Consider the following 164,363-nt stretch of genomic DNA (forward strand, 5'->3'; position numbering starts at 1 on the left):
ACCCGGCGGACCCGATCACCGACGAGGACCTGCAGCTGACGCTGTTCCTCTGCTACGAGCTGCACTACCGGGGCTGGCTCGGGGTGGACGAGTCGTGGGAGTGGCAGCCGACACTGCTGGCGCTGCGCGCCCGCTGCGAACGGGTCTTCGAGACGGCGCTGCGTCGGCTGGTCGGCGCACCGTCGGTGCCCGCCGCCGGCGTGGCGGCCGGCCTGACCGAGCTGGTCGCGGCCGACGACGGTCCGGCGCTGGCCGCGACGCTGCAACGCCGCGCCGACCTCACCCAGTTCCGCGAGTTCGTCGCCCACCGCTCCGTCTACCACCTACGGGAGGCGGACCCGCACAGCTGGGCGCTGCCCCGCCTCGGTGGCCCGGCCAAGGCCGCGCTCGTGGAGATCCAGACCGACGAGTACGGCAACGGGCGGCTGGACCGGATGCACGCCGAACTCTTCCGGAGCACCCTCGACCGGCTGGGCCTGGACACCGGTTACGGTGCCCACATCGACGTGGCGCCGGCGGTGACGTTGGCGACCAACAACCTGATGTCGCTGTTCGGGCTGCACCGACGGCTGCGCGGCGCGCTGCTCGGGCACCTGGCCGCGTTCGAGATGACCTCCTCGCTGCCCAACCGCCGCTACGGCAACGGGCTGCGCCGGCTCGGCTTCGACGAGGTGGCCACCCGCTTCTACGACGAGCACGTCGAGGCCGACGCGGTGCACGAGCAGATCGCCGCGCACGACGTGTGCGGCGGCCTGGTCCGCGTCGAGCCGGCCCTCGCCTCCGATGTGCTCTTCGGCGCGGCCGCCGGGCTCGCGGTGGATCGGCTGTTCGCCGCGCACCTGCTGGACAGCTGGGCCGCCGGCCGCAGCTCACTGCGCGCACCGGCCCCGCCGGCCGTGCCGCCCAAGGTCTCGCTTGTCGCGGCGCCCGCGGTGGCTTCGCCGGCCCCGTCCGCGCTCGTCTGATCAAGACCGCCGGCTGTGCAGTGGGGGCGTGCCTCTGGTGCGGCCCGGCCCGGTCCGTGTGCTCTCGCGCGTGATGCGGCGACCGGGGGGTCAGCCCTCGCGGGTGGTGCCCGCGCGGAAGTCGACCGCCTTGTGAGTGCCGTCGCAGAACGGCTTGAGCGCCGACTTGCCGCACCGGCACAACGCCACAGTGCCCCGCCGCGCGTCGATGCGCTCGCCGTCCGGGGTGACCAACGCGAAGTCGCCGCGGACCAGCAGCGGTCCGTCCTCGTACGGGGTGATCGTGGCGGCGGCTGGCTCGCTGGTGTCGTCGGTGCGCATGGCCCCGGAAGTGCCCGTCCTGGCCCTGGCGAAACCCGAGCCGCCGAACGCCGGTGATGACCGGCGCACCCCGCTGAGCAGCGGAATGTGCCGCCGGGAGGGTGATGCCCCGTTTGAACCCCATCGGGACGGGAAGCCGGGCCGCGTGGTGAGCGAACGAGGCAAGGTGGGGCCGGTGCACAAGGTGCACAAGGGGCTCACGGCCGATGGCGCCGGTCTCGCCGGCGACCGGGTCGTGGCCGCGGGCAGCTCCGCCCGGGTGCTGGTCGCCGCCACCGCCCGGGCGCTACGCGGGGTGGACTGCGCGGACCTCGGGCACACCGGGCCGACGTCGCGGTTCCCCGGTGCCCCCGAGCCGGTACGCCGTGCTGCGGTCACCCGCGCCGCCGGCCGGGTCGCGCTCACCGTGGCCCAGATCGACGAGGTGGACGCCGCGAGGGTGGCCCGGTGGTTCGTCGACCAGTACCCCCGCCGGCGCTACCCCGGGGTGCTGATCGGCTCTCCGCACGGCGCTGCCGCACACCTCGCGGTGGCCCTCGGTGTGCCGTGGCTGCCGGCGGGCTTCGAGATGACCGTGCACTGGTCCGACGGCGGGGTGGACCGCCCGGCGGAGGCCGCGGAGCACGGCGCGGCACTCGCCACCCGGTTGCTCGCGGGCAACGCCGACCTGCACCTGCGCCAGGTGCACTGCCCGGCCAGCCGTGGCGCGCTGGCCGGGGCGACCGTGTCGCTGACCGCCGCGTGGAGGGCCCTACCGGCCGCGTACGCGCGGTTCCTGGCCGACCGGCTGGTGCCGGGTGCCCCCGTGCTGCTGGTCCGCGACGCGCGCACCTGGCCGGCGCTGGAGCACGGGCCGGGGCACAGCTTCCAGGTCGGCTGCCCGGGCAGTGGGCTGGACCCGGTGGACTTCCACCCGGACAGCCACGCGCTGCGGCAGGTGCTGCGCTCCGTCGGCGGCGACGCGACCCGGTGGCAGCCGCCGGAGGTGTCCGTGCCGTCGGCGTACGCCGAGCACGGCGTCGACTCCGGCTTCGAGTTGGCCGCGCGGGACTGGTCCACCCGCAACCAGCACCCGCTGCACCGGGTGTTGGTGCCCCGGCCGGCGGCGCTGAGCGCGGGCGTGGCCGACCTGTACCGGCGGTGGCTGCGGCGCGCCGGCAAGACCGGCGACCGGTTGGTGGTGGAGTGCGGTCGACTGCTCGACCCGTGGCAGGTGGTGCGGGCGGGGCTGGTGCCGTACTGGTGTGAGAACGCCACCCGCCGCAGCGTCGACGAGGCCGAGTGGTGGCTGGCCGGCAGCGAGGCGTTCAGCTCGGTGGACGTGTTGCCCGAGCCGCCCGGGGTGCGCTCACCCGCGCTGGCCGGGTTGCCGCAGTGGCTGGCCGTCGCCGGGTTCGGCCGGCGGCGTCGGGCGCTGGACCGCACCACCGCGCGGGGTTACCCGGTCACCTCGGTGCCCACCCGCCGGGCCACCGAGGTGCTGCGCGCCCAGCCGTACGACCTGCCCGCGCCGCCCCCGCTGGGGGTCGCGGAGGCGTTGGCCGTGCTCCGCGACAGCGGCGGCCACCAGGGGTTGTTGGTCTCCTGAGACGGAGGACGCCGAAACATCCTCGCGAACCCGGGGTCCCGTGATTGAGTACCTACGGAGCGGGAACATCGCTGGCTGCGACGGCCTGATTGCGCTGCGTAGAGGCGGTGTCGCCCGCTGGCATCCCAGTCACTGACCCACTTTCCGGCCCGGTGCGTGGCTCGACCACGCGCACGACCGGTTTCCCGATCCGGGCGGGGGACCTTCCTGAGGGAGGCGCGGATGTTCGGACAGACGAGCACGACCACGACCACGACCCCACCACCACCCAACGATCGAGGTCTGGAGGATCTCGACGCGGCGGCGATGGCGTACGCGGCCCGGATCGCCGGGCTGCCGCCGGAGCGGCGGGGGGAGGCCCGGGACGACCTGGTGCGCTTCGCGCTGCCGTTCGCCGGCCGGCTGGCCCGCCGGTACCGGGGGCGGGGGGAGCCGCTGGAGGACCTGGAGCAGGTCGCCCGGCTGGGCCTGGTCAACGCCGTCGACCGCTATGACCCGGAACGGGGCTCGTTCACCGCGTACGCCGCGATCACCATCGTGGGCGAGATCAAACGGCACTTCCGGGACCGTACCTGGGGTGTGCACGTGCCCCGCCGGCTGCGGGACCTGATCCTCGAGGTGGGGCAGGCCACCGCCGCACTCACCAGCGAGCTGTCCCGGGCGCCGTCGGTGGCCGAGCTGTCGGCCCGGCTGGAGACCCCGGAGGAGGAGATCCTCGCCGCCCTGGAGTCGGCGGCCGGCTACAGCCCGGCGTCGCTGAACGCGCCGGTGGGTGGGGAGAGCTCCGCCGAATTCGGGGACCTGGTCGGCGAATCGGACAACGCGTTGGAGTCGGTCGACGACCGGGTGACGGTGAGCGGCCTGCTGCACCGACTGCCCTGGCGTGAGCGACGGATCCTCGCGATGCGCTTCTACGGCAACCAGACCCAGGCGGAGATCGCCGCCCGGTTCGGCATCTCGCAGATGCACGTCTCCCGGCTGCTGTCGCGGGCGCTCACCTGGCTGCGCCAGGCGATGCTCGCCGACGCGCCGCCGCCGTGGCAGAACGGCGCCGCCGAACCCGACCCGGGCAAGACCCGGATCTCGGTCAAGCAGAACGGCGACTCGGTGGTGGTCGAGGTCGGCGGCGAGATCGACCGCGACGGCGCGGACCAGCTGCGCCGGGCCATGCTGGAGGCGGTCACCGGCCAGCCGAGCGAGGTGGTCGTCGACCTGGTCGGCGCGGGTGGCTTCGATGCCGGTGGGATCGCCGCGCTGATGGCCGGTCGGGACGCGGCGGAGCGGACCGGCGTGCCGCTGCGGCTGACCCGGGTCCAGCCCGCGGTACGCCGTTCGCTCACCGCCGCCGGCCTGGCGCCGGCCCGGGACTGACGCACACGGACGAGCGAAGGGCCGACACCCGCTGGGTGTCGGCCCTTCTGCGCGTACCCCTGGTCAGTGCTCTTCGGGGTTGCCGTCGCTGTGCGGGTGGCGCCAGCGCTCGTGCGGCTTCGGCGCGTCCTCGGCGTCCTTCGGCGGGTCGCTCTGCTCGAAGCTCGGCCGGCGGACGCCCTCGGGCTCCGGCACGTCCACCGGCCGGGCGCCGGAGCGCGGCGCCGGCTGGTAGTCGACAGCGTCGCGTGCGCCGTGCGCGCCCTCGGCGGACGGCGACTCCGGGGCGTGGTGCTCCATCCGGAACTCCTCGGCGAGGTGCTGTGGCGGCTTGGTGGTGCGCTGCGGCAGGTCGCGGCCCAGATCGGCGACGAGCGGGCCGTACTTCAGGTCGAACGCCGGACGTTCGGAGCGGATCCGGGGCATCCGGTCGAAGTTGCGCAGGGGCGGCGGGCAGCTGGTGGCCCATTCGAGGGAGTTGCCGAAGCCCCAGGGGTCGTCCACCGTCACCATCGCCCCGTACCGCCAGGACTTCCAGGCGTTGTAGATGAAGAACAGGGTGGACAGGCCGAGGATGAACGCGAAGATGCTGGAAACCGTGTTCAGGGTGGTGAAGCCGTCGGTGGGCAGGTAGTCGGCGTACCGGCGCGGCATGCCCTCGCTGCCCAGCCAGTGGTGCACGAGGAAGGTGCCGTGGAAGCCGATGAACATGGTCCAGAAGTGCGCCTTGCCGAGCCGCTCGTCGAGCAGGCGCCCGGTCATCTTGGGCCACCAGAAGTAGTAGCCGCCGAAGAGGGCGAAGACCACTGTGCCGAACACCACGTAGTGGAAGTGCGCCACCACGAAGTACGTGTCGTGGGTGTGGAAGTCCACCGGCGGGCTGGCCAGGAGGACGCCGGTGAGGCCGCCGAGCAGGAAGGTGACCAGGAAGCCGATGGCGAACAGCATCGGCGTCTCGAAGGTGAGCTGCCCCTTCCACATGGTGCCGATCCAGTTGAAGAACTTCACACCGGTGGGCACCGCGATCAGGTAGCTCAGGATGCTGAAGAACGGCAGCAGCACCTGGCCGGTGGCGAACATGTGGTGCGCCCAGACCGTCATGGACAGCACGGTGATGGCGATGGTGGCCAGCACGATCCCGGTGTAGCCGAAGAGCGGCTTGCGGGAGAAGACCGGGATGATCTCGGTGATGATGCCGAAGAACGGCAACGCGATGATGTAGACCTCGGGGTGGCCGAAGAACCAGAACAGGTGCTGCCACAGCATCGGCCCGCCGGTGGCCGGGTCGTACACGTGTGCGTTGAGCAACCGGTCGGCGGAGAGCGCCAGCAGCGCGGCGGCCAGCAGCGGGAAGACGAGGATCACCAGGACGCTGGTGAACAGCATGTTCCAGGTGAAGATCGGCATCCGGAACATGGTCATGCCGGGCGCGCGCAGGGTGAGGATCGTGGTGATCAGGTTGACCGCGCCGAGGATGGTGCCCAGCCCGGAGACGACCAGGCCGAGCACCCACATGTTCGCGCCCACGCCGGGGCTGTGCTCGACGCTGCTGAGCGGGCTGTACGCGGTCCAGCCGAAGTCCGCCGAACCTCCCGGGGTGATGAACCCGCCGACCACCATGAGGCCGCCGAAGAGGTACAGCCAGTAGGCGAGCGCGTTGAGGCGGGGGAACGACACGTCCGGTGCGCCGATCTGGATCGGCACGATGTAGTTGGCGAACCCGAACGCGGCGGGCGTGGCGAACAGCAGCAGCATCACCGCGCCGTGCGAGGTGAAGAGCTGGTTGTACTGCTCGGACGAGAGGAACTGCATCCCCGGGCGGGCCAGCTCGGCTCGCATCACCATCGCCTGAAGCCCCGCCACCAGGAAGAACCCGAAGGAGGTCAGCAGATACAGCAGTCCGATCTGCTTGTGGTCGGTCGTGGCGAGGAACTTGATCAGGGAGTTTCCGGGGACCGGTGTCCGTACCGCTCCCGGGAAGCCCCCGAAGCGGGCCGGTGCCAGGATCGCCGGGCCCCGATCTCGACCGGGTTCTGTGGTTACCCGCTTGGGCATGGCTGCTCACCCCGTCGTGACGGCAGAAAGGACGGGCGTGCTCTACCCACCCTCACACCATGTAACCAGCCAACGACGGTAATTTCGGGCAGATCGCCAGGACCGGCGCAAGCACCTCGAACGCTCAGGTTGCCGGCAGCATCGCCCAGACGGCCTTGCCCTGACCGGCCGGCACGCTGCCCCACCGCTGGGTCAGCTCCCGGACCAGCATCAGCCCTCGCCCACCCTCAGCGTGCAGGTCCGTCCCGCCCGCACGAGCCTGGGCGCTGCTGCCGTCCACCACGGCCAGGTGCAGGTACGGCCGGCGCAGCGTCACCGTCACCTGCATCGGCGTGCCGGCGTGGCGCACCACGTTGCCCACCAGTTCGCTGAGCACCAACGCGGCCGGGCCGGACGCGTCGGGCAGGTTCCACCGCGCGCACGCGTCGGTGACCAACTCCCGGGCCCGCCGGCAGGCCCCGGCCACCGGCTCCAGCCGGGCCCGCATCCGCAACGTGGACGTCGTGCCGGCCAACCGGGTCGCCTCCGCGCAGTCCGCGGAGACCGACAGCACCCGGCACGTGGTCGACTCGGCCAGCCATCGTGCGGCGACCGGCGACGGGGAGCAGAGCAGCACCGGCACCGCCGGCCACTCCTCGGCCCGGCGGGCGGTAGCGGCGAACACGGACAGCGCCAACCGGTCCTCCACGCTCACCCCGGCCATGTCGACCACCAGCGCCTCCGGCTGGTCGACCAGCGCGTCGCTGAGCGCCCGGTGCACCGAGCGCATCGTGCCGAGGTGCAGCGGACCGGTGAGCCGGACGACCGCCACCGGTGCCGTGGTACGCACCTCGCAGGTGATCCCGCTCGACATCGGCGCCTCAATTCGCTGCTGGGTCGGGATCTGCCAACTACCCGAGGCCGTTCCCGGTCAAACCGGACCGACGGCGGGGCGAGGCAGGTCACGTCCCGCAACCCCAGGTCAGGGACGGTCCGGCCGGTCAGGCCGGGGGTCGTCGGTCAGCGGCGGGGCCGGGCGGTAAGGACGCCCAGTGCGATCATGCCGACGCCGAGCCCCAGGTGCAGCCAGTCGTCGGCGTCGTTGACCGGCAGCACGTTCGCCCCGGTGTCGTGGTCCACCGCCAGCCCGTAGAGCCAGAGCACCAGGTAGACCGCACCACCGCCGATCAGGAACGCCCGAGCGCCGGTGACCGTCCGGGCCAACAGCAACCCCACCACCCCGTACGCCAGGTGCACCAGGTTGTGCAGCACCGACACCTGGAAGACGCCGAACAGGTATGCGCCCGAGTCGTGGCCGGCGAAGCGCAGCGCCTCCATGCCGGTGGTGATCCCCGGCACGAAGCCGAGCGCGCCGACCAGCAGGAACAGCACCCCCCCCGTCGCCGCCGCGCGACGGACCGGCGGTTTGCCGTCGGCCGGGTTGGGTCGGGCCCGGGAGTGCGCCATCGGTCCGACCATTCCCGGCTCCTCGTCGCGCGGCGGGCATGAGCGCTGCCGGCTACCCGCTGGCGCGACCGGCAAACCGGCCGGCCCCGCTGTCGGTCAGGCCGGCAGCAACCTCGGCGCGCTCGCCGACTGCCGGACCCGCTCGTACAGCTCGACGTAGCGCTGCGCCATCACCGCGGGCGTGAAGCGCTGCGCGGCCACCCGCCGGCACTCGTCGGGGTCGAGCAACTCGGCGGCGAGGACGAGGTCGCCCAACTCCTCCTCGTCGGTGGTGAGCAGCCCGGTACGGCCGTGCTCGATCAGCTCCGGCAGGCAACCCCGGGCGGTGGCCACCACCGGCGTACCCAGGGCGAGCGACTCGACGACCGCCGTGCCGCCCGGCTCCTCCCACCGCAGCGGGAACAGCGACGCGCGGGCGCTGGCGAGCAGGTCGTCGCGCTCCTGGCCGGCGACGGTGCCGACCCAGCGGACCAGGTCACCGTCGACGTGCGGCGCCACCTCGTCGAGGAAGAACCGCACGTCCGGGTTCTGCCGGGCCTCGTCGCCGGCCGCGGCCAGGTCGGCCGGCCGGTGGTACGGGCCGACGGGGCCGGCCAGCACCAGCGGAATACCGACCCGGTGCGCGAGCCGGGCACCCACGTCCTGTCCCTTGCCCGGGTTGATTCGGCCCAGGATGAGCAGGTGCTCGCCCTTGTCCGGTCGGGCCCGCCGGTCGGCGTCGACGGCGAGCGGCGTGGACAGGTGCACGTGCCCCACCGAGTGCTCCCGCAGCGCCAGCGGGGCGCGGGCCAGCTGCGACGCGGAGACGCCGTTGACCCGGACCCGGTCGCCACCGTCCAGGCTGCCGTAGAGCGCCGGGTGCTTGGCCAGGTCCCAGTGCAGGGTGTGCAGGGTCGGCGGTCCGGCCGGCCCCATCGCGGCGAGGGTGGCCAGCCCGACCGCCTCGACGTGATCGTGCACCAGGTCGACGTCGTCGCGGGAGTGCAGCTCCCGGACCACCCCGGCCAGGTGCGCCTGGGCGATCCCGCAGACCTGGTTGTACGGTCGCTGCAACGCGGCGAACTGCCCGTCGGGGAAGACCGAGATCTGCTCGTCCACCGGCAGGGTGCTGCTGCCCACCGAGGCGAGCACCACCCGTACGCCGAGCCGCCGCAGCTCCGGCACCAGCGTGGCGATGACGTTCTCGATGCCGCCGTAGCCGGGCGGTGGCACCGACAGCCACGGGCCGGCGTTCATCAGCACGGTGAGGCTCATCGGTCTCGTCCCTTCCGGCCGGTCGCTGTGCCGCAGGTCAGCGACTGCGGGGCTCGCAAGATCGGCTCACTCCTCGCGCTCACGCCGCGGCCACCCGGCGGCGTGGCACCCGGTGGCGCAGTTCGGCCAACGGTGGGCGCTCCTCGATGGCCACGTCGCTGACCACGATCTCGCGGTCCAGGTTCGGCAGGGTGTCCGAACCACCGCGACGGAACTGGGTCAGCAACGACTCCGGCGCGAACCCGGGGGTCGCCCAGCCGCGCCGTTGCAGCCGGGACCAGGCGGTCAACATGATCTGCGCGGACATCCGGCCCAGGGCCGCGGTGTCCTGGTGGCGGTGCTTGCGCTCACCGAGGTCGACCTGCGCCAGCGCGTCCAGGCCGACCAGCTCGAGCAGGTCGATCATCATGGCCGTTTCCACCCCGTACCCGGAGACGAACGGCACCTGGGCCAGCACGTCCCGGCGAGCCGCGTACTCGCCGGCGAGCGGCTGCACGAAGCCGGCCAGCTCGGGCCAGAAGAGGTTGAGCAGCGGTCGGGCCATCAACTCGGTCACCCGACCCCCGCCGTCCTGCTCCACGCTGGCGGTGCCGACCAGGGGCCGGTGGTAGAAGCCCTTCACGAAGTCGACCGACGGGTCGGTCAACAGCGGGCCGAGCAGCCCGCTCACGAAATGCGGCCGGAACTCCCGCAGGTCGGCGTCGATGAACGCCACCACGTCGCCCTCGGCGGCGGCCAGCCCGGCCCAGAGCGCGTCGCCCTTGCCGGTGAGCCGGGGTAACCCCCGGGTCATCGCGTCCTGACTGACCACCTCCGCGCCGGCGGCACGGGCCACCTGGGCGGTCCGGTCCGTCGAGCGGGAGTCCACCACGATCAGCTCGTCGACCAGGGCCACCCGATCCATCAGGTGCTCCCGGATGGTCGACACGATCGCGCCGACGGTCGCCTCCTCGTTGCGGGCCGGCAGCACCACGCTGACCCGGGTCTCACCCTTGGCACGCAACAGCCGACGGGTCGGCCAGTCCGCCGCCGACGTCGTCCGATACGTGGCCCACGCCTCCACCACCGGCGACACACTCGATGTCGTATCCCGCACGGGCACCCCTCCGTTCGTGCGTGGAAAAACCGAGATTGGTTGTTCCCATTCGTCGTCACGCGCTAACCGCATTCTCGGCATCAGCTTGATCACAGTGGTGACGACAATGCGTTCCCGGGGGATGAACGTTTGATTGCGCACAGCTCAGGGGACTGCTCCCAGCGCAGATGAAAAGTCTTCGAAGGGGTGTCGGAATGCGGAACTGCCGGGTGGGTCTGGTCGGAGCCGGCGGCGTGGCACAGCGCCACGCGCGGGTACTGGCCGGGTTCGACGACGTCGAGCTGGTCGGCGTCACGGACGTCGCGTCGGAGGCCGCGTCCGCGCTGGCCGCACAGCACGGTGGGCGGGCCTGCGCCGACGTCGCCGAGCTGCTGGCCACCGAGCTGGACGCCGTGTACGTCTGCGTGCCACCGTTCGCGCACGGTCCCGCTGAGGAGGCGGTGATCGAGGCCGGGGTGCCGATGTTCGTGGAGAAGCCCGTCGCGGTCGACCTGAGCACCGCCGAGCGGATCGCCGACCTGGTCGCGCGGCGTGGGCTGCGCACCGCCGTCGGCCACCACTGGCGCTACCTGAGCGTGCTGGACCAGGCCCGCGACCTGCTCGCCGACCGACCGGTGCGGATGGTCAGCGGGGCCTGGCTGGACAAGGTGCCCCCGGTGGCGTGGTGGTCGCGACGGGACCGCTCCGGCGGGCCGGTGGTCGAGCAGGCCGCCCACGTGCTCGACCTGATCCGCGTGCTGGCCGGCGAGGTAACCGAGGTCACCGCGTACGGCAACGGCACCCCACCCCCGGTCGACGGCGCCGACATCGACTCGGTGACCACCGCCGCGCTGCGCTTCGCCGACGGCGCGGTCGGCACGCTCAGCGCCGCCTGCGTCCTCGGCTGGAAGCACCGCGCCGGCCTGGAGATCCTCGCCGACGGGCTGGCCCTGGCGATCACCGAGGACGGGCTGTCGATCCGCGACGCCGACGGCGAACGACACGTCCCCGCCGACCCGGAAGCCGCCCGGGTGGCGGTGGACCGCGCCTTCGTCGACGCCGTCCGCGGCGTCGGCGACGACGTGCGCGTCCCGTACGCCGAGGCCCTCGCCACCCAGCGCCTGGCCCTCGCGGTGGCCGACTCGGCCCGTACCGGCACCACCGTGCGGCTCGCCACCGCGACGGCGCCGACGGTGCTCGCCGCCGGGGTGACCGTCGATGCGTGACAAGGTCGTGGTGGTCACCGGCCCCGGCCGGGTCGACCTCGTCGAGCAGGACGCCGCCCCGCTGCGCCCGGGCACGTTCCGGGTCGAGACGCTGTTCAGCGGTGTCTCCGCCGGCACCGAGCTGAGCTACGTCAAGGGCACGAACCCCTACCTGAACGTCACCTGGAACCCCGACCTGGGCCTGTTCCAGCCGGGCGCGGCCAGCACGCCCTACCCGGTGACCCGACTCGGCTACATGCAGGTCGGCCGGGTGGTGGAGAGCGAAACCCCGGCCATCGCGGTGGGCACGGTCGGCGCGATGACGTACGGGCACCGCACCGGCTGGCTGGCCGACCCGGTCGCCGAACGGTTCGTGGCGCTGCCCGACGACCTGGACCCGCTGCTCGGCGTCTACGTCGCGCACATGGGCCCGATCTGCGCCAACGGCCTGCTGCACGCCGCCGCCGACCTGCACGGCACCGACGTCCGCGCGCTCGGCGACGGGGTACGCGGTCGACGGGTAGCAGTCGTCGGCGCCGGTGTCGTGGCGCTGCTGACCGCGTTGTTCGCCCGGCACAACGGCGCCGCGTCGGTGGTGGTGCTCGACCCCACCCCGCAACGCCGCCAGGTCGCCGAGGCCCTCGGTCTGGAAACCCTCGACCCCGACGCGGACGACCCGGCGGTGGTGCTCAAGACCCGTTGGGCGCACACCGCCGGCGACCGGGGCGCCGACGTGGTGTTCCAGTGCCGGGGGCAGGCGTGGGCGCTGCATCTCGCCCTGCGGCTGCTGCGGCCCCAGGGCACCGTCATCGACCTCGCCTTCTACCAGGGCGGCGCGGACGCGGTCCGCCTCGGTGAGGAGTTCCACCACAACGGGCTGTCGCTGCGCTGCGCCCAGATCGGCCGGGTGCCGCGCGGGCTCGCACCCACCTGGGACCGCGAACGGCTCTCCGCCGAGACCGTCGACCTGCTCAGGGCGTACGGCGACGCGATCCGCAAGCACCTCGTCTCGGCGGTGGTGCCGTTCGACGAGGCGCCCGCCCTCCTCACCGACCTGGCCGACCGTCGCCGCCAGGAGCTTCAGGTGGTGCTCGCGACCTGACCCACCGTCGCCGCGTGCCAGGGGCGGCTACCGTTCGCGACATGAGCACCGTGCAGGACCGGCCGGTTCCCGGCGACACCTCGACCGACCGGCCCGTCGGCGGCAGCCCCGGGGGCCGGTCGGTCGGCCTGGCCGCGTTGCTGCCGTACCTGCGGGAGCACCGCGGCACCCTGGTCGTGGTCGGCGCGCTGTCGCTGATCGGCTCGGCGGCGTCGCTGGCGCAGCCGCTGCTCACCCGGTCGGTGCTTGAGCGGATCGGCGCCGAGCAGGGCGTCTCCCGGCTGGTGGCGGTGCTGGTGGCCCTCGTGGTGCTCGGCGCGGCGATCGGCGGGCTGCGCGACTACCTGCTGCAACGCACCGCCGAAGGAGTGGTGCTGGGCACCCGGCGTCGGCTGGCCGGCCACCTGCTGCGGCTGCCCATCGCCGAGTACGACCGCCGACGCACCGGTGACCTGCTCTCCCGGGTCGGCTCGGACACCACGCTGCTGCGCGCGGTCGTCACCTCCGGGCTGTTCGAGACGGTCACCGGGGCGGTGACGGTGGTCGGCGCCGGCACGGCCATGGTGCTGCTCGACCCGCTGCTGTTCGGCGTCACCCTGCTCGGGGTGGCGCTGGGGCTGGTTTTCGCCGCCACCTTCGCCCGTCGGGTCCGGGCGCTGGCCCGAGTAGCCCAGGAGCGGATCGGCGAGATGACCTCGGCGGTGGAGCGGTCCATCTCGGCGGCCCGGACCATCCGGGCCAGCCGCGCCGAGACCCGGGAGACGGAGACCGTGACCGGCAGCGCGCGGGAGGCGTACGCGGCAGGGCTGCGGGTGGCCCGGGTGCAGGCGCTGGTCGGCCCGATCGGCTCGGTCACCGTGCAGGGCGCGTTCCTGCTGGTGCTCGGCATCGGTGGGGCGCGGGTCGCCGCCGGGGCGATCTCCGTCGGCGACCTGGTCGCGTTCGTCATGTACCTGTTCCTGCTGGCGCTGCCGTTGGGTCAGGTGCTGCGGGCGTACACCCAGTTGCAGTCCGGCCTGGGCGCCCTCCAGCGGATCGAGGAGATCCTGGCGGTGCCCGCGGAGGGCGCCGACGACCGTCCGGCGCCCGCCGCCGCGACGGCGACCCCGCGTCGCCCGACGCCGATGATCGAGTTCGACCGGGTCGGCTTCGGCTACCCGGGCGGCGAGCCGGTGCTGCACGACGTCAGCTTCGCGGTCCCCGCCGGCACCCGGACCGCCCTGGTCGGTCCCTCCGGCGCCGGCAAGTCCACACTGCTGGCCCTGGTCGAACGCTTCTACGAGGTGAGCGCCGGCGCGGTCCGGCTCGACGGCACCGACGTACGGGACCTGCCCCGCGACGCGCTGCGGGCCCGGCTCGGCTACGTCGAGCAGGAGGCTCCCGTGCTGGCCGGCACGCTGCGGGAGAATCTGCTGATCACCACCCCGGACGCCACCGACGACCGGTTGCGCGACGTCCTCGAGGAGGTCAACCTGGGCCACCTGGCGCAGCGCACCCCGCTGGGCCTCGACGTGCAGGTGGGGGAGGGCGGCGTGCTGCTCTCCGGAGGTGAGCGGCAGCGGCTGGCCATCGCCCGCGCGCTGCTCGCCGGCCCGCCGGTGCTGCTGCTCGACGAGCCCACCAGCAACCTCGACTCCCGCAACGAGGTCGCGCTGCGCCGCGCCATCGACGCCGTGGCCGTCCGCCGAACCCTGTTGATCGTGGCGCACCGGCTGGCCACCGTGGTCGACGCCGACCAGATCGTCGTCCTCGACGGCGGCCGGGTGGTGGCCGTGGGCACCCACGCCGAACTGACCGCCACCGACCCGCTGTACCGGGAACTCGCCAGCCACCAGCTGCTGGTCGGCTGACCGCGCCCCAGGAAGGCCAACTTGCCGGGCGGCCGGGCCGCGCGCGCCGCCCGGAATCGCGTACCGTTGCCGCTCATGGGTGTGTCGCAACGGTTCAAGAGCAAGTTCCGGCGGTTCCTCCAGCGCCCCGGCTCGACCGTGGATCTTGCTCCGCTGGAGAAACTGCTCCCGGCGATCGAGGCGCGCGAGGCTGAGCTCACCGCGCTCGACGACGCCGAGCTGACCGCGGCCGCGGGTGCCGCCGCCGGTTACGAGGAGATCTGCGCCGTCGGCCGTGAGGCCGCCCGCCGTGGCCTCGACCAGCGGCCGTACGACGTGCAGCTGCTCGGCGCGATGTCGCTGCTCTCCGGCAAGGTCGCCGAGATGGCCACCGGTGAGGGCAAGACACTGACCGCCACGATCGCCGCGTACGGGCACGTCCGGCTCGGCAACGGCCCGGTGCACGTGCTCACCATCAACGACTACCTGGCCCGCCGCGACGCCCAGTGGATGGAGCCGGTCTACACCCTGCTCGGCCTCACCGTCGGCTGGGTCAACGAGGCGTCCACCCCGCAGGAGCGGCGCGACGCGTACGCCTGCGACGTCACCTACGTCTCGGTCAGCGAGGCGGGCTTCGACTACCTGCGCGACCAGCTGGTCACCGACGTGGAAGACCGGGTGCAGCCCGCGCTGACCACCGCCATCGTCGACGAGGCCGACTCGATCATGATCGACGAGGCCCGGGTGCCGATGGTCCTGGCCGGCGCGGTGCCGGGCGAGCAGGACCCGGTGCACGCCGCCGCCGCGCTCGTTCGTGGCCTGCGCAAGGGCAAGCACTACACGGTCGCCGAGGACGGGCGCAGCGTGGCGTTCACCTCCGCCGGCCTGGCCGCCATGGAGGCCAAGCTCGGCATCGACCTGTACGACGAGGAGCACGTCGCGCAGCTCTCCGCGGTCAACGTGGCGCTGCACGCGCACGCCCTGCTGCACCGTGACGTGGATTACATCGTCCGGGACGGCTCCGTCGAGCTGGTCGACGAGATGCGCGGCCGGGTGGCCCAGCGCCGCCGCTGGCCGGACGGTCTCCAGGCCGCGGTCGAGGCCAAGGAAGGGCTGGACGCCACCGCCGAGGGCGAGGTGCTCGGCACCATCGCCATGCAGGCGTACATCGCGCTCTACCCGAAGGTCTGCGGGATGACCGCCACCGCGGTGCTGGTCGGCGACCAACTGCGGGAGTTCTTCGACCTCGAGGTCGCCGTGATCCCGCCGAACACCCCGTGCATCCGCGAGGACGAGCCGGACCGCATCTACGCCACCCGGGCGGAGAAGGACGAGGCGCTGATCGACGAGATCCAGCGCTGGCACGCCAAGGGGCGGCCGGTGCTGGTCGGCACCCTGGACGTCAAGGAGTCCGAGGGGCTGGCCGCCGGGCTGAACGCCGCCGGGGTGCCCTGCGTCGTGCTGAACGCCAAGAACGACGACGAAGAGGCCGCGATCATCGCCGAGGCCGGCGCGTACGGCGCGGTGACCGTCTCCACCCAGATGGCCGGCCGTGGCGTCGACATCCGCCTCGGCGGCAGCGACCAGACCGACCAGGAGCGGGTCGCCGAGCTGGGCGGGCTCTACGTGATCGGCAGCGGCCGGCACGACAGCCGCCGGGTGGACGACCAGCTGCGCGGTCGGGCCGGCCGGCAGGGCGACCCGGGTGGCTCGGTCTTCTTCGTCAGCCTGGAGGACGACCTCGTCGTCCGGCACGCCGCCGACTCGGTGCCGGCCTCGCCGCGGATGAACGCCGACGGTCTGGTGACCGACGAGCAGGTCGACTACGCCGTGGAGCACGCCCAGCGGGTCGCCGAGGGCGTCAACCACGAGATCCACCGCAACACCTGGCGCTACAGCGTGGTGATCGAGCAGCAGCGCAAGGCCCTCGCCGCGCGCCGGGAGCGGCTGCTGACCAGCGACGTGGCCGCGGTGATGCTGCTGGAGAAGGAGCCCGAGAAGGCCGGCGAGATGGACGAGGACCTGCTCGCCCGTGCCGCCCGGTCGATCGCGCTCTACCACCTGGACCGGCTCTGGGCCGAGCACCTGGCCGAGCTGTCGGAGGTCCGCGAGGGCGTGCACCTGCGCGCGCTGGGCCGGCTCGACCCGCTGGACGAATTCCACCGGGCCGCGGTGCCGGCGTTCAACGACCTGATCCCGGAGATCGAGGCCCGCACCATCGCCACCTTCACCGAGACCGAATTCGATGAGGACTGGCAGCCCGACGACGGCACCCTGGTCCGGCCCACCGCCACCTGGACGTACCTGGTGCACGACAACCCGTTCGGGTCCGAGCTCGACCGTCTGATCGCGTCGATCGGGCGGCGGCTCAGCGGCGCCTCGCGCTGACGTACCGACCGTCGGGGCTCCGATCGCGCCTCCGCGCGCGACCGGAGCCCCGATTTACGCCGTTTCGACCCAGGTTTCCCAGGGTAGTAGGGCTGGTCGGTCGAGTCGGGAGAGAGCAGACGATGACACAGGTGACGATGCGTGCCGGGCAGGCACCAGACGGCACGGAGGCTGCGAACCGGTGAACCTCGACACGCGGGAACCGGTGGTGCACACCCTCGGCGTCCTGGAAGCAGCCGCACTGTTACGGGAGCTGACCGCCGGGCTGATCGCCCTGACCGACTTTGATGAGGCGCTGCTGGCCCTGGTCCGGGTCACCCGGGACGCCGTCGCCGGGGTGCGCTGGTGCGGGTTCACCGCCCTGCGGGCCGGCGAGCCGGCCGGGGTGGCCGCCTCCGACGAGGGGCTGGCCGGGCTGGACGACCTGCGACACGGGCCGGACACGCCGGCGATGAGCGCGATCCACCGCCGCGAGATGATCCTCGCCGCCGACCTGACCGGTGAGCTCCGCTGGCCGGCCTGGACGGCGCACGCCCGCGACCTCGGCGTACGCGGGGTGATCTCCGCACCGGTCGACATCGACGACCAGGTCATCGGGGCGATCAACCTGTACGCCGCCGCGCCGGACCTGTTGACCCCGCAACACCAGCTGACCGCCATGCTGCTCGCCGAACACGCCGGTCTGCTGCTCGCCGCCGTCCGCGACCGTAACCGACAGCTCACCCTCGCCGGTGAACGGGACGCCTCACTCCTGCACGACGGGGTGGTGGGCCAGGCCGTCGGTGTGATCATGACGCAGCGCGGATGCCCGCCGGCCGAGGCCCTCGACGTGCTGCGGACCGCCGCCTCGTCGCTGGACATCCCGCTGCGCGAGGTGGCCGAGCGCCTGGTCCGGACGGTCTCCCGCCAACGCGACAACTGACCCCGGCCGCCAGAGCCGCGCGGGTCGCGTCGGCCGCTCGGGCCGCGTCCGCTGGGGCGCCCGTCGGTCTGGCCGTCCGGCCTCGGCGGGCGCGGCCACGGTGCCCGTTCTCCCTGCCGGCGGCGAGTCGGGCGGCATCGTTTCGCCTCGACCGGCCCCGGGTAGCACTCTGGTCAGGTGAGCTGCGCCGACCTGGGGGAGGACCGATGCAGAGCAGGCTGCGGGTGCAGGGGCACCCGATCCAACCGATGCTGGTGACGTTCCCGCTCGGGCTCTTCGTCAGCGCCACCGTCTTCGACCTCACCGACGTGATCGGGGGGCCCGCGTTCCTCGGCGAGGTCGGCTACTGGACCGGCGTCGCCGCCCTCGTCGCCGCCGCGCTGACCGCCGTGGCCGGCATGGTCGACCTGTGGGACGTGCCGGGCGACCGTACCCGCCGCACCGCGGTCGCCTTCAACCTGGTGAACGCGGTGATGGCTGCCATGTTCCTGCTCACCTGCCTGGTCCGGTCACACTCCCCGCAGCGCGGCGCGTCGGTCGCGATCCTGGTCACCGAACTGGTCGCGCTGGCCGCCGGCGGGGTCGGCGTGCACCTGGGCGCCCGGCTGATGCGTCAGTTCGACAGCGGCCGCGCTGAGGCCGGCGGCCTGGACGCGCTCGCCGGCTCCACCGGCGAGATCGCCCGCCCCTGACCTCGACCTGCCGGCGGTCTCGTCTCTGACCCCACCCGCCGAGCGGTCCCGCTGACCCGACCCGCCGGACGCGCCCGACCTGCCGGATGCGGCGTCCGGCCGGCAAGTGGGCCTGATGTGCGGGGCCGGCATCAATGCGACTGGTCGGTCTACCATCCCCGGATGGCCTCCTCTCTGGACACGCTTCCGAAGATCGGCGCGCCCGCCACCAGGGCCCTGCACGGCGCCGGCTACACCGCGCTGCGCCAGCTCGCGGGCGTTCCCCGGGCGGACCTGGCCAAGCTGCACGGCATGGGCCAGAAGGCGCTCGGGATCCTTCAGGCCGCCCTCGAAGAGCACGGGCTCGGCCTCGGCTGAGATCCACCGCGGACACCCCGGCCGGGCGGCGGCAAATGGGTTGCCGGCCGGGTGACCGGCCGCGAAGCTGACCGCCATGACCGCTGAGCGTGACGCCGAGGACTTGATCGCGGAGGCCGCCGCCGCGCCCGTCGATGGTTGGGGCTTCGGCTGGCTGGCCGGCCGGGCCACCGAGGAGCGTCCACCCTGGGGGTACGCCCGGCTGGTCGCCGACCGGATGGCGCGGGCCGACGCGGCGCTGGACGTGGACACCGGCGGCGGGGAGGTGCTCGCCGAGGTGCCGCGTCCACCGAAGCTGCTGACGGCGACCGAGGCGTGGCCGCCGAACGTGGAGGTGGCCCGCCGGACCCTGCGTCGGGTCGGCGCGTCGGTGGTCGCGGTCGCGCCGGATGGGCCGCTGCCGTTTCGCGACGCCTCGTTCGACCTGGTGGTCAGTCGGCATCCGGTGCGTACCGACTGGGTTCAGACGGCGCGGGTGCTGCGGCCGGGCGGGACGTTCCTGTCGCAGCAGATCGGGGCCGGCACCATGCGGGAGCTGAGTGAGGCGATCCTCGGGCCGTTACCGCCGCCGACCCAGCGGCACCCCGAGCACGCGGTCGCCGCCGCCGAAGCGGCCGGCCTGCGGGTGGTCGACCTGCGTCGGGCCACGCTGCGGGCGACCTTCGCCGACATCGGCGCGGTGGTCTGGTTCCTGCGCAAGGTGATCTGGACGGTGCCCGGGTTCACGGTCGACCGCTACCGCGCACCGCTGCGCGACCTCCACCACCGCATCGCCAACGAGGGCCCTTTCGTCGCCCACGCCCAACGCTTCCTCATCGAGGCCACCCGCCCCTGACACCCACCCCGCCCCTGACAGCCACCCCGCCCCTGACAGCCACCCCCACCCGTCGATCTTGCACTTTCGGTACCCGCGAAAGCCGCCTACCCGGACAACTCGACCGCCGAAACTGCAAGATCGACGGGGTGGGGGTGGGGGTGGGGGTGGGGGCGGGGGCGCGGGCGCGAGATTAGTGGTGGTGGGTTTGGTGGTGGGTTGCTAGGACGTCGGCGCCGAAGTCGCTGGCGGGTCGGCGCAGCACGGTGTGTGCGTGGTTGCCGTCCGCGGTGGTGTTGTCGTACTCGATCAGCAGGTCGTCGCCCTGCACCCGGTAGTAGTGCCGCCGCCCGGGGTGGGTCGGGCCGGCCCAGGCGAAGTGCAGCGGGCCGGCGTCCAGTCGGGTCGACTCCCGGATGGCGAGCTCGGGCGGCAACCGGTCGAGGTAGAGGGCGACCACCTGGTGGAGCAACGTGCGGCCGGTCGGTCCCAGCCGCTCCGCCGGTACGCCGAGGGGCTCCAGCGGCGCGTCGACCCGCCCGCGGGTGGCGCTGATGATGTCCGTCGGCGCCTCGTCGGCGATGATCGCGGCCGCCCGCTCGGCGGGGCCCAGCGCGTCGAGCAGGGCGCGGGCCAGGTCCTCCTCGACACCGAGTGGGCGGGAGACCGGACGGCCGGCGTAGCGGACCGCGGCCGGGTTGGCGCCGAAGAAGATCGGCGCGGGGGAGACCTGACCGTCCACCACTGTCATGTTCACCGACAGGTGGTGCCCTTCGAGCCGCCACGCCCAACGGTCGTCGCGCGCCGGGTCGCCGAACACGGCCACCCAGTAGTCGGCGCTGTGCCGCCCGCGCTGCCAGCCCTCGGCCCGGTCCAGCACCTCCTCCAGCGAGATGATCGCCATCGCCTGTGCGTACGCCGAGGGGCTGAGCGCGGTGGCCAGCAACCGGTGGGCGGCCTTGCGGGCGGTGACGTCGAGCTCGGCGAGGCAGACGCCCGGTCGGGGTCGGGGCCGGTACTCCAGCCAGCGTCGGGCCGCCTCGTCGTCGAACGAGTGCACGGCGCTCTCGCGGGCGGCGGGGTCGAGCGCGGTCAGCAGCGCGGTGGCTGCGGCCCGCATCTGCTCCGGCAGAGGATCTTCCACCGACCCTGTATACCGGCCGGGCGTGCCGGTGTCAGCCGACGCGCAGCAGCTCCGTCATCTCCGGCAGGTCGAAGAAGCGCGCGGTCTCGACGGCCGACGGGTTGCCGTGAGCCGGATCCGCGCCGGCGGCGAGGAGCGCGCGGACCGCTTCGGTGCTGCTGCGGAAGACCGCCGCTGCCAACGCGGTCTGACCTCGGTCGTTGGCCCGGGTGTGGTCGGCGCCGCGGCTGAGCAGGGCGGCCACCGTGTCCGGGTGGGCGTGGTACGCGGCCAGGATGAGCAGCGTGTCGCCCTTGTCGTTGGTGAGGTTGACCGGAAGGCCGGCGTCGATCTGCGCCGCCAGCTCGTCGGTGGCGCCGGCTCGGGCCAGGTCGAACATCCGGTGCGCGAACGCCAGCGTCTCGGCGTCGAGGTTCTCGGTCACCGCTCCAGGATAGGGCGTGTCTCCCGGATCTTCGCCGGCCTACGACGGGCCCGGACGACGCCCGGCGGCGTTGGCTGGACGTCCGGATACCGGTGTTGTATCCGGACGTCCAGCCGCCCGGCCGGATCGCCGTCGGGGCCTCGTCTCGGCTCGACGAGATCCGGGAGACACGCCCTAGCGACACCGGTCCTGATAGGTTGCTCGGCCGGCGCTGGGGGAGGGGTCCGATGGGTGAGACGGTGTACGTGGGCAACGCGGGCGTCGACGGCGCTACCAACGCCGGTTGGCTGCTCGGGCACTTCGCGCCGCCAGGGGAGATCCGGCACAGCACCGACGTCGAGGTGAAGTGGGGCGTGCATCCGCCCGGGGAGGCCCGGTCCCGGTGGGCGACCGGCGAGGTGCGCACCACTCTGCTCGTACTCGTCGAGGGGTGTTTCCGGGTGGAGTTGCCGGACCGGACGGTACGGCTGGCCGCGCCGGGCGACTACGTGGTGTGGGCCCGTGGGGTGGACCATTCCTGGTTCGCCGAGCGCGCGTCGGTGGTGTTGACAGTGCGCTGGCCCTCGTTGCCGGGCTACCGCGCGGACCCGCCGGTGCTGCGCTGATTCACCCGGGCGGCTGACCTGCGTCCCACCAGACGGAATTACCTACTAAACCTATAGGCTTTGCCGTCTAGAGTACGAGGGCACCCCGCCGAACGACCCGCGAGGAACCGCCATGACGCACCACCGTCCGGAGCCCGACCTGCTCACCGTTGCCGCCGGATGGGCCGACCCGGCCGGTTGGCCGGTCGCGCTGCGTTTCGACCCCGCCGAGCGCTGGTACGCCCGCCTCGCCGTCAGCGACGAGCACGAGGTGTGGGCGTTGAGCTGGCTGCCCGGGCAGGGCACCGACCTGCACGACCACGGCGGCTCCTCCGGAGCGTTCCGGGTGGTCGGCGGCGTCCTCACCGAGGAGACGGTCAGCGCCGGTCGACTACGCCCCCGACTGCTGCCGGCCGGCGCGGGCCGCCGCTTCGGCCCCCGGCACGTGCACCAGGTCACCAACCGGGGCTCGGCGCCGGCGGTCAGCGTGCACGTCTACCGGCCGGCGCTGCTGCGGATGACCCGCTATCGCCTCCTGGACGGGCGGCTGCGGGTCGCCGAGGTCGCCGAGGCCGGCCGGTCCTGGTAGCCGCGCCCACCGAGAACCCTGTCACCGGAAGGAACCGAGAATGCAGATAACCGCCGAGCACTGTCCCGCCCCCGTGCCGCCCCCGGGCTCCCGGGGCATCGACGAGATCCTGGCCGCCGCGCGGGCCCGGCTGCGCCGACTGGACCCGGAGCGGGCGCACCTGGCGTACCGGGCCGGAGCGCTGCTGGTCGACATCCGCCCGGCCGCACAGCGGGCCGCGCACGGCGTGGTGCCGGGCTCGCTCATCGTCGAACGCAACGTGCTGGAGTGGCGCTTCGACCCACGCTGCGCGGCCCGGCTGCCGCAGGCCGTCGACTACGACGTGCCGGTGGTGATCCTCTGTCAGGAGGGCTACACCTCGTCGCTGGCCGCCGCCGCGTTGCAGGACGTCGGCCTGCACCGGGCCACCGACGTGGTCGGTGGGTTCGCGGCCTGGCGGATCGCCGGCCTGCCGGCCCTCGGCCCGACCCCACTGCACCACCCATCTCCCCTCGCGTCCCCGGTCAACGCCGGCTGGGCGCGCCGCTGACCGTCACGCCACACCCGGCGTGGCGCGCGTACCGCCACTCAGGAGGCACCATGTCCGTCGTCGCCATCCCCACGCGCCGCCACCCCGGCGTGCGCCCGCCGGCCCGTCCGCGCACCAGCCCGACCCTGACCATCACCATCGATCTCGTCCCCGGGCCGCTGAGCCCCCGGCTGGCCCGGCTGGTGCAGCTGCTCGGCGAGCTGGCCGAGTCGGGGGAGGGTCAACTGCGTGCCGTGGAGGAGCCCGTGTCGGGGCCGCGACCGGCCCCGCGCCCCGCCGCGCCGCCCGCCGCACCGGACCACGTCCGCATCCTGGCCGGCTCGCGGATGGTCCGCCAGGGCGACCGGGTCATCGCGCTGACCCGCATCGAGTACGAGCTGCTGCTGTTCCTGGCCGAGCGGCCCCGCCGGGTCTTCACCCGCCTGCAACTGCTATCCAGCGTCTGGGGCTACGAGCACGCGGTGGCCCGGACGGTGGACGTGCACGTCCGCCGGCTGCGCGCCAAGCTGGCCGGCTCGGAGGTGGTCACCACCGTCTACGGCGTTGGCTACCGGCTGGCCGACGAGGCCCCGATCAGCGTGGATCACAGCAGCTGAGCCCTGGTCCGGCGGCGATGTGACCGCCTGGTGAACCGGTCGGGGACCCCCGTAACGGGGCATCTCGACGACTCTGCTGTAATCATCAGGCCTCGTACGCAGAGCGAGCATCTGGCTCCGATGTGTTCGTCAATTGTCACATTCATGCAACGCAGCCGCCTCTTGACCCTCGCCCAGGCGCCGGGAAGCATCGATGAAGCGGCGTCCCGGGCCGTGGGGAGATACCCGGACCAGCCCAAGGAGGACCATGTCGGTCAGCCCCGCCTCGTCGCGCGCCGGATGGCATACGTCCCAGCCCGCGGTGCCCGGTCGACCTCCCGGCGGCCAGCGTCGCCCGGCGAACACCGCCGCGCCCGTGCTCACCGTGACGCTGTCCATCCCGCTGGCCTGTGAGGAGTCGCTGACCCCGGCGGCGCGCCGGCTGTTGGAGGCCGCTCGCGAGATGCTGGAGCGGGGCGAAGGCGTGATCATCGGCTCGGTTCCGGCCGAACGCCGCCCCGACCAGGCGCCCGCCAACCGGTCGCCGACCCGCCCGATCAGCCCGACCATTCCCGCCCTGCACATTCTCGCCTCGTCGCGCTCGGTGCTGCGCGACGAGGAGCCGCTGCCGCTGACCCGGCTGGAATTCGACCTGCTGCTGCACCTGGTCGCCCACCCGCGTCGGGTGTTCACCCGGCTGCAACTGCTCAACGCCGTCTGGGGCTACGAGCACGCCGGTGTGCGCACCGTCGACGTGCACGTGCGTCGGCTGCGCGGCAAGGTCGGCGTGGACGTGCCGCTGGTGACCACCGTCTACGGCGTGGGCTACCGGCTGGCCGACGACGCCCGGGTCACCATCGACCGCAGCGGCTGACCGGCGGCACCCACGTAGCCGGCGCGGGGCAGGATGGTCCGGTGCGCATCCGCCCCATCTCGCCCGACCTGCTCGTCACCGAGCTGACCGGCCGGCTGGCCGACGCGGCGACCCGCGCTGCGAGCGCCCTCGCCGGGCCCGCGCGGCTGCGGGTGGCCGTGGACGGCGCCCCCGCCGCCCGCGCCGACGAACTGGCCGCGGCGCTGGTCGACCCGCTGCGCGCCCAGGGCCACCCGGTGCTGCACGTCCGCGCCACCGACTTCCTGCGCCCCGCGTCGCTGCGCTTCGAGTTGGGGCGCACCAACCCCGACTCCTTCTACGAGGCCTGGGTCGACGAGGCCGGGCTGCGCCGGGAGGTGCTCGACCCGGCCGGTCCGGGCGGCAGCGGCCGGCTGCTTCCGTCGCTCTGGGACGCCCACGCCGACCGGGCCAGCCGCGCCCGCTACGTCGACCTGGCACCCGGCGGGGTCGTCCTGGTCAGCGGCTCGCTGCTGCTCGGCGGCGGCCTGCCCTTCGACGTGACCGTCCACCTGGAGCTGTCCCCGGCGGCGCTGCGCCGACGCACCGAACCGGCCCAGCAGTGGGCGCTGCCGGCCTTCGACCGGTACGCCGAGGAGGTCGTCCCGGCGAGCTTCGCCGACGTCGTGGTACGCGCCGACGACCCCCGCCGACCGGCGCTCGTGGAGCCCGGCGGCAACGACTGACAACAACCGAGAATTCGTCGGTTTGCGCGCCTGATCGGGCGGGTACTCGCCCGGCTCACAGAGCGCGGGTGATCGCCCGCGCACCGAACGCGACCGTGACCGGGGCCCCGCGCCGCCGGCACCCGGTTCACCTTGAGCCACAGGCCCAGGAAAGGCAGGCAGCGATGCTCGTCCACGACACGGTCGGTACGACCCGGTCCCAGACGGAGATCGATCAGATCCGACAGTCGCTCCAGGCGCGCTACGACGAGCTGACCGCGGAGTACGACCAGGCGGTGCTCCAGAGCCAGGTGCTGCGGCTGGTGGAGGTCGGCGACACCGCCGGCGACGACCAGGCCGACAGTGGCACCAAGACCGCCGAGCGGGACACCGCCCAGTCCCTGTTGCGCACCATCCTCGACCGCCGCGCCCAGTACGAGCACGCCCTCGGCCGGCTCGAGGAGGGCACCTACGGCTGGTGCGAGGGCTGCTCGGCGGCGATCCCGGTGGAGCGGCTGGAGATCTTCCCGTCCGCCACCACCTGTGTGACGTGCAAGCAGACTCGCGAGCGGCGGGCGGCCTGAGCCACCCCAGCGGTTGCCGGTCGGTCCGCGACACGATGGACTTCCACAATGGGTGACATTCTCGTGGGCACCGCGTCCTGGACCGACCGCACACTGCTGGACTCGGGGTGGTATCCGCAGACCGCCGACACCCCGGAGAAGCGGCTGGCCTACTACGCCCGGCAGTTCCCGCTGGTCGAAGTGGACGCCACCTACTACTCGCCGCCCGCCGAGGCGACCGCGCGGCTGTGGGCCGAGCGCACCCCGGCCGGCTTCACCTTCAACATCAAGGCGTTCAGCCTGCTGACCGGGCACCCCACCCGGGTCAGCGCGCTCTACAAGGACCTGCGCCCGGAGACCGACAAGAAGAACGTCTACCCCGACGACCTGCCCGCGCAGTCGTACGAGGAGGTGTGGACGCGCTTCTTGTCCGCGCTGGACCCGCTGGTCGAGGCCGGCAAGCTGGGCGCGCTGCTGTTCCAGTTCCCGCCCTGGTTCACCATCAAGCGGGCCAACAAGCAGTACCTGCTGGAGGTGGCGAAGCGCTGCGCGCCGCTGCGCCCGGTGTACGAGTTCCGGCACGCCTCCTGGTTCGACGGCGACAACGCCGACGAGACCCTGGCGTTCCTGCGCGAGCACAAACTGCCGTACGTCTGCGTGGACATGCCGCAGGGCCACCGCTCGTCGCTGCCTCCGGTGCTGGCCGCCACCGCGGACCTCGCGGTCATGCGCTTCCACGGGCACAGCGACAAGTGGACCAGCAAGGACATCCACGAGAAGTTCGGCTACCACTACTCCAAGCGGGAGTTGGCCGACTGGGCGCCGAAGCTGCGCGAGCTGGCCGATGAGGCCGGGCAGACCCACGTGCTCATGAACAACTGCTACCGCGACTATGCGCAGGCCAACGCCAAGACCCTCGCGGGTCTCCTCGACGTCGGCTGACCTCACCCGATCCGGGTGGGGACGACTCACCCCACCCGTGGGGAGGGTGGACGCGGTGGGTACGGCCGCCCGTTGACGGCCGACGCCGGAGACGACACGGAGGTGACGGGGATGACGGTTCGAGTGGTGACGGATCGACGGCGTGGTGCCGTCCTGCACGTGGTCGGCACGGCCGACAACGCCCGGCGCGCCCCGCAGGGCAGCCCGGTGCGGGCTCGCCGTGGCCCGGTGGGGCCGCCGCGCCGCGCCGACGACCGACGGTGGGACAGCACGGAACGGGGGTCGACCGATGGCTGACTCGATGATCTCAGCGTTCGAGTCCTCGCTGGACAAGACGAACCTCATTCTCAAGGACATCGAGAACGCCTACGGCTGGCCGAAGGAACGGCGCAACCAGTCGTACGCGGCCCTGCGCACGGTGCTGCACCTGCTACGCGACCGGCTGCCGGTGAACGAGAGCGTGGAGTTCGCCCAGCAGTTGCCGGTGCTGGTGCGGGGCATCTACTTCGACGGCTGGGTGCCGTCCGACGTGCCGATCAAGCTCAACCGTGACGACTTCCTCTACGAGGTGCGGCAGGGCTTCCCGTACGACGCGGAGGGCGGCGCGGAGCGGGTGACGCAGGTGGTGCTGGACACGCTGCGCCGCCACGTCACGCAGGGTGAGTGGCAGGACGTGAAGGACACCATGCCCAAGGACCTGGCCACGATGATGCCGTGACGGCCTGACACCGCGAGCCCGCCCGACCGTCGTCGGGCGGGCTCAGTCGTCGGCAGCCTCGGCGGCGGTGGGCACCCGCGACACCGGGTGCCCGGCCCGTCGGGCCAGCGCGGCGAACGCCACGGCGTCCACGATCGCGGCCCCGCCCGGATCGTTGTTGAAATAGACGTACGCCGGCTCGTCCGCGCCGAAGGCGTCGGTCAGCCGACCCACCCAGGACCGCAGCGCGGCCCGACCGTAACGCGGCCACGGCCGCGCCCGCCCCTCGTGCAGCCGCAGGTAGCCGAAGTCGGTGGTGCGCCAACGGGGGGCGACCGGGCGGCCCAGCCGGTCCGCCCAGACCAGCGCGGCCCGACGCCGCTCCAGCACCGCCCGGGTGTCGTCGGTCCACCAGGAGGGGTGCCGGGGCTCGACCGCTACCCGCACCTGCGCCGGGAACAGTCGCAACGTCGCGTCCAGCGCCTCGACGTCCGCCCGCAGGTTCGGTGGCAGTTGCAGCAGCACCGGGCCGAGCCGGTCACCGAGCGCGGTGGCGCGGCCGAGGAACCGGGCCACCGGTTCCTCCGGGTCACGCAGTCGCTTAATGTGGGTGAGGTAGCGGCTCATCTTCACCGCCACGCAGAAATCCGCCGGGGTGCGCGCCCGCCAGGCGGCGAAGGTGTCCCGCTCGGGCAGCCGGTAGAAGGCGTTGTTGACCTCGACCGTGGCGAACCCGGCCGCGAAGTGCTCCAGCCAGAGCCGCTGCGGCAGCCCCTGCGGATAGAAGCGGCCGCGCCAGTCCCGGTACTGCCAGCCGGACGTGCCCACCAGGATCACCACCCCATCCTGGCACTCTCCGCCGCCGCTCGCGAACTGCCCGTGTCGCCCCGGTTCGGCGTCTACGGTGAGGGTTAGAGAAGATCGCGCGTGGGGTACCACCCGCAGCACGACGGACCCCGGCGTACGGCGGGGCGGCACACCCGAGGGAGTACCGATGGCACTCAACGATGACGACATGCAGACCACTGGCGGCGGCGGCGCGGAGGGTCCGGCCGACGGCGGCGCGACCCCCGGTCAGCACGACGGTGGCGCCGATGGTGGTGCGGAGGGTCCCGCCGACGGTGGTGCCACCCCGGGTCAGCACGACGGTGGCGCCGACGGCAGCGCGGAGGGTCCCGCCGACGGCGGTGCCACCCCCGGTCAGCACGACGGTGGCGCTGACGGTGGTGCGGAGGGTCCCGCCGACGGTGGCGCCACTCCGGGCCAGCAGGACGGTGGCGCTGACGGCAGCGCCCGGTAGCGGCTCGCCATGACCTACCTCGACCCGCCGGGCGGCCACCACGGCCGCCCGGCGGTTCCGTCCGCCGAGGCCACCGCGGCGCTGGCCCGCTGCGTCTCGGTCGAACCGGCCAAGTTCGCCGCCGCCCACTGGGGGCACACGCCGCTGCTGTCCCGCGCCGCCGAACTGCCCGACCCGGCCGGCTTCACCGACCTGCTCAGCCCCGCCGACGCCGACGAGCTGCTGAGCCGGCGCGGCCTGCGTACCCCGTTCCTGCGCGTCGCCAAGGACGGCCAGTTGGTCGCGGCGTCGCGCTGGACCGGCGGCGGCGGCGCGGGCGCCGAGATTGGCGACCAGGTCCTCGACGAGCGGGTCCTGGAGCAGTACGCGTCCGGGGCCACCCTGGTGTTGCAGGGGCTGCACCGGATCTGGCCGCCGCTCGTCGACTTCGCCCGCGACCTGGGCCTCGCGCTCAACCAGCCGTTGCAGATCAACGCCTACCTCACCCCGGCCGGCAGCCAGGGCTTCGCCACCCACTACGACACCCACGACGTGTTCGTGCTCCAGGTCGACGGCCGCAAGCACTGGCGGATCCACCCACCGGTGCTGCCCGACCCGCTGGAGAAGCAGCAGTGGGGTGGGCGCGCCGACGAGGTCGCTGCCACCGCGCAGGGGCCGGCCGCGCTGGACGTGGTGCTCGCCCCCGGTGACGCCCTCTACCTGCCCCGGGGGTGGCTGCACAGCGCGCAGGCACAGGACGCCAGCTCGCTGCACCTGACCGTGGGCATCCGCGCGCTCACCCGCTACGCCCTGGTCGAGGAGTTGTTGGCGCTGTCCGCCGAGGACCAGCGGCTGCGGGCCAGCCTGCCGTTCGGCACCGACGTCGCCGACCCGGACGCCATCGAGCCGGAGCTGACCGAGACCGTGGAGGCGTTGCGGGACTGGCTGCTGCGCGCCGACCCGGGCGCGGTCGCCGCGCGACTGCGGCAGCGGGCCTGGCCGGCGGCCCGCCCCGCGCCGATCCGACCGCTCGCCCAGGCCGACGCGCTGGCCACCCTGGACGCCGACTCACGGGTCACAGTGCGTCCCGGCCTGCGCTGGCAGCTGGTGCCACACGATTCGGACACGGTGGCGCTGCGGCTCTTCGACCGCACCATCACCCTTCCGGCGAGCTGCGAACCGGCCGCCCGCGCGCTGCTCACCGGCACTGTCACCCGCGTCGGTGACCTGCCCGGCCTGCCCGACGACGCCGACCGGGTCACCCTGACCCGCAGACTGCTCCGCGAGGCCGTGCTCGTCCCGGCCTGAGCCGGCGGCGCGCCGACCGTCCCGGCCGGGTGGGCCAGCGCGATCTTGCATTTTCTGTGGCTGATTCGTCCGCTCTTGCGCCTTGTGTCGCCGCAGAAACTGCAAGATCGACGGGTCGAGCGGCGGGACCCACCGCGCGTGGGTCAGCGGCCGAGGATCAGCAGCAGCACTGTGGTCAGCAGACCGGCGCCGAGGACCACAGTGATCGGTCGGGGGCCGAGCACCGCGTGCCGGCGGTCCGCCAGCACCCGGGCCGGCACCAGGCCCACCAACGGCCCGAGCAGCGTCACCACCAACGCCAGCACCGGTAGTCCGACCGCCAGGTCCCCGCCGTACCCGACGCCGAGCGCGCGGGCCCCGGCGCCCAGCGCGTACGCCAGCACACCGCCGGCCACCCCGCAGAGCGCCAGCAGCGGGTTGACCGAGCCCGGCAGCTCGCCCGGCTGACCGGCCCGGTCGAGCAGGTCACGGGCCTTGGCGAGCAGCAGCAACGGGTCGGTGGCCCCGACGCCGTTCGCCGGGGCGGGCGGGCCACCGAGGCGGCGGGCACCGAGGCGCGAGCGGACCTGCTGCCACAGGTGGGCGACCTCGGCGTCGACCCGTTCCTGCTGCTCACGGGCGGCGACCAGCTCCTCCTCGGCGCTTCGGAGCTGCTCGGCCGCCTCGGCGACGGCCCGCTCGGCGGCAACGCACTGCCGCTCGTGCCAGGTGTGCGCCTCGGCGCGCTGCTCGCGCACCCGCGCGGTGAGGTCGGCCAGCCGCCGCAGCTGGGCCGCGTACGTCTCGCTGGTCACCGGTTCGTTCATCGTGCCGGTCCATAGGGGATGATCACCTGTCCGGTGCGGTGCACCGCCCGGTCGAAGAAGAGCCCCCGCCAGGGGCGGGGATACCAGTCCGGGCCGCCGGTGCCCGGGTAGAGCGACGAGCCCAGCTCGCCGCCGTGCGCGTCCAGGGCCACCCAGGCGCCGATCTGGTCGGTACGGGCGGCCGGCCCACCGAGATCGGCGCGCATCCGGGCCACACCCCGCCACCAGGCCAGCACGTGCGTGCGTCGTTCCGGCCCGTCGTGCATGATCCGGCGTAGCTGCTCCAGGCCGGTACGCCGACCCGCGCGGGCGGCCAGCGCACCGGCTGCCGCGTCGACAGCGAACAGCAGCAGGTAGTGCGGGCTTCCCGGGCCACTGAGCCCGTCGGCCGTCTCGGCCATCAGCTCGCCGACGGTCTCCTCGTCGTACCAGGCGGCGTCGTCGGCCAGGTCGTCGTAGAGGGCGCGGGCGATCGGGTCGGCGTCCGGGTCGAGGCAGGCGATGGAGAACCGGGCGGTGCCCGGCGGGTGCTGACGGGCCAGTGACCGGGCAGCCGCGTCGAGCACCGCGCACGCCTCGTCGACGCGGGTGCCGAGCACCGCGAGGTTGCGGCCCGGGGCGCGCGGCAGCCGCAGCGACGCCGAGCGGGACTGCACGTCGATGATCTCGCCGAGCAGGGCCACCGGGTTGCGGGGCACGGTCCCGTCCGGCGGCACGGCGAGCGCCCGGAAGTCCGGGGCGTCCGCCAGCCGGGGGATCGCGTCGCCGTCGAAGAGCCGGGCGGGCGCCGCGTCGGGGGCGCGCATCCGCCACAGCCGGTGCTGCAACCCGCTCCAGGTCTCCCAGTCGCTGGCCGACGGGATGCGGGCCACCTCGTTGCCCTCCACCATGCCCGACTCGGCGTTGACCACCGCGTGCCAGCGCGGCAGCGACTGCGCCGCGTCGTTGCGTTCGGCGAGGATGCGCAGCGCCTTGGGCAACGCGATGCGCAGGGTGAACTGGGCGACCAGCGCGGGGCGGCCCCACAGCGCCTCGATGCCCCGCACGTCCTGCGAGGCCAGGACCAGGTGGATGCCCTGCGATCGGCCGCGGCGGGCCAGGTCCTCCAGCAGGTCGGCCGCCTCCCGGGCGACCACGTCCCGGCCGGCCAGCAACATCTGGAACTCGTCCACCACGGCGACGATGCGTGGCCAGTGCCCGGTCGGGTCGACCGCCCGCAGCTCGGCCAGCTTGGTCACCTCGTGTTTCTTGGCCGCGTCGGCGCGTCGGCGCAGCTCCTCGGTGAGGAAGCGCAGCAGCGCGAGCCCGAACTCCCGGTCGGTGTTGACGTTGATGCCGACCAGCCGCATGTGCGGCAGCCAGCTCGGATCGCGCCGGCCCTGCGCGAACCGTGCGAAGGAAACCCCCTCCTTGAAGTCCAGCAGGTAGAACTCCAGCTCGGCGGGGGAGTAGCGGGCGGCGAGGGCGCCGATCCACGCGAAGATCAGATTGGTCTTGCCGGTGCCGGACGGCCCGCCGATCAGCGCGTGCGGTGGATAGTCGCCAAGCGTCAACCGCACCGGCCGGCCCTGTGGGCCCTCACCGATCGGCGCGGTCAGCCCGTCGGCGGAGTCCTCCCGCCACATCAGCTCGGGCGGGGGCAGCAGGTCGGTGAAGGGGGTCGGCGGCGGGCCCGCGTTCACCCGGGCGGCGACCTCTCGGCAGGTCTCGGTGACCAGCGCCGCCGGTGGCGGCGGGTCCAGCCGGACCGGCAGCCCGGCCGAACCGCCGATCCGCGCGCCGGACACCCCGGCCACCACCCGGGTCACCGTCGGATCCTCCGGCAACGGCACACCGTGCACCACCAGGTGTACGCCGCAGGCCGCGCCGGCCCGCACCACCCGGTCCAGTTGCCCGCGCTCGTGCCGGTTCAGCTCCTCCCCACCGAGCAGCACCGCCACCCGCCACGGCTCGGGTCGTCGGCCGGTCGCCGCCGCCAGTTCGCGCAGCGACGCGTACTCGCCGGCGAGGACCGTCTCGTTGATCCGGCGGATCTGCTCCACCAGGTCGTCCAGCAGTGGGCCCAGCCCGCCCGGGCCGACGAAGGTGAGCAGCCCGGCAGTGCCCAACGGGGCGAACCCGGCGAGTCCGCCGCCGAGCTGGTCCGGGTCGTACCCGATCAGTCGTACCGCCCCGGGGTCGGCGCGGCCGACGGCCCGCAGCAGCAACGCGGACACCACGGCGTCGCAGCCGGCGCGGTCGTCCCCGGAGAGGTGGACGTGCCCGGCGTCGAGCAGCGGCACCAGCGCGGGCACCGGGTCGACGCCGTCGATCCGGACCGTGCCGACCCGCAGCGCGCCGGGCGGCTCGGCCCGGCGGGCGGGCGTCGGCGCCCACCCGGCCCAGTCGGCCCCCGCGCAGCCGGGCGCCTCCTGCCGGGCCGCGTCGGCGGCCCGCCGGGCCAGCTCCGCGATCCGGGTCGAGTAGCGGGCGTCGATCTCGGCGATGCGGCGGTCCCGTTGGGCGCCCACCCGCGCCGGTACGGCGGCCGCCGCCCGCTGGACCCGGGCCAGTCGTTCCCGCCCGGCGGTCAGGTCGGCCTGGGCGGCGGACAGCCGGGTACGGGTGGCGCCCAACGCCTCGGCGAGGGTTTCCCGGACACGGCTGGCCAGCTGACCACGCCGGTCAGCCATCGGAGCCCCGACGCGTCGGGGCGTCCCGCCAGGGGCTGCCCGAGCGTGGGGGCAGCCCACCGGGGCGCGGCGGGGGCCCGTCCGAGCGTGGCGGCAGGCCACCGGAGCGCTGCGTGGTGGTGCCCGGCCGCTGCACCGCACCGCCGGAGCGGGGAGCCGCGCCCGGCCGCCCGGTCGCGCCCGGTTGCTGGGCAACCGCCGGCTGCCCGGCCCGCGCCGGCTTTCCCGCGTCGCCTCGCTGCCCCGCGCCCGCCGGTTCTCTCGCCTCCGCCGGTTCTCTCGCGCCGGCCGGCAGGTCCCGGCCGAGGCGGGCGAGCAACAGCCCGGTCGCCACCCCGGCGGTGACCGCGGAGTCGGCGGCGTGCGGTGGTTCCCCGGAGGCGCGCGGCGGCGGCATCCGGCACACCCGGGTCAGCAGCGTCTCCAGCACCGGCGGCGGCAACCCGGGCAGCAGGTCGCGGACGCGTCCGTCCAACTCGCCGCGCAGCCGCCCGAGGTCGGTGGCGCGCGGCGGGTGCCCGAGCAGCTCACCGGCCAGCTCGCGCAGCAGCGGCGGCGCCAGCGCCGCCATGCCCAGCCCCACGTCGGCCGGGGCTCGGCGCAGCTCCTTGCGAAGCCGGTCCCGGTCGCCGGAGCGGACACCACCCACCACTCGGCGCAGCAACTCCTGGGAGTCGTCCACCCGCTCGTCGGGTTCGTCGTCGGTGCCCTCGCGCCCGCCGGTCAGCTCGGCCACCCGCACCGACCACCAGCGGCGCATTCGCACCTGCTCGGCCGGCTCCGGCGCGACCGCGGCGGGCCCGGACGCCGGTGGCGTGTCGTGTCGGGGAGCGCGTTGCTCAGGCCGGGGTGCCGGGGTGCCGTCCGCGCCGAGCCCGATCGCCGTCAGGTAGGCCGACAGCTGTTCCTGGGCCACCCGCAGCGCGTAGCCGGCGCTCTCGGCGTGCTCGGTGGCGGCGGACAGCTCGGGCACCCCCATCGGGTTGGCCGACTCCTGTCGTACCCAGCGCAGTCGCTCCGCGGCCAGGCCGAACTTCTCCAGCGCCTGCCCGAGCAGCGCCACCGGGAACTCCTCGGTGGCGGCACGGACCTGCCCGCCGACATCCTCGATGATGGACATGGCGGCCTACAGAGTGGAGACGTAGAGCTGCGCCTGCTCCACCGCGACAAGTGTCGCGGCGAGACACTCCTCCAGCTCCTGGCTGGCCTGGGTCAGCGACGCCTGGGCCGCCTCCACCGTCTCGTGCCCGCTGCCCTCCAGCGCCCCGGCCAGGGTCTGCTGCGCCTCGGAGAGCTTCTCGCCGGCTGCCTGCACGGCTGTCTGCCCGTCTCCGATCTGTTGGAGGGCGACATCGATGGCAGCCTTCAGCTCGGCGACGCTCGCCACGGCGGAACCTCCTGGGGGCGGGGAGATCTCCATTAGAGCCTATCGGCGGTTCCGAAAGAACATCCGCCCTGTCGGTGTTCCTGCCCGCCTGTCCGGAAGGCCCTCGGAAGTGCCGGGAGTCCGATCTGTGGGAGTCCCAGTGCGAGAATTTCTCAGTTGCTGGTCGGGTTCTCGCGGAGCCAGCGCGGCCCGTACACCTCGGCGCCCAGCGCCGTCACCCGCCCGCGCAACTCCCGGTCGGCGGTGACCACCAGCCGCCGACGTCGCGGCGCGCCCTCCACCAGCTCGACCACCGTGTCGTCGCCGGAGCCGGCGGCGGAGACCACCCGGACACCCTCGGTGCCCGGCACGTCCCGCGCGGCCCCCTCGACCACCAGGACCACCTCCACCGGGGCGGTCAGCCGGGCCGGCAACCCGATGGTCGCCACCGGGGCGAGCGAGTCGCGCAACCGGGCAGCGGCCCCGGCACGGTCACGCCACCACCCGTTCGGGCGCGAGCCCACCACGTTGGCGCCATCCACGATCAGCAGCGGGGTCTCATCCATCCCGTCAGCCTGCCACCATCGGCCGGCCCGGACCCGACGCCACTCCCGGAATGCCGGTCCTCCGCCACCTGCGGCGTTTGTCGGGGCGCGCGCCGGGTAGCCCCTGCCGACCGTGCCGCGCCCGACTGCGGAGGACAGACATGATGGGACCCGGTGACATCGGCTCCGACCCGTGGGACGAATTCCTGGCCAGGTACTTCGGCCGGGGCGAGGGAGGGCGCCGGCCACCGCACCGGGTCGACATCACCCGACTGATGACGGCCGACGCCCGGGAGATGCTGGCCGACGCGGCCCGGCGGGCCGCCCAGCGCCAGAGCAGCGACCTGGACACCGACCACCTGCTCTGGGCGGCGCTGCAACGCGAATCGCTGCGCGACCTGGTACGCCGGGCCGGGGCTGACCCGGACACCCTGCTCAACGCGCTCGGCGGAAAGGGCGACGGCGCGCCGCGCGGGGAGGTGCCGCCCAACCTGTCGTTGACCCCCGCCGCCAAGCGGGCGTTGCTCGACGCCCACCAGTTGTCCCGGGCGATGGGTGCCAACTACATCGGTCCCGAGCACATCCTGATGGCGTTGCCGCTCAACCCGGAGTCGCCCGCCGGGCGGATGCTGGCCGCCGGCCGGATCCAACCCGAGTCGTTGCAGGCGGCCAACGCCGAGCGCGGGCCGATGACCGGGCCGAAGCCGGACCGCGGCACCCCCACCCTGGACCAGTACGGGCAGGACCTCACCGACCTCGCCCGCAACGACCAGATCGACCCGGTGGTCGGCCGGGCCGACGAGATCGAACAGGCCATCGAGATCCTGTCCCGGCGGACCAAGAACAACCCCGTGCTGATCGGCGAGGCCGGCGTCGGCAAGACCGCCATCGTCGAGGGGCTGGCCGAACGGATCTGCGACGGCGACGTACCGCAGACCCTGCTCGGCAAGCGGGTCGTCCAGCTCGACCTGGCAGGTCTGGTCGCCGGCACCCGCTACCGGGGCGACTTCGAGGAACGGCTGAAGAAGGTGATCGACGAGATCCGGGCGCACCGGGACGAGCTGATCATTTTCATGGACGAGATCCACACCCTGGTCGGGGCCGGTGGCGCCGGCAGCGAGGGCGGAATGGACGCGTCCAACATGCTCAAACCCGCCCTCGCCCGCGGCGAACTGCGGGTGATCGGCGCGACGACGCTGGACGAGTACCGCAAGAGCATCGAGAAGGACGCCGCGCTGGCCCGGCGCTTCCAGCCGGTGCTGGTGCCCGAGCCCAGCGTCGACGACACCATCGCCATCCTGCGCGGGCTGCGCGACCGGTATGAGGCCCACCACCAGGTGCGCTTCACCGACGAGGCGCTGGTCGCCGCCGCCGAGCTGTCCGACCGGTACGTCACCGACCGGTTCCTGCCGGACAAGGCGATCGACCTCATCGACCAGGCCGGCGCCCGGGTGCGGCTGCGCACCCGCACCCCCGCGTCCGACGTGCGGGAGCTGGAGCAGGAACTCGACGAGGTACGCCGGGACAAGGAACAGGCCGTCACCGACGAGCAGTACGAGCGGGCCTCCGCGCTGCGCGACCGGATCGCCGAGCTGGAGGAGGACATCCGGCGGGCGAACGGCGAGGACGGTTCGTCCGGCTCCCAGGTGCCCGAGGTGGGCCCGCAGGAGATCGCCGAGGTGGTCTCGCGGGCCACCGGCATCCCGGTCAGCCAGCTCACCGAGGAGGAACGCGACCGGCTGCTGCGCCTGGAGGGCCACCTGCACCAGAAGGTGGTCGGTCAGGACGACGCGGTGACCGCGGTCGCCGAGGCGGTGCGCCGCTCCCGGGCCGGGCTGGCCGACCCGGAGCGGCCGATGGGCAGCTTCCTGTTCCTCGGCCCGACGGGTGTCGGCAAGACCGAGTTGGCGCGGGCCCTGGCCGAGGCGTTGTTCGGCGAGGCGGACCGGATGGTCCGGGTGGACATGAGCGAGTTCCAGGAGCGGCACACGGTCAGCCGGCTGGTCGGCGCGCCGCCCGGATACGTCGGCTACGAGGAGGCCGGTCAGCTCACCGAGGCGGTGCGGCGCCGCCCGTACGCGGTGGTGCTGCTCGACGAGATCGAGAAGGCCCACCCGGACGTGTTCAACATCCTGCTCCAGGTGCTCGACGACGGGCGGCTCACCGACAGTCAGGGTCGCACCGTGAACTTCAAGAACACCGTTCTGATCATGACGAGCAACCTCGGCTCCGAGCTGATCACCGGTGCTCAGCGCTCGGTCGGCTTCGGCACCGGGGACGTGGGCAGCGAGCAGGAGAGCAACGAGCTGCGGGAGCGGCTCATGCGCCGCCTGCAGGAGAACTTCCGCCCGGAGTTCCTCAACCGCATCGACGAGGTCATCATCTTCCGCCGGCTGGAGGCGGAGCAGCTGCGCGACATCACCGCGCTGCTGCTGGAGGAGACCCGCCGCCGGATGCACGCCCAGGACCTCCAGGTGGAGTTCACCACCGCCGGCATCGACTGGCTCGCCGAGCACGGCTACCAGCCGGAGTTCGGTGCCCGCCCGCTGCGCCGGGTGATCCAGCGGGAGGTGGACAACCACCTGTCCCGGATGCTGCTGGAGTCGGCGATCTCGCCGGGGCAGAAGGTCACTGTGGACGTCCGCGACGGCGCACTCACCTTCGACGTGACCGCGGGCGAGCGGGGGTACACCGCCGCCACGACAACACACCCGCGATGAGCGGGCCGGCGCGAAGGGACGAACACGAGGACCCGCACCAGCCCGCGGAGTCCGCGAAACCCCGGGACGAGGAGGACCATCCCGACCCGATCCTGGCGCCGCCCACCGCGAACCCCCGCCGGACGCGGGTGCCCGCGGAGGGCCTGCATCCGAAGACCGACCAGGACGACCCGGAGACGTCCGGGCCGCCGCCCGGAGAGGAGACCTGATGGTACGCGAAGCGCGGCTCGACCCCGAGGTGGAAGTGCTCTGGGAGGACTTCCACGCCGAGGTCAACGTCCCGTCGGAGCAGCTGCGGACCTGGCTGCTGACCCGGGGTTCGGGGGAGGAGTCGTTCAGCCCGAACCCGAATCTCGACCTGCCCCAGCCCGGCCGGGAGATCCTCAAGGTGCTCAACAAGCGCAAGGTGGACCTCACCCCTGAGGACATCGAGGTGATGCGGGAGGCGGTCGAGCGGATCCGCGAGTTGATGGACGCCAAGCCGTCGCGCGGCAACGCCGACGACAGTTGGCGGCACTCCCTGCTGGACCTGGGTCACGACCCGCTCGTCGAACGCTGAGCGACCGCACGACGGTGCCGTCCCGGGTAGGGACGGCACCGTTCGGCGTCCTGCTACTGGCCCTTGTCGGATTCCAGGCTTGCGATGGTCAGGCCCGCCGCGTCGGCGGCGGCGTCCCGGTCACCGCGGGTCTGGTCCTCCCGGGTGAGCAGGTTGGCGTACTCGGTCACGTCGGCCGGGTCGGGCACCGCCGGTAGGCGGCGCAGGAAGGCCTCCACCTCGCGGGTGGCGGCGGTGTGCGCGGCGGCCGCCTGGCGCAGCAGTTCGCGGTCGTCGGCGGGCGGGTAGAGGTCGGTCATGTCCGCCAGATACCCGGCCCACGGCGGTTCGCACCGCCAGCGGCCGGGAATACCGGCCGCTCAGCCCGGCCGTACCCCGGTGGGGTGCCGGACGCCGAACCCCGGGTTGCGGGGTAGCCAGGCCAGGTAGGCCGGGTGCGGCGCCAACGAGTCGACGTAGGCCGCCTTGGCCGTCTCCAGCACCAGCGCCGCACCCTGGGCGGCGGGAGAGTCCGGATGCCAGCCGAGCAGCAGCCGCCAGCGCAGCGGCGTCCCGGCGAGTTGACGGGTGACCAGACCGCTCACCGGGCGGAACGTCGCCTGGCACAGGGCCACCGCCACGCCGGCTTCCACCAGGTCGACGCAGCCGCGGATGTCGGTCTCGTACACCTTGCGGGGGGTGAATCCGGCGCGGGCGCAGGCGGCGGCGAAGCAGTCGGCGAAGCAGCCGTCACCCGGCGCGGCGACCCACTGCTCGTGGCGCAGGTCGGCCAGGCGGACCTCGTCCTGCGCCGCGAGGGGATGGGTCTCCGGCAGCAGCACCAGTACCGGGTCGACGGCTACCTCCTGCCAGCTCAACCCGAACCCGGCCGACGGGCTGGCGTCGCCGCACACGCCGGCCAGCGCGAAGTCCAGCCGACCGCCGGCCACCAACTGCGCCAACTCGTCCACCGACCAGGACGCGTACGTGGTGATCTGGGCGGGCGGCTGCTCGGCCGCCAACCGGTGCACCAGCCGACCCAGGATCGGGCTGTTCACCCCACCGAACCGGTAGCACGGCGGTGTGTCACCCGCCCCGGCCAGCCGGGCGGCCTCGTCCTGCAGCCCTTTCATCGCCGGCAGCAGCACCCGGGCGCGGGCCAGCACCAGCTCACCGAGCGCGGTGGGCCGGGCCCCGCGCCGGTCCCGGTCGAACAGCGGGCCGCCCAGCGTCCGTTCGATGCGTTGGAGCTGGGCGGTGAGCGCCGGCTGGGCCAGGCCGAGCGCCGAGGCCGCCTTCGTCACACTTCCCGTCTCCGCGATCGCGCAGACCACCCGCAGGTGACGCAGCTCCAGGTTCATAGGGTGACGGTAGGACTACGTGTCTGCTGGCGGAATAGCCCGAGCGGATCGGTGATAATGAATGCAGTGCCGGCGGGTGCCGGTCACCGGTCGCGCGGTGGTTCCGGCAGGTCCGCCAGGTAGGTCGGTCGGCGGGTCACCGCGTCGAGGACCTTGTCCACCACCCCGACCGCCGGCTCCACGATCCGGTTCCACGGAGGGGTGGCCGGCGTGCCCGGGTGCGGTCGGGTCGGCGCGGCCTCCTCGGCGATCTCCAACCGGTTGCCCAGCCGGATCAGCTCCTCCTCGGTCGCGACCGCGCGCAGTTCGGTGACCAGCGCACCCACCCCGTCGACATGTCGGCGGACCCGCTCGGCGACCTCGGTCAGCGCCTCGTCCGTCAGCCCCTTCAGGGCGCTCAGCAGGGCCGCGTCGGCGTTGATCTCCGCGTCCACCCGCTCGGTGGCCGTCGGCAGCGCCGCGCGGACCGCCGGCAGCAGGTACTGCTCCTCGGCGGACACGTGCCGCGACAGCGCGGCGGTGAGCACGGCCAACCCCTCCTGCGGCGTGGTGTCCGGGCCGGAGAGCTGGTCCAGCAGCGCCAACAGTTGCCGGTGCTCCCGGTCGACGATGTCGGCGATGCTGCGACCGGCGGGTCGGTAGCCCTCCTCGGATGCGGGCGCGGGCGGCAGCGGCGGCAGGGGAACAGCGGACATGGTGCCCTCCTCGACTGGCGGGCGGAAGCTCCGGCAGGACGTACGGTCGTGGGCGGCGGTACCCGAACGCGGCCAACGCGAAACCGGCCCGTCGATGCGTCCACCCGCGCCGGCCTGTCGAGCGGCCCGGGCTGGTATGAAGAGGCGATGACGAGCGATGCCGCCTCCGCCCTGCCCGACCCCACCGCAGAGGTCGTGGACCTCTGCCGCGACCTGCTGCGCATCGACACCACCAACACCGGTGACAACGACACCAGCGTCGGCGAGCGCCGCGCGGCCGAGTACGTGGCGGAGAAGCTCGCCGAGGTAGGCGTGGAGTCCGTCCTGCACGAGTCCGCGCCGGGCCGGGCGAACGTGGTGGCCCGCATCCCGGGCACCGACCCGAGCCGGGGCGCGCTGCTGGTGCACGGCCACCTGGACGTGGTGCCCGCCGACGCCGACGAGTGGTCGGTGGGTCCGTTCTCCGGCGAGCTGCGCGACGGCTACCTCTGGGGCCGGGGCGCCATCGACATGAAGGACTTCGACGCGATGGTGCTCGCCGTGGTGCGGCACTGGCAGCGCACCGGCGTACGACCCCCGCGCGACATCGTGCTCGCGTACACCGCGGACGAGGAGGCGGGCAGCGACTACGGTGCGCGCTTCCTGGTGGACAACCACCGGGGCCTCTTCGACGGCTGCACCGAGGCGATCGGTGAGGTCGGCGGCTTCTCCTACTCGGTCAACGACAACCAGCGGCTCTACCTCATCGAGACCGCCGAGAAGGGCATCGACTGGCTGCGGCTGCACGCCAAGGGCCGCCCCGGGCACGGCTCGATGATGCACGACGACAACGCCGTCACCGCGCTCGCCGAGGCCGTCGCCCGGATCGGCCGGCACCGCTTCCCGGTGGTGGTCACCGACACCGTGCGGGCCTTCCTGACCGAGGTCTCCGACCTGCTCGGCATCGAGTTGGACCCGGACGACCCGGAGACGGCCATCGCGAAGCTCGGCCCCATCGCCAACATCATCGGCGCGACCATCCGTAACACCGCCAACCCGACCCGGTTGAGCGCCGGCTACAAGGACAACGTCATCCCCGGCCGGGCCACCGCCACCATCGACTGCCGCAGCCTGCCCGGGCAGTCCGAGCTGCTGGAGCGGCAGCTGCGCGAGCTGGTCGGCCCGGACATCGCGATCGAGTACGTCCAGCGGCAGCCGGCGCTGGAGACCACCTTCGACGGTGACCTGGTCGAGGCCATGTCGGCGGCCCTGCGCGCGGAGGACCCGGGGGCGCGGCCCGTTCCGTACATGCTCTCCGGGGGCACCGACGCCAAGGCGTTCTCGCAGCTCGGCATCCGCTGCTTCGGGTTCGCCCCGCTGCGGCTGCCCGCCGACCTGAACTTCTCGGCGTTGTTCCACGGCATCGACGAGCGCGTTCCGGTGGACGGACTACAGTTCGGCGTGCGGGTTCTCGACCGGTTCCTCCGCACCTGCTAGTCGTGTCCGGCGGTTTGCCGCCGGCGCGCAACCTCCCCATCGTGAAGGGACTGCCCCACATGACCGACCAGCATGGTGAGCTGGACGCCGCTCTCGAGCGGGTGATCGAAGCGGCCCGCCACCACCTGGCCGCCGTACGCGCCGCGCAGGGCCGCGTCGACGACGACGACGTCTGGCAGGCGTACGTGGCGTTGAACAACGCCTCCTTCGCGTACGACGAGCGACTGCTCGACGCCTTCGGCGAGGTGACGCCGTGGGATGTCGACTCGATCGACCCGGACGAGGCCGACGAGCGTTTCGGCGGCGGCGAGGGTGCCGAGGCCAGCGACCCGCACCCCCGGGTGATCTCGGTGCGTCAGCGTCGTGACTACCGGGTGCCGAGCGTCGCCGCGCTGCTGCGGGTGGCCGAGGCGGCCCGCCGCGAGGGCACCCCGGAGGACGACGAGCCGGCGCCGGTGGAGGGCGTCGGCGAGGCGGTGCTGGAGCTGCTGCAGAGCGGTGACGGCTCGCTCGGCGCGTTGGACGTCCCCGAGTTGGAGCCGCTCGACGGGGTGGTCATGGTCAGCGAGGTGGGCACGCCGGTCGATCTGGAGTCGTTCGACGACGACGATGCCGTCGGCCCGTTCCAGCCGGCTGCCGACGACCGGCTGGTCGGTCGGCTCGACGAGCACCCGTTCCTGGAGCTCGACGACGACCACGACCACGCCGGGCACCAGCACTAGGCCGGGTGCCGCCCGGGGCCGACTCCGGCCTCGGGCGGCACCGCCCGGTCGTCAGTACGACAGACCCGGCTGCGGCTGGTTGACCCGCCGACGACGCAGCACCACCTGCCGCGTGCCGTCCCGGTACAGCCGCACCCGGGCCAACTCCCATCCGGAGAACTCCGCCTGGATCGCCAACTGCGCCGCGGCGGTCAACCGGTCGACGTTCGGCGGCAGCCGCAGTGGCGCGTACTCGTAGTCCATGCCCTCCATGCTGCCCAGCCCAGCGGCCGTTCGCCACCCCCTCCGGAGTGACCAACGACGCCACCGTGGGCGGTTCGTGCCGCCCCGTCCCTCCGTACCGCCCCGCGTCCCCGTCGCGCCGATCTTGCAGTTTCTGTCGCCGAGATGAGTGGAAAGCTCCCTATGTCGCGACAGCAACTGCAAGATCGCGGGAGAGGGGGCGTCGTCGCGGCTGGGCAGGGGTGTCAGGCTGTCGGGACGTTCGCCGTCAGCAGGGCGGCGAGGGCCGGGGCGGCCAGGGCGAGCGCCCGGTGGCTGCCCGGGTCGACCGCCAGCCCCCAGGACGGGTCCGGCCAGTCCTCGAACAGTTCGGCGCAGGGCAGCGCGACGAACGGCACCCCGTCCCCGGTGAACGCGGCGAGCGCCCCCGGCGAGGTGAAGACCGGCAGCAGCGGCGCGCCGGTCGCGTCGCCGACCACCGTCCACGGGAAGTCGGCGTCCGGCGTCGGTTCCCCGGCGAGGGGAACGCACACCGTGGCGCCGGCCAGCGCTCCGAGGTAGCCGGGCAGGTCGCGCCGACCGACGGCCGCGGCGAGTTGCGCCACCACCGCCGGCTCCGCCTCGACGGGTGCCGCCCCGGCCGGAGCTGCCCCGGCCGGAGCCGCCTCGACCTGGGTCGCCTCGATGGGCGCCGGCCGGTCGATCGATAGCACCCCCGGGCCGGGGCGCGCGGCCGGCGACACCCCCGGGCCAGGGGGCGCGGCCAGCGACGCCGCTGGGCCGGGGCGCGCGGCCGGCGGCAGCGCCCGGCAGGAGAGCGTGCCGGGTTCGTCGGTCAACACCTCGGCGGCGGTACGGGTCACGAACACACTGAGCCGCTCCACCTGCTCCGGAGTGCGCGCCGCCTCGTACCACCAGCCCTCGTCGCCGGTCGGGCGGTGCCAGCCGAGCGCGGCCAGGCGTGCCTCGTCGTGGCCGGGGCAGATCACCCTCACCACCTGGCGGCGCACCAGCAGCCGGATCCCGCGCGGACCGGCGGAGAGCTCCAGGTCGGTGTCCCGGTCGCAGCGGGCGACGGTGTCCCGCAGCCGAGCGGCGATCTCCGGCCAGGTCGGCGACGGCGACGTCACGCCGGTGCGCCCGGCAGGCGGTCGTCCAGCCGCCCGAGCCGGGCCACGGTCTCCTCCAGCCGGCCCAGCGCCGAGAAGTCCCCCGGAGTGCCGAACAGGTCGCCGAGCCCCGCGCCGAGCGCGACGTCCAACCCCTCGGTGTGCTCGTCGACGTGCCCGGAGGCGACCTCACGAGCCCGCCGGTACGCGTCGAGCACCAGCTCGGCCACCCCCTCCGTGCCGGCGCGCAGGGCGGCGGGCGCGAGGGTGAGGCCGGTCAGCGCGCCGGTGGCGTCGACCGTCGCGGAGACCAGCCCGCTCTCGTCGACAGCGGTGCCGGACAGCTCGGCCAGGTCGTCGCGGAGGCCCGCGAACCGGCGTTCGATGTCGGCGATCCGCCCGGCGAGCGCGTCGAACGCGGACGTCGGGTCCGTCATGAGATTCCTCCCCGTGGATCGTGCGACCGGGTGGTGCCCGGCGGCCGGGAGATCGTATCGTCGGTGCGCTCGACTCATGGGGGAGGAACGGCATGCCGCCGGATATCGATGTCGACGTGCAGGCGGTCCGTCGACTGGAGACAGCCGCCAAGCAGGTCGCCAGCTCGCTGGCCGCGCTGGAACGGCAGATCGTCTCGGCCGGCGACGTGCCGTCGGACGCCTTCGGCCACCTGCCGTTCGCCAGCGACATGCTTCGCGACAAGTACGCCGAGCAGGTCACCGGCGGCAAGGAGTTGTTCGCCGCCGCGAACGCCGCCTTCGGCCGGGTTGCCACGGCGCTGGCCGGCACGGTCGAGGCGTACGAGCACAACGAACGGGACCTCGACGCCGGGTTCAAGGCCATCCAGTCGGGGCTGCCCGGATGAGCGGCCCGGCCGGCAGCGCCGTCCAACTGTGGAACGGCCTGGACAGCGCCCTCTCCGGGGTGCAGGACGCCGTCGACAGTGTCTGCCGGACCCTGGCCTGGCCACTGATCCAGCTCGTCGACCTGGTCGACGGCGAGCCCGCCGTGCTGCGCGCGAAGGCCGCCGAGTGGGACGCGTTGGCCGCGCAGGTGCGCGAGCTGGCCCAGGGGCATCGCGGCACCCGGGAGTCCGCGCAGGCGGGCTGGCGCTCACCGTCCGGTGTGGCGTACGGCCAGCGGTTGGCCGAGGTGGAGCAGCAGCTCCTCGACGTCGCCGACCAGTTCGCCGCGACAGCGGAATACCTGCGCAGTGTCGCTGACGGCCTGCAGACCGTGCACGACGTGCTCGTGGACCTCTGCGTGGAGTTCGTGAACTTCCTCCTGGTGACGCTGGTGACGGCGTTGCTGATGGCGCCGGTGACCATGGGGGCGTCCTGGGCGGTCGGCGTGGGCGTGACAGTGACCAGGGCCCTGGTCGTGGTCACCCGGATGCTGAAGGTCATCCGGCCGCTGGCGGTGCACCTGCAGAAGGTCATCCGCCTGCTCCAGCGGGTCATGCTGTACCTGCGCAAGCTGCAGGCGCACCTCGACAAGCTGGTCAAGATGCAGGACAAGCTGCGTACCGGCAAGAAGTACGCCGACAAGCGGCACGCCGCCGGTAAGGCCGACAAGTGGTTCCACAAGATCTTCGACCCCACGAAGGGCACCTACAAGCTGGGCAAGTCCGGTTCCCCGTTCGACATGGGCGTCCTCGACCGGGCCGCCGCGCTGCGGGCGCACGGGGTCGCCGACGGGGCCCGGGTGATCGCCCGGGACTGGGCGACGAACCTGCCGTGGAACGTGCCGAACTCGGTCGTGCACGGTGTCACCTGGGGGACTGTCGCGTTGACCAGCGGGCTCTCCGTTCCCGGAAGCGAACAGGTCGGCGACCAGATCGACCAGGCGGTGCAGGGCGGCGCGGACTGGATCGACCAGAATGTCTTCGGGCAGCCGCCGGCGGGTCAGCCGGCGGGCCGTTAGGAAGGAACGCGTGATGTCAGGGGAGCGAGGCCGGCTCGGTCGGTTCACCGACGCGGTGCTCGGCGGCGCGCGGGCCGCCCGGGACAAGGCCCGCGAGCTGCGCGACGAGTTCCGCACCAGCGACGAACCCGAACGTGCCCTCGTCGCGCCGCTGCTGCCCGGGCAGGAGCTGCGCTATGTGGGGCTCGGCCCGGTCCGCGTCCCGCAGACCCACAAGGCCGGTCGGCAGCTCGCCGATGTGATGGCCGACGAGTTTGTCGACTCGCTCGACCCGAAGGTGCTGTTCGGGCTGCTCAACATCGTCAACCCGGTGGTCTGGGTGGACGCGGTGCTGACGCCGGTCCGGCTGGCCGCGGGCGTACTGCTGCTGCCCGGCAAGGCCGGTGCCATCGCCGCCGGTGTGCCGGAGGCGGCCGAACCGGAGCCGGCCCCACCACACCAGCGGGTGCAGCGGGATCCCATCCCGCTCACCGAGGAACAGGAGGCGTTCCGCGCCCTGTTCCGGCTCAGCCTGTACCGCCCGCTGGCCGAACAGCTCGCCGAGATCGCCTATCGTCGCCGGTTCGTCTTCAGCGGCGACCTCGCTACCCTCGCTGGCAGCCTGCTGCTCTTCCTGGAGCGTTACAGCGGCACCCCGCTGGCGGTGACCGACACCCACCTGCACCTGCTGCGGATGGGTCCCCGCCCGGACGCCGACCGGCCCGACCGACGGCAACCGCGGGTGCTGTGGAGTGTGCGGCGCGACCGGGTGGCCCGGGTCGACTCGGAGCGCGGCGCGACCGGGCTCGTGCAGCTGACGTCCACGATCGTCTTCGACGACGGCTCGTGGATCCGGCTCACCCAGCCCGCGCTCCGCGACGACCAGTCGCGCTTCCTGACCGCGATCCACGACCTCCCTGGCGAGCGCCCAACACCGTGATCCGGCGCGCGGGGCCAGCCGTGATCCGGCCGGCCGGTCAGCCGTCGCGTTCGGGGTAGCCGACCGGTACTGCGGAGACGTCGTCCAGCGCGGTGGTGATCTCCTCGGGCAGGGTGATCCGTTCCACTGCGAGCGCGCCGAGGAGCTGCCCGACCGTGCGCGCGCCGAGGATCGGCGCGGTCACGCCGGGACGGTCCCGGATCCACGCCAACGCCACCTCCAACGGCGACACCCCCAGCCCACCGGCCGCGGTGGCCACCGCCTCCACGATGCTGGAGCAGCGCGGCTCCAGGTAGGTCGAGACGAACCGCTCGAAGTGCGGCGACGCGGCCCGGGAGTCGGCCGGGCGGCCGTGCCGGTACTTGCCGGTGAGCACGCCCCGGCCCAGCGGCGACCAGGGCAGCACGCCGAGGCCGAGCGCGTCGCACGCGGGCAGCACCTCCCGCTCCACGCCCCGCTCCAGCAGCGAATACTCCACCTGGGACGCGACCACCGGCGCCCGCCCCGGCCAGGCGGTCTGCCAGGCGGCGGCCCGTGCGGTCTGCCAGCCGGAGAAGTTCGACACCCCGACGTAGCGGACCTTGCCGCTGGCCACCGCGTGGTCCAGGGCGGCCAGCGTCTCCTCCAGCGGGGTGTCCGGGTCGTACCCGTGCACCTGGAACAGGTCGACGTGGTCGGTGCCGAGCCGGCGCAGCGACGCGTCCAACGTGCGCAGCAGGTGCCCCCGGGAGCCGTCCCGACGTCGGCCACTGCCGGGGCGCAACCCGGCCTTGGTGGCGATGAGCAGGTCCTCACGGGGGACGAGGGAGCCCAGCAGCGAGCCGATCACCGACTCGGCGTCGCCGTCGCCGTACACGTCGGCGGTGTCGATCAGGTTGCCGCCCGCGTCGAGGTAACTCTTCAGCTGAGCGGCCGCATCGTCGGCGTCGGTGTCCCGGCCCCAGGTCATGGTGCCGAGCGCGAGCCGCGAAACCGCCAGCCCGCTTCGGCCGAGCGGTCGCTGTTGCATGGGTGAACCTTATTTCGAACCTGCCGCCACCGATATCCTCGCTCCCGTATCTCTGCCGGTTCTGCCGGTTCCGCCGCCCCGGGCTGCCCCGATGGAGGGGGGATCAAAGGGGTCGAGCCGGTGATCGAGTCCGTTATCGGCATTGCGTAACCTGGGGCGACCTGTGCCACGGATGGGGGAGGACCAGTGCGACTCGGGCTCAGTCTCGGATATCAGACGGCGTGGAGCACACCGGCCGACCACCTGGCGCTGGCCCAGGAGGCGGACCGGCTGGGCTATTCGGTGGTGTGGGCGGCGGAGGCGTACGGCTCCGACTCGCCCAGCATGCTCGCCTGGATGGCCGGCCAGACCGAACGGATCGACGTCGGCGCCGCGGTGATGCAGATCCCCGCCCGTACGCCGGCGGCCACCGCCATGACCGCCGCCACCATCGACGCGCTCTCCGGCGGTCGGTTCCGGCTCGGCCTGGGTGTCTCCGGCCCGCAGGTGTCCGAGGGCTGGCACGGCGTGCGCTTCGCCAAGCCGCTGGCCCGGACCCGCGAGTTCGTCGACATCGTCAAGCTGGCCATCGCCCGCAAGGAGGTGGCGTACGACGGCGAGCACTACACGCTGCCGCTGCCGGACGGACCGGGCAAGGCCCTGCGGCTGGGCTTCCACCCGCCCCGCGAGCACATACCGATCTATCTGGCCGCTGTCGGCCCGAAGAACCTGGAACTGGCCGGCGAGATCGCCGACGGCTGGCTGGCCGTGTTCTACGCCCCGGAGTTCGCCGAGGAGCAGCTCGCCTCGGTGGCCGCCGGGCGGGCCAAGGTCGGCAAGGAGCTGGCCGGGTTCGACGTGGTGCCGTCGGTGCCCGTGGTGATCGGCGACGACGTGGCTTCCTGCGCCGAACTCGTCCGCTGGTACGCCGCTCTCTATGTGGGTGGCATGGGCAGCCGGCAGCAGAACTTCTACAACCAGCTCGCCACCCGGATGGGCTACGGTGACGCCGCCCGCGAGGTGCAGGACCTGTACCTGGCCAAGCGGCAGCGCGACGCCGCAGCCGCCGTACCCATGGAGTTCATCGACCGCACCTCGCTGCTCGGCCCGAAGGAGCGCATCGCCGAGCGGATGCGGGAGTACGCCGCGGCCGGCGTCACCACGCTGTCGGTGACCCTCTTCGTGGCCGACCGGGACAGCGGTGTGCAGACCCTGCGTACCGTCGCCGAGGCTCTCGACCTCTCGGGAGTCGGCGAGTGACCTGGGTCGAGGCCATCGTCCTGGGCATCGTCCAGGGACTGACCGAGTTCCTTCCGGTCAGCTCGTCGGGGCATCTGCGGATCACCTCGGCGATCTTCTTCGACCGGGACGCAGGCGCGTCGTTCACAGCGGTCACCCAGCTCGGCACCGAAGCGGCAGTGCTGATCTACTTCGCGAAGGACATCTGGCGGATCACCCGGACCTGGCTGGTGGGCATCCGGGACAAGTCGGTCCGCTCCAGCCTCGACTACCGGATGGGCTGGTACGTGATCGTCGGCTCGATCCCGATCGGGCTGTTCGGTTTCGTGTTCAAGGACCAGATCAAGACCGCCGGGCGCAACCTGTGGGTGGTGGCGACCACGCTGATCGTGTTCGCGTTCGTGTTGGCGTTCGCCGAGTACTGGGGGCGGCAGACCCGCACCCTGGAGAACTTCCGGATGAAGGACGGCATCGTGATGGGCTTCGCCCAGGCGATGGCGCTGGTCCCCGGGGTGTCCCGCTCCGGCGGCACGCTCACCGCAGGTCTGCTGCTCAACCTGACCCGGGAGGCGGCGGCACGGTACTCGTTCCTGCTGGCCATCCCGGCGGTGGTGATGTCCGGCGTGTTCAGCCTCGGGGACGTCTTCGAACCGTCCGCCCCGGGCACGTCCGTGCCCACGGTGGCCCAGACGATCGTGGCCACGGTCATCGCCTTCGCCATCGGATACGCGGCCATCGCGTGGCTTCTGCGCTACGTCGCCCACCACACCCTGTACGTCTTCGTGCTGTACCGGGTCGCGCTGGGCACCCTGGTCCTGGCCCTGCTGCTGACCGGCACGATCGACGCCACCTGACCGATCTGCCGACACGGCCCCCGGCTCCGCCCGCAGGCGGAGCCGGGGGCCGCAGTCGTCAGGTCGCCGCCCGCGACGGCCCGGTGCCGGGCCCAGGTCATAGGGTGGTCCCGTGGCGACCCTTCTGCTTCTGCGACACGGCCGAACCACGGCGAACGCCGACGGCGGCCTGGCCGGCCGGCAACCGGTCGAGTTGGACGACACCGGGCGCGCCCAGGCCACCGCGGTCGGCGAGCGGTTGCGGGCGGTGCCGCTGGCCGCCGTGGTGACCAGCCCGCTCATCCGGTGCCGGCAGACCCTGGAGTTGGCGCTCCCGCAGGCCGCCCCGGTGGTCGAGGACGGGCTGATCGAGTGCGACTACGGCAGCTGGGAGGGGCAGCCGCTGAAGAAGCTCGCCAAGGAGCCACTCTGGCCGGTGGTCCAGCAGCACCCCAGCGCGGCGGTCTTCCCGGGTGGGGAGGCGATGGCGGCGATGGCGGCGCGTGCCGTGGCGGCGGTGCGTACCTGGGACGCTCGGGTGACCGCCGAGCACGGGCCCGAGGCGGTCTGGTTGGCGTGCAGCCACGGCGATGTGATCAAGGCCATCGTGGCGGACGCGCTCGGCGTACACCTGGATGCCTTTCAACGGATCGTGGCCGACCCGGCGTCGGTGACGGCGATCCGGTTCACGCCGCTGCGTCCGTTTCTGGTGCGGCTCAACGACACCGGTGGCGACCTGGCGGCGCTGGTGCCGCCGCCGGCCAAGCGGCGTCGGCGCGCGAACCGCGTGGCGGACTCGGACGCGGCCGTCGGCGGTGGGGCGGGTGCGTCGCGGTGAGGCGCGTCACGACACCGCCCCCGGCCGGAGCGTCGGCGCACGCCAGAAAGGCCGCCACGCCCGGGTGTAGGCCCTGGTACGCCGGGCGCGCCGCCGCTGCGGCGATTCGCGTCGGTGGGGTGCACGATGCCAAGGCGGGCCGGATAGGGTCGTGGGTATGACCCACCAGGTGCACGCCTTCGAACCGCCGGAGCGGTTCGTCGCCGGGACTGTCGGGCCGCCGGGGGAGCGCACGTTCTTCCTGCAGGCCCGCGGCGGCGGCAGGCTGGTCAGCGTCGCGCTGGAGAAGGTCCAGGTGTCCCTGCTCGCCGAGAAGCTTGAGGAGCTGCTCACCGAGGCGCAGCGTCGCTTCGGGGTTGACCTGCCCGAGCTGGCGCCGGTGATCGGCGACAACGAGCCGCTGGACACTCCGGTCGACGAGGAGTTCCGGGTCGGGACGCTCGGGCTGGCCTTCGACGTGGACAGCGCGACCGTGGTGATCGAGGCGATCGCGGCGGGCGAGGTGGAGCCCGAGGTCGAGCTCGGCGACGAGGACGACGAGGACGAGGACGACGAGGACGAAGAGCCGGACGAGGACCTGGATCGGCTCCGGGTCCGGCTCACTCCGCAGGCGACCCGCCAGTTCATCGAGCGGGCCCGGCGAGTGGTCAACGCGGGCCGGCCACCGTGCCCGCTCTGCGGCCAACCGTTGGACCCCGCCGGGCACCTCTGCCCGCGGCACAACGGTTATCACCGGTGACCTCGTCCGGCCTCCAGCCTCGCCAGGACGGCGACGCCGCGCTGCGGCTGCTGCGTGACGGCGTCCTCGACCTGGAGGGTCGGCTGGTCGACGCGTCGAACACGACGCTGCGCGGCGTCCTGACCCTGGACGGGTTGACCGCCCGCTGCGTCTACAAGCCGGTCCGTGGCGAGCGCCCACTCTGGGACTTCCCCGACGGCACCCTGGCCGGTCGGGAGGTCTCGGCGTACCTGGTCTCCCGGGCCACCGGATGGGATCTGGTGCCGCCCACAGTGCTGCGGGACGGCCCGTTCGGCCCCGGCTCCTGCCAGCTGTGGATCGACGAGCCGGAGGACGCCGAACCGCTCGTCGGTTTCCTGCCCGCCGGGGAGTTGCCGCCGCGCTGGATCCCGATCGCCGCGGCCCGCGACGACGACGGCGCCGCGTACGCCCTCGCCCATGCCGACGACCCGCGGCTGGCCCGGCTCGCGGTGCTCGACGCGGTGCTCAACAACGCCGACCGTAAGGGCGGTCACGTGCTCGTCGGTGCCGACGACCGGATCTACGGTGTGGACCACGGGGTGAGCTTCCACGTGGAGGACAAGCTGCGCACGGTGCTCTGGGGCTGGGCCGGTAAGCGGCTGCCCGCGGACGCCGTGGAGATGCTCGACGCACTGGCCGGGCAGGTCGCCGGTGCGCTCGGCGCGGAGTTGGCCGACCACCTGACGATCAGCGAGGTGGCCGAGGTGGCCGCCCGGGTCGACCGGCTGCGCGAGACCGGCTGCTTCCCCCAGCCTCCGGAGGACTGGCCGGCGATTCCCTGGCCGCCCATGTGACCCGCTGTCATCTTGATCACCCGTGGGGCGCTCCGGCGTCGTCGTCGGGCTGGCTAGGCTGATCCCATGGAGTCTTGGGCGGGACACGAGGTGCCACGGCTGCCGGGCAGGGGCGAGCCACTGGCGTTGTACGACTCGGCGCGGCAGGGTGTCCACCCGAGTGAGCCGGCCGACGCGGGAAGCATGTACGTCTGCGGCATCACCCCGTACGACGCCACGCACCTCGGTCACGCCGCCACCATGATCACCTTTGACCTGGTGCAGCGGATGTGGCGCGACGCCGGCCGCCCGGTGCGCTACGTGCAGAACGTCACCGACATCGACGACCCCCTGCTGGAGCGGGCCGCCCGCGACGGCGAGGACTGGGTGGTCCTGGCGATGCGCGAGACGGCGCTGTTCCGGGAGGACATGGAGGCGCTGCGGATCATCCCGCCGGCGCACTACGTGGGCGCTGTCGAGTCGATCCCGGACATCGCCGACAAGGTCGAGGTGCTGCTCAAGGACGGCGCCGCGTACCGGCTCGACGACGGCACCGGCGACGTCTACTTCGACATCTCCGCCACATCCCGCTTCGGTTACGAGTCGAACCTGACCCGCGAGCAGATGCTGGAGATCTTCCCCGAGCGCGGCGGCGACCCCGACCGGGCCGGCAAGCGGGACCCACTGGACCCGCTGCTGTGGCGCGGCGCCCGCGAGGACGAGCCGTCCTGGCCGGGTGGCGAGCTGGGCCCCGGCCGCCCCGGCTGGCACATCGAGTGTGCGGTGATCGCGCTCAACCTGCTCGGCGACCGGATCGACGTGCAGGGCGGCGGCAACGACCTGCTGTTCCCGCACCATGAGGCATCCGCCGCGCACGCCGAGCGGCTCACCGGCCAGGCGCCGTTCGCCGAGCACTACGTCCACGCCGGCATGATCGGTCTGGACGGCGAGAAGATGTCCAAGTCCCGCGGCAACCTGGTCTTCGTGTCCCGGCTGCGCGCCGACAAGGTCGACCCGATGGCGATCCGGCTGGCGCTGATCTCCGGGCACTACCGCAGCGACCGCACCTGGACCGACGACCTGCTCACCGCCGCTTACGAGCGCCTGGACCGTTGGCGGCGAGCCGCCGCGGCGCCTGCCGGGCCGTCCGGGGCTGAGCTGCTGGCCGAGGTACGCGCGCGCCTGGCCGACGACCTGGACACCCCTGGCGCCCTGGCCGCTGCCGACCGTTGGGCCGAGGCGACCCTCGCCGGTGCCACCGACGACCCCGAAGCGCCCGCCCTCTTCGCGAAGACTGTCGACGCCCTCCTGGGCATCCGCCTCTAGAGCCCACGTGCGTGGTGCCGTGCGCCCGCTTTGATCGACTCGGCTTTCAGGAAGTCGCGGTGTCCCGAGGCGTGCGAGGCACCGATTTCAGAAAGCCGAGTCGATCAAAGGGCTCAGCCGGGGTCGGGGTCGTGGCGCGCCCTCGATCCGGTCACGGGATGAACCTCACCTCGGGAAAGGACCGGCTCGGGCCGTTCAGTAGGTGGCCGCCCCGGTGCCGCAGGTGCAGGTCGAAGAACGCCAGCGGGTACGCCTGCCCGATGCGGACCGCGCGGGCGGGGTCGAGCGTGCCGACTAAACCGACGAGTTCCTCGTCGCTCATGCCGATGAGCTTTGCCAGTTGCGGCACGAGCCACTGGTTGTCGCCGTAGGACGAGTGGATCGCCTCGGCGGCTTGGATGTTGAGTCGCCATCCGCGTAGGTGCGTGAAGAACTCGGCGACGGCGGGCTTCGCTGCCCGGGTGTACTCCGCCGTCATCAGCATGAACGGCCGGTACAGGTCGACGGAGGGCAGCGGCTGGGACTGCATCGGGGCGTCCAGGCTCAGCCCCGCTCGGATCCGCCGGTCGGTGCCCATGGTCAGGGCCGTCGCGGTGCCGCCCTTCGACCAGCCGAACATGCCGATCCGGCTCAGGTCGAGGGCAGCGCCCAGCCCGGTCGGCAGCGGCGCGTGGTCGACGTCGGGATTGCCCCCGGCGGCGAGGTCGGAGATCTGATCGAGGACGAATCGGACGTCCCGGGTGTAGGTCCACGGGGTGGAATCGAAGTCTTCCTCCTGGACGGTGACTCGGCCGTCGGGGAACTCGCTGAACCCGTCGTACGTGTGGTCCACAGTGACCACCGCGTAACCGTGGCTGGCGAGTTCCTGCACCACGATGGTGGTGTCCGAACGGTGGCTGCCGGCGCCGTGCGAGTACAGGACCACCGGCAACCGCCGGCCCGGGTGCCGCACCGGGGCGCCCTCGTGTCCGGCCGTCAACGGTGCCAGCGCGGCGTGAGGGTCGAAGCCGGCGGATTCCAGCAGCATGCGCATCGAAGCGGCGGTCATCCACGGGGAGCGCGGGTAGCGCCGCTCGTTCCGCGCGGGATACCAGACGCTGACCATCAGTTCCCGATACCGTCCCGACCCGGCCAGCGGGTCCGGCCGCGACCGGTCGACCAGATGCAGTGGCACCACACCCACGCGGTACGGCCCGGTCGGCCGGGGGAGAGTGAGCCGGACCGGGCCCGAATCGGCGGTTGCCGCCGTGGCGCGGCCGGTGATGCCCATTGGTACGCCGGCCCCGACCGCCAGCGCGGCTCCGACAAGGCCACGGCGCGTGATCCCGCGTGCACCAATAGGTTTCACGGTTGGCATTGGTCCTCCCCTGGGCTGCTCGACGCCGGAAACGGGTCGCCCGGCCATCGATGTACCCGCAGTATATATACTGAGTGTATAGATGCAACGGTGGCGAGGCGCTTCGGCAGCGGAGAGCTCGCAGGGGCCCGCCCTGGAGCGGCCATCGCCCCGGCGATCTTGCGGTTCCTGTCCCAGCGAAAGGCGCAAAACTGGCATAAGCGCGACCGAAAGCGCAAGATCGCCGGGGCGGGGCGGGGCGGGGCGGGGCGGGGCGGGGCGGGGCGGGGCGGGGCGGGGCGCTGGTTAGCCCAGGACCAGGCCGGGGTCGGGTTCCGGGTCGGGGGTCGGGCCCGGGATCTTGTACTCCTCGGTGAGGGTGGTCATGGGGCCGGGCCAGGTCGCCTGGGACACCTCGATCGGCTTGCGGTGCGCGTCGTACGCGACGTGCAGCAGGTGCAGCACCGGGGTGTCCGGCCGGATCTGGAGGGTCTCGGCCTCCTCCCGGCTCGGCTGGCGGGCGCTGATCGTGTCGGTGGCCGAGACGTAGCGCCGTCCGGTCGCCTCCTCGGCCTCCTGGTAGAGCGGCCGGCCGAACGCCTCGGTGCGCTCCAGCGAGGTGCCGGCGGTGTCGCGGGGCAGGAACCAGGAGGCGCCCACCTCGACGGGGGAGTCGTCGGTGCGGACGAGGTGCCGACGGCAGAGCAGGTTGGTGCCGTCGGACACGCCGAAGGCGTCGGCCACCTCGGCGGGGGCAGGGGCGTGCCCCACGGAGACGAGCTGTTGCCGGTATCGGGCGGCCAGGTCGGTGTGGTAGCCGCGGAAGCCGCCGTACCGGCCTCGGGAGAGGCGGTTGAGGCGGCGGCGGGTGCCTCGGACGTACGTACCGGAGCCGGGTTTGGTGATCAGGATGCCCTCGACCCGCAGCTGGTCGACGGCGCGTTGCACGGTCTGCTTGGCGACGCCGAACATCTCGGCGATGGCCGGGATGGACGGTAGCCGCTCGCCCGGCCCCCAGTCCCCGCGGCGGACCTGGGCCTTGAGCTGCGCGGCGATCTGTCGGTGCGGGAACTCAGCGGCCCCGGGATTGATCTGCACACCCGCCTCCTTGATCACATCTAGGTTCCTAGGATGCCCCAGCGGGTGTGACGGCGCCACCCTGGACACGCGAAAACGGGCCCCCGGACCACAAAAGGTCCGAAGGCCCGCAGCGAAACGGTGCTACCAGGAGCCGGCGGTGGGGCCGGCCGAACCGCCCCTGCGGCGCAGGTACTTCTCGAACTCCTGGGCGATCTCGTCACCGGTCAACGGGGTGATCCCCTCGTCGCCGACCCGTTCTTCCAGCTCGCGGACGTACTCGCCCAGCTCGGCGTCCTGCTCGGCGGCGCTGCGCACCCGCTGCTCCCACTCGGCGGACTCCTCGGCCAGGTCGGCCATCGGCACCGGCAGGTCGACGACCTCCTCGACCCGGTGCAGCAGGGCGAGGGTGGCCTTCGGGCAGGGCGGGTTGTTGGCGTAGTGCGGCACGTGCACCCAGAACGAGACGGCGTCCACCTCGGCGCGGGTGCAGGCGTCGTGCAGCACGCCGACGATGCCGGTCGGCCCGTCGTACCGGGTGGGGGTGAGCTGGTAGCGCTCGGCGGCCTGCGCGTCGGAGGCGCTGCCGCTGATCGGCAGCGGCCTGGTGTACGGCACGTCGGCCAGCAACGCGCCGAGCAGCACCACCCGTTCCACCTCCAGGCTGTGGCAGATCTCCAGCACCTGCTCGCAGAACGTCCGCCAGCGCATGCTCGGCTCGATGCCGCGGATCAGCACCACGTCACGGTCGGTGCCCTCCGGGCTGGCCACCATGAACCGGGTCGTCGGCCACTCCACCCGCCGGGTCTCCCCGTCGGCCATGGTGATGGTGGGCCGGCTGACCTGGAAGTCGTAGAAGTCCTCCGGATCCAGCTCGGCGATCTGCCGGGCGTTCCAAACCTGCTCCAGGTGCTCGACCGCGGCGGTGGACGCGTCGGCGGCGTCATTCCAGCCCTCGAACGCGGCGATCGCCACCGGGGACCGCAGCACCGGCAGTCCGTCGAACTCGGTCACGCCGTCACCTCACCCTGCTCGTCGCGGCTGGCGCCGGGACCGCGCCCGGTCGTCATACCGTGTGGCACGGCGGCGTCCCTGTTGTCCTTCACGTCCGTCAGCCTACGTGCAGGGCGAGGGTGCGGCCCGTCGGCCGCGCCGGTCGGCCGCTCCGGCAGCAGGTCATACCCGAACGAACCAGACAGGGTGATCCCCGTGACACAATAGGGGATCGCTCGAGGATGGTCGTGGAGTCCGGCCGAATCGCACTAACCTGAACGGGTGCGGACTTCATTGATGGATGTGCTGGCTGATCGCATTCTCATCGCCGACGGCGCGATGGGCACGATGCTTCAGGCCGCGGACCTCACGCTCGACGACTTCGACGGGCTGGAGGGGTGCAACGAGATCCTCAACGTCACCCGCCCTGACGTGGTGCGCGGGGTGCACGACGCCTACCTGGCCGTCGGTGCCGACTGCGTCGAGACCAACACCTTCGGGGCCAACCTCGCCAACCTCGCCGAGTACGACATCCCGCACCGCATCCGCGAGTTGTCCGAGGCGGGCGCCCGGATAGCCCGGGAGGCCGCCGATGCGGCCAGCACCCCGGAGCGGCCCCGGTTCGTGCTCGGCTCGATCGGGCCGGGCACCAAGTTGCCCACCCTCGGGCACGCCGCCTACTCGACCCTGCGCGACGCCTACCAGGAGAACGCTGCGGGTCTGATCGTCGGCGGCGCGGACGCGCTGATCATCGAGACCTGCCAGGACCTGCTCCAGGTCAAGGCGGCAGTGGTCGGGTCGAAGCGGGCGATGGCCGAGCTGGGCCAGTCGGTGCCGATCATCTGTCACGTGGCGGTGGAGACCACCGGCACCATGCTGGTCGGCAGCGAGATCGGGGCGGCCCTCGCCGCGATCGAGCCGCTCGGCGTGGACCTGATCGGGCTCAACTGCTCGACCGGCCCGGCCGAGATGAGCGAGCACCTGCGCTACCTGTCGCAGCACTCCCGCATCCCGCTGTCGGTGATGCCGAACGCCGGCCTGCCGGTGCTGACCGCCGACGGGGCGTACTTCCCGCTGACTCCGGTGGAGCTGGCCGAGGCCCTGGAGCGGTTCATCACCGAGTACGGCGTGGGGCTCGTCGGCGGCTGCTGCGGCACCACCCCGGAGCACATCCGGGTGCTGGCCGAGCGGCTGCACGGCGTCACCGCCCCGGCCCGCGAGCCCCGGCACGAGGCGGGCGTCTCCTCGGTCTACCACCCGGTGCCGTTCGCCCAGGACGCGTCGGTGCTGATGGTGGGGGAGCGGACCAACGCCAACGGCTCGAAGGCGTTCCGGGACGCGATGCTCGCCGGCGACTGGCGGGCCTGTGTGGAGATTGCCCGCAGTCAGGCGCGCGACGGCTCGCACCTGCTCGACCTGTGCGTGGACTACGTCGGTCGCGACGGCACGCAGGACATGCGGGAGCTGGCCGGCCGGTTCGCCACCGCGTCCACCCTGCCGATCATGTTGGACTCCACCGAGCCGAACGTGGTGGAGGCCGGCTTGGAGATGCTCGGCGGTCGCTGCGTGGTCAACTCGGTGAACTTCGAGGACGGCGACGGCCCCGAATCCCGGTACGCGCGGGTGATGCCGATCGTCCGTGAGCACGGCGCGGCGGTGGTGGCGCTGCTCATCGACGAGGAGGGCCAGGCCCGCACCCAGGAATGGAAGGTCCGGGTCGCGGCGCGGTTGATCGACGACCTGACCGACCGGTGGGGCATGGACCGTTCCGACATCCTGATCGACGCGCTGACCTTCCCGATCGCCACCGGCCAGGAGGAGACCCGCCGCGACGGCATCGAGACGATCGAGGCGATCCGGGAGATCTCCCGCCGCTACCCGGGGGTCAACTTCACCCTGGGCATCTCGAACATCTCGTTCGGGCTCAACCCGGCGGCCCGGCAGGTGCTCAACTCGGTGTTCCTGCACGAGTGTGTGCAGGCCGGCCTGACCTCGGCGATCGTGCACGCCAGCAAGATCCTGCCGATGTCGAAGATCCCCGACGAGCAGCGCGAGGTCGCCCTGGACCTGGTGTACGACCGGCGTCGCGAGGGGTACGACCCGGTGCAGCGTTTCCTGGAGCTCTTCGAGGGCGTCGACGTGACCAGCGCCCGGGCCAGCCGAGCCCAGGAGTTGGCGGCGCTGCCGCTGGACGAGCGGCTCAAGCGGCGGATCATCGACGGTGAGCGCAACGGCCTGGAGGCCGACCTGGACGAGGCGATGGCCGGCGGCCGGTCCCCACTGTCGATCATCAACGACATCCTGCTGGACGGCATGAAGGTGGTCGGTGAGCTGTTCGGCTCCGGCCAGATGCAGCTGCCGTTCGTGCTCCAGTCCGCCGAGGTGATGAAGACCGCGGTGGCCTACCTGGAACCACACATGGAGACCGCGGAGGACGGCGGCAAGGGCCGCATCGTGCTGGCCACCGTTCGCGGCGACGTGCACGACATCGGGAAGAACCTGGTCGACATCATCCTCTCCAACAACGGCTACGAGGTGGTGAACATCGGCATCAAGCAGCCGATCAGCGCCATCCTGGACGCCGCCGAGCAGCACCGTGCCGACGCGATCGGCATGTCCGGGCTGCTGGTGAAGAGCACCGTCATCATGAAGGAGAACCTGGCCGAGATGGCCACCCGCGGGGTCGCGGAGCGTTGGCCCGTCCTGCTGGGTGGGGCGGCGCTGACCCGCGCGTACGTCGAGGACGACCTGCGGTCGACGTTCCCCGGGCAGGTGCACTACGCACGGGACGCGTTCGAGGGTCTGTCCCTGATGGACCGGTTGATGACCGCCAAGCGCGGCGGCGCCCCGGTGATCGACCCGGAGCGGGAGGCGGCTCTCGCGGCCCGGCGGGCGCGCCGGGAACGGCAGCGCTCGATGGTCACCACGTCGCTGCCGGAGCTGCACGACTCGTCGGTCCGCTCCGACGTGTCCGCCGACGTGGCGGTGCCCACCCCGCCGTTCTTCGGCACCCGGGTCGTCAAGGGCGTGCCGATGGCCGACTACGCGGCGCTGCTCGACGAGCGGGCCACCTTCTCCGGGCAGTGGGGGCTGCGCGGCGTCCGGGGTGGCAGCGGACCCTCCTACGAGGAGCTGGTCGAGACCGAGGGCCGGCCGCGCCTGCGGTACTGGCTGGACCGGCTCATCGCCGACCAGGTCCTTGAGGCAGCCGTGGTGTACGGCTACTTCCCGGCGTACTCCGAAGGCAATGACCTGGTGGTGCTCGACGAGAACGGGCACGCGGAGCGCGCCCGGTTCTCCTTCCCCCGCCAGAGGCAGGAGCGGCGGCTCTGCCTGGCGGACTTCTTCAGGCCCCAGGGCGACCAGCTCGATGTGGTCGCGTTGCAACTGGTCACCGTCGGCCAGCCGGTCAGCGAGTACGCGGCGAAGCTGTTCGCCCGCAACGAATACCGCGACTACCTGGAGGTGCACGGGCTCTCCGTGCAGCTCACCGAGGCCCTCGCCGAATACTGGCACCAGCGCATCCGCGCCGAGATGACCCTGCCCGACGGTCGTCCGCTGGGGCACGACGACCCGGCGGACCTGGCCGGCATCCTGCACAACGACTACCGGGGCTGCCGGTACGCGTTCGGCTACCCGGCCTGTCCCGACCTGGAGGACCGGGCGAAGATCATGGATCTGCTGGGCGCGGACCGGATCGGGGTCGAGCTGTCCGAGGAGTTCCAGCTGATGCCGGAGCAGGCCACCGACGCGATCGTGGTCCACCACCCGGAGGCCAACTACTTCAACGCCAAGTGACAGGCGCAGGTGCCCTGACCTGCACCTGATGCCGTCCGGAAGGCCGCTGATCCATGATCATGCCGTCTCCAGGTCGTCAATGGCTTCTGGTCCGTCATTGGCGGCCTGGTCCTCACCGAACGCGGTGTCGATGGCGCGGCGCGTTCGGTCCTCCCTGGCCGGTAGGAGATGCGTGTAGGTCCGCAGGGTGAACCGGGGTCGGCGTGGCCGAGGTAGGTCGACAGGGCCTTGATGCTCTCCCCGGCGTCCAGGAGGACCGAAGCGTAGGTGTGCCGCAGGACGTGCATGCCGTTGTGGTGGTCGTCGGGGATGCCGGTAGCCCGGGATCGCGGGCTTCCAGACTCCGGGGTTGAACTTCGAGCGACTGAGCGGCAGGCCGTCAGCGGTGGTCTGGTCGCACGACGTGCGCGACAGATCGATCTCAGGAGCTACGTGACGTACGTGCAGCGCTGGTGCAGCCTTCGAGCATGGTGCGGGATCGCCTGATCTTCGCCGGGACGGCAGTATGCGAACGTGCTGATTACTGGGTACGAGAACGACCCGCTAGTCGACGGCGGCCGGTTCCTGACTGACTCGCTGTTCTGGCCGACCTACCTGATCGACACCATGGCGTCGCACGATCCCTCACTGGTCACCGCGGCCTTTGAGGTCGGCGAGGATGATTGTCTTGGTTACTTCCGTCGCCTAACGGATCCGGACGGGTGGCCAGTGTTTCGGCTCGGCCTGCCCGATCGGCACGAGATCGACGTGGTCTACCGGAACCTGACTGGGGACATGGGTACGGAGTTCGTCCTGTGCCGGTCCGGTGGGACGTCCACACTGGACCTGGCGAACGTGGGAGGGCACGAGTTCCGTCCGGGGCTGAGCTGGCCCGAGCTGGTCGCCGTTGCGAACTGGTCGGGCGCGCCGTACGGCGTGGTGAAGCCACACGCTCGGCTGCTGCTGTTGCTGCCCGCGTTGGGCGATGCGGATCTGCCCTCGGAAGCGATGGCGATGGTGACGGTTGCATTGACGGGTTGCGGTGCAGGGCCCCGGGCCGGCGAGTTGGTTGAATGGTTGCTGCAGGAGCCACAGAGGTGGCCGCACTGGCGTCAGCAAGCCGATGGTGCCCTGGTCTGTGATGGCCGGTACAGTCGCCGCAACCCTGAGGGGCCGGTCGGCCACCCACCCGCTGACCTGCTGGCAATTTCATCGGCGCTGCGGATCGTCTAGCCAAACACGTCCCCCACGTCCTGCGACCTGTCACGCAGGTCCCGAGACCCGACAGCCGGCTGCCGGCGAAGTGGACGCTCCTCTTTCCGTCACGCCGTCATGGGTGGCTGACTGAGCCCGTAGAGCTCGTTGAGGTCGAGCAGGTCGTGGCCGAGCACTGAGGCTGTCCGGAGATTGAGCACGAGGGTCAAGTGGGCTTGGCCTGCAAGATCGTCGTCGGATGCGCGTCGGCGAGTTTACGGACCACGGCGCTGTGAGGTCCCGGGCTGCTCCGCTCGCCGTCGGATGGCAAGCTCATGCCTCATGATCCATGACTTCGCTAAGGACTATCTGCACCGCCAGCTCAGGTCGAGACGTCAGGCGCTGATCTGGAAGCTCGGTGGGGACGCCGTGAGAAGTCCGGATCGCGTGGAGGTTCGCCCGTGAGGGCGGTCATCGTCGCGGCCGCGGTCGCGTTCATCATCTCCCTGCTCGGCACGCCGGTGGCGATTCGCGTCTTCACCGCGCTCAAGGCAGGCCAGCCGATCCGATCCATCGGGCTCGCCAGCAACCAGGGCAAGAAGGGCACGCCCACGATGGGCGGCGTCGTCTTCATCGTGGCGACCGTCTTCGCCTACGTCGCCGGGCACATCGCCCTGACCACCCTGCCTGAGCGGCAGATCGCGCAGGAGGGCCCGACAATGACGGCCCTGGTGCTGCTCGGCCTGTTCGTCTTCTGCGGCGCGGTTGGCTTCTTCGACGACTTCCTCAAGGTGCGCCAGCGCAACTCCGACGGACTGTCCGCCAAAGGCAAGCTGCTCGGCCAGGCGATTGTCAGCGCAGGCTTCGGCATCGCCGCGCTCTACGTGCCGAGCACCAACGGCCAGACCGTGGCCAGCGAGCACATCTCGCTCATCCGCGACATCAGCTGGCTCGACGTCGGCAAGGTCGGCGCGGTCATGGTCATCGTCTTCGTGATTACGGCGATGTCGAACGGCGTGAACCTCACCGACGGCCTCGACGGCCTGGCCACCGGCGCGTCGATCCTGGTGCTCGGCGCGTACGCGCTGATCGGCTTCTGGCAGTACCGGCACTGGTGCGCCGACGACGCGTACGGCCGCGTGAACGACTACTGCTACCAGGTCCGGGATCCCCTGGAGATCGCCATAATCGCGGCGGCGGCGGCCGCCGCCTGCGTGGGCTTCCTGTGGTGGAACACGTCCCCGGCGCGGATCTTCATGGGTGACGTGGGCGCGCTCGGACTCGGCGGCCTGATCGGCGGGCTCGCGGTGGTAACCCGCACCACGCTGCTTTCGATCATGATCGGCGGGCTCTTCGTCATCATCACGACGACCTGGGTGATCCAGATCGTCTCGTTCCGGACCACCGGTAGACGCGTCTTCCGGATGGTGCCGTTGCACCACCACTTCGAGCTGGCTGGATGGAGCGAGGTCAATATTGTGGTCCGGTTTTGGATCGTGGCCGGCGTGTGCGTGGCGGTCGGCCTGGGCCTGTTCTACTCGGATTTTCTGGCGGTCATTGGATAAGAGCCACGCGGCAGGCCTTGTTGCGCCACCGACGGTGATCCACCTGGCAGCCTGGTTCCCCACCCGGGTGCCAGCTGATCATTCGAGCATGACAGCGGCCGTGAGCTACGCGGAATTTCGGGGTGGCGGTGACCGCCGCTGACCATCGATGGCCCTGTCCCAGCCAGGTCACAGGGCGTCTCGTTCGGTTCATACGACTGCGTCCGTCAACGAGATCAATACAACGCCAAGTGACGCCTGTCCGTTCACACACCCGGGGAGCGTCGATCGACCGTCACTCTGGTTGGCAGACAACGGCGAGGTCGCAGGGCCGTGCGGGGCTACGCCTCGTACCTGCCAGCGACAGCCGGGCCGAGGTCTGCCGGAAAGTGCGAGACCGCCAACGCCACGGCCTCTGCGGCGGTGGCGGTCTCGCCGAGTACCCCACTACGTCCCCAGACCCGGAAGTTCGAGTGCGAACCAAGCGCACCGAGGCTGACCGGGCTGGGTGAGAACGGATAGCCCGTGGTGGTGGAGAAGTTCAGGACGGAGTGACTCATGTACGGGTACAGCTGCCGTAGCCTCGGCTCGTCGTAGGCTGCCTCGATCAGCGCCCGGTGGCTCGGCCGATCGGTCTCATCGGCCCTCTGTCTTAGCCACTGCCATTCCGCCGCTACCACTCGCGCCGGGCCTAGCTCGACGACTTCGCCTCGACGAGTCAGCATGACAAATGGCACCGAGCGCCTGATGCCGTGCAATGGCATGCCGGAACGCCAGTTGTGCGCCGCTCGGACGACCTCGACCAGGTCGTCGGTGGTGCCAGCGATCAACTGGATTCCCTGCCCCCATCCTTCGATTCTGAAGCGGCGCTCATCGGTGCTCGCACTAACCGTGAGATCGTCACGAACCGAAGATCCACTCGGGACACTCGCCCACGTCAGGGGCGAGGACCACTCCGACGTTCGAGCCGATCCGAGTGAGAGACCATGATCAGCGGCGACGGCGTCGAGGGAGGTGGCAAGGCGGCCTGCGGCTACCACCTCGGGGTACAGGTCATCCATGGTGGGTCCGCTGGGCATGCACGCATTCTGCCGCAACCCGGCGCTGCCGGCCGTCCGTGCGTCCGGATCTCGATCGACGCGAGCCATCATGCTGAATCGAGACTTGGCGACTCTGGCACGCTGTGCGGATGCGACAGGTCACAGTGCTTGGCAGTTCTGGTGCCTTTCCCGAGCCAGGCCGTGCCTGTAGCGGCTTCGCCGTGGACTGGGACGGCTACCGCTTGGTGCTTGACCTGGGCTACGCCACGCTGCCGCGGATGCTCAGGCACTGGCCTGATGGTGCCGTGGACGCCGTCGTCATCACCCATGAGCACCCGGATCACTGCATCGACCTGTACGGTCTGTTCAGGATGCGGTTCTACGGACAGCCCGGGGGACCACGGCTACCGTTGTTCTGCCCGCCCGGCGTGCTCGATCGGCTCAGTGGGTTGGAGCCCGATGTCGACCTGCACTCGGTATTCGATCTGCACCCACTGCCCGGCAGCTACCGGGTCGGGCCGTTCGACCTCACCGGGCTGTCGCTGCCGCACTTCGTGCCCAACGCCGGCATCCGGATTCAGGCCGACGGAATCGTCGTGGCCTACTCCGGGGACACGGGGCCGACTGCCGCATTGGCCGAGCTGGGCCGTGGCGCCGACCTGTTCATCGTCGAGGCGACGGACTACGAGGGCGAGGCGAGCCGTTCCAGCCGTAACCTGATGACGTCCACCGAGGCCGGTCTGTGGGCTCGCCGGGCGGGTGCCCGCCGCCTGATGCTCACCCACTTCTGGCCCGGCAACGACCGGGCAGCCGCAGTGGCCGCCGCGCAGGTGGAGTTCGGCGGCGCGGTGCTGGCGGCTGAGGAAGGGCTCACTTTGGTGCTTGGAACACCAGATAGCTGACCTTCCTCTGTCGCACCGTGCGCGACTGGCCGTCGAGCGGCCAGCTCAATGACGGTCGCAGCGCAGTCACTCGACGAACGTGCCGTCCGCATTCATGATCTCGTCTCGCACCAGCGGTACGAAGGCCGACCAGGTACCGCCATCCACGGCGACCGACATGCGGATGCGCCCATCGCCGTCATCAAGGGCGTAGCTGACCAGGCGATACCGCTTGCCGTCATCGCCGATGGCGTGGCGTACGTCCTTGTCATCGAGCATCGCGCGCCAGCCGCCGTAGTTGACGCCTCGCCACTCAGCCAGGCGCGCCTTGGCGAGCCCTGCCGCCGACTCGTTCTTCAACCCCACCTGCTCAGCCTTCCAGCCGCCGTGTGGCCGAAGCTACGGCGGTGGAGGAAGCGTCTGCAAGCTGTGCCGAAAGGCCGGTTCCGGCCACGTGGGCTCGGTCAACAGAAGGACGAAGTCCGGCAACGCGCATGGTGAGGGATCCCCAGTCAGTGCCCGCGAGTCCGCTTCGCTCTCCCAGTCGATGAGGTTGACGGTCACCGCGTAACGGCCGGCGGGCGCCGCCACGTGTAGGGCTTTATCGTCCGGGATTGCTGACACGTCCTCCAGTCCGCTCAGGTAGAGCGACCCGGCTGAGGTGATGAGGTAGGGCTCCGATGCGACGACGAGGCGCGCCCGCTCGCGCGTTGTCAGGTCCGCAGCCTGCTGGGAGTCGCCGACACGGACCACGAACTGGAACGCGGAGTCCCCGAGGTTGATCGGCACGAGCACGCCGGCCAGGACGTGCTGGAGGATGTCATCGTCCTTGAGCAACGAGCCTTCCCATGAGTCGTCGTCGACGACCGAGGCGAAGCCCTTCGGGTTCCAGAGCACCTGCATGCCAGCATCAGTCATGACGGGTCCCGTTACCTCGAACATCCGGCCCCCCTGCACGTCGCTGACCATCGCCGGGCCGTCGAAGGCTAGCTAACAGCGACCAGCGACGACCAACGCCCGCGCAGCGGTGACCGTACCCGCGGATGTGCAGACGCTCGTCGACGGTCAGCGGCCCGCCACGCGAAAAGGCAGCCCGCGTTGGACGTCGAGAACGGCCGAGTGGCTCCGTCCTCGGGGAGGATGCGGTCACTGTGACCGCACCAGAGCAGGGAGATCCAGCATGGCGATCCAGCGGATGGACAACGTCCTCATCGTTGTCGAGGACCTTGACACGGTCATCGCGTTCTTCGTCGAACTCGGCATGGAGCTGGAGGGGCGAGGGCCGGTCGAGGGGCGGTGGGTGGAGCGTGTGATCGGGATCGACGACGTCCGGCAGGAGGTCGCGATGCTGCGGACCCCGGACGGCCAGGGCAAGGTCGAGCTGGCGATGTTCCACCGACCGACGGCGATCAGCGCGGAACCGAAGAACGCGCCGGCTAACACGCTGGGCATTCGGCGCATCATGTTCGCCGTCGACGACATCGAGGACGTGATCACCCGGCTGCGCGGCCTTGGCGCCGAGCTCGTCGGGGAGGTGGAGCGGTACGAGGACGTCTACCGGCTCTGCTACGTCCGCGGCCCCGAGGGCATCATCGTCGGCCTGGCTGAACAGCTCCGCTGACGGCCGCCGCAGTACGGTCCACCCGCAACTTCAGGGATATGGGGCCTCGCGGGCGGCGGAGACCACCGCATCCCTGAAGTAGCGCGGATCTTGGAGTGCGCAAACCCGGCGCGCAGCGCGCAGGAGCAGACGGGTTCAGGAGATCAGGGTGCCGCCGTCCACGGTCACCACCGTGCCGGTGGCGTAGGTCGCCCGCAGGAGGTAGACGAACGCCTCGGCGACCTCCTCGGGCTCGCCCACCCGTCCGAGCGGAAGCGACTCGCTGAGCTGCGCGTACATCTGCTCTCGGGTTTCGGTCGGCAGTGCGTCCCAGAGCGGTGAGCGGATCACGCCGGCGGAGACGGCGTTGACCCGGATCGGGGCGAGTTCGACGGCGAGCGCGCGGACCAGCGCGTCGATCGCCCCGGTGATGCTGGCCGCGACGGACCAGCCGGCGCTGGGCCGGTGGTTGGCGGTGCCGGTGGTGAGGGTGATCGACCCACCGGGGCGCAGGTACGGCAATGCCGCGTTGACCGCCGACAGGGAGCTGAAGTAGCGCAGGTCGAAGGCGGTGCGGGCGGCGGCGAGGTCGAGGGCGTCGACGGACATCAGCGCGAGGGGTTCGCCGGCGGTGTAGACGAGGTGGTCAAACGACCCGAGATCGTGGAACAGACGGGACACGGCGTCGGGGTTGGTGAGGTTGGCGACGTACCCCTGGGTGGTGGTCGGCAGGGTCGTCAGGGCGCGGTCCACGCTGCGCTGATTGCTGGAGGCGACCACGACCTGGGCGCCCTCGCGGGCGGCGCGGGCGGCGGTGGCGAGGCCGATCCCCGAGGTTCCGCCGAGTACGACGACGCGCTGGTCGATGAGGGTCATGATCGTGTCCTTCCGGATCGAGTGGGGGGAACGGTTACCACCGTGCTCCGTCGAGAAGGCCCGCGTCCAAGACCTCTTTCACCTCCTGTGATGCCCATTGAGCATCACCCCGGTCATACCTGGCGGGTATCGTGAAACCGCCGGAGCGGAAACCGGATGGGGGCAGGGTGGACGTCGATCTGCGCAAGCTCCGCTACTTCGTGGCGGTCGCGGAGGAGTTGCACTTCGGCCGGGCGGCCGCGCGGCTGCACATCGCCCAGCCGGTCCTGTCGCGTCAGATCCGGGCTTTCGAGCACGAACTGCGCGCCGAGCTCTTCGTCCGGGACCGCCGCTCCACCGTGCTCACCGACGCCGGCCGGCAGTTGCTGACCGACGCCCGTCCGCTGCTCGCCTCGGCCGAGGCCCTGCGACGGCGGGTGCAACGGGCCGCCCACGGCAGGCCGACGTTCACCATCGCGTTCATGCCCGGCGTTCTCGTGACCGCCGAGGCCCGTGCCATCGGCCAGCGGCACCCCGACCTGGCCGTCAACGTGGTCCGTACTTCCTGGGACGACCAGGCCGAGATCGTCCGCGAGGGGCGCGCGGACGTCAGCTACGTGCGGCTCCCGATGGACCAGCGTGGCCTGCGCCTGCGCCCCCTGTTCACCGAACCCCGCGTCGTCGTCCTGCCCACCGATCACCGCCTGGCCGGCAAGGAGTCGATCGACCTCGCCGAGTTGGTCGAGGAACGGCTCTTGCAGGACCCGGACGCGGTGCCGGAGTGGCGGGACCTACCGAACCGCCCGGCGGAGCCCGACCCCCGCCCTCGGCCCGAACTGAACTCCGTGGAGGAGAAACTGGAGCATGTCGCCGCGCACGCCGGGATGGTGATCCTGCCGCTGTCGACGGCGATGTTCTACACGAGACCCGACGTCAGCCACGTACCCGTCACTGACGTCGGCCACAACCAGGTGTGCCTGGCCTGGGCCGAGGACAACCGGTCACCTCTGGTGCACGAGTTCGTCGAGATCGCTGATCGGCAGACCCCACAACCTGACGATCGACGCCAAGGGCGTTCAGGGGGCGCCGCTGGGGAAGGTTTCGCGTAGGGCCGGGTCCAGCGGGCGGCCGCTCGTCGGTTCGATGAACAGGTTCGTGAGCAGGAGGTCGGCGAGGTAGGTGGGGTTGACACCCGACTCCTTGCGCCCGAGGGACTGTAGCGCGCCGCCCAGGCGCAGCGCGGCCTTTGCGGCGCCGGCCGGCATCCGCGCGACCCGGCGGCGCCGACCGACCGCGTCGGCGATGCGCGCGATCATGTCGTGCCAGGTGAGGTTCTCGTCGACGACCGGGATGTCCGCGCCGCTGGCCTGCTCCAGGGCATCGACCGCGACCTCGGCCACGCTGCGGGCGGAGGCCGCGGCGCTGCCGCCGGTCGGGGCGACCAGCGGGGTACGCGAGCGGGCCCACCGGTCCAGCGGACCGGCCCAGTTGGGCAGTCGGTCGCCGGCCCGGCCGAAGACGAAGGGCAGTTCGAGTACGGCGACCGGCAGGCCCTCGCCGGCGGCCGCCCGCCCCTCCCGGGCCTGCTCCAGGCGGCACCGGATGTACGTGTGCCGTTCGGCGAGGCGCCACTGCGGGTGGAGCCGGTCGAAGTAGGTGTAGTAGGAGCCCATCACGACGCCCCGGGTGAGGCCTTCGAGGCGGGCGGCGGTGAACAGGCGTACCACCGGGTCGACGTTGTCGCGGCGGAACTCGGGATAGATCGGCTTGGGCAGCGGCCGTTGTTCCTCGGTGCGGGTGGCGTACACGACGCCGTCGTGACCGGCGAGCAACGGCCGCAGCTCCTCGATCGAGGCGGACCCGACGTCGAGCAGATGGTCGACGCCCGGTTGGGCGGTACGCGCCACAGTGGTCGCGGCATGGCCACGCTCCCGGAGCACGTCCACGACGTGAGCGCCGATCAGGCCACTGCCACCCACCACAAGAATTCGCACGGTGCATCGTCCACTCTGGAGTCGGGCCTTTGTCAAGCCGTTGCCGCTGCGGCAACGGTGCGGTTCGACCAGAATGGCACCCGGAGGTGATCAACCATGGTCGACCAGGAGAGCGTGCCCAAGCTGTGTTCGGTGGTGCTCGACTGCACCGATGCGAGGGCGCTGGCGGAGTTCTATCGACAGCTACTGGGCCTCGTCTACCGTCCCGGTGACGAACCGCCGGCGGCCGGCGAGGCCGACGAACGCGGGCGTGACTGGCTGGTGCTTCGGTCGCCCGGCGGCGGACCCCAGCTAGCGTTTCAGCAGGTGGAGCATCTGCCGGAGGCGACGTGGCCGGCGAACACCGTGCCCCAGCAGCTGCACCTGGACCTGACCGTGGAGTCCGTCGAGGAGTTGCTGGTCCAGCATGAGCGCGTGCTGCGCCTCGGCGGCCGGCTGTTGTACGACCGCATCGACGACCCGGACGAGCCTCTGCGCGTGTACGCCGACCTGGCCGGGCATCCCTTCTGCGTCTTCGTCGGCTGAGCGGGCTGAGCGGGTTGCCGCGACCTCGGCGCAGCACAGGTTGACAACGGGCGAGGATGGCGTCCGCGACCCCGACATTCGCATAGGTTCGAGGTACGCAACACCATCGCTGTGAAACGGGGTTGAGGATGCCGGAACCGCGCGCCTTCTGGCTGGACGAGCAGTTCGACCGTGAGCACGGCACCGACGGGCGCGGCCGGTACGAGGCCGAGGTGTTTCGACGGATCGACGAGTTCGCCGACACCTGGGGTGACTTCGCGCCCGTGGCGTTCGCGGTGACCGCCTGGCGGCTGGCCACCGAGCTGTCGCCGGGCTTCGTGCGCTGGCACCGGCGGATCATCTCGGCGACCTGCGCGCGCAGCCCGTGGGACGGCAGCCTGGTCTGCGCGGTGACGGTGGCCTCCCGCTGGCCGGCCGAGCTGACCTGGACCAAGCAGTGGCAGCGCGACCGTGGTTGGCAGGACTGGCCGCAGCTGTTCGGCCAGTTCACCACACCCACCGAGGAGGACCAGACGCGCCGCCCGCATCTGCGCGCGTTGCTTCAGGTGGAGGCGCCGGTCCCGCTCGACGACCTGCCGCCGACGCCCGACGGTCCGGACGACGAGGTCGCCGCGGCGGCGCGCCGCGCCGTGGCGGTGCTGGCCCGGGAGCTCAATGACCTTCTCGCGCCGATGATCGGGCAGCTCGACGCCGGGGTGCCGGCGGACTCCTGAGAAGCCCGCCGGCCGGTAGGGTCGTCGGCGTGGATCTGGACGACATCGCGGCCCGACTCGGGGTGCCCGTCGAGGAGGTCGACCGCGTGCACCGGCTCGCCGGTGACCGGCCGTCAGCTCCGTTGCCAGCCAAGGCCGACGCACCCGCGCTCCTCGACCGGCTCGCCGTGCGGCCGGACGACGCCGCCGAGATCATGGCGGGCTGGCCCGACCCCGACTCTCCGCTGTGGACCCCGGAGCTGCGCTGGCTGCTCGACCGCTCGATCGCCCTGGTCCGCGCCGACCTAGCAGGCTACGACTGGCTGTCGCCCGGCCCGGAGCTGCCGCGAGAGCGCGGGCCTGCCTGGCGCCATCTCTACGTGTACGCGTACCTGGCCCTGGTCGACGTGGTGCGCGGGTACCACCGCGACCACGGCGTCCCCGATGCCGTGACCTGGGTGACCCTGGCTGACCTGGGCCGCAACCTCGCCATCGACCGACGGATGCGCGGCGAGGGCTGGCCGGTCATGCAGAGCTGGCTGACGCTGCACTCGCGCGGCAGCGTCTACGAACTGGGCCGGCTCCAGCACCAGCGTGGCGATGGCGCCATCGGCCTGCACGTCCCCGATTCGGGGCCGTTGACCCCGGAGGCGGTCGCGGCGTCCCTCGACGAGGCCCGCGCGTTCTTCCCCCGGCATTTCCCCGACGAGCGCTACACCGCGTTCTCCTGCGCCTCGTGGCTGCTCGACCCTCAGCTGCGGGAGTACCTTCCCGAGGACTCCAACATCGTGCGGTTCCAGCGCCGGTTCGAGCTGGTGCCCTACGACGAGTCGGCGGGGCCGGACGCCGACATCGAGGTGCTGCGGTTCGGGTTCCGGACCTTGACCACGCCGCTCGACGAGCTGCCGCGCCGCACGGTGCTCCAGCGCGCGATCATCGACCACCTGCGGGCGGGCGGTCACTGGCACTGGCGCCACGGCCGCTTCCCGATCTAGGGACGCGCGTCCCACCACGCGTCGTTGGCGGCCGCCTGGCCTGCCGGTTCGATGACCTCCCACCCCTCCGCGATCAATCCGTCGGCGATCCGCAGGACGTCGACGACCACGATCTCCGGCCCTCCGTCGGGGAGTCGGCGTCGCGAGTGCACCACGACGTGGTCACCGTCGGCCAGCAGGTGCAGGATGTCGACCCGCATGCCGGCGGTCGGGCCCAGCGCGGCGCGGACCGCGGCGAGCCACTGCGCCCTGGTCGAGGTCGTCGAATCCGACCGGTGATGGGTGAAGTCCTCACTCAGGTACGAGGCGAGCGTGTCGACGTCGCCGGTGTCGACCAGCCCCGCCAACGCACGCCCGACGATGCTCTTGTTCTCGGTGGTCATGGCCGCAAGTGTTTCCCCGGCCTCGTGCGCTTGTCGATGACATCGCACTTCATGGCGTTCCGGGCGACGATGAGTAGGCTCATGATCATGTATGCGGTCGGGGAACTCCTGCGGCAGTGGCGCAAGCGCCGAGGGCTCAGCCAACTCGACCTGGCCATCGCCGCGGATGTCTCGGCTCGGCACGTCAGCCTGGTCGAGACCGGCAAGTCCACGCCGAGCGCCGAGATGATCCTCCGGCTCGCCGACCAACTCCACGTGCCACTGCGTGATCGCAACCAGCTGTTGCTCGCCGCTGGCTTCGCGCCCCGGTACGCGCAGCGCCCGCTCGACGACGCCGCCCTGTCGGGGGCCCTCGACGCGGTCCGCAGGGTGCTCCAGGCGCACGAGCCGTATCCGGCGCTGGTCTTCGACCGCCGGTGGAACATCGTGCTGACCAACCGCGCGGTCGACCCGTTCTTCGCGTACGCGGCGCCCGACCTGTTGCGGCCACCGGTGAACCTGGTTCGGCTGGGCCTGCACCCGCGCGGGCTCGCCCCCCTGGTCGTCAACCTGGCGGACGTGCGGGCGGTGTTCCGCAGCCGGATCTCGCGCCAGCTCGCCGCCGCGCCCGACGCGGAACTCGCGGCGCTCTACGACGAACTGCTGAACCCGCTGCCCGAGGACCCGCCGGACCAACGGGTAGACGCCGACGTGGTGCTCCCGATGATCCTGCGGATCGGCGGACGCGAGCTGCGGCTGTTCTCGACCATCACCACGTTCGGCACCCCGATGGACATCACCATCGAGGAGATCGCTGTGGAGTCCTACTACCCGGCGGACCCGCAGAGCGCCGCCTACTTCACGCAGTAGGGCCCGGCCTGGTCACCGCCCAGGCCGGGCCCTACCACGTGCGCGTCAGCCGGTGGTCAGGACGAACCTCTCCCAGGACCCGACCGACGTCCGGTTGGCGATCAGTGATCCGGCCCCGGCGTTCTCGGCGGCCACGATCTGGTTGTTCGCCAGAGCCCGCAGACCGACCGTCCCGTCGGAGTTGTTGATGATCTGGAACGTCTCCCACGGCCCGATCGTCGTGCGGTTCGCGATCAACGGGTTGGCGCCGGCGTTGTCGGCGCAGACGTACAGCCCGTTGGCGCGGGACCGCAGGGCGATGTTGCCGTTGCCGGCGTCCACCCGGTCGAACTGCTCGGTCGTCGAGACGCTGGCCTTGTTGGCGATCAGCGGGTTGGTGCCGACGGCCGACACGTACTGGTTGTTGACCTGCGCCCGCAGCGTGATCCCTCCGCTGGGGGTGGTGGTGCCGGTGGCGAAGGTGAACGCGTCCACGTCGAACAGGTTGCCCGAGCCGCCCTTGAAGACCAGGTACAGCGTGGTCGTCGAGGCGGGCGGGTTGCTGATGGCGGTGGAGACGTCGACGAAGGTCTCCCAGCTACCGGTCACCGGCACCGTGGCGGTGCCCAGCAGGGTGCCGGTGGCCGACCCGGCGCGGACCTCGATGGTGCCGCCGGCGCCGGCCGAGGAGACCCGTGCGGTGAACCGGTTCGCGTTGGACAGGTTGTACGGCTGGTAGGAGATCCAGTCGTTGTTCTCGATGAATCCGGCCGTGCGGCCACCCTCGGCGTTGGTGTGGTCGGTGGCCTGGACACCGGACTGGGCGCTGAAGTGCTCACCCTGGCGGTGTTTCGGTTGCAGGGTCTTGATGCTGTGCGTGGTGAGCCCACCGTTGTCGGTGTACGCGGCGTCGAAGACCCCGTAGATGTTGGCCGCCGCGTCGTGCTCACCGTCGGTCGGGACGGTGATCGTGCCGCTGCACCCGGTCTTCGAGGTGATCTGGTGGGCGTGGCTGTCGTGGCCCAGCGCGTAGGTCAGGCTCACCTTGGAGCAGTCGATCGTGCCGTCCTGCGGGTCGCTCACCGAGATCTGGTACGGCACCGTGTCACCGAAGTTGAACAGTTGCCCGTCGGTGGGGGCGGTGAGTGACACCGTCGGCGCGGTGTTGCCCACGGTGACGATCAGGCTCGCCGTGCCGGACAGGCCGGTCGGGTCGGTGACCTTCAGGGTGGGGCTGTACGAGCCGTTGGTGGTGTACGTCTTGGTGGGGTTGGCCGCCGTCGACGTGGTGCCGTCGCCGAAGGTCCACAGGTAGCTGAGCGCCCCGCCCTCGGGGTCGGAGCTGCCAGCCGACGAGAAGTTGACGGTCAGCGGGTTGGCCCCCGACGTGGGGTTCGCCGAGGCGACAGCGATCGGGCTGCGGTTGCCACCACCGATGTACTCGATCCGGAAGAGCGCCTGGTTGTTCGAGCCGGTGCCGTAGTCCAGCACGTAGAGCGCGCCATCCGGGCCGAAGGCCATGTCCATGACCTGGGTGCCGGTCCACGGGAAGTTGGAGATCTCCCCACGCGAGCCGTCGGAGTTGACCGCGATGGCCTTGATCCAGCGGCGGCCGTACTCGCCGGCGAAGAACTGGCCGTTCAGTGAGGCCGGGAACTTGATGCTGGAGTTGAGCGAGGCGTCGTACCGGTAGACCGGCCCACCCATCGGTGACTCCGAGCCGCTGCCGAACTCCGACGGCGAACCGGAGTCGCCCGCGTACTTGATCCAGGCCGGCTTCGCCGCGGGCAGCGTGCCGAGCCCGGTGTTGCGGAACGAGTTGTTGGTCGGCCCGCCCGTGCAGTTGTACTTGGACTGCGACGGCCCGGACGGGAAGGTGTATTCATTGTATGTTTCCGTGCTGGTGTTGCTGCCGGTGCAGTACGGCCAGCCGTAGTTGCCGGGCGCCGCGATGCGGTTGAACTCGACCTGACCCTGGGGGCCCCGGCTGGAGTTCGTGCTGCCTGCGTCGGGGCCGTAGTCACCGAGGTAGACCACGCCGGTCGCCTTGTCGACGCTCATCCGGAACGGGTTGCGCAGGCCCATGGCGTAGATCTCCGGGCGGGTGCCCGACGTGCCGGGGGCGAACAGGTTGCCCGACGGGATCGTGTACGTGCCGTCGGCCTGCGGCTTGATCCGCAGCACCTTGCCCCGCAGGTCGTTGGTGTTGCCCGCCGAGCGCTGGGCGTCGAACTGCGGGTTGCGGTTGGTCCGTTCGTCGAGTGGCGCGTAGCCGGACGACTCGAACGGGTTGGTGTCGTCGCCGGTGGTCAGGTACAGGTTGCCGGCGGCGTCGAAGTCCAGGTCACCGCCGACGTGGCAGCACTGCCCACGGTCGTTGGCGACCTGGAGGACGATCTTCTCACTGCCCAGGTTGAGCGTGTCGTCGCTGTTGAGGGTGAACCGGGACAGCCGCAGGTGCCCCTTCCACCGGTCCCAGTCAGACTGCGAGCCGGTGGTCGGGGCGTCCCCGGACGGGGTGCTCAGCGTGGGGGAGTAGTACAGGTAGATCCACCGGTTGCTGGCGAAGTTGGGGTCGACGGCGACGCCCTGCAACCCCTCCTCGTCGTGGGTGTAGACCGACAGGGTGCCGGAGACCTTGGTGTTGCCGGCCACGTCGGTCACCCGCAGGACGCCGTTGCGGGCGGTGTGCAGCACCGAGCGGTTGGGCAGGACGGCCAGGGACATCGCCTCACCCAGCTCGCCCGAACCGGTGGCGAGCTTGACCTGCTGATAGTCGGAAGCGGGGATCACCGCCGCCTGGGCGGTGGACGGTGCAGCCACAGCGAGGGCCGCGCTCGCGACGGTGAGGACCGCCGCGAAGAGCGCCCGGGGCCAGCGCCGGGGGTACGAGAGCATGATCGTCCTTTCTCGACGACCGGGGGACGGGCGCGCGGGGGCGCACCACGACCGGGTGGGGTGGTGGAGAACGAGCGGGGGACCAGGTCAGTTGGTGGTGACCAGGTCGAACTTCTCCCACTGACCGATGGAGGTCCGGTTGGCGATCAGCGGGGACGCGCCCGCGTTGTCGGCGGCGACGTAGCGGTTGTTCACCGTGGCCCGCAGGCTCACCGTGCCGTCGGAGTTACGGACCAACTGGAACGTCTCCCAGGCGCCGGCGGTGGCCCGGTTGGCGATCAGCGCGGCGGCCCCGGCGTTCTCAGCCGCGACGAACTGCCCGTTGCCCTTGGAGCGCAGCGCCACGTTGCCGTTGGCGAGGTTGACCAGGTCGAACCGCTCGGTGGTGCCGACGGAGCTGCGGTTGGCGATCAGCGCGGTGGTGGCGTTGGGCGCGCTCACGTACTGGTTGTTGGCGCGGGCCCGCAGGGTGGAGCCGCTGGCGGTGGGCGGCGGGGTCGTGGTGCGCGGCGAGCAGTCGGCCGTCACGGAGCCCGCGGCGACCTGGAGGCCACCGAGCAGCATCCGGGTGAAGTTCGGGTCGGTGTACGACGCCTCGGTGTGTCCGAGGCCCGTGTACCAGGCACGCCCGCCGCCGTACGCCTTGCACCAGGTGATCGGGTGGTCGCCGCTCATGTTGCCGCCGCTGTAGGACGACTCGTCGAGGCTGGCCAGCACCCGCGCGCTGGAGCGCGGGTTGGTGCGGTAGTTGTACCACTCGTCGGAGCGGACCCAGGTGGTGCCGAGGTGGGCGGTCGACGGGTTGGTCTGGTCCTCGATCTTCACGGTCGCCGTCTGGATCGCCGGGTGCGAGTCGAACCACGCTCCGACCAGCGAGCCGTACCACGGCCAGCTGTACTCGGTGTCGGCCGCGGCGTGCACGCCCACGTAGCCACCACCGGCGGCGATGTACGACTCGAACGCGCTCTGCTGGCTGGCGTTGAGGACGTCGCCGGTGGTCGACATGAAGACCACCGCCTGGTACTGGGCCAGGTTGGAGGTGGTGAACTGGGCGGCGTCCTCGGTCGAGGTCACCGTGAAGCCGTTTGCCGAGCCGAGCTGCTGGATCGCGGCGATGCCGTTGGGGATGGACGAGTGCCGGAAGCCGGCGGTCTTGCTGAACACCAGGACCTTGGTCAGCGGTGCCGCCGAGGCTGGCGTCGGCAGGGCGACCAGGCTGGCCAGCATGACGGCCAGGCCGGTGACGAGTGCTAACAGACGGGGACGGGAACGCATGCTCTTGCTCCTCTGCTGAGCGTCGACCCGGGCGCGCGTCACGGAGCTGTGGGGGCTCGCCGGGCCGAGATGGCGGTGGTACGGAGCCGGGCCGCCGATGCTCGGCTGAGATGGTGCGGGGTGGTGCCGTGCCGGTGGGGATCGTCCTGCGGGGAAGCGCGACGCTGCGCAGTGCGGTGTGCCGTGCCGGTGCTCCCCGCCCGCCGAGGGGGGAGCGTCGCGTCGCTGCCGACAGCGCCAGGAGACGGCTGGCGCAACGGCGACGACCTGTTGACGATGGCAGCGCCGACGACCTCAGCCGGCCACTGTGGACCATCCAAGCTCATCAACGTGTATCGCTGACGCAGTAAACCTCCGATGTCTGCGCTCCGTCAAGCCCGCGCCCGTCGGCTACCACCCACTGGACCGTGCCACCAGGACTCTTCAGCCCGTCTGCGGGATTGGAGAGCGGCGTCAGGTGCCGGTGCTGGCCCGGTGGCCTCCGGGGGCCACCGTGGGAGCGGCCGCGGCGAGTGCGGTCCGGACGGTTCGGGCCATCGGCTCGTCGGGGTGCTCGATCCAGTGCTGGACGGCGACCCGCAGGATGGCCAGGAAGGTCGCGGCCAGGAGACGGGAGCGCAGCGCCACGTCGTCGTCGGTGAGCCGGTGGGCGAGTTCCGCGGCCAGCTCGCGCTCGAGCGCGGCGTACGCCGCCACCTGGTGTGGGGCCAGACCGGGATGCCCGCGCAACTTCCGGCGTTGGGTCAGCCAGGAAGGCTCAGAACCGCCGAAGACCTCCTCGGTGAGGCGCTCGGCTGCCCTGCTCAGGACGGTCCACGGCGCCTCGTCGACCGGCTGTTCCCGGACCAGCTGCAACAGCCGGTGCAGGCGCATCGTGTCGCCGTGGAAGAGAGCCTGCTCCTTGTTCGAGAAGTAGTTGGAGAAGGTCCGCCGGGAGACGTTGGCGGCGTCGGCGATCGCCTCGACCGTCAGCGCGTCGATGCCACCGTCGGCGGCGAGGCGTAGGGCCGCCTCGTGCAGGGCGAGGCGGGTGGCTGCCTTCTTGCGCTCCCGCAGGCCGGTCGTCTCGTCCATCGCACCGAGGGTACGTGCGGGTGAGCGACTTCTCAATGAGCAAACTTGCCTAGTGGGCAAGATCGGTGAATGCTTGCTTGAGGCAACCAACTCTCGTGTGGGAGCAGACGTGGAAAGCGGCGCCCGTGAACTCGGCCTTCGCCTGTACGACCTGGTCAGAAGCGTTCGACTGCTGAGGCAACGCCGGGCTGACGAACGTCCGGCGATTCCGCCGGGAATGCTCGGCATGCTCGTGCAGATCGATCAGCTCTCCAGCGACTGCCACGCCCGTGACCTGGCTCACCAGACCCGGCTGGACGCGTCGACAGTCAGCCGCTCGGTCGCGGCGCTCGTCGCGCACGGCCTGGTGGAGCGGCAGCCGGACCCGACCGACAAGCGGGCGACCTTCCTGGCGGTCACCCCGGCCGGCCGCGCCGCCCTGGCCGACAGTCACCGCTGGTACGGCGAGGTGCTCGAACGAGCGCTCGTTGACTGGACTCCCGACGAGGTGGCGGCGCTCACTGCCGCCCTCGGCCGGTTCACCGGTGACATCGAGGTCGCCCTCGGAAACAACGACAACGACAACCTGGAGGCCGCGCGATGAGCGCACCCACCATCACGGCCGGCGCTGAGCCGATGACCCATCGGCGCACACTGGAAGCGCTCAGTGGCCTGCTGCTGGTGCTCTTCGTCGCGATGTTGAGCAGCACGGTCGTCTCGACCGCGCTGCCGAAGATCATCGGATCGCTGAACGGCTCGCAGACCCAGTACACCTGGGTGGTCACCGCGACCCTGCTCACCGCGACGGCGACCACCCCGATCTGGGGCAAGCTGGCCGACCTGTTCAACAAGAAGACCCTGATCCAGGTCGCCATCGTGGTCTTCCTGGTGGGCTCGGTCATCGCGGGCTTCTCGCAGAGCGCCGGCCAGCTCATCGCCGCCCGCGCGTTCCAGGGCATCGGGGTCGGCGGCCTGCAGGCCCTCGTCCAGGTGGCGATCGCGGCCATGATCCCGCCGCGCGAGCGGGGCCGCTACAACGGCTACCTCGGTGGTGTCATGGCGGTCGCGACGGTCGGCGGCCCGCTGCTCGGCGGCCTCATCGTCGACACGTCCTGGCTCGGCTGGCGCTGGTGCTTCTTCGTCGGCGTGCCGGTAGCCGCCATCGCGCTGATCCTGCTCCAGGCCACCCTGCGCCTGCCGACCGCACGGCGCGAGAATGTCAAGATCGACTATCTGGGTGCCAGCCTGATCGCCGCCGGCGTCAGCGTGCTGCTGATCTGGATCTCCTTCGTCGACAGCTCGTTCGCCTGGGCCTCCTGGCAGACGGCGGCCATGGTGGGCGGTTCGCTTGTCCTGCTCGCCCTGGCGGTCTGGGTCGAGTCGCGCGCCGCCGAGCCGGTCGTCCCGCTCAGCATCGTGCGTCAGCACACCACAGCGCTGGCCATCCTCGGCAGCCTCGCGGTCGGCATGGCCATGTTCGGCGGTGCCGTCTTCCTCGGCCAGTACTTCCAGATCGGCCGCGGCTACAGCCCGACCGAGGCTGGCCTGCTCACCATCCCGATGATGGCCGGCGTCCTCGGTTCCTCGATCGTCGCCGGCCGGCTGATCACCAAGAGCGGAAAGATCAAGCCCTACATCGTCGCCGGCTCGATCCTCCTCGTCGCCGGGTTCGCCCTGCTCGGCACCATCGACCACGAGACGTCGCTCGTCCTGGTCGGCGCCGCCATGTTCATCGTCGGCGTCGGCGTCGGCATGACCATGCAGAACCTCGTTCTCGCCGTCCAGAACACGGTGTCGCTCAAGGACATCGGCGCGGCCAGTTCCAGCGTCGCGTTCTTCCGGTCGCTCGGGGGCACCATCGGCGTCTCCGTGCTCGGCGCGGTCCTCGCCCGCCGGGTCAGCGACCAGATCACCCACGACCTCACCGCCGCCGGGATCCCCACCTCCGGCAGCGCGGGCGGCAGCAACCTCAACATCACCGCGCTGCCTGAGCAGGTCCAGGTCATCGTCCGGGCCGCGTACGGCGACGCCACCGGACACATCTTCCTCATCTCCGCCGCCATCGGGGTCGTCGGCATCATCGCCGCGCTCCTGCTCAAGCCGGTCACCCTGCGGACCAGCCTCGACCTGCCGGACGCCGCCACGTCGACGGCCGTCGCCGCCGACGCGATCGACGGCGCTCCCGCCTTCGACCAGGTGCGCGTCGACACCACGCAGGACGGACCGACCCCCCGACGCTGACGTCGGGCAGTCCGACCCGGGGCCGCCGCCGTCGGAAGACGGCGGCGGCCCCGGTCTGTCCGGCCAGGGCCGGTACGAGCGAACGTCACCGAATCGAGGGGTCTGTGGATACCGCGGAGCTGCCAGCGGCGCGGCCGGTGGCACCCGCCCGGCGAGCCGCCGCGCTGCGCCGGGCCGCACGTGAGCTGGGGCTCGTCGCCGCACTGTTTCTCACCTACAAGGCGGCTCGGGTGGCGGGGGCCGACCGGGGGTCGACCGCTGTGGGAAACGGGGAATGGATCTGGCGGGTGGAGCGCCTGTTCCACCTGCCCAACGAGGCCGCCTTCCAACGTCCCGTGCTCTCCCACGAGCTGTTGGTGCACCTGGCCAACGGCTACTACGCGTACGTGCACTTCCCCGCCACGGTCATCTGTCTGATCTGGCTGTACGTGCGACACCCCGTGCGGTATCTCTGGACGCGTCGCATGCTCGCCGGGCTCACCGCGGCCGCACTGGCGCTGCACTTCCTGGTTCCGCTGGCACCGCCGCGACTGACCGCCCTGACCGGCATGGTGGACACGGGCAGCCGCTACGGGCCCGCCGTCTACGGGCCACCCGACACGGACGCGTTGAGCAACCAGTACGCCGCCATGCCCTCGCTGCACGTCGGCTGGGCTCTCGCCGTCGCCGTCGCGCTCATCACGGTGACCGGCGGGCGCCTGCGGTGGTTGTGGCTGGCGCACCCGCTCGCCACCCTGCTGGTTGTCGTGACCACGGGCAACCACTACTGGCTCGACGGCATCGTCGCGGCCGTGCTGCTCGCCGTCGTCTGCCTCGTGCTGCGCAGGCCCCGCACCGGCGACCAGGGCACCCACCCGCCGACGCAGCGCCCGGGCGGATGGCCCCGCCAACGCGTACGGGCTCCGCGGGCACAGCCCGGTCACCCACCCCGGCGAGCCGACGCCGGTGACGTCGTGCGAACGCCATAACCGCTCGTGTGCTCGTCAGCCGATCGGCTCCGGGTCTCGGGCCTGCCAGCCCAGGCGGTTGCGGTGCAGCCGTTGCATGGCTGTCCAGCCAAATGCGAACGGTATGGCACCCATGGCGACGAGTCCCAGGACGTCCGATCCGGTCACGTCGAAGACGTCGCCCACGTCGCCGAACAGTTGGGCGACGGTCTGGAAGGCCACGTGGAAGCCGATGCCGGCCCAGATGTCGCCGGTGGCGACACGGAAGCCACCCAGGAGCAGAGCGAAGACGAAAAACAGCAGCAGCCTGTCGAGGGAGGCGGCGGCGCCGACGAGAAACCCGAACAGGGTGAACAACACGGACTGTCCGAGGACGGCCTGCCAGGCCGGCAACCGGGTGCCGAGGTTGTGCTGGAGGTAGCCGCGGAAGACGATCTCCTCCGGCAGCGCCTCGTACAGGAACACGAGGACGAGCAGCAGCGCCGCCACGCCCAGGGCGTCCGCCACGGAGGTGCGCAGGCGGATCTCCACCCAACCGAAGCCGAGGCAGAGCGCGAACCCCACGGCGGCGGGGATGAGCCAGCAGGCCATGCCGAGCAGCAGTCGTCGCCAGCCGAAGCGCACTGAGGGTAGCCCGAGGCCGGTCCAGGGGCGACGGTCGAGCAGGCGGCGGGCGGCCACCACCAGGGGGACGACGAGCACCGTCGTGAGGATGGCCCTGGCCACATGGGTCGGGCGGTCGTAGTCACGGCCGAGCAGCGCGCCGTGGTAAAGGAACAGCCACACAAGCACGGTGCCGGCGAACACGATGAGGATTCGCCAGTGCAGGGCGGGACGAGAGTCGAGGGACCTCCGGGTGTCCGACATGTCAGCCTCGCTCTCCGACACCGCACGACGGCCCGCTGCGTAAGGCCGCAGCGTAGCCACCGGCGTCAACGGCGACCGTGGTCACGACCAGCGGTCGGCGTACCGGGTGGCCCGTCGATCTGGGGCGCGCCGTTCGGTCCCGACGTGACCGGGGCCGTCAGCGACCGAGGACGAGGTAGGCGAGGCCGAGGACGCCCCGGTAGCCGCCGACGTACTGACGCAACCGGTCGTCGAGTTCCGCGCGGACGCCGGCCGCCCGGGGGTCCTCCGGATAGCTGAGCAGCCACTCCTGGCGGCCCGCCACCCAGGTGGACTCGAAGTCGTCCCACTCCCGTTGGTCGGCGGTGCTCAGGTGCAGCACCCGCCAGCCCCGTTCCCGGGCGGCCTCGACCAGCCCCGGGAGGGTCACCACGTCCGAGCCGAAGATCTGCTCGACCTCCGGTGTCGGAGGGCGCTCCCAGTACGCGTCACCGAACAGGAGCCGGCCACCGGGTCGGACCACGGCGGCGAGCGCGTCGAGCGCGGCCCGGGTGCCGCCGAAGGCGTGCGCCGATCCGATGGAGAGGACGAGGTCGGCCGGCTCCTGCCAGGCCGCCGCCTCTCCCATCACGAAGGTGACGTGTCGGTTCAGCGATCGGTCCGCGGCCAGTCGCCGTCCCCGCTCCAGGGCGTCGCCGTCGGTGTCGACGCCGACGCCCCGCGTCGCGACCGGGCCGGACACGCCCCCCGCGGCGACCGCGCGCAGCAGCAGCTCACCCCAACCGCAGCCGAGATCGAGTACGCGCGCGCCAGGGCGGACGTCGAGTCGTTGCAGCAGTAACGCCGCGTGCTCCGGTGCCAGCGGCGTGTTCCAGCGCATCCGGGCGTAGCGGCTTGCGGCGAGGTGGTCGGCTGACTGCATCCGTTGAGGGTGCCACGTGGTGATCGTCGGCGTGCGTCGTGCCCGGTGCCCGCGCGTACGGCAGGATCGGTGGGGTGGACGCGCAGCGGTCCGGGCCGTTTCGGCGGCCGACCCCGCAGGAGGTGGCGGCGGCGGCCGGCCGGGGCCTTGACGACGTGATCGGCCCCGGCCTGCGGGTGCTGTTCTGCGGCTTCAACCCGGGTCTCTACTCGGCCGCGGTGGGGCTGCCCTTCGCCCGCAAGGGCAGCCGGTTCTGGCCGGCCCTGCACGGCGGCGGCTTCACCGACCGGGAGCTGCGCCCGTGGGAACACGACGAGTTGCTGCGCCAGGGCCTGGGCATCACCAGCCTGAGCAACCGGGCCACCGCCCGCGCCGACGAACTGACGTCGGCGGAGCTGGTGGCCGGCGTGACGGGGTTGGCGGTGAAGGCGCAGCGGTACCGGCCGCGGTGGGTGGCCATCCTCGGGGTGACCGCGTACCGGATCGCCTTCGTCCGGCCCCGGGCCGGGCTGGGTCCGCAGCCGGACCGGCTGGGCCCGGCCCGGCTGTGGGTGCTGCCCAACCCCAGTGGCCTGAACGCGCACTTCCCGCTGCCGGCGTTGACCGCCGAGTTCGGCAAGCTGCGCCAGGAGATCGACGGTTAGGCGTGCGGGGCGGACGGCTCGGCGGCCAGCGCCTGGTAGTAGGGCTGCATCGTGGGGTGGTAGTCGTCGAACTGGGGGAGGGGTGAGCCGTCCCGGGAGGCGACCAGCATGTCCAGGTAGTACTCCCAGCCGGCGCCGACCTCGGCGATGCCCTCCACGCTGGTGAGGTGCTGGACGAACCGCAGTTCGGTGCTGCCGTCGGTCTCGGTCAGCACCATCTCCAGCAGCCAGGTTCCGTAGCTGTCGATCATCGACACGGCGAGGCGTCGCTCTGGCTCGCACGCGTCGATGCGCACGTCACACCAGGGCTGCTGCTCCTCGTACGCCATCTGGACCTGGATGGTCCGTCCGGGCGCGGCGTCGCCCTTCCAGGGGCCGAACCAGCGGGCCGTGCGCTCCGACTCGGTCAGGCTGGCCCAGACGTCCGCCGCCGAGGCGCGGAAGGTCCGGGTGAGGACGAGATCGTGGCCGGTGTCGGTGCGAAACAGGCGTCCGGCGGGTGTACGGGTCATGCCGTGTGCTCCCTTCGGTGCTCCGCCGGGCCACGACTGCGGCGCTCTCGGCGGGTGCGATAGACCTCGGTCTCCAACGCGTCGAGGTGCCGCTCCCACCGGTCGGTGGCCGCGAGCGCGGCGAGCCAGTCGACCAGCGGGGCGAGCGGGCGCGGATCGAATCGGTAGATCCGCTGTCGGCCGACCATCTCGTCGTGCACCAGTCCGCTCTCGCGCAGCAGCCGCAGGTGGCGGCTGATCGCGGGTCGGCTGATCACGAATCGCTGGGCGATGTCGCCCGCGGACAACGGCTCGTCGCGCAGCAGGGTCAGGATGTGCCGTCGTACCGGGTCCGCGATCGCGGTGGCCACCTCGTTCACCTGGAAAGCGTAACCTATCGGTTACGGATTAGCGTGGTGAACGCCACGAGCGACCGCATTTCGCGGCGTCGATGGTGGGCACATGATCACTTGACCTGGCACTCTGTAAGGCATGCCCGCCCTCCTTCGCTCCCGCCTGACCGACTGGACGTTTGTCGTACCCGTGCTCGCCGTCCTGATATTGATGGTCACCTGGGGGCGGAGCCTGCCTGGGCCGGTCATCGTGGTCGTCGCGGTGCTGCTGGGCGGCGCGGTGCTCGCGGCCGTGCACCACGCGGAGGTGGTCGCCCACCGGGTGGGGGAGCCGTACGGGTCCCTGGTGCTCGCCGTCGCGGTCACCGTGATCGAGGTGGCCCTGATCGTCACGCTCATGATCAGCGGGCCGGAGAAGACCCAGTCGCTGGCCCGCGACACCGTCTTCGCCGCAGTCATGATCACCTGTAACGGGATACTCGGCCTGTCCCTGCTGCTCGGGGCGCTGCGCCGCCGAGTGGCCGTGTTCAACCCGGAGGGCACCGGCGGTGCGCTGGCCACCGTGATCACCCTGGCCACCCTGAGCCTGGTCATCCCCAGCTTCACCACGGCCCGCCCCGGCCCGGAGTTCAGCCCGGCCCAACTCGTCTTCGCCGCCGTCGCGTCGCTGGCCCTGTACGGGCTGTTCGTGCTCGTGCAGACCGGCCGGCACCGCGACTACTTCCTGCCGGTCGACAGCCGGGGCAAGGTCATCGAGACGGAGGAGCACGCCAAGCCGCCCACGACCCGCGCGGCGATGGTCAGCCTGGGTCTGTTGCTGGTGGCGCTGGTCGCGGTGGTCGGCGACGCGAAGACGGTCTCCCCGACCATCGAGGCCGGGGTCGCGGCGGCGAACCTGCCGCACGCGTTCGTCGGCGTGATCATCGCCCTGCTGGTGCTGCTGCCGGAGACCCTGGCCGCCGCCCGCGCCGCCCGCCGAGACCGGGTCCAGACCAGCCTGAACCTCGCGCTCGGCTCCGCGATGGCCAGCATCGGCCTGACCATCCCGGCCATCGCGATCGCCTCGATCTGGCTGGACGGCCCGCTGCTGCTCGGCCTCGGCGGCACCCAGCTCACGCTGCTCGCGCTGACCGCCGTGACCGCGGTGCTGACCGTCGTGCCGGGCCGGGCCAACGTGCTGCAGGGTGGCGTACACCTGGTGTTGATGGCCGCCTTCGTCTTCCTTGCCGCGAGTCCCTGACCGTCACACGCTGCCGCCCGCGAGGCGGTCCGCGCGGGCGTTGAGGTAGCGCTGCTGCGCCAGGTTCGTCGAGCGCGCCGCCGCCATCCGGTACGCCTCCCGCGCCGCGAGCCGCTCACCCTCCATCTCCCACAGGTGGGCGCGGGCGGCCGGCAGTCGCGGGTCGTCGGCGAGACGGGGGTCGTCGGCCAGGTCGGCGAGCAACGCCAACCCGGCCGGCGCGCCTCGGCTCATGGCCACCGCCACCGCGTGGTTGAGCGCCACCACCGGGTTGTCCGACATCCTGAGGAGCACCTCGTACAGGGAGGTGATCTGCGCCCAGTCGGTGGCCGCCGCGCTGGGCGCCTCGTCGTGCACGGCCGCGATGGCCGCCTGGAGCTGGTACGCACCGACCACCCCGCGCGGTAGCGCCCCGGTGATCAGCTCGACCCCCTCGGCGATCTGGTCGGCCCGCCACCGGGAGCGGTCCTGCTCGGCCATCGGCACCAGCTCACCGTGCGGGCCGATCCGCGCCGAAGCGCGGGCGTCGGTGAGCAGCATCAATGCGAGCAGCCCGGTGACCTCGGGGTCCTCGGGCACCAGCCGGCGCACCAGCCGGGTCAGCCGGATCGCCTCGGCGGTCAGGTCGGCGCGCAGCAGCCCGGGCCCGGCGGTGCGGGCGTACCCCTCCGTGAAGATCAGGTAGAGCACGTGCAGCACGGCGGCGAGCCGGTCGGCGCGCTCCGGGCCGGTGGGCGGCGCGAACCGCAGCCCACTGTCACGGATCCGCTGCTTGCCCCGACTGATCCGCCGGGTCATCGTCGCCTCCGGCACCAGGAACGCGCGCGCCACCTCGGCGGTGCTCAGCCCGCCCACCGCCCGCAGGGTGAGCGCGATCTGCGACGCCGCCGACAGCGCCGGGTGGCAGCACAGGAACAACAGGATGAGCGTGTCGTCGGCGTCCGCCGGCGGACGGTCGGCGGCGGGGGCGTGCCACTGCTCCTGCAGCACCCACCGGGCCACCGTGTCCTCCCGTCGCATCCGGGCCTGCTCGCGACGCAGCAGGTCGGTCAGCCGACGGGACGCCACGGTGATCAGCCAGCCACGGGGATTCTCCGGTACGCCGTCGCGCGGCCAACCGTGCGCCGCCGCGATCAGCGCCTCCTGCACCGCGTCCTCGGCCGTGTCGAAGTGCCCGTAGCGGCGGACCAGCGCGCCGAGGACCTGCGGCGCCAGCTCGCGCAGCAGGTCCTCGGCGGGAGTCTCCGACACCGGGTCAGCCGGCCAGGTCCTCGACACCGTCGAGCACCGGCCGCACGTCCACGTACCCACCGGGGGCGTCCGGGTCGACCAGGCCGGCGGCGATCTGGGTGGCCCGGTCGAAGCTGGCGCACTCCACGATGGTGTAACCGGCGAGGACCTCCTGCGTCTCCGGGTACGGGCCGTCGGTGATCACGGGTGCCCCCTCGCGTACCTGCACCCGGCGGGCGTGCACCGGCTCGCTCAGGCCCCGGGCGTCAACCAACTCCCCGGACTCGGCCAGCGCCTGGTGGAAGGTTTCCATGTGCTGGTGCATCGCCGCGATCTGCTCGGCCGACATCGCCGGCCGGTCGGAAGCCCGCCCGGACAGCACGTCGTAGTCCTGCTGCGACCCGTAGAGCAAAATCATGTACTTCACGGTTCTTCCCCTCCTCCTGCGAGGACACCACCCCGGCGCCCGCACAGGAAACGTCGAACCCCAAACCTCCACCCGGACACCCCACCGCCCCCGGGTCTGCCCCCACCAGAACCGGTGATCATGAAGTTAGCGTCACGACACGCCGAGTGGGATGACGCCAACCCCATGATCACCACCGGGGCTCAGGGGTGGTGGGTGGGGTCTAGGTTGGCGGGATGACGATGGTGTGGGTCGTGGTGGGGGTTTTCGTCGTCGTGGCGGGGGTGGCGTTTGGCGTCGTGGTGCGGCGAGGGCGGGGCGGTGAGGTTGGGGGCGACGAACCTCGGGCCGGACGGGACGCTCGGGCCCGGCAGCAGCGGTACGAGGCCGAGCGGCACGGTGACCAGGGTGACACGTGGCAGCGCGGTCGGGAGTCGGGCAGTTGAGCGACCCTACTGGCCGTACGAGCGGCGCAGCCGGTGGTTGACCCGCAGCCCATCCGGGTCCAGGGCGCGTGAACCGTCCGGCCGTGCCCTGCGTGAAACCGGTGACGGGCGTTTCGGTCCTGTCGTCGGGGTACTACCAGCCTGAGCACCGATGTCTGGGGAGGCACAGTGGGGGCACGGTTCGGACGCGACGCGCGGGGCCCGGTGGCGGGTCTGCTGATCGCCGCCCTGGTCTCCCTCGCCTGCGCCGGCGGCGGGCTGGCCGAGCCGGAGGCCGAGCGCCCCGGGGCGAACCCGCCGGCAGCCTCACCGGGGCCGAGCACCACCCGGGCCGACAGCACCACCAGCGTCGCCGAGTTCGAGCAGGACGTCGCCGACGCGCAGGACGTCGCCGAGCGGTACTGGGCGGCCCAGTTCAAGGAATCCGGGCAGCGGTTCCGACCGATCCGGCGGATCATCCCGTACCAGCGCGACGGCGAGGTGTCCTGCGGCGGCCAGGCGCTGCCCCGCAACAACGCCGTCTACTGCTCGCAGGGCGACTTCATCGCCTACGACGTCACCTGGTCGGTGGCGGCGTTCCGCCAGGTCGGCGACGCGTTCGTGTTCTACCTGCTCGGGCACGAGTACGCGCACGCCATCCAGGTGCGGCTCGGCATCAACTACAGCTTCACCATCCAGCAGGAGTTGCAGGCCGACTGCATGGCCGGGGCGTACCTCGGCGACTCGGTGCGCTCGGAGGCCCTGACCCTCGCCGAGGGCGACCTGGACGAGTTCCGGGAGGGGGTGGCGGCGGTCGGCGACGACCCGGACCAGCCGTGGTTCGCGGAAGGGGCGCACGGCACCGCCGAGCAGCGCACCGACATGTTCTTCCGGGGTTACGAGGGTTCCCTGAAGGAGTGCGACCTGGGCTGAACGGGGTTGCCCGGATCACCCTGACGCCCGTTGCCGCCACCGGCCCCGGGGGGTGCTGGCAGGATCGCCGGTGTCGGTCACGACCCTGGAGGTTCCGCTGAGCAGCCATCACCCCGCCGCTGTGCTCTTCGACATGGACGGCACGTTGGTCGACAGCGAGAAGCTGTGGGACGTCGCGTTGCAGGAACTCGCGAAGGAGTACGGCGGGGAACTCTCCGTCGACGCCCGCCAGTCGATCATCGGCACCGCCATGGCCGAGTCGATGCGCATCCTGCACGACGACCTGGGGCAGCCCGAACGGGATCCGGAGATCAGCGCGGCGTGGATCAACGCCCGGATCCTGGAGCTGTTCCGCACCGGTCTGCGCTGGCGGCCGGGCGCGTTCGACCTGTTGCGCGCGGTCCGCGCGGCGGGCATCCCCACCGCGCTGGTCACCTCCAGCCCTCGGGCGCTGGTCGAGATCGCCCTGGACACCCTCGGTCGGGACAACTTCGACACTGTGGTCGCCGGCGACGAGGTGGTGGCGGCCAAGCCGCACCCCGAGCCGTACCTGACCGCCGCCCGGCTGCTGGGTGCGCCGATCGAGCGTTGTGTGGCGATCGAGGACTCACCGACCGGGGTGGCCAGCGCGCTCGCCTCGGGCGCGGCGGTCCTGGCCGTACCGGCGGAGGTGGCGTTGCCGAGCACTGTCGGCGTACACCAGGTGGAGAGCCTGACCGGCGTGGACCTGGCGCTGCTCGCGGCCCTGCTGACCGATCGGGCCGCGACGACCGGCTGACCCGCCCGGCGCTGCCGACGGCGCTCGGCTGTCGCGACCGGCCTCGTTCACTGGCGCTCGGCGAAGACCGCCGCGACCACCTGGTAGCTGTCGAACGCCCGCGCGGCCCCGGCGTACGCGGCCAGGTGGATGAACAACTCGACGATCTCCTCCCTGGTCACGCCCGAGGTCAGCGCGATGCGCAGCTGCCCGCGCAGCGGCTCGTGGGTGCCGAGGGCGGCGGCGATCGCCACCGAGACCAGGCACCGGCTGCGCAGGTCCAGGCCTTCCCGGGGCCAGGCCGCGCCGAAGGTCTGCACGGTGGCGAGACGACGGAAGTCGTTTCCCACCGACGGCTCACCCTCGCCGAGCGGCAGGACCAACGGCTGCCCGAGCAGCCGCTCGGCGTTGTCGAGTGCCCGCTGGTACGCGTCCTGATCGGTCATGTCACCGGCCCCGGTTCTCCGGCCGCCCGCTCGCGGGGCGGGCCGGCGCCCTGCCGGCAGCACCAGCCTGGCAGTCGCGTACGGGTGGTCGAGGGGGAATGGGGAAGGCCGAGGCCCCCGGTCGCGCGGATGGCGACCGGGGGCCTCGGTAGTGCCGATCAGTCGTGGGCGATGGCGCCCAGGACGTTGATCCGGGCCGCCCGGACGGCGGGGAGCACCGCGGCCACCACGCCGATGATGGCGGCGAGACCGAGGAAGACACCCATCTGCCCCCACGGCAGGATCAGGTCGGTGATGCCCTCGTCCTTGAGTGCCTCGACCACCGCGGCGCCGAGGCCGGTGCCCACCACCACGCCGAGCAGCGCGCCGAACACCGAGATCACCACCGCCTCCACGGTGATCATGCCCATGGTCTGGGACCGGCGCAGGCCGATCGCCCGCAGCAGACCCAACTCGCGGGTCCGCTCCAGCACCGACAGGGCCAGGGTGTTGATGATGCCCAGCACGGCGATCACGATGGCCAACGCGAGCAGGATCTGGATCATCGTGAGCAGACCGTCGAGCGAACTGGTCTGCTGCTTGATGAACGCGTCCCGGTCGGCCACCGACACCTCGGGGCTGTCCGCGAGCAACGCCTCCACCTGCGGCTGGACGTCGGACACCCGGGTGCCCGGGTCCAGCTGGATGAAGCCCTGGATGGGCTGCGGGATGGCGAAGTCCTTCGCCGCGGTCACCGGCAGCGTCACCGGGTTGGTCAGCTGCGACGACTCGTAGATGCCGCTGATCGTGTAGGTGCGTGCCTCGCCCCGGGTCAGCTGCACGTTGACAGTGGAGCCCACCGACCAGCCACGCGACGTGGCCGTGTCCGAGCTGGCGAGCATCTGGGTCGGCCCGAGCCGGTCGATGTCACCGGCGGTGGGCTTCGCGCCGAAGATCTGCCGCAGCGACGCGATGTCGCTGCTCGCCGCGACCCAGGTGCCCTCGCCGTCGATGCGTGCCATGTCGCCGTACTCGCCGTCGACCAACCGCACACCGGGCAGGGACTTGGCCTGGTCCAGCACACCAGGGTCGAAGGTCGGCGGACGCGGGCCGCCCTGCTGGCCGGCGATCACCAGCTCGGCCTTGATGGTGTCCTGGGCGAGCGCGCTGATGCTGCCCTTGGCCGAGTCGAGGATGACCGTGACGCCGGTGACCAGCGCGATGCCGACCATCAGCGCGGCGGCCGTGATCGCCGTACGACGAGGGTTGCGCCCCGAGTTGAGCCGGCCCAGCTTGCCCGGCACCGACCAGGAGAAGATCGCCCCGAGCAGGCTCACCACCGGCCGGCTGATCAGCGGAGTCAGCAGCGCCACCCCGATGAAGGCGAACAGCACCCCACCGAGGATGGTCGACAGCGTCTGACCACCGGCGTTGCCACTGAGCCCGAGGAACAGCAGCACCGCGCCGATACCGGTGACCAGCGACCCGGCCACGGTGATCTTGGTCAACGGCCGGTCCGGGGTGGCCACGTCCTGCATGGCCGCGATCGGCGGGATCCGGGACGCCCGCAGCGCCGGCAGCAGTGCCGCCACCACGGTGATCACCAGACCGACGCCGAACGAACCGATCACCGCAGCCGCCGGCACGCCGATGCCGGCCAGGGTGAGCCCACCGGCGAGCTTGCCGAACAGGAACGCCAGCAGCGCGCCCACCCCGATACCGGCGGCGAGGCCGAGCACCGACGCGATCAAGCCCACCGCGATGGCCTCCAGCACCACCGAACCGATGATCTGCCGGCCACTGGCCCCGATGGCGCGCATCAGCGCCAACTCCCGGGTCCGCTGCGCCACGATGATCGAGAAGGTGTTGAGGATCAGGAAGGTGCCCACCAGCAGCGCCACCGCGGCGAAGCCGAGCAGGATCTTGTTGAAGAAGGACAGGCCCTCCTTCAGACTGGCCGAGGCGTCCGCGGCCACCTGCTCGCCGGTCTTCACCTCGAAGTCCGCACCCAGGGTGCGGGCCACGTCGTCGCGCAGCTTCTCGTCCGAGACCCCGTCGGCGGCCTGCACGGTGATGCTGCTGAACACGTCCGGCTCGCCCAGCATCAGCCGCTGCGCCACCGGCGTGGTGAAGAAGACCTCGTTGACCCCGCCGATCGAGTCCCGGTCACCGCTGTAACCGAAGACGCCGACCAGGGTGAAATCCCGCTTCTTCGACTCGAACGCGGTCAGCACGCCGACCTTCTGGCCGACCTGCACCTTCGCGGCCGTGGCCAACGCCTTGTTGATGACGATCTCGTCCTCGGCCTGCGGCGCGCGCCCCTCACGCAGCTTCAGCAGCTCGCTCTCGCCGGTCCAGTTCTCACCCAACTGCGGCGGGCCGAACGAGGTGACGACCTTGCCGTTGCTGCCGATCACCCGGGCGCCGTCGGCGTTGACCACACCGGTCGCCGAGGCCGCCCCCGGCACCTGCTTCACCCGGTCCACCAGGGCGGCCGGCAGCGGGGCGACGGTCTGCTCGCCCTCCATCTCGTTGACCTGCACCTTCGGCTTCGCCGCGACGTTCACGTCGATCTCGGAGAAACCGTCGGCGAACACCGAGTCGAAGGAGCGACCCAGCGTGTCGGTGAGCACGAACGCGCCGGAGACGAACATCACCCCGAGCACCACCGCCAGGCCGGACAGGATCAGCCGGACCTTGCGGGCCAGCAGACTCTTCAGCGTCGCGCGGAACATCAGTTGCCCACCTCGGCCGCAGTGTCCAGCTTCTTCATGGTGTCCAGCACCGTCTCGGCGGTCGGCTCGATCAGCTCCGAGACGATCTCGCCGTCGGCGAGGAAGACCACCCGGTCGGCGTACGCGGCGGCCGTCGGGTCGTGGGTGACCATCACGATGGTCTGGCCGTGCTCCCGAACCGAGTTACGCAGGAAGTTGAGCACCTCCGCGCCGGAGCGCGAGTCCAGGTTGCCGGTCGGCTCGTCCGCGAAGATCACCTCGGGGCGGGAGACCAGCGCCCGGGCGCACGCCACCCGCTGCTGCTGCCCACCGGAGAGCTGCGCCGGCCGGTGGTCCAGCCGGTCCTTCAGACCCACCGTCTCGATCACCGTGTCGTACCAGGCCGGGTCCGGCTTGCGCCCGGCGATCGACAGCGGCAGCAGGATGTTCTCCTTGGCCGTCAGCGTCGGCAGCAGGTTGAACTGCTGGAAGATGAAGCCCACCTTGTCGCGGCGCAGCTTCGTCAGCCCCGCGTCGCCCAGGCCCGTGACCGTCGTCTCACCGATCGACACCGTTCCCCGGGTCACCGAGTCCAGGCCGGCCAGGCAGTGCATCAGCGTCGACTTACCGGAACCCGACGGGCCCATGATCGCGGTGAAGCGGCCACGTTCGAACTCCGCGCTGACCCCCCGCAGCGCGACGACCTGAGCCTCGCCGCTGCCGTACACCTTCCACACGTCGTTCGCCCGGGCCGCGGCCTGCGCCTGCTGGCCTACCGTCGCGGTCACGTCATCTACCTCTTCCGTCTGTCCGAAAATGCACGCCGCCCCCCGATGGTCCGGCGCGACTGTTCAATCATCGGTGCTGGGTACGCCCACCCCGTCCGACCCTGGGGGGACCCGGCGCGGATTTCCCGCTGCGGGTGCACCCCCATGCCGCATCAGGGTTGCCCCTGAGTCGACGGCCGGTCGACCGTTTTTCCCCACGACGGCGGGCGGGCCGCACCGACACTTGCACCTGACGCCACAGGAGGGTCAACCGAACCGAGCCATCTCCGGTCACGGTAGGTGACGACGGCAACGGCAGCCGTCCCCCCACGGAGGGATCTTCGAGTACGCCGGGTGAGGTACCCGGGCCGGCGGAACTACGCCCGGGGGCGGACCAGACCCGACTCGTACGCCAGCACCACCGCCTGCACCCGGTCGCGCAGCCGCAGCTTGGTCAGCACATGCCCGACGTGCGTCTTGATGGTGGTTTCGCTCACTGACAGGGCCGTCGCGATCTCGGCGTTGGACAGCCCCCGGGCGACCTGCACGAGCACCTCGCGCTCCCGGTCGGTGAGCGCGTTGAGCGCCGCCGACGGCGTCGCCGCCGGGTCGGGCAGCAGTTCGGCGAAGCGGTCCAGCAGTCGTCGCAGGATCCGAGGTGTCACCACCGCGTCCCCGCCGGCAACCGTGCGGATCGCCGCGATCAGATCCTCGGCCGGCACGTCCTTGGCCAGGAACCCGCTCGCGCCGGCCCGCAACGCGCCCACCACATACTCGTCCAGGTCGAAGGTGGTGAGCACCAGCACCCGTACCGGCAGTCGGGCGTCGACGATGGCCCGGGTCGCCGCCACCCCGTCCATCCGGGGCATCCGGATGTCCATCAGTACGACGTCGGGCAGCAGCCGGCGGGACAACTCCACCGCCTCCACGCCGTCACCGGCCTCCGCCACCACGTCCAGGTCGCTCTCGGCGCCCAGCACCATCCGGAACCCGGTCCGCAGCAGCGGCTGGTCGTCGGCGAGCAGGATCCGCACCGGCCGCGCCGAGGGCGCCTGATCGCTCATCTCGTCTCCCGTCCCGCCGACGTCGTGGCGCGCACCGGTCATCCTCGCGTACCGGAGCCGGTGCGTCGCGGATCACCGTAGAGGCCGGCCGGTCGCCCTGTCCCGACCGAGGCGGCACCGCTGCGGTCGGGTCTTCGGCGTCGGCGTGCGGCAGGCGATCCCGGTGGCCTGAATCGCCGCGCCGGGCGTACGCGTCGCTCAGGAGGCCGTCACTCGTCGGCGCCCGGCGCCACCGGGGTCGACCGGGAGTCGCGCAGCGGGTCGGCGCTCGCCGCGGCGACCGGGAACGGCGGCGGGGTGCCGCCGAAGCTGGGACAGAGCGCCTGGTGGCTGCACCAGTCGCAGAGCCGGCTCGGTCGGGGCCGGAAATCCTGTCGGGCGGTGGCCTGCTCGATCGCCCGCCACAGCGCCACCACGGTGCGCTCGAAGCGGACCAGCTCGTCGGCGTCCGGGGTGTAGTCCAACACCTCGGCGTCACGCAGGTAGAGCAGCCGCAGCACCCGGGGCACGACCCCCCGGGTGCGCCACAGCACCAGGGCGTAGAACTTCAGCTGGAACAGCGCCCGCGCCTCGAACGCCTCCCGCGGAGCGCCCCCGGTCTTGTAGTCGACCACCCGCAGCGCGCCGTCCGGAGCGACGTCGAGCCGGTCGAGATAGCCCCGGATCAGCAGCTCCTCGTCGACGACCGCGGAGATCAGGCTCTCGCGTTCGGCCGGCTCCAACCGGGTCGGATCCTCCACCGCGAAGTAACCCTGCAACAGCCCGGCGGCGGAGCGGAGGAACTCCACCGGGCCGGCCGGCTCCGCGCCGTCGAAGATCCCGGCCAGCTCGGGCTGCTCGGTGACCAGCCGGTCCCACTGCGGGGCCACCAGGTCGCCGGCCGCCTCCGGCGTGCGGCCGGTGGCCGGCAGGTCGAACAGGCGCTCCAGCACCGCGTGCACCAACGTGCCCCGGGCCTGCTCGATGGTGGTGCGCTCGGGCAGCCGGTCGATGCTGCGGAACCGGTAGAGCAGCGGGCAGGTCTTGAAATCTGCCGCCCGCGACGGGGACAGCGAGGCCCGCACCGTCGGCGGCGCCTGCGCCGCGGGGGAGGGCTGGGAGGTGGTGACCGATTCCGCCGTCATGTCGGCAAAGGTTAGGGCACCGGTGTGACACCGACCGCCGCCCGCCCCACACAGCGACGGTCCGTAGCATCGTGGCGATGGAGCAGACAACCAGACCGCCGCGCCGACCGGACCGACGCCTCGGCCTGAACGTCGGCAAGGTGTTCGGGGTGCCGCTGCACCTCAACGGCTCCATGGTCCTGCTCGCGGTGCTCATCGCGGTGCTGTACGGCGAGTTCGCCCGCCGACAACTGGACCTGCCGCAGCTCAGCGGCTACCTGATCGGGTTCGGGTTCGTCGTGTCGCTGCTCGGCTCGGTGCTGCTGCACGAGCTGGGCCACGCCCTCACCGCCCGGCGGTACGGCATCGGTGTGCGCGGGATCACCCTGGAGCTGCTCGGCGGGTACACCGAGATGGACCGGGACGCCCCGTCGCCCCGCGTCGACCTGATGGTCTCGCTGGCCGGCCCGGCGGTCTCCGCGGTGCTCGGTGCCCTGGCGGTCGCCGCCACGCTCGCCCTGCCCGAGGGGACCGTGGCGCACCAGCTCGCCTTCCAGCTCGCGGTCAGCAACGTCATCGTGGCGCTGTTCAACAGCCTGCCCGGGTTGCCGCTCGACGGCGGCCGGGCGCTGCGCGCCGCCGTGTGGGGGCTGACCCGCGACCGGCACCTCGGCACCGAGGTAGCCGGGTGGGCCGGCCGGGTCGTCGCCGTCGGCACCGCGGCCCTGGTCCTGGTGCTCACCGTCGAGCGAAGGCTGGCGCCGCTGGCGCTGCCGCTGATGCTGCTGGTCGCCGTCACCCTCTGGCGTGGCGCCGGCCAGTCGATCCGGGCCGCCCGGGTCAGCCGCCGGTTCCCGCTGATCGACCTCGCCCGGCTGGCCCGTCCGGTCTGGCCGGTGGCCACCGGCACGCCGCTGGCCGAGGCCCAGCGCCGACGCGCCGAGAGCGGGCAGCCCGACGCCGCGCTGCTGGTCACCGACTCCACCGGTCGACCGGTGGCGCTCGTCGACCCGGCCGCCGCCGACGCGGTGCCCGTCGAGCGCCGACCGTGGCTGGCGGTGGACGCCGTCGCCCGGTCGCTGGGCACCCTTCCCACGTTGTCGGTCGGGTGGGACGGCGAGCGGGTGATGGAGGCCGTACAGACCTACCCGGGCGCACAGTACGTGGTGACGTCAGGCGAAGATGTCGTCGGCATTCTGCACATCGCGGACCTGGCACAGCTCCTCGAACCCAACCGGAAGATGACACCGTGACCGCAACTCCCTCCACCGTCGCCGCCGACCCCGCCAACCCGGCGCTGACACCCGTGCACCGCGGGCCGTTCCGGCCCGGCGACCGGGTCCAGCTGACCGACCCCAAGGGGCGGATGCACACCGTGACGCTGGAGCCCGGCAAGGAGTTCCACACCCACCGCGGCATCCTGGCGCACGACGCGCTGATCGGGCTCCCCGACGGCAGCGTGGTGACCACCGCCGGCGGCGGCACCGCGTTCCTGGCCCTGCGGCCCCTCCTGTCGGACTACGTGCTGTCCATGCCGCGCGGCGCCCAGGTGATCTACCCCAAGGACTCCGCGCAGATCGTGGCGATGGGCGACATCTTCCCCGGCGCGAAGGTCCTCGAGGCCGGCGCCGGCTCCGGCGCGCTGAGCTGCTCCCTGCTGCGCGCCGTCGGCACCGAGGGCGAGCTGCACTCGTTCGAACTGCGCGACGACTTCGCCCAGATCGCCAAGCGCAACGTCGAGGCGTTCTTCAACGGGCCGCACCCCTCGTGGAACCTGCACGTCGGCGACGTCGCGCAGTGCCGGGAGACCGGCTTCGACCGGATCATCCTGGACATGCTGACCCCCTGGGAGACCCTCGACATGGTCGAGCGGGCGCTGGTGCCCGGTGGGGTGTTCATCGGCTACGTCGCCACCACACCGCAGCTCTCCGAGCTGGTGGAGGCGCTGCGCGAGCGCGGCGGCTGGACCGAGCCGCGGGCCTGGGAGTCCCTGGTGCGCGACTGGCACGCCGAGGGCCTCGCCGTCCGTCCGGACCACCGGATGATCGCGCACACCGCCTTCCTGGTGTCCGCGCGCAAGCTGGCCCCGGGGGTCACCGCGCCGCCGCGCCGGCGCAAGCCCAGCAAGGGCACCGAGGCGTACGCGCAGCGCCGCCAGGACCTGCGGGAGGCGGAGGCGGCCCGACAGGCCGCCGCCGCGCAGGCCGCAGGCGCGCAGTCCAACGGTGCGGGGGAGATGGACAGGCCGTGACCATCGAGCTGGGTGTCGGCAGCGCCGAGCAGGGGGAGACGCTGGCATGAGCCGACCGGGCTACGGCGGTGGAGACCTCCCCGCGGTCTTTCCCGACTGGTCGCCCTACCAGGACCTGGAGTCGGCGGCGCGGGCCTACCTGCGCGACCCGGACGTCGCCCTGGAGGCGCTCGGCGGCGTGCTGCGCGGCGCGTCGGTGCTCGGCTTCACCCTGGAACGCTTCGTCAACGAGGTCAACGGGGTGTGGCAGGAGGTCGTGGTCTGCGACGGCAGCCGGCTCATCCTCTGGCACGGCGAGGACGTACCGCCGGAGGAGGGCCCGCCGGGCTCGATGACCTCGTCGCTGCGGGTGGTGCCGGTCTCCACCGTCACCGAGGTGGGCTGCCGGCGGCGGCTCAACCGCGCCGAGAGCGGCGAGATCCGGGTCGACAGCATCGACGTCTACCTGCTGCTCACCTCGTTGGACGAGGCGCCGCCGAGCGAGGAGATGGCCGGCACACCCCGGCACGACGCGTTGCGCTTCGGCAAGACCCTCGACGACGGCGGGGCCGGGCAGATCGCCCGGTTGGAGGAGTTCGCGCGGTTGGTCGCCTCGGTGGTCGGCCGTCCGATGCTCTGAGGCGTACCCCGTTCTGGACCCGGCCGGGCCTTCGCGGCCCGGCCGGTGGGTCAGTCTTCCTCGGCGTCCGGGCCGGCGACCTCGACGCCGTCGCCGCGCACCACGTGGATGCAGTCGCCCGGGCACTCCTTCGCGGAGTCGATCACCTCGAGTCGCAGGTGCGCGGGGACGTCGACCCGGCTGCCCGGTGCCATCCGCAGCTCACCGTCGACGCCCTTGACGTAGGCCAGACCGTCGATGTCGAACTCGAACACCTCCGGCGCGTACTGCACGCAGAGCCCGTCGCCCGTGCAGAGGTCCTGGTCGACCCAGACCTGCAGTTCGTCGGTCGCGACCTCGGCCACCTGTGCACCCCCCATGTTCTCCCGTGCCACGCTCCGACGGTACCTGAACGCCGGTAACGGCCCGTCAGGCCACCCTTGGCGATCAAGGTTCGGTGACGAGGGTGTTGCGTGGGACCGAATCGGCCTCATAGCGGCTAGTGTTAGGGCAGAACGTTCAAGCCCCCCGGGGAGGTGGGACGTGGCAGCACGTAGCGACGACGCGGACTCGCGCGCCGCACGGTGGGAGAAGGAAGCCCACGATCTCTCCACGCAGGTCGCGTTCCTGCAAGAGGAACTCGCCCTGGTGCGGCGCAAGTTGACCGAAAGCCCCCGACACGTCCGGCAGCTCGAAGAGCGGCTGGCGGCCACCCAGGCACAGTTGGCGCGGCTGACAGAGAACAACGACCGGCTGGTGAGCACCCTCAAGGAAGCTCGCACGCAGATCGTGACGCTCAAGGAGGAGATCGACCGGCTCGCGCAACCGCCGAGCGGTTACGGAGTCTTCCTGGCCAAGCACGAGGACGGCTCGGTGGATGTCTTCACCGGTGGCCGCAAACTGCGGGTCGCGGTCTCGCCCTCGCTCGACGTGGGTGACCTGCGGCGCGGCCAGGAGGTCCTGCTCAACGACGCGCTCAACATCGTCGACGCGTTCGGTTACGAGCGGGTTGGCGAAGTGGTGATGCTCAAGGAGATCCTGGAGGGACCGAACGGCGGGCCGGGCGACCGGGCGCTGGTGGTCTCCCACTCCGACGAGGAGCGCATCGTGCACCTCGCCGAGACGCTCATCGGCTCGGCGATCCGGGCCGGCGACTCGCTCATGATCGAGCCCCGCTCGGCGTACGCGTACGAGCGGATCCCGAAGAGCGAGGTCGAGGAGCTGGTCCTGGAGGAGGTGCCCGACGTCGACTACGGCGACATCGGTGGCCTCCAGTCGCAGATCGAGCAGATCCGCGACGCGGTGGAGTTGCCGTTCCTGCACGCGGACCTGTTCCGTGAGCACCAGCTCCGCCCGCCCAAGGGCATCCTGCTCTACGGCCCACCCGGCTGTGGCAAGACGCTCATCGCCAAGGCGGTGGCCAACTCGCTGGCCAAGAAGATCGCCGAGCGGCAGGGCAAGGAGAAGCACACCAGCTTCTTCCTCAACATCAAGGGTCCGGAGCTGCTCAACAAGTACGTCGGTGAGACCGAGCGGCACATCCGGCTGATCTTCCAGCGCGCCCGGGAGAAGGCCGGCGAGGGCACGCCGGTGATCGTGTTCTTCGACGAGATGGACTCGATCTTCCGGACCCGCGGTTCCGGTGTCTCCTCCGACGTGGAGAACACCATCGTTCCGCAGCTGCTCAGCGAGATCGACGGCGTTGAGGGGCTGGAGAACGTCATCGTCATCGGCGCCTCCAACCGGGAAGACATGATCGACCCGGCGATCCTGCGCCCCGGTCGTCTCGATGTGAAGATCAAGATCGAGCGACCGGACGCCGAGGCGGCCAAGGACATCTTCTCCAAGTACATCCTCTCCGGGCTGCCCCTGCACCCGGACGACCTGGCCGAACACGGCGCCGACCCCCAGGCCACCGTCGCGGCGATGATCGACGCCGTGGTGCTGCGGATGTACTCGGAAACCGAGGAGAACCGTTTCCTCGAGGTCACCTACGCCAACGGTGACAAGGAAGTCCTCTACTTCAAGGACTTCAACTCCGGCGCGATGATCCAGAACATCGTCGACCGGAGCAAGAAGATGGCCATCAAGGAGTTCCTCACCTCGGGTCGCAAGGGGCTGCGCCTGCAGCACCTGCTCGACGCCTGCGTCGACGAGTTCCGCGAGAACGAGGACCTTCCCAACACCACCAACCCCGACGACTGGGCGCGCATCTCCGGCAAGAAGGGTGAGCGGATCGTCTACATCCGCACGCTCGTCTCCGGCGGCAAGGGCGCCGAGGCCGGCCGGTCCATCGAGACCGCCAGCAACACGGGTCAGTACCTGTAGAGCCGACGTTCAACCGGGGCGATGCGTTTCGACGCGTCGCCCCGGTTGACGTTCCGCCGGAGTCCAGCGGGCAGTCCTGCGGGTCAGCTCGGAGCGTCGGTGAAGATCCACTTGCGGGAGACGAAGAGATTCAGCACCGCCAGGCCCCCGGTGGTGAGCACCTTCGCGACCAGGTACGGAAGGCCGGCCCAGGTCAACCCCTGCACGAGGGCGACCGTGAGAGCCAGGTTGACGATCACCAGCAGCAGATACCGCCAGGCCTGACCGCCGACGTCGCCGGTCGAGCCGAACGACCATGCGCGGTTGAGCCCGAAGTTGACCACGAACGCCACGGCGAAGGCGAGCACCGTGGCGAACGGTAGCCACACCCCCAGCACACCGTGGAACAGGTAGAGCGCGCTGGTGTCGGTGATCGCGCTGAGACCTCCGACGATGAGAAACCGCACCTCGCTGCGCCGTGTCAGGCCTGCGAACGTCGCCGAGGCCGCCGCCTTCATCGCTGACCCTTGGATGCGGACCCGCCATGTGTCGTCACGGTGGAGCACGCTATCGTCTCCCCGTCCCGCGATCGCCCCGAGACCCCCCGAAGGTGTGCAGTGACCGACATGCCGAGCGTCTCCGTCCACCCGACAGCCGAGGTGGAAGCCGGGGCCGAGATCGGAGCCGGGACTCGGATCTGGCACCTGACGCATGTCCGGTCGACCGCCCGCATCGGCGCCGACTGCACGCTCGGCCGCAACGTGTTCGTCGATGCCGGGGTCACCATCGGCGACCGCGTCAAGGTGCAGAACAACGTCTCGGTCTACCACGGCGTCACGCTTGAGGACGAGGTGTTCGTCGGCCCGAGCGCGGTCTTCACCAACGACCTCAACCCGCGCGCCCAGAACCCGGACTGGAAGGTCACGCCGACCCTGGTCCGCACGGGCGCCTCCATCGGCGCCAACGCCACGATCGTCTGCGGCACCGAGATCGGGGAGTTCGCCCTCGTGGCCGCGGGCGCGGTCGTCACGCGGGATGTGCAGCCGTACCAACTCGTGGCCGGCAACCCGGCCCGGCATCTCGGTTGGGTCAACCGCAACGGCGAGGTGGTCGCCCGCGGCGACGAGCAGTTGCCCACCGGCGTACTCGAAGGCCGCTGAACCTCACAGGAGACAACCCCTCATGTCTATTCCCATCACTTCGGTGGTCATCGGCCCCGAGGAAGAGGCCGCGGTCCTGTCGGTTCTGCGGTCCGGCAGGCTGGCTCAGGGACCGATGGTCGCCGAACTGGAGCGGTCGTTCGCGGAGCTCTGCGGTGTCCCCCACGCCGTGGCAGTCAGCAACGGAACCGTCGCCCTGGTGGCCGCCCTCGAAGCGCTCGGTCTGCAGCCCGGCGACGAGGTCATCACCACTCCCTTCAGCTTCGCGGCGACCCTGAACGCGATTCTCGAGTCCGGAGCGACCGTCCGCTTCGCCGACATCCGTGACGACTTCACCATCGACCCGGACTCGGTCCAGGCGCTGGTCAACGCACGGACCAAGGCCATCCTCCCGGTGCACCTCTACGGCCTGCCCGCCGACATGACGGCCCTCACCGCGATCGCCGAAACCGCCGGGCTCGCGATCGTCGAGGACGCCGCCCAGGCGCACGGCGCACGCGTCGGTGACCGGGCGGTCGGCTCGTTCGGCGTCGGCTGCTTCTCCATGTACGCCACGAAGAACCTGCAGTGCGGCGAAGGCGGTCTGATCACCACCTCCGACGACGCCATCGCGGACCGGCTTCGGCTGCTGCGCAACCAGGGCATGCGGGTGCGATACCAGTACGAGGCGCCGGGCCACAACTGGCGACTGACCGACCTGCAGGCGGCCATCGCCGTGCCGCAGGTCGGCCGGCTGGCCGAGACCACGGCTCGCCGGGCCTCGAACGCCGCACGGCTGACCGCCGGCCTCGCCGACCTGCCCGGGCTGACCACCCCGTCGGTGCCGGCCGGACGCAGCCACGTCTGGCACCAGTACACGGTGCGTATCGGCGCCGACGCGCCACTGAGCCGCGACGACCTCGGCAAGCGGCTTGATGAGCGGGAGATCGGCTACGGTCTGTACTACCCCCGCCTCATGCACCACTACGACTGCTACGTGGGTCACCCCCAGATCGGCACGGACGAGACCCCTCGTGCCCTTCGCGCCGCCGAGGAGGCGCTCTCCCTTCCTGTTCACCAACACCTCGCCGACGACGACGTCGACCAGGTGATCGAGGCCGTACGAGGTGCGTTCAATGCCTAATTTGGCGATCATCGGCGCGGGCATCATGGGCGCGAACCACGGTCGCGTGGCCCGCGCCACGCCGGACGTCACCGTCACCTCCGTCTGCGACCCCGACCCCCAGCGGGCCGCCACCCTGGCCAAGGCCATCGGCGCGGATTACACGACCGACATCGACGAGGCGCTGGCCGGCGTGGACGCGGCCATCCTGGCGACCCCGAGCGAGACGCACGGCGAGTTGGGCGCGCGCATCCTGCGCAGCGGCCGGGACCTTCTCGTCGAGAAGCCGATCGCGACCTCCGTCGCCGACGCGCGGCACCTCATCGACCTCGCGGAGAAGCACGATCGCGTGTTGATGGTCGGCCACGTCGAGCGCTTCAACCCGGCGGTCACGGAGCTCCTCCAACTGGTGGACGACCCGCTGTCGTTGGAGATCACCCGGGTCGGCCCGTTCTCCAACCGTGCCCTCGCCGACGTCCTGCTGGACCTGATGATCCACGACGTCGACCTGGCACGGACGGTGGCCGGCTCGGAGATCGTCGCGCACCGCGCGGCGACCCGGATCGTCCGCTCCACCGAGCAGGACCTGGCCTTCGCCCTGCTCATGTTCGAGAACGGCATGATCGCCAACATCACGGCGAGCCGAGTCAGCCAGAACAAGATCCGCCGCGTCACCCTCACCCAGCGCAACGACTGCGTCATCGCCGACCTGCTGCGCCAGCAGGTCGAGGTGCACCGGATCGAGCACTCCGAGTTCCTCTCCGAGGGCGGCGTGCGCTACCGGCAGAGCGGGCGGGTCGAGATCCCCTTCCTCTCCCAGCACGGCGAACCGCTGATGCACGAGCTGCGGCACTTCGCCGACTGCGTCGTCAACCGTCGCCGGCCCGTGGTCAGCGGCGAGGACGGCCTTGCCGCGCTCGAGGTGTGCCTCCAGATCCGCGACACCGCCCTGGTCGGCTGAGCATGTACAAGGGTCAGAAGATCGCCGCTGTCGTCCCGGCCTACAACGAGAGCCGGCTGATCGGCAAGACGATCACCACGATGCCCGACTTCGTGGACTTCATCGTGGTGATCAACGACTGCTCCACCGACGACACCTCCGAGCGGGCTCGCGCGGTGGGTGACCCGCGGGTCGTCGTCATCGACCATGAGAAGAACACCGGCGTCGGTGGTTCGATCATGGACGGGCACGAGCGGGCCCTCGCCCTGGGCGCCGACATCAACGTCGTGATGGCCGGTGACGCCCAGATGGATCCGGCCTACCTGCCGGCGCTGCTCGACCCGATCTGCGACGACGGCTACGAGTTCACCAAGGCGAACCGCTTCTTCTCCCGTACGTCGTTCGCCGACATGCCGGCCGTACGGATGCTGGGGAGCGTCGCCCTGTCGTTCGCGACCAAGGTCGCCAGCGGCTACTGGAACCTCTTCGACCCGCAGAACGGTTACACCGCGGTGTCCCGCTCGGCCCTGCTGCGGCTCAACGTCGCCGCCGTGGCGCGCGGCTACGAGTTCGAGAACGACCTCCTGATCTGGCTCAACATCGCCAACGCCCGAGCCAAGGACGTACCGGTCCCCGCCAGCTACGGCGAGGAGGTGTCGACGATGCGCATCCACCGGGTGGCCCCCCGCATCGCCAGCCTCCTGTTCCGCGGCTTCTGGCGGCGGATGCTGCTCAAGCACGTGCTCGCCTCGTTCTCCGCCGTCGCGCTGCTGTTCTTCACCGGCCTGTTCCTCATCCTGTTCGGCTCCGGCTGGGGGATCTGGGTGCTGGCGGAGACCCTCGGCCCACCGGTCGCCACCACCGGTAGCGTCCTGCTCTGCGTCGGGCCGCTGCTGACCGGTATCCACATGCTGATCTCCGCGCTCACCCTGGACATCCAGTCGACGCCGGACTGACCGGTACCGCGCCCTGATCCGTTCCACGCCCCCTGAAAGGCAGCGCAGCAAACCGCGATGACCGAACAACCTGCGGCCGGCGACGGCGCCGTCGCCGGCACGCGCCGGATCTGGATCCTGGCGTTCGTCGGCTTCCTGCTGACCATCGGGGCCTGGTCGGTCGCCGCCCCCTACGACGGCACACCGGACGAGCGGGAGCACATGATCCGCGCCGCCGGTGTGGCGGCGGGGGAGATCGCCCCGCCGCCGGCAGCCGCGAAGAAGGGCTCGGGAGCCTTCCAGGACGTGCCCGCCGGCCTGGTCAGGGAGCAGTGCTGGCAGTTCAAGCCGACCGTCTCCGCCGCCTGCGCGGTCCCACCGGGCAGCGACGACACCCCGGTGCGCGCCGGCACCGGCGCCGGTCGCTACCACCCCGTCTACTACGCCCTGGTGGGCTGGCCGCTCGACATCTGGCCGGGCTGGTCCGGGGTACTGCTCGCCCGGTTCATCAGCGCTGGCATCGCCGCGGCGCTGCTGGCCAGCGCATTCGTCGTGGCGGTGAACTGGTCCCGGCGTCGTCTGATGATCGCCGGGCTGCTGGTCGCCGTCACCCCGATGGCCGCCCAGATGGCCAGCGCCGTCAACCCCAACGGCGTGGAGATCGCCGCCGGCGTGGCGTTCTTCGCGGCCACCATCCCCCTGTTCCTGGACCGCCGGCCGAAGCCGCACCACGGTCTCCTCATCCTGGCCGGCATCAGCGGCCTGCTGCTCGCGATGCTGCGGCAGACCGGGCCGCTCTGGCTGGCCGCGGCGTTCGTCGCCTTCGCCTTCCCGTGGCGGCAGAGCAACGTCGGCCGGCTGGTGCGCGAGAAGGCCGTGTGGTGGTGGGTCGGCGGCATCGCCGTCGCGGCCCTCACCGCCGTCGGCTGGGGCGTCGTGATGAAGTCCTCCGACCTCGGCAAGTACGGCGGCCACGTGTACACCTACGGCCAGGCCGCCCTCGCCGAGGCCGACCGGTGGCGCAGCTACCTCGACCAGATGGTCGGAGTGACGTCATGGCTGGACACCCGGATGCCCGCGCCGATCTACCTGACCTGGCAGTTCGTCGCCGCGACGCTGTTGATCGGGGCGTTCGTCTTCGGCCGGTTGGTCGACCGTGGGCGGCTGCTCGTCCTGATCGTCGCCGGCACCGTCGTGCCGTCCCTGATGCAGGTGGCCCTGGTCAAGCAGACCGGGTTCGTCACCCAGGGCCGCTACATGCTGCCGATGCTCGGCGGGGTGATGCTGTTCGCCGCGTACGTCTGGGAGGAGCGCGGGCTCGACGCGACCCGCAGCCGCACCCTGGTCCGCCTCAGCGTCATCCTGCTCCTGCCGATCCAACTCTTCACGCTCATCTTGACGATGGTGCGGTGGCAGGACGGACTGCCCAAGTACCTGACCTTCCGCACCATCAACCCCTTCGCCGGCGACTGGCACCCGCCACTCGGCTCGATCACGCCCCTGCTGGCGAGCGTGCTCGGTCTGACCCTGCTCGGCGTCCTCGCCTGGCGGGTCTCGATGCGCCCGCTGAGCGAGCCCGACGAACCGACGCCAGCGATCGCCGAGCAGACACCGGCGGCGGACCTGCGCTGATCGGCCGACCGGCCGACCACGCCCGGTGCGGGCGTTGCTGTCGGATTCGGACTAGTCTGGAGTGCAGGGCCGATCGAGCGGTAACGCGCCGGCCGGCGGTGGGCGTGGACCGGTACGTCAGCGAGCTGAAGCGGGGCGCGGCATGAGCGTACGGCGAATCATGGGCACCGAGGTCGAGTACGGCATCTCCGTGCCCGGGCAGGCCGGAGCCAACCCGATGGTCACCTCCTCGCAGGTGGTGAACGCCTACGGGGCACGTCCGGAACTCAACCGGGGCGGCCGGGCCCGGTGGGACTACGAGGAAGAGTCGCCGCTGCGCGACGCCCGTGGCTTCACCTACTCCGGTGCCGCGTACGACCCCGCCGAGGCCCTCGCGGACGAAGACCTCGGCCTGGCCAACGTGATACTCACCAACGGCGCACGCCTCTACGTCGACCACGCCCACCCCGAATACTCCACCCCGGAGGTCACCACCCCCCGGGACATCGTGCGCTGGGACAAGGCCGGCGAGCGGGTGATGGCCGAGGCGTCCCGCCGGGCCGCCACCATCCCGGGCACCCAGCCGATCCACCTCTACAAGAACAACACCGACAACAAGGGCGCCAGCTACGGCGCCCACGAGAACTACCTGATGCGCCGCCAGACGCCATTCGCCGACATCGTGGCGTACCTGACGCCGTTCTTCGTCACCCGGCAGATCGTCTGCGGCGCCGGCCGGGTCGGCATCGGCCAGGACGGCGGCCAGAGCGGCTTCCAGATCTCCCAACGCGCCGACTTCTTCGAGGTCGAGGTGGGCCTGGAGACCACCCTCAAGCGCCCGATCATCAACACCCGCGACGAGCCGCACGCCGACGCCGACAAGTACCGCCGGCTGCACGTCATCATCGGCGACGCCAACCTCTCCGAGATCTCCACCTACCTCAAGGTCGGCACCACCGCCCTGATCCTCACCATGATCGAGGAGAAGGCGCTCGGGGCCGACCTCGGCATCGCCGACCCGGTCAGCGAGCTACGCGCCGTCAGCCACGACCCCTCCCTGACGCACCGGATGCGACTGCGCGACGGCCGCAAACTCACCGCACTGGACCTGCAGTGGGCGTACCTGGAGCGAGTCCGGTCCTTTGTCGACGACCGGTACGGCACCGACGCCGACGAGCAGACCATCGACGTGCTCGACCGCTGGGAGAGCGTCCTGGACCGGCTGGGCCGGGATCCGATGCTCTGCGCCGACGAGTTGGACTGGGTGGCCAAGCTGCGGCTGCTGGAGGGCTACCGGGAGCGGGAGAAGCTCGGTTGGGGCTCGCACAAGCTCCAGCTTGTCGACCTCCAGTATTCCGACGTCCGGCCGGAGAAGGGCCTCTACCACCGCCTGGTCAGCCGGGGCGCGATGAAGACACTGCTCACCGACGACGAGACGCGCAGCGCGATGACCGAGCCGCCGGAGGACACCCGGGCCTACTTCCGGGGTCGCTGCCTCGCCCAGTACGCCTCCGAGGTGGTCGCCGCGAGCTGGGATTCGGTGATCTTCGACGTGGGCCGTGAGTCGCTGGTCCGGGTCCCGATGATGGAGCCGGAGCGGGGCACCCGCGCGCACGTCGGGGCGCTGTTCGACCGCTGTGCCAGCGCCAAGGACCTGCTGGAGACCTTGACCGGGGGCTGACGTCCGGGTGCCTCCACCGGGGATCGGCTTGTGGCATGCTAGGCCGTCCCCAATTCCTCGACCCCCACGGTGATGCGATGCTCCCCTCTGCCCGGCAGGTTGGCCGGCGTGCGGTGACGGCTGTTCCGCTGTCGAATGCCTACGCCGGGCGCGCCAACAGTTTCGGCTTCCTACGGCTCTGTTTTGCCGTAGCGGTCGTCCTTGCGCACACTGCGGTGATCGGTTACGCCCGACCGTTGACCGAGGTGGTCGACGTGGCCGGTCTGGGGGTGGCCGGTTTCTTCGGCATCTCCGGCTTCCTCATTACCCGCAGCGCTCGGCGCGCCAGCCTTCCCCGCTACCTGTGGCACCGGGCCCTGCGGATCTGGCCGGGTCTCTGGGTGTGTCTGCTGTTCATCAGTTTCGTGGTGGCGCCGATCGTCTGGTACGCCGAACGCGGCGATCTGGACGGGCTGTGGCGGCACCCGGCGGGTGTGGTGAACTTCCTGCAGGCCAACTGGTGGGGCGGCTACCGCCAACAGGGCATCATGGACGTCTTCCGGGACACGCCGTACGGCGACCTGGTGCGTCGCAGCGTCCTCGACGGCTCACTCTGGACGCTCAGCTACGAGATCTTCTGCTACCTGATCGTGGCTTCGCTGGCCGTGGTGGCCGTGCTGCGCCGCGCCCGCTGGCTGGTGCTCGCGGCCGCTGTTCTCGTCTTCGGTCTGCTGCTCTGGAACCAGTACGAGGCGCTGCGCTTCGGCGGGTCGACGTACTTCACCAGCGGCAGCATCGGCACGCTGCCGCTGCTGGGCGCACTCAGCAAGATCTGGTTCCTGCGGTTCGGGTTCATGTTCCTGGTGGGCGCCGTGGCGGACCTGTACAGCGACAAGCTGCCCATCAGCGACGTCCTCGGCGTGCTCGCCATCGTCGTGACCGGCTGGCAGACCCTGGAGGGTCACCTGTTCGGCCCGGCGCTGCTCGCCTACGAGTACGCCATCCTCTACCTCGCGGTCCGGTTGCCGCGGCTGCTGCATGTCGTGGGGCAGAAGAACGACTACTCGTACGGCATCTACATCTACTCCTTCGTCGTGCAGCAGATGCTGGCCTGGCTGGGGGCGGCGGCCTGGGGCTTCGTCGGCTACTTCGCGGTGGTCATGGTCTTCACCGTCGTGCTGGCGTTCCTGTCCTGGCACCTGGTGGAGAAGCAGGCTCTGCGCTTCAAGGACTGGACGCCCCGCTTCCGCCGCGGGGCACCACCCGCGGAGGCATCGGGGGAGCGGCAGCCCGAGCCGGAGCGGGTGCCGGTGCCAGCCACGGCCGACGCGTCGGCTCCTCGGGGCTGACCGCTCCGGCGCGATCCAACGCCCCCGAACCGAACACGGCGGACGTGAGGGCCTTCTGTCGCCTGGGCGGGGTAGATTTCATGCCAGACGATCGTGGAGGAGGCAGCAGTGGCCACTCATGACAGCGGCGGCCAGTCGCAGTCCGGCAAGTCCCGTCAGGGCGAGGAGATCGAGGACGTCACCACCGAGGCCAACCCCGAGGTGGCCGAGCGGCACGCCGAGATCACCGAGGACGTCGACGACCTCCTCGACGAGATCGACTCCGTCCTCGAAGAAAACGCAGAGGAATTCGTGAGGGGCTATGTGCAAAAAGGGGGCGAGTAGGGCATAGGTGGACGAAACGGACATGCCTCGTCCTCTGGATGACCGGGATGGCCACCGCCGCTGCCGAGACTGCGGCGAGTGGCTGCCCCTTGATCAATTTTGCGCTAACAGCAGACGCCCCGACGGTCGCGGCAGCTACTGCAAGCCCTGCTTCAACCTTCGATCGAAGGCGAGCTACGCGAAGCGCCTGAAGGAGCGGCAGGGCAGGGACGTGCGCCAGCTGCCGTTGGTGCCAGCGGGCCACCGGCGATGCCCCGACTGCGGCGCCACCAAGCCCCTCGATGACTTTCCACGGAATCGCTCCGGCCGTGGAGGTTACGGCCGATACTGCAAACCTTGCCACAATGCGAAGGGCAAGGAGAGCAAGCTTCGCCTGCACGGTGGGACGCGCGAGTACCACCTGCGGCGCCGATACGGCGTGGGCGAGAAAGAGTTTCAGGAGCTCCTGGCCGAGCAGGGCGGGGTCTGCGCGATCTGTGGCGGTGCCGACCCGCAACATCTGGACCACGATCATCGCACCGGATGGGTGCGCGGGATACTCTGCTTCAACTGCAACGGTGGTCTTGGCCAGTTCCGTGACAGTCCCATGAGGCTGGCCAGGGCGATCACGTACCTGAGAGGAACCACGTGGCAGCGGGCTTTGATCCATCCGGGCGTCTACCAGATGTGTTCACCAACGCGGGGACGTCCTCCTTCACGACGTTTCTGAGTCGGGTGGCCCCCGAGATGTTGCCCGGTCGGCGACCGCTGCCGCCGGGCATGGCCGCCGACCTGGCGCCGCACGCGACCACCATCGTGGCCATCGCGGCCGCCGAGGGTGTGGTGATGGCGGGCGACCGACGGGCCACCATGGGCAACCTGATCGCCCAGCGCGACATCGAGAAGGTGCACCCCGCCGACGCGTACTCGTTGGTCGGCATCGCGGGCACCGCCGGTATCGGCATCGAGCTGATGCGACTGTTCCAGGTGGAGCTGGAGCACTACGAGAAGATCGAGGGCGCGATGCTCTCGTTGGACGGTAAGGCCAACCGGTTGGCCTCGATGATCCGGGGCAATCTGGGGGCGGCCATGCAGGGGTTGGCCGTGGTGCCGCTCTTCGCCGGGTTCGACCTGGCCGCCGCCGACCCGGCGCGGGCCGGTCGGATCTTCAGCTTCGATGTGACCGGTGGCCCGTACGAGGAGACCGGCTACGACGCGATCGGGTCCGGGTCGTTGTTCGCCAAGTCCGCGTTGAAGAAGCGGTACCGGGTCGGGCTGACCGTCGAGGACGCGACGCGGCTGGCGGTCGAGGCGCTCTACGACGCGGCCGATGACGACACCGCGACCGGCGGGCCCGACCTGACCCGGCGGATCTACCCCGTGGTGATGACCGCGACTGCCGAGGGCACCTACCGGCTCACCGACGCCGAGACGGCGACGATCGCCGAGGGCGTGGTCGCCGGCCGGATGGAAAACCCGGGCGGCTAGTTCCGACCGACCACCCCACCAGCCAGCAGTCGTCAGCACAGCGCCGTTAGGAGAACCGCCGCCGTGGCCATGCAGTTCTACGCCTCGCCCGAACAGATCATGCGTGACCGCTCCGAGCTGGCCCGTAAGGGCATTGCTCGCGGGCGTAGCGCAGTGGTCCTGAGCTACTCCGGCGGGGTGCTCTTCGTCGCGGAGAACCTCTCCAGCGCCCTGCACAAGGTCAGTGAGATCTACGACCGGATCGGCTTCGCCGCGGTCGGCCGTTACAACGAGTTCGAGAACCTCCGGCGGGCCGGCGTGCGGATGGCCGACCTGAACGGGCTCAGCTACGACCGCCGGGACGTCACCGGTCGGGCCCTGGCCAACGCGTTCGCGCAGACCCTTGGCGCGATCTTCACCGAGCAGTCGAAGCCGTTCGAGGTGGAGATCTGCGTGGCGGAGGTCGGGGCCACTGCCGCTGACGACGAACTGTACCGGCTCACCTACGACGGTTCGGTCAACGACGAGCCTGGGCGGATGGCGATGGGTGGTCAGGCTGAGGCCATCACCGGCGTGCTGAAGTCCAACCACCGGCCGGACATGTCGCTCGGTGAGGCGGTCCAGGTCGCGGTGCAGGCACTGAGCACCGTCGGCGGTGAGGGTGGGGCCGCCCGCACGATCGCCGCGAACCAGCTCGAGGTGGCGGTACTGGACCGTCAGCGGGTCGGCCGGACGTTCCGGCGGATCACCGGGGCTGCGCTGACCGCGCTGTTGGATGGGGAGTCGGCGCCGCCGACCAGCGACCGGCCGGACACACCGAGCGTGCCGACCGGGGAGGCCGGTAAGCCGACCAGCTCCGCAGGGTCCGCTGACCTGGAGGACCGGCCGGGTCAACCCGACAGCTGATCAGGTGACGAGACAGCGCCGGGGCCCGCACACGCGGGCCCCGGCGCTGTTGTCTGTCGGGGTCAGCGGCGCTGGAGCAGGGGCCTGGCGAGGGCCCAGTAGCCGGCGGCGACCGCGTTGAACACGCCCATGCCGGGGGGCGAGTCGACGTTCGAGGGGGCGACCCGGGCGGTCATCAGCTCGGCGATCACCCCGTCGGGCACGGTGCGTTCGGCCTGGAGTTGACGGCGGCGGGCGCCGACCCAGGACCGGTTGCGCCACAGCCAACCCCAGCCGCGGGTCTTCTGCCGGGTCCAACCACCGGCGAGCGCGGCGGCCAGCATGGCGGCTTCGGTGAGCAGCAGCATCGGGGCGAGCACCACCAGCGTCCGGGTCTGGTACGCGGTGAGCAGGGTGACCAGCCGGTTGCGTTCCACCAGGTAGAGCTTGAGGTCGTTGCGGGAGAACTCGTAGTGGTGGCGCACGACGGCGTCGGGTACGTACTCCAGGCGCAGGCCGCGTTGCCAGAGCCGCAGGCTCAGCTCGGTGTCCTCGTGGTAGGCGAAGTATTCGGCGGCGAAGCCGTCGAGTTCCTGCCAACGCTGACGGCTGATCACGAAGCAGCAGCCGCTGAGCGACGGCACCCTGGTGCGTGCGGCGTGGGCGCTGGCCGGCTCGCCGTTGCCGCCGGCCCAGGACAGCCCGGTGAAGTGCAGTGGGTTGCCGGAGGTGTTGATCAGCTCGGGAGTGTCGGCGAGCCGGATGGAGGCCATCGCGGCGCCGACGCCCGGTTCGGCGGCGACCGCAACCGTCTTGGCGAGGGCGTCGGGGGCGACGATGGCGTCGGAGTTGACGAAGGCGAGCCAGTCTCCGGTGGCCTCGGCGGCGCCGATCCGGCAGCCGCCGGAGTAGCCGGTGTTCTGCTCGGGTCGGACCACCCGGACCTGGGGGAAGCCCTTGACGATGTCGATGCCGTCGCCGGTGCAACCGTTGTCGACGACGACCAGCTCGATGTCGACGTCGGTGCTGGCCAGGATGGCTCGGGCGGCGTTGACCAGGTACGGCTCGGCGCCGTAGGCGAGCATGACGGCGGTCACCTGTGGGCGGGTCATGGGAGGCCTCCGGATGCGGCAGGGGCGACGGCCTCGGCGAGCGGCCGGGTGGGGGTGGTGGGTCGGCGGACGCCGCCGCGCAGCAGCAGCGTCGCCATGGTGGCGGCGACGATGACCGAGCCGACGGTGTACGCCAGCTCGACTCGCAGGGTGACCGGAGCCGGGATCAGCGTCACGGCGATCAGGGCGGCGACGCCGACGGTCCAGGCGAGGGCCTGGGCGCGGTGCCGGTCGAGGGCGAGCAGGGCCTGGCCGAGCACCATCGCCCACAGGTAGGCGAGCGTGGCGGCCGCCAACCAGGCGAAGTCGCCGTGGCCGAGGACGCCGGGCGCGTCGAAGAGTGTGCCGACCAGCCACGGGCCGAGCAGCACGGCGCCGAGGGCCCCGGTGAGGCCGAGCGCGGTGACGATGCCGAGCGCCCGGCGCAGCAGGCTGTGGAAGCCGGCCTGGTCGCCGGTGGTGGCGGTGGTGGCCAGGCCGGGCAGCAGTGACGCCTGGAGGGAGCCGAAGACGAACAGGGGGATGCGGACCAGCACGAGGGCGGAGAGCAGCGCGCCGGCGGCTGCCGCGTCGGCGGGGGCGAGCAGCTGCACGTTGATCACGCCGATGTTCACCACGACCTGGGAGAGCAGGCTGGAGGCGGTGAGCAGGCCGAGGCCGCGCAGCAGGGTGGCCCAGGCGACCGGCGGGCCTGCACCGATGGCGCGTAGCACCGGCGGCAGGGTGAGCAGGACGCTGACCAGCGGGGCGGCGACGAGCACGAGTCCGTACCAGACGGGGGAGCTCACTCCGGCCAAGCCGAGCACGGCGACCATGATGATGCGCAGGCCGCCGTCGATCCCGAGTTGGGTGCCGTACCAGGGGAACAGTTGCAGGCCGGAGAGGACGCCGCGGGTGGCGTAGGCGACGGCCATCGCGGCGAGCGCGCCGATCAGCACGGTGACCAGGTTGCCGTCACCGGCGAAGAGCTTGTCGGCGAGTGGCTGACGGGCGACGGTGACGGCCAACACCAGCACGGCGAGCAGCACTGCGGCGACGGTGACACCGCGGGCCAGCACCGGCCCCGGGGGCAGCCCCTGGCTGTGCCGGGCGGCGACGACCCGGGCGACCTCCTGCTCGATCGGCATGAACACGCCGATGCCGAGGGTGAACACGATCGACCAGAGCACCGACAGGGACGAGTAGTCGGCCTTGCTGAGGCTGTGGCCGGCGACCGCGAGGTGGACGTACGAGGCGAGGCCTAGAAGGCCCAGCCCGGCACCAACAGCGATGGTGCCGGGCGGGATCAGGCGTAGCAGGCGTTGGATCACCGGCGAATGAGCGCCAGCGTGAGGACGGCGAACGCGCGGCCGAGGTAGATCATCGCCCGGGCGGGGGAGTGGCTGGGCGTGCCGGCCATCCGCTTGCGCATGGCGACCGGCACCTGGCGGATGCGGTAGCCGCGCCGGGCGGTGTGCACCAGGGTCTCCACCGTGTCACCGAGGTACTCGGCCGGGTACCAGGTGGCGAACATCTCGATGACCCGCCGGTTGGCGGCCCGGAAGCCGGAGGTGGTGTCGGTGAGCTTGGTGTGGGCGACCCGGGAGAGTACGGCGGAGAGCATCACCATGGCCCAGCGGCGGGGGCCGCGGACCGTGTAGTCGCCCTCACCGGCGAAGCGGGCGCCGATGACGAGGTCGTTGTCGTCGAGGAGGTCGACGAGCTTCGGCACGTACCGGGGGTCGTGCTGACCGTCGGCGTCGATCTGGATGGCGACGTCGTAGTCGTGGTCGCGGGCGTAGCGGTAGCCGAGGCGCATGGCCCCACCGACGCCGAGGTTGTACGGCAGTTTGGCGACCCGGGCGCCGGCGGCGGCGGCGACGGCGGCCGTGCGGTCGGTGGAGCCGTCGTCGACGACGAGCACGTCGACGCCGGGTAGCTCGCCACGGACCTCGCCGACGACGTCGGCGATGGAACCCGACTCGTTGAGGGCCGGAATGATGATCAGTGTGCGCTTGCCGTTAACCATCGTTCGACACCAGTTCGTCACGGGCCGCCCGGTCCGCGTCGATCTGTGCGCGGAGCAGAGCGAAGTCTTCGGCCAGGGTTCGGGTTTCTTCTTCGAGTGCGCTGACCTCCCAGCTCAGGTGCACGCACACGAGCAACAGGAAGACGATGCCGAGGAAGAGCACCAGGCTGACACCGGAGGCGACGCCGAGGAGTTCGGCGACGTTGTCGAGCAGCCGGGGGAACAGGGACAGCGGGATCACGACGACCAGTACGGCGAGCCAGAGCATGCCGTACTTCTCGCGCAGCTGACGACGGCGCAGCAGCTCGACGATGGTGCCGAGCAGCAGCAGGCCGGTCAGGCCGGTGACGAGGGTGAGCTTCATGCGACCTTCCACGGGGCGGGTGGAGCGGGGGAGTGGAACGCGTCAACCAGGGCGCTGTGCCAGTCGGGAAGCGGGGGCAGACCCACGACTGCCCAGCGGCTGTGCCCTAGCACACTGTACGCAGGCCGGGGGGCGGGACGCGGATACCGGTCGCTGGTGGTGGGTCGGATCCGGTCCGGGTCCAGTCCGGCCAGCGTGAACGCGGCGCGGGCCAGCCCGTACCAGGTCGTCTGACCGGCGCAGGTGCCGTGGTAGACGCCGGGCGTCGCGTGACCGGCCAGCGCCGCGTCGGCGAGTGCGACGAGCCGCTCGGCGAGCGCGTACGACCAGGTGGGTTGGCCGTGTTGGTCGTCGACCACGTCGAGGTGTTCGCGCTGGGTGGCGAGTCGGAGCATGGTGGCCACGAAGTTCGGGCCGTGCGCGCCGTAGAGCCAGGCGGTGCGTACGACGTACCCGGTGTCGGGTAGCAGCCGCGCGACGGCCTGTTCGCCGACCAGCTTGCCGCGGCCGTAGGCGTTGACCGGCGCGGTGGGCGCGTCCTCCGGGTACGGGCTGTCCGCGTTGCCGGCGAGGACGTAGTCGGTGGACACCTGGATCAGCCGGGTTCCGTCGGTGGCGCACGCCGCGGCCAGGTTGGCCACGGCGTGGCCGTTGACGGCGGTCGCCGCGGCCTCGTCGGCCTCGGCGGCGTCGACGTTGGTCCACGCGGCCGCGTTGATCACCAGGTCGTGCCCGGCGACGGCGGCGTGGACCGCCGCGCGGTCGGTGACGTCCAGGTCGGCGCGGGTGGCGGCGGTCACCTTGAGGTCGGGCCGTGCACCCAGCACGGTGACCAGGTCCCGGCCGAGCATCCCGCCCGCGCCGGTGACGAGGAGTCGGGTCATGCGATTGGCGCGGACTTGAGGGGTTCCCACCAGTTGCGGTTGTCCCGGTACCAGCGGACGGTGTCGGCCAGGCCCTGGTCCAGGGTGATGCTGGGGTGGTAGCCGAGCTCTTCGCTGATCTTGGTGATGTCGAGGGAGTACCGGCGGTCGTGACCCTTGCGGTCGGTGACCGGGACGACCCGGTCCCATCCGGCGCCGCAGGCGTCCAGGAGCAGACCGGTGAGTTCCTTGTTGGTCAACTCGGTGCCGCCGCCGATGTTGTAGACCTCGCCGGCGCGACCCTTCTGCTGGACGAGGGCGATGCCGCGGCAGTGGTCGTGCACGTGCAGCCAGTCACGGATGTTGCCGCCGTCGCCGTAGAGGGGGACGGTGCCGCCGTCGAGCAGGTTGCTGACGAACAGCGGGATGACCTTCTCAGGGAACTGGTACGGGCCGTAGTTGTTGGAGCAGCGGGTGACGACCACGTCCATGCCGTGGGTGCGGTGGTACGACAGCGCGAGCAGGTCGGAGCCAGCCTTGGACGCCGAGTACGGCGAGTTGGGGGCGAGGGGCCAGGTCTCGGTCCAGGAGCCCTCGTCGATCGAGCCGTAGACCTCGTCGGTGGAGACGTGCACGAACCGGCCGGTGCCGTGGCGCAGCGCCGCGTCGAGCAGCGTCTGGGTGCCCAGCACGTTGGTGGTGACGAACGGCGCGGCGCCCGCGATCGAGCGGTCGACGTGTGACTCGGCGGCGAAGTGCACGATCACGTCGTGCTCGGCCACCACCTCGTCGACCACGACCGGGTCGCAGATGTCGCCCTGCACGAACCGCAGTCGCGGGTCGTCGCGGACGGGCTCGAGGTTGGCCAGGTTGCCCGAGTAGGTCAGCTTGTCCAGCACGGTCACGACGGCCGGCTCGATCGGCGGCACGCCGTCTGCACTGCCGAGGGGCTTGCCCAGCAGCAGGCGAACGTACTCCGACCCGATGAATCCGGCTCCGCCGGTGACGAGGATCCTCACGGGTCCGGAAGTATACGCGACGGGCGGCGCGGCCCCTGGTATGCGACCCCCGCACAACTTGTCCGGGTGCGGCTAGGCTTCCCCGGTGCGCGGAATCCTACTTGCCGGCGGCACCGGGTCCCGGCTCTGGCCGATCACCCGGGCGGTCTCGAAGCAGCTGATGCCGGTCTTCGACAAGCCGATGATCTATTACCCGCTCTCCACCCTGGTGATGTCCGGGGTCCGGGAGATCCTGGTGATCACGACCCCGGACGACCAGGACCAGTTCCGTCGGCTGCTCGGCGACGGCAGCCAGTTCGGGCTGCGGTTGGAGTACGTCAGCCAGGAGCGCCCGGAGGGCATCGCGCAGGCGTTCATCCTCGGTGCGGACTTCATCGGCACCGAGTCGGTGGCGCTGGTCCTCGGCGACAACATCTTCCACGGCGTGGGTCTGGGCCGGCAGCTCGCCGACCACGGTGACCCGGTCGGCGGGCGGGTCTTCGCCTATCAGGTGGCCAACCCGCAGGAGTACGGCGTGGTCGACTTCGACGCGGATGGTCGGGTGCTCTCGATCGAGGAGAAGCCGGCCCGCCCGAAGTCCCGCTACGCGGTGCCGGGCCTCTACTTCTACGACAACCGGGTGGTGGACATCGCCCGCAAGCTCACCCCGAGCGCCCGGGGCGAGCTGGAGATCACGGCGGTCAACGAGGTGTACCGGGAGACCGGTGAGCTGGCGGTGACGGTGCTGGATCGCGGCACCGCCTGGCTGGACACCGGCACGTTCACCTCGATGATGCAGGCCGCCGAGTTCGTCCGGGTGGTCGAGGAGCGGCAGGGTCTCAAGATCGGTTGCGTCGAGGAGGTCGCCTGGCGGGCTGGCCTGATCGACGACGCGCAGCTGCGTGCGCTCGCCGAGCCGCTGACCAAGAGCGGTTACGGCGACTACCTGCTCGGTCTGCTCAGCGACAAGGCCGGCGACGACGGGGGTTCCTGGTGAAGATCCGGGAGCTGAGCATCGAGGGCGCCTGGGAGATCATCCCCCAGCAGCACGGTGACCCGCGCGGCATGTTCATGGAGTGGTACCGCTTCGACAAGCTCGCCGAGGTGGTGGGGCATCCGCTGCGGCTGGCCCAGGCCAACCTGTCGGTCTCCGCGCGTGGCGTGGTGCGCGGCGTCCACTTCGCCGACGTCCCGCCCGGGCAGGCCAAGTACGTCACCTGTGTGCGGGGCGCGGTCCTCGACGTGATCGTGGACCTGCGGGTGGGCTCGCCGACCTTCGGTCGTTGGGAGGGCGTCCGGCTGGACGACACCGACCGTCGGGCGGTCTACCTCAGCGAGGGGCTGGGGCACGGGTTCTGCGCGTTGACCGACGACGCGACCTTGAGCTATCTCTGCTCGGCCACCTACAACCCGACCGGCGAGCACGCGGTGCACCCGCTGGACGAGGAGTTGGGCATCGAGTGGCCCGCCGACGTTCCACTGCTGTCCGCGCGCGACGACGCGGCGCCGACTCTGGCGCAGGCCCGCGAGCGCGGACTGCTTCCGGAGTACGACAGCTGCCGGCGGTTCGTGGCGAGCCTCGGTCCGGACGGAATGTCGCACTCAACCGGTATGTGACCGCGCTCGGGGCACGACCTGTGGTCTGACAGTGACGAACCGGGCCTCCGGGCGGCTAATGTCACACCATGGAGCGGCGAATCTTCGGCCTCGAGACCGAGTACGGCGTCACCTGCACCTATCGCGGGCAGCGGCGGCTGTCCCCGGACGAGGTCGCGCGGTATCTGTTCCGTCGCGTGGTGTCCTGGGGTCGGTCGAGCAATGTCTTCCTGCGCAATGGGGCCCGGCTCTACCTGGACGTCGGGTCGCATCCGGAGTACGCGACACCGGAGTGCGACTCGGTGACCGATCTCGTCGCCCACGACCGGGCCGGCGAGCGGATCCTGGAGGGCTTGCTCGTCGACGCGGAGAAGCGGCTGCACGACGAGGGCATCGCGGGTGAGATCTACCTGTTCAAGAACAACACCGATTCGGCCGGCAACTCGTACGGCTGCCACGAGAACTACCTGGTCTCCCGGCACGGCGAGTTCGGCCGGCTCGCCGACGTGCTCATTCCGTTCCTGGTCACCCGGCAGTTGATCTGCGGGGCCGGCAAGGTTCTGCAAACCCCACGCGGCGCGGTCTACTGCCTCTCGCAGCGGGCCGAGCACATCTGGGAGGGCGTCTCCTCGGCGACCACCCGCAGCCGTCCGATCATCAACACCCGCGACGAGCCGCACGCTGACGCCGAGCGCTACCGGCGGCTGCACGTGATCGTCGGCGACTCCAACATGAACGAGGTCACCACGCTGCTCAAGGTCGGCACCGCCGACATCGTGCTGCGGATGATCGAGGCCGGGGTGGTGATGCGCGACCTGTCCCTGGAGAACCCGATCCGGGCCATCCGGGAGGTGTCGCACGACATCACCGGCCGGCGCAAGGTGCGGTTGGCCAACGGCAAGGAGGTCAGCGCCCTGGACATCCAGCAGGAATACCTCGCCAAGGCCACCGAGTTCGTCGAGCGACGCGGCGGCGACCAGGCCGCCAAGCGGGTCGTCGAGCTGTGGGGCCGGGTGCTCAACGCGGTGGAGACCGGCGACCTGGAGCCGGTCTCCCGGGAGATCGACTGGGTCAGCAAGCTGCGGCTGATCGAGCGCTACCAGCGCAAGCACGACCTGCCGCTGTCGCACCCCCGGGTGGCGCAGATGGATCTGGCCTACCACGACGTGCGCCGTGGCCGGGGCCTCTACGGGCTCCTGGAACGCCGCGGCGAGGTCGACCGGGTGGCCACCGACCCGGAGATCTTCGAGGCCAAGGAGACCCCGCCGCAGACCACCCGGGCCCGGCTGCGGGGCGAGTTCATCCGGCACGCCCAGGAGAAGCGCCGGGACTTCACCGTCGACTGGGTGCACCTGAAGCTCAACGACCAGGCGCAGCGCACCGTGCTCTGCAAGGACCCGTTCCGGGCGTACGACGAGCGGGTGGAGCGGCTGATCGCCAGCATGTGACCGGTTGTCGGCCCCGTCGGTGCGCTGCGCCGACGGGGCCGCTCAGCCCGGCGCGCTGAGCGGTTAAGCTGAGCGCGCCATGACGACTTCTGGACCTTCCGACCGCCCCGAGCGCGGCACCGAGCGGCAGAACTGGATCGAACGTCGGCGGGAGAAGATCCGCGCCGAGATCGACCGTAACCGGCGCGGTGAATACACGGTTCCGACCTGGGTGCTGGCCCTGGCCTTGGTGCTCATCGTGGGCGGCTGGCTGGCCCTGATCTTCCTGGCCTGACCCGCACGCGCAGCCTGCGGGGTTGGCCCGCCCGCAGCCTTCCGACCCGGGCCGCCCCGACCGTCGGCGGTGACGCCGTCGAGCTCTCGACCGCGCCGATGGACGGTCCACCCTGTCGTCTCAACGGTGGGTGCGGCGCGGACGACTGATGGTTACCGTGTGAGCATGCCACCGTCTCCGGCCGTCAACGCCAGGGTGCCGCTGCTGCCTCCACCACCCGACCGGGTGCGCGACCGTCTGCGTCGCTGGGTTCGCGCGTGGGGCGCCTACACCGGCCTCCGTCACTGGCTGCTGGTGCGTGGAACGATATTGTCCGCGATTTTCGCCGCGCTGTACCTGACCAGCGGTGTGGTGATCGGGTGGCGAACGACCTATGACGTGGCCATCGGCATCACCTCGCCCGGCGATCCCTCCGTCTCGGTGCCGGCGTTGGCATGGCCCGTCTCGCTGGCGGGTTGGCTGGCCGCTCCGGCAGTCTTCGGCGCCGTCGCGGGCGTGGTAATCAGCTTCGCGATCGCTGGCCGGCGGCAGCGGCCGATCGGCGAAGTGCTCGCCAAGGCCGGCGATTCATGACCGAGCAGGAGACGGCCCGAGTTCCAGGATCCCGCGAAGGAAGGCGCACCGTAATCCCGCATCTCAAGGATCTGGTGTACCTGCACAGCGGATTCGAGGTTCCGGCCCGATTCACCCCGGACTTCGTGAGGCTGCACGACGGACACTGGAACGTCGCCGAGCGGGACTGGGAAGCCATCGTCGTGTTGGTGCTGGATACGGACGCCGTGAGTCCTCGCGCCGATGGCTGGAGGGCGGTCAAGCAGGCGGTCGAGGCGGCCGTTGATTTCCTGGTCGACGACCAGATTTGGCCGTGGTGCCCGATCTGCAAGCGAGGTACCTCCGCCGGGCGGATGGAGCAGGATCATGACCGCTGAGCCGACCGGCGTCCGCGGCAGCTTCCGCACGCTCGCGAGGAGGCTGGTGCGTGACTCGTTCCCCGACCGGACCCTTGACGAGGTCGACCACTACGTTGCCCGGGCCGAGGCGCGGATCCACCGGAGGATGTTCCGTCCGAAGCCCGATCCAAACTTCGGTTTCATTGTCGTGGTGGCCCTCGCTCGGAACGGCGCACCCGAACTCGCGCGGTGGGAAACGCAGTGGAGATTCCTGTCGTCAGCGATGAGCTCCGCGCTCGACTACGCCGACATGAACGACGTGGACTGGCACGACAGTGGTGACGGTGTCGTCCTCTTCGTATCACCTCCCGACCGCGCTGGGCGGGTCAGCCACTTCGTCGCCCACCTGGCCCACCAATTGGCAGGGGCAGGACGATCCAGGCGCGACGACGACCGGTTGCGCGTACGTGTCGCACTGCACATGGGTCATCTCATCCGGCACGAGACCGGTTGGGGCGGGTCGGCCGTCGTTACCGCGATGCGGCTGGTCGACAGCGAGTCGTTGAGGTCTGCCATGACGGCGGTGCGGGGGGCGGCGCTGGCGATCATCGCCTCGGACATGTTCTACCGAGACGTCGTTGGACAGGATTATCGCGGCGGGCTCGACCCGTCTGCGTTTAGAGCGGTCGACGTGACCGGCAAGGAATTGCACCAGCAGGCGTGGATCTGGGTGCCCGGTGAAGCGCATCCATCGCCACTGCCCGGGACCGTCCAGGTCCGGTCCGATCGATCGACGATCGTCGGCCCGATCGTCGGCGGCCCGATCGTCGGCGACCGGGTCGGCGGCGGCAAGGTGGTGTACGGCACAGAGGGGACACGCGACGGGAATGGCCCCGACGATCGTCGCTGAGGCATCGGCGCTGCTCGCCGGCCGGGGCCATGGCAGGGTGAGAGCGCAAGAACGGCTGGACCCTCGCGGAGCGGACGGTCGAGCTGTCGCCGGACGCGACACAGCAGTAGCTGCGGTTGCCGGACTAGGCGGCCAGGGTTACCGCGTGCCGGCCGGCGGCGGCTGCCGCCAGGAAGTACGCGTGGTCGGCGTCGAGACCACGGCCCATGGTGGACAGCGGCACGGCGCTGGCCCGCAGCGCGGCGTCCAGACCGTCGGTGAGCACCCGGACGATCCGGTGCCGGGCCGCCAGGGGCGCCAGGGCCGCGTGCACCTCGGTCGCGAGGGACGGCGCCAGGTCCTCGGGCACCACCAGCTCCGCCGGGGCGAGCGCCACCCGACCGTACGCGGTGAGGCTGTGGTGTGACACGCCCCGGTGTCGGGGGCGGGGGTCGGCGTCGGAGATGCGCAACGAGCCGACCGGCTTTCCGCCCAGCGTGGCGATCGCGTTGACCGCCTCGCCGACGGCGACGCCGGAGAAGCCCCACCGGGTTCCGGTGCCCAGGTTGCCCGGTCCCTGGGCCACGATCGCCACGTCCGCGTTCAGCACGTACCGGGCGGCGAGCAGACCGCCGTGCAGGGTGGTGGCCTCCAGGTCGCCACCGAACGCCTGCCCGACGGTGATCGTGCCGGCCAGCTCGGCCCGCAGCCCGGCGAGGGTGCGGGAGAACCAGGCGGGCAGCGCCCCGCCGTCGGTGAGCAGGTACGCCACCCGCGCCTGCGGGGCGTCGGCCCGGATGCCGGCCAGGATCGCCGGGAGCGCCGAGTGCAGGTCGGCGGTGACCACCGGCAGGCCGCCGAGGTCGTCCGCGTCGGCCAGCACGTCGCGGTGCGGAGAGGCCTCCTCGTCGACGCCGAGGAGGATCGGCTGCAACGGCGTGTAGCGGGCCTTGACCAGGTGCCCGGCGTCGCGGGTGTCGGCGACGTCCGGCGGGTCCGGCGGTAGCCGGTCCGGCAGGGCGACCACCAGGGCGTACCCGCCGGTGCCCAACCCCATCAGCAGCGCGCCGGCGTTGAGCAGGACCCGGTCGCCGGGCTCGGGCGTGCCGACCAGGTCCGGGTAGGCCAGCGCCCGCATCCGGGTGCCGTCGGGCAGGTCGACGTCCAGCTCCACCGCCCCGGTCCACTGCCGTCGCAGCGTCGCCACCGTCCCCGTACGCCATCGCACCATGACGGGCACGCTAGCCGCGCGGGCCCGGCGGCCCGCGCCCGGGTGTGGGTCAGGTGGGTTCGGGGCCGCCGGCGTCCGGGGTCGGCCCGGCCTGGGTGTGCCGGGCGGTGCCGGTGGCGCCCGGCATCGAACGGGTCGGGTCGAGGAAGACGAACCTGATCTCCGGGTACCGGTTCGTGAGCCGCCGCTCGGCCTCGTCGGCGGTGGCCTCGATCTGCGCGCCGGTGGCCTCGTCGCGGAAGTCGACCTTCGCGGCGACCAGGATGTCCTGCGGGCCGAGCTGCATGGTCAACAGGGTGTCGATGCGCTCCACCTCGGGCAGTCCGGCCAGATCCTGCTCGATCTCGTGGCGCAGCCGCTCCGGGACGGCCCGGCCGACCAGCAGCGACAGGTTGTTGGCGGCGAGAACCCCGGCGACCGTCAGCAGCAGGAGCCCGATCAGGATCGACGCGACGCCGTCCCACACCTCGTCGCCGGTGGCGTGCGACAGGCCGACGCCGAGCCCGGCCAGCACCAGACCGATCAGGGCCGCGCTGTCCTCCAGGAAGACGGCCTTGACTGTGGTGTCGGCGGTCAGCCGCAGGAACCGCCGAGGCGTGGTCTCCCAGCGTCGCGACTCGCGGCGGACCTGCCGCACCGCCCGGGCCAGTGAGATCGACTCGATGACGAACGACACCCCGAGCACGATGTACGAGATGAGGTAGTCGCCGCTGTGCTCGTGCACCAGGATCGTGGTGACGCCGTGGGTGACGGCGAAACCGGCGCCGGCGACGAACGTGAACATGGCCGCGAAGAACGCCCAGACGTAGCTTTCCTTGCCGTATCCGAAGGGGCGTCGCTGGTCGGCCGGGCGGGCACCGCGGCGCAGCGCCTGGAAGAGCAGCACCTCGGTGGTGGTGTCGGCGACCGAGTGCGCCGCCTCGGAGAGCATCGCGGCTGATCCGGAGATCAGCCCGGCGATCAGCTTGGCGACCGCGATGGCGAGGTTGGCGGCGCCGGCGACGACGACGGTGCCGACGCTCTCGCTCTCGGGCCTGGCGTCCGCTTGCGACATGAGGATCACCCTATGACCGCCGACGGCGACGCGCCGGGGGAGGCCCGATCCGAACAAGTGTGCGGCACGCCCGCGTGGGTGCACGGTGTGGGCGGGTCGGCTGCTAGCGTCTACCGCGTGTCGCGGACCCGCACCGAACGCCTGGTCAACCTGGTGATCTGCCTGCTGTCCACGCGACGGTTCCTGACCGCCGCGCAGATCGCCGCGACCGTGCCCGGTTACGAGCACGATCCGGACGACGCGCGCGACCACGAGGCGTTCCAACGCAAGTTCGAACGGGACAAGGCCGAGCTGCGTGAGCTGGGTGTGCCACTGGAGACCGGCACGGCGAGCGCCTTCGACGCCGAGCCCGGCTACCGGATCGCCCACCGCGAATACGCGCTGCCCGACATCCTCCTCGAACCGGACGAGGCCGCCGCGGTCGGCATCGCCGCCCGGCTGTGGCAGCACGCCGGCTTGGCCGCCGCCGCGTCGTCGGGGCTGGCCAAGCTGCGTGCCGCCGGGGTGGACGTGGACCCGCAGGCGACCCTCGGCCTGGAGCCCATGGTCACTGTCGACCCGGCGTTCGCGCCGCTGACCGCCGCCGCCCGGGACCGCCGCGAGGTGGGGTTCGACTACCGGGTGCCCGACCGCGACGCGCCCAGCCGGCGGCGGCTGCAACCGTGGGGCGTGGTCTGCTGGCGCGGCCGGTGGTACGTGGTCGGCCACGACCAGGACCGGGAGGCGACCCGCTGCTTCCGGCTGTCCCGGGTCGTCGGCGCGGTCCGGGTGACCGGCGCCCCCGGCGCGTACGAGCCGCCGGCCAACGTCGACCTGATCAGCCACGTGGCCCGCTGGTCGGGTCCGGTGGAGCGCACCGGTCGGGCCACCGTGCTGGCCGCGCCGGGGCGGGCCGCCGGGCTGCGCCGCTGGGCGGTGGAGGTGACCGCCGGGCCGGACGGCGACCGGCTGGTCCTGCCGTACGCCGACCCGGACGGGCTGGCCGGTCATCTCGTCGGCTACGGCCCGGACGTGCGGGTTCTCGACCCACCGGAGGTCCGCGAGGCGGTCATCCAACGACTCAAGGAGATCGCCGTGCGCCACGACGAGCTGGCCGTCAGCGGGGGTGCCCGGTGACCCGTCCGGCCGCCCGCAGCGGTTCCCGCGCGTCCGCCGACCGGCTGGCCCGACTGCTCAACCTGGTGCCCTACCTGCTGGCCCGGCCCGGCATCGAGATCGCCGAGGCGGCCGGTGACCTGGGTGTCACCGAGCGCCAGATCCGGGAGGACCTGGAGCTGCTCTGGGTGTGCGGGCTCCCCGGGTACGGCCCCGGTGACCTGATCGACATGGCGTTCGACGGTGACCGGGTGACCATCACCTACGACGCCGGCATCGACCGGCCGTTGCGACTGACCCCCGACGAGGCCCTGGCACTGGTGGTGGCGCTGCGGATGTTGGCCGAGACCCCCGGGGTGGCCAACCGGGAGGCCGTCGAACGGGCCCTCGCCAAGATCGAGGACGCGGGCGACCTGGTGGGCGCGCCGGTGGCGGTCCGGTTGCCCGGGGACACCCCGCGGGTCGAGGCGCTGCGCGCCGCCGTGGAGGGCGGCAAGGCCCTGCGGATCACCTACTACACGGCCGCTCGGGACGAGACCACCGAGCGCGTCATCGACCCGCTGCGGATGCTGATGGTCGGCGGCCGGGCGTACGTGGAGGCGTGGTGTCGGCGCGCGGAGGCCGTCCGGCTGTTCCGCGCCGACCGGATCGACGCGGTCACCGAGTTGGACGAGCCGGCCACGGTGCCGCCGCAGGCCGTCCCGCACGACCTCACCGAGGGCATCTTCCGCCCCTCGGCCGACCTGCCGCTGATCACCCTGCGCATCGGCCGGGGCGAGCGGTGGATCACCGAGTACTACCCGTGCGAGCGGGTGGAGGCCGGCGACGGCGACCAGTGGCTCGTCTCCCTGCGGGTCACCGACCTGGGGTGGGCCCGCCGGTTCGTGCTGGGCCTCGGCCCGGAGGTGACGGTGGTCGCCCCGGTCGAGTTGGCCGAGCAGGTGCGGGCGACGGCGGCCGCCGCGCTGGAGGCGTACGCCGTGCCCACGCCCGCGGCCGTGCCCCGGCCGCCTGAGGTCGACCCGGAGCGTGCGCCGTCGGGTGACCCGGCGGTGGCCGGCCGCACCCAGTAGGCTGACCGCCGTGCTGATCTGGATCGTGCTCGCGGTGGTGCTGCTACCCCTCGTGGCGCTCGCGTTGGCCGTGCGCCCGGTGCTGGCCCGACTGCCCCGACTGCGCCGCGCCGCCGTGGCGTTGCAGCGGCGGGCCGCCGAGGCCGAGGCGCTGCGGGAAACCGCCGAGGCGCTGCAACGGCGTGCCGAGGAAGTCCAACGTCGGCTCGACACCACCTCCCAGCGACTCGCGGTGATCAAGGCCAAGCGCGGCTGATCGGGTACGCACCCGGCGGTGGTTGACGGATCATCGCGGGTTGGTCAAGACTTCACCCTCCCGCCCAGACCACCACCACCCAGTGGGTGGCGGGCAGCCGATCCGCACGTACGATGGGCTGCGTACCACCCCCCGGACACAGAGCGACTGGAGCTTCTCATGGGTGCCCTCAAGCCGTGGCACATCGCTGTTCTCGTGGTTGTGCTGATCCTGCTCTTCGGGGCGAAGCGGCTCCCCGACGCGGCCCGTTCGCTGGGTCGGTCGCTGCGGATCATCAAGGCCGAGACCAAGAGCCTGCAGGAAGACGACCGCGACCTCGCCGAGAAGGCCGACGCGCAGGCCGGCTACCAGCCGCTGCCGCCGCACGCCGGGCAGCAGGCGCCGTACGCTGGCCAGCCGCAGCAGGCCCCGTACCAGCAGGCGCCGCCGCAGCAGCCGGTCGTCGACCCGGTGCACCGCGTCCGCGACAACTGACCGAAGGGCCCCACTACCGTGGCCTTCGCACTGCGTAAACGCGGCCCGAGCACGTTCGAGCGGGCCGCCGACGGCTCGATGACGCTCATCGAGCACGTCCGCGAGCTGCGCAATCGTCTCTTCCGCGCGTCCGTGGCGATCCTGATCGGCTTCGGCTTCGGTTTCTGGTTGGCCAAGCCGGTGCTGCACCTGCTCCAGCAGCCCTACTGTGACCTGCCGCAGGCCAGATACGTCGACGGCAAGTGTGAGTTCGTGCAGCTCGGCCCGGCCGACCTGTTCCTGCTCAACCTGAAGGTCGCGCTCTGGGTCGGGTTGATCGTGGCCGCGCCGATCTGGCTCTACCAGCTCTGGGCGTTCATCGCGCCCGGCCTGCACCGGCACGAGCGGCGCTACGCGTACTTCTTCACCGCCCTCGCCGCGCCGCTGTTCGCGGCCGGTGCGGTGCTGGCGTACTTCGTCACGGCCAAGGGCCTGGAGTTCCTGCTCAGCATCTCGGACAGCGAGATCAGCACGACTCTGGAGATCACCAAGTACATCTCCTTCGTCACCAACCTGATCCTGTTGTTCGGTGTGGCCTTCGAGTTCCCGCTCGTCGTACTGATGCTCAACTTCGTGGGCATCGCCAGCGCCAAGCGGTTGCTCAGCTGGTGGCGCGTGGCGATCTTCGTGTTCTTCGCGTTCTCCGCGGTGGTCACCCCGACACCGGACCCGTTCGGGATGACGGCCCTGGCGATCTGCCTCTCCGCGCTCTACTTCGGCGCGGTGGGCATCGCCTTCCTCAACGACAAGCGGCGTGGGCGGGGCAAGGAGATCTACGCCGGCATCGACGACGACGAGGTGTCGCCGCTGGAGTTCGACGCGGACCCGGTCGTGGCCGGGCAGCGGGTCGACTCGACCGCGCCGATCGGCGTACCCGAACCGGTCGCCCCACCGGCGCCGATCGAGCGTCGCTACGACGACATGACCTGACGGCCCCGCGCCGACCGGTCCACCGACGCCGTCCCCGTTCACCGGGGGCGGCGTCGTCGCGTCACCTCGCGCGTCGGCGGCGGGACTGACGGTGACGGCACCTGCCCCTGGTGAACGGCGGGTGTCCGACCGGTACGGTGCTGCCCGTGACCGCAGACGATCACCTGCCCGGCCCGGTCGCCGTGCTCGCCAACCCGACCGCCGGTCGTGGACGGCACAGGACGTTGCTGCCCCGGCTGCTGGACGGCTTGGCCGCCGCGGGGCGGCCGATCCGGTTGCTGCCGGCGTCCAGCCCCGCCGAGGCGGAGGCGGCGTGCCGAACCGCCGTCGCCGAGGGCGCTGGCGCGTTGGTGGCGGTCGGTGGGGACGGCACCGTGCACCGGGCGTTGCAGGCGGTCGCCGGGACCGCCGTGCCGTTCGGCCCGATCCCGGCCGGCACCGGCAACGACTTCGCCCTGGACACCGGCTTCCCGGCCGACCCCCTTGCGGCGGCGGCGGTGATCGCCGAGGCGGTGCGCGACGGCCGCAGCCAACCGGTCGACCTGGCCCGGATGGTCGGGGTCGACGGCACCGAGCGCTGGTACGGGGCGGTCCTCGCGGCCGGGTTCGACGCGATCGTCAACGAGCGGGCCAACCGGATGCGCTGGCCCCGCGGCCCGCGCCGATACGACCTGGCGATCCTGGTCGAGCTGGCACGGCTGCGCCCACGCCGCTACACGCTGCGCCTCGACGGGGTGCCGCACGACCTGGACGCGGTGCTCGTGGCGGTGGGCAACTGCCCCACGTACGGCGGTGGGATGCGGATCTGCCCCGACGCGGACCCGACCGACGGACTGCTCGACGTGGTGGTGGCGGGTCGGGTCAACCGGCGGACCCTGGTCCGGGTGAAGCCGCGCATCTACCAGGGCACCCACGTCAGCCACCCGCTGGTGCGCAGTTTCCGGGCCCGCACTGTGGAGTTGGCCGCCGAGGGCATCACCTCGTACGCCGACGGGGAACGCTCCCTGCGGCTGCCGGTGACGATCAGCGCGGTTCCGGGCGCCCTGCGGCTGCTGCGTTGACCCGTACCGCACCGATGCTGGCGGCGATGACCAGCACGATGGCGGCGCATTCCAGCAGGGTCAGGGCCTGCCGCAGCACCAGCCACCCGGCGAGCGTGGCGACGGCCGGGCCGAGGCTCATCAGCACCGCGAAGGTGGCGGTGGGCATCCGCCGCAGCGCCAGCAGCTCCAGGGTGTAGGGCAGCCCGGAGGCGAGCACCGCGAGGGCGGCGCCGAGCGCCAGCACCGGCGGGTCGAGCAGCACCGCGCCGCCGTCGATGATGCCCAGCGGCAGGGTGACCAGCGCGGCGAGGGTCAGCGCCAGGGCCAGCCCGTCCGCGCCGGGAAAGCGACCGCCGACCCGGGCGCTCAGCACGATGTACGCGGCCCACATGGCGCCCGCGCCGAACGCGAAGGCCACCCCGACCGGGTTCAGCCGGTCGAAGCCGCCCTGCCCGAGCAGTGCCACCCCGGCCAGTGCGAGACCCGCCCAGCCCCAGCTGGCCAGTCGACGGGCGGAGAACACCGACAGCGCCAACGGGCCGAGCACCTCGAGCGTCACCGCCGGGCCCAGCGGGATGCGTTCGATGGCCTGGTAGAACAGCGAGTTCATGCCGGCCAGCGCCAGCCCGAACGCGCCGGCGGCGAGCCAGGCCGACCGGTCGTGTCCGCGCAGTCGGGGCCGGCACACGACGAGCAGCAGCACCGCCGAGATGGTGAGCCGCAGGGTCACCGCGCCGGCCACCCCGGTACGCGGGAAGAGCAACGCGGCCACGGCGGAGCCGAACTGCACCGACAGGGCCCCGCCGAGCACCAGCCCCACGGCGGCGACGCCAGCGCGCCGGGCTGGTGGCGTCTCGGCCGGTGCCGTCGTGGGCAGCAGGATCTCGGTCACGGGCACGACGGTAGGCCGTCCGCCCTGGCCAACCTGCGGCGGTGTCCACCGGCGTGACCACCGGTGGCCACGGGTCGGGCCAGTGCCGGTCAGCCGGGTAGGGCGAGGTCGAGCACCGCGCCCAACCCGTTCTCCCGGCCCGGCTCGGCTGCCGGGAGCACCAGCACCGAGCAGCCGGCGGCCACCGCACCCGCGTCGGCCGGGGTGTCACCGACCATCAGGGTCTGCTCCGGGTCGACGCCCAGCATGCCGCAGGCACGCCAGAAGATCGCCGGGTCGGGTTTGCAGCGCCCCACCTCGTAGGAGAGCGCGAACGCGCCGACCAGGTCGGTCAGCCCCCAGGCGTCGAAGTGTGGCCGCAGGTCGAAGCCGATGTTGCTGACCACCGCCACCGGCACCCCGGCGTCGCGCAGCGCGGTCAGCGTGGGGGCGGTGTCGGCGTACGGCAGCCAGCCCTCCGTGGTCAGCAGCCGCTCGTAGAGCGCGTCGGCGAAGCCGTCGATACCGGCGTCGACGGTCTCGGCCAGCCCGGTGTACGCGCCCCGGTGGGCGTGTTGGTAGAGGTCCCGGTCGGCCCACAGTTCGGCGAGTCGGGGCGGCACCCGTGCCGGCAGTGGCCCGCCGGCGCGCCCGGCGGTCAGCAGCCGGTCGGCCAGCGAGGTGGCGCGGACCCGGTCCAGGGTGACGCCGCACGCCGCCGCGGCCTCCAACACCCACCGCTGGGGATCCTCCACCTGGGCCAGGGTGCCGTGGAAGTCGAAGAGCACCGCCTTGACAGGGCGTCGCGACGCCCGGCGGGCGGCGGGCGCCTCGGCGGTGCCCGGCGGACTGGTCTGGGGCGGTTCGGCATGGTCCGGCACGCCGTGCACCCTACCGACCGCCCCCGACCGTGCCTCCGGACGGCCTTGTGGGGTGACATGACTCGGCACGCACTAATCTTGGTGGCATGTCGAGCCCCGCCGAGCGGTACGCAGCGGCGCGCCGCAAGGCCGCACAAGCCGCACAGTTTCCGGCGCTGGACGAGTTCGCCCTCGAGTTGGGGTTCGACCTCGACGACTTCCAGCGGGAGGCGTGTCAGTCGCTGGAGCGGGGCAGCGGTGTGCTGGTCTGCGCTCCCACCGGCGCCGGTAAGACGGTGGTCGGGGAGTTCGCCGTCCACCTGGCGTTGCGTGGGCGGCCCGACGACCCGGTGCCCGCCGCCGACGCGACGACCCCACCGGCCCGGCGCAAGTGCTTCTACACCACGCCGATCAAGGCGTTGTCCAACCAGAAGTACCACGACCTGGTTGCCCGGTACGGCGCCGAGCAGGTCGGTCTGCTGACCGGCGACAACGCGATCAACGGCGACGCGCCGGTGGTGGTGATGACCACCGAGGTGCTGCGCAACATGCTGTACGCGGGCTCCAGCACCCTCCAGGGCCTCGCGTACGTGGTGATGGACGAGGTGCACTACCTGGCCGACCGGTTCCGCGGTGGGGTCTGGGAAGAGGTGATCATTCACCTGCCCGCCTCCGTCACCCTGGTCTCGTTGTCGGCGACCGTCTCCAACGCCGAGGAGTTCGCCGACTGGCTGGTCACCGTGCGCGGCGAAACCGCCGTGGTGGTCAGCGAGCACCGGCCGGTGCCGTTGTGGCAGCACATGCTGGTCGGCAAGCGGATGTTCGACCTGTTCCACGACGCCGACGCCGCCCGCAAGCACGACGTGCACCCGGAGCTGCTGCGCTACACCCGGGAGACAGTGCGGCGGCTGGAGTTGGGCGAGGGGCGCAGCGCCGGGCCCGGTGCCGGTCGGCGTGGCCCGCGCTGGCGCGGCCCGTTGCGCCCGGACATCGTCGACCGACTGGACCGGGAGGGTCTGCTACCGGCGATCCTGTTCATCTTCAGCCGGGCCGGTTGCGCCGCCGCGGTGCAGCAGTGTCTCGCCGCCGGGCTGCGGCTCACCTCGGCGGAGGAGCGGGCCGAGATCCGCCGGGTCGTCGAGTCGCGGGTCACGGCCATTCCCGGCGAGGACCTGTCGGTCCTGGGCTACTGGGAGTGGCTGGACGGCCTGGAGCGCGGCCTGGCCGCCCACCACGCCGGCATGCTGCCGGTGTTCAAGGAGATCGTCGAGGAGCTGTTCGTCCGCGGCCTGGTCAAGGCGGTCTTCGCCACCGAGACGCTGGCGTTGGGCATCAACATGCCGGCCCGCTGCGTGGTGCTGGAACGGCTGGTCAAGTACAACGGCGAGGCGCACGTCGACCTGACCCCGGGGGAGTACACCCAGCTCACCGGGCGCGCCGGCCGCCGGGGCATCGACGTGGAGGGGCACGCCGTCGTGGTGTGGTCCCCGGAGACCGACCCACGGCACGTGGCCGGGCTCGCGTCCACCCGCACCTATCCGCTGCGCTCCAGCTTCCGGCCGTCGTACAACATGGCGGTGAACCTGGTCGGCACTGTCGGCGCGGAGCCGGCCCGGGCCCTGCTGGAGTCCTCGTTCGCCCAGTTCCAGGCGGACCGGTCGGTGGTCGGCCTGGCCCGGCAGGTGCAGCGCAACACCGAGACCATCGAGGCGTACGGCGCGGAGGCCGCCTGCCACCACGGCGACTTCGACGAGTACTTCGCGCTGCGGGTGGCGATCGCCGACCGGGAGAAGGCGATCGCCCGGCAGGGGCAGACCCAGCGCAAGGCCGCCGCGGTGGCCTCGTTGGAGCGGCTGCGGGTCGGCGACGTGATCCGGGTGCCGTCGGGCCGTCGGGCCGGGCTGGCAGTGGTGCTGGACCCGGCGACCGGTGGGTTCGGTGAGCCCCGGCCGCTGGTGCTCACCCAGGACCGTTGGGCCGGGCGGGTCAGCCCCGGCGACTTCACCACTCCGGCCGAGGTGTTGGCCCGGATCCGGGTGCCCAAGCACTTCAACCACCGGTCCCCGGGCGCCCGGCGGGATCTCGCCGCCGAGGTCAGCGGCACCGGCCTGGATCGGCACGGCGGCCGACGCGGCGGCCGTTCCCGGCAGGTGACCGGCGAGGACCACCAGATCACCCAGCTCCGCACCGAGCTGCGTCACCACCCCTGCCACGCCTGCCCCGAGCGGGAGGAGCACGCCCGCTGGGCGGAGCGGCGCCGACGGCTGGAGCGCGACACCGAGGAGCTGCGCGAGCGCGTCAGTGGTCGTACGGGGTCCCTCGCTCGAACGTTCGACCGGATCGTGGCGCTGCTGACCGAGCGTGGCTACCTCGCCCGCGACGGTGCGGTCACCGACGCCGGTCGGATGCTGGGCCGGATCTGGACCGAGGCGGACCTGCTGGTCGCCGAGTGCCTGCGCCGGGGGGTGTGGAACGGGTTGTCCCCGGCCGAGCTGGCCGCCGCCGTGTCCGTGGTGGTGTTCGAGGCGCGCCGCGATGTCGACGAGCGGGCGTCGCTGCCGCGCGGGCCGGTGGCCGACGCGGTGGACGAGACGCTGAAGCTGTGGGGGGAGATCGAGGCCGACGAGGCGGCGCGGGGGCTGACGGCCACCCGGGAGCCGGATCTCGGTTTCGCCTGGCCCGTATACCGGTGGGCGCGGGGCGAGGCGCTGGCCAAGGTGCTCGGCAGCGGTCACGAGATCGATGGTGAGATGCCCGCCGGTGACTTCGTCCGGTGGGCCCGACAGGTCGTCGACCTGCTCGGTCAGATTGCCGACTCTGGCGGTGCCACAACGGAGCTGCGGTCGACGGCTCGACAGGCTATAGCGGCCGTCAATCGAGGCGTTCTCGCGTACCACACGTCAGCCTGATGATCACGCTCAGTCATTATCGTCGGTGAATCGACGCAGCGGACGGTCACCGCAACGGCACCCCTCGGATAGCCCCGGGGGCACTGTTGCGCCTGATCACAGGACCCCTGATCATTGCCGAGGCGTCTTGTTGACGCGTCGGTAACGAATGGGGAGAAAGCCGCCGTGGCGGAGATCAATCACTTTGAGTACGGATGGATCACGCCCGGGCTGAGCTACGCGCTGTCAGTGCTCGGCTCGATCCTCGGTCTGGTCTGCGCCGGGCGCATCCGCACCGCCCGCACGAGCGGCCAGCGGGCGTGGTGGGGTCTGCTGTCGGCCTGGGCGTTGGGCGGCACCGCCATCTGGGCGATGCACTTCATGGCCATGCTCGGCTTCGCCGTCGAGGACACCCGGATCCGCTACGACGTGCCGCTGACCGCGGCCAGCACGGCCATCGCCGTGGTGGCGGTCGGTATCGGCCTGGCCATCGTGGGCACCGGCCGCCTGAATCCGGTACGCCTGATCGCCGGCGGCATCTTCACCGGCGCCGGCGTGGCCTCCATGCACTACACCGGCATGGCCGCCATGCGCCTCAACGGCAGCCTCAGCTACGACACCCTCCGGGTTGTGCTCTCGGTGGTCATCGCCGTGGTGGCGTCCACCGTCGCGCTGTGGCTCGCGATGACTGTCCGGCGGGGGTTGGCGATCTTCGCCTCCGCGCTGGTCATGGGGATCGCCGTCAACGGGATGCACTTCACCGGCATGAGCGCCCTGTCGGTGCACCGCCACGAGCGGGCCGGTGAGGTGACCGGTGCCGGGGTGAGCACCCTGCTGGTGCCGATCGTGCTGGCGGTGCTCTTCGGGGTGGTCGGTCTGCTCTACGCGCTGCTCGCGGCCCCGACCGACGACGACAGGGCCGCCGCCGCGTACCTCGACGGGCGGCGACTCGCGGAACCGGCACCCTCGACGCCCACCGCCGCTCCCGACCCGGTCGGGTTGCGCGCCCGCTCCACCCTCGGCCAGCCCGGTACTCCCTTCCCGTCCCGCCGGGACACGCCGCCGCGCTGATGTCGTGCGCCGGCACGCGCCCGCCGGGGAGGCGGATCAGGCCGGTCTCCGGCCGGGTCGGCTGCGGTCGATCGCGAGGGTGACCAGCAGCCCGGGGTGATCGGTCGTCCCGTGCATGGGCACCAGGCCGCGACAGCAGAGCGTGATGTCGGTGGTCGCCGTGACGTGTTGCAGCCGGCCGTCGTCGACCCGCTGATGGCCCGGCGGGGTGCAGGACCGCACGTCGGGGTCGTGGCCGGCGCGCAGGTTGAGGTCGCCACCCAGCACGGTGGGCTCGTACCCGGCGTTGCGGCCGATCGTCGGCAGGATGGTGTCGAGCAGGTGGTCGCACTGGGTGAGCGCGATGCGGTAGCCGGTGGCCGACAGGTGCGTGGTGCAGGCGAGCAGGGCGCCATCGACGTCGACGCAGAGCCAGGCTCGTTCCTCGGGGTCCGCGAGGTCCTGTGTGGGGTGGGTTCCGGCGTACACGGTGCTCGGGGTGGCCGGTGTCCGCACGTGGGTCAGCAGCCCGATGCCGAACCGTTGGCCGTTACGACAGCGGGTGTCGTCGCCGCTCGGACGGTCGCCGGCGGCCTGGAACGCGGCCACGACCCTCCGCCCAGGGTGGACGGTCTGGAAGACGCCGTGCAGGGCGGACAGGTCATCCGCGCAGATCTCGTTGAGGGTGACCAGGTAGGGTGCCTCGGTGCTGATCACCTCGGCGGCCCTGGCCATCGCCCGGCCGGTGTAGCAGCCGGCGCGGCCACTGTTGCAGAGGTTCAGCTGGAGCATCCGGAGGACGGTGGGCTGCGCGGCGTCGGTGGGCGCGGCCGGCGATGCGGCCGGCCGGGTGGCCGGCAGTGCGGCGGCGGCGAGTAGGCAGCCCACGGCCAGGGTCCGGCGCAGGAACCGGTACGGACGGGCGGCCACACGGACTCCGGGGTGCGCGAGGCGACAATCATCGCCGGGTTTGCCAGTGATCCTACTGGCGGTCGATCGGCGATCGGGGTCCAGAGCGGTGGGCCGAGGGGGCACGCGCGCGGCGCGTACCCCCTCGGGTCGCTCAGTGGGCGCGGACCGCGACGACCGTGTAGGGCGTGGTGGGGGTCGGCGGTGTGGTGAACCGGGCGTTGGGCAGGTAGAGCCGGCCCAGCGCCTTGGCCACGGTGGTGGGTACGTCGAAGTTCGGATCGGTGATGGTGCCGGTGAGCGTTCCGGCGGTGCCGGCGTGGTTCAGCCGGACCACAGCGATCTGGTTGAGGCGGTTCTGCACGACGTAGAGGGTGCGGCCGAGCAGTAGAAGTCCATCGCCGTTGGTGAAGGTGTGACCCGGCACGTCCACGACGGTGCTCGCCCCGGTCGCCGGGTCGACCCGGTACAGGGTGCCGGTGGTGGACTGGACGACGATCAGCGCCCGGCCGTCCGGTGTGGTGGCGATGCCGTTGAGGTTCACCCCGGTGCCGACCTGCTCGTACGCGCCGGTCAGCGTGATCGTGGTGAAGGCGTCGGCGGGCGGCAGCGCCCCACGGCGACCGAGCGGCAGCCGGTAGAGCACCGGCCGGTTCGAGTCGGTGAAGTATGCCGCGTCGCGGGTCAGCACGACGTCGTTGACGAACGTCGGGGCGGTGGCGAACTGGTAGCGGGCCAGTACCTCGCCGGTGCGGGTGTCGAGCACGCGAGCGTCGCCAGCCGTGCCACCGGAGACGAAGAGCCGGCCACGTGGGTCGACCTTGAGGCCGAGCGACGGTGTGCCGGTGGCCGCGCCGATCGTCGTACCCCGGCCGGTGACCAGGTCGACGCGCTGGATGGCGCCGGTAGAGCGCGAGCCGAAGTAGGCGTACCGGCCGGCGGTGGCGATGCCCTCGGGCTGGAACCCGTCGGGGAGGGCGAGGACGGCCGGCGGCCGCCCTGCGGGGTGCGCCTGCGCCGGCGCGACGGCGACGGTGGCCAGCATCGCGGCGGTCAACGCGCCGCCGAGCGTGGTGCGGAGGGGGCGGTTCACTGTGCTCCTTCCGGGCGGAAGCGGCACGAGCCGACACGTCCGCCACGTTCACTGGGGCCAGGACCCTCCCCACTGTACGACCGCTGGCGGGTGCCCGCTCGGCGTCACCGGCGCGGCCTTCGGGTGACCGCGCCGGTGAGCCCGTCGAGCGGGCGGAGGTCAGGCGTTGCGGACCAGCCTCCACCGGTTGTCCGCGCTGCCGTTGTCCGGATCCTGCACGGCCTGCGCTCCCCAGGCGGTCGACGCGTTCAGGATCCCGAGCAGCTTGTTGCTGTTGACGTTGCGGATCTTGTAGGTGCCGTCACCGTTGTCCACGAGGATCCACCGGTGATCGGCGGTGCCGTTGTCGGCCCACTGCAGGACCCGGGCGTTGTCGGCGGTGGACATGTTCTCCACGCCCAGGACCTTGCCGCTGTTGACGTTGCGGAACCGGACCGCGTTGCCGTCGGTGATGACCACCCAGTTGTGGTCCGCGGTGCCGCTGTCGCCCCACTGCACGGCCAGACCACCGTCGGCGGTGGACATGTTCTGGACACCGAGGACCAGCCCGGTGCCGACGTTGACCAGGCGGTAGCTGCCGGTGGGGCCGCCGCTGCCGCTGGTGTTCCAGTAGACCGTGTAGTTGTAGCCGTGGGCGTCGTAGAAGGGGGCGAGGTTAACCGCGGACCCGTTGGCGCTGGCGGTGAACGCGAGCGAGCTGGTGCTGGTCCGGGTGATCGAGGAGACGGTGAGGGTGGGCAGGGTGCTCAGGGCCGTGTTGCCGTAGTTGCCGGCCAACACCGTGGGGCCGTACGTGACCGCGCCAACGTTGGCGTTGTCGTTGGCGGCCTTGACGGCGACCTGCATCGGCAGCCGCACGGTGATGGTGTCGCCCGCGGCCCAGGTGCGCGTGACCGTGGCGTAGCTGCCCGGTGTGGTGGTGACGTTCTCCACCGTGCCGTTGACGGCGATCGTCGCGCCGCTGGTCCAGGACGGGATCCGCACCCGGATGCTCCACGACCCGCTCATCGAGCCGGACAGGGTCAGCGTGGTGGTGTCACTGACCGGGAAGCTGGTGGTCTGGGTGACAGTGATACCGCGCTGCGTCCAGTTCAGCACCGACGGCGTGAACAGGTTCACGCTCAGTGTGGTGCCGTTGTAGAAGTAGATGGAGTCCATCAATCTGGTGTTGATTTCCAGGCCGGTGCCCTGGCAGCACCAGAACGAGTTGTAGTCGGTGCTCCAGGTGCCGCCACCCCACGCCGGGCCCACACCTCGGCGTCCGCCCGGCCGCAGCGGGGTGAAGTAGGTGATGTGGCCGTGGCTGTCGGCCGGGTTCTGCCCGCCGATCAGGTGGTTGATCAGCGCGCGCTCGTAGAAGTCGAAGTAGTCCGCCCGGTTCGGGTCGAGCAGCCACAGCTCGCGGGTCAGCTTGAGCATGTTGAAGGTGTTGCACTGCTCGCAGGTGTCGTTGCTGAGGTAGCCGGCGATGGCGTTCGGCGGCCGGAAGTGCTCCGCCTGGCTGTTGCCGCCGATGACGTAGGTGTGCGCGCCGACGGTGATGCGCCACGCGTTGTTGGCGATGTCCCGGTAACGGGTGGTCCCGGTGGCCTTGTACTCCCGAGCCGCGCCGATCCACTTGGGCACCTGCGTGTTGGCGTGCAGCCCGTTGAGCTGGTCCTGGCCGGAGGCCAGGGGGTTGAACACGGAGTTGTGGTCGAACCGCTGCGCGGTGGCGAGCCACCGGCTGTCGCCGGTCTGCTGGTAGATGTCGGCGAGCACGTCGTTCATGCCCCCGAACTCGGTGCCCAGCATCGACTGCATCTGGCTGGAGCTCAGCCGGCTGGTCCGGGTGTCGACCCAGCCGGCGAGGGCCAGCAGCACCGTACGGGCCTGGGTGTTGCCGATGTAGCGCCAGACGTCGAGTAGACCCGCGAGGGTCTTGTGGATGCAGTAGTAGGGCACGTTGCCGTTGGAGAGCGTCCGTGCCTCGAGCGCGGTGAAGTCGGACTCCGGGAAGCCGGAGAGGTAACCCGCGCCGAACCCGGCGGCGGAGTTGTTGGCCTGGCACTTGGCCAACTCGGCCACCATGTAGTTGGCCTTGTCCCGGCAGGTCGTGTCACCCAGCACCGCGTACGCGTACGCCCACGCGCTCAGGAAGTGGCCCTGCATGTGGGTCCGGAACGGGAAGTTCGGCGCGTCCCAGCCCCCGTTGGTGGCGGCGCCGTTTGTGGACAGCCGGTGGTTGGCGCGGAAGTTGTAGAGCATCCGGTCGACGTCGACGAACCGCAGGTAGTTGAGCGTCCGGGTCTGGTTGTCCATCCAACGGCCGGAGCTGAGTCGTACCTGACCCGGGTCGAATGCGTACGCCGAGACGCCGATGTCGGGCCGGGCCGGGGGCACGACGGCCGCGGACGCGCTCCCGGGGGAGACGGCGACGCCGCTAGCGGAGACCACCACGGTGGCTCCGGCGGCCTGAAGCAGGTGGCGGCGGCTGAGGGGCAGGGGTGGCATGGGGAACCTCCAGGTGGCCGGGTACGTCGGGCCCGCCATCGATGGCGGTGGGTCGTCGGCGGCAAAAGGGGCCGACGCCGGGTGCGGTGGGGTGGGTGGGACGTGGGTCGCCGTGGACGCCGGGTGCCCACCCCTGCGCTTATCGCGGCACATCGATGTGATCGCTAACATAGTTCGTCGTTAACACGCCCGCAACCCCCGGGGCGCCTCGCCGACCCATTCCCGCGACGACCTGGCCCGGCGTCACCGGGCCTGGTGGCGGGTGTGGTCCGAAACGGACATCCGGCGGGCTCGCGATCATCGGAGCGTTACCGTGCGTAACGGTCGGCCGTCGGCTTCCCTCCGTTGACGCCTGTCCGGTCGCTCAGTACCGTGCATCGTAAACCTTCGATGTCCACGTCGATACCTCAATGCTGCGATGTGGTTACGACGGTCATCCCGCGCCTTACAAAATCCAGGTCAGATGGGGGAGGAGGCATTCACTGATAGCTGTTAGCGCTAACACGGCCGCCGATCGTGCTGCCCCGCCCGGGAACGGCAAAGCCCGTTCGAGCGGTCGCCGGGACAGCGGTGGCTCGCCCAGTCAGACATCCGCACGCGCACTCTCTGTGGGAGTAATCGTGAAAGTGAAGGATCGAACCACAACTCGGGCCACCCGCCGGGCCAGGCGCGCCATCGCCTGGCTGGCAAGCATGGCCTGTCTCCTCGCACTGATCCCGGGTACGGCCAAGGCCGACAACCCCATCGTCCAGAACATCTACACCGCCGACCCGGCGCCGATGGTGCACAACGGCCGGGTCTACCTCTACACCGGACATGACGAGGACGGGTCCACCTATTTCACCATGCGTGAGTGGCGGGTGTACTCGTCCGCCGACATGGTGAACTGGACCGATCACGGATCGCCGATGAATCTGGCGACGTTCGCGTGGGCGGACGCCAACGCGTGGGCCGGGCAGGTCGTTCCGCGCAACGGAAAGTTCTACTGGTACGTGCCGGTGCGCCAGCGCTCCAACGGGCAGATGGTCATCGGCGTCGGGGTGGCCGACAGCCCGACCGGGCCGTTCCGCGACGCGCTCGGTCGACCACTGGTCGGCAACAACGAAATCGACCCGCACGCGTTCATCGACGATGACGGGCAGGCGTATCTGTACTGGGGTAACCCGGGTCTGTGGTACGTGAAGTTGAACCCGGACATGATTTCGTTCTCCGGCAGCGCGACACGCATTCCACTCACGACGGCGGGGTTCGGTATCCGTAACGGTAATGCGAGTCGGCCGACGCTGTATGAGGAGGGGCCGTGGGTGTTCAAGCGCAACGGGTTGTACTACAACGTGTTCGCGGCGGAGTGCTGTTCCGAGTTCATCGCGTACTCCACGGCGACCGGGCCGACGGGGCCGTGGACATATCGGGGAACGATCATGCCGCGGCAGGGCGCTAGCTTCACCAATCACGCGGGCGTGATCGATTTCCAGGGCGGTTCGTATTTCTTCTATCACAACGGCGCGTTGCCCGGTGGCGGTGGTTACACCCGTTCGGTCGCGGTGGAGAAGTTCAGTTACACCAGCAACGGCCTGTTCCCGACTATCACGATGACGAACACCGGTGCCCCACAGGTGGGCACGCTGAACCCGTACGTGCGCCAGGAGGCCGAGACGATCGCCTGGGGCTCGGGGATCGAGACCGAGGCGTCCACCGAGGGCGGGATGAACGTCGGTTGGATCGAGAACGGCGACTACATCAAGGTCAAGGGTGTCGCCTTCGGCGCGGGTGCGACAGCGTTCAGCGCCCGGGTCGCGTCGGCCACCAGCGGCGGCCGGATCGAGGTACGCCTCGACAGCGCCAACGGCCCGACCGTGGGCACCTGCACCGTGGGCGGCACCGGCGGCTGGCAGACCTGGAGCACCACCACCTGCGCGGTCAGCGGAGCGACCGGCACCCATGATCTCTACCTGCGCTTCGCCGGCGGCAGCGGCAACCTGTTCAACATCAACTGGTGGCAGTTCAGCGGCACCGGCGGCAGCGCCGCCAACCTGCTCACCAACGGCGACGTGGAGAACGGCACGACCGGCTGGGGTGTGCACGGCAGCGGCACCCTCGCCAGGAACACCACAGTCGCGCACGGCGGCAGCGGATCGCTGTCGATCACCGGCCGGACCGGTGCCTGGAACGGCCCCAGTCAGGACGTGACCGCCAGGCTCACCAACGGCAAGAGCTACACCACCAACGTCTGGGTACGAGCACAGAGCGGCACCCCGTCGGCGAAGGCGACGTTGTCGCTGACCGCGAACGGCACGACGAACTACCTCCAGCTGACGCCGGCGGTGGGGGTGAACGTCAACGGCTGGACCCTGCTCACCGGCTCCACGACCGTGTCGTGGAGCGGCACCCTGACCAGCGCCGCCTTCTACGTCGAGACGGCCGAGGGCACCGACAGCCTCCTGGTCGACGACGCATCGTTCCAGTGACGGGTGCTGCCGGAGCCGGGCTCGGCGCGGCTCCGGCAGCACGGCGACGTGCCCCACCACTGCGATGGAGCGGCAGGTTTCCCGACGCGGTTGGTTACGACTTGACGAACGGCATGTTATCGCTCACAGTCGATGGTTGAGGGCAGCCGCACCTGTGGTTCACCGGGCGAACCTGCTGTGGCACCTCGACCCGCGACGTCCGCCCAGGGCATGCCGGACGTCGGGTCAGGACTCCCCGCACCGCTGCCGCGACGGCGACCGTTGCTGACGTCTCCCATGTCGCAGGAGCAGATTCGGGCGTGCGTCTCCATCGCTGCACCACCACAGAGAAGGAATCCGCATGAATCACAGAAGAGCCCTGCGAGCGGCGGTGACCATCGCCGTTACCGGCGCCCTCGCCGCCGGCATGACGATGACGCTGACCTCCACGGCCAGCGCCGGTACGACCCTCCGGGCCTCGGCGGCCGAGAAGGGCCGTTACTTCGGCGCGGCCGTCGCGACGGGCAAGCTTTCCACCAGCGTGTACGCGACGATCCTGAACCGTGAGTTCAACAGTGTCGTGGCCGAGAACGAGATGAAGTGGGACGCCACCGAGCCGCAGCAGGGTCGGTTCAGCTACACCGGCGGTGATCGGTTGGTCAGTCACGCGCAGGCCAATGGCATGAGCGTGCGGGGGCACGCGTTGCTGTGGCACCAGCAGCAGCCGGGCTGGGCGCAGGGCATGTCCGGTAGCGCGTTGCGCAACGCGGCCATCAACCACGTCACGCAGGTGGCGACGCATTTCCGCGGGAAGATTCACTCCTGGGACGTGGTGAACGAGGCGTTCGCCGACGGTGGTAGCGGTGGGCGTCGGGACTCGAACCTGCAGCGCACCGGCAACGACTGGATCGAGGCGGCGTTCCGGGCGGCGCGGGCTGCGGATCCGGGTGCGAAGTTGTGTTACAACGACTACAACACCGACGGGATCAACGCGAAGTCGACGGGGATCTACAACATGGTGCGGGACTTCAAGTCCCGTGGCGTGCCGATCGACTGCGTGGGTTTCCAGTCGCACCTGGGCACCTCGCTGGCCAGTGACTACCAGGCCAACCTCCAGCGGTTCGCCGATCTCGGTGTGGATGTCCAGATCACCGAGCTGGACGTGATGACCGGCGGCAACCAGGCCAACATCTTCGGGGCTGTCACCCGCGCCTGCATGAACGTCTCGCGCTGCACCGGCATCACTGTGTGGGGTGTGCGGGACTGCGACTCGTGGCGTGGCTCGGACAACGCCCTGCTGTTCGACTGCAACGGCAACAAGAAGGCCGCGTACACCAACGTTCTGAACGCCCTCAACGCCGGCCCCGCCATCCCCACCGACCCGCCGACCGACCCGCCGACGGATCCGCCGACGGACCCGCCCACCACCCCGCCGCCGGGGACGGGTGGTTGCTCGGCGTCGGTGTCACTGAACTCGTGGACCGGTGGTTTCGTGGCCACCGTGAAGGTGACCGCCGGCTCCGCCGGCACGAGCGGGTGGAACGTCGGCGTCACCCTTGCCAGCGGTGCGAGTGTCACCAACACCTGGAGCGCGACGGCCACCGGCTCGACCGGCGCGGTGCGGTTTGCCAACGTGGACTACAACGGCCGCCTCGGCGCGGGCCAGGTCACCGAGTTCGGTTTCCAGGGCACGGGCAGTGGGGCCGGCATCACGCCCACCTGCACCGCCTCCTGAGAACGACTGACTGACCGCACAGCGTCGGCCGGTGTGGGGGACCGATCCTGGTCCTCCACACCGGCCGACGTCGTCTCGCGTTCGAACCTGTCGATCAGGAATACGGGAGCCGCAGCACCGACTGGTTGCCGATGCCCAGCGTGGTCGGGTTGTTGCCGATCGCCGACCAGACCTCCACCCGGACCGTGCCGTTGCTCAGCGCGCCCAACGTGCCGGTGGCCGAGGACAGGCCGGCGTTCTGGGTGTAGTGCTCGTAGCCGGTGACCGGGTCGGTGGCGAAGTAGCGCAGAGTCTCCACCCGCTCCCAACTGCCGTTGCCCGTGAGGTCGTAGGAGATCCGCACCTGCACGCCGTTGCCGACCGCCGTCCCGGCGTCCACGAACAGGTCGAAGGTGGTCTGCCCGCCGGAGTAGGCGAGGTTGAGGCCGGTGGCCGTGAAGACCTGCGCGTTGGTGGGCGTACCGTCGTGGTTTCCGTTGGCCGCCGCGACAGTCGTCGTGGCCGCGCCACCGGCGGCGCCCAACCCGCCTCCGGGCAGCAGGTACCGCGTCGGATTGCCCGTGGTCGGCGGCGGGGTGGTCGTCGGCGGGGGGTCCGTCGGCGTCGTCGGGGGAACACCGCCGGCCGCGTTGCCACCACTCCAGGTGTACGCCCCGGTGGTGGCCGTCTTGCCGGCTCCCACGGCGAGCGTGGTGCCGTTGGAGAACGTCACAGTGATCGGCGTCGCCGTCGGGTTCGACGCCACGTAGGTGCGCGCCCCGTTGCGCGAGAAGACCGCCGACAGCGGATGGTTGCCGGTCACCGTCGTGTCCACATTGCCGAGGGCGGCGAGGTTACGGATCCAGTGGAACGTGTGCGCCCGGCTCTCGCCCTCCTCCGGGGTGTAGCCCGGGTTCGCGCGGAGGTTCGCCAGCGCCGCGTCGGGGTCGCCGAGGGCCTGGAACTGCCAGAGGATGTCCTGCCACACCGTCGGTTGTCCGCCGTTGTTGCGGACGAGTTCGGCGTAGTTGGTCCGCACGTACGCCGGGTTGTTGCCCAGGTAGAGGTGACCGCCGGTGACCGGGAGCAGGTTGATGCCCTGGATCATCTCCGGCTCGCCGCTGAACCAGGTGGCGTACGCGCCGCCGTCACCCCAGACCATGCCGACCGTGGAGTGCCCGAACGCGGCGGGGAAGTTCTGGTCGCTGACGTCGAACCAGTACTCCTGGATGGCGGCGGCCTGGGTGGTGTAGAGGAAGACGCCGGCGTCGCGGATGGCGGTGTTACCCGTCGTCTGCCCCCACTGGATCAGGGCGCTCGCGAAGTTCATCCCCTCCGACGAGGACTCCTGGTTGTTGCCGGAGCCGAAGGAGCCGTGCCCGGACGCCCAGTCGTGCCCGGCGTAGATGTCGAAGTCGCGCAGGTACGGGAACTGGGTGTCGCCGCGGCGGTAGTTGTTGGCGTCGCGGATCAGCAGGTCGACCATGCCGCCGTAGCGGCTGGTGGCCGCCCAGGCCGGGTCGAACTTCGCCAGGGTCGCGGCAGCGGCGATGTAGTAGCCGTAGTGGAAGTGGTGGTCGTTGAGCTCCTGGTCGGACCCGTACGACGCCGGGTAGCCGATCAGGGTGCCCCAGTTGTTGTCGTAGTAGAAGACCCGGCTGGTCTTGCCGCTGGACGCGGTGAACCAGTCGGTGAGCGTGCTACGGATCGCGTTCAGCGCGCTGTCGCGCGTCGTGGTGTCGTTGACCTGGTCGGCGATCTCGGCGATCCGAGCGGCCCGGCCGAGCCCCTTGCCGGTCCAGTAGGTGTCGTTGCCGCGTTGGTCCATCGGGTTGGCGCGGGTGGCGGCCAGGTGCCCGGTGAGCGTCGACAGGTCACCACCGCTGCCGTCGCCGACGGCCGGCAGCTCCGGCAGGATGCCCTGGAACTTCATGGCGGTGCGGAACTGGTTGACGCCGGTGAGCACCTTCATCCGGCCGCGCGCCGACGGGTAGGTCGGCGTGATCGCTGTGGAACCGCTCAGTGACTTCCACTGGTGCGGGTAGAGACTGACCACGGTCTGCGTGGCGGTGCCCTCCCGGGCGGTAGTGGTGAACGCGTACGTGGTGGTCAGGCCGCTGGTCGCGGGGTTGTAGGCGTACGAGACCTGGGTGCCGGTCACGTGGGCGTGCGCGTACTGACCGTAGGTCGCGGCCAGCGCGGCGCGCTCCGTCGCGCTGGACGTCGGCGGCAGCAGCGCGACGGAGAAGTAACCCCGACCGGCCAGGGTGGACGAGATCCGGCCGGACGCCACGGTCCAGCTGGCGCCGCTGGGCGCGAACCCGACGTAGTCGTGGCCGTTGACCCGGAAGCCGATGGTGGCGCCGCTGTTGGACCAGACGTCCGGGGTGCCGGCGGTGCTGATCTGCGCGTTCCCCCCGGTGGTCTGGAAGTACGCGAAGGGCAGACCGTGGCCGATGGTCGCGCGCATGGTGCGCGTGCCGTCGCTCCAGTGCGGGCTGACCGTCCAGTCCGTCCAGCCGTCGACCTTCACCAGGGGTGCGGCGAGCCCGGCCACACCGACCCGGATGTCCTGCACGTACGGGTAGTGGAACTCGCCGACACCGGTGGCGGTGCCGCTGATGGCGGGCGTTGAGTTGGCGGAGAAGCCGAGCCCGTCACCGAAGGTGTCGTACGAGATCGGGTGGGCGTGCAACGGCTCACTGAACGAGCAGTCGGTGCGCTTCCACAGCAGCGAGGACCACCAGTCGTTGGTGGGGATCGGCCCGGCGGGCGCGTTGGCGGTGGCGAACTGCCGGGGGTTGCTGGACATCGCGCCGCAGCCGCTCGGGAGCGGGCCGACCGGGGTGGTGGTGTAGCTGCCGGCGCCGACGGGTGCGGCTTCGGCCGCGCGGGTGACGGGGATGGCGAGGCCGCCGACGACCAGGGCCAGCGCGGTGGCGGCGGCCAGGGCCCATCGGCGGTGGGGGACGGGAGGTTTCATCGTGCCTCCATCGCGCGCGCCGGGTGCGGCCCTTGCCGGGTCCAGCGCTTTGCGTCTGAATTGGGGGGAAGGTCAGGTGAGAGAGCGCTCTCTCGGCCACGGTAATGGAGTACCGAGATCCCCGTCAATGTGTCCAACGCGTTGCGTGCTGATGTCGCTATTTGCCGGCGCCCGCACGGTCGCCCAGCGGTTCGCCCTCTCGGTCGTTCACCAGTGCGTCCGGCACGCGCATCCGCCACGCGTCGGTCACCAGCTCGGTCAACCGGTCCAGGTCGACCGCCGCCAGACGCAGCAACACCAGGGGCAGGCCGTCGTAACCGGGTGCGGTGAAGAAGACCTCGGGCTCCCCGAGCAGGAGAGCCTGCTTCTCGGCCTCGTCGCCGACGAACAGCACCGCGATGTCGAGCCGGATCACCCGAGGCTTGCCCGGTGTCCGCTCCGGATAGGACCAGACGAAGCCCTTGTCGGCCACCCGGAAGTCGAAGCCGTCACTGGGGTTCTCCACCGTGTGCGGCAGGGCCAGCGCCACCCGGCGTACGTCGTCCGCGTCAGCCACCGAACCCCCTCGCACCCCGCACCGTCCGCATGGGCCGAGATTACGCGGTGGACAGCTCGATGGCCGTAGCGCCGACGATCGCCCGTTCGCCGTTCTCCTGGACATAGCCGACCACGCTGGCGCTTCCCGGATCGAGACCAGGTGGTGTCGCCAACTCCACCTGCCCCCGCTCGGCGTCCAGGCCCACCGACCGGAAGGCGCGTACGACGTTGTCCTGCCGCAGCGTCCGCCCGGCGTTCTCGCCCCGGGCGATCTCGCTGGTCAGATCCCGTTCCACGACCGCCATCTGCAACACCGCGCGATCCGGCGGCTGTTCGGTCCGGTAGTCCACCATCACCCGGTCATTGCCCAGGTTGGTAATGGAGAGCGCCAGTGGTGTGGTGGCGGTCGAGGCCACGGCGGACATGATCGCGGCGGCCGCCCGGCGGCGATCGGAACCGACGAACTCGACGGTGCCGTTGACGACCATCTGCGGGGTGTACAGGCCCCGGGTGCCGAACGCGCGGGCGTACGCCTCCTGGCGCGCGGTGTACGCCGCGTCCGCGAACTGGTCCGGCCACCCCAGGTCGTCCCAGTAGTCGACGTGGAACCCGAGGGTGAAGACGTTCTGTCCCCGTTCCCGTGCGTCGCGCTCGATCTCGCTCAGCAACTCCTCCGCGGGAGGGCAACTGTTGCAGCCCTGGGACGTGAACATCTCGACGACGGCGAAGCCGCCGTCCGTCGATGGGTTCGTCATGGTGGCGTGTCTCCTCCCACGTTGGTGCCCGGCGGTGGTGCGTCTCCCGGCGCCCGGCGGCGTTGCGTTTCCCGTTTCGGCCGGGACAATGCGCGTGGGGTCGCGTCCCCTGCCGGCCTCGCAGTTAGCGCCGCAGGGCCGGGTGGTTGGATGGTCGGGTGCAGTTCACCGTGACAGACGCGCCGGCGCGGGAGCGTTTCGAGGCGCGCGACGAGGCGGGCGCGGTCGTCGGGTTCGTCACCTACCAGCTGACCGGCTCGATCATCGCCTACACCCACACCGAGGTCGATCCGGCGTACGAGGGCAAGGGCGTCGGGTCGACGCTGGCGCGGGCCGTGCTGGACGACGCGCGGAGCAAGGGCCGGACCGTCGTGCCGATCTGCCCGTTCATCGCCGACTGGGTGGTCAAGCACCCGGAGTACGAGAGCATCGTGGTCCGGTCCACCCGCAAGATCAAATAATCGCGCTTCCGGTCGGGTGGTGTCAGGCGTCCGGTAGGAGCTTGGCGGCGAGGGTGCGGGCCGTGGCGGTCAGGGTGTCGATGTCCAGCCCCGTCCGCCCCATGAACACCAGGCCCTGCTGTGCGGCGAGCAGCGCGCGCGCCGTCTCGACCGGGTCGACGTCGCGCGGCAGGTCGCCCTCGTCCTGGGCCCGCCCAACGCTCTGGGCGACCAGGGCAGTCGTCGCCTCGTAGGTGCGCCGCGCCTCGGCGAGGACGTCCGGGTCGCTGGTGGCGAGTTCGTACGTGCTGTTGGCCATGAGGCAGCCGCGCCGGGCGGCAGCACCACCTGGGTCGTTCACCGGCGCCATGACGAACGCGCGCAGCGCGTCCAGGGCGCGGGGAGCGGAGGTGAGCATCTCGCGCAGGTAGCCGCCGCTGGTGTCGGTGTATTCCCGCAGCGCCTTCAGGAACAGCCGGTGTTTGTCGCCGAAGGCGCCGTAGAGGCTGCCCTTGCCCAGCCCGCTGACGCGTACCAGGTCCTCCAGTGAGGTCGCCGCGTAGCCGGCGTCCCAGAACTGGTCCCGGACGGCGCGGATCACCTGCTCCTCGTCGAACTGCCGTGGCCTGGCCATCTGACCAGCGTAGCAATTGTTGACCGCACGGTCCATCAAACGTAGGGTGGACCGATCAGGTCACCGGGGGACCAACGCGTGACACCGCCTCTCGCAGGCGGGTCGCCCTTGTCACCGGCGGTTCCGGCGGTCTCGGCGCCGCCACGGCCATCGCGTTCCTGAGCAGCCCTGCGGCCTCGTACATCACCGGCGCCGTGCTTGACTCCAACGGCGGACACACCGCCTGAGCCCCGCCCTCCGCAGCCCCGTCGGGAGACCACCACGATGACAGCCTCCACCTTCCGTGCCCTGCACCACGACCGCGCCGCCGGTGACCCGCTCGTTCTGCCGGGCCCCTGGGACGCGGCCAGCGCCCGGGTGCTGGCCGACGCCGGCTATCCGGCGCTCGCGACCCCGAGCGCTGGTGTCGCCGCCTCGCTCGGTTACGAGGACGGCGCGACCCCGCCGGACGAGATGTTCGCGGCGGTCGCGCGCATCGTCCGCGCCGTGTCCGTTCCGGTGTCCGCCGACGTCGAGGGCGGTTACGGCCTGGCCCCCCGCGAGCTGGTCGGACGGCTGTTGGAGTCCGGCGCTGTCGGCTGCAACCTGGAGGACTCGGAGGGGGACGCCACCCTCAAGGACCCCCGGCGGCACGCCGACTGGCTGGCCGAGGTGCGCGCGGAGGCGGGCGACGCTCTCTTCATCAACGCCCGCGTCGACACCTTCCTGGTCGGAACGGGTGACCCGGCCGACGCGGTGGAACGCGCCCGCCTGTACGTGGCTGCCGGCGCCGACTGCGTCTACCCGATCCTGGCACCGCCGCAGGTGCTCCCGCAGTTGCGGGAGGGCATCTCCGGGCCGATCAACATGGCCGCCGGACCGGACCGGCAATCCGTGGCCGAGCTGGGCCGGCAGGGCGCCACACGCATCACCTTCGGTCCAGGGATGCAGCGGTACGCGATGGCGTCGATCGGCGACCTCGCGGCCGAGCTGCGCGCCTGACCCTGGACGTCACCCCGCGCGGCGGCCGCTCGGGCCCAGTCGCCGACGGCCCAGGCCCAGCGGCGCGGCCGGCCACGGGCCTCCGCCGCAAGATCGCGCAACATCGTGGATGTAGTGGCATCCGCCGCGCCCGACACCACTACATCCAGGTTCGAGCACGATCTTGGGGGAGGTGCGCCGGCTTGGGGGAGGTGCGCCGGTCTCCGTGCGCGACCGCCGTCCGCCGTGCACGAACCGCCGTGCGCCGGGCGCCGGTCGCTCTGCGGCGAGGCCGGGGGTATGCGGCCGCTCACCAGGGTGATCGACTCGGGTTTCTGGAAGTCGGGGTGTCCGGGTCGGGTGGATCGCGCGGTTTTCTGAATGCCGAGTCGATCACCCGGCGCGGTAGACGTCGGGGGAGTTTTCGGCACCTACGACCGAGCCCCCGGCGTGCCGTCGCGGTGGACGGCTGCCGGGGGCTCGAGTGCAGGCGGTCAGGCCTGGTTGCCGCCCGGCAGCACCGCGGCCATCTCGTCGCCCGCGCCGGCGAGCACGCGTGCCTGCTGCGGCCAACTGGCCAGCCCAGGTGCGGCGCGCAGGCCGGCGGCCCGGATCAGGTCGCGCAGTGCCGGCTCGTCCAACTCGCCGAGCTGGCCGTACGTGCGCACGCCGGCGTCCTGCAACGCGGCCGCCATCTTCGGCCCGATCCCCTGGATCCGGCGGAAGTCGTCTGCCGGGCCCGTCGGGTCGGCGTCGACGCTGCTGATCGTCGTGTCGGCGGCCGAACGGACCGGAGGGGTCGCGGCGGCGGTCGGGCGGACCGGAGGTGCGGCCACCGCCGACCGCTCGGCCTCCGCGGCGTCGACCGCGGACTCGGCCTGCGCCGGCTCAGCGTTCACCGGGTCGGAGTGCATCGGCTCGGCGGTCGTCTGTGCCTCTGCCGGGTCGCTCGCCGTCGCCTTGGTCTCCGCGTCGTCGGCTGCGCCGACGGAGGCCGGCGCGTCGTCGGCCGGCGTCGTGTCGGCGGGCGCGCTGTCGGCGGGGGTGGCCGCGACCGGCGCAGCGTCGATCGCCGCGTCGTCGGCCGGCGTCGTGTCGAGCGGTGCCGCGTCGGCCGGCGGGAGGTCGTCCGCGGGCTGGCGGGGAGCGACCACGGCCGCCGGGGCGGGCTGGTCGTCGACAGTGACCGGCTCGGAGGCCGATTCGACCGCCGGCTCCTGCCGCAGCTCAGCCGCGTCGGACTGCTCGGTGGCCGGTACGGCCGGCGGGTTCTCGGTCAGCGCCATGTCCGCCGGGTCGGCGGTGCTCGGAGCCTCCGCCGGCACGGGCACCGGGGCGGGACCGTCCGGTTCGGTCAGCGCGGCCGGCGCGCTGACCGTGTCGACCGGTACCGGCTCGTCGGCGACCGCGGTGGGTGCCGGGTCGACGGCGGCCGCAGGCTGGACCTCGTCGGTGGTGGCAGCCGGCGTGGGCGTGGTGATCACGGCCAGACCGGCGACGGGGTCACCATCCACAATCGAATTGCCCTGTACGCCCCGTCGGCCGCGCAGCAGCCACCCGGCGGCCAGGCCCAGCAACAGTGCCAGTACCACTATCAGCGAGTGTCCGAAAGACCACGCCACGGCGAACCTCCCTCTCAGCTCGTTGGAAAAGTCACGAGAAAAACTCGCCGCAGCTTCGCACACGCGTATTGCCGACGACAGGCAGGATCGGTCGTCAGCGTTGCCGGTGGGCCAGCCACCTCAGCCGGTGCCTGCCGGGTAACACTGCGTCGCCCGATCACACCAAATCCGACCCGATGAGACCGAGCCAGGCATGGATCGGTCGGGCCGAGCGCTCCGGACACGATGAGACCCGGGCCCGGCGTGGGACGCCGAGCCCGGGTCGGGCGATGCGGGGTTCAGTCCCGGTCGCCCTCGTAGGTGTGGAAGTCGTCGACGAATCGGCGACGGAGCCGTGGTACCCGGCTGGTCACTCCGAAGTAGCCGCGCGCGCCGAGCAGCGCGAGCCGACCCACCACCGGTCGGTACATCCGGTCGTCGCCACTGGTGCCGCTGCGGTTCAGCGACTCGGCGACCCGGGCGAAGCCGTACGGCGCCATCACGGCCTCGTAGTCGGCGACCGCCTGGAGCAGCGTCTTGTCGCCGGCGGTGGCGCGGCTGAGCTGTGCGCAGAGCAGGCGGGCGTCGCGCAGCGCGGTGTTCGCGCCCACGCCCCGACCCGGGGTCATGGTGTGGATGGCGTCGCCGAGCATGGTGACGGTGCTGCTCTTCCAGGGCGGCACCGGCTCGGAGGTGGACACTTTGATCGGTAGGGCGCTGGCCGGGTCCGCGTGGGCGAGCAGTTCCCGTAGGTGCGGGTGCCAGTTCGCGGTGAGGTCCAGGGCAACCTGCACCAGGTCCTCACCGCGGCGTTCCATGATGTCGGCCGGGAACCGGTTGGCCGCACTCCAGATGATCAGGTTGATGTTGTCGGTGGTGGTGTCGTGGGCCAGGCCCGGCCAGTCCCGGAGCAGAGCGGCGTCGGGCTCGCTGACACCGGGCTTGATCGCGCGTTCGGCGTCCCACTTGAACTCCATGACGTGCAGCACGCCCATCATTCCGCCGACGCCGAAGATCAGCGAGATGCCCTGCTGGACCCGCTCCGGAATGAGACCGCGGGTGTGCGGGGTCAGCGGGATCCGGGTGGCGATGTTGATCGTCCCGGCGTCGCGGGTGACGGCGTGCGGCAGGTACTGGCGGCGTACGGCGGAATGGGTGCCGTCGGCCGCCACCAGCAGGTCGCCGGTGGCGCTGGTGCCGTCGGCGAAGTGCGCGGTGACCGTGCCGTCGTCGCGCTGCTCGTACCGGGTGAAGGTCTTGTCGAAGTGCACCACGTCCTCCAGGCCGGTCAGCAGCACCTGGCGCAGCACCATCCGGGCTACCGAGTGTTCGGTGCGGACCGGGTCGGCGCTCGGCCGCAGCGCGAACGACGCGGTCTGGCGGAGCCCCTGGGTGACGACGTTGAAGTAGTGCGGTGGCCGGGCGCAGGTGGCCAGGAAGGTGGCGAACAGTTCCGGGGGCAGGCACTCCCGCAGCGCCCGGCTACCGGTGGGGCCGATGCCGACCCGGTAGCCGAGCAGCCCTTCGGCGCGGTCGCGGTGCCGTTCGTAGACGGCGACGCTGATCCCGGCGCGGCGCAGGCCGTGCGCCAGGCACAGGCCGCCCGTGCCCGCGCCGATGATCAGGACGTGCGGCGGCGCGGCGGACATGTCAGCCGGCCGGGTGCGCGGCAGGCGCCTCGGTAACGGCCGGGCGCGCGGTGGGCACGTCGGTGCTGGTTGGGCGCGCTGCTGGCGCCTCGGCCGCGTCCCACCGGTAGAAGCAGCCGGCGATCGCGTCCCGGGGGGAACGCCAGGTCGGCAGGTACGGCGACGTGTGCGCGGAGAGCCGCTCGTTGACCTGTCGGAAGAGCGGGTGGTTGCGGGCCGCCGCGAGCGCGTCCGGGTCGACGTCGTCCGAGGTCTCCAGCAGGTGTACGCACAGGTCGTGCAGGCAGTACAGGGATCGGTGCGTGACGCCGGTCAGGCTGGGCAGTTCGGTGGCGTCGGACTCGGCGAAGATCTGCGCGACCCGCCCCTCCGCTCCCGGGATGATCCGGCTGACGATCAGTAGACGACTCATGGGACCCCTTCCGCCGGTGGCCTGCCCAACCCCTCGGGGATCGGTGCCACGTGCTCTGTGCGCCCACCGTGCCGCAGTGCCTGTCACATCACCGTCACGTACGCCGACCGGGCGGTGACGGGCACCGCCGTCACGTACGCCGAACGGCGGGTGACGGGCGGCCGGTGACGGCCTCGCGGCTGGCCTGGCGGATCGGGGCGAGGGTGTCGTCGAGCAGGGCGCTCATGGCGGGGCTCGGCTCCAGCCGCAGCTCCCGGCGCAACAGGTCCCGGTAGACGTAGAAGGCGTGCACTGCTTCGAAGGCGTTGCCCTCGGCCAGGTGGATGCGGACCACCAGTCGGTGTGGTGTCTCCCGTAACGGCTCGGCGGCCATCGCCTCCAACGCGGCTTCCAGGGCCTCGCCGTGCCGCCCCGCGGCCAGGTGGTGCCCGGCCACCTGTTCCAGCATGTGCAGGCGGAGTTGGCGCAGGCGTTCCCGGTCCAGCAGCACCCAGTCGTCGTACCAGCCGGGCAGGAGGTCGTGCCGCCCGGCGGCGAGCGCCCCGGCCGCGGTGCGCGGGTCGTCGCCGTCCCGGACCCGGGCCGCGGTGCCGACCAGGTCGTCCACGTCGAGCCGGACCGCCGGGCCGAGGCGTACGGTGTCGCTGGCCACGGTCATCGGGCAGCAAGGGTCCTGTCGCAGCCGCCACAGGGCGGTACGCAGGGAGGACAGCGCCCGTTCCTCCGACGCGTCGGGCCAGAGCAGCCCGGCGAGCTGGCTGCGGGTGGCGCCGGGGCGGAGCCCGATCAGCGCGATCACCCGTTGCAGCCCGCGCGGCACCACGACCGGCACCGCCTCGCGGAGGAGTCGGAAGCCTCCGAGCAGGTGCAGTGAGACGCCCTCCTCGGGCGGGTCTCCGGCGGTCGGCACGGACGGATCAGCGGCCACGGCGGCACCCCCTGCGGAACGCTCGTCCCGACTGTCTGCTGTGTCCCGGATCGGTTGCCCTCGACGCCACTGTCGACCCCGCCGATCGCGGCGTGGTCGGGCGCGGCCCCGCCAGCCGAGGCCGCCGGACTGACCACGCTGAAGATTATCAATAACGGTCACGTTGCGTCAACGCCAGCGCGGCCTTCTATTAGCGACAGCCAACCCGAGATCGGTTCTGAACTGCACAAACATTAGCGCGTGGAGCACACTCGGCACATAGCTGATACACAGGTTGCGTCAACGCAGCGTCACCACCATCCGTCGCTGACCGACCCGGCGCGGTGACGCCGCCGTGACGAGGATCGGCGCATCGTGTCGCCAGTCGTCCAGCGCGTCCGGGGGCCACCCGTCGCCGGCCGGACGCTGTGGGGGGAGGCCCAGTATGGACCGATCGCTGATCGTCGCGAAGGTGGATCCGACCGCCGAGGAGCGGGTCGCCGAGATCTTCGCTGAGTCGGACGCGACGGAGCTGCCGCGCCTGGTCGGTGTCCGGCACCGCTCGCTGTACCGACTGCACGACCTCTATGTGCACCTGCTCGAGACCGCGCAGCCGGCGGAGGGCGCGGTGGAGGCCGCTCGTGACCATCCCGAGTTCATCCGGGTCAGTGACCGCCTGCGCCCGTACGTGTCGCCGTACCTGTCGACCTGGCGCTCGCCGCGCGACGCCATGGCGCGGTGCTTCTACCGGTTCGACGCCCCGGACACCGGGCGGCGGTCGTGACGGCCACCGCGCCGCGTGAAGAGCAGCTCTGGTCCCGCTGCGCCGGCTGCGCCAGCCTGCTCTACCGCAAACGGCTGCGCCGCAACCTCGACGTCTGCCCGGAGTGCGGGGAGCATGCCCGACTCGGCGCGCCGGAACGCCTGCGCCAACTGGTCGACCCGGGTTCGCTGAGCCTGCTGCCCGACCGGTTGCCGGAGGCGGACCCGCTCGACTTCGTCGACGTGCTGCCGTACCCGCACCGGCTCACCGGTGCGCGGGCCAGCACGGGTCTTGCCGAGGGGGTCGTCTGCGCCACGGCCACCATCGGTGGGCACCCGGTGGCCCTGGCGGTGATGGACTTCCGCTTCCTCGGTGGCAGCCTGGGCTGCGCGGTGGGCGAGCTGATCACCCGGGCGGCGGAACGGGCGCTGGACGACCGTACCCCGCTCGTCCTGATCACCGCCTCCGGCGGGGCGCGGATGCAGGAGGGCGCGCTGTCGTTGATGCAGATGGCGACCGTCAGTCAGGCCATCGCCGCGTTGCGCGAGGCGGGGCTGCTCACCGTGAGCGTCCTCACCGACCCGACCTACGGCGGGGTGGCCGCCTCGTTCGCCACCAACACCGATCTGGTTCTCGCCGAGAGTGGTGCACGGATGGGCTTCGCCGGCCCTCGTGTGATCCGCCAGATCACCGGGCGGGCCCTGCCGGAGGGCTTCCAGACCGCCGACTTCCTGCTCCGACACGGGCAGGTCGACATGGTGGTGCAGCGCCGGTCGCTGCGCGGACGGCTGATGGCGCTGCTCGCCGCGACCCGCGCCGGCCGTCCGGCGCGTTCGCCCGTACCCCGGCAGGAGCCGGCGTCGCACCGCGAGCGTCTCGCCGACGACGGCGCGGTCCCGGCGCGGCCGACGGACCCGGCGGTCGAGGGAGACGCCGGCACCCCGGCGGTACGCGACGCGTGGGACACCGTCCGGATGGCGCGGCACCCCGGGCGGCCCACCACACTGGACTACCTGGACTCCGTCTTCGACGGGTTCGTGGAGCTGCACGGCGATCGGCTCGGCGCGGACTGCCCGGCCATCGTGGGTGGGGTGGCGCGGTTGGCCGGCCGGCACGTGATGGTCATCGGCCACCAGAAGGGGCACACCACCGCCGAGTTGGTCGCCCGCAACTTCGGCATGGCCAGCCCGTCCGGGCACCGCAAGGCGCTGCGGCTCATGCGCCTCGCGGCCCGCCTCGGCCTGCCCGTGGTAACCCTGGTGGACACGCCCGGAGCCGACCCCGGGGTGAGTGCCGAGGAGCAGGGCCAGGCGGCGGCCATCGCCGAGAACATCCTCACCCTCACCGTGCTGCCCACCCCCGTGCTCGCGGTGATCACCGGTGAGGGCGGCAGCGGCGGCGCGCTGGCGCTGGCGGTGGCCGACCGGGTGCTGATGCTGGAGAACGCCGTCTACTCGGTGATCAGCCCCGAGGGGTGTGCGGCGATCCTCTGGCCGGACCGGTCCGCGGCGCCGCAGGCCGCCCGCGCGTTGCGACTGACCGCGCCCGACCTGCGCCGACTCGGGGTGGTCGACGAGGTCGTGTCGGAGCCGTCGAGTGCCGCGCACGACGACCCGGCGGAGACCGCCCACCGGTTGCGCGCCGCCCTGCTGGCCAACCTCCTGCCGCTGCTGGACGTGCCGCCGGCCATGCTGGTCCGCCTGCGCCGGCAACGCTTCCGACGGTTCGGCGCGAACCGCGTCGGCGCCCGGGCGGGCCTGCGATGACCGCCGGCGACCGGGCGCTGTCGACAGTCGACGCTTCCGACGACGTCGGGGTCGACGGCGAGGAGGCGCTGGCCGGGCTGCGCCGGCAGGCGCAGCACCTGATCGCCGAGTTGGCCGGGCCGGTGCGCCGGATCCGGCTGCGCAGCGGGCCGGCGGTGCTGGAGGTCGAGTGGCACCCCGAGGACGCGACCCGACCGGACGTACCGGTGCCCCGGGCCGAGGCGGCACCGGCGGTCGTGCCGGCGCCCGGCGCCGCACCTGCGGTGCTCCGGCCGCCGGTGCCTGGGCGCGCCGCGGTGCGGGCACCGATCGTCGGCACCTTCTACCGGGCGCCGGAGCCCGGCGCGCGGCCGTTCGTCGCGGTGGGAGACCTGGTCCGCCCCGGCCAGCCGGTGGCCATCGTCGAGGCGATGAAGCTGATGAACGAGGTGATCGCCGACCGGGCCGGTCGGGTGGCCGCGATCCTCGTCGAGGACGGCCAGCCGGTCGAGTACGACCAGCCGCTCGTCGAACTGGATCCGGCATGACGGCGCGGGGTGGTTGACCATGTTCGAGACCGTGCTGATCGCCAATCGGGGCGAGATCGCGCTGCGGGTGCTGCGTGCCTGCAAGGAGCTCGGCGTGCGAACGGCGGTGGTCTACTCCGCCGCCGACGCCGACTCGGCGGCGGTCCGCCTCGCCGACCAGGCCGTCCGGATCGGACCGGCGTCGAGTCGGCGCAGCTACCTCAACGCCGCCGCCATCGTGGAGGCGGCCCGGCAGGTGGGGGCGCAGGCCGTGCACCCCGGCTACGGCTTCCTCTCCGAGGACGCCGATTTCGCCGAGATCTGCGCCGACAACGGGCTGACGTTCATCGGCCCGCCACCGGCGGTGATGGCCGCGCTGGCCGACAAGTCCTCGGCCCGGGCACTGATGAGCCGCGCCGGCCTGCCGCTGTCGCCGGGCAGTGTCGCGCCGGTGCCGACCGCCGCCGCGGCGGCCGAGGTGGCCGACGCCGTCGGCTACCCGGTGATCGTGAAGGCCTCCGCCGGGGGCGGGGGCCGGGGGATGACCGTTGTGCACAGCCCGGGCGAGCTGCGCCGGGCGTACACCCGGACCCGGGCCGCCGCGCAGGCCGCCTTCGGCGACGACCGGGTGTACGTCGAGCGTTACCTCACCGAGGCGCGGCACGTCGAGGTGCAGGTGCTCTGCGACGCGCACGGCAACGGGGTGCACCTGGGCACCCGGGACTGCTCGGTGCAGCGTCGGCACCAGAAGCTGGTCGAGGAGGCGCCCGCCCCGGCGCTGCCCGCCGCCGTTCTCGACACCATCGCGGAGACGGCCCTGCGGGGTGCGCTCCAGGTCGGCTTCGTCGGTGCCGGCACGCTGGAGTTCCTGGTCGACGCCGAGGAGAAGTTCCACTTCCTGGAGATCAACTGTCGGATCCAGGTGGAGCATCCGGTCACCGAGATGGTCACCGGGATCGACCTGGTGCACGAGCAACTGCACATCGCCGCCGGCGTGCCACTGCGGTGGCGGCAGGAGGAGATCCGCCTGCACGGCGTCGCGGTGGAGTGTCGGGTCAACACCGAGGATCCCGCGCGCGGCTTCGCCCCCACCCCCGGCCGGTTGGAGCGGTTCACCCCGCCCGGCGGCCCATTCACCCGGGTGGACACCCACGCCAGCGCCGGTTACCTGGTCGGCCCCTGGTACGACTCGCTGCTCGCCAAGGTGATCGTCTGGGCGCCCGACCGGGAGTTGGCCCTCAACCGGCTGGAACGTGCCCTGGACGAGTTCGACATCGCCGGTCCGGGCGTGCACACCACCATCCCGTTCGTCCGACGGGTGCTCGACGACGCCGCATTCCGCAAGGGCCGCTACACCACCGGCCTGGTCGACCGTCTGCTCGCCGCGCCCGCGCCGGGGCCGACGGTCACTCCCGCACCGCGCACCGCGCCCGCCGCAGATCCCGACGCAACCCACAGGAGGACCCGATGACCGTCACCCATGGTCGCCCGATGACCGCCGAGATCACCGACATCCTGGTGGCGCACTGCGGGCTGGACGCCGACGCCGCGGCCCGGGCGCCCGCCGCGTCGCTGGAGGAGTTGGGCATGGACTCGCTCGCCCTGCTGGAACTGTCGGCGGTCGTCGCCGACCGCTGGCAGGTGGCCATCCCCGAGCAGGCCGGACAGTTGAGCATCCCGGCGGTGGCCGACCTGGTCGCCCGCCGCGCCGACCCGCCCGGGCACACCGAGAACAGCGTGGTCATCGACGCGCCGCTGGGGCTGGTCTGGGAGGTCACCAACGACGTGGCGAACTGGACCGAGCTGTTCACCGAGTACGCCGTGGTGGAGATCCTGCACCGCGAGGGGCACACGGTGCGGTTCCGCCTCACCATGTACCCCGACGAGAACGGGGTCTCCTGGAGCTGGGTCAGCGAGCGCACCGCCGACCCGGTGAGCAGGCAGGTCCGGGCGCACCGGGTGGAGACCGGGCCGTTCGAGTACATGCGCATCCACTGGCGCTACACCGAGGAGGCCGGTGGCACCCGGATGACCTGGACGCAGGACTTCGCGATGAAGCCGACCGCGCCGGTCGACAACGCCGCGATGACCGAGCGGATCAACACCAACAGCGTGATCCAACTCGCGGTGATCAAGGACCGGGTGGAGCGGATCGCCTGGCAGCGCGCCGACGAGGGCAGCCCGACCGCCAGCGACGCACCGACGGAGGCCGACGATGAGTGACCTGAGCACCCGCCCGATCGCCGCCCGGGACGTACCCGCCGACCGCCGTCGCGGCGGTGAGCTGCGGGTGCTGCTCGGCCCCCGCACCGTCGGCAGCACCTCGGGTTTTCTCGGGGTGGCCACCCTCGAACCGGGGGAGCGGATCGCCGAGCACTACCACCCGTACAGCGAGGAGTTCCTGTACCTGGTGCGGGGCGCGATCACCGTCGACCTGGACGACCAGCCGACGCTGCTGGCCGCCGGTGAGGGGCTGTTCGTACCGGTGAACGTGCGGCACCGGCTGCGCAACACCGGCCTCGAGCCGGCCGAGGTGGTCTTCCACCTGGGCCCGCTCGCCCCCCGACCCGAACTGGGCCACGTCGACACCGAGCTTGTCGAACAACGGGGCACGTCGTGAGCGCGAGGAGTGAGCCGGGTTTGCGAGCCCCGCAGTCGCGAACCATCGATGGCAGCGTGAGCGCGAGGAGTGAGCCGGGTTTGCGAGCCCCGCGGTCGCGAACAGAGGTGACGCGATGACCGGGCGCCGCACGGTGGTGACCGGGATCGGGGTGGTCGCCCCGGGCGGCGCCAGCCGGGACCGCTTCTGGAAGACCATCACCGAGGGGCGGACCGCCACCCGGCGGATCAGTTTCTTCGACCCGTCGGCGTTCCGGTCGCAGATCGCGGCGGAATGCGACTTCGACCCGGTCGCGGCGGGGCTCAGCGAGGCCGAGCGACAGCGGGCCGACCGGTACGTGCAGTTCGCGCTGGCCTGCTCCGCCGAGGCGGTGGCCGACGCCCAGTTGGTGCTCACCGACGCGGAGCGGGACCGGGCCGGAGTGGTGCTGGGCACGGCGGTGGGCGGCACGATGGCGTTGGAGCAGGAGTACGTCACAGTGAGCGAGCACGGCCGACGTTGGCTGGTGGACGGGGCGCGCGGTGGCCCGTACCTCTATCAGGCGCTGGTGCCCAGCAGCCTCGCGGCGGACGTGGCCTGCCGGCACGGGCTGCACGGCCCGGCGCAGGTGGTGTCCACCGGCTGCACCTCCGGCATCGACGCCATCGGGTACGCCCACCAGATGATCGTGGACGGTGAGGCGGACGTGATGCTGGCCGGCGCGTCCGACTCGCCGATCTCACCGGTCACTGTCGCCTCGTTCGACGCGATCAAGGCGACCAGTCCGGACAACGACGACCCGGCACACGCCTCCCGCCCGTTCGACGCCGACCGGCACGGGTTCGTGCTGGCCGAGGGCGGGGCGGTGCTGGTGCTGGAGGAGGCCGGGCACGCCCGGCGGCGGGGTGCGCACATCTACTGCGAGGTGGCCGGTTACGCCAGCCGCAGCAACGGCTTCCACATGACCGGGCTGCGGCCGGACGGGCTGGAGATGGGCCTCGCCGTCACCGACGCGCTCCGGCAGGGCCGGATCCTGCCCGAGCAGGTCTCCTACATCAGCGCGCACGGCTCGGGCACCCGGCAGAACGACAGACACGAGACGGCCGCGTTCAAGCGCGCGCTGGGCCAGGCCGCGTACCGGATACCGATCAGCTCGATCAAGTCGATGGTCGGGCACTCGCTCGGCGCGATCGGGTCGATCGAGATGGCCGCGTGCGCCCTCGCCATCGAGTTCGGTGTGGTGCCACCGACGGCGAACTGGAGCACCCGGGATCCGGAGTGCGACCTGGACTACGTACCCAATGAGGCACGGGAGGTCCCGGTGGACGTGGCCCTCTCGGTGGGCAGCGGATTCGGCGGTTTCCAGTCGGCGATGGTCTTCCGTCGGATGCTCGGAGCGGTGGCGGCGTGAGCGAGCGTAGCGAGCGAACCATCAGGCACAGCAGCGCGGCGTCTCGCGCCGGCGCGGAGCGAAGCGGAGTGCTGGCGTGAGCGCGGAGGTGGCTCGCGCCGTGGTGACCGGCATCGGGGTGGTCGCACCGAGCGGCATCGGCGCGGACGCGCACTGGCGCACGGTCCTCGCCGGCACCCGCCGGACCGGCCCGATCACGTTGTTCGACCCGGCCGGCTATCCGACCCGCTTCGGCGGGGAGGTGCCCGGCTTCACCGCCGACTCCTACGCCGACAGTCGACAGTTGGTGCAGACCGACAGGTGGACGCACCTCGGCTTCGCCGCCACCCGGCTGGCGCTGGCCGACGCCGGCCTGCCCGACCGGGCCCCCGACCCGTACGGCTACGCGGTGACCCTGGCCAGCTCGTCCGGGGGCAACCTGTTCGGTCAGCGGGAACTGCAACGGCTGTGGGGCGGTACGTCGCGGACGGTCGGGGCGTACCAGTCCATCGCCTGGTTCTACGCGGCCAGCGTCGGGCAGCTCTCCATCCACCACCAGTTCAAGGGCCCGAGCGGGGTGCTGGTCGCGGAGTCGGCCGGCGGGCTGGACAGCCTGGCGCACGCCGCGCGCGCGGTGCGCCGGGGCACCCCGGTCGTGATCGCCGGGGCCACCGAGTGCCCGTTGAGCCCGTACGCGCTCGCCTGCCAGCTGCGCTCGGGGCTGCTCAGTGACGTCGCCGACCCGGAGCGGGCGTACCGGCCGTTCGACGCCACGGCCAGCGGCTACCTGCCGGCCGAGGGCGGAGCGGTGTTCGTGGTGGAGGAGTTGGGGCACGCCCTGGCCCGGGGCGCCCGGGTCTACGGCGAGGTGAGCGGGTGGGGCTCCACCCACGACGCCGCGCACACCACGGCGGAGAGCAGCGGCGACCCGGCCCAGTACGCGCGGGCGATGCGGCTGGCCCTGGACCGGGCGGGCGTCGCCGCCGCCGGAATCGACGTGGTGCTGCCCGACGCGCTCGGCGTGCCCCGCTACGACCGCAGCGAAGCCGAGGCGCTGCGCGCCGTGTTCGCCGACCGGCCACCCCCGGTGACCACGCAGAAACCGCTGACCGGTCGGGCGTACCAGGGCGGCTCGGCGTTGGACGTGGCCACCGCGCTGCTCGCCTTCGCCCACGACACGTTGCCGGCGTCGGCGGGACCGGACGAGGTGGCCGAGGGCTGCGACCTGGACTTCCTACGCGAGCACCGCCGACCGCGAAGCCGACTCGCCCTGATCTGCGCGCGGGGCTTCGACGGGTTCAACAGCGCGCTGGTCCTGCGCGGGGCCGCGCCGATGAGGGGAGAGGCGTCATGAGCGACAAACGGGCCCGGGTGGTCTTTCTGGTACGGGTGCCGGTGCCGCGCACCGAGCAGTTCCTCGCCGCGTACGAGGAGGTGCGGCACCTGGTCGCCGGCGGTGTGCCGGGGCACCTGGTCGACCAGGTGTGCCGGTCGTCGACCGACCCGGAACAGTGGTTGATCACCAGTGAGTGGGCGAGCCTGGCCGACTTCGAAGAGTGGGAACGCAGCCCGGAGCACCGGGACCTCGTACGCCCGATGCGGGAGTGCTTCACCGACGCCCGTTCGCTGCGCTTCCACATCCACGCCCAGACCCCTGCCCTGGCCTGACGGCTCCGCGCTCGCCTGGATGATGGCGCTTGCCGGGGTGATCGTGCTCGATCCGTGGTGGGTCACCGGTCACCGTCGGCACCGGCTGCTGCGGCGCGACCACCTTCACCTCAGTCGACCGGCCAAAATTGTGGTTTTCGGCTGGCACGCCAGTCCACAGCCCGGACTGGCGTGCCCTCGGCTCTGAACGCAGACGCGTCTGCTCATGCCCTGCCGCCTGCACCGACCGGCGAGGCTCAACGACTAAGCCGCGCAGCTTCGCCACCGATCGCCTCTGCCTCATCAACGCGGCCTAGCACTTTCAGTAGGTTCGACAGGTTGTTCAGCGAGGTGGCGAGGTTGGGTAGGTAGGCGGCGGGGTTGGCCTTGGCCAGTCGGCGGTAGATGGCGGTGGCTTCTTCGCTCGCGGCCA

General features: G+C 71.6%; 166 protein-coding genes (1 of these 166 cut by a window edge). 98 read left to right on the plus strand and 68 right to left on the minus strand.

Annotated elements, in window-relative coordinates:
• Positions 1-965, plus strand: the 3' portion of a protein-coding gene (locus tag GA0070561_RS30395) for an iron-containing redox enzyme family protein (protein WP_091408321.1). 130 nt of this gene lie to the left of the window's left edge; 965 of the gene's 1,095 nt are visible here — the last part of the coding sequence; its start codon lies off the left edge, out of view; its stop codon occupies positions 963-965.
• Between the two features lie 90 nt (positions 966-1,055).
• Here the strand turns inward: GA0070561_RS30395 and GA0070561_RS30400 are convergent, their stop codons facing one another.
• Positions 1,056-1,286, minus strand: coding sequence for a CDGSH iron-sulfur domain-containing protein (locus GA0070561_RS30400; RefSeq protein WP_091408324.1), 231 nt, complete (start codon positions 1,284-1,286; stop codon positions 1,056-1,058).
• 145 nt (positions 1,287-1,431) lie between these two features.
• Between GA0070561_RS30400 and GA0070561_RS30405 the strand changes: the two genes are divergently transcribed.
• Together GA0070561_RS30405 and GA0070561_RS30410 are read left to right on the plus strand one after the other, a co-directional pair.
• Positions 1,432-2,874, plus strand: coding sequence for a hypothetical protein (locus GA0070561_RS30405; protein WP_244166503.1), 1,443 nt, complete (start codon positions 1,432-1,434; stop codon positions 2,872-2,874).
• Between the two features lie 222 nt (positions 2,875-3,096).
• Positions 3,097-4,245: a SigB/SigF/SigG family RNA polymerase sigma factor gene (locus GA0070561_RS30410; RefSeq protein WP_091408326.1), complete on the plus strand. Its 1,149-nt coding sequence runs from the start codon at positions 3,097-3,099 to the stop codon at positions 4,243-4,245.
• A gap of 63 nt (positions 4,246-4,308) precedes the next feature.
• Here GA0070561_RS30410 and ctaD read toward each other — a convergent pair whose 3' ends face one another.
• The 5 genes from ctaD to GA0070561_RS30435 form a co-directional block, all read right to left on the minus strand.
• Entirely contained in the window at positions 4,309-6,300 is a 1,992-nt protein-coding gene (gene ctaD, locus GA0070561_RS30415; protein ID WP_091408329.1) for an aa3-type cytochrome oxidase subunit I, read from the minus strand.
• Between the two features lie 124 nt (positions 6,301-6,424).
• Positions 6,425-7,153, minus strand: coding sequence for an ATP-binding protein (locus GA0070561_RS30420; RefSeq protein WP_091408332.1), 729 nt, complete (start codon positions 7,151-7,153; stop codon positions 6,425-6,427).
• Positions 7,154-7,299: 146 nt separating this feature from the next.
• Complete coding sequence (locus tag GA0070561_RS30425; protein ID WP_091408335.1) at positions 7,300-7,758, minus strand: DUF4383 domain-containing protein; 459 nt, start codon at positions 7,756-7,758, stop codon at positions 7,300-7,302.
• 84 nt (positions 7,759-7,842) lie between these two features.
• Positions 7,843-9,000, minus strand: coding sequence for a glycosyltransferase (locus tag GA0070561_RS30430; RefSeq protein WP_091408337.1), 1,158 nt, complete (start codon positions 8,998-9,000; stop codon positions 7,843-7,845).
• A 79-nt stretch (positions 9,001-9,079) separates the two neighbouring features.
• Positions 9,080-10,063: a glucosyl-3-phosphoglycerate synthase gene (locus GA0070561_RS30435; RefSeq protein WP_244166511.1), complete on the minus strand. Its 984-nt coding sequence runs from the start codon at positions 10,061-10,063 to the stop codon at positions 9,080-9,082.
• A gap of 227 nt (positions 10,064-10,290) precedes the next feature.
• Here GA0070561_RS30435 and GA0070561_RS30440 point away from each other — a divergent pair, with 227 nt between their 5' ends.
• The 8 genes from GA0070561_RS30440 (at position 10,291) to GA0070561_RS30475 (ending at position 19,405) form a co-directional block, all read left to right on the plus strand.
• Positions 10,291-11,301 (plus strand): Gfo/Idh/MocA family protein, encoded by a 1,011-nt coding sequence (locus GA0070561_RS30440; RefSeq protein ID WP_091408339.1) that lies wholly within the window; start codon positions 10,291-10,293, stop codon positions 11,299-11,301.
• A complete protein-coding gene (locus GA0070561_RS30445) occupies positions 11,294-12,382 on the plus strand; it encodes a zinc-dependent alcohol dehydrogenase (protein ID WP_091408342.1) in 1,089 nt (362 codons plus the stop codon). Before GA0070561_RS30440 ends, GA0070561_RS30445 begins: the two co-directional genes overlap by 8 nt.
• Before the next feature lie 41 nt (positions 12,383-12,423).
• Positions 12,424-14,232 carry an ABC transporter ATP-binding protein gene (locus GA0070561_RS30450; RefSeq protein ID WP_091408345.1) on the plus strand — a complete coding sequence of 603 codons (1,809 nt, stop codon included), beginning with the start codon at positions 12,424-12,426 and terminating at the stop codon, positions 14,230-14,232.
• A 75-nt stretch (positions 14,233-14,307) separates the two neighbouring features.
• Positions 14,308-16,599 carry an accessory Sec system translocase SecA2 gene (secA2, locus tag GA0070561_RS30455; RefSeq protein WP_091408348.1) on the plus strand — a complete coding sequence of 764 codons (2,292 nt, stop codon included), beginning with the start codon at positions 14,308-14,310 and terminating at the stop codon, positions 16,597-16,599.
• A gap of 181 nt (positions 16,600-16,780) precedes the next feature.
• Positions 16,781-17,521 (plus strand): GAF and ANTAR domain-containing protein, encoded by a 741-nt coding sequence (locus tag GA0070561_RS30460; protein ID WP_091408352.1) that lies wholly within the window; start codon positions 16,781-16,783, stop codon positions 17,519-17,521.
• Positions 17,522-17,727: 206 nt separating this feature from the next.
• Entirely contained in the window at positions 17,728-18,213 is a 486-nt protein-coding gene (locus GA0070561_RS30465) for a DUF2231 domain-containing protein (RefSeq protein WP_091408355.1), read from the plus strand.
• Positions 18,214-18,375: 162 nt separating this feature from the next.
• The gene (locus GA0070561_RS30470) at positions 18,376-18,570 is read left to right on the plus strand and encodes a helix-hairpin-helix domain-containing protein (RefSeq protein WP_091408357.1); all 195 of its coding nucleotides are present in this window, start codon (positions 18,376-18,378) and stop codon (positions 18,568-18,570) included.
• 76 nt (positions 18,571-18,646) lie between these two features.
• The gene (locus GA0070561_RS30475) at positions 18,647-19,405 is read left to right on the plus strand and encodes a class I SAM-dependent methyltransferase (protein ID WP_091408360.1); all 759 of its coding nucleotides are present in this window, start codon (positions 18,647-18,649) and stop codon (positions 19,403-19,405) included.
• A gap of 172 nt (positions 19,406-19,577) precedes the next feature.
• Here GA0070561_RS30475 and GA0070561_RS30480 read toward each other — a convergent pair whose 3' ends face one another.
• Both GA0070561_RS30480 and GA0070561_RS30485 read right to left on the minus strand, forming a co-directional pair.
• A complete protein-coding gene (locus GA0070561_RS30480; RefSeq protein ID WP_208603889.1) occupies positions 19,578-20,528 on the minus strand; it encodes a DUF3500 domain-containing protein in 951 nt (316 codons plus the stop codon).
• A gap of 31 nt (positions 20,529-20,559) precedes the next feature.
• Positions 20,560-20,907, minus strand: a complete 348-nt coding sequence (locus tag GA0070561_RS30485; RefSeq protein ID WP_274526580.1) for an ankyrin repeat domain-containing protein — start codon at positions 20,905-20,907, stop codon at positions 20,560-20,562.
• A gap of 272 nt (positions 20,908-21,179) precedes the next feature.
• On the opposite strand from GA0070561_RS30485, the gene GA0070561_RS30490 reads away from it, so the two are divergent.
• The 10 genes from GA0070561_RS30490 (at position 21,180) to GA0070561_RS30535 (ending at position 27,009) form a co-directional block, all read left to right on the plus strand.
• On the plus strand, positions 21,180-21,557 hold the full coding sequence (locus GA0070561_RS30490; protein ID WP_091408370.1) for a signal peptidase I: 378 nt from the start codon (positions 21,180-21,182) through the stop codon (positions 21,555-21,557).
• Between the two features lie 112 nt (positions 21,558-21,669).
• Entirely contained in the window at positions 21,670-22,125 is a 456-nt protein-coding gene (locus GA0070561_RS30495; protein ID WP_091408373.1) for a cysteine dioxygenase, read from the plus strand.
• 40 nt (positions 22,126-22,165) lie between these two features.
• Complete coding sequence (locus GA0070561_RS30500; protein ID WP_091408377.1) at positions 22,166-22,654, plus strand: rhodanese-like domain-containing protein; 489 nt, start codon at positions 22,166-22,168, stop codon at positions 22,652-22,654.
• A 50-nt stretch (positions 22,655-22,704) separates the two neighbouring features.
• Entirely contained in the window at positions 22,705-23,250 is a 546-nt protein-coding gene (locus tag GA0070561_RS30505; RefSeq protein WP_091408381.1) for a winged helix-turn-helix domain-containing protein, read from the plus strand.
• A gap of 247 nt (positions 23,251-23,497) precedes the next feature.
• Positions 23,498-24,103, plus strand: a complete 606-nt coding sequence (locus tag GA0070561_RS30510) for a winged helix-turn-helix domain-containing protein (protein WP_091408384.1) — start codon at positions 23,498-23,500, stop codon at positions 24,101-24,103.
• 41 nt (positions 24,104-24,144) lie between these two features.
• Positions 24,145-24,807: a nucleoside/nucleotide kinase family protein gene (locus GA0070561_RS30515; protein ID WP_091408386.1), complete on the plus strand. Its 663-nt coding sequence runs from the start codon at positions 24,145-24,147 to the stop codon at positions 24,805-24,807.
• A 164-nt stretch (positions 24,808-24,971) separates the two neighbouring features.
• Complete coding sequence (locus GA0070561_RS30520) at positions 24,972-25,370, plus strand: TraR/DksA family transcriptional regulator (protein WP_091408390.1); 399 nt, start codon at positions 24,972-24,974, stop codon at positions 25,368-25,370.
• 48 nt (positions 25,371-25,418) lie between these two features.
• Entirely contained in the window at positions 25,419-26,291 is an 873-nt protein-coding gene (locus tag GA0070561_RS30525) for a DUF72 domain-containing protein (RefSeq protein WP_091408394.1), read from the plus strand.
• A gap of 111 nt (positions 26,292-26,402) precedes the next feature.
• A complete protein-coding gene (locus GA0070561_RS30530; protein WP_091408861.1) occupies positions 26,403-26,588 on the plus strand; it encodes a hypothetical protein in 186 nt (61 codons plus the stop codon).
• The gene (locus GA0070561_RS30535) at positions 26,581-27,009 is read left to right on the plus strand and encodes a DUF2267 domain-containing protein (protein ID WP_091408397.1); all 429 of its coding nucleotides are present in this window, start codon (positions 26,581-26,583) and stop codon (positions 27,007-27,009) included. The genes GA0070561_RS30530 and GA0070561_RS30535 overlap by 8 nt, the downstream gene beginning before the upstream one ends.
• 42 nt (positions 27,010-27,051) lie before the next feature.
• Here GA0070561_RS30535 and GA0070561_RS30540 read toward each other — a convergent pair whose 3' ends face one another.
• A complete protein-coding gene (locus GA0070561_RS30540; RefSeq protein WP_208603890.1) occupies positions 27,052-27,825 on the minus strand; it encodes a DUF72 domain-containing protein in 774 nt (257 codons plus the stop codon).
• 157 nt (positions 27,826-27,982) lie between these two features.
• Here GA0070561_RS30540 and GA0070561_RS30545 point away from each other — a divergent pair, with 157 nt between their 5' ends.
• Positions 27,983-28,288, plus strand: coding sequence for a hypothetical protein (locus GA0070561_RS30545; RefSeq protein WP_091408405.1), 306 nt, complete (start codon positions 27,983-27,985; stop codon positions 28,286-28,288).
• Positions 28,289-28,297: 9 nt separating this feature from the next.
• Entirely contained in the window at positions 28,298-29,575 is a 1,278-nt protein-coding gene (locus GA0070561_RS30550; protein ID WP_091408408.1) for a cupin domain-containing protein, read from the plus strand.
• A gap of 143 nt (positions 29,576-29,718) precedes the next feature.
• On the opposite strand, the gene GA0070561_RS30555 is transcribed toward GA0070561_RS30550, so the two are convergent.
• The 5 genes from GA0070561_RS30555 to GA0070561_RS30575 all read right to left on the minus strand — a co-directional run bounded on the left by GA0070561_RS30555 (position 29,719) and on the right by GA0070561_RS30575 (position 34,985).
• Positions 29,719-30,381, minus strand: coding sequence for a hypothetical protein (locus tag GA0070561_RS30555; RefSeq protein WP_091408411.1), 663 nt, complete (start codon positions 30,379-30,381; stop codon positions 29,719-29,721).
• On the minus strand, positions 30,378-33,053 hold the full coding sequence (locus tag GA0070561_RS30560) for an FtsK/SpoIIIE domain-containing protein (protein WP_091408414.1): 2,676 nt from the start codon (positions 33,051-33,053) through the stop codon (positions 30,378-30,380). The genes GA0070561_RS30555 and GA0070561_RS30560 overlap by 4 nt, the downstream gene beginning before the upstream one ends.
• Positions 33,046-34,173, minus strand: coding sequence for a hypothetical protein (locus tag GA0070561_RS30565; RefSeq protein WP_091408418.1), 1,128 nt, complete (start codon positions 34,171-34,173; stop codon positions 33,046-33,048). Before GA0070561_RS30565 ends, GA0070561_RS30560 begins: the two co-directional genes overlap by 8 nt.
• 6 nt (positions 34,174-34,179) lie before the next feature.
• Entirely contained in the window at positions 34,180-34,440 is a 261-nt protein-coding gene (locus GA0070561_RS30570; RefSeq protein ID WP_030332749.1) for a hypothetical protein, read from the minus strand.
• A 152-nt stretch (positions 34,441-34,592) separates the two neighbouring features.
• Positions 34,593-34,985 carry a PIN domain-containing protein gene (locus GA0070561_RS30575; protein WP_091408422.1) on the minus strand — a complete coding sequence of 131 codons (393 nt, stop codon included), beginning with the start codon at positions 34,983-34,985 and terminating at the stop codon, positions 34,593-34,595.
• A 140-nt stretch (positions 34,986-35,125) separates the two neighbouring features.
• Between GA0070561_RS30575 and GA0070561_RS30580 the strand changes: the two genes are divergently transcribed.
• Genes GA0070561_RS30580 through GA0070561_RS30590 form a run of 3 tightly spaced genes read left to right on the plus strand, consistent with a single transcriptional unit; the run spans position 35,126 to position 38,243 of the window.
• On the plus strand, positions 35,126-37,684 hold the full coding sequence (locus GA0070561_RS30580; protein WP_091408426.1) for an ATP-dependent Clp protease ATP-binding subunit: 2,559 nt from the start codon (positions 35,126-35,128) through the stop codon (positions 37,682-37,684).
• On the plus strand, positions 37,681-37,893 hold the full coding sequence (locus GA0070561_RS30585) for a hypothetical protein (protein WP_091408430.1): 213 nt from the start codon (positions 37,681-37,683) through the stop codon (positions 37,891-37,893). Before GA0070561_RS30580 ends, GA0070561_RS30585 begins: the two co-directional genes overlap by 4 nt.
• Complete coding sequence (locus GA0070561_RS30590) at positions 37,893-38,243, plus strand: DUF3140 domain-containing protein (RefSeq protein ID WP_091408434.1); 351 nt, start codon at positions 37,893-37,895, stop codon at positions 38,241-38,243. The genes GA0070561_RS30585 and GA0070561_RS30590 overlap by 1 nt, the downstream gene beginning before the upstream one ends.
• Positions 38,244-38,296: 53 nt before the next feature.
• On the opposite strand, the gene GA0070561_RS30595 is transcribed toward GA0070561_RS30590, so the two are convergent.
• From GA0070561_RS30595 to GA0070561_RS30605, 3 genes are all read right to left on the minus strand, one after another.
• Positions 38,297-38,542, minus strand: a complete 246-nt coding sequence (locus GA0070561_RS30595) for a hypothetical protein (RefSeq protein ID WP_053655798.1) — start codon at positions 38,540-38,542, stop codon at positions 38,297-38,299.
• Positions 38,543-38,602: 60 nt separating this feature from the next.
• Entirely contained in the window at positions 38,603-39,583 is a 981-nt protein-coding gene (locus tag GA0070561_RS30600) for a LysR family transcriptional regulator (protein WP_091408437.1), read from the minus strand.
• An 83-nt stretch (positions 39,584-39,666) separates the two neighbouring features.
• Positions 39,667-40,278, minus strand: coding sequence for a hemerythrin domain-containing protein (locus GA0070561_RS30605; RefSeq protein WP_091408439.1), 612 nt, complete (start codon positions 40,276-40,278; stop codon positions 39,667-39,669).
• 147 nt (positions 40,279-40,425) lie between these two features.
• On the opposite strand from GA0070561_RS30605, the gene GA0070561_RS30610 reads away from it, so the two are divergent.
• Both GA0070561_RS30610 and GA0070561_RS30615 read left to right on the plus strand, forming a co-directional pair.
• On the plus strand, positions 40,426-41,754 hold the full coding sequence (locus tag GA0070561_RS30610; RefSeq protein WP_091408443.1) for a M20/M25/M40 family metallo-hydrolase: 1,329 nt from the start codon (positions 40,426-40,428) through the stop codon (positions 41,752-41,754).
• 59 nt (positions 41,755-41,813) lie between these two features.
• A complete protein-coding gene (locus GA0070561_RS30615) occupies positions 41,814-42,476 on the plus strand; it encodes a hypothetical protein (protein WP_091408864.1) in 663 nt (220 codons plus the stop codon).
• Between the two features lie 51 nt (positions 42,477-42,527).
• Here the strand turns inward: GA0070561_RS30615 and GA0070561_RS30620 are convergent, their stop codons facing one another.
• The 3 genes from GA0070561_RS30620 to GA0070561_RS30630 all read right to left on the minus strand — a co-directional run bounded on the left by GA0070561_RS30620 (position 42,528) and on the right by GA0070561_RS30630 (position 44,244).
• The gene (locus tag GA0070561_RS30620) at positions 42,528-42,719 is read right to left on the minus strand and encodes a DUF5703 family protein (RefSeq protein ID WP_013734349.1); all 192 of its coding nucleotides are present in this window, start codon (positions 42,717-42,719) and stop codon (positions 42,528-42,530) included.
• 224 nt (positions 42,720-42,943) lie between these two features.
• Positions 42,944-43,828, minus strand: a complete 885-nt coding sequence (locus tag GA0070561_RS30625; protein WP_091408447.1) for an SseB family protein — start codon at positions 43,826-43,828, stop codon at positions 42,944-42,946.
• Positions 43,825-44,244 (minus strand): YbaB/EbfC family nucleoid-associated protein, encoded by a 420-nt coding sequence (locus GA0070561_RS30630; RefSeq protein WP_158629563.1) that lies wholly within the window; start codon positions 44,242-44,244, stop codon positions 43,825-43,827. Before GA0070561_RS30630 ends, GA0070561_RS30625 begins: the two co-directional genes overlap by 4 nt.
• Before the next feature lie 92 nt (positions 44,245-44,336).
• Here GA0070561_RS30630 and GA0070561_RS30635 point away from each other — a divergent pair, with 92 nt between their 5' ends.
• From GA0070561_RS30635 to GA0070561_RS30645, 3 genes are read left to right on the plus strand one after another with little or no spacing between them, the layout of a single operon-like run.
• Positions 44,337-44,669 carry a hypothetical protein gene (locus GA0070561_RS30635; RefSeq protein WP_091408454.1) on the plus strand — a complete coding sequence of 111 codons (333 nt, stop codon included), beginning with the start codon at positions 44,337-44,339 and terminating at the stop codon, positions 44,667-44,669.
• Positions 44,666-45,727 carry a WXG100 family type VII secretion target gene (locus GA0070561_RS30640; RefSeq protein WP_091408458.1) on the plus strand — a complete coding sequence of 354 codons (1,062 nt, stop codon included), beginning with the start codon at positions 44,666-44,668 and terminating at the stop codon, positions 45,725-45,727. Before GA0070561_RS30635 ends, GA0070561_RS30640 begins: the two co-directional genes overlap by 4 nt.
• Positions 45,728-45,740: 13 nt before the next feature.
• The gene (locus GA0070561_RS30645) at positions 45,741-46,646 is read left to right on the plus strand and encodes a hypothetical protein (protein WP_091408463.1); all 906 of its coding nucleotides are present in this window, start codon (positions 45,741-45,743) and stop codon (positions 46,644-46,646) included.
• A 37-nt stretch (positions 46,647-46,683) separates the two neighbouring features.
• Here GA0070561_RS30645 and GA0070561_RS30650 read toward each other — a convergent pair whose 3' ends face one another.
• A complete protein-coding gene (locus GA0070561_RS30650; protein WP_091408467.1) occupies positions 46,684-47,655 on the minus strand; it encodes an aldo/keto reductase in 972 nt (323 codons plus the stop codon).
• Between the two features lie 186 nt (positions 47,656-47,841).
• Between GA0070561_RS30650 and GA0070561_RS30655 the strand changes: the two genes are divergently transcribed.
• The 6 genes from GA0070561_RS30655 (at position 47,842) to mshC (ending at position 53,403) form a co-directional block, all read left to right on the plus strand.
• Complete coding sequence (locus tag GA0070561_RS30655) at positions 47,842-48,894, plus strand: LLM class F420-dependent oxidoreductase (RefSeq protein ID WP_091408471.1); 1,053 nt, start codon at positions 47,842-47,844, stop codon at positions 48,892-48,894.
• Positions 48,891-49,727, plus strand: coding sequence for an undecaprenyl-diphosphate phosphatase (locus GA0070561_RS30660; protein WP_091408473.1), 837 nt, complete (start codon positions 48,891-48,893; stop codon positions 49,725-49,727). The genes GA0070561_RS30655 and GA0070561_RS30660 overlap by 4 nt, the downstream gene beginning before the upstream one ends.
• Positions 49,728-49,839: 112 nt before the next feature.
• Positions 49,840-50,544 (plus strand): MSMEG_4193 family putative phosphomutase, encoded by a 705-nt coding sequence (locus GA0070561_RS30665; RefSeq protein ID WP_091408476.1) that lies wholly within the window; start codon positions 49,840-49,842, stop codon positions 50,542-50,544.
• A 157-nt stretch (positions 50,545-50,701) separates the two neighbouring features.
• Positions 50,702-51,283: a DUF3090 domain-containing protein gene (locus GA0070561_RS30670; RefSeq protein ID WP_091408480.1), complete on the plus strand. Its 582-nt coding sequence runs from the start codon at positions 50,702-50,704 to the stop codon at positions 51,281-51,283.
• Positions 51,280-52,098: an SCO1664 family protein gene (locus tag GA0070561_RS30675; protein ID WP_091408483.1), complete on the plus strand. Its 819-nt coding sequence runs from the start codon at positions 51,280-51,282 to the stop codon at positions 52,096-52,098. The genes GA0070561_RS30670 and GA0070561_RS30675 overlap by 4 nt, the downstream gene beginning before the upstream one ends.
• A gap of 66 nt (positions 52,099-52,164) precedes the next feature.
• The gene (mshC, locus tag GA0070561_RS30680; protein ID WP_091408486.1) at positions 52,165-53,403 is read left to right on the plus strand and encodes a cysteine--1-D-myo-inosityl 2-amino-2-deoxy-alpha-D-glucopyranoside ligase; all 1,239 of its coding nucleotides are present in this window, start codon (positions 52,165-52,167) and stop codon (positions 53,401-53,403) included.
• A gap of 151 nt (positions 53,404-53,554) precedes the next feature.
• Here mshC and GA0070561_RS30685 read toward each other — a convergent pair whose 3' ends face one another.
• The 3 genes from GA0070561_RS30685 to GA0070561_RS30695 form a co-directional block, all read right to left on the minus strand.
• Positions 53,555-54,673, minus strand: coding sequence for an alpha/beta hydrolase family protein (locus tag GA0070561_RS30685; protein WP_341844887.1), 1,119 nt, complete (start codon positions 54,671-54,673; stop codon positions 53,555-53,557).
• Between the two features lie 372 nt (positions 54,674-55,045).
• Positions 55,046-55,837 carry a GntR family transcriptional regulator gene (locus tag GA0070561_RS30690; protein WP_091408867.1) on the minus strand — a complete coding sequence of 264 codons (792 nt, stop codon included), beginning with the start codon at positions 55,835-55,837 and terminating at the stop codon, positions 55,046-55,048.
• A 123-nt stretch (positions 55,838-55,960) separates the two neighbouring features.
• Positions 55,961-56,830: a PAC2 family protein gene (locus tag GA0070561_RS30695; RefSeq protein ID WP_030332815.1), complete on the minus strand. Its 870-nt coding sequence runs from the start codon at positions 56,828-56,830 to the stop codon at positions 55,961-55,963.
• A 276-nt stretch (positions 56,831-57,106) separates the two neighbouring features.
• Here GA0070561_RS30695 and metH point away from each other — a divergent pair, with 276 nt between their 5' ends.
• The 3 genes from metH (at position 57,107) to mraY (ending at position 63,345) form a co-directional block, all read left to right on the plus strand.
• Entirely contained in the window at positions 57,107-60,607 is a 3,501-nt protein-coding gene (metH, locus tag GA0070561_RS30700; RefSeq protein WP_425255920.1) for a methionine synthase, read from the plus strand.
• A 513-nt stretch (positions 60,608-61,120) separates the two neighbouring features.
• Positions 61,121-61,819: a hypothetical protein gene (locus GA0070561_RS30710; protein ID WP_091408498.1), complete on the plus strand. Its 699-nt coding sequence runs from the start codon at positions 61,121-61,123 to the stop codon at positions 61,817-61,819.
• A 422-nt stretch (positions 61,820-62,241) separates the two neighbouring features.
• Positions 62,242-63,345: a phospho-N-acetylmuramoyl-pentapeptide-transferase gene (gene mraY, locus GA0070561_RS30715; protein ID WP_091408502.1), complete on the plus strand. Its 1,104-nt coding sequence runs from the start codon at positions 62,242-62,244 to the stop codon at positions 63,343-63,345.
• Positions 63,346-63,665: 320 nt separating this feature from the next.
• Here mraY and GA0070561_RS34655 read toward each other — a convergent pair whose 3' ends face one another.
• Entirely contained in the window at positions 63,666-64,475 is an 810-nt protein-coding gene (locus GA0070561_RS34655) for a DUF6193 family natural product biosynthesis protein (protein WP_341844888.1), read from the minus strand.
• Positions 64,476-64,513: 38 nt separating this feature from the next.
• Between GA0070561_RS34655 and GA0070561_RS30725 the strand changes: the two genes are divergently transcribed.
• Positions 64,514-65,266: an MBL fold metallo-hydrolase gene (locus GA0070561_RS30725; RefSeq protein ID WP_091408508.1), complete on the plus strand. Its 753-nt coding sequence runs from the start codon at positions 64,514-64,516 to the stop codon at positions 65,264-65,266.
• Between the two features lie 66 nt (positions 65,267-65,332).
• Here the strand turns inward: GA0070561_RS30725 and GA0070561_RS30730 are convergent, their stop codons facing one another.
• Positions 65,333-65,611: a hypothetical protein gene (locus GA0070561_RS30730; protein ID WP_091408512.1), complete on the minus strand. Its 279-nt coding sequence runs from the start codon at positions 65,609-65,611 to the stop codon at positions 65,333-65,335.
• Between the two features lie 33 nt (positions 65,612-65,644).
• Positions 65,645-66,214 (minus strand): hypothetical protein, encoded by a 570-nt coding sequence (locus tag GA0070561_RS30735; protein ID WP_091408516.1) that lies wholly within the window; start codon positions 66,212-66,214, stop codon positions 65,645-65,647.
• Positions 66,215-66,425: 211 nt separating this feature from the next.
• Between GA0070561_RS30735 and GA0070561_RS30740 the strand changes: the two genes are divergently transcribed.
• Positions 66,426-66,866 (plus strand): VOC family protein, encoded by a 441-nt coding sequence (locus GA0070561_RS30740; RefSeq protein ID WP_091408519.1) that lies wholly within the window; start codon positions 66,426-66,428, stop codon positions 66,864-66,866.
• Between the two features lie 135 nt (positions 66,867-67,001).
• Here the strand turns inward: GA0070561_RS30740 and GA0070561_RS30745 are convergent, their stop codons facing one another.
• Complete coding sequence (locus GA0070561_RS30745; RefSeq protein ID WP_091408523.1) at positions 67,002-67,721, minus strand: SDR family oxidoreductase; 720 nt, start codon at positions 67,719-67,721, stop codon at positions 67,002-67,004.
• Positions 67,722-67,888: 167 nt separating this feature from the next.
• Between GA0070561_RS30745 and GA0070561_RS30750 the strand changes: the two genes are divergently transcribed.
• On the plus strand, positions 67,889-68,809 hold the full coding sequence (locus GA0070561_RS30750; RefSeq protein WP_091408526.1) for a LysR family transcriptional regulator: 921 nt from the start codon (positions 67,889-67,891) through the stop codon (positions 68,807-68,809).
• Here the strand turns inward: GA0070561_RS30750 and GA0070561_RS30755 are convergent.
• Positions 68,777-69,694, minus strand: a complete 918-nt coding sequence (locus tag GA0070561_RS30755; protein WP_091408530.1) for an NAD-dependent epimerase/dehydratase family protein — start codon at positions 69,692-69,694, stop codon at positions 68,777-68,779. The genes GA0070561_RS30750 and GA0070561_RS30755 overlap by 33 nt on opposite strands.
• Before the next feature lie 96 nt (positions 69,695-69,790).
• Between GA0070561_RS30755 and GA0070561_RS30760 the strand changes: the two genes are divergently transcribed.
• From GA0070561_RS30760 to GA0070561_RS30770, 3 genes are all read left to right on the plus strand, one after another.
• Positions 69,791-70,219, plus strand: a complete 429-nt coding sequence (locus tag GA0070561_RS30760) for a VOC family protein (protein WP_091408533.1) — start codon at positions 69,791-69,793, stop codon at positions 70,217-70,219.
• 128 nt (positions 70,220-70,347) lie between these two features.
• Positions 70,348-70,932: a hypothetical protein gene (locus tag GA0070561_RS30765; protein ID WP_244166504.1), complete on the plus strand. Its 585-nt coding sequence runs from the start codon at positions 70,348-70,350 to the stop codon at positions 70,930-70,932.
• A 29-nt stretch (positions 70,933-70,961) separates the two neighbouring features.
• Positions 70,962-71,906, plus strand: a complete 945-nt coding sequence (locus GA0070561_RS30770) for an acyltransferase domain-containing protein (RefSeq protein WP_091408539.1) — start codon at positions 70,962-70,964, stop codon at positions 71,904-71,906.
• Here GA0070561_RS30770 and GA0070561_RS30775 read toward each other — a convergent pair.
• Positions 71,903-72,289 (minus strand): nuclear transport factor 2 family protein, encoded by a 387-nt coding sequence (locus GA0070561_RS30775; protein ID WP_091408544.1) that lies wholly within the window; start codon positions 72,287-72,289, stop codon positions 71,903-71,905. The two genes, GA0070561_RS30770 and GA0070561_RS30775, sit on opposite strands and share 4 nt — an antisense overlap.
• 87 nt (positions 72,290-72,376) lie before the next feature.
• Between GA0070561_RS30775 and GA0070561_RS30780 the strand changes: the two genes are divergently transcribed.
• A complete protein-coding gene (locus GA0070561_RS30780; RefSeq protein WP_091408871.1) occupies positions 72,377-73,138 on the plus strand; it encodes a helix-turn-helix domain-containing protein in 762 nt (253 codons plus the stop codon).
• Positions 73,139-73,183: 45 nt separating this feature from the next.
• On the opposite strand, the gene GA0070561_RS30785 is transcribed toward GA0070561_RS30780, so the two are convergent.
• The 3 genes from GA0070561_RS30785 to GA0070561_RS30795 all read right to left on the minus strand — a co-directional run bounded on the left by GA0070561_RS30785 (position 73,184) and on the right by GA0070561_RS30795 (position 78,364).
• Positions 73,184-76,015: a PQQ-dependent sugar dehydrogenase gene (locus GA0070561_RS30785; RefSeq protein ID WP_091408547.1), complete on the minus strand. Its 2,832-nt coding sequence runs from the start codon at positions 76,013-76,015 to the stop codon at positions 73,184-73,186.
• An 87-nt stretch (positions 76,016-76,102) separates the two neighbouring features.
• Positions 76,103-77,290: a ThuA domain-containing protein gene (locus tag GA0070561_RS30790; protein WP_091408549.1), complete on the minus strand. Its 1,188-nt coding sequence runs from the start codon at positions 77,288-77,290 to the stop codon at positions 76,103-76,105.
• A gap of 453 nt (positions 77,291-77,743) precedes the next feature.
• Positions 77,744-78,364, minus strand: a complete 621-nt coding sequence (locus tag GA0070561_RS30795; RefSeq protein ID WP_091408554.1) for a TetR/AcrR family transcriptional regulator — start codon at positions 78,362-78,364, stop codon at positions 77,744-77,746.
• A 109-nt stretch (positions 78,365-78,473) separates the two neighbouring features.
• On the opposite strand from GA0070561_RS30795, the gene GA0070561_RS33990 reads away from it, so the two are divergent.
• The 3 genes from GA0070561_RS33990 to GA0070561_RS30810 all read left to right on the plus strand — a co-directional run bounded on the left by GA0070561_RS33990 (position 78,474) and on the right by GA0070561_RS30810 (position 81,552).
• Entirely contained in the window at positions 78,474-78,947 is a 474-nt protein-coding gene (locus GA0070561_RS33990; RefSeq protein WP_244166505.1) for a MarR family winged helix-turn-helix transcriptional regulator, read from the plus strand.
• Complete coding sequence (locus GA0070561_RS30805; protein WP_091408557.1) at positions 78,944-80,584, plus strand: MDR family MFS transporter; 1,641 nt, start codon at positions 78,944-78,946, stop codon at positions 80,582-80,584. The genes GA0070561_RS33990 and GA0070561_RS30805 overlap by 4 nt, the downstream gene beginning before the upstream one ends.
• 104 nt (positions 80,585-80,688) lie before the next feature.
• Positions 80,689-81,552 carry a phosphatase PAP2 family protein gene (locus GA0070561_RS30810; RefSeq protein WP_244166506.1) on the plus strand — a complete coding sequence of 288 codons (864 nt, stop codon included), beginning with the start codon at positions 80,689-80,691 and terminating at the stop codon, positions 81,550-81,552.
• A 15-nt stretch (positions 81,553-81,567) separates the two neighbouring features.
• Here GA0070561_RS30810 and GA0070561_RS30815 read toward each other — a convergent pair whose 3' ends face one another.
• Entirely contained in the window at positions 81,568-82,398 is an 831-nt protein-coding gene (locus GA0070561_RS30815) for a CPBP family intramembrane glutamic endopeptidase (RefSeq protein ID WP_091408561.1), read from the minus strand.
• A 157-nt stretch (positions 82,399-82,555) separates the two neighbouring features.
• Positions 82,556-83,299 carry an SAM-dependent methyltransferase gene (locus tag GA0070561_RS30820; protein WP_091408565.1) on the minus strand — a complete coding sequence of 248 codons (744 nt, stop codon included), beginning with the start codon at positions 83,297-83,299 and terminating at the stop codon, positions 82,556-82,558.
• 74 nt (positions 83,300-83,373) lie between these two features.
• Between GA0070561_RS30820 and mug the strand changes: the two genes are divergently transcribed.
• Positions 83,374-83,943, plus strand: coding sequence for a G/U mismatch-specific DNA glycosylase (gene mug / locus GA0070561_RS30825; RefSeq protein ID WP_091408880.1), 570 nt, complete (start codon positions 83,374-83,376; stop codon positions 83,941-83,943).
• Here mug and GA0070561_RS30830 read toward each other — a convergent pair.
• Entirely contained in the window at positions 83,940-84,455 is a 516-nt protein-coding gene (locus GA0070561_RS30830; protein ID WP_091408570.1) for an SRPBCC family protein, read from the minus strand. The two genes, mug and GA0070561_RS30830, sit on opposite strands and share 4 nt — an antisense overlap.
• Positions 84,452-84,814 carry a metalloregulator ArsR/SmtB family transcription factor gene (locus GA0070561_RS30835; RefSeq protein ID WP_167362540.1) on the minus strand — a complete coding sequence of 121 codons (363 nt, stop codon included), beginning with the start codon at positions 84,812-84,814 and terminating at the stop codon, positions 84,452-84,454. The genes GA0070561_RS30830 and GA0070561_RS30835 overlap by 4 nt, the downstream gene beginning before the upstream one ends.
• A gap of 112 nt (positions 84,815-84,926) precedes the next feature.
• Here GA0070561_RS30835 and GA0070561_RS30840 point away from each other — a divergent pair, with 112 nt between their 5' ends.
• On the plus strand, positions 84,927-86,027 hold the full coding sequence (locus tag GA0070561_RS30840) for a calcium:cation antiporter (protein WP_091408577.1): 1,101 nt from the start codon (positions 84,927-84,929) through the stop codon (positions 86,025-86,027).
• A gap of 3 nt (positions 86,028-86,030) precedes the next feature.
• Here GA0070561_RS30840 and GA0070561_RS30845 read toward each other — a convergent pair whose 3' ends face one another.
• Together GA0070561_RS30845 and GA0070561_RS30850 are read right to left on the minus strand one after the other, a co-directional pair.
• Positions 86,031-87,278 carry an RNA polymerase sigma factor gene (locus GA0070561_RS30845; RefSeq protein WP_091408580.1) on the minus strand — a complete coding sequence of 416 codons (1,248 nt, stop codon included), beginning with the start codon at positions 87,276-87,278 and terminating at the stop codon, positions 86,031-86,033.
• 4 nt (positions 87,279-87,282) lie between these two features.
• Entirely contained in the window at positions 87,283-87,675 is a 393-nt protein-coding gene (locus tag GA0070561_RS30850) for a YciI family protein (protein ID WP_244166514.1), read from the minus strand.
• Between the two features lie 224 nt (positions 87,676-87,899).
• On the opposite strand from GA0070561_RS30850, the gene GA0070561_RS30855 reads away from it, so the two are divergent.
• The 3 genes from GA0070561_RS30855 to GA0070561_RS30865 all read left to right on the plus strand — a co-directional run bounded on the left by GA0070561_RS30855 (position 87,900) and on the right by GA0070561_RS30865 (position 89,799).
• Positions 87,900-88,109 (plus strand): hypothetical protein, encoded by a 210-nt coding sequence (locus tag GA0070561_RS30855; protein WP_091408599.1) that lies wholly within the window; start codon positions 87,900-87,902, stop codon positions 88,107-88,109.
• Between the two features lie 168 nt (positions 88,110-88,277).
• On the plus strand, positions 88,278-89,021 hold the full coding sequence (locus GA0070561_RS30860) for a neutral zinc metallopeptidase (RefSeq protein ID WP_091408603.1): 744 nt from the start codon (positions 88,278-88,280) through the stop codon (positions 89,019-89,021).
• A 121-nt stretch (positions 89,022-89,142) separates the two neighbouring features.
• Positions 89,143-89,799 carry an HAD family hydrolase gene (locus GA0070561_RS30865; protein ID WP_091408883.1) on the plus strand — a complete coding sequence of 219 codons (657 nt, stop codon included), beginning with the start codon at positions 89,143-89,145 and terminating at the stop codon, positions 89,797-89,799.
• A gap of 47 nt (positions 89,800-89,846) precedes the next feature.
• Here GA0070561_RS30865 and GA0070561_RS30870 read toward each other — a convergent pair whose 3' ends face one another.
• From GA0070561_RS30870 to GA0070561_RS30890, 5 genes are all read right to left on the minus strand, one after another.
• Positions 89,847-90,224: a carboxymuconolactone decarboxylase family protein gene (locus tag GA0070561_RS30870; RefSeq protein ID WP_091408607.1), complete on the minus strand. Its 378-nt coding sequence runs from the start codon at positions 90,222-90,224 to the stop codon at positions 89,847-89,849.
• Between the two features lie 158 nt (positions 90,225-90,382).
• The gene (locus tag GA0070561_RS30875; RefSeq protein ID WP_091408611.1) at positions 90,383-92,938 is read right to left on the minus strand and encodes an ABC transporter permease; all 2,556 of its coding nucleotides are present in this window, start codon (positions 92,936-92,938) and stop codon (positions 90,383-90,385) included.
• Positions 92,938-93,705: an ABC transporter ATP-binding protein gene (locus GA0070561_RS30880; RefSeq protein WP_091408615.1), complete on the minus strand. Its 768-nt coding sequence runs from the start codon at positions 93,703-93,705 to the stop codon at positions 92,938-92,940. Before GA0070561_RS30880 ends, GA0070561_RS30875 begins: the two co-directional genes overlap by 1 nt.
• A 356-nt stretch (positions 93,706-94,061) precedes the next feature.
• Positions 94,062-94,748, minus strand: coding sequence for a response regulator (locus GA0070561_RS30885; RefSeq protein WP_091408886.1), 687 nt, complete (start codon positions 94,746-94,748; stop codon positions 94,062-94,064).
• A gap of 209 nt (positions 94,749-94,957) precedes the next feature.
• The gene (locus GA0070561_RS30890) at positions 94,958-95,872 is read right to left on the minus strand and encodes a RecB family exonuclease (RefSeq protein ID WP_091408618.1); all 915 of its coding nucleotides are present in this window, start codon (positions 95,870-95,872) and stop codon (positions 94,958-94,960) included.
• A 140-nt stretch (positions 95,873-96,012) separates the two neighbouring features.
• Here GA0070561_RS30890 and GA0070561_RS30895 point away from each other — a divergent pair, with 140 nt between their 5' ends.
• From GA0070561_RS30895 to GA0070561_RS30905, 3 genes are read left to right on the plus strand one after another with little or no spacing between them, the layout of a single operon-like run.
• The gene (locus GA0070561_RS30895) at positions 96,013-97,104 is read left to right on the plus strand and encodes a M50 family metallopeptidase (protein WP_373861750.1); all 1,092 of its coding nucleotides are present in this window, start codon (positions 96,013-96,015) and stop codon (positions 97,102-97,104) included.
• Positions 97,101-98,102 carry a tRNA (adenine-N1)-methyltransferase gene (locus tag GA0070561_RS30900; protein ID WP_373861552.1) on the plus strand — a complete coding sequence of 334 codons (1,002 nt, stop codon included), beginning with the start codon at positions 97,101-97,103 and terminating at the stop codon, positions 98,100-98,102. The genes GA0070561_RS30895 and GA0070561_RS30900 overlap by 4 nt, the downstream gene beginning before the upstream one ends.
• Positions 98,103-98,148: 46 nt before the next feature.
• A complete protein-coding gene (locus tag GA0070561_RS30905) occupies positions 98,149-98,721 on the plus strand; it encodes a hypothetical protein (protein WP_091408625.1) in 573 nt (190 codons plus the stop codon).
• Positions 98,722-98,771: 50 nt separating this feature from the next.
• On the opposite strand, the gene GA0070561_RS30910 is transcribed toward GA0070561_RS30905, so the two are convergent.
• Complete coding sequence (locus GA0070561_RS30910; RefSeq protein ID WP_091408893.1) at positions 98,772-99,065, minus strand: ferredoxin; 294 nt, start codon at positions 99,063-99,065, stop codon at positions 98,772-98,774.
• A gap of 178 nt (positions 99,066-99,243) precedes the next feature.
• Here GA0070561_RS30910 and arc point away from each other — a divergent pair, with 178 nt between their 5' ends.
• Complete coding sequence (arc, locus tag GA0070561_RS30915; protein WP_091408629.1) at positions 99,244-101,028, plus strand: proteasome ATPase; 1,785 nt, start codon at positions 99,244-99,246, stop codon at positions 101,026-101,028.
• 83 nt (positions 101,029-101,111) lie between these two features.
• On the opposite strand, the gene GA0070561_RS30920 is transcribed toward arc, so the two are convergent.
• Positions 101,112-101,525, minus strand: coding sequence for a GtrA family protein (locus tag GA0070561_RS30920; RefSeq protein ID WP_167362541.1), 414 nt, complete (start codon positions 101,523-101,525; stop codon positions 101,112-101,114).
• A gap of 108 nt (positions 101,526-101,633) precedes the next feature.
• On the opposite strand from GA0070561_RS30920, the gene GA0070561_RS30925 reads away from it, so the two are divergent.
• The 11 genes from GA0070561_RS30925 to prcA all read left to right on the plus strand — a co-directional run bounded on the left by GA0070561_RS30925 (position 101,634) and on the right by prcA (position 112,440).
• Entirely contained in the window at positions 101,634-102,167 is a 534-nt protein-coding gene (locus GA0070561_RS30925) for an acyltransferase (RefSeq protein WP_091408899.1), read from the plus strand.
• Positions 102,168-102,189: 22 nt separating this feature from the next.
• Entirely contained in the window at positions 102,190-103,290 is a 1,101-nt protein-coding gene (locus tag GA0070561_RS30930) for a DegT/DnrJ/EryC1/StrS family aminotransferase (RefSeq protein ID WP_091408632.1), read from the plus strand.
• Positions 103,283-104,230 carry a Gfo/Idh/MocA family protein gene (locus GA0070561_RS30935; protein ID WP_091408636.1) on the plus strand — a complete coding sequence of 316 codons (948 nt, stop codon included), beginning with the start codon at positions 103,283-103,285 and terminating at the stop codon, positions 104,228-104,230. The genes GA0070561_RS30930 and GA0070561_RS30935 overlap by 8 nt, the downstream gene beginning before the upstream one ends.
• A 2-nt stretch (positions 104,231-104,232) precedes the next feature.
• Positions 104,233-105,165 carry a glycosyltransferase family 2 protein gene (locus GA0070561_RS30940; protein WP_091408640.1) on the plus strand — a complete coding sequence of 311 codons (933 nt, stop codon included), beginning with the start codon at positions 104,233-104,235 and terminating at the stop codon, positions 105,163-105,165.
• 57 nt (positions 105,166-105,222) lie between these two features.
• Positions 105,223-106,776 carry a DUF2142 domain-containing protein gene (locus GA0070561_RS30945; RefSeq protein WP_091408644.1) on the plus strand — a complete coding sequence of 518 codons (1,554 nt, stop codon included), beginning with the start codon at positions 105,223-105,225 and terminating at the stop codon, positions 106,774-106,776.
• 142 nt (positions 106,777-106,918) lie between these two features.
• Entirely contained in the window at positions 106,919-108,436 is a 1,518-nt protein-coding gene (dop, locus tag GA0070561_RS30950; protein ID WP_091408647.1) for a depupylase/deamidase Dop, read from the plus strand.
• A gap of 77 nt (positions 108,437-108,513) precedes the next feature.
• Positions 108,514-109,764 carry an acyltransferase family protein gene (locus tag GA0070561_RS30955; protein WP_167362542.1) on the plus strand — a complete coding sequence of 417 codons (1,251 nt, stop codon included), beginning with the start codon at positions 108,514-108,516 and terminating at the stop codon, positions 109,762-109,764.
• 108 nt (positions 109,765-109,872) lie between these two features.
• Positions 109,873-110,088, plus strand: a complete 216-nt coding sequence (locus tag GA0070561_RS30960) for a ubiquitin-like protein Pup (RefSeq protein ID WP_088948111.1) — start codon at positions 109,873-109,875, stop codon at positions 110,086-110,088.
• Between the two features lie 22 nt (positions 110,089-110,110).
• Complete coding sequence (locus GA0070561_RS30965; protein WP_091408654.1) at positions 110,111-110,797, plus strand: endonuclease VII domain-containing protein; 687 nt, start codon at positions 110,111-110,113, stop codon at positions 110,795-110,797.
• The gene (gene prcB / locus GA0070561_RS30970) at positions 110,716-111,555 is read left to right on the plus strand and encodes a proteasome subunit beta (protein WP_181541120.1); all 840 of its coding nucleotides are present in this window, start codon (positions 110,716-110,718) and stop codon (positions 111,553-111,555) included. Before GA0070561_RS30965 ends, prcB begins: the two co-directional genes overlap by 82 nt.
• 63 nt (positions 111,556-111,618) lie before the next feature.
• Positions 111,619-112,440, plus strand: a complete 822-nt coding sequence (prcA, locus tag GA0070561_RS30975) for a proteasome subunit alpha (protein WP_091408661.1) — start codon at positions 111,619-111,621, stop codon at positions 112,438-112,440.
• Between the two features lie 62 nt (positions 112,441-112,502).
• On the opposite strand, the gene GA0070561_RS30980 is transcribed toward prcA, so the two are convergent.
• Genes GA0070561_RS30980 through rfbB form a run of 6 tightly spaced genes read right to left on the minus strand, consistent with a single transcriptional unit; the run spans position 112,503 to position 117,785 of the window.
• Positions 112,503-113,531: a glycosyltransferase family 2 protein gene (locus tag GA0070561_RS30980; protein ID WP_091408665.1), complete on the minus strand. Its 1,029-nt coding sequence runs from the start codon at positions 113,529-113,531 to the stop codon at positions 112,503-112,505.
• Positions 113,528-114,841 (minus strand): lipopolysaccharide biosynthesis protein, encoded by a 1,314-nt coding sequence (locus GA0070561_RS30985; protein WP_091408668.1) that lies wholly within the window; start codon positions 114,839-114,841, stop codon positions 113,528-113,530. The genes GA0070561_RS30980 and GA0070561_RS30985 overlap by 4 nt, the downstream gene beginning before the upstream one ends.
• Positions 114,838-115,539: a glycosyltransferase family 2 protein gene (locus tag GA0070561_RS30990; protein WP_091408671.1), complete on the minus strand. Its 702-nt coding sequence runs from the start codon at positions 115,537-115,539 to the stop codon at positions 114,838-114,840. The genes GA0070561_RS30985 and GA0070561_RS30990 overlap by 4 nt, the downstream gene beginning before the upstream one ends.
• Positions 115,532-115,903: a DUF2304 domain-containing protein gene (locus tag GA0070561_RS30995; RefSeq protein WP_091408675.1), complete on the minus strand. Its 372-nt coding sequence runs from the start codon at positions 115,901-115,903 to the stop codon at positions 115,532-115,534. The genes GA0070561_RS30990 and GA0070561_RS30995 overlap by 8 nt, the downstream gene beginning before the upstream one ends.
• The gene (rfbD, locus tag GA0070561_RS31000) at positions 115,900-116,787 is read right to left on the minus strand and encodes a dTDP-4-dehydrorhamnose reductase (protein WP_091408678.1); all 888 of its coding nucleotides are present in this window, start codon (positions 116,785-116,787) and stop codon (positions 115,900-115,902) included. Before rfbD ends, GA0070561_RS30995 begins: the two co-directional genes overlap by 4 nt.
• Complete coding sequence (rfbB, locus tag GA0070561_RS31005; protein WP_091408682.1) at positions 116,784-117,785, minus strand: dTDP-glucose 4,6-dehydratase; 1,002 nt, start codon at positions 117,783-117,785, stop codon at positions 116,784-116,786. Before rfbB ends, rfbD begins: the two co-directional genes overlap by 4 nt.
• A gap of 85 nt (positions 117,786-117,870) precedes the next feature.
• Between rfbB and rfbA the strand changes: the two genes are divergently transcribed.
• The 7 genes from rfbA (at position 117,871) to GA0070561_RS31040 (ending at position 122,882) form a co-directional block, all read left to right on the plus strand.
• A complete protein-coding gene (gene rfbA, locus GA0070561_RS31010) occupies positions 117,871-118,761 on the plus strand; it encodes a glucose-1-phosphate thymidylyltransferase RfbA (RefSeq protein ID WP_091408686.1) in 891 nt (296 codons plus the stop codon).
• Positions 118,758-119,381, plus strand: a complete 624-nt coding sequence (gene rfbC / locus GA0070561_RS31015) for a dTDP-4-dehydrorhamnose 3,5-epimerase (protein ID WP_091408691.1) — start codon at positions 118,758-118,760, stop codon at positions 119,379-119,381. Before rfbA ends, rfbC begins: the two co-directional genes overlap by 4 nt.
• 68 nt (positions 119,382-119,449) lie before the next feature.
• Entirely contained in the window at positions 119,450-120,808 is a 1,359-nt protein-coding gene (gene pafA, locus GA0070561_RS31020) for a Pup--protein ligase (RefSeq protein WP_088989658.1), read from the plus strand.
• Between the two features lie 79 nt (positions 120,809-120,887).
• Positions 120,888-121,082 carry a hypothetical protein gene (locus GA0070561_RS31025; RefSeq protein WP_091408694.1) on the plus strand — a complete coding sequence of 65 codons (195 nt, stop codon included), beginning with the start codon at positions 120,888-120,890 and terminating at the stop codon, positions 121,080-121,082.
• Between the two features lie 165 nt (positions 121,083-121,247).
• A complete protein-coding gene (locus tag GA0070561_RS31030) occupies positions 121,248-121,655 on the plus strand; it encodes a DUF6313 family protein (RefSeq protein ID WP_141710503.1) in 408 nt (135 codons plus the stop codon).
• The gene (locus GA0070561_RS31035; protein ID WP_141710504.1) at positions 121,652-122,011 is read left to right on the plus strand and encodes a hypothetical protein; all 360 of its coding nucleotides are present in this window, start codon (positions 121,652-121,654) and stop codon (positions 122,009-122,011) included. Before GA0070561_RS31030 ends, GA0070561_RS31035 begins: the two co-directional genes overlap by 4 nt.
• Positions 122,001-122,882, plus strand: a complete 882-nt coding sequence (locus GA0070561_RS31040; protein ID WP_091408705.1) for a hypothetical protein — start codon at positions 122,001-122,003, stop codon at positions 122,880-122,882. Before GA0070561_RS31035 ends, GA0070561_RS31040 begins: the two co-directional genes overlap by 11 nt.
• Before the next feature lie 124 nt (positions 122,883-123,006).
• On the opposite strand, the gene GA0070561_RS31045 is transcribed toward GA0070561_RS31040, so the two are convergent.
• The gene (locus tag GA0070561_RS31045) at positions 123,007-124,092 is read right to left on the minus strand and encodes a DUF3866 family protein (RefSeq protein ID WP_091408709.1); all 1,086 of its coding nucleotides are present in this window, start codon (positions 124,090-124,092) and stop codon (positions 123,007-123,009) included.
• Positions 124,093-124,141: 49 nt separating this feature from the next.
• The gene (locus GA0070561_RS31050; protein WP_091408902.1) at positions 124,142-125,146 is read right to left on the minus strand and encodes a cation diffusion facilitator family transporter; all 1,005 of its coding nucleotides are present in this window, start codon (positions 125,144-125,146) and stop codon (positions 124,142-124,144) included.
• A gap of 117 nt (positions 125,147-125,263) precedes the next feature.
• Here GA0070561_RS31050 and GA0070561_RS31055 point away from each other — a divergent pair, with 117 nt between their 5' ends.
• The 6 genes from GA0070561_RS31055 to GA0070561_RS31080 all read left to right on the plus strand — a co-directional run bounded on the left by GA0070561_RS31055 (position 125,264) and on the right by GA0070561_RS31080 (position 130,074).
• Positions 125,264-126,262 carry a helix-turn-helix transcriptional regulator gene (locus GA0070561_RS31055; RefSeq protein ID WP_091408906.1) on the plus strand — a complete coding sequence of 333 codons (999 nt, stop codon included), beginning with the start codon at positions 125,264-125,266 and terminating at the stop codon, positions 126,260-126,262.
• Positions 126,259-127,314, plus strand: coding sequence for a helix-turn-helix transcriptional regulator (locus GA0070561_RS31060; RefSeq protein ID WP_091408713.1), 1,056 nt, complete (start codon positions 126,259-126,261; stop codon positions 127,312-127,314). Before GA0070561_RS31055 ends, GA0070561_RS31060 begins: the two co-directional genes overlap by 4 nt.
• Positions 127,315-127,324: 10 nt before the next feature.
• A complete protein-coding gene (locus GA0070561_RS31065; protein ID WP_091408909.1) occupies positions 127,325-127,570 on the plus strand; it encodes a hypothetical protein in 246 nt (81 codons plus the stop codon).
• Between the two features lie 159 nt (positions 127,571-127,729).
• Positions 127,730-128,044, plus strand: coding sequence for a Sec-independent protein translocase subunit TatA (tatA, locus tag GA0070561_RS31070; protein WP_091408718.1), 315 nt, complete (start codon positions 127,730-127,732; stop codon positions 128,042-128,044).
• An 18-nt stretch (positions 128,045-128,062) separates the two neighbouring features.
• Positions 128,063-129,013 carry a twin-arginine translocase subunit TatC gene (gene tatC / locus GA0070561_RS31075; protein WP_091408722.1) on the plus strand — a complete coding sequence of 317 codons (951 nt, stop codon included), beginning with the start codon at positions 128,063-128,065 and terminating at the stop codon, positions 129,011-129,013.
• A gap of 137 nt (positions 129,014-129,150) precedes the next feature.
• On the plus strand, positions 129,151-130,074 hold the full coding sequence (locus GA0070561_RS31080; RefSeq protein WP_091408913.1) for a diacylglycerol kinase: 924 nt from the start codon (positions 129,151-129,153) through the stop codon (positions 130,072-130,074).
• Here GA0070561_RS31080 and GA0070561_RS31085 read toward each other — a convergent pair.
• Together GA0070561_RS31085 and GA0070561_RS31090 are read right to left on the minus strand one after the other, a co-directional pair.
• A complete protein-coding gene (locus tag GA0070561_RS31085) occupies positions 130,037-130,954 on the minus strand; it encodes an EamA family transporter (protein WP_091408726.1) in 918 nt (305 codons plus the stop codon). The two genes, GA0070561_RS31080 and GA0070561_RS31085, sit on opposite strands and share 38 nt — an antisense overlap.
• An 83-nt stretch (positions 130,955-131,037) precedes the next feature.
• Positions 131,038-131,808 (minus strand): HAD family hydrolase, encoded by a 771-nt coding sequence (locus tag GA0070561_RS31090; RefSeq protein ID WP_091408917.1) that lies wholly within the window; start codon positions 131,806-131,808, stop codon positions 131,038-131,040.
• A gap of 86 nt (positions 131,809-131,894) precedes the next feature.
• On the opposite strand from GA0070561_RS31090, the gene GA0070561_RS31095 reads away from it, so the two are divergent.
• Together GA0070561_RS31095 and GA0070561_RS31100 are read left to right on the plus strand one after the other, a co-directional pair.
• A complete protein-coding gene (locus tag GA0070561_RS31095; RefSeq protein ID WP_091408729.1) occupies positions 131,895-134,696 on the plus strand; it encodes a DEAD/DEAH box helicase in 2,802 nt (933 codons plus the stop codon).
• Positions 134,697-134,861: 165 nt separating this feature from the next.
• Positions 134,862-135,746 carry an MHYT domain-containing protein gene (locus GA0070561_RS31100; protein WP_091408732.1) on the plus strand — a complete coding sequence of 295 codons (885 nt, stop codon included), beginning with the start codon at positions 134,862-134,864 and terminating at the stop codon, positions 135,744-135,746.
• A 36-nt stretch (positions 135,747-135,782) separates the two neighbouring features.
• Here GA0070561_RS31100 and GA0070561_RS31105 read toward each other — a convergent pair whose 3' ends face one another.
• The 3 genes from GA0070561_RS31105 to GA0070561_RS31115 all read right to left on the minus strand — a co-directional run bounded on the left by GA0070561_RS31105 (position 135,783) and on the right by GA0070561_RS31115 (position 140,220).
• Positions 135,783-136,655 carry an endonuclease/exonuclease/phosphatase family protein gene (locus GA0070561_RS31105; RefSeq protein ID WP_091408735.1) on the minus strand — a complete coding sequence of 291 codons (873 nt, stop codon included), beginning with the start codon at positions 136,653-136,655 and terminating at the stop codon, positions 135,783-135,785.
• A gap of 133 nt (positions 136,656-136,788) precedes the next feature.
• The gene (locus GA0070561_RS31110) at positions 136,789-137,727 is read right to left on the minus strand and encodes an SMP-30/gluconolactonase/LRE family protein (protein ID WP_091408739.1); all 939 of its coding nucleotides are present in this window, start codon (positions 137,725-137,727) and stop codon (positions 136,789-136,791) included.
• 159 nt (positions 137,728-137,886) lie between these two features.
• Positions 137,887-140,220 (minus strand): beta-L-arabinofuranosidase domain-containing protein, encoded by a 2,334-nt coding sequence (locus GA0070561_RS31115; RefSeq protein WP_091408920.1) that lies wholly within the window; start codon positions 140,218-140,220, stop codon positions 137,887-137,889.
• A gap of 692 nt (positions 140,221-140,912) precedes the next feature.
• Here GA0070561_RS31115 and GA0070561_RS31120 point away from each other — a divergent pair.
• Positions 140,913-142,688 (plus strand): family 43 glycosylhydrolase, encoded by a 1,776-nt coding sequence (locus GA0070561_RS31120; protein ID WP_091408923.1) that lies wholly within the window; start codon positions 140,913-140,915, stop codon positions 142,686-142,688.
• 340 nt (positions 142,689-143,028) lie between these two features.
• Positions 143,029-144,402 carry an endo-1,4-beta-xylanase gene (locus tag GA0070561_RS31125; protein WP_091408744.1) on the plus strand — a complete coding sequence of 458 codons (1,374 nt, stop codon included), beginning with the start codon at positions 143,029-143,031 and terminating at the stop codon, positions 144,400-144,402.
• 94 nt (positions 144,403-144,496) lie between these two features.
• Here the strand turns inward: GA0070561_RS31125 and GA0070561_RS31130 are convergent, their stop codons facing one another.
• The 3 genes from GA0070561_RS31130 to GA0070561_RS31140 form a co-directional block, all read right to left on the minus strand.
• Positions 144,497-147,364: a glycosyl hydrolase gene (locus GA0070561_RS31130; RefSeq protein WP_091408747.1), complete on the minus strand. Its 2,868-nt coding sequence runs from the start codon at positions 147,362-147,364 to the stop codon at positions 144,497-144,499.
• A gap of 157 nt (positions 147,365-147,521) precedes the next feature.
• Complete coding sequence (locus tag GA0070561_RS31135) at positions 147,522-147,920, minus strand: MmcQ/YjbR family DNA-binding protein (RefSeq protein ID WP_181518380.1); 399 nt, start codon at positions 147,918-147,920, stop codon at positions 147,522-147,524.
• Positions 147,921-147,960: 40 nt separating this feature from the next.
• Positions 147,961-148,656 (minus strand): DUF1223 domain-containing protein, encoded by a 696-nt coding sequence (locus tag GA0070561_RS31140; protein ID WP_091408754.1) that lies wholly within the window; start codon positions 148,654-148,656, stop codon positions 147,961-147,963.
• 158 nt (positions 148,657-148,814) lie between these two features.
• On the opposite strand from GA0070561_RS31140, the gene GA0070561_RS31145 reads away from it, so the two are divergent.
• The gene (locus GA0070561_RS31145; protein WP_091408758.1) at positions 148,815-149,117 is read left to right on the plus strand and encodes a GNAT family N-acetyltransferase; all 303 of its coding nucleotides are present in this window, start codon (positions 148,815-148,817) and stop codon (positions 149,115-149,117) included.
• Positions 149,118-149,139: 22 nt separating this feature from the next.
• On the opposite strand, the gene GA0070561_RS31150 is transcribed toward GA0070561_RS31145, so the two are convergent.
• Complete coding sequence (locus GA0070561_RS31150; protein WP_091408927.1) at positions 149,140-149,730, minus strand: TetR/AcrR family transcriptional regulator; 591 nt, start codon at positions 149,728-149,730, stop codon at positions 149,140-149,142.
• Positions 149,731-149,994: 264 nt separating this feature from the next.
• Here GA0070561_RS31150 and GA0070561_RS31155 point away from each other — a divergent pair, with 264 nt between their 5' ends.
• Positions 149,995-150,711 (plus strand): isocitrate lyase/PEP mutase family protein, encoded by a 717-nt coding sequence (locus tag GA0070561_RS31155; RefSeq protein ID WP_091408762.1) that lies wholly within the window; start codon positions 149,995-149,997, stop codon positions 150,709-150,711.
• A gap of 473 nt (positions 150,712-151,184) precedes the next feature.
• On the opposite strand, the gene GA0070561_RS34815 is transcribed toward GA0070561_RS31155, so the two are convergent.
• The 4 genes from GA0070561_RS34815 to GA0070561_RS31175 all read right to left on the minus strand — a co-directional run bounded on the left by GA0070561_RS34815 (position 151,185) and on the right by GA0070561_RS31175 (position 155,280).
• Positions 151,185-152,312, minus strand: coding sequence for a hypothetical protein (locus GA0070561_RS34815; protein WP_244166507.1), 1,128 nt, complete (start codon positions 152,310-152,312; stop codon positions 151,185-151,187).
• 278 nt (positions 152,313-152,590) lie between these two features.
• On the minus strand, positions 152,591-153,940 hold the full coding sequence (locus tag GA0070561_RS31165; RefSeq protein ID WP_091408765.1) for an FAD-dependent oxidoreductase: 1,350 nt from the start codon (positions 153,938-153,940) through the stop codon (positions 152,591-152,593).
• 1 nt (position 153,941) lies between these two features.
• Positions 153,942-154,352: a TcmI family type II polyketide cyclase gene (locus tag GA0070561_RS31170; protein ID WP_244166508.1), complete on the minus strand. Its 411-nt coding sequence runs from the start codon at positions 154,350-154,352 to the stop codon at positions 153,942-153,944.
• A gap of 130 nt (positions 154,353-154,482) precedes the next feature.
• Complete coding sequence (locus GA0070561_RS31175; protein WP_091408768.1) at positions 154,483-155,280, minus strand: AfsR/SARP family transcriptional regulator; 798 nt, start codon at positions 155,278-155,280, stop codon at positions 154,483-154,485.
• Positions 155,281-155,704: 424 nt separating this feature from the next.
• On the opposite strand from GA0070561_RS31175, the gene GA0070561_RS31180 reads away from it, so the two are divergent.
• From GA0070561_RS31180 to GA0070561_RS31220, 9 genes are all read left to right on the plus strand, one after another.
• Entirely contained in the window at positions 155,705-156,043 is a 339-nt protein-coding gene (locus tag GA0070561_RS31180; protein ID WP_091408771.1) for a TcmI family type II polyketide cyclase, read from the plus strand.
• A complete protein-coding gene (locus tag GA0070561_RS31185) occupies positions 156,040-157,788 on the plus strand; it encodes an acetyl-CoA carboxylase carboxyltransferase subunit alpha (RefSeq protein ID WP_091408781.1) in 1,749 nt (582 codons plus the stop codon). The genes GA0070561_RS31180 and GA0070561_RS31185 overlap by 4 nt, the downstream gene beginning before the upstream one ends.
• Positions 157,785-158,315 carry an acetyl-CoA carboxylase biotin carboxyl carrier protein gene (gene accB / locus GA0070561_RS31190; RefSeq protein WP_091408785.1) on the plus strand — a complete coding sequence of 177 codons (531 nt, stop codon included), beginning with the start codon at positions 157,785-157,787 and terminating at the stop codon, positions 158,313-158,315. The genes GA0070561_RS31185 and accB overlap by 4 nt, the downstream gene beginning before the upstream one ends.
• A 19-nt stretch (positions 158,316-158,334) precedes the next feature.
• Positions 158,335-159,765 (plus strand): acetyl-CoA carboxylase biotin carboxylase subunit, encoded by a 1,431-nt coding sequence (locus GA0070561_RS31195; protein ID WP_091408788.1) that lies wholly within the window; start codon positions 158,335-158,337, stop codon positions 159,763-159,765.
• Positions 159,762-160,517: an SRPBCC family protein gene (locus GA0070561_RS31200; RefSeq protein WP_091408796.1), complete on the plus strand. Its 756-nt coding sequence runs from the start codon at positions 159,762-159,764 to the stop codon at positions 160,515-160,517. Before GA0070561_RS31195 ends, GA0070561_RS31200 begins: the two co-directional genes overlap by 4 nt.
• Positions 160,510-160,914 (plus strand): cupin domain-containing protein, encoded by a 405-nt coding sequence (locus tag GA0070561_RS31205; protein WP_091408799.1) that lies wholly within the window; start codon positions 160,510-160,512, stop codon positions 160,912-160,914. The genes GA0070561_RS31200 and GA0070561_RS31205 overlap by 8 nt, the downstream gene beginning before the upstream one ends.
• 115 nt (positions 160,915-161,029) lie before the next feature.
• Positions 161,030-162,304, plus strand: a complete 1,275-nt coding sequence (locus GA0070561_RS31210; RefSeq protein WP_091408802.1) for a beta-ketoacyl-[acyl-carrier-protein] synthase family protein — start codon at positions 161,030-161,032, stop codon at positions 162,302-162,304.
• A 76-nt stretch (positions 162,305-162,380) separates the two neighbouring features.
• Positions 162,381-163,637, plus strand: coding sequence for a beta-ketoacyl synthase N-terminal-like domain-containing protein (locus tag GA0070561_RS31215; RefSeq protein WP_151497372.1), 1,257 nt, complete (start codon positions 162,381-162,383; stop codon positions 163,635-163,637).
• A complete protein-coding gene (locus tag GA0070561_RS31220; RefSeq protein WP_091408806.1) occupies positions 163,634-163,951 on the plus strand; it encodes an antibiotic biosynthesis monooxygenase family protein in 318 nt (105 codons plus the stop codon). The genes GA0070561_RS31215 and GA0070561_RS31220 overlap by 4 nt, the downstream gene beginning before the upstream one ends.
• A gap of 236 nt (positions 163,952-164,187) precedes the next feature.
• On the opposite strand, the gene GA0070561_RS34665 is transcribed toward GA0070561_RS31220, so the two are convergent.
• Positions 164,188-164,337, minus strand: coding sequence for a tetratricopeptide repeat protein (locus tag GA0070561_RS34665; RefSeq protein ID WP_341844889.1), 150 nt, complete (start codon positions 164,335-164,337; stop codon positions 164,188-164,190).
• Positions 164,338-164,363 lie beyond the last annotated feature (26 nt).

This window comes from Micromonospora saelicesensis (assembly GCF_900091575.1).
Classification (GTDB): domain Bacteria; phylum Actinomycetota; class Actinomycetes; order Mycobacteriales; family Micromonosporaceae; genus Micromonospora; species Micromonospora saelicesensis.

What these genes read in the sequence shown, in the direction of transcription:
- GA0070561_RS30400 (WP_091408324.1), bottom strand. Translation starts at nt 1,286, where the DNA reads ATGCGCACCGACGACACCAGCGAGCCAGCCGCCGCCACGATCACCCCG.
- GA0070561_RS30410 (WP_091408326.1), top strand. Translation starts at nt 3,097, where the DNA reads ATGTTCGGACAGACGAGCACGACCACGACCACGACCCCACCACCACCC.
- ctaD (WP_091408329.1), bottom strand. Translation starts at nt 6,300, where the DNA reads ATGCCCAAGCGGGTAACCACAGAACCCGGTCGAGATCGGGGCCCGGCG.
- GA0070561_RS30420 (WP_091408332.1), bottom strand. Translation starts at nt 7,153, where the DNA reads ATGTCGAGCGGGATCACCTGCGAGGTGCGTACCACGGCACCGGTGGCG.
- GA0070561_RS30425 (WP_091408335.1), bottom strand. Translation starts at nt 7,758, where the DNA reads ATGGTCGGACCGATGGCGCACTCCCGGGCCCGACCCAACCCGGCCGAC.
- GA0070561_RS30430 (WP_091408337.1), bottom strand. Translation starts at nt 9,000, where the DNA reads ATGAGCCTCACCGTGCTGATGAACGCCGGCCCGTGGCTGTCGGTGCCA.
- GA0070561_RS30440 (WP_091408339.1), top strand. Translation starts at nt 10,291, where the DNA reads ATGCGGAACTGCCGGGTGGGTCTGGTCGGAGCCGGCGGCGTGGCACAG.
- GA0070561_RS30445 (WP_091408342.1), top strand. Translation starts at nt 11,294, where the DNA reads ATGCGTGACAAGGTCGTGGTGGTCACCGGCCCCGGCCGGGTCGACCTC.
- GA0070561_RS30450 (WP_091408345.1), top strand. Translation starts at nt 12,424, where the DNA reads ATGAGCACCGTGCAGGACCGGCCGGTTCCCGGCGACACCTCGACCGAC.
- secA2 (WP_091408348.1), top strand. Translation starts at nt 14,308, where the DNA reads ATGGGTGTGTCGCAACGGTTCAAGAGCAAGTTCCGGCGGTTCCTCCAG.
- GA0070561_RS30465 (WP_091408355.1), top strand. Translation starts at nt 17,728, where the DNA reads ATGCAGAGCAGGCTGCGGGTGCAGGGGCACCCGATCCAACCGATGCTG.
- GA0070561_RS30470 (WP_091408357.1), top strand. Translation starts at nt 18,376, where the DNA reads ATGGCCTCCTCTCTGGACACGCTTCCGAAGATCGGCGCGCCCGCCACC.
- GA0070561_RS30475 (WP_091408360.1), top strand. Translation starts at nt 18,647, where the DNA reads ATGACCGCTGAGCGTGACGCCGAGGACTTGATCGCGGAGGCCGCCGCC.
- GA0070561_RS30485 (WP_274526580.1), bottom strand. Translation starts at nt 20,907, where the DNA reads ATGTTCGACCTGGCCCGAGCCGGCGCCACCGACGAGCTGGCGGCGCAG.
- GA0070561_RS30490 (WP_091408370.1), top strand. Translation starts at nt 21,180, where the DNA reads ATGGGTGAGACGGTGTACGTGGGCAACGCGGGCGTCGACGGCGCTACC.
- GA0070561_RS30495 (WP_091408373.1), top strand. Translation starts at nt 21,670, where the DNA reads ATGACGCACCACCGTCCGGAGCCCGACCTGCTCACCGTTGCCGCCGGA.
- GA0070561_RS30500 (WP_091408377.1), top strand. Translation starts at nt 22,166, where the DNA reads ATGCAGATAACCGCCGAGCACTGTCCCGCCCCCGTGCCGCCCCCGGGC.
- GA0070561_RS30505 (WP_091408381.1), top strand. Translation starts at nt 22,705, where the DNA reads ATGTCCGTCGTCGCCATCCCCACGCGCCGCCACCCCGGCGTGCGCCCG.
- GA0070561_RS30510 (WP_091408384.1), top strand. Translation starts at nt 23,498, where the DNA reads ATGTCGGTCAGCCCCGCCTCGTCGCGCGCCGGATGGCATACGTCCCAG.
- GA0070561_RS30520 (WP_091408390.1), top strand. Translation starts at nt 24,972, where the DNA reads ATGCTCGTCCACGACACGGTCGGTACGACCCGGTCCCAGACGGAGATC.
- GA0070561_RS30525 (WP_091408394.1), top strand. Translation starts at nt 25,419, where the DNA reads ATGGGTGACATTCTCGTGGGCACCGCGTCCTGGACCGACCGCACACTG.
- GA0070561_RS30530 (WP_091408861.1), top strand. Translation starts at nt 26,403, where the DNA reads ATGACGGTTCGAGTGGTGACGGATCGACGGCGTGGTGCCGTCCTGCAC.
- GA0070561_RS30535 (WP_091408397.1), top strand. Translation starts at nt 26,581, where the DNA reads ATGGCTGACTCGATGATCTCAGCGTTCGAGTCCTCGCTGGACAAGACG.
- GA0070561_RS30545 (WP_091408405.1), top strand. Translation starts at nt 27,983, where the DNA reads ATGGCACTCAACGATGACGACATGCAGACCACTGGCGGCGGCGGCGCG.
- GA0070561_RS30550 (WP_091408408.1), top strand. Translation starts at nt 28,298, where the DNA reads ATGACCTACCTCGACCCGCCGGGCGGCCACCACGGCCGCCCGGCGGTT.
- GA0070561_RS30555 (WP_091408411.1), bottom strand. Translation starts at nt 30,381, where the DNA reads ATGAACGAACCGGTGACCAGCGAGACGTACGCGGCCCAGCTGCGGCGG.
- GA0070561_RS30560 (WP_091408414.1), bottom strand. Translation starts at nt 33,053, where the DNA reads ATGGCTGACCGGCGTGGTCAGCTGGCCAGCCGTGTCCGGGAAACCCTC.
- GA0070561_RS30565 (WP_091408418.1), bottom strand. Translation starts at nt 34,173, where the DNA reads ATGTCCATCATCGAGGATGTCGGCGGGCAGGTCCGTGCCGCCACCGAG.
- GA0070561_RS30575 (WP_091408422.1), bottom strand. Translation starts at nt 34,985, where the DNA reads ATGGATGAGACCCCGCTGCTGATCGTGGATGGCGCCAACGTGGTGGGC.
- GA0070561_RS30580 (WP_091408426.1), top strand. Translation starts at nt 35,126, where the DNA reads ATGATGGGACCCGGTGACATCGGCTCCGACCCGTGGGACGAATTCCTG.
- GA0070561_RS30585 (WP_091408430.1), top strand. Translation starts at nt 37,681, where the DNA reads ATGAGCGGGCCGGCGCGAAGGGACGAACACGAGGACCCGCACCAGCCC.
- GA0070561_RS30590 (WP_091408434.1), top strand. Translation starts at nt 37,893, where the DNA reads ATGGTACGCGAAGCGCGGCTCGACCCCGAGGTGGAAGTGCTCTGGGAG.
- GA0070561_RS30595 (WP_053655798.1), bottom strand. Translation starts at nt 38,542, where the DNA reads ATGACCGACCTCTACCCGCCCGCCGACGACCGCGAACTGCTGCGCCAG.
- GA0070561_RS30600 (WP_091408437.1), bottom strand. Translation starts at nt 39,583, where the DNA reads ATGAACCTGGAGCTGCGTCACCTGCGGGTGGTCTGCGCGATCGCGGAG.
- GA0070561_RS30605 (WP_091408439.1), bottom strand. Translation starts at nt 40,278, where the DNA reads ATGTCCGCTGTTCCCCTGCCGCCGCTGCCGCCCGCGCCCGCATCCGAG.
- GA0070561_RS30610 (WP_091408443.1), top strand. Translation starts at nt 40,426, where the DNA reads ATGACGAGCGATGCCGCCTCCGCCCTGCCCGACCCCACCGCAGAGGTC.
- GA0070561_RS30615 (WP_091408864.1), top strand. Translation starts at nt 41,814, where the DNA reads ATGACCGACCAGCATGGTGAGCTGGACGCCGCTCTCGAGCGGGTGATC.
- GA0070561_RS30620 (WP_013734349.1), bottom strand. Translation starts at nt 42,719, where the DNA reads ATGGACTACGAGTACGCGCCACTGCGGCTGCCGCCGAACGTCGACCGG.
- GA0070561_RS30630 (WP_158629563.1), bottom strand. Translation starts at nt 44,244, where the DNA reads ATGACGGACCCGACGTCCGCGTTCGACGCGCTCGCCGGGCGGATCGCC.
- GA0070561_RS30635 (WP_091408454.1), top strand. Translation starts at nt 44,337, where the DNA reads ATGCCGCCGGATATCGATGTCGACGTGCAGGCGGTCCGTCGACTGGAG.
- GA0070561_RS30640 (WP_091408458.1), top strand. Translation starts at nt 44,666, where the DNA reads ATGAGCGGCCCGGCCGGCAGCGCCGTCCAACTGTGGAACGGCCTGGAC.
- GA0070561_RS30645 (WP_091408463.1), top strand. Translation starts at nt 45,741, where the DNA reads ATGTCAGGGGAGCGAGGCCGGCTCGGTCGGTTCACCGACGCGGTGCTC.
- GA0070561_RS30650 (WP_091408467.1), bottom strand. Translation starts at nt 47,655, where the DNA reads ATGCAACAGCGACCGCTCGGCCGAAGCGGGCTGGCGGTTTCGCGGCTC.
- GA0070561_RS30670 (WP_091408480.1), top strand. Translation starts at nt 50,702, where the DNA reads ATGACCCACCAGGTGCACGCCTTCGAACCGCCGGAGCGGTTCGTCGCC.
- mshC (WP_091408486.1), top strand. Translation starts at nt 52,165, where the DNA reads ATGGAGTCTTGGGCGGGACACGAGGTGCCACGGCTGCCGGGCAGGGGC.
- GA0070561_RS30685 (WP_341844887.1), bottom strand. Translation starts at nt 54,673, where the DNA reads ATGGGCATCACCGGCCGCGCCACGGCGGCAACCGCCGATTCGGGCCCG.
- metH (WP_425255920.1), top strand. Translation starts at nt 57,107, where the DNA reads ATGGATGTGCTGGCTGATCGCATTCTCATCGCCGACGGCGCGATGGGC.
- GA0070561_RS34655 (WP_341844888.1), bottom strand. Translation starts at nt 64,475, where the DNA reads ATGATGGCTCGCGTCGATCGAGATCCGGACGCACGGACGGCCGGCAGC.
- GA0070561_RS30725 (WP_091408508.1), top strand. Translation starts at nt 64,514, where the DNA reads ATGCGACAGGTCACAGTGCTTGGCAGTTCTGGTGCCTTTCCCGAGCCA.
- GA0070561_RS30735 (WP_091408516.1), bottom strand. Translation starts at nt 66,214, where the DNA reads ATGGTCAGCGACGTGCAGGGGGGCCGGATGTTCGAGGTAACGGGACCC.
- GA0070561_RS30740 (WP_091408519.1), top strand. Translation starts at nt 66,426, where the DNA reads ATGGCGATCCAGCGGATGGACAACGTCCTCATCGTTGTCGAGGACCTT.
- GA0070561_RS30745 (WP_091408523.1), bottom strand. Translation starts at nt 67,721, where the DNA reads ATGACCCTCATCGACCAGCGCGTCGTCGTACTCGGCGGAACCTCGGGG.
- GA0070561_RS30760 (WP_091408533.1), top strand. Translation starts at nt 69,791, where the DNA reads ATGGTCGACCAGGAGAGCGTGCCCAAGCTGTGTTCGGTGGTGCTCGAC.
- GA0070561_RS30765 (WP_244166504.1), top strand. Translation starts at nt 70,348, where the DNA reads ATGCCGGAACCGCGCGCCTTCTGGCTGGACGAGCAGTTCGACCGTGAG.
- GA0070561_RS30775 (WP_091408544.1), bottom strand. Translation starts at nt 72,289, where the DNA reads ATGACCACCGAGAACAAGAGCATCGTCGGGCGTGCGTTGGCGGGGCTG.
- GA0070561_RS30780 (WP_091408871.1), top strand. Translation starts at nt 72,377, where the DNA reads ATGTATGCGGTCGGGGAACTCCTGCGGCAGTGGCGCAAGCGCCGAGGG.
- GA0070561_RS30785 (WP_091408547.1), bottom strand. Translation starts at nt 76,015, where the DNA reads ATGCTCTCGTACCCCCGGCGCTGGCCCCGGGCGCTCTTCGCGGCGGTC.
- GA0070561_RS30790 (WP_091408549.1), bottom strand. Translation starts at nt 77,290, where the DNA reads ATGCGTTCCCGTCCCCGTCTGTTAGCACTCGTCACCGGCCTGGCCGTC.
- GA0070561_RS30795 (WP_091408554.1), bottom strand. Translation starts at nt 78,364, where the DNA reads ATGGACGAGACGACCGGCCTGCGGGAGCGCAAGAAGGCAGCCACCCGC.
- GA0070561_RS30805 (WP_091408557.1), top strand. Translation starts at nt 78,944, where the DNA reads ATGAGCGCACCCACCATCACGGCCGGCGCTGAGCCGATGACCCATCGG.
- GA0070561_RS30815 (WP_091408561.1), bottom strand. Translation starts at nt 82,398, where the DNA reads ATGTCGGACACCCGGAGGTCCCTCGACTCTCGTCCCGCCCTGCACTGG.
- GA0070561_RS30820 (WP_091408565.1), bottom strand. Translation starts at nt 83,299, where the DNA reads ATGCAGTCAGCCGACCACCTCGCCGCAAGCCGCTACGCCCGGATGCGC.
- GA0070561_RS30830 (WP_091408570.1), bottom strand. Translation starts at nt 84,455, where the DNA reads ATGACCCGTACACCCGCCGGACGCCTGTTTCGCACCGACACCGGCCAC.
- GA0070561_RS30840 (WP_091408577.1), top strand. Translation starts at nt 84,927, where the DNA reads ATGCCCGCCCTCCTTCGCTCCCGCCTGACCGACTGGACGTTTGTCGTA.
- GA0070561_RS30850 (WP_244166514.1), bottom strand. Translation starts at nt 87,675, where the DNA reads ATGATTTTGCTCTACGGGTCGCAGCAGGACTACGACGTGCTGTCCGGG.
- GA0070561_RS30855 (WP_091408599.1), top strand. Translation starts at nt 87,900, where the DNA reads ATGACGATGGTGTGGGTCGTGGTGGGGGTTTTCGTCGTCGTGGCGGGG.
- GA0070561_RS30870 (WP_091408607.1), bottom strand. Translation starts at nt 90,224, where the DNA reads ATGACCGATCAGGACGCGTACCAGCGGGCACTCGACAACGCCGAGCGG.
- GA0070561_RS30875 (WP_091408611.1), bottom strand. Translation starts at nt 92,938, where the DNA reads ATGTTCCGCGCGACGCTGAAGAGTCTGCTGGCCCGCAAGGTCCGGCTG.
- GA0070561_RS30885 (WP_091408886.1), bottom strand. Translation starts at nt 94,748, where the DNA reads ATGAGCGATCAGGCGCCCTCGGCGCGGCCGGTGCGGATCCTGCTCGCC.
- GA0070561_RS30890 (WP_091408618.1), bottom strand. Translation starts at nt 95,872, where the DNA reads ATGACGGCGGAATCGGTCACCACCTCCCAGCCCTCCCCCGCGGCGCAG.
- GA0070561_RS30905 (WP_091408625.1), top strand. Translation starts at nt 98,149, where the DNA reads ATGAGCCGACCGGGCTACGGCGGTGGAGACCTCCCCGCGGTCTTTCCC.
- GA0070561_RS30920 (WP_167362541.1), bottom strand. Translation starts at nt 101,525, where the DNA reads ATGAAGGCGGCGGCCTCGGCGACGTTCGCAGGCCTGACACGGCGCAGC.
- GA0070561_RS30925 (WP_091408899.1), top strand. Translation starts at nt 101,634, where the DNA reads ATGCCGAGCGTCTCCGTCCACCCGACAGCCGAGGTGGAAGCCGGGGCC.
- GA0070561_RS30930 (WP_091408632.1), top strand. Translation starts at nt 102,190, where the DNA reads ATGTCTATTCCCATCACTTCGGTGGTCATCGGCCCCGAGGAAGAGGCC.
- GA0070561_RS30935 (WP_091408636.1), top strand. Translation starts at nt 103,283, where the DNA reads ATGCCTAATTTGGCGATCATCGGCGCGGGCATCATGGGCGCGAACCAC.
- GA0070561_RS30940 (WP_091408640.1), top strand. Translation starts at nt 104,233, where the DNA reads ATGTACAAGGGTCAGAAGATCGCCGCTGTCGTCCCGGCCTACAACGAG.
- GA0070561_RS30945 (WP_091408644.1), top strand. Translation starts at nt 105,223, where the DNA reads ATGACCGAACAACCTGCGGCCGGCGACGGCGCCGTCGCCGGCACGCGC.
- dop (WP_091408647.1), top strand. Translation starts at nt 106,919, where the DNA reads ATGAGCGTACGGCGAATCATGGGCACCGAGGTCGAGTACGGCATCTCC.
- GA0070561_RS30955 (WP_167362542.1), top strand. Translation starts at nt 108,514, where the DNA reads ATGCTCCCCTCTGCCCGGCAGGTTGGCCGGCGTGCGGTGACGGCTGTT.
- GA0070561_RS30965 (WP_091408654.1), top strand. Translation starts at nt 110,111, where the DNA reads ATGCCTCGTCCTCTGGATGACCGGGATGGCCACCGCCGCTGCCGAGAC.
- GA0070561_RS30980 (WP_091408665.1), bottom strand. Translation starts at nt 113,531, where the DNA reads ATGACCCGCCCACAGGTGACCGCCGTCATGCTCGCCTACGGCGCCGAG.
- GA0070561_RS30990 (WP_091408671.1), bottom strand. Translation starts at nt 115,539, where the DNA reads ATGGTTAACGGCAAGCGCACACTGATCATCATTCCGGCCCTCAACGAG.
- GA0070561_RS30995 (WP_091408675.1), bottom strand. Translation starts at nt 115,903, where the DNA reads ATGAAGCTCACCCTCGTCACCGGCCTGACCGGCCTGCTGCTGCTCGGC.
- rfbD (WP_091408678.1), bottom strand. Translation starts at nt 116,787, where the DNA reads ATGACCCGACTCCTCGTCACCGGCGCGGGCGGGATGCTCGGCCGGGAC.
- pafA (WP_088989658.1), top strand. Translation starts at nt 119,450, where the DNA reads ATGGAGCGGCGAATCTTCGGCCTCGAGACCGAGTACGGCGTCACCTGC.
- GA0070561_RS31025 (WP_091408694.1), top strand. Translation starts at nt 120,888, where the DNA reads ATGACGACTTCTGGACCTTCCGACCGCCCCGAGCGCGGCACCGAGCGG.
- GA0070561_RS31030 (WP_141710503.1), top strand. Translation starts at nt 121,248, where the DNA reads ATGCCACCGTCTCCGGCCGTCAACGCCAGGGTGCCGCTGCTGCCTCCA.
- GA0070561_RS31035 (WP_141710504.1), top strand. Translation starts at nt 121,652, where the DNA reads ATGACCGAGCAGGAGACGGCCCGAGTTCCAGGATCCCGCGAAGGAAGG.
- GA0070561_RS31040 (WP_091408705.1), top strand. Translation starts at nt 122,001, where the DNA reads ATGACCGCTGAGCCGACCGGCGTCCGCGGCAGCTTCCGCACGCTCGCG.
- GA0070561_RS31045 (WP_091408709.1), bottom strand. Translation starts at nt 124,092, where the DNA reads ATGGTGCGATGGCGTACGGGGACGGTGGCGACGCTGCGACGGCAGTGG.
- GA0070561_RS31050 (WP_091408902.1), bottom strand. Translation starts at nt 125,146, where the DNA reads ATGTCGCAAGCGGACGCCAGGCCCGAGAGCGAGAGCGTCGGCACCGTC.
- tatA (WP_091408718.1), top strand. Translation starts at nt 127,730, where the DNA reads ATGGGTGCCCTCAAGCCGTGGCACATCGCTGTTCTCGTGGTTGTGCTG.
- GA0070561_RS31095 (WP_091408729.1), top strand. Translation starts at nt 131,895, where the DNA reads ATGTCGAGCCCCGCCGAGCGGTACGCAGCGGCGCGCCGCAAGGCCGCA.
- GA0070561_RS31115 (WP_091408920.1), bottom strand. Translation starts at nt 140,220, where the DNA reads ATGCCACCCCTGCCCCTCAGCCGCCGCCACCTGCTTCAGGCCGCCGGA.
- GA0070561_RS31120 (WP_091408923.1), top strand. Translation starts at nt 140,913, where the DNA reads ATGGCCTGTCTCCTCGCACTGATCCCGGGTACGGCCAAGGCCGACAAC.
- GA0070561_RS31125 (WP_091408744.1), top strand. Translation starts at nt 143,029, where the DNA reads ATGAATCACAGAAGAGCCCTGCGAGCGGCGGTGACCATCGCCGTTACC.
- GA0070561_RS31130 (WP_091408747.1), bottom strand. Translation starts at nt 147,364, where the DNA reads ATGAAACCTCCCGTCCCCCACCGCCGATGGGCCCTGGCCGCCGCCACC.
- GA0070561_RS31140 (WP_091408754.1), bottom strand. Translation starts at nt 148,656, where the DNA reads ATGACGAACCCATCGACGGACGGCGGCTTCGCCGTCGTCGAGATGTTC.
- GA0070561_RS31150 (WP_091408927.1), bottom strand. Translation starts at nt 149,730, where the DNA reads ATGGCCAGGCCACGGCAGTTCGACGAGGAGCAGGTGATCCGCGCCGTC.
- GA0070561_RS31155 (WP_091408762.1), top strand. Translation starts at nt 149,995, where the DNA reads ATGACAGCCTCCACCTTCCGTGCCCTGCACCACGACCGCGCCGCCGGT.
- GA0070561_RS31165 (WP_091408765.1), bottom strand. Translation starts at nt 153,940, where the DNA reads ATGTCCGCCGCGCCGCCGCACGTCCTGATCATCGGCGCGGGCACGGGC.
- GA0070561_RS31170 (WP_244166508.1), bottom strand. Translation starts at nt 154,352, where the DNA reads ATGAGTCGTCTACTGATCGTCAGCCGGATCATCCCGGGAGCGGAGGGG.
- GA0070561_RS31180 (WP_091408771.1), top strand. Translation starts at nt 155,705, where the DNA reads ATGGACCGATCGCTGATCGTCGCGAAGGTGGATCCGACCGCCGAGGAG.
- accB (WP_091408785.1), top strand. Translation starts at nt 157,785, where the DNA reads ATGACCGCCGGCGACCGGGCGCTGTCGACAGTCGACGCTTCCGACGAC.
- GA0070561_RS31195 (WP_091408788.1), top strand. Translation starts at nt 158,335, where the DNA reads ATGTTCGAGACCGTGCTGATCGCCAATCGGGGCGAGATCGCGCTGCGG.
- GA0070561_RS31200 (WP_091408796.1), top strand. Translation starts at nt 159,762, where the DNA reads ATGACCGTCACCCATGGTCGCCCGATGACCGCCGAGATCACCGACATC.
- GA0070561_RS31205 (WP_091408799.1), top strand. Translation starts at nt 160,510, where the DNA reads ATGAGTGACCTGAGCACCCGCCCGATCGCCGCCCGGGACGTACCCGCC.
- GA0070561_RS31210 (WP_091408802.1), top strand. Translation starts at nt 161,030, where the DNA reads ATGACCGGGCGCCGCACGGTGGTGACCGGGATCGGGGTGGTCGCCCCG.
- GA0070561_RS31220 (WP_091408806.1), top strand. Translation starts at nt 163,634, where the DNA reads ATGAGCGACAAACGGGCCCGGGTGGTCTTTCTGGTACGGGTGCCGGTG.